The sequence below is a fragment of the Lysinibacillus sp. RS10 genome, assembly GCF_041956855.1.
Taxonomy (GTDB): domain Bacteria; phylum Bacillota; class Bacilli; order Bacillales_A; family Planococcaceae; genus Lysinibacillus; species Lysinibacillus xylanilyticus_A.
Genome location: NZ_CP167122.1, coordinates 4,147,282 through 4,377,967, shown reverse-complemented (window position 1 = coordinate 4,377,967; position 230,686 = coordinate 4,147,282). Strand labels below are relative to the sequence as shown.

Annotated in this window: 201 protein-coding genes, 2 pseudogenes and 1 riboswitch (2 of these 204 running past the window's edge); of the genes and pseudogenes, 170 read left to right on the top strand and 33 right to left on the bottom strand. The window is 37.2% G+C overall.

The window, feature by feature from the left end:
• The 4 genes from ACB089_RS22000 to ACB089_RS21985 all read left to right on the top strand — a co-directional run.
• Positions 1-161, top strand: the final stretch of a protein-coding gene (locus ACB089_RS22000) for an acyl-CoA dehydrogenase family protein (RefSeq protein WP_368636139.1). The gene continues 1,507 nt to the left of window position 1, outside the view; 161 of the gene's 1,668 nt are visible here — the last part of the coding sequence; its start codon lies beyond the left edge, outside the window; it ends in the stop codon at positions 159-161.
• Between the two features lie 160 nt (positions 162-321).
• Positions 322-505, top strand: a riboswitch (cobalamin riboswitch).
• Positions 506-714: 209 nt separating this feature from the next.
• A complete protein-coding gene (locus ACB089_RS21995) occupies positions 715-1,716 on the top strand; it encodes a FecCD family ABC transporter permease (RefSeq protein WP_374963927.1) in 1,002 nt (333 codons plus the stop codon).
• Complete coding sequence (locus tag ACB089_RS21990; protein ID WP_374963926.1) at positions 1,713-3,173, top strand: adenosylcobinamide amidohydrolase; 1,461 nt, start codon at positions 1,713-1,715, stop codon at positions 3,171-3,173. Before ACB089_RS21995 ends, ACB089_RS21990 begins: the two co-directional genes overlap by 4 nt.
• A gap of 71 nt (positions 3,174-3,244) precedes the next feature.
• Positions 3,245-3,808: a cob(I)yrinic acid a,c-diamide adenosyltransferase gene (locus ACB089_RS21985; protein WP_068986691.1), complete on the top strand. Its 564-nt coding sequence runs from the start codon at positions 3,245-3,247 to the stop codon at positions 3,806-3,808.
• 92 nt (positions 3,809-3,900) lie between these two features.
• Here the strand turns inward: ACB089_RS21985 and ACB089_RS21980 are convergent, their stop codons facing one another.
• Positions 3,901-4,077 carry a hypothetical protein gene (locus ACB089_RS21980; RefSeq protein WP_374963925.1) on the bottom strand — a complete coding sequence of 59 codons (177 nt, stop codon included), beginning with the start codon at positions 4,075-4,077 and terminating at the stop codon, positions 3,901-3,903.
• Between the two features lie 572 nt (positions 4,078-4,649).
• Between ACB089_RS21980 and ACB089_RS21975 the strand changes: the two genes are divergently transcribed.
• The 10 genes from ACB089_RS21975 to ACB089_RS21930 all read left to right on the top strand — a co-directional run bounded on the left by ACB089_RS21975 (position 4,650) and on the right by ACB089_RS21930 (position 19,285).
• Complete coding sequence (locus ACB089_RS21975) at positions 4,650-6,872, top strand: heterodisulfide reductase-related iron-sulfur binding cluster (protein ID WP_374963924.1); 2,223 nt, start codon at positions 4,650-4,652, stop codon at positions 6,870-6,872.
• 396 nt (positions 6,873-7,268) lie between these two features.
• Positions 7,269-8,474, top strand: coding sequence for an acetyl-CoA C-acetyltransferase (locus tag ACB089_RS21970; protein ID WP_374963923.1), 1,206 nt, complete (start codon positions 7,269-7,271; stop codon positions 8,472-8,474).
• Positions 8,474-9,325 carry a 3-hydroxybutyryl-CoA dehydrogenase gene (locus ACB089_RS21965; RefSeq protein WP_068986688.1) on the top strand — a complete coding sequence of 284 codons (852 nt, stop codon included), beginning with the start codon at positions 8,474-8,476 and terminating at the stop codon, positions 9,323-9,325. The genes ACB089_RS21970 and ACB089_RS21965 overlap by 1 nt, the downstream gene beginning before the upstream one ends.
• A 69-nt stretch (positions 9,326-9,394) precedes the next feature.
• Positions 9,395-10,531 (top strand): acyl-CoA dehydrogenase, encoded by a 1,137-nt coding sequence (locus tag ACB089_RS21960; RefSeq protein ID WP_374963922.1) that lies wholly within the window; start codon positions 9,395-9,397, stop codon positions 10,529-10,531.
• A 240-nt stretch (positions 10,532-10,771) separates the two neighbouring features.
• The gene (locus ACB089_RS21955; protein WP_368636145.1) at positions 10,772-11,908 is read left to right on the top strand and encodes an acyl-CoA dehydrogenase; all 1,137 of its coding nucleotides are present in this window, start codon (positions 10,772-10,774) and stop codon (positions 11,906-11,908) included.
• 3 nt (positions 11,909-11,911) lie between these two features.
• Complete coding sequence (locus ACB089_RS21950; protein WP_068986685.1) at positions 11,912-12,544, top strand: TetR/AcrR family transcriptional regulator; 633 nt, start codon at positions 11,912-11,914, stop codon at positions 12,542-12,544.
• A gap of 134 nt (positions 12,545-12,678) precedes the next feature.
• Positions 12,679-15,927: a fused isobutyryl-CoA mutase/GTPase IcmF gene (gene icmF, locus ACB089_RS21945; RefSeq protein ID WP_374963921.1), complete on the top strand. Its 3,249-nt coding sequence runs from the start codon at positions 12,679-12,681 to the stop codon at positions 15,925-15,927.
• A 150-nt stretch (positions 15,928-16,077) separates the two neighbouring features.
• Positions 16,078-16,236 (top strand): hypothetical protein, encoded by a 159-nt coding sequence (locus tag ACB089_RS21940; RefSeq protein WP_374963920.1) that lies wholly within the window; start codon positions 16,078-16,080, stop codon positions 16,234-16,236.
• A gap of 152 nt (positions 16,237-16,388) precedes the next feature.
• Entirely contained in the window at positions 16,389-16,937 is a 549-nt protein-coding gene (gene rpoE, locus ACB089_RS21935) for a DNA-directed RNA polymerase subunit delta (protein ID WP_374963919.1), read from the top strand.
• Between the two features lie 755 nt (positions 16,938-17,692).
• Complete coding sequence (locus ACB089_RS21930) at positions 17,693-19,285, top strand: CTP synthase (protein ID WP_374963918.1); 1,593 nt, start codon at positions 17,693-17,695, stop codon at positions 19,283-19,285.
• Between the two features lie 46 nt (positions 19,286-19,331).
• Here the strand turns inward: ACB089_RS21930 and ACB089_RS21925 are convergent, their stop codons facing one another.
• The gene (locus tag ACB089_RS21925) at positions 19,332-19,862 is read right to left on the bottom strand and encodes a DUF2529 family protein (protein ID WP_374963917.1); all 531 of its coding nucleotides are present in this window, start codon (positions 19,860-19,862) and stop codon (positions 19,332-19,334) included.
• A 155-nt stretch (positions 19,863-20,017) separates the two neighbouring features.
• Between ACB089_RS21925 and ACB089_RS21920 the strand changes: the two genes are divergently transcribed.
• Entirely contained in the window at positions 20,018-20,374 is a 357-nt protein-coding gene (locus ACB089_RS21920) for a response regulator (protein WP_368636151.1), read from the top strand.
• A 70-nt stretch (positions 20,375-20,444) separates the two neighbouring features.
• Here ACB089_RS21920 and ACB089_RS21915 read toward each other — a convergent pair whose 3' ends face one another.
• Entirely contained in the window at positions 20,445-20,636 is a 192-nt protein-coding gene (locus tag ACB089_RS21915; RefSeq protein WP_374963916.1) for a hypothetical protein, read from the bottom strand.
• Between the two features lie 188 nt (positions 20,637-20,824).
• On the opposite strand from ACB089_RS21915, the gene ACB089_RS21910 reads away from it, so the two are divergent.
• The 5 genes from ACB089_RS21910 (at position 20,825) to rho (ending at position 26,494) form a co-directional block, all read left to right on the top strand.
• A complete protein-coding gene (locus ACB089_RS21910; RefSeq protein ID WP_374963915.1) occupies positions 20,825-21,679 on the top strand; it encodes a class II fructose-bisphosphate aldolase in 855 nt (284 codons plus the stop codon).
• A gap of 247 nt (positions 21,680-21,926) precedes the next feature.
• A complete protein-coding gene (fsa, locus tag ACB089_RS21905; protein ID WP_374963914.1) occupies positions 21,927-22,577 on the top strand; it encodes a fructose-6-phosphate aldolase in 651 nt (216 codons plus the stop codon).
• Between the two features lie 62 nt (positions 22,578-22,639).
• Positions 22,640-23,926 (top strand): UDP-N-acetylglucosamine 1-carboxyvinyltransferase, encoded by a 1,287-nt coding sequence (locus ACB089_RS21900; protein WP_374963913.1) that lies wholly within the window; start codon positions 22,640-22,642, stop codon positions 23,924-23,926.
• Between the two features lie 95 nt (positions 23,927-24,021).
• A complete protein-coding gene (gene glpX / locus ACB089_RS21895; protein WP_374963912.1) occupies positions 24,022-24,981 on the top strand; it encodes a class II fructose-bisphosphatase in 960 nt (319 codons plus the stop codon).
• A gap of 229 nt (positions 24,982-25,210) precedes the next feature.
• On the top strand, positions 25,211-26,494 hold the full coding sequence (gene rho / locus ACB089_RS21890) for a transcription termination factor Rho (protein ID WP_368636156.1): 1,284 nt from the start codon (positions 25,211-25,213) through the stop codon (positions 26,492-26,494).
• Positions 26,495-26,560: 66 nt separating this feature from the next.
• On the opposite strand, the gene ACB089_RS21885 is transcribed toward rho, so the two are convergent.
• Positions 26,561-26,740 carry a hypothetical protein gene (locus ACB089_RS21885; protein ID WP_374963911.1) on the bottom strand — a complete coding sequence of 60 codons (180 nt, stop codon included), beginning with the start codon at positions 26,738-26,740 and terminating at the stop codon, positions 26,561-26,563.
• A gap of 68 nt (positions 26,741-26,808) precedes the next feature.
• Between ACB089_RS21885 and ACB089_RS21880 the strand changes: the two genes are divergently transcribed.
• The 16 genes from ACB089_RS21880 to ACB089_RS21805 all read left to right on the top strand — a co-directional run bounded on the left by ACB089_RS21880 (position 26,809) and on the right by ACB089_RS21805 (position 43,392).
• Positions 26,809-28,710, top strand: coding sequence for an AraC family transcriptional regulator (locus ACB089_RS21880; protein ID WP_374963910.1), 1,902 nt, complete (start codon positions 26,809-26,811; stop codon positions 28,708-28,710).
• Between the two features lie 87 nt (positions 28,711-28,797).
• Positions 28,798-30,522 carry an ABC transporter ATP-binding protein gene (locus ACB089_RS21875; RefSeq protein WP_374963909.1) on the top strand — a complete coding sequence of 575 codons (1,725 nt, stop codon included), beginning with the start codon at positions 28,798-28,800 and terminating at the stop codon, positions 30,520-30,522.
• Positions 30,523-30,558: 36 nt separating this feature from the next.
• Positions 30,559-31,353, top strand: coding sequence for an ABC transporter ATP-binding protein (locus ACB089_RS21870; protein ID WP_374963908.1), 795 nt, complete (start codon positions 30,559-30,561; stop codon positions 31,351-31,353).
• 44 nt (positions 31,354-31,397) lie between these two features.
• Positions 31,398-32,450, top strand: a complete 1,053-nt coding sequence (locus ACB089_RS21865) for a FecCD family ABC transporter permease (protein ID WP_374963907.1) — start codon at positions 31,398-31,400, stop codon at positions 32,448-32,450.
• Positions 32,447-33,481, top strand: coding sequence for a FecCD family ABC transporter permease (locus ACB089_RS21860; protein WP_374963906.1), 1,035 nt, complete (start codon positions 32,447-32,449; stop codon positions 33,479-33,481). The genes ACB089_RS21865 and ACB089_RS21860 overlap by 4 nt, the downstream gene beginning before the upstream one ends.
• A gap of 60 nt (positions 33,482-33,541) precedes the next feature.
• Positions 33,542-34,495, top strand: coding sequence for an ABC transporter substrate-binding protein (locus ACB089_RS21855; protein WP_374963905.1), 954 nt, complete (start codon positions 33,542-33,544; stop codon positions 34,493-34,495).
• Positions 34,496-34,536: 41 nt separating this feature from the next.
• Positions 34,537-35,586, top strand: coding sequence for an NAD(P)/FAD-dependent oxidoreductase (locus ACB089_RS21850; RefSeq protein ID WP_374963904.1), 1,050 nt, complete (start codon positions 34,537-34,539; stop codon positions 35,584-35,586).
• Between the two features lie 171 nt (positions 35,587-35,757).
• Positions 35,758-35,961, top strand: a complete 204-nt coding sequence (gene rpmE, locus ACB089_RS21845; RefSeq protein ID WP_374963903.1) for a 50S ribosomal protein L31 — start codon at positions 35,758-35,760, stop codon at positions 35,959-35,961.
• 125 nt (positions 35,962-36,086) lie between these two features.
• Complete coding sequence (locus ACB089_RS21840) at positions 36,087-36,659, top strand: thymidine kinase (protein ID WP_374963902.1); 573 nt, start codon at positions 36,087-36,089, stop codon at positions 36,657-36,659.
• A 432-nt stretch (positions 36,660-37,091) separates the two neighbouring features.
• The gene (gene prfA / locus ACB089_RS21835; RefSeq protein WP_068986671.1) at positions 37,092-38,168 is read left to right on the top strand and encodes a peptide chain release factor 1; all 1,077 of its coding nucleotides are present in this window, start codon (positions 37,092-37,094) and stop codon (positions 38,166-38,168) included.
• A complete protein-coding gene (gene prmC, locus ACB089_RS21830; protein ID WP_374963901.1) occupies positions 38,155-39,015 on the top strand; it encodes a peptide chain release factor N(5)-glutamine methyltransferase in 861 nt (286 codons plus the stop codon). Before prfA ends, prmC begins: the two co-directional genes overlap by 14 nt.
• Before the next feature lie 44 nt (positions 39,016-39,059).
• Positions 39,060-39,650 (top strand): stage II sporulation protein R, encoded by a 591-nt coding sequence (locus ACB089_RS21825; RefSeq protein WP_374963900.1) that lies wholly within the window; start codon positions 39,060-39,062, stop codon positions 39,648-39,650.
• A gap of 100 nt (positions 39,651-39,750) precedes the next feature.
• Complete coding sequence (locus tag ACB089_RS21820; protein ID WP_374963899.1) at positions 39,751-40,785, top strand: L-threonylcarbamoyladenylate synthase; 1,035 nt, start codon at positions 39,751-39,753, stop codon at positions 40,783-40,785.
• Positions 40,786-41,137: 352 nt separating this feature from the next.
• Positions 41,138-41,635, top strand: coding sequence for a manganese efflux pump MntP family protein (locus ACB089_RS21815; protein ID WP_374963898.1), 498 nt, complete (start codon positions 41,138-41,140; stop codon positions 41,633-41,635).
• Positions 41,636-41,659: 24 nt separating this feature from the next.
• Positions 41,660-42,100, top strand: coding sequence for a low molecular weight protein arginine phosphatase (locus ACB089_RS21810; RefSeq protein ID WP_374963897.1), 441 nt, complete (start codon positions 41,660-41,662; stop codon positions 42,098-42,100).
• Positions 42,101-42,108: 8 nt separating this feature from the next.
• Positions 42,109-43,392: a methyl-accepting chemotaxis protein gene (locus tag ACB089_RS21805; protein ID WP_374963896.1), complete on the top strand. Its 1,284-nt coding sequence runs from the start codon at positions 42,109-42,111 to the stop codon at positions 43,390-43,392.
• Positions 43,393-43,710: 318 nt separating this feature from the next.
• Here the strand turns inward: ACB089_RS21805 and ACB089_RS21800 are convergent, their stop codons facing one another.
• Genes ACB089_RS21800 through ACB089_RS21790 form a run of 3 tightly spaced genes read right to left on the bottom strand, consistent with a single transcriptional unit; the run spans position 43,711 to position 44,736 of the window.
• Positions 43,711-44,328, bottom strand: coding sequence for a hypothetical protein (locus ACB089_RS21800; RefSeq protein WP_374963895.1), 618 nt, complete (start codon positions 44,326-44,328; stop codon positions 43,711-43,713).
• Positions 44,267-44,557, bottom strand: coding sequence for a hypothetical protein (locus tag ACB089_RS21795; RefSeq protein ID WP_374963894.1), 291 nt, complete (start codon positions 44,555-44,557; stop codon positions 44,267-44,269). The genes ACB089_RS21800 and ACB089_RS21795 overlap by 62 nt, the downstream gene beginning before the upstream one ends.
• On the bottom strand, positions 44,452-44,736 hold the full coding sequence (locus tag ACB089_RS21790; RefSeq protein WP_374963893.1) for a hypothetical protein: 285 nt from the start codon (positions 44,734-44,736) through the stop codon (positions 44,452-44,454). The genes ACB089_RS21795 and ACB089_RS21790 overlap by 106 nt, the downstream gene beginning before the upstream one ends.
• Positions 44,737-45,116: 380 nt before the next feature.
• Here ACB089_RS21790 and rpiB point away from each other — a divergent pair, with 380 nt between their 5' ends.
• The 31 genes and pseudogenes from rpiB to ACB089_RS21635 form a co-directional block, all read left to right on the top strand.
• Positions 45,117-45,554, top strand: coding sequence for a ribose 5-phosphate isomerase B (gene rpiB / locus ACB089_RS21785; RefSeq protein WP_374963892.1), 438 nt, complete (start codon positions 45,117-45,119; stop codon positions 45,552-45,554).
• 83 nt (positions 45,555-45,637) lie between these two features.
• Positions 45,638-46,180 carry a TIGR01440 family protein gene (locus tag ACB089_RS21780; RefSeq protein WP_368636171.1) on the top strand — a complete coding sequence of 181 codons (543 nt, stop codon included), beginning with the start codon at positions 45,638-45,640 and terminating at the stop codon, positions 46,178-46,180.
• A 60-nt stretch (positions 46,181-46,240) separates the two neighbouring features.
• Complete coding sequence (gene glyA, locus ACB089_RS21775; protein ID WP_374963891.1) at positions 46,241-47,482, top strand: serine hydroxymethyltransferase; 1,242 nt, start codon at positions 46,241-46,243, stop codon at positions 47,480-47,482.
• Between the two features lie 289 nt (positions 47,483-47,771).
• Positions 47,772-49,931, top strand: a complete 2,160-nt coding sequence (locus ACB089_RS21770) for an EAL domain-containing protein (RefSeq protein ID WP_374963890.1) — start codon at positions 47,772-47,774, stop codon at positions 49,929-49,931.
• 126 nt (positions 49,932-50,057) lie between these two features.
• The gene (gene upp, locus ACB089_RS21765; protein WP_068986233.1) at positions 50,058-50,687 is read left to right on the top strand and encodes a uracil phosphoribosyltransferase; all 630 of its coding nucleotides are present in this window, start codon (positions 50,058-50,060) and stop codon (positions 50,685-50,687) included.
• Between the two features lie 343 nt (positions 50,688-51,030).
• Complete coding sequence (wecB, locus tag ACB089_RS21760) at positions 51,031-52,152, top strand: non-hydrolyzing UDP-N-acetylglucosamine 2-epimerase (protein ID WP_374963889.1); 1,122 nt, start codon at positions 51,031-51,033, stop codon at positions 52,150-52,152.
• Positions 52,153-52,668: 516 nt separating this feature from the next.
• On the top strand, positions 52,669-53,040 hold the full coding sequence (locus ACB089_RS21755) for an ATP synthase subunit I (RefSeq protein WP_368636175.1): 372 nt from the start codon (positions 52,669-52,671) through the stop codon (positions 53,038-53,040).
• A gap of 36 nt (positions 53,041-53,076) precedes the next feature.
• Positions 53,077-53,799 carry a F0F1 ATP synthase subunit A gene (gene atpB, locus ACB089_RS21750; protein WP_374963888.1) on the top strand — a complete coding sequence of 241 codons (723 nt, stop codon included), beginning with the start codon at positions 53,077-53,079 and terminating at the stop codon, positions 53,797-53,799.
• A 65-nt stretch (positions 53,800-53,864) separates the two neighbouring features.
• A complete protein-coding gene (gene atpE, locus ACB089_RS21745; RefSeq protein WP_004269474.1) occupies positions 53,865-54,089 on the top strand; it encodes a F0F1 ATP synthase subunit C in 225 nt (74 codons plus the stop codon).
• Positions 54,090-54,263: 174 nt separating this feature from the next.
• Positions 54,264-54,782, top strand: coding sequence for a F0F1 ATP synthase subunit B (gene atpF, locus ACB089_RS21740; protein WP_368636177.1), 519 nt, complete (start codon positions 54,264-54,266; stop codon positions 54,780-54,782).
• Entirely contained in the window at positions 54,779-55,315 is a 537-nt protein-coding gene (locus ACB089_RS21735) for a F0F1 ATP synthase subunit delta (RefSeq protein ID WP_374963887.1), read from the top strand. Before atpF ends, ACB089_RS21735 begins: the two co-directional genes overlap by 4 nt.
• A gap of 28 nt (positions 55,316-55,343) precedes the next feature.
• Positions 55,344-56,852 carry a F0F1 ATP synthase subunit alpha gene (gene atpA, locus ACB089_RS21730; RefSeq protein ID WP_368636179.1) on the top strand — a complete coding sequence of 503 codons (1,509 nt, stop codon included), beginning with the start codon at positions 55,344-55,346 and terminating at the stop codon, positions 56,850-56,852.
• 47 nt (positions 56,853-56,899) lie between these two features.
• Positions 56,900-57,757: an ATP synthase F1 subunit gamma gene (gene atpG / locus ACB089_RS21725; protein ID WP_374963886.1), complete on the top strand. Its 858-nt coding sequence runs from the start codon at positions 56,900-56,902 to the stop codon at positions 57,755-57,757.
• A 49-nt stretch (positions 57,758-57,806) separates the two neighbouring features.
• On the top strand, positions 57,807-59,222 hold the full coding sequence (atpD, locus tag ACB089_RS21720; protein ID WP_374963885.1) for a F0F1 ATP synthase subunit beta: 1,416 nt from the start codon (positions 57,807-57,809) through the stop codon (positions 59,220-59,222).
• 24 nt (positions 59,223-59,246) lie between these two features.
• Positions 59,247-59,654: a F0F1 ATP synthase subunit epsilon gene (locus tag ACB089_RS21715; protein ID WP_368636181.1), complete on the top strand. Its 408-nt coding sequence runs from the start codon at positions 59,247-59,249 to the stop codon at positions 59,652-59,654.
• 104 nt (positions 59,655-59,758) lie between these two features.
• Positions 59,759-59,998, top strand: a complete 240-nt coding sequence (locus ACB089_RS21710) for a DUF1146 family protein (RefSeq protein WP_368636182.1) — start codon at positions 59,759-59,761, stop codon at positions 59,996-59,998.
• 378 nt (positions 59,999-60,376) lie between these two features.
• Positions 60,377-61,690: a UDP-N-acetylglucosamine 1-carboxyvinyltransferase gene (gene murA / locus ACB089_RS21705; protein ID WP_374963884.1), complete on the top strand. Its 1,314-nt coding sequence runs from the start codon at positions 60,377-60,379 to the stop codon at positions 61,688-61,690.
• Between the two features lie 235 nt (positions 61,691-61,925).
• Positions 61,926-62,168 (top strand): hypothetical protein, encoded by a 243-nt coding sequence (locus ACB089_RS21700; RefSeq protein WP_374963883.1) that lies wholly within the window; start codon positions 61,926-61,928, stop codon positions 62,166-62,168.
• Positions 62,169-62,299: 131 nt separating this feature from the next.
• Positions 62,300-63,187 (top strand): stage II sporulation protein D, encoded by an 888-nt coding sequence (gene spoIID / locus ACB089_RS21695; protein WP_374963882.1) that lies wholly within the window; start codon positions 62,300-62,302, stop codon positions 63,185-63,187.
• Between the two features lie 37 nt (positions 63,188-63,224).
• The gene (locus tag ACB089_RS21690; protein WP_374963881.1) at positions 63,225-63,899 is read left to right on the top strand and encodes a peptidoglycan DD-metalloendopeptidase family protein; all 675 of its coding nucleotides are present in this window, start codon (positions 63,225-63,227) and stop codon (positions 63,897-63,899) included.
• 184 nt (positions 63,900-64,083) lie between these two features.
• Positions 64,084-64,341: a sporulation transcriptional regulator SpoIIID gene (locus tag ACB089_RS21685; protein ID WP_374963880.1), complete on the top strand. Its 258-nt coding sequence runs from the start codon at positions 64,084-64,086 to the stop codon at positions 64,339-64,341.
• 570 nt (positions 64,342-64,911) lie between these two features.
• A complete protein-coding gene (ltrA, locus tag ACB089_RS21680) occupies positions 64,912-66,174 on the top strand; it encodes a group II intron reverse transcriptase/maturase (protein WP_374963429.1) in 1,263 nt (420 codons plus the stop codon).
• 189 nt (positions 66,175-66,363) lie between these two features.
• Positions 66,364-66,552 carry a hypothetical protein gene (locus ACB089_RS21675; protein ID WP_374963879.1) on the top strand — a complete coding sequence of 63 codons (189 nt, stop codon included), beginning with the start codon at positions 66,364-66,366 and terminating at the stop codon, positions 66,550-66,552.
• 696 nt (positions 66,553-67,248) lie between these two features.
• Positions 67,249-68,244 carry a rod shape-determining protein gene (locus ACB089_RS21670; protein ID WP_374963878.1) on the top strand — a complete coding sequence of 332 codons (996 nt, stop codon included), beginning with the start codon at positions 67,249-67,251 and terminating at the stop codon, positions 68,242-68,244.
• Between the two features lie 20 nt (positions 68,245-68,264).
• Positions 68,265-69,098: a flagellar hook-basal body protein gene (locus ACB089_RS21665; protein ID WP_374963877.1), complete on the top strand. Its 834-nt coding sequence runs from the start codon at positions 68,265-68,267 to the stop codon at positions 69,096-69,098.
• Between the two features lie 24 nt (positions 69,099-69,122).
• Complete coding sequence (locus ACB089_RS21660) at positions 69,123-69,962, top strand: flagellar hook-basal body protein (protein ID WP_068986215.1); 840 nt, start codon at positions 69,123-69,125, stop codon at positions 69,960-69,962.
• A gap of 47 nt (positions 69,963-70,009) precedes the next feature.
• Positions 70,010-70,294, top strand: a complete 285-nt coding sequence (locus ACB089_RS21655) for a DNA-directed RNA polymerase subunit beta (RefSeq protein ID WP_374963876.1) — start codon at positions 70,010-70,012, stop codon at positions 70,292-70,294.
• Positions 70,295-70,418: 124 nt separating this feature from the next.
• Positions 70,419-70,862, top strand: coding sequence for a 3-hydroxyacyl-ACP dehydratase FabZ (fabZ, locus tag ACB089_RS21650; RefSeq protein WP_368636188.1), 444 nt, complete (start codon positions 70,419-70,421; stop codon positions 70,860-70,862).
• A 164-nt stretch (positions 70,863-71,026) separates the two neighbouring features.
• The gene (locus tag ACB089_RS21645; RefSeq protein WP_374963875.1) at positions 71,027-71,410 is read left to right on the top strand and encodes a hypothetical protein; all 384 of its coding nucleotides are present in this window, start codon (positions 71,027-71,029) and stop codon (positions 71,408-71,410) included.
• Positions 71,411-71,517: 107 nt separating this feature from the next.
• Entirely contained in the window at positions 71,518-71,898 is a 381-nt protein-coding gene (locus ACB089_RS21640) for a hypothetical protein (RefSeq protein ID WP_374963874.1), read from the top strand.
• An 840-nt stretch (positions 71,899-72,738) separates the two neighbouring features.
• Positions 72,739-73,436 (top strand): annotated as a pseudogene (locus ACB089_RS21635) (IS4 family transposase); the annotation flags it as partial.
• A gap of 153 nt (positions 73,437-73,589) precedes the next feature.
• On the opposite strand, the gene ACB089_RS21630 reads toward ACB089_RS21635, so the two are convergent.
• Positions 73,590-74,804, bottom strand: coding sequence for an acyltransferase family protein (locus ACB089_RS21630; RefSeq protein WP_374963873.1), 1,215 nt, complete (start codon positions 74,802-74,804; stop codon positions 73,590-73,592).
• 1,011 nt (positions 74,805-75,815) lie between these two features.
• Positions 75,816-76,241, bottom strand: a complete 426-nt coding sequence (locus ACB089_RS21625; RefSeq protein ID WP_374963872.1) for a YwpF family protein — start codon at positions 76,239-76,241, stop codon at positions 75,816-75,818.
• 304 nt (positions 76,242-76,545) lie between these two features.
• On the opposite strand from ACB089_RS21625, the gene ACB089_RS21620 reads away from it, so the two are divergent.
• On the top strand, positions 76,546-76,965 hold the full coding sequence (locus ACB089_RS21620) for a single-stranded DNA-binding protein (protein ID WP_374963871.1): 420 nt from the start codon (positions 76,546-76,548) through the stop codon (positions 76,963-76,965).
• Between the two features lie 242 nt (positions 76,966-77,207).
• Here the strand turns inward: ACB089_RS21620 and ACB089_RS21615 are convergent, their stop codons facing one another.
• Together ACB089_RS21615 and ACB089_RS21610 are read right to left on the bottom strand one after the other, a co-directional pair.
• Entirely contained in the window at positions 77,208-79,970 is a 2,763-nt protein-coding gene (locus ACB089_RS21615) for a DEAD/DEAH box helicase (RefSeq protein ID WP_374963870.1), read from the bottom strand.
• Positions 79,967-81,541, bottom strand: coding sequence for a hypothetical protein (locus tag ACB089_RS21610; RefSeq protein ID WP_374963869.1), 1,575 nt, complete (start codon positions 81,539-81,541; stop codon positions 79,967-79,969). The genes ACB089_RS21615 and ACB089_RS21610 overlap by 4 nt, the downstream gene beginning before the upstream one ends.
• Positions 81,542-81,726: 185 nt before the next feature.
• On the opposite strand from ACB089_RS21610, the gene ACB089_RS21605 reads away from it, so the two are divergent.
• The 22 genes from ACB089_RS21605 (at position 81,727) to ACB089_RS21500 (ending at position 108,643) form a co-directional block, all read left to right on the top strand.
• Complete coding sequence (locus tag ACB089_RS21605; protein ID WP_374963868.1) at positions 81,727-82,200, top strand: transcriptional regulator; 474 nt, start codon at positions 81,727-81,729, stop codon at positions 82,198-82,200.
• A gap of 215 nt (positions 82,201-82,415) precedes the next feature.
• On the top strand, positions 82,416-83,264 hold the full coding sequence (locus tag ACB089_RS21600; RefSeq protein ID WP_374967613.1) for a flagellin: 849 nt from the start codon (positions 82,416-82,418) through the stop codon (positions 83,262-83,264).
• Positions 83,265-83,500: 236 nt separating this feature from the next.
• On the top strand, positions 83,501-84,457 hold the full coding sequence (locus ACB089_RS21595; RefSeq protein ID WP_374963867.1) for a nuclease-related domain-containing protein: 957 nt from the start codon (positions 83,501-83,503) through the stop codon (positions 84,455-84,457).
• 115 nt (positions 84,458-84,572) lie between these two features.
• The gene (locus ACB089_RS21590; protein WP_374963866.1) at positions 84,573-84,866 is read left to right on the top strand and encodes a transposase; all 294 of its coding nucleotides are present in this window, start codon (positions 84,573-84,575) and stop codon (positions 84,864-84,866) included.
• Positions 84,794-85,786: an IS3 family transposase gene (locus ACB089_RS21585; RefSeq protein ID WP_374967612.1), complete on the top strand. Its 993-nt coding sequence runs from the start codon at positions 84,794-84,796 to the stop codon at positions 85,784-85,786. Before ACB089_RS21590 ends, ACB089_RS21585 begins: the two co-directional genes overlap by 73 nt.
• A gap of 297 nt (positions 85,787-86,083) precedes the next feature.
• Positions 86,084-87,355: a nucleotide sugar dehydrogenase gene (locus ACB089_RS21580; RefSeq protein ID WP_368636203.1), complete on the top strand. Its 1,272-nt coding sequence runs from the start codon at positions 86,084-86,086 to the stop codon at positions 87,353-87,355.
• A complete protein-coding gene (locus ACB089_RS21575; RefSeq protein WP_374963865.1) occupies positions 87,352-88,068 on the top strand; it encodes a WecB/TagA/CpsF family glycosyltransferase in 717 nt (238 codons plus the stop codon). Before ACB089_RS21580 ends, ACB089_RS21575 begins: the two co-directional genes overlap by 4 nt.
• Positions 88,069-88,538: 470 nt before the next feature.
• Positions 88,539-91,862, top strand: coding sequence for an S-layer homology domain-containing protein (locus ACB089_RS21570; RefSeq protein WP_374963864.1), 3,324 nt, complete (start codon positions 88,539-88,541; stop codon positions 91,860-91,862).
• Positions 91,863-92,552: 690 nt separating this feature from the next.
• Complete coding sequence (locus ACB089_RS21565) at positions 92,553-93,050, top strand: tetratricopeptide repeat protein (RefSeq protein ID WP_374963863.1); 498 nt, start codon at positions 92,553-92,555, stop codon at positions 93,048-93,050.
• A 17-nt stretch (positions 93,051-93,067) separates the two neighbouring features.
• On the top strand, positions 93,068-94,630 hold the full coding sequence (locus ACB089_RS21560; protein ID WP_374963862.1) for an O-antigen ligase family protein: 1,563 nt from the start codon (positions 93,068-93,070) through the stop codon (positions 94,628-94,630).
• Positions 94,614-95,540, top strand: coding sequence for a Wzz/FepE/Etk N-terminal domain-containing protein (locus ACB089_RS21555; RefSeq protein ID WP_374963861.1), 927 nt, complete (start codon positions 94,614-94,616; stop codon positions 95,538-95,540). The genes ACB089_RS21560 and ACB089_RS21555 overlap by 17 nt, the downstream gene beginning before the upstream one ends.
• A 22-nt stretch (positions 95,541-95,562) precedes the next feature.
• On the top strand, positions 95,563-97,380 hold the full coding sequence (locus ACB089_RS21550; RefSeq protein WP_374963860.1) for a polysaccharide biosynthesis protein: 1,818 nt from the start codon (positions 95,563-95,565) through the stop codon (positions 97,378-97,380).
• Positions 97,377-98,684 carry a lipopolysaccharide biosynthesis protein gene (locus tag ACB089_RS21545; RefSeq protein WP_374963859.1) on the top strand — a complete coding sequence of 436 codons (1,308 nt, stop codon included), beginning with the start codon at positions 97,377-97,379 and terminating at the stop codon, positions 98,682-98,684. Before ACB089_RS21550 ends, ACB089_RS21545 begins: the two co-directional genes overlap by 4 nt.
• 13 nt (positions 98,685-98,697) lie before the next feature.
• Positions 98,698-99,927: an O-antigen ligase family protein gene (locus ACB089_RS21540; RefSeq protein ID WP_374963858.1), complete on the top strand. Its 1,230-nt coding sequence runs from the start codon at positions 98,698-98,700 to the stop codon at positions 99,925-99,927.
• Positions 99,924-100,817 carry a glycosyltransferase family 2 protein gene (locus ACB089_RS21535; RefSeq protein WP_374963857.1) on the top strand — a complete coding sequence of 298 codons (894 nt, stop codon included), beginning with the start codon at positions 99,924-99,926 and terminating at the stop codon, positions 100,815-100,817. The genes ACB089_RS21540 and ACB089_RS21535 overlap by 4 nt, the downstream gene beginning before the upstream one ends.
• A gap of 15 nt (positions 100,818-100,832) precedes the next feature.
• On the top strand, positions 100,833-101,897 hold the full coding sequence (locus ACB089_RS21530; RefSeq protein WP_374963856.1) for a glycosyltransferase: 1,065 nt from the start codon (positions 100,833-100,835) through the stop codon (positions 101,895-101,897).
• 4 nt (positions 101,898-101,901) lie between these two features.
• The gene (locus ACB089_RS21525) at positions 101,902-103,023 is read left to right on the top strand and encodes a glycosyltransferase family 4 protein (RefSeq protein WP_374963855.1); all 1,122 of its coding nucleotides are present in this window, start codon (positions 101,902-101,904) and stop codon (positions 103,021-103,023) included.
• 8 nt (positions 103,024-103,031) lie between these two features.
• Positions 103,032-104,042 carry a UDP-glucose 4-epimerase GalE gene (gene galE, locus ACB089_RS21520; RefSeq protein ID WP_374963854.1) on the top strand — a complete coding sequence of 337 codons (1,011 nt, stop codon included), beginning with the start codon at positions 103,032-103,034 and terminating at the stop codon, positions 104,040-104,042.
• Entirely contained in the window at positions 104,039-104,635 is a 597-nt protein-coding gene (locus ACB089_RS21515) for a sugar transferase (protein WP_374963853.1), read from the top strand. Before galE ends, ACB089_RS21515 begins: the two co-directional genes overlap by 4 nt.
• A complete protein-coding gene (locus tag ACB089_RS21510) occupies positions 104,635-105,261 on the top strand; it encodes an acetyltransferase (RefSeq protein WP_374963852.1) in 627 nt (208 codons plus the stop codon). The genes ACB089_RS21515 and ACB089_RS21510 overlap by 1 nt, the downstream gene beginning before the upstream one ends.
• A 25-nt stretch (positions 105,262-105,286) precedes the next feature.
• Positions 105,287-106,423 (top strand): aminotransferase class I/II-fold pyridoxal phosphate-dependent enzyme, encoded by a 1,137-nt coding sequence (locus ACB089_RS21505; protein WP_374963851.1) that lies wholly within the window; start codon positions 105,287-105,289, stop codon positions 106,421-106,423.
• 399 nt (positions 106,424-106,822) lie between these two features.
• Positions 106,823-108,643 (top strand): LTA synthase family protein, encoded by a 1,821-nt coding sequence (locus tag ACB089_RS21500; RefSeq protein ID WP_374963850.1) that lies wholly within the window; start codon positions 106,823-106,825, stop codon positions 108,641-108,643.
• 159 nt (positions 108,644-108,802) lie between these two features.
• Here the strand turns inward: ACB089_RS21500 and ACB089_RS21495 are convergent.
• Positions 108,803-109,012: pseudogene (locus ACB089_RS21495) on the bottom strand (IS3 family transposase); the annotation flags it as partial.
• Between the two features lie 795 nt (positions 109,013-109,807).
• On the opposite strand from ACB089_RS21495, the gene ACB089_RS21490 reads away from it, so the two are divergent.
• Together ACB089_RS21490 and ACB089_RS21485 are read left to right on the top strand one after the other, a co-directional pair.
• Positions 109,808-114,289: an endonuclease gene (locus ACB089_RS21490; protein ID WP_374963849.1), complete on the top strand. Its 4,482-nt coding sequence runs from the start codon at positions 109,808-109,810 to the stop codon at positions 114,287-114,289.
• A gap of 244 nt (positions 114,290-114,533) precedes the next feature.
• Positions 114,534-115,538, top strand: coding sequence for an acyltransferase family protein (locus ACB089_RS21485; RefSeq protein ID WP_374963848.1), 1,005 nt, complete (start codon positions 114,534-114,536; stop codon positions 115,536-115,538).
• A 231-nt stretch (positions 115,539-115,769) separates the two neighbouring features.
• Here the strand turns inward: ACB089_RS21485 and ACB089_RS21480 are convergent, their stop codons facing one another.
• Both ACB089_RS21480 and ACB089_RS21475 read right to left on the bottom strand, forming a co-directional pair.
• On the bottom strand, positions 115,770-116,951 hold the full coding sequence (locus ACB089_RS21480; RefSeq protein WP_374963847.1) for a DHHW family protein: 1,182 nt from the start codon (positions 116,949-116,951) through the stop codon (positions 115,770-115,772).
• A 10-nt stretch (positions 116,952-116,961) separates the two neighbouring features.
• On the bottom strand, positions 116,962-118,386 hold the full coding sequence (locus ACB089_RS21475; RefSeq protein WP_374963846.1) for an MBOAT family O-acyltransferase: 1,425 nt from the start codon (positions 118,384-118,386) through the stop codon (positions 116,962-116,964).
• Positions 118,387-119,066: 680 nt separating this feature from the next.
• Here ACB089_RS21475 and ACB089_RS21470 point away from each other — a divergent pair.
• Both ACB089_RS21470 and ACB089_RS21465 read left to right on the top strand, forming a co-directional pair.
• Positions 119,067-122,189 (top strand): S-layer homology domain-containing protein, encoded by a 3,123-nt coding sequence (locus ACB089_RS21470; protein ID WP_374963845.1) that lies wholly within the window; start codon positions 119,067-119,069, stop codon positions 122,187-122,189.
• Positions 122,190-122,634: 445 nt separating this feature from the next.
• A complete protein-coding gene (locus ACB089_RS21465; protein ID WP_374963844.1) occupies positions 122,635-124,128 on the top strand; it encodes an S-layer homology domain-containing protein in 1,494 nt (497 codons plus the stop codon).
• Between the two features lie 297 nt (positions 124,129-124,425).
• Here the strand turns inward: ACB089_RS21465 and ACB089_RS21460 are convergent, their stop codons facing one another.
• Positions 124,426-125,682, bottom strand: a complete 1,257-nt coding sequence (locus tag ACB089_RS21460) for an HlyD family secretion protein (protein ID WP_374963843.1) — start codon at positions 125,680-125,682, stop codon at positions 124,426-124,428.
• A complete protein-coding gene (locus tag ACB089_RS21455; protein WP_068986177.1) occupies positions 125,682-126,359 on the bottom strand; it encodes a hypothetical protein in 678 nt (225 codons plus the stop codon). Before ACB089_RS21455 ends, ACB089_RS21460 begins: the two co-directional genes overlap by 1 nt.
• Positions 126,360-126,849: 490 nt before the next feature.
• On the opposite strand from ACB089_RS21455, the gene ACB089_RS21450 reads away from it, so the two are divergent.
• The 6 genes from ACB089_RS21450 (at position 126,850) to ACB089_RS21425 (ending at position 138,052) form a co-directional block, all read left to right on the top strand.
• Entirely contained in the window at positions 126,850-130,341 is a 3,492-nt protein-coding gene (locus tag ACB089_RS21450) for a hypothetical protein (protein WP_374963842.1), read from the top strand.
• Positions 130,342-130,402: 61 nt separating this feature from the next.
• Positions 130,403-131,053 (top strand): S-layer homology domain-containing protein, encoded by a 651-nt coding sequence (locus ACB089_RS21445; protein ID WP_374963841.1) that lies wholly within the window; start codon positions 130,403-130,405, stop codon positions 131,051-131,053.
• A gap of 238 nt (positions 131,054-131,291) precedes the next feature.
• Positions 131,292-132,305, top strand: coding sequence for an S-layer homology domain-containing protein (locus ACB089_RS21440; RefSeq protein ID WP_374967611.1), 1,014 nt, complete (start codon positions 131,292-131,294; stop codon positions 132,303-132,305).
• Positions 132,306-132,824: 519 nt separating this feature from the next.
• Complete coding sequence (locus tag ACB089_RS21435; RefSeq protein ID WP_374963840.1) at positions 132,825-133,757, top strand: NlpC/P60 family protein; 933 nt, start codon at positions 132,825-132,827, stop codon at positions 133,755-133,757.
• A gap of 239 nt (positions 133,758-133,996) precedes the next feature.
• Complete coding sequence (locus ACB089_RS21430) at positions 133,997-135,898, top strand: N-acetylmuramoyl-L-alanine amidase (RefSeq protein WP_374963839.1); 1,902 nt, start codon at positions 133,997-133,999, stop codon at positions 135,896-135,898.
• Positions 135,899-136,126: 228 nt separating this feature from the next.
• Positions 136,127-138,052: an N-acetylmuramoyl-L-alanine amidase gene (locus ACB089_RS21425; protein ID WP_374963838.1), complete on the top strand. Its 1,926-nt coding sequence runs from the start codon at positions 136,127-136,129 to the stop codon at positions 138,050-138,052.
• A gap of 376 nt (positions 138,053-138,428) precedes the next feature.
• On the opposite strand, the gene ACB089_RS21420 is transcribed toward ACB089_RS21425, so the two are convergent.
• On the bottom strand, positions 138,429-140,354 hold the full coding sequence (locus tag ACB089_RS21420) for an S-layer homology domain-containing protein (protein ID WP_374963837.1): 1,926 nt from the start codon (positions 140,352-140,354) through the stop codon (positions 138,429-138,431).
• Between the two features lie 175 nt (positions 140,355-140,529).
• Here ACB089_RS21420 and ACB089_RS21415 point away from each other — a divergent pair, with 175 nt between their 5' ends.
• Both ACB089_RS21415 and ACB089_RS21410 read left to right on the top strand, forming a co-directional pair.
• Positions 140,530-140,757 (top strand): hypothetical protein, encoded by a 228-nt coding sequence (locus ACB089_RS21415; protein ID WP_374963836.1) that lies wholly within the window; start codon positions 140,530-140,532, stop codon positions 140,755-140,757.
• Positions 140,758-140,943: 186 nt separating this feature from the next.
• The gene (locus ACB089_RS21410) at positions 140,944-142,230 is read left to right on the top strand and encodes an oligosaccharide repeat unit polymerase (protein ID WP_374963835.1); all 1,287 of its coding nucleotides are present in this window, start codon (positions 140,944-140,946) and stop codon (positions 142,228-142,230) included.
• A gap of 185 nt (positions 142,231-142,415) precedes the next feature.
• On the opposite strand, the gene ACB089_RS21405 is transcribed toward ACB089_RS21410, so the two are convergent.
• Positions 142,416-144,494, bottom strand: a complete 2,079-nt coding sequence (locus ACB089_RS21405) for an S-layer homology domain-containing protein (protein WP_374963834.1) — start codon at positions 144,492-144,494, stop codon at positions 142,416-142,418.
• Positions 144,495-144,734: 240 nt separating this feature from the next.
• On the opposite strand from ACB089_RS21405, the gene ACB089_RS21400 reads away from it, so the two are divergent.
• From ACB089_RS21400 to ACB089_RS21380, 5 genes are all read left to right on the top strand, one after another.
• The gene (locus tag ACB089_RS21400) at positions 144,735-146,999 is read left to right on the top strand and encodes an S-layer homology domain-containing protein (protein ID WP_374963833.1); all 2,265 of its coding nucleotides are present in this window, start codon (positions 144,735-144,737) and stop codon (positions 146,997-146,999) included.
• A gap of 240 nt (positions 147,000-147,239) precedes the next feature.
• The gene (locus ACB089_RS21395; protein ID WP_368636244.1) at positions 147,240-148,385 is read left to right on the top strand and encodes a polysaccharide pyruvyl transferase family protein; all 1,146 of its coding nucleotides are present in this window, start codon (positions 147,240-147,242) and stop codon (positions 148,383-148,385) included.
• On the top strand, positions 148,382-149,482 hold the full coding sequence (locus tag ACB089_RS21390) for a glycosyltransferase (RefSeq protein ID WP_374963832.1): 1,101 nt from the start codon (positions 148,382-148,384) through the stop codon (positions 149,480-149,482). The genes ACB089_RS21395 and ACB089_RS21390 overlap by 4 nt, the downstream gene beginning before the upstream one ends.
• On the top strand, positions 149,479-151,005 hold the full coding sequence (murJ, locus tag ACB089_RS21385) for a murein biosynthesis integral membrane protein MurJ (RefSeq protein ID WP_374963831.1): 1,527 nt from the start codon (positions 149,479-149,481) through the stop codon (positions 151,003-151,005). Before ACB089_RS21390 ends, murJ begins: the two co-directional genes overlap by 4 nt.
• A gap of 877 nt (positions 151,006-151,882) precedes the next feature.
• Complete coding sequence (locus ACB089_RS21380) at positions 151,883-152,485, top strand: TetR/AcrR family transcriptional regulator (RefSeq protein ID WP_374963830.1); 603 nt, start codon at positions 151,883-151,885, stop codon at positions 152,483-152,485.
• Positions 152,486-152,646: 161 nt separating this feature from the next.
• Here the strand turns inward: ACB089_RS21380 and ACB089_RS21375 are convergent, their stop codons facing one another.
• A complete protein-coding gene (locus ACB089_RS21375) occupies positions 152,647-154,032 on the bottom strand; it encodes a S41 family peptidase (RefSeq protein WP_374963829.1) in 1,386 nt (461 codons plus the stop codon).
• 344 nt (positions 154,033-154,376) lie between these two features.
• Positions 154,377-155,696: a branched-chain amino acid transport system II carrier protein gene (gene brnQ, locus ACB089_RS21370; protein ID WP_374963828.1), complete on the bottom strand. Its 1,320-nt coding sequence runs from the start codon at positions 155,694-155,696 to the stop codon at positions 154,377-154,379.
• Between the two features lie 249 nt (positions 155,697-155,945).
• On the opposite strand from brnQ, the gene ACB089_RS21365 reads away from it, so the two are divergent.
• A complete protein-coding gene (locus ACB089_RS21365; protein WP_374963827.1) occupies positions 155,946-156,848 on the top strand; it encodes a LysM peptidoglycan-binding domain-containing protein in 903 nt (300 codons plus the stop codon).
• A 286-nt stretch (positions 156,849-157,134) separates the two neighbouring features.
• Here ACB089_RS21365 and ACB089_RS21360 read toward each other — a convergent pair whose 3' ends face one another.
• Together ACB089_RS21360 and secA2 are read right to left on the bottom strand one after the other, a co-directional pair.
• On the bottom strand, positions 157,135-158,034 hold the full coding sequence (locus ACB089_RS21360) for an accessory Sec system S-layer assembly protein (RefSeq protein ID WP_374963826.1): 900 nt from the start codon (positions 158,032-158,034) through the stop codon (positions 157,135-157,137).
• The gene (gene secA2 / locus ACB089_RS21355; RefSeq protein ID WP_374963825.1) at positions 158,034-160,397 is read right to left on the bottom strand and encodes an accessory Sec system translocase SecA2; all 2,364 of its coding nucleotides are present in this window, start codon (positions 160,395-160,397) and stop codon (positions 158,034-158,036) included. The genes ACB089_RS21360 and secA2 overlap by 1 nt, the downstream gene beginning before the upstream one ends.
• A 223-nt stretch (positions 160,398-160,620) precedes the next feature.
• On the opposite strand from secA2, the gene ACB089_RS21350 reads away from it, so the two are divergent.
• Positions 160,621-161,694 (top strand): glycosyltransferase family 4 protein, encoded by a 1,074-nt coding sequence (locus tag ACB089_RS21350; RefSeq protein ID WP_374963824.1) that lies wholly within the window; start codon positions 160,621-160,623, stop codon positions 161,692-161,694.
• Between the two features lie 1,043 nt (positions 161,695-162,737).
• Here the strand turns inward: ACB089_RS21350 and ltrA (ACB089_RS21345) are convergent.
• The 3 genes from ltrA (ACB089_RS21345) to ACB089_RS21335 form a co-directional block, all read right to left on the bottom strand.
• A complete protein-coding gene (gene ltrA / locus ACB089_RS21345; RefSeq protein WP_374963429.1) occupies positions 162,738-164,000 on the bottom strand; it encodes a group II intron reverse transcriptase/maturase in 1,263 nt (420 codons plus the stop codon).
• A gap of 594 nt (positions 164,001-164,594) precedes the next feature.
• Positions 164,595-165,644, bottom strand: a complete 1,050-nt coding sequence (locus ACB089_RS21340; RefSeq protein ID WP_374963823.1) for an LCP family protein — start codon at positions 165,642-165,644, stop codon at positions 164,595-164,597.
• A gap of 142 nt (positions 165,645-165,786) precedes the next feature.
• Complete coding sequence (locus tag ACB089_RS21335; RefSeq protein WP_374963822.1) at positions 165,787-166,422, bottom strand: YigZ family protein; 636 nt, start codon at positions 166,420-166,422, stop codon at positions 165,787-165,789.
• Between the two features lie 165 nt (positions 166,423-166,587).
• Here ACB089_RS21335 and ACB089_RS21330 point away from each other — a divergent pair, with 165 nt between their 5' ends.
• The 34 genes from ACB089_RS21330 to prfB all read left to right on the top strand — a co-directional run bounded on the left by ACB089_RS21330 (position 166,588) and on the right by prfB (position 200,203).
• Positions 166,588-167,727 carry a sensor histidine kinase gene (locus tag ACB089_RS21330; RefSeq protein WP_374963821.1) on the top strand — a complete coding sequence of 380 codons (1,140 nt, stop codon included), beginning with the start codon at positions 166,588-166,590 and terminating at the stop codon, positions 167,725-167,727.
• Positions 167,728-167,766: 39 nt separating this feature from the next.
• A complete protein-coding gene (locus ACB089_RS21325; protein WP_068986512.1) occupies positions 167,767-168,441 on the top strand; it encodes a response regulator transcription factor in 675 nt (224 codons plus the stop codon).
• Between the two features lie 257 nt (positions 168,442-168,698).
• Complete coding sequence (locus ACB089_RS21320) at positions 168,699-169,244, top strand: nuclear transport factor 2 family protein (protein WP_374963820.1); 546 nt, start codon at positions 168,699-168,701, stop codon at positions 169,242-169,244.
• A 346-nt stretch (positions 169,245-169,590) separates the two neighbouring features.
• Entirely contained in the window at positions 169,591-170,433 is an 843-nt protein-coding gene (locus tag ACB089_RS21315; protein WP_374963819.1) for a DegV family protein, read from the top strand.
• A gap of 347 nt (positions 170,434-170,780) precedes the next feature.
• Positions 170,781-172,148 (top strand): DEAD/DEAH box helicase, encoded by a 1,368-nt coding sequence (locus ACB089_RS21310; protein ID WP_374963818.1) that lies wholly within the window; start codon positions 170,781-170,783, stop codon positions 172,146-172,148.
• Positions 172,145-172,735: a ComF family protein gene (locus ACB089_RS21305; RefSeq protein WP_374963817.1), complete on the top strand. Its 591-nt coding sequence runs from the start codon at positions 172,145-172,147 to the stop codon at positions 172,733-172,735. The genes ACB089_RS21310 and ACB089_RS21305 overlap by 4 nt, the downstream gene beginning before the upstream one ends.
• A gap of 81 nt (positions 172,736-172,816) precedes the next feature.
• Positions 172,817-173,230, top strand: coding sequence for a TIGR03826 family flagellar region protein (locus tag ACB089_RS21300; RefSeq protein ID WP_374963816.1), 414 nt, complete (start codon positions 172,817-172,819; stop codon positions 173,228-173,230).
• Between the two features lie 120 nt (positions 173,231-173,350).
• On the top strand, positions 173,351-173,611 hold the full coding sequence (flgM, locus tag ACB089_RS21295; RefSeq protein ID WP_368636263.1) for a flagellar biosynthesis anti-sigma factor FlgM: 261 nt from the start codon (positions 173,351-173,353) through the stop codon (positions 173,609-173,611).
• Positions 173,612-173,638: 27 nt separating this feature from the next.
• The gene (locus ACB089_RS21290; protein WP_374963815.1) at positions 173,639-174,139 is read left to right on the top strand and encodes a flagellar protein FlgN; all 501 of its coding nucleotides are present in this window, start codon (positions 173,639-173,641) and stop codon (positions 174,137-174,139) included.
• A 65-nt stretch (positions 174,140-174,204) separates the two neighbouring features.
• Complete coding sequence (flgK, locus tag ACB089_RS21285) at positions 174,205-175,752, top strand: flagellar hook-associated protein FlgK (protein WP_374963814.1); 1,548 nt, start codon at positions 174,205-174,207, stop codon at positions 175,750-175,752.
• Between the two features lie 28 nt (positions 175,753-175,780).
• Complete coding sequence (gene flgL / locus ACB089_RS21280; protein ID WP_374963813.1) at positions 175,781-176,695, top strand: flagellar hook-associated protein FlgL; 915 nt, start codon at positions 175,781-175,783, stop codon at positions 176,693-176,695.
• A gap of 145 nt (positions 176,696-176,840) precedes the next feature.
• Entirely contained in the window at positions 176,841-177,404 is a 564-nt protein-coding gene (locus ACB089_RS21275) for a DUF6470 family protein (RefSeq protein WP_374963812.1), read from the top strand.
• A gap of 17 nt (positions 177,405-177,421) precedes the next feature.
• The gene (gene fliW, locus ACB089_RS21270) at positions 177,422-177,865 is read left to right on the top strand and encodes a flagellar assembly protein FliW (RefSeq protein WP_374963811.1); all 444 of its coding nucleotides are present in this window, start codon (positions 177,422-177,424) and stop codon (positions 177,863-177,865) included.
• Positions 177,865-178,083 (top strand): carbon storage regulator CsrA, encoded by a 219-nt coding sequence (gene csrA / locus ACB089_RS21265; protein WP_223552949.1) that lies wholly within the window; start codon positions 177,865-177,867, stop codon positions 178,081-178,083. The genes fliW and csrA overlap by 1 nt, the downstream gene beginning before the upstream one ends.
• Before the next feature lie 207 nt (positions 178,084-178,290).
• Complete coding sequence (hag, locus tag ACB089_RS21260; RefSeq protein ID WP_374963810.1) at positions 178,291-179,136, top strand: flagellin Hag; 846 nt, start codon at positions 178,291-178,293, stop codon at positions 179,134-179,136.
• A gap of 103 nt (positions 179,137-179,239) precedes the next feature.
• Positions 179,240-180,937, top strand: coding sequence for a motility associated factor glycosyltransferase family protein (locus ACB089_RS21255; RefSeq protein ID WP_374963809.1), 1,698 nt, complete (start codon positions 179,240-179,242; stop codon positions 180,935-180,937).
• Positions 180,930-181,280, top strand: coding sequence for a hypothetical protein (locus ACB089_RS21250; protein ID WP_374963808.1), 351 nt, complete (start codon positions 180,930-180,932; stop codon positions 181,278-181,280). Before ACB089_RS21255 ends, ACB089_RS21250 begins: the two co-directional genes overlap by 8 nt.
• 27 nt (positions 181,281-181,307) lie before the next feature.
• Positions 181,308-182,309 carry an NAD-dependent 4,6-dehydratase LegB gene (locus ACB089_RS21245; RefSeq protein ID WP_374963807.1) on the top strand — a complete coding sequence of 334 codons (1,002 nt, stop codon included), beginning with the start codon at positions 181,308-181,310 and terminating at the stop codon, positions 182,307-182,309.
• Positions 182,306-183,460 carry a LegC family aminotransferase gene (locus ACB089_RS21240; protein WP_374963806.1) on the top strand — a complete coding sequence of 385 codons (1,155 nt, stop codon included), beginning with the start codon at positions 182,306-182,308 and terminating at the stop codon, positions 183,458-183,460. The genes ACB089_RS21245 and ACB089_RS21240 overlap by 4 nt, the downstream gene beginning before the upstream one ends.
• Before the next feature lie 2 nt (positions 183,461-183,462).
• Positions 183,463-184,590 (top strand): UDP-N-acetylglucosamine 2-epimerase, encoded by a 1,128-nt coding sequence (neuC, locus tag ACB089_RS21235; protein WP_374963805.1) that lies wholly within the window; start codon positions 183,463-183,465, stop codon positions 184,588-184,590.
• Complete coding sequence (gene neuB / locus ACB089_RS21230; protein WP_374963804.1) at positions 184,587-185,666, top strand: N-acetylneuraminate synthase; 1,080 nt, start codon at positions 184,587-184,589, stop codon at positions 185,664-185,666. The genes neuC and neuB overlap by 4 nt, the downstream gene beginning before the upstream one ends.
• Complete coding sequence (locus tag ACB089_RS21225) at positions 185,659-186,282, top strand: acetyltransferase (RefSeq protein ID WP_374963803.1); 624 nt, start codon at positions 185,659-185,661, stop codon at positions 186,280-186,282. Before neuB ends, ACB089_RS21225 begins: the two co-directional genes overlap by 8 nt.
• Positions 186,283-186,286: 4 nt before the next feature.
• Positions 186,287-187,339 carry a nucleotidyltransferase family protein gene (locus ACB089_RS21220; RefSeq protein ID WP_374963802.1) on the top strand — a complete coding sequence of 351 codons (1,053 nt, stop codon included), beginning with the start codon at positions 186,287-186,289 and terminating at the stop codon, positions 187,337-187,339.
• Entirely contained in the window at positions 187,329-188,018 is a 690-nt protein-coding gene (locus tag ACB089_RS21215; RefSeq protein ID WP_374963801.1) for a cytidylyltransferase domain-containing protein, read from the top strand. Before ACB089_RS21220 ends, ACB089_RS21215 begins: the two co-directional genes overlap by 11 nt.
• 623 nt (positions 188,019-188,641) lie before the next feature.
• Positions 188,642-189,796 carry a glycosyltransferase gene (locus ACB089_RS21210; protein WP_374963800.1) on the top strand — a complete coding sequence of 385 codons (1,155 nt, stop codon included), beginning with the start codon at positions 188,642-188,644 and terminating at the stop codon, positions 189,794-189,796.
• 368 nt (positions 189,797-190,164) lie between these two features.
• Entirely contained in the window at positions 190,165-190,545 is a 381-nt protein-coding gene (locus ACB089_RS21205) for a flagellar protein FlaG (RefSeq protein WP_374967610.1), read from the top strand.
• Positions 190,546-190,566: 21 nt separating this feature from the next.
• Positions 190,567-192,927: a flagellar filament capping protein FliD gene (gene fliD, locus ACB089_RS21200; RefSeq protein WP_374963799.1), complete on the top strand. Its 2,361-nt coding sequence runs from the start codon at positions 190,567-190,569 to the stop codon at positions 192,925-192,927.
• A 53-nt stretch (positions 192,928-192,980) separates the two neighbouring features.
• On the top strand, positions 192,981-193,385 hold the full coding sequence (fliS, locus tag ACB089_RS21195; protein WP_068986486.1) for a flagellar export chaperone FliS: 405 nt from the start codon (positions 192,981-192,983) through the stop codon (positions 193,383-193,385).
• Complete coding sequence (locus ACB089_RS21190) at positions 193,382-193,741, top strand: flagellar protein FliT (RefSeq protein ID WP_374963798.1); 360 nt, start codon at positions 193,382-193,384, stop codon at positions 193,739-193,741. The genes fliS and ACB089_RS21190 overlap by 4 nt, the downstream gene beginning before the upstream one ends.
• A 389-nt stretch (positions 193,742-194,130) precedes the next feature.
• A complete protein-coding gene (locus ACB089_RS21185; protein ID WP_374963797.1) occupies positions 194,131-194,514 on the top strand; it encodes a PilZ domain-containing protein in 384 nt (127 codons plus the stop codon).
• 107 nt (positions 194,515-194,621) lie between these two features.
• Entirely contained in the window at positions 194,622-195,173 is a 552-nt protein-coding gene (hpf, locus tag ACB089_RS21180) for a ribosome hibernation-promoting factor, HPF/YfiA family (protein ID WP_374963796.1), read from the top strand.
• A 139-nt stretch (positions 195,174-195,312) separates the two neighbouring features.
• Entirely contained in the window at positions 195,313-197,823 is a 2,511-nt protein-coding gene (secA, locus tag ACB089_RS21175; protein ID WP_374963795.1) for a preprotein translocase subunit SecA, read from the top strand.
• Positions 197,824-198,295: 472 nt separating this feature from the next.
• Complete coding sequence (locus ACB089_RS21170; RefSeq protein WP_374963794.1) at positions 198,296-198,835, top strand: competence protein ComK; 540 nt, start codon at positions 198,296-198,298, stop codon at positions 198,833-198,835.
• A 263-nt stretch (positions 198,836-199,098) separates the two neighbouring features.
• Positions 199,099-200,203 (top strand): peptide chain release factor 2 gene (gene prfB, locus ACB089_RS21165; protein WP_374963793.1). Its coding sequence is split into 2 segments (ribosomal slippage): positions 199,099-199,173 and positions 199,175-200,203, totalling 1,104 coding nucleotides; the frame shifts between segments, so codons are not numbered across the junction.
• 84 nt (positions 200,204-200,287) lie between these two features.
• Here the strand turns inward: prfB and ACB089_RS21160 are convergent.
• Entirely contained in the window at positions 200,288-200,797 is a 510-nt protein-coding gene (locus ACB089_RS21160; RefSeq protein ID WP_374963792.1) for a competence protein ComK, read from the bottom strand.
• A 225-nt stretch (positions 200,798-201,022) separates the two neighbouring features.
• Here ACB089_RS21160 and ACB089_RS21155 point away from each other — a divergent pair, with 225 nt between their 5' ends.
• The 12 genes from ACB089_RS21155 to ACB089_RS21100 all read left to right on the top strand — a co-directional run bounded on the left by ACB089_RS21155 (position 201,023) and on the right by ACB089_RS21100 (position 216,679).
• A complete protein-coding gene (locus ACB089_RS21155; protein ID WP_374963791.1) occupies positions 201,023-201,265 on the top strand; it encodes an IDEAL domain-containing protein in 243 nt (80 codons plus the stop codon).
• Positions 201,266-201,947: 682 nt separating this feature from the next.
• Complete coding sequence (gene uvrB, locus ACB089_RS21150; RefSeq protein WP_374963790.1) at positions 201,948-203,927, top strand: excinuclease ABC subunit UvrB; 1,980 nt, start codon at positions 201,948-201,950, stop codon at positions 203,925-203,927.
• A 7-nt stretch (positions 203,928-203,934) separates the two neighbouring features.
• Positions 203,935-206,799 carry an excinuclease ABC subunit UvrA gene (uvrA, locus tag ACB089_RS21145; protein WP_374963789.1) on the top strand — a complete coding sequence of 955 codons (2,865 nt, stop codon included), beginning with the start codon at positions 203,935-203,937 and terminating at the stop codon, positions 206,797-206,799.
• Positions 206,800-207,228: 429 nt separating this feature from the next.
• A complete protein-coding gene (locus tag ACB089_RS21140; RefSeq protein ID WP_374963788.1) occupies positions 207,229-208,422 on the top strand; it encodes a DUF4097 family beta strand repeat-containing protein in 1,194 nt (397 codons plus the stop codon).
• A 270-nt stretch (positions 208,423-208,692) separates the two neighbouring features.
• Positions 208,693-209,379, top strand: coding sequence for a cell division ATP-binding protein FtsE (gene ftsE, locus ACB089_RS21135; RefSeq protein ID WP_374963787.1), 687 nt, complete (start codon positions 208,693-208,695; stop codon positions 209,377-209,379).
• Positions 209,369-210,253, top strand: coding sequence for a permease-like cell division protein FtsX (gene ftsX, locus ACB089_RS21130; protein ID WP_374963786.1), 885 nt, complete (start codon positions 209,369-209,371; stop codon positions 210,251-210,253). Before ftsE ends, ftsX begins: the two co-directional genes overlap by 11 nt.
• Positions 210,254-210,371: 118 nt before the next feature.
• Positions 210,372-211,682 carry a murein hydrolase activator EnvC family protein gene (locus ACB089_RS21125; protein WP_374963785.1) on the top strand — a complete coding sequence of 437 codons (1,311 nt, stop codon included), beginning with the start codon at positions 210,372-210,374 and terminating at the stop codon, positions 211,680-211,682.
• A gap of 455 nt (positions 211,683-212,137) precedes the next feature.
• Complete coding sequence (locus tag ACB089_RS21120; protein ID WP_374963784.1) at positions 212,138-212,779, top strand: hypothetical protein; 642 nt, start codon at positions 212,138-212,140, stop codon at positions 212,777-212,779.
• A gap of 17 nt (positions 212,780-212,796) precedes the next feature.
• Positions 212,797-213,384, top strand: a complete 588-nt coding sequence (locus ACB089_RS21115) for a redoxin domain-containing protein (protein ID WP_374963783.1) — start codon at positions 212,797-212,799, stop codon at positions 213,382-213,384.
• A 270-nt stretch (positions 213,385-213,654) separates the two neighbouring features.
• Positions 213,655-215,100: a S41 family peptidase gene (locus ACB089_RS21110; protein ID WP_374963782.1), complete on the top strand. Its 1,446-nt coding sequence runs from the start codon at positions 213,655-213,657 to the stop codon at positions 215,098-215,100.
• Positions 215,101-215,261: 161 nt separating this feature from the next.
• Complete coding sequence (locus ACB089_RS21105) at positions 215,262-216,443, top strand: PDZ domain-containing protein (protein WP_374963781.1); 1,182 nt, start codon at positions 215,262-215,264, stop codon at positions 216,441-216,443.
• Complete coding sequence (locus ACB089_RS21100; RefSeq protein ID WP_374963780.1) at positions 216,443-216,679, top strand: DUF2198 family protein; 237 nt, start codon at positions 216,443-216,445, stop codon at positions 216,677-216,679. Before ACB089_RS21105 ends, ACB089_RS21100 begins: the two co-directional genes overlap by 1 nt.
• Positions 216,680-216,792: 113 nt before the next feature.
• Here the strand turns inward: ACB089_RS21100 and ACB089_RS21095 are convergent, their stop codons facing one another.
• Both ACB089_RS21095 and ACB089_RS21090 read right to left on the bottom strand, forming a co-directional pair.
• Positions 216,793-217,998: a tyrosine-type recombinase/integrase gene (locus ACB089_RS21095; protein ID WP_374963779.1), complete on the bottom strand. Its 1,206-nt coding sequence runs from the start codon at positions 217,996-217,998 to the stop codon at positions 216,793-216,795.
• 64 nt (positions 217,999-218,062) lie between these two features.
• Positions 218,063-218,749 carry a helix-turn-helix domain-containing protein gene (locus tag ACB089_RS21090; RefSeq protein ID WP_374963778.1) on the bottom strand — a complete coding sequence of 229 codons (687 nt, stop codon included), beginning with the start codon at positions 218,747-218,749 and terminating at the stop codon, positions 218,063-218,065.
• Between the two features lie 221 nt (positions 218,750-218,970).
• Here ACB089_RS21090 and ACB089_RS21085 point away from each other — a divergent pair, with 221 nt between their 5' ends.
• The 11 genes from ACB089_RS21085 (at position 218,971) to ACB089_RS21035 (ending at position 224,414) form a co-directional block, all read left to right on the top strand.
• Positions 218,971-219,177, top strand: coding sequence for a helix-turn-helix transcriptional regulator (locus tag ACB089_RS21085; protein WP_053482623.1), 207 nt, complete (start codon positions 218,971-218,973; stop codon positions 219,175-219,177).
• A gap of 1 nt (position 219,178) precedes the next feature.
• Positions 219,179-219,448 (top strand): hypothetical protein, encoded by a 270-nt coding sequence (locus ACB089_RS21080; protein WP_374963777.1) that lies wholly within the window; start codon positions 219,179-219,181, stop codon positions 219,446-219,448.
• A gap of 58 nt (positions 219,449-219,506) precedes the next feature.
• A complete protein-coding gene (locus tag ACB089_RS21075) occupies positions 219,507-219,905 on the top strand; it encodes a hypothetical protein (RefSeq protein ID WP_374963776.1) in 399 nt (132 codons plus the stop codon).
• 53 nt (positions 219,906-219,958) lie between these two features.
• Positions 219,959-220,837 carry a hypothetical protein gene (locus ACB089_RS21070; RefSeq protein ID WP_374963775.1) on the top strand — a complete coding sequence of 293 codons (879 nt, stop codon included), beginning with the start codon at positions 219,959-219,961 and terminating at the stop codon, positions 220,835-220,837.
• Positions 220,838-220,876: 39 nt separating this feature from the next.
• Entirely contained in the window at positions 220,877-221,266 is a 390-nt protein-coding gene (locus ACB089_RS21065; RefSeq protein ID WP_374963774.1) for a hypothetical protein, read from the top strand.
• A 16-nt stretch (positions 221,267-221,282) separates the two neighbouring features.
• The gene (locus ACB089_RS21060; RefSeq protein WP_374963773.1) at positions 221,283-221,834 is read left to right on the top strand and encodes a hypothetical protein; all 552 of its coding nucleotides are present in this window, start codon (positions 221,283-221,285) and stop codon (positions 221,832-221,834) included.
• A gap of 12 nt (positions 221,835-221,846) precedes the next feature.
• Entirely contained in the window at positions 221,847-221,990 is a 144-nt protein-coding gene (locus tag ACB089_RS21055) for a hypothetical protein (RefSeq protein WP_374963772.1), read from the top strand.
• A gap of 191 nt (positions 221,991-222,181) precedes the next feature.
• Positions 222,182-222,727, top strand: a complete 546-nt coding sequence (locus tag ACB089_RS21050) for an HK97 family phage prohead protease (RefSeq protein WP_374963771.1) — start codon at positions 222,182-222,184, stop codon at positions 222,725-222,727.
• A 2-nt stretch (positions 222,728-222,729) separates the two neighbouring features.
• Positions 222,730-223,338, top strand: a complete 609-nt coding sequence (locus ACB089_RS21045) for a hypothetical protein (protein WP_374963770.1) — start codon at positions 222,730-222,732, stop codon at positions 223,336-223,338.
• Between the two features lie 108 nt (positions 223,339-223,446).
• The gene (locus ACB089_RS21040; RefSeq protein ID WP_374963769.1) at positions 223,447-223,761 is read left to right on the top strand and encodes a hypothetical protein; all 315 of its coding nucleotides are present in this window, start codon (positions 223,447-223,449) and stop codon (positions 223,759-223,761) included.
• 11 nt (positions 223,762-223,772) lie between these two features.
• Positions 223,773-224,414, top strand: coding sequence for a hypothetical protein (locus tag ACB089_RS21035; RefSeq protein WP_374963768.1), 642 nt, complete (start codon positions 223,773-223,775; stop codon positions 224,412-224,414).
• Between the two features lie 223 nt (positions 224,415-224,637).
• On the opposite strand, the gene ACB089_RS21030 is transcribed toward ACB089_RS21035, so the two are convergent.
• The 3 genes from ACB089_RS21030 to ACB089_RS21020 all read right to left on the bottom strand — a co-directional run bounded on the left by ACB089_RS21030 (position 224,638) and on the right by ACB089_RS21020 (position 225,832).
• Positions 224,638-225,087, bottom strand: a complete 450-nt coding sequence (locus ACB089_RS21030) for a hypothetical protein (protein WP_374963767.1) — start codon at positions 225,085-225,087, stop codon at positions 224,638-224,640.
• A gap of 26 nt (positions 225,088-225,113) precedes the next feature.
• On the bottom strand, positions 225,114-225,563 hold the full coding sequence (locus tag ACB089_RS21025; RefSeq protein WP_374963766.1) for a helix-turn-helix transcriptional regulator: 450 nt from the start codon (positions 225,561-225,563) through the stop codon (positions 225,114-225,116).
• A gap of 137 nt (positions 225,564-225,700) precedes the next feature.
• A complete protein-coding gene (locus ACB089_RS21020) occupies positions 225,701-225,832 on the bottom strand; it encodes a hypothetical protein (RefSeq protein WP_374963765.1) in 132 nt (43 codons plus the stop codon).
• A 54-nt stretch (positions 225,833-225,886) separates the two neighbouring features.
• Between ACB089_RS21020 and ACB089_RS21015 the strand changes: the two genes are divergently transcribed.
• Entirely contained in the window at positions 225,887-226,081 is a 195-nt protein-coding gene (locus ACB089_RS21015) for a hypothetical protein (protein ID WP_374963764.1), read from the top strand.
• 233 nt (positions 226,082-226,314) lie between these two features.
• Here ACB089_RS21015 and ACB089_RS21010 read toward each other — a convergent pair whose 3' ends face one another.
• A complete protein-coding gene (locus tag ACB089_RS21010) occupies positions 226,315-227,559 on the bottom strand; it encodes an agmatine/peptidylarginine deiminase (protein ID WP_374963763.1) in 1,245 nt (414 codons plus the stop codon).
• 135 nt (positions 227,560-227,694) lie between these two features.
• Between ACB089_RS21010 and ACB089_RS21005 the strand changes: the two genes are divergently transcribed.
• The gene (locus ACB089_RS21005) at positions 227,695-228,525 is read left to right on the top strand and encodes a MerR family transcriptional regulator (protein WP_374963762.1); all 831 of its coding nucleotides are present in this window, start codon (positions 227,695-227,697) and stop codon (positions 228,523-228,525) included.
• 309 nt (positions 228,526-228,834) lie between these two features.
• Here ACB089_RS21005 and ACB089_RS21000 read toward each other — a convergent pair whose 3' ends face one another.
• Positions 228,835-229,044 carry a helix-turn-helix domain-containing protein gene (locus ACB089_RS21000; protein ID WP_374963761.1) on the bottom strand — a complete coding sequence of 70 codons (210 nt, stop codon included), beginning with the start codon at positions 229,042-229,044 and terminating at the stop codon, positions 228,835-228,837.
• A 433-nt stretch (positions 229,045-229,477) separates the two neighbouring features.
• On the opposite strand from ACB089_RS21000, the gene ACB089_RS20995 reads away from it, so the two are divergent.
• Positions 229,478-230,269: a helix-turn-helix domain-containing protein gene (locus ACB089_RS20995; RefSeq protein WP_374963760.1), complete on the top strand. Its 792-nt coding sequence runs from the start codon at positions 229,478-229,480 to the stop codon at positions 230,267-230,269.
• Positions 230,270-230,398: 129 nt separating this feature from the next.
• On the top strand, positions 230,399-230,686 hold the 5' portion of the coding sequence (locus tag ACB089_RS20990) for a hypothetical protein (RefSeq protein WP_374963759.1). 261 nt of this gene lie beyond the right edge of the window; the window shows 288 of its 549 coding nt (coding positions 1-288); it begins with the start codon at positions 230,399-230,401; the stop codon falls past the right edge of the window.

Genomic DNA, 230,686 nt, shown 5'->3' with positions numbered 1-230,686 from the left:
AAATGGCACATGTATATGAAAGTGTTGTAGCAGTCGAATGGGCACAAAAATTCGGCGGTAAATATGAAAAGCTAGCAGATATTTATTTAGAGAGTACATGGTCATTGCGAGAAATTGGTGAGCCAATGAAAACGGTACAGTATTTTTTAGATATAGTCTGATAGATTAGAGGCTGGGACAAAAGTATATTTTTATAGCAAGATTAAAAAAAATCACATAAGAAAAGCGCGAGAAATCAACGTTTCTAAAATTGATTTCTTGCGCTTTTTAAGGTATTGTCCAGTTTTATCCCAGCCTCTTTTTTTTTCATGTATAATTATATCAACTGAAAATTATAAAGGTTCTTTACTTATGTAAAGTGAAAAGGGAAATCGGTGTTATTCCGATGCGGTCCCGCCACTGTATGTGTGAGTTTTTTCAATCTGCGCCACTGAAAATTTCGGGAAGGCTTGAAAAAGCGAATGAAGCACGAGCCAGGAGACCTGCCTTTATAGAAAACACGTTGCGGCCTACGAGGATAGGGTGGTGGATTTTGTATACGTATTTTTGTGCAAATTTGATCCCCTCATCTTTTTTGATGAGGGGTATTTGTTTTGTAAGATGGATGTCGATAAATTCTCAATATTAGGCGATTTCAAGCCAAAATGTATCGATAAATCAGAAGAACAAGTCGTTGAATATAGGCACAGATAGACTAAGGGGGAGAGCCTTTAAATGAGTAGAACGATTATAGCCTATGTAACAGCAATTACGCTTCTAATTATTAGCATCTGGTGTGGCGTAGCGATAGGCTCAGTTCATATTCCACTAGAAGTATTGTGGAATAAGGCGGCTGATGAGACAGCTGCCAATATTTTATGGAAAATTCGTTTACCTAGAGTCCTGTTGGCGGGACTTGTCGGAGCATCTCTTGCCATTGCAGGGGCTGCTTTTCAAGGCTTACTAAAAAATCCTTTGGCAGATCCTTATACGTTAGGTGTTTCCTCTGGTGCATCAGTTGGCGCAGTGATGACGATTTTCTTTAGTATATCAATCCCGGTAGTAGGCCATTATGCATTACCAATCTTCAGTATGATAGGTGCAATATTAACGATGGTAGCTGTCATGGGCTTTGCTAGAATAGTAGACCGCTCACTAAAAATGGAGACTCTTATTTTAACAGGGATCATCTTTAGTTCATTTTTAGGTTCCTTAATTTCCTTAATGATTGCATTATCTGGTGAGGAGCTACGACAAGTTATGGGATGGTTGCTCGGCTCAGTATCGATGCGAGGTTGGCCTTTTGTTCAAATGATTATTCCGTTTGTGATCATTGGCTCAATTATGCTTTGGACACAAAGACGCGAGTTAAATGTTTTGTTATATGGAGAGGAACGCGCGAAACATTTAGGTGTTAATGTTAAGCGTAGTAAATATATAATTTTGGTAGGCGGGTCAATGTTGACAGGAGCAGCTGTAGCAGTTTCTGGTACGATTGGTTTTGTTGGCTTAGTTGTACCCCATATGACGCGGATGCTTTGGGGTTCAGATCATCGTCATTTATTGCCATTATCATTTTTAAATGGGGCAACTTTGCTCATTATTTGTGATTTAATAGCACGAACAATTATTATGCCAAGAGAGCTACCAATTGGCGTAATTACTGCATTTATTGGGGCGCCCGTTTTTTCTTATATTTTTTATAAGCAACGTAGAAGCAAGGGGGGACGGGCATGATTGTTGTTGAACATCTTTCTGGTGGCTATGAAGATGTGCCGATCGTTCAGGATATAAGTTTTTCCGTTGAAAAAGGAAAAGTACTAGGGATTTTAGGACCGAATGGTAGTGGGAAATCCACACTATTAAAAGTAATGAGTGGCATACTGCCAGCAACTGCAGGCACTATAGTAGTAGACGGTAAAAATATTAGCGCTTATAATGCACGTGCATTGGCAAAAAAAATGGCAGTGCTACCACAATTACATGCGAATGCCTTTTCAAACAGTGTACGTGAGGCGGTATCACTTGGACGTTATCCCCATCAAACAGGCTTCTTTTCAAGTTGGACTGAACGAGATGAACAAGCAATCCAACATGCAATGCTGCAAACAGGTGTGAAACGCTATGAACAGACATCGATGGAATTTTTGTCAGGCGGGGAACAACAAAGAGTTTTTGTAGCCCAGGCTCTTGCGCAAACGGCGGAAATATTACTGCTAGATGAGCCAACGAACCATCTAGATATTGCCCATCAACGTCAAATTTTAGATATGGTACGAAAGGAAGCAATTGAATGCGGTTTAACCGTTATTATGGTACTACATGATATGAATTTAGCTTCCCTTTATTGTGATGAATTATTACTAATGGAAGGTGGAAGGATGCGAGCATTTGGAGCGCCACATGAAGTATTAATTGCTTCGCAAATTGAAGACATCTATCATGCGCGAGTAGCAACTTATGCACATCCTGAAATTCCAAAGCCTCAAATTACAATGATGCCAGCCTCAGTCGAACATCAGCAACGTGCTGTCATCAAAAACGAAAATTTCACTGTTACGGAGCATTACATTCAGCTTCAATCAGAGTTGCCGTTAAAAACGGTTTCCTCAGCTGTACATAATCCCGGTATTGGTTGGTATGATTGCTTATTAAATCGCTCTGTACCAATAGATTATGTCATTAGTGATGTAAAGAAAGAGGTCGCTGAATTTTTACAAAAGGAGCATTTTTCACCTACCAGTACAGTCGTTATGTTAACAGCTGTTCCGACAAATCTTGTAGCTATAAATGAATTTAAAGCTCCTTTTGGTAGCCTATTTGTTGCTGTTACAGCTGGAGTCGGCAATGCCGTTGATGTGTCACGTGCTCATGAAAGACAGGATGAACCATATATTGGTACTATAAATACATGGGTCATCATAAATGGTTGTTTATCAGAAGAAGCATTTTTCCAAGCAATGATGACAGCTAATGAGGCGAAAACAAAGGCATTGCAGTCAGAAGGTATTCGTGATGAGCTTAGTGGTACGATTGCAACAGGTACTGCTACCGATAGTTTATTAATTGCGGCGACACAAAAAGGGGAAGAGATGCAGTATGGTGGTCCAATTACAGCTGTAGGCAAGTTAATTGGTAAAGGTGTTTTTGAAACAACGGTGCAGGCAATAAAAAATTATAAAGTGAAGCTTTAATTCAGTGGGCGTCACAAATAAATTGCTGCCCGTTAATGCGGAATAAAAATTGATTATAGGAGATGAGAGAAATGAAGCTTTACACGAAAACAGGCGATACGGGGAAAACTAGTCTTATAGGTGGACGTGTCGACAAAGATAGCTTGCGCGTAGAGACATACGGGGCAATTGATGAGTTGAATTCTTTTATTGGCAAGGCAGTAAGTGAATTAGATCGTGAGCTATTCAAGGATATTCTAATTGATTTAGAAACGATTCAGCACGAACTTTTTGATGCAGGCGGCGACCTCGCTAATGTCATGAAGGAACGTCATTATAAGCTTGCAGAGCAGCCAATTGAAGTGTTAGAATCTCGGATTGATGCATTGTCAGATGAAGCGCCACCATTACAGCGCTTTATTTTACCAGGTGGTGCACCAGCAGCTGCAACCTTACACATTGCTCGCACAGTAGCGCGTAGAGCAGAGCGACAAATGGTAACGCTTATGAAGGAAATTGAAGACGTGCCGACAATTGTGCAAAAGTATTTAAACCGTCTATCCGACTATTTATTTGCAGCCGCACGAGTTGTTAATTTTAGACTTAAAGTTGCGGATGTTGAATATATTCGAAGCGGTAATGTTTTTAAAAAATAGTTTGATCACCAAAAGTTGTGGATGACATTTTGTTAAAACGTATGTCATTTGAAGAAGTTGATTGGAGTGGAGGTTGGGCGGCTCTTTGGGAATCAGCGCAGTAGATGAGACCTCGAGTAGGGGAACGAAAGGGCTTTTGCGAAAAAACATCGTGCTGCTGACGCTTCGCTTTCGCGCAAAAAAACATCGTGCTGCTGACGCTTCGCTTTCGCGCAAAAAACATCGTGCTGCTGACGCTTCGCTTTCGCGCAAAAAACATCTGTTGCCATAAGCGCCCCGCAGGAACGGAAATCAACTCCACGTTATTGTGATGAATTCACTTTTATATGAGCACTTTGAAGATTTATCGGAACAAAATCTCATTTTATCGGAACAATTTTAGCTTTTATCGGAATAATTTCTCGTTTTATCGGAACAATTTCAGTTTTTATCAACTAAGGGCGACTCCTCGGACGCCCCCGGTCACGTTTTGCTGAAAGCGCATATTAGTTTTGAAAAGAAATAGCTACTTTGAAATTTAGCGCACTGAAAAAGTCGATTTGTCATCAAAAACATGATGCAAATCGGCTTTTTTGATTTTCTATATCCAACAAAAAATAGATTTATAATATAAAAAAATGAAATTCGTTAGCTGTTTCATGTCCATTTAAAAATTCAGGGTGGCTTTTTTTCTTGTAAAATGTAAGAATATAAAATTATCAGAAATATTTCCGTTTTATGTTGACTGAATGCTCACTCATTTATTAGAATAGGAATATAATGATGACGTACATTTACGTATGAGCTAGCGAATTTACCACAAAGAGAGAAAATTACGACAAACTAAAGGGGGGGACCAACCATGAGTCCATTAGTAATTGCAAATATTGTTCTAACAGTCGTGGTTGTGCTTTATGCAGGAGGATTGTTCTTCTATCTGTTAAAAACACGTTATAAGTTTGTGCAATTGGGGAAAAAGGTTGAGTTTGATGAAAGTGTCAAAGAACGTATTCGTTATATTATGGTCAATGTATTTGGCCAAAATAAGCTATTAAAAGATCCAAAGAGTGGTTTAATTCACGTCATGTTCTTCTATGGATTTTTAATGGTTCAGCTAGGCGCTATTGATTTAATTTGGAAGGGGTTAGTACCTGGATCACATCTACCACTTGGCATTTTCTATAGTGTCTTTACATTCTTCCAAGAGCTTGTGGTATTAATGATTTTAGTGGCGGTTGTGTGGGCATTTTACCGTCGCTATGTAGAAAAGCTAGTACGTCTAAAACGAGGCTGGAAAAATGGTCTTGTCTTAATTTTCATTGGTGGGTTAATGTTATCAACATTGCTTGCAAATGGTATGGGGTTAATTTGGCATGGTGAGGAACTAAGTTATACAGAGCCAGTTGCTTCTGGCGTTGCAGCTATATTTAGCTTCCTACCAGCATCAGTAGCAGCTGTTGTTTTCTACGTGATGTGGTGGGCGCATTTATTAATTTTATTGACATTCTTAGTGTATGTACCACAATCGAAGCACTTCCACTTGATTGTAAGTCCAATCAATGTGTACATGAATCGTTTAGATCGTACAGGTACTCTAACACCAATCGACTTTGAAGCATTAGAAAATGCTGAAGATGAAGAGGATATTCCGGCAATTGGTGTTGGACGTATTCAAGACTTTACACAAAAACAAATGCTAGATTTATATTCTTGTGTAGAGTGTGGACGCTGTACAAATATGTGTCCAGCATCAGGAACAGGGAAAATGCTATCGCCGATGGATTTAATCGTGAAGCTGCGTGATCATTTAACGTTTACAGGTGCTGTTGTGACAAAGCAAAAACCTTGGGTACCTTATCAATTCTTTGCTAATACAAAGGGGAATCAGTTAGCAATGGCAGCTGGTGCTGAAGGCGCAATCATTGAAGATATCTACAGCCCTTCTTTAATCGGCGATGTCATTACAGAAGAGGAGATTTGGGCATGTACGACTTGTCGTAACTGTGAAGATCAATGTCCTGTTATGAATGAGCATGTCGATAAAATTATTGACTTACGCCGTTACTTAACAATGACTGAAGGAAAAGTAAACCCTGATGCACAGCGCGCGATGACAAACATCGAACGTCAAGGCAATCCTTGGGGCTTGAACCGTAAAGAAAAAGAAAATTGGCGTGACCTAGATCCAACAATTCATATTCCGACAGTGAAAGAGCTGAAAAAATCAGGCGAGGAAATGGAATATTTATTCTGGGTAGGCTCAATGGGTGCATTTGATAACCGCTCACAAAAAATTGCATTAGCATTCTGTCGCCTATTAAACGAGGCTGGCGTAAAGTTTGCGATTTTAGGAAATAAAGAGAAAAACTCAGGGGATACTCCTCGTCGTTTAGGAAATGAGTTTTTATTCCAAGAGCTTGCTACAGCGAATATTGATGAATTCGAGAAAAACGACGTAAAGAAAATTGTTACAATCGATCCGCATGCTTACAATATCTTTAAAAATGAATATCAAGACTTTGGCTGGAAGGGCGAGGTTTATCACCATACTGAGCTATTGAACGAATTGATTGATGAAAATCGTCTAGCGTTAAATTACGAAGTTCATGAAACAATTGTTTTCCACGATTCTTGTTATTTAGGCCGTTATAACGATGTTTATGATGCGCCACGAGAAATACTACGTGGAATTCCAGGTGTTAAGCTTGTGGAAATGGAACGTAATCGCGAGACAGCCATGTGCTGTGGCGCAGGTGGCGGATTAATGTGGATGGAAGAGCATGTCGGCAACCGTATTAACGTAGCAAGAACAGAGCAAGCTTTAGCAACGGACGCATCAGTAATTTCTTCTGGATGTCCTTACTGTTTAACAATGCTTGAAGATGGCACAAAGGCAAAAGAGGTTGAGGATTCAATCGGTACATTCGATGTTGCAGAGTTATTAGAGCGTTCTGTGTTTGGTGAAAAGGTGAAAGCTGTTGAGATTTCAGTTGAAGAGGCAGCAGATGTAATGGCTGAAGAAGTAGTAGCTTCTGTAGAAAGTGTCGAACAAGACAAGAATACAGAAACTAACGCAGAAAAATGATAGTTATTGCAGAAATATTTTAGTTATCTGAAAAATATAAATTGCACAATAAATAATTGTTTTGTAGAATAAGATTAAATGGAAATGGGAGTTGATCAAACTTCTTTCAGCGGGTATCCAAACACCCGCTGAAAGAAGTTAAAGCCTCCGGCGGATGTCATGGAATCGAAAAGGAGTACTTAGAGGATGTTAGCCTAAAATCATCGCATCCATGCGATAACGGCTAACTGACCTGCATCGTGCAGGCCTAAGCACAAAGTCGATTCCAGACGCAATTATGCCGAGGCATAATTGATACTAACTCCCATTTTTCATCGCAAGAGGTCGAGCGAGCGTTCAGTCAACAGGAATGCTCTGATACTTCTTCTAGAACGTAAAACAAAAGGGGTGTTTTACTTGAATAGAGCTGTAATTTTAGCAGGAGCAAGAACTGCATTTGGTAAGTTTGGAGGTTCACTATCAGCACTAAGCGCAAGTGATTTAGGTGCAATCGCCATAAAAGGGGCGCTTGAGAAAGCGAAAATTTCGCCTGATGAAGTGGATGAAGTGATTTTAGGTTCTGTTTTACAAGGGGGACAGGGCCAAATTCCTTCAAGGCAAGCTGCAATAAAAGCAAATTTACCAATAGCGGTGAAAACAGAAACGATTAACAAGGTTTGTGCATCAGGAATGCGTGCTGTAACACTAGCCAATCAGCTAATTCGATTAGGGGACGAAGAAGTGATTATCGCTGGTGGTATGGAGTCCATGTCTAATGCACCGTATTATCTACAAAATGGTCGAACAGGCTTACGCATGGGCGATTCAACAATGGTGGATGGCATGCTATATGATGGCTTAACATGTGCCTTTGATAAGGCAAGACCACATATGGGAATCTACGGTAATACGACAGCGAACGAATTTTCTTTAAGCCGTGAGGAGCAGGATGCATGGTCTGTTCGTAGCCATGAACGTGCACTTGCAGCAATTGACAAAGGTTATTTTGCTGAGGAAATTGTGCCAGTGGAAATTCCGCAACGTAAGGGAGAACCGCTTCAAGTCGATACAGATGAGGCACCAAGAGCGGGTACGTCAATAGAGGTACTGGCAAAGCTCAAGCCAGCCTTTGACAAGGACGGAACGATAACAGCAGGTAACGCACCTGGCGTTAACGACGGTGCATGTGCCTTAGTAGTAATGAGTGAGGAACGTGCAACGCGTGAAGGTAGAGAGCCACTTGCGGTTATTATCGGCCATGAAGAGCTTGCTATTGAGCCAGAAAACTTCCCGCAAACACCAGGGCTTGTTATTAACAAATTACTGAAAAAGACGGGCAAATCATTAACGGACATTGATGTCATCGAAATCAATGAAGCCTTTGCGGCAGTAGCTCTAGTGAGCAAGCAACTGGCAGATTTAGATGCTGAAAAGGTCAATGTGAACGGCGGTGCAGTTGCATTAGGTCATCCAATTGGGGCATCTGGAGCACGCATTATTTTAACACTTGCACATGAATTAAAGCGTCGTGGCGGTGGTATCGGAATTGCTGCTATCTGCTCAGGTGGAGGGCAAGGCGATGCGATTATGATCGAAGTACCGAAAACAGGGGGACACGAATGATGGGAATTCAAAAGGTAATGGTTATTGGTGCTGGACAAATGGGCTCTGGTATTGCACAAGTTTGTGCACAAGCTGGCTATGATGTCAAACTGAACGATATGAAACAAGAATTTTTCGAGCGCGGTTTAGGCGTGATGACGAAAAACCTGACACGTGATGTCGAAAAGGGTCGTAAAACTGAGGATGAGAAGGCGGCTATTCTAGGTCGCATTAGTATGTCACTAGATTTACAGGATGCTAGTGATGTAGATATTATCATCGAGGCCGCAGTGGAAAATATGGAAGTGAAGCAATCCATCTTTAAGCAAATTGATCAGATTGCACCAGCACATGCCATTTTAGCTACGAATACATCATCTTTACCAATTACGGAAATTGCAGCTGTCACAAATCGTCCAGAGCAAGTAATCGGTATGCACTTTATGAATCCGGTACCTGTGATGAAGTTAGTAGAGATTATTAGAGGATTGGCCACAAGCGATGAAGTCTACAAAGCTGTGGAAGACATGACAGTAAAATTATCGAAAACACCGGTGGAAGTAAATGACTTCCCAGGTTTTATTTCAAATCGTATTTTACTACCTATGATCAATGAAGCAATCTATGCACTGTATGAGGGTGTAGCATCGAAGGAAGCCATTGATGATGTGATGAAGCTCGGTATGAATCATCCAATGGGACCTTTAACTTTAGCAGACTTTATTGGTCTTGATACATGTCTATCCATAATGGAGATTTTACATGAGGGCCTAGGTGATAGTAAGTACAGACCTTGTCCATTGCTTCGTAAATATGTAGCAGCAGGCTGGTTAGGTAAAAAATCTGGAAGAGGCTTTTACGTTTACGAATAATCCTATGGGGATGGGGCTATTCAAGCGAAATGGAATGTTACGAGACAACATTTAGGGGTGACATAATAGATGCATTTACGATTTACAGATGAACAAATAATGATGCGAGATATGGTCCGAAGTTTTGCTCAGGAAAAGATTGAACCGTGGGTAGAGCGTATGGAAGCAGGGGAGTTTCCGCGTGAGCTCCTTGCACAAATGGGAGAATTAGGTTTAATGGGGATAACAACCCCAGAAGAATTAGGCGGCTCTGCGATGGATTTTACATCGTACATAATTGCTATTAATGAACTATCGAAGGTTAGTGCAGTAATGGGTGTGATTTTATCTGTGCATACTTCAGTTGGAACAAACCCAATTATATATTTTGGCAACGATGAACAGAAGAAACGTTATGTTCCGAAGCTTGCTGCCGGGGAATATTTAGGGGCATTTTGTTTAACAGAGCCTAGTGCTGGCTCGGACGCTGGATCACTGCAATCAAAAGCGGTACGAGACGGGGATGATTATGTTATCAATGGCTCCAAGGTGTTTATTACAAATGGTGGAGAAGCAGATGTTTATATTGTCTTTGCATCAACGAATCCTGCTGCTAAAACACGTGGTATTTCAGCATTTATTGTTGAAAAGGGCACACCGGGTTTAATCATAGGGAAAGATGAACATAAAATGGGCTTACACGGTTCACGTACAGTCCAATTAACATTTGATAACTGTCGTATTCCAGCTGCGAACCTTCTTGGGGAGGAAGGGGAAGGCTTTAAAATTGCAATGGCCAACTTAGATGTTGGACGTATTGGTATTGCTGCACAATCTCTAGGCATTGCTGAAGCAGCGCTAGAAGCAGCTACTGCTTATGCCAAAGAGCGTGTTCAATTTGGCAAACCTATTGCCGCACAACAGGGAGTTGGCTTCAAGCTTGCTGATATGGCGACTGCGGTAGAATCAGCAAAATTACTAGTTTATCGTGCAGCAGATTTACGTTCAAAAGGGTTGCCGTGTGGAGCGGAGGCATCCATGGCGAAACTCTTTGCCTCACGCACAGCAGTGCAAACGGCAATAGAAGCGGTACAGGTTTTTGGTGGCTACGGCTATACAGAAGACTATCCCGTAGAGCGTTATTTCCGAGATGCAAAGGTGACAGAAATATACGAGGGTACAAGTGAGATTCAAAAACTAGTCATTAGTAAACATTTACTTAAATAAGATCTGAAGTTATGTTGCAATGTTGATTTTTCAAGGATGATGTCGATCGTTATAAGAAAACGCTCGGATAACTCGTAGAAATGATCAGGTCAAGCAATGAATCGCTCGGGTAACCCGGAGAACTGATCAGGTAACCAAGAGATCTGCTCAGTTTCCCGAGGCAGAGCGCAGAAACATGATCAAATATAAAAATTAACAATTTAGCAAGAACAGAGTCTAACTAAAAAGGGGAAATGGACAATGAACTTTCAATTAACAGAAGAGCATGAGCAATTACGTGAAATGATTCGTGATTTTGCTATTAATGAAGTAGCACCGACAGCAGCGGAACGTGACGAGAATGAAGAGTTTGATCGTGCAATTTTCGATAAAATGGCGGAGCTAGGCTTAACAGGTATTCCTTGGCCAGAAGAATACGGTGGTGCAGGCTTTGATTATCTTGCGTATGTTATTGCTGTGGAAGAATTATCACGTGTATGTGCTTCAACGGGGGTAACATTATCAGCACATACTTCGCTTGCGGGTTGGCCAATCTTTAAATTTGGTAATGAAGAACAAAAACAAAAATATCTTCGTCCAATGGCAGAAGGCAAACATATTGGTGCATATGGCTTAACAGAGGCAGGATCAGGCTCTGATGCTGGTGGCATGAAAACATATGCAAAACGTGATGGCGATGATTATATTTTAAACGGTGCGAAAATCTTCATTACCAATGGTGGAGTAGCAGATACATATGTTGTATTTGCAGTAACAGATCCAGAAGCTAAACATGGCACATCTGCTTTTATCGTTGAAGCCGGCTTTGAAGGTTTCTCGGTAGGGAAGAAGGAGAAAAAACTAGGGATTCGTTCATCTCCTACAACTGAAATTATTTTTGATAACTGTCGCGTTCCAAAAGAAAACCTGCTTGGAGCTGAGGGAGAAGGCTTCAAAATTGCGATGACAACACTTGATGGAGGACGTAATGGTATTGCGGCTCAAGCTGTAGGGATTGCACAAGGAGCATTAGATGCAGCGGTTGAGTATGGGAAAGAACGTGTGCAATTTGGTAAGCCGATTACTGCCAACCAAGGTGTATCTTTTAAACTAGCGGATATGGCAACTCACATTGAAGCATCTCGACTGCTAACATACCAAGCGGCTTGGTTAGAATCAAATAACCTATCTTATGGTAAGGCATCTGCAATGGCGAAATTAATGGCTGGCGATACTGCGATGAATGTAACGACTGAGGCGGTTCAAATCTTTGGTGGATATGGTTATACAAAAGATTATCCAGTTGAGCGTTTCATGCGTGATGCAAAAATTACACAAATTTACGAAGGTACACAAGAGATTCAACGTCTTGTTATCTCTCGTATGTTGACAAAATAACGTATGACAGAAAGAGATAAAAGACCCCAAGTACAGTCAACGGTAAAAGATGAAAATCTTATCGCCATTCGTCGAGAACAAATGATAGAGGGAGCCATTAAATTATTTAAAGAAAAAGGTTTCCATCGTGCCACGACGAGAGAAATCGCAAAAGCTGCAGGTTTTAGTATCGGTACATTATATGAGTATATTCGTACGAAAGAAGATGTCCTTTACCTTGTATGTGATAGTATTTATCACCATGCGATGGAGAGACTTTCAAGTTATGAGATTAAGGCAGGAACTATAGAAGAGTTAAAAGAAATGATTCGAGAGTATTTCTTGCAAATTGATAGTATGGTTGATGAGCTAACAATCATGTATCAGGAAACTAAAACATTGTCAAAAGAAGCGCAGCGTTATGTATTTAGTAAGGAATTTGAAATGGTTGCTACTTTTGAGCGATTACTAAAACGCTGTGTGCAGTCAGGTGAAATAACGATGACGGATCAACAAATCCATTTGGCAGCAAATAATTTAGTCGTTTCTGGACAAAGCTGGGCATTCCGTAAATGGGCGCTCCATCGTCAACACTCTATTGATGAATTTATTGAAATGCAAACAACATTGTTTATTTCAGGCATAAAGGGGTTCTAATAAGTTCCGTTAAGGGGTTGTCGGTAATTGCATAGAGCGACATTGCAATTACCGACTTTTTTATGAATTGTAATAGGAAGTTGTTCCAGAACACAAAGGTGTAATTGATTAAGGGGAGAAAGTGGGGATTTCATATGACAAAGGTAGAAGTATATCGTCCAAAAAATCACGTACGTTTTGTTACAGCATCGAGTCTTTTTGATGGGCATGATGCTTCAGTCAACATTATGCGACGAATTTTGCAATCGAGCGGAGTAGAGGTAATCCATTTAGGACATAATCGCTCGGTGGAAGAAGTGGTAAATGCTGCGATTCAAGAGGATGCTCAAGGTATTGCTGTGTCTTCTTATCAAGGTGGACATATGGAATACTTTAAATATATGTATGATTTACTGCGTGAAAAAGGAGCGCCACATATTAAAATTTATGGTGGCGGTGGTGGTGTTATTTTACCACGTGAAATTAAAGAGCTACATGCATATGGGATTGCAGGGATATTCTCGCCAGAGGATGGCCGTGTCTTAGGCTTACAAGGGATGATTAATGAAAAAATTAAAGGGACTGATTTCCCAACTGCAACGGGTAACTATCTAGAAAAGCTCGATGCTTTATCGACAGAATCACCAGAGATTTTAGCGAACTTAATAACTGCTGCAGAGTCAAATGATGATGGTGAAACGAAAAAGATGCTAGAAGAAGCTCGTAAACACTCAAAAGGGACACCGGTATTAGGTATTACAGGAACTGGTGGTGCGGGTAAATCTTCCTTAACAGATGAATTAATTCGTCGTTTCTTGAAAGAATTTCCGGATAAACGAGTGGCGATTCTTTCAGTCGATCCGACAAAGCAAAAAACAGGTGGGGCTTTACTTGGTGACCGAATTCGCATGAATGCGATTTTCAATAATCGAGTATATATGCGTAGTTTAGCAACCCGCGGATCTCGAACAGAGCTTACTGCTTCTATTGGAGACGTGCTAGATGTAGTGAAAGTAGTGGGCTATGATTTAATCATCGTAGAAACGAGCGGTATTGGTCAAGGTGATGCAGAAATTACAAAGTATACGGATTTATCCATGTACGTTATGACAAGTGAGTTTGGTGCGCCAACACAGCTTGAGAAAATTGACATGATTGATTTTGCGGATGTGATCGCCATCAATAAATTTGAACGTAAAGGCTCTGAGGATGCGCTACGCCAAGTGCAGAAGCAATACCAACGTTCGCGAGAGCTTTGGGATGAATCACTTGATAATATGCCTGTTTACGGTACGATCGCAAGTCAATTTAATGATAAAGGAACGAATGCTTTATTTGCAGCATTAGTAAATATCATTAATACGAATACAGGAAGTAATTGGGAAACTGGCTATGAGCAATTTGCGAAGACCCAAAAGCAGGATGTGATTATTCCAAACGATCGCCGTTATTATTTACGAGAAATTACAGATACTGTGCGTGGCTATCACAAAAAATCAGAGCAGCAAGTAGAATTTGCTCGCCGTCTATTCCAATTAGAGGGAGCTATTGCGGCGGTTAAGGAAAAAGCGCCAAATGATGCACTGATCGCCTCTCTTACTTCTTTAGCAGAAGGTGTCAGAGATGAATTAACGGCTGAGTCCAAGCGTATTTTAGATAATTGGCAAGCTTTAAAAGAAGCCTATGCTGGGGACGAATTTGTCACGAAGGTTCGTGATAAGGAAATTCGTACGATTTTAAAAACAACAAGCCTTTCTGGTACAAAAATCCCTAAAGTTGCCTTGCCGAAATTCGTAGATTACGGTGAAATTTTACGTTGGGTTTATAGAGAAAATGTACCTGGTGAATTCCCTTATACTGCGGGGGTATTCCAATTTAAACGTGAAGGGGAAGATCCGAAGCGACAATTTGCTGGTGAGGGTACACCTGAGCGTACAAATAAACGATTCCATTATTTATCGAAGGATGATGATGCAAAACGTTTATCCACAGCATTTGATTCGGTGACGCTATACGGAGAGGATCCAGATTACCGACCAGATATTTATGGGAAGGTTGGAGAATCGGGTGTATCTATCTGTACGCTAGAGGATATGAAAAAGCTTTATGCAGGCTTTGATTTATGTGCACCATCAACTTCAGTATCGATGACAATTAACGGTCCAGCACCGGTGATTTTGGCGATGTTCATGAATACGGCTATTGATCAGCAAGTGCAACTACGCGAAAAAGAACTTGGCCGCCCTTTGACAGTTGAAGAATTTACGGAGACACGAGAGAAAACATTACAGGTTGTACGTGGAACGGTGCAAGCAGATATTTTAAAAGAAGATCAAGGGCAAAATACTTGTATTTTCTCAACAGAGTTTGCGTTACGTATGATGGGAGATATTCAGCAATACTTTATCGACCATAAAGTTCGTAATTATTACTCAGTATCTATTTCTGGTTACCATATTGCCGAAGCTGGAGCCAACCCAATTTCACAGTTGGCCTTTACATTAGCAAATGGCTTTACGTATGTGGAATACTATTTAAGTCGAGGAATGAATATTGACGACTTTGCGCCAAATCTATCATTCTTCTTCTCTAACGGACTTGATCCTGAGTACACAGTTATTGGACGCGTAGCCCGCCGTATTTGGGCGGTTATAATGCGTGATAAGTACGGCGCCAATGAACGAGCACAAAAATTAAAATATCATATCCAAACATCTGGGCGTAGCTTGCATGCACAGGAAATTGATTTTAATGATATCCGCACAACGTTACAGGCATTAATGGCATTACAGGATAATTGTAATTCATTGCATACAAATGCATATGATGAGGCAATTACAACGCCTACAGAAGAATCTGTACGTCGTGCGATGGCAATTCAAATGATTATTACGAAGGAACATGGCTTAGCGAAAAACGAAAATCCATTACAAGGTGCGTTTATCGTAGAAGAGTTAACGGATCTTGTAGAAGAGGCGGTACTAGAAGAGTTTGATCGTATCAATGATCGTGGTGGCGTGCTAGGTGCAATGGAAACACAATATCAGCGCGGTAAGATTCAAGAAGAATCCATGTACTATGAAATGCTAAAACATTCAGGCGAGTTACCAATCATTGGTGTAAACACTTACTTAAATCCGAATCCACCTTCAGAAGATGAAATTGATAATATGGAGATTGCTCGAGCATCAACGGAAGAAAAAGAGACACAAATTCATAATTTACAGGCCTTCTGGAAGCAACATGAAAGTGAAGCGGAAGCGGCTATTGCTCGTTTACAACAAGTAGCTGTAAATAATGGCAATATTTTCGCGGAGCTTATGGAAACCGTAAAAGTAGCTAGCTTAGGGCAAATCACGAACGCTTTATATGAAGTAGGAGGACAATATCGTCGCAATATGTAAATTTTAAACGTGCATATCTTCTTACTGTATAACATTTATGCTATTTTATACAAAATGCTCTGTATTTTTAAGTGTCTAGTCTTAGGATTAGGCACTTTTTTTTATTTCCGTTATAATAGAAATGTAAAAAAAGGGGAGGCGCGGTAGAGAATGAAATCAGTTATTCACTACATCATTACTTTAGCTTTAATGTTAGGAGTTATTTTCCTTTATGATAAGCAAATTGGCGCTGTTCCGATATTATTATTATCTGTCTATTTGTTTTACTTTGGGATAAAAAAAATGTGTGATATAAAAAACAGTAATTGAAGCTAGCAATGAGGATAAAACTTTGTATATAATGGGTATTATGCTTATGATATGGAAAGTTACTTTTGTGCGGCCTTTTTTGCTGCGCTCCGAAAATAAAGCAATATGTAATTTTAAAACGTCCATTGTGATGAGGGAAAGGAAGTGCACGAATGAATTTTCGTGAAATGACAAAGGAACAATTAGCGGAAGAATCGTTAATTAACTTAGCTTATGCAATTTTAAATGAAAAACGTGCCTCAGTGTCTTTTAATGACTTATTAACAATACTTCAAGAGCTTACAGGCTATAGTGATGAAGAAATGAAAGCACGCCTACTACAATTTTATACAGATTTAAATGTAGAAGGTCGCTTCTTATTTAATCAGGAAGCTGGCTGGGGCTTACGTGAATGGTATAAAGTTGAACAAATTGAAGAAGAAACAGCTCCTTCTGTTAAAACACATAAGAAAAAATCTAAAGCTGCCCTTGAGGATGAAGATGATTTAGATGAAGATTTAGAAGAAGAAGAGATTGACTTTGATGAAGATTATGAAGAATTCGTTGAAGGCGAAGATCTTGATGAAGATGAAGATGATGATAAAGAAGATATTGACTTTGAGGATGAAGAAGATTTAGAGGACATCGATGAGGAAATAGACGAAGACTTCATCGATGAAGATGAAGATGAAGAAGAACTTGAAGAAGAGGATAAAAACTAACTTATTTCAGCCAATACCCGCTGAAATAAAGGAACTTAGTCTAAGAATGCCACGTCCTGTGGCAACGACTGAGTGACCAACATCGTGTTGGCCCGAAGTCTCCGGTAGTTCTTAGGGGATGTTAGCCTAAAACCATCGCATCCATGCGATAACGGCTAACTGACCTGCATCGGTAAAAACGCCACATCCTGTGACATTACCGAAATGACCGACATCGTGTCGGCCCTCGTGCAGGCCTAAGCACAAAGCCGATTCCGGACAAGGCATAATTGATGATCATTACTCTTTGAATTTTCTTTCTTGTAACCTTGTAGTAAAAAATCTTGACTTCTATCGCGGTTACGTTTAATCTTTTACTTGGGCTCCTTAATTAAAGGAGAAAGACCGTGTATGTAATACGCTCCCCCTGCAAACCTATGCAGGAGGAGCGTTTTTTTATTGTTTTTAACTTTATTCAGTTGACTCTCCCAAGCTTATTGCAACAGAAATGAATATAAATGTTCCAAATCATTCATGATGTATAGTAATTGGTGTCTGAATAAATGTTGAAGCTTCTAAAAGGAAAGTAGAAAAGAGATAGAAACGATTACAGCTTCGAATCGACTACATTTTGTAGGCATTCTCGGCTTTTCTTATTTTAGGGATAAGAAATTTTTAGCCTATCGAGACATTTGCATCGTTGTGCGGTTAGCGTAGGACGTGAATGCACTTTTCTTACTAACAATTTCTAGAACAACATAAGGAGGAATTTTTTCATGACGAAGTATATTTTTGTAACAGGTGGGGTTGTGTCATCACTTGGAAAAGGGATTGTAGCAGCATCTCTAGGTCGTTTATTAAAAAATCGTGGATTAGAAGTAACGATTCAAAAATTTGACCCATATATCAATATTGACCCAGGTACAATGAGCCCTTATCAACATGGTGAGGTTTTCGTAACAGATGACGGCGCAGAAGCTGACTTAGACTTAGGTCACTACGAACGTTTCATTGATATTAACCTAGGAAAACATTCTACTGTAACTTCAGGCCGTGTTTATCAGTCTGTATTACAAAAAGAACGCCGTGGTGATTACAACGGTGGAACAGTACAAGTAATTCCTCACATTACTAATGAAATCAAAGATCGTATTCAACGAGCTGGTCGCGAAACAAATGCAGACGTTGTCATTACAGAAGTAGGCGGAACAGTAGGAGATATTGAGTCACTACCATTCCTTGAAGCAATTCGCCAAATGAAAACAAATTTAGGCCATAACAATGTGATGTATGTTCATTGTACGCTTATTCCTTATATTAAAGCTGCAGGTGAGCTAAAAACAAAGCCAACTCAGCATTCTGTAAAAGAATTACGTTCTTTAGGTATTCAACCAAATATTATCGTTGTGCGTACAGAGCAAGAAGTGCCTCAGGATATGAAAGAAAAATTAGCTTTATTCTGTGATGTTCAACCACACGAAATTATTGAATCTCGCGATGCAGAACATTTATATGAAGTACCATTAAATCTTCATGCACAAGATATCGATGATATTGTTCTTGACCATTTTGGTATTGAAGCACCAGAGGCGGATATGGATGAGTGGCGTGAGCTTGTAGCAAAAGTGAAGAGCTTACCAAATAAACGAAAAGTAGCATTAGTAGGTAAATATGTAGAACTACAAGATGCTTACATTTCTGTTGTAGAGGCATTAAAACATGCAGGCTATGCATTTAATTCTGATATTGAAATTGACTGGATTAATGCAGAACATGTAGATGCTGACAATGTTGCTGCTCTATTAAAAGGGGCAGACGCAATTTTAGTTCCTGGTGGCTTTGGTGATCGTGGAGTTGAAGGTAAAATTTTAGCGACACAATATGCTCGTGAAAATGATGTACCATTCTTAGGTATTTGCCTAGGTATGCAACTTGCGACAATAGAATTTGCTCGCAATGTACTTGGCTTAAAAGGTGCTCATTCTACAGAACTTGATGCAAAAACAGAATATCCTATTATTGACTTTTTACCAGACCAAAATGATAGTGTAGATATTGGTGGTACATTACGTTTAGGTTTATATCCATGTAAGTTAAAAGATGGCTCAAAGGCAGGCAAAGCATATGGTAAAGAGCTTGTTTATGAACGCCACCGCCATCGTTATGAATTTAACAATGAATATCGTGAAGCAATGGAAGCTGCAGGTCTTGTCTTCTCAGGTACAAGCCCTGATGGTAAATTAGTGGAAATTATCGAGTTACCAGAAAAGAATTTCTTCGTAGCATGCCAATTCCACCCTGAACTTGTATCACGTCCAAATCGTCCACAGCCATTGTTCCGTGATTTTATCGGAGCAACATTTAAATAATAAAAAAGAGTTGTCTCGCGCTGAGACAACTCTTTTTTTAGATGCTTTATAGCTCTTCGTCATCCAGACCAAGCATTTCATCATAAGAGATTTTTACGGCTTCATAAACAAAAAGGGCAGCAATAGCATGTGGCACAACTATGCGCTCTCCTAAATCGTTCGGTAATAAACCACCTCGTATGCGTGCAGAAATATACGTATACGCTAAATCTGCTAGTGGGTTTTCAGAATCTGCAGCTTCGCTAGCAACTGCTGCAAATGGAATAAAATTGTTACTGAGCTGTTGCGCTAAAGCTAATGCCTCTTCATCATGTGCACTTCTTGTAAAAATACATACACGATCAGCTTCCGTTATTACTGTATCCTTTGTCCACGGCACTAGCTTGGTAAAACGTTCAACTGCTTGACATGCATTTAACTCGACAACTTGCATCTCACCGAAGCATGCGAAATAGACATTTCCTTCGCCTATACCTGCTTGAGCAAGTAATCTTGCCGTTTCTTCAATAGCTTCCTCTTCATTTTGTGTTATTCTTTGAAATAACCCACTTAGTTGTGTTGTTAGTATTTTTGACATGGTCCCACCTCAATCAATATTATATGTTTGGGAAGAACATAAAGCAAAAGTAGTTAATTTATAATACTAGAAGGTATTAAGAAATTGAAGGAGAATAATACATAATATAGGAAGTTTTTTTGCAAGAATAATAACTAAAAAGGGCGGAATGAAATGTGAAACGAGTACTAATTGTCGATGATCAACCTGGAATTCGTTTGCTTTTAAATGAAGTGGTGAAAAAGGAAGGTTATAGTACATATTTAGCTGCAAATGGTATTGAGGCACTGCGATATGCAGAAGAGGGAATGGATTGTGTTCTATTAGATATGAAAATTCCAGGGATGGATGGCATTGAAATTTTAAAGCGCTTAAAAGAGAAGTGGCCACAACTCCCGGTATTTATGATGACTGCATATGGTGAACTAGATGTTGTGCAGGAAGCATTAGATTTAGGAGCAATTCGATATTTTACTAAGCCTTTTGATATTTTTGAAGTGCGTGATGAGGTTAATAAAACATTACAAGTTTAGTGAACAGGCAGTGGTCCACACCGCCTGTTTTTCATGGTTGTTATACGTATAGTAGAATTTTTTTATCGTTTCATTTGCACTTTGTTTCCAAAATATATGGCTCAATACTATAACGTCGCTTCGCTTTCGTGCAGAAAACAAAACGCTGTCGCTTCGCTTTTGCGTAACCTTCGTTGCGTTGCACTGCACTACGGTTGACACTGCCGCTTCGCTTTCGTGCAGAAAACAAAACGCTGTCGCTTCGCTTTCGTGCAGAAAACAAAACGCTATCACTTCGCTTTCGCGTAACCTTCGTTACGTTGCACTACACTACGGTTGACACTGCCGCTACGTTGCACTTCGCTTTCGTGTAGAAAATAACAGCCCCTGCTTTTCAGGGGCTGTTATTTTTGCTATGATTAAATAGCATATTTATGTAGAAAGAATAGTCCTATGAGGAGGATTTTTAGTATGGCATTAGTATCTATGAAAGAGATGTTAATTAAAGCAAAGGCAGAAGGTTATGCGGTGGGTCAGTTCAACATCAACAACCTTGAGTGGACTCAGGCAATTTTACAAGCAGCTGAAGAAGAAAAATCTCCAGTGATTCTAGGCGTTTCTGAAGGTGCCGGTAAATATATGGGCGGATTTATTTCTGTTGTACACATGGTCAAAGGTTTAATTGAATCTTATGGCATTACAGTACCAGTGGCTATTCATCTTGATCATGGTTCAAGCTTTGAAAAATGTAAAGAAGCGATTGATGCAGGTTTCACATCAGTTATGATTGATGCATCTCATCATCCATTCGAAGAAAACATTGCAATTACATCAAAAGTGGTTGAATACGCTCATTCTAAGGGTGTTTCTGTGGAAGCTGAGCTTGGCACAGTTGGTGGTGACGAGGATGGCGTAATCGGTGGTATTATGTACGCTGATCCAGAAGAATGCCGTAAAATGGTTGAGTTAACAGCTATCGATTGCTTAGCACCAGCACTTGGCTCTGTACACGGTCCTTACAAAGGAGAACCAAACTTAGGCTTTAAAGAAATGGAAGAAATCTCAAACTTAGCAGACCTTCCATTAGTATTACATGGCGGTACTGGTATCCCAACAAAAGATATCCAACGCTCAATTTCATTAGGTACAGCAAAAATTAACGTTAATACTGAAAATCAAATTGCTGCGACAAAAGTAATCCGCGAAATTCTTGATAATGATAAAGTTGTTTATGATCCTCGTAAATTCCTTGCACCAGCTCGTGAAGCGATTAAAGCAACAGTAATGGGGAAAATTCGCGAATTTGGCAGTGCACAAAAAGCATAATTTTTGCATTTAATAAGTTAAAAAAGCATAGATGAATACACATAATAAGAGAAGCGTTGATGCCGTTATCGACCTTCTCTTGTTTTTGAAATAAAAAAATTAGGCAAATATTCAATTATAAGGCTCAGCATCAAATGTTGGGGTTAGAGGATGACATTTTTTTACAACGCATTCCATGTAAATAAGTCGGAACGGAAATCAACCCACGTTATAGTGATGAGCAAAATAGTGATCAGGAGGGAATATAATGAAATTTTTCATTGATACAGCAAACTTTGAAGAGATTAAAGAAGCACACGCGTGGGGTATTTTATCAGGAGTTACAACAAACCCATCATTAGTTGCAAAAGAAGAGAATGTTTCTTTCCATGATCGACTTCGTGAAATTTCAGAGCTTGTAGACGGCTCAGTAAGTGGGGAAGTAATTGCACTTGATGCAGAAGGTATGATTAAAGAAGGCTTAGAATTGGCTGCTATTGCTCCGAATATTACAGTTAAATTACCAATGACTCCAGCTGGCTTAGAGGCGTGTCGTTTCTTTGCAGACAAAGGTATTAAAACGAACGTAACATTAATTTTTAGTGCAAACCAAGCATTAATGGCTGCTCGTGCAGGTGCAACATATGTATCACCATTTATCGGTCGTTTAGATGATATGGGTCAAAATGGTGTAGAGCTAATCGAAACAATTGCAGATATTTTCACAATTCATAATATCGATACGCAAATTATCGCTGCTTCTATTCGTCATCCACAGCATGTAACAGCGGCAGCACTTGCTGGTGCACATATTGCAACTACTCCTTTTAAAGTATTAAAGCAACTTTTCCACCATCCATTAACGGAAAAAGGGATTGAAGGATTTTTAGCGGATTGGAATAAGAGAAAAGGCGAATAATAAGATTATAAAGTGAGCCGTTAGCAATAAAATTACTTTCCAATCATGAGGGAGAACGCAAAATGGATGTTTATAAAATTACAGGCGAAAATCGTCTACAAGGTACAATTAAAGTTAGTGGTGCAAAAAATAGTGCAGTCGCCTTAATTCCTGCATCAATTTTGGCGAACTCTCCAGTGACAATTGGAGGGCTACCAGAAATTTCTGATGCATGGACATTAAAGGCTTTATTAGAGGAAATCGGTGGAGAAGTTTCATTTGAGGATGGCACAATGACAATTGATCCAACGGACATGATCGCGTTGCCATTACCAAACGGCAATGTGAAAAAGCTTCGTGCCTCCTATTACTTAATGGGCGCTATGCTTGGTCGCTTTAAAAAAGCTGTGATTGGTTTACCTGGAGGCTGCTTTTTAGGGCCGCGTCCCATTGATCAACATATAAAAGGCTTTGAGGCATTAGGTGCAAAAATCACGAATGAACATGGAGCAATTTATTTACGTGCGGATGAATTAATTGGCGCAAAAATATATTTAGACGTTGCCAGTGTTGGAGCAACCATTAATATTATGCTAGCCGCTGTTCTTGCAAAAGGACGTACAGTTATTGAAAATGCAGCGAAAGAACCAGAAATTATTGATGTGGCCACTCTTCTCACTAACATGGGTGCTAATATAAAAGGCGCAGGTACGAGTGTTATTCGTATCGAAGGTGTTGAGGAGCTTCATGGTACGGAGCATACAATTATCCCAGATCGCATTGAAGCTGCTACGTTTATGATTATGGCTGCCGCTATAGGTGAAGGTGTTACAATTGATAATGTTATTCCATTGCACTTAGAGGCAGTTATTGCGAAGCTTCGTGAAATGGGTGTGAAGATTGACATCGGTGAAGAAAGTATTTTTGTGCCAAAAACGGATCTCGACACATTGCATGCAGTTGATGTTAAAACATTAGTGTATCCAGGGTTCCCAACGGATATTCAGCAGCCACTAGCTGTCTTAATGTCTCAAGCATTTGGTTCCTCAAAGGTAACAGATACAATCTATACAGCTCGATTTAAGCATATTGATGAACTTCGTCGTATGAATGCCAATGCACGTGTTGAAGGAAATACAGCTATTATTACAGGGCCTAGTAAATTACAGGGCTCAACTGTAACAGCTACAGATCTTCGTGCTGGTGCCGCATTAGTATTAGCAGGCCTTTTAGCTGAAGGCGAAACAGAAATTCATGATATCTATCATATTGAGCGCGGCTATAGCTCACTTATTGAGAAATTACGTGATTTAGGCGCTAATATTCGACGTGAAACAATAATGGCACGCGTAGCAGAGACGCAGGAATAATGAGAGCTAAAAGTTTTGAACTAACTATGTTACAATAGAGGTAATTTGAATGTTTCGGCGAAGAAGTATGCCGATAACGGGAGGCAAATAGAACAATGGAACGTAGTTTATCGATGGAAGTAGTCCGAGTAACAGAAGCAGCAGCAATCGCATCCGGGAAATGGATGGGGCGCGGTTTAAAAATTGAGGCAGATGATGCAGCAACGACAGCGATGCGCGCAATGTTCGATACAATTCCAATGCATGCTACAGTAGTGATTGGTGAAGGTGAAATGGATGAAGCACCAATGCTTTATATTGGTGAAGAGCTGGGCTTGCGTAATGGAGGTCCTCAAGTAGATATCGCAGTTGACCCATTAGAAGGTACAAATATTGTGGCGAAGGGTACAAATGGTGCAATGACAGTTCTTGCCATTGCAGATAAGGGTAATCTGTTAAATGCACCTGATATGTACATGGAGAAAATTGCAGTAGGACCGGAAGCGGCTGGTAAGGTCGATATTAATGCTTCTGTTACTTATAATTTACTACAGGTAGCAAAAGCTAAAAATAAAGATATTTCAGACGTGGTAGCTACTCTTTTAGATCGACCACGCCACCAAGCAATTGTTGATGAAATCAGAGAAGCTGGGGCGCGCATTAAATTTATTCAAGACGGCGATGTTGGAGCAGCTATTAATACAGCTTTTGATGAAACCGGCATTGATATTATGTTTGGTACAGGTGGTGCACCAGAGGGTGTAATTTCAGCTGTTGCCTTAAAATGTTTAGGTGGAGACTTCCAAGCGAAACTATTGCCAGAAGATGAAGAACAGTTAGAACGCTGCAAAAAAATGGGTGTAGACGTAGAAAAAGTTCTTCATTTAGATGACCTAGTTAAAGGTGACGATGCTATTTTTGCAGCGACAGCTGTAACAGATTGCGAGTTATTAAAAGGCGTTCAGTATAAAGGGGCTTATGCTTTAACACATTCTGTTGTTATGCGAGCTAAATCTGGAACTGTCCGTTTTGTAGAAGGTCGTCACGCTCTTGATAAAAAACCTAGCTATAAATAAAATTTTCTTCTAAAATATACCTAGTGCATCTTTTGCGCTAGGTACCTTCTTCTAAATTTAAACCATCCCATAGTTTATAAGGTTTGGCATTTTGATTGGTGTACTTGTGATAAAAGAGAAAGTGTACAGGTGCAAAAATCAACTTTAGAACTGAGCCTTTCGTAAAAAAAAACTTCTATGATAATCCCAAAAATTGCATTATATTTTGAAAAAGACTGGAGTTGTGCATATGTCTGCATTGACAATCGCTCAATTAGAAAACATGACGTTAAAAGAGCTTTACGCCCTTGCACGCCAATATAAAATTTCATATTATAGCAAGTTAACGAAAAAAGAATTAATATTTGCTATTTTGAAAACGCGTTCAGAGCAAGAGGGCTATTTCTTTATGGAAGGTGTACTAGAAATTGTTTCGCAAGAGGGCTTCGGCTTCCTTCGACCAATTAACTACTCTCCAAGTAAAGAGGATATTTATATTTCTGCTTCTCAGATTCGTCGCTTTGATCTACGAAATGGGGACAAGGTATCTGGTAAGGTGCGTCCACCTAAAGAAAATGAACGCTATTATGGACTACTACAAGTGGATGCTGTTAACGGTGAAGACCCAGAAGTGGCAAAGGAACGTGTGCATTTTCCTGCATTAACGCCTTTATATCCTGACAGACAAATTAAGCTTGAAACAACTCAACGTAATTTATCGACTCGTATTATGGATTTAGTGGCACCTGTAGGCTTTGGGCAACGTGGATTGATTGTTGCACCACCAAAGGCAGGGAAGACTTCATTATTAAAAGAAATCGCGAATTCTATTACTACAAATTATCCTGATGCAGAGTTAATTGTCTTACTTATTGACGAACGCCCTGAGGAAGTAACTGATATTGAACGTTCTGTGAATGCAGATGTAGTGAGCTCGACTTTCGACGAGGTTCCAGAAAATCATGTGAAAGTTGCAGAAATTGTGTTAGAACGTGCACGCCGTTTAGTTGAGCATAAGCGTGATGTTATTATTTTAATGGACTCTATTACACGTTTAGCACGCGCTTACAACTTAGTTATTCCTCCGAGCGGTCGTACGCTTTCAGGTGGTATTGATCCTGCTGCATTCCATAGACCAAAACGATTCTTCGGATCTGCACGTAATATTGAAGAAGGCGGTAGCTTAACAATTTTAGCGACAGCTTTAGTGGATACAGGATCTCGTATGGATGAGGTCATTTATGAAGAATTTAAAGGAACAGGTAATTTAGAACTTCATCTTGATCGCCAATTAGCGGAGCGTCGTATTTTCCCTGCGCTTGATATCCGTCGTTCAGGTACACGTAAGGAAGAGCTTCTGCTTGCGCCTGAGCAACTTGAAAAGCTATGGGCAATTCGTAAAACATTCTCGGACGCACCTGATTTTGCGGAGCGCTTCATGAAAAAATTACGTACAACAAAATCAAATGAAGAGTTCTTTGAAAAGCTTAATGAAGATATGAAAAAAGCTACTAAAGGTAAAGGGCTTCTATAAAACATGAATCACCATTGACTAGATCATAGTCGGTGGTGATTTTTTTGCATTAAAAAGGGCATAGCGTTACATAAAAACTGAGATTGTTCCGATAAAACGAAATAATGTTCCGATAAATGCTGAGATTGTTCCGATAAAATGAGGTAATGTTCCGACAAATGCTGAAATTGTTCCGATAAAACGAAAGAAGGCAGAGAATAAGCTTCGACAATGCTCTATAGGCTCGCTTTGACTATTTAATAACATTGAAATTGATAATCATTATCATTATAGATATAATAATACCATATTATTCTATTTTTAAGGAGACAGAAATGAATTATGATGCCTATATGCTTCTGTGGCAAAATGCATATATCCAGTTGAAGCAGATTGATTATGTCAGTAATACCAATGTACGAACGACAAAGGTTGTAAAAAATAGTGCATTCCTTGTCATGACAGCAGGAGATGCAGAAATTGTCATAAATGAGCAACCTTATCATGTGCAACGCTTTAGTATTTTTCATATTGGAAAGTCTCAATCTCTCCATATTACCGCAGAAAAAAGCATTAGCTACTTCCTCATTTTCTATAAAGGGGATGTCATGTACAAAGATGCTTTTATGCAACATTTACAGATGCAATATCAGCCGTTCCAAACAACTTTCTCCTGTGTACCGGCAAATCCAATTGCTATTCATACAGTTCTGCAAAATATGTACCACAAATGGCAGTCAGGCTCTATTCAAGGGCATTTATCAGTGAAAGCATCTTTTTATGAGCTCGTCTATCGTGTTTTTCAAGAACTAGCTGAAGGACAAGGGAAGCCACATGACATGGATAAGGCAGAAGTAGCGAGACTATACATAGAACAACACATTCATGAGCCTTTATCTATACAGCTACTTGCCGATTTACTTAACATTAGTACACGTCATTTATTACGTATTTTTAAGGCTCGTTTTGAAGTAGGTCCACAAATTTATTTACAGCAACTGAGAATAGAAAAGGCAAAGCAATATTTAGTAGCAAATCAATATGGCATAAAAGAAATAGCTATTTCACTTGGTTTTGAAGATGAATATTATTTTAGTCGGGCTTTTAAAAAGGCAACAAATATGGCCCCAAGTAATTTTAGGCTGAAATATGCATCTTACTTGTCCGAAATTGCTATTACAAATGAGAATCATTTTCAATACAATGAGAATCAGCTCGCGCAAGCAAAACGATTTGAGAATGGAGAAAATGTGATCATGATGAAAAAAATGATTCAGCATATAAAGATGCCTTTTTTGCTAAGTTTGTTAGTTTTACTGACAGCATGTAGTGAAGGCACTAACGAAATAACGACTAACAAAGATACGGTAGCTAATTCATCAGAGACAAGAACTGTTACAGATGATAGTGGGCGAGAGGTAGAGATTCCAATAAAAGCGGAGAGAATCGTGACAGATTGGTATCTTGGTCAGATTTTAGCATTGGATGTTGTTCCAGTAGGAGGCGTGACAGCTAATTTAGACTATGCAGCCTTTTTAAAGCAGTACTACAAAGATGGAGAAATTACGAACATCGGAACTGATGGTAACGTGTCGTTAGAGAAGATTTTAGAGTTAAAACCAGACTTAATCATTACATGGAATAAAGAAGATGTAGAAAAATATGAAAAAATAGCACCGACGATCGTATTTTCTGAAAGTGCCCATAAATCAGCGACTGATGAGATTAAGGCAATGGGTGAATATTTAGGTAGACAGGAAGAAGCAAGTGCATTTGTTAAAGACTTTGAGAATCGCGTAGCTCAAGCACAAGAAAAAATAAATAATGCTATCCCAGAAAAAAGCACTTTTACGATTTTTGATGTATTTGAAAAGAATGCAACGGTTGTTGGGAATTCAAGTGTGTCAGGAGGTAGAGCGCTCTATCAAATTCTTGGTATGAAGCCTCAAGAAAAGGTGCAAGAGCTCTTTGATACAAAAGAAGACTCTGGTGGGCGTTATGATGTTTCCTATGAAGTAGTAGGAGACTATGTTGGGGACTACGTTTTTCTTATTAATTTCTTTAATAAAGAAGGGAAATTCCCTTCAACTTGGACAAATCTAGATGTTGTAAAAAATAATAAAACAATCAATTTAGAACCAGAATATTATTTTGCCTCTGATCCGCTTTCTGGATTACATCAAGCAGAAGATATGGCTGACAAAATAGTAGAGTTCACGAAGGCTCAGAAAAATTAACGACAAAAATGTGAGTTACCTGTGTATGATCAGGTAGCTTATTTACTAAAACACAATGAATGATATTGATAATAGGAGGCTTCCTCAATGTTATTACAGCGTTTTTTTTCATATTACAAACCCTATAAAGGATTATTTATGTTGGATTTTTCCTGTGCCATACTAGCAGCCCTTATCGAACTAGCATTTCCCATCGTTTTAAATAAGGTGATTGATGATATTCTTCCAAACGGTGAACTGAAGTGGATTATTATGGCGAGTTTATTGCTACTAATGCTATACATCGTCAATTCCATTTTTGATTTTATCGTTTCGTATTGGGGACATATGCTTGGCATTAATATTGAGACGGATATGAGAAGGGAAGCATTTAGTCACGTTCAAAAGCTCTCGTTTCGTTATTTCGATAACAACAAAACAGGGCATCTAGTTTCCCGATTAACAAACGATTTGATGGATATTGGCGAGCTTGCACATCATGGTCCTGAAGATATGTTTATTGCCGCCATGACAATTGTAGGTACATTCGGTGTTATGTTCTACATTGATCCAACCTTTACAATACTAATTTTCCTACTAGTACCAATCATCTTAATGTTAACGATTATTTTTGGAAAGTTAATGTCCAAAGCATTCCGTCAAATGTTTGGGGATATTGCGGATTTTAATGCACGAGTTGAAAACAATGTGAGTGGTATTCGTGTTGTCCAAGCTTTTACGAATGAAGAACATGAGATTAAACGTTTTAAAGTAAACAATGAAAGATTTCGAATGACAAAGCTCTTTTCTTATAAAGTAATGGCTTGGAATGAAGCAATTTCGGGTATTCTCACAAAAGTTTTAACATTATTTACACTATTTGTTGGGGCATATTTCGTTTTAAAGGGTCATTTAACAAATGGTGAATTCATCGCATTTATTTTATTATCAGGTATTCTCTTAAACCCTATCAATAAAATTAATATGTTTATTGAAAGTTATCCGAAAGGAATGGCAGGGTTTAGAAGATACATTGAATTTCTTGAAACAGCACCTGAAATTGCAGATCGTCCAGAGGTAAAAGCTATCGATGAAATTGACGGGGAAATTACATTTAATGATGTATCGTTTGGTTACGCTGAAAATAATCGTGCCTTACATCATATTAATTTAAAAGTATGCCCTGGTGAAACAGTTGCACTAGTGGGTCCATCAGGTGCAGGGAAATCTACCATCTGTAGTTTATTACCACGTTTTTATGAAGTAAATGAAGGTTCAATTAAAATTGATGGCATGGATATACGAGATTTTAAGCTGCAATCTTTACGTTCACATATAGGGATTGTGCAACAGGATGTCTTTTTATTTGATGGCACAATTCGAGAAAACATTGCTTATGGTGATTTAAACGCAAGTGAGGAAGATATTTGGTATGCTGCACAGCGAGCGCAGCTTACAGATGTCATTAAAGCTCTTCCAGAGGGAATGGATACATTAATCGGCGAACGTGGTGTGAAATTATCAGGCGGGCAGAAGCAAAGATTATCGATCGCACGTATCTTCTTGAAAAATCCTAAAATATTGATTTTGGATGAGGCAACATCCGCATTGGATACAGAAACCGAGCAGGCAATTCAGCAAGCTTTAAACGAGCTTGCGGTAGGACGCACAACAGTAGTGATTGCACACCGTTTAGCAACGATAAAGGATGCCGATCGAATTGTCGTTGTGTCGAAAAAAGGCATTATTGAAGAAGGTACGCATCAACAATTAATGGATAGAAAAAATGCTTATTACGGTTTGTACACAGCGCAATTCGGCTTACAAATCTAAGGAGTAAATTGACATAAAAAAGAAAGGAAGTTTTATATGTCTGTACTTGAGATAGATCGTGTGGCAATTGGTTACTCCTCGACGCTCATTGTAAATGATTTAAGTGTAGAAATTCCAAAAGGACAAATCTCAACGATTATTGGTCCAAACGGCTGTGGCAAATCTACCTTATTAAAGGCCGTTGCACGTGTACTACGAATACAAAATGGAACAGTTTATTTAGATGGAAAAGCAATTCATCAGTTGAAGACAAAAGAAATCGCGAAAAGAATGGCTATTTTACCTCAAACAGCAACTGCACCAGGAGGATTAACAGTTTTTGAACTAGTATCCTATGGGCGTTTTCCGCATCAAGTAGGGTTCGGTACATTGCGAAAGGAAGACTATGAATATATTCATTGGGCAATTGATGTTACAGGACTTAGAGAGTTTAGTGACCGTCCAATTGAGGCACTATCAGGTGGTCAACGTCAAAGAGTATGGATTGCCATGGCTTTAGCTCAGGGGACAGATATTCTAGTCCTTGATGAACCTACTACTTATTTAGATTTAGCGCACCAGTTAGATATTTTATTACTGTTACAAAAGCTAAATAAAGAGCAAGGACGAACAATTGTGATGGTATTACACGATTTGAACCACGCATCTCGTTTCTCTCACTTTATGATGGCTATGAGAGATGGACAATTAATCGTGAATGGTCAGCCAAATGAAGTGATGACAAATGAAAATTTACAAAAGGTTTTCAATATTGATGCAGAGATGGCCATCTGCCCATATAGTAAAAATCCAATTTGCTTATCTTACCAACTGTACGACATGAAAGAATAACGTTTTGTAGAAAAATGAAATTGTAAGTAATAAGGAGGAACTATATGACTACGTCGACAGGAGTAGGAGGGCTCAGAGATTTAGATGAACTACAGAAACGATCTCATCCAGTCCGTGGTGTAGTAGCTTTAATCGTTGGGGTAATAGGGTTGATACTTTCGATCGGTTTTTCCATTTCACTTGGTGCGGCAGATATTTCATTAAGGACTGTATGGACAGCTATTATTCATTTTTCACCAGATTTAACAACGCATCAAATCATACATGATATTCGATTACCACGAGTGCTAGGTGCAGCATTAGTAGGTGCATGCTTTGCAGTCGCAGGTGCGATTATGCAAGGCATGACACGCAATCCATTAGCCGATTCAGGATTATTAGGATTAAATTCTGGAGCCGCATTTATGCTAGCAATATGCTTTGCATTTTTTCCAGATTTATCGTATATGTATATGATTTTATGGTCATTTGTTGGAGCAGGTCTAGGTGTAGCGATTGTTTATGGAGTAGGGTCGCTGTCAAAAGGTGGTCTAACACCAATGCGACTAGTATTGGCGGGGGCTGCTGTAAGTGCGCTATTAGGAGCGTTAGGGGAAGGGGTTGCCCTTTACTATCGTATTGGACAGGACTTAGCATTTTGGTATGCAGGTGGCGTTTCAGGTACAAAATGGTATCATCTTCAAATATTATCACCATGGATCCTTGCGGCAATGATTGGTGCTCTTATTTTATCACGTTCAATTACATTACTAAGCTTAGGAGAAGAAATTGCCATAGGACTAGGTCAACGTACGAATGTAGTGAAAATAGGGGGGATTATAATTGTTTTAGTTTTAGCAGGGGCGGCTGTATCAGTTGTAGGAGCAGTCGGGTTTGTCGGGTTAATCGTTCCACATTTAACGAGATACATAGTTGGACATGATTATCGTTGGATCATTTCCTGTTCATTCATATATGGAGCATTACTTGTGGTGTTGGCTGACCTTGTTGCACGGATGATTAACCCACCTTATGAAACACCCATTGGTGCGTTAATTGCCTTTATCGGAGTTCCGTTCTTCCTATATTTAGCCCGTAAAGGAGGAAAAGAACTGTGAGCAATAGCTTCTTAACACCAACTCAACAAAAATCCAAAAAGAAAAATTACCTAATTCTAGGTACGCTAGCTTTACTTATAGTCATCACCTTTGTCATTAGTATGAATACAGGAGTTATAAAGCTGACACCAATAGAGGTTTTACGAACGATTTTTGGTCAGGGGGATGCTCAACAGCAACTTATTTTATTTGAATTTCGACTACCTCGTATTGTTCTCGCTGTGTTAGTGGGAATGGGATTAGCGATTTCAGGGGCTATTTTACAAGGTATTTCTAAAAATGCTCTAGCTGACCCAGGCATTTTAGGAATTAATGCTGGAGCTGGACTTGCAGTTATGCTGTATATTTCATTTTTTCCATCTACTAAAGCAGCACCTGTCTACTTACTGCCAGTGTTAGCATTTGTAGGATCAGGAATAACCGCTATATTAATTTATACGCTTGCTTATCGTCGTCATGAAGGAATTACACCAATGCGCTTAATATTAACAGGGATTGCTGTGGCAGCGGGCATTAGCTCAGCGATGATTGTCCTGACACTGCGTTTATCACCTGAAAATTACCAATTCGTTGCAACGTGGTTAGCGGGGAGTATTTGGGGATCAAATTGGAAATTTGTAGTATCCTTATTGCCCTGGTTATTAATTTTACTGCCATTTGTGTATTCAAAGTCACGCGTATTAAATGTTTTAAATTTAGGAGAAATAACAGCAGTCGGATTAGGAGCTTCCATTGAAAGAGAACGACGTTGGCTTCTAGCAGCATCTGTAGGACTAGCTGGAGCAAGTGTGTCAGTTAGTGGTGGTATAGGATTTGTTGGACTAATTGCACCACATTTGGCACGGCAGCTCGTTGGAGCAAAGCATCAGTTTTTACTGCCAACAACAGCACTTTTAGGAGGCTTATTAGTGTTAATGGCTGATACAATTGGTCGTTCTATTTTCGAGCCATCAGAAATTCCAGCAGGGATTGTTGTAGCTATTTTAGGAGCACCATATTTCTTATATTTACTAGCACGATTAAAGGAATAAAAGGGAGTATTTTTTAATTTTTAATTGAGAATGAATATTATTATCAAGGGTGAGTGAATAATGAAAAAACGAACTATATTTTTAATGATATTAGTAATTATGCTTGTCGGATGTAGTAGCAATGATGAGAACGCTAAGGATCATAAAGTAAACAGTACTACTAAAGAGGAAACAGAAGCTACGACAAAAAAGATATCCACTATTAATGGAGAAATTGAAATTCCTACAAAAGTTGAGCGACTTGTAGTGGATGCTTATTTGCCAACTTCATTACTATTAGGGGTAAAGCCAGTAGGTGCGACACAACAAGATTTAGAAAATGTCCACATTCAAGATCAAATTGATGATATAGAAAATACGGGGGAAAGTGCAATTGAATCTATTTTAGCGTTGAAGCCAGATTTAATTATTACAGCTCAAGCGGATGCAGAATCGTATGAAAAGTTATCAAAAATAGCGCCAACGGTTGTTTTGCCGTATGAAACCTACCGTAGTGTGGAAGAAGAAGTAAGAGGGATTGCTGAAATATTAGGAAAACAAGCAGAAGGAGAAGCTTGGCTGAAAATGTTTGCAGAGAAAGTATCAGAAAATCGTGAAAAGCTAGCAGAAGTTTTAGATCCAAATGAAACATTTTCTATCTTTGGGGCATACAGCAAAGATTTTTATTTATACGGTGATGGTATTTATCGCGGTGGGCAGGCTATTTATAAGCAATTGCAACTAAAAGCACCCCAAAATATTCAAAAGGAGTTAATTGAAACAGGGGAAACGTTCAAGCAAGTTTCTTATGAAGTACTGCCTGAATATGCGGGAGACTATATTTTCTTAGATGAATCCAATGGTGCTGAGTTAAACAGAGAAGATTCTCTGTGGAAGTCGATGGATGCAGTAAAAAATAACAATGTATTTTATTTAGATGCTAAAAGATTTTGGCCGTTTGACCCGATTGCTGTACTTGCACAAGTAGAAGAAGTGACAAATATGTTGTTAGAAAAGAAAAAGAATGAAAAATAAATGATCGTATATGAACAAAGATGAAATGAGGAATTTCGAATATGACATTAGAAATGTATGATGTAACGATTATTGGTGGAGGACCTGCAGGACTTTATACGGCCTTTTATAGTGGGATGCGCGATTTAAAGACAAAAATTATAGAATATAGCGCTCAGCTTGGTGGTCGCATGTTAATTTATCCAGAAAAAATGATTTGGGATGTTGGCGGTGTAACACCTATTTTAGGTGGTCAACTAATTGAACAGCTTATTCAACAAGCCAAAACATTTGATCCAACTATTGTCTTAAGTCAAAAGGTTGAGAAATTAGAAAAGCAGAGCGATGGTACATTTATTTTAACGTCCTCAACAGGAGAGAAGCATTATTCAAAAACGGTCATCTTAGCAGTCGGATACGGTGTGCTTTCTATGCAAAAGCTAGAAATAGAAGGTGCGGATCGCTATGAAGTTACAAACTTACATTACACAGTGCAAGAGTTAGAGATTTTCCGTAATAAACACGTTCTAATTTCTGGGGGTGGTAATTCTGCAGTTGATTGGGCAAATGAGCTAGAGCCAATTGCAGCTAGTGTGACAATTGTTCATCGTCGTCATGACTTTGGTGGTCACGAAAAAAATGTATTAAAAATGTGTGAATCCTCTGTATGTGTAAAAACTCCTTATGAAGTGGAGCAACTACATGGTGACGGTAAATTGATACAATCTGTTTCAATAATAAATAAAGAAACAGCAGAAAGTGAGCGTGTGCATGTAGATGCGGTTATCGTAAATCATGGATTAAAATGTGATTACGGGGCACTTGAAAAATGGGGATTACAACTACAAGATGGTGTGGCGATCGTCAATGAAAAACGAGAAACAAATATAGAAGGTGTATATGGAGCGGGAGATTTCATTGATCATCCGAGTAAGGTACGATTAATAGCTGGTGCATTTACGGATGGTATTTTAGCATTGAATAGTGCAAAACTTTACATAGAGCCAGATGCACCGAAAGTAGCGTACGTGTCCTCCCACAACATTCGATTCAAAGAAAGAAATAAAAAAATTGGATTAGTGGATCATGACTATCGTGAGGTGCGTGGTTAACTAGTACTAAAAGGGAATTATAAATATTTTCTCTTGAAATAAACAAAATAACTATGCTATACTTCAAAAGTATGCAACGTGTACATATGTAGCTGACATATTCGAGCTATGTAAGGTACAGTTCGATATTACTCTGTTCCAGATGGTTCAGGGCGAGAGGAGAAAACGAATATGAAACAAGGAATTCACCCAGACTACAAAGTAGCAACAGTAACTTGCTCTTGTGGTAACACTTTCCAAACTGGTTCAGTAAAAGAAAACATCGTTGTCGAGTTCTGCAACGATTGTCACCCATTCTATACTGGCCGTCAAAAATTCGCGTCTAATGATGGTCGCGTGGATCGTTTCAACAAAAAATACGGTCTTAAAAACTAATGTTAGTTTAATACCTGCCAAGCATGTGCTTGGCAGGTATTTTTTTCAGTATATCAAAATAATGAGATCACGTTGATGCAAGTCTTTTCAAAATCCAGATTGACAAAAAGAAAGGGAGAAGACACATGGCACAGCTATATTTTAAGCATGGCGCAATGAATAGTGGTAAATCTATAGAAATTTTAAAAGTTGCGCATAACTATGAAGAACAACAAAAACCTGTAATGATGTTTACATCAGGATTAGATACGCGAGATGAGGTAGGCTTTATTTCAAGTCGAGTAGGCTTACGCCAACAAGCCATTCCTGTTAATGATGATACAAATATTTTTGAGCTAGTAAAAAACAATGCTGTAAAACCATATTGTGTACTTGTTGATGAAGTACAATTTTTAAACAAAGCTCATGTTTTGCAATTAGCAAATATTGTAGATCAGTTAGATATCCCAGTCATGGGCTTCGGACTAAAAAATGATTTCCAAAATGAGCTATTTGAAGGTAGTCAGTACATGCTTACATATGCAGATAAAATTGAGGAAATGAAAACAATTTGCTGGTTCTGTCATAAAAAAGCGACAATGAATTTGCGTGTTGATGAAAGTGGAAAACCTGTTTATACAGGTGATCAAATTCAAATTGGAGGGAATGATTCCTACTATCCAGTTTGTCGAAAGTGTCACGCACATCCACCACTATAACGCTACGAAAAAACAATGATTATTCTTGTTTTGCCTAGAAACTGGCTTAGTTGATAGAGCTAAGAAAAAGTAGCATACAAGTGAAATTTTCCTTATACTAAGTAGTGGAAATAAAGAATGTTCATAAACAACCATTACGCCCTGGCGTGATTTTTGATTTAGAGTTTCTCTTTTTAACTAAAGAGAGGAAACTTTATAACAGGCGTGTTGATTAGGAAAAAATAGGTTTATTATTGAGCGATAGAAGGATTTTTCGTTACTTTTTGCTAATATATTCCCATTTTTAACTGATTGTAGCGTAGGGATACTCGACTCCCACGGGAAAGCGAGTAGCCCGTAGCGGAAATCAGCGTATTCGATATTAATTCGAATGGATAAGAATGGTTAATCAACACACCTAACTTTATAAAAAACTAAATAGAGGTGAAATCCATGTTTGATCGATTACAAGCAGTGGAGGATCGTTACGAAAGACTAACAGAGCTTTTAAGTGATCCTGATATTGTGAATGACAATAAAAAATTACGTGAATATTCCAAGGAACAATCAGATATCCAGGAAACTGTAGATGCTTATCGTGAATATAAAAGTGTAAAAGAACAATTAGTTGATACACGTGAGATGCTAGATAGTGAAAAAGATCCTGATATGCACGAAATGGTAAAAGAAGAATTCAATATGCTGAAAGATCAGCAAGAAGAGTTAGAAGAACGTTTACGTATTCTATTAATTCCAAAAGATCCTAATGATAATAAAAACGTTATTATGGAGATTCGTGGTGCAGCTGGTGGAGACGAGGCGAATATTTTTGCTGGAGATTTGTTCCGTATGTACTCTCGTTATGCGGAGACACAAGGCTGGAAAATTGACATAATGGAAGCGACGCCAAACCCAATGGGCGGCTATAAAGAAGTTATTTTTATGATTAATGGTCAAGGTGCATATTCTAAATTCAAGTTTGAAAATGGTGCACACCGTGTACAACGTGTACCTGCAACGGAGTCTCAAGGGCGTATTCATACGTCGACATCGACAGTAGCCTGCTTACCTGAAGTGGAAGAAGTAGATGTTGAAATCCATGAGAAAGATATCCGTGTTGATACATTTGCATCTTCTGGTGCAGGTGGTCAATCGGTAAATACAACGATGTCAGCTGTGCGTATGACCCACTTGCCAACAGGTGTTGTTGTATCGATGCAGGATGAACGTTCGCAAATTAAAAACCGTGAAAAGGCGATGAAAATTCTACGTGCTCGTGTTGCTGATAAATATATGCAAGAAGCACAAAAAGAAATCGATGCCACACGTAAATCAGCTGTAGGTTCAGGCGATCGCTCTGAGCGTATTCGCACATACAATTATCCACAAAACCGTGTAACAGACCATCGTATTGGTTTAACGATTCAAAAGCTAGACCAAATCGTCGAAGGTAGACTTGACGAAATCATTGATGCACTCATTTTAGAAGAGCAAGCATCAAAGTTAGAGCGATTAAATGATGACCTATAATAATGTGATGGAGGCCCTTCAATGGGCTTCTTCTTTTTTAGTGGATCATGGTTGTGAGGAAACAGCGGCACGTATTGTCATGCAGCATGTACTTGGCACTAGCTATTCAGAAGTGATGCTGCACTTACAGGACGTATTAACGAATGAACAAAAAGATCAATTTAAAGACCTAATCGAAGAGCATGCGAGTGGACGACCTGTACAGTATTGCGTTGGCAGTGAAGAATTTTATGGTCGTTCATTTATTGTCGATGAGTCAGTGCTTATTCCTAGACCTGAGACAGAGGAATTAGTGCTTGGAACAATCAATCGCATGAAAAAAATGTTTCATCATAGCGCATTGAAGCTTGCAGATATCGGAACTGGTAGTGGTGCAATTGCCATTTCTATGAAGTTAGAATGTCCAGAGCTAACAGTCGTAGCCACTGATTTATCTGAAGCTGCTTTAACTACAGCACAAAACAATGCCCAAAGATTAGCGGCGGATATTGATTTCCGATTAGGCGATTTAACGGCTCCTCTTGTAGGTGAAAAATTCGATATTGTGTTATCTAATCCGCCTTATATTGCTTTTGATGAAGCGAAAGAGATGTCTAGTACTGTGCTAGAGCATGAACCACATAGTGCCCTTTTTGCAGAAGAGGACGGACTTATTTTATATAGAAAATTGGCTGAGCAGTTACCCGCCCTTATGAATAAACCGGCCCTCATTGGTCTTGAAATCGGTTATACACAAGGGGAGCAGGTGGCTCAATTCTTTAAAAATAGTTTTCCACAGGCTACAGTTTCGATAGAAAAAGATATTAATGGTAAGCCACGAATGATTTTTTGTGAAATTCATGTATAAAGTATCTACTTCTTGCCAACAATGTTGAGCAAGGAGGGATTTTTATGTTAAACGAATACAAGATTATTAGATTACCTAAACAAAATATTTTTCTAGCTTTTGCAAGACTAGTATTAGTTGCGATTGCTTTACAATTATGTATTTTATATATTCCATCATTAGTAGGTTTTGCGAAAGAAGCTACGGATGATGAGCAAGAAAATGATTTTCGTATACGCGTTATTGCCAACAGTAATACGACACAGGATCAGCTTGAAAAGGAGCAGCTTGTCAAAGATTTAAAGCCGTATTTTAAGCAAGTTGTAGCTAGTGCTGAAGCAGGAATTGTGGATAACGAGCAAATTATTTCATTAAGACAAGAAATCGAAGCAGAAATAAAAGAAAATTATCCACAACTTGATACACAGATTGTAATTGGGGATAACTTATTTCCACCAAAGAGACAGAATGCTGTGCTTTATCCACAAAATGTGTATCATTCTATTGTTGTGAAAATCGGCGATGCACGCGGTGATAACTGGTGGTGTAGCATATTCCCATCAGTTTGTGAGCCTGATAAAGAAGAACAAACAGAAGAAGAGGAAGAACAAGTTACATTCTTTATATGGGAATGGATTAAAGGTTTTTTTGAATGAATTGTGCACGAATTCAGATAACTTATACACAATTTTTGATAAGTTATAAACATTATGTGGATAATTCAGTAAAATCAAAAATTGAAGGAAGGTTTTAATCATGGAAACCGTTTGCAAGATTGTGGATAGTAATGTGAATAGTCAGACAAATTATGCACAGGCTGTGGATATCTTAAATGCGGGTGAGGTTGTGGCATTTCCAACAGAAACGGTTTATGGCTTAGGAGCTGTTGCTACAAATGACATAGCGGTAAAAAAGATATTTGAAGCAAAAGGTCGTCCTTCAGACAATCCACTAATTGTCCACATTGGCACGAAAGAGGAAGTTGAACTCTATATAGAACATATTTCTGAAGTAGCCAAAAAATGCATGGATTTATTTTGGCCAGGTCCACTGACACTTGTTATGCCTGTAAAGCCAAATGTACTGGCAAACAGTGTGACAGCTGAGCTAAAGACTGTCGGCATTCGCATGCCAGATCATCCAGTTGCACTCGCATTACTTCAACAATTAAAGAAGCCACTTGCTGCGCCGAGTGCGAATCGTAGTGGAAAGCCAAGTCCTACAGAAGCAATCCATGTTCAAGATGATTTGGAAGGGTACATACCTTATATTTTAGATGGAGGTTCTACTGGAATTGGATTAGAATCCACAGTGTTAGATGTGACACACGAACCTCCAGTTATTTTGCGTCCAGGTGGAATCACTAAGGAAATGCTAGAGGCTAAGATTGGTCCTGTTCTTCAGCCGACAAAAATAGAACAAAAACTAGAGGCTACTCCAAAAGCCCCTGGTATGAAATATACACACTATGCTCCAAACGCCCCTGTACGATTAATTGAATGCGAGTTGCAGAAAGTGAACGAGGCTGTACATCAATTACAAACACAAGGGCATAAAGTAGCACTACTTGCACCAGCTAGTTTTGTTAACATCGAGGCTGATTTTTATTTTTCGATAGGAGAAGCTGGTAGTAAAGAAGAAATGGGTGCGACATTGTACCATGCATTAAGAGCCTGCGATAAAACAGCAGCTACAATTATCTTAGCGACCACTACATCGACTGACGGGGTAGGGGCTGCAATTATGAATCGACTTGAAAAAGCTGCTGGCGGTAAATGGTATACTCCGTAAAAAAAGCAATCTTTCTATAATAAAGGTCCATCACCAAAAGTTGTGGATAACATTTGCGCCCTGTCGGAACGGAAATCAACCACACGTTAGGTGATGAGTCATAATAAATGAAAAAAAGTATGCTAGAAAGTTACTTCTGGCATGCTTTTTTTGTTATGAAGATAAAAATCTGCTTAGACGCTTGTTTTCACGCCATAGTGGTGGAAAGTGTAGCGAATTTTTACTATAACGGAAGATGGTTGCTAGTGTTGATGGGACTTTTAACACCTTGTTTCTAAGAAAAAAGGATTATGATAATACTGCATTTTCGAGCATAAAATGATAAAATATTAGGGAGTGAAGGAGTGCTTTCTTGCAGGGAATTCTTGCAGGTATTATAACGTCTGTAGATGTGATTGGTTTATATGTATTAATACCAAATGTTAGATATCGATTATTTTTATCAGTGTGGACAGCTGCTCTGCATATGCTTTTTCCATTAGTAGGCTTCGAAATAGGAAGTTATTTAGTTCGTTTCCTATTAGAATGGGGGCAATGGATTTCAAGTATTTTATTATTTTGTATTGGCTTACATATACTATTATTCTCACAGAAAGAAGAAAAAGTAACGATTTCACCAATACTTTTAGCTGTGACTGCAAGCCTAGACACCTTTTCAGTAAGTATATCTTTTGGTATGCTACATTTGGAGAAAACATTATTTATTATTAGTGCAGGTGTGAGTGCTCTTATTTGCTCTTATGGGTCATTAGTAATTGCACGTAGAAGTCAGGTCTTATTTGGGGATAAATTACAAAGAATTACAGGAATTATTTTAATCATTATGAGTTTTTTAGCTTTCTTGCAATAGAGAAAACAATGGAGGGTGATAAGTGTGAAAATACTATTTGTTTGTACCGGGAATACTTGTCGCAGTCCGATGGCAGAAGTTATTTTAAAACATAAACAAATTGGCCATATTGAAGTCCGTTCAGCAGGTATTTATGCCATGCCTAATGCTCAGATGTCGGCACATGCGCAACAAGTATTAAATGAAGCAAATATGACACATCAGCATTTAGCAACACAATTATCTATAACTGAAATGGAATGGGCTGATTTAATTTTAACAATGACAACTGCCCATAAAGATACAATCATCGCTAATTATCCTCATGCAGAACAAAAAGTTTTTACTTTAAAAGAGTATACAAGCGAAGGTAGCGCAGGAAATGTTGTAGATCCTTACGGTGGTAGTAAAGAAATTTATGAAATAACATTTGCAGAATTAAAAGAATTGGTAGAACGATTAGTAAAAAAACTTGAAGAGAATTGAGGAGCTCTATGAAAAAACAGTTTGGCTTACGACTTAAACTAGTATTATTTGTCAGTATTCTAGCACTAATCACATACAGTATCAGTTTTATATTTATCGAATATTTACAACCTACCTTCTTCCCAGAAAGCAATCGTAAACTGTTTGAAATTATTACGTACCTGTTAGGGATTACGTGGTCAGGTATTCTGGCTGCGGTTTTCTGTGTAATTTTAATTAAACCTTTACAGCAGCTTGAAAATTCTGCTTCCCGTGTAGCGGAAGGGAAAATTGGACAAGATGTAGAAATGCCGAAAACAAGTGATGAGATTCGCTCTGTTGCAGAGGCATTCCAGCAAATGGTGTTAAATTTACGACAAATGGTGGAAAGTATAGACCAGAACTTCCAACAAACAAATCAATCGATTATTCACCTATCTGATGAAGCGGCTGTTGCAACGAAAAAGGCAGAGCGTATTTCCTTTACGGTTAAGCAGATTTCAACAGGTGCAGAGGCTTCTGCTACAGCAGTACAAGACACAGCTGAAGCGATTGAAGATGTACGAGCTCTCGCTACAGAAGTGAATAGTAGAGCTGAGGCATCAGCAACGCAATCCAAAGAGATCCTACATAATTTAACGACAACTACTAAAGCAATCGAAACGTTAGTGAATAGTATTCAACAAATTGCGGCCGGCAACAATGAAGCATTAGAGAGCATTCGTTTATTAGAAGATAATGCTGGACAGGTAGAGCGCATCATTGGCTTAGTTGGCGATATTGCAGCACAAACAAATTTACTAGCTTTAAATGCTTCGATTGAGGCAGCGCGTGCTGGAGAACATGGAAAAGGCTTTGCTGTAGTAGCTGAAGAGGTTCGTAGCTTGGCTGATGAGAGTGCTAAAGCGGTGCAAGGTATTACGTCTCTTATTCAATCTATGCAAGGAAACGTTGGGGTTGTTGTAAAACAAATGAATCAGCAAGTGGCATTTGCGACAAAGGAAGCTGCACGTGTATCAGAAACGACGACAGCGGTAGAAGGCATGTCCTCAAGTGTACATGAAATGGCAAGTGCAATTGTGGAAATCTCTTCACTGATTGAACAACAAATGCATAATATTGAAACAACTGCGCGTCAATCTCAAGAAGTTGCAGCTATTGCTCAAGAAACGTCAGCGGGTGCACAAGAGGTCAGCAGTGCAACGGAAGAACAGGCATATGCCATTGAGCAAGTAGAGCAATTAGCAGAAAGCTTGAAAAAACAATCAGCAGAGCTATATAAAATGATTCAACAATTTGATAGACAAGCATAGCTGTCATTTTAGACTGTAGACAAACTCGGATGTTAACTGAGTTGGCTACAGTTTTTTTATATTTCATATTAAATCTAAAGCGACGGATAGTGGATGCAGAGCGGCGTATGGCAGAGCTAGGGCGACGGATAGAATCGAGGAAGTGACGGAAAGAAGAGCCAAAGTGACGGATAAAATCAGAGCGACGGAAAGAAGAGTCAAAACGACGGATAGAACCAAGGAAGTGACGGAAAGAAGAAGCCAAGCGACGGAAAGAAGAGTCCAAACGACGGATAGAACAGTCAAAGCGACGGAAAGAAGAGTCCAAACGACGGATAGTCAACGAAGCGACGGAAAGAAGAAGCCAAACGACGGATAGAACCAACGAAGCGACGGAAAGAAGAAGCCAAGCGACGGATAGCCAACGAAGCGACGGAAAGAAGAAGCCAAGCGACGGATAGCCAACGAAGCGACGGAAAGAAGAAGCCAAACGACGGATAGAACCGACGAAGCGACGGAAAGAAGAAGCCGAACGACGGATAGCCAACGAAGCGACGGAAAGAAGAAGCCAAACGACGGATAGAACCGACGAAGCGACGGAAAGAAGAAGCCGAACGACGGATAGCCAACGAAGCGACGGAAAGAAGAGTCAAAACGACGGATAGAACCAACAAAGCGACGGATAGAAGAAGCCAAGCGACGGATAGCCAACGAAGCGACGGAAAGAAGAAGCCAAACGACGGATAGAACCGACGAAGCGACGGAAAGAAGAAGCCGAACGACGGATAGCCAACGAAGCGACGGAAAGAAGAAGCCAAACGACGGATAGAACCGACGAAGCGACGGAAAGAAGAAGCCGAACGACGGATAGCCAACGAAGCGACGGAAAGAAGAGTCAAAACGACGGATAGAACCAACAAAGCGACGGAAAGAAGAAGCCAAGCGACGGATAGCCAACGAAGCGACGGAAAGAAGAGTCCAAACGACGGATAGAACCGACGAAGCGACGGAAAGAAGAAGCCAAGCGACGGATAGTCAACGAAGCGACGGAAAGAAGAGTCCAAACGACGGATAGAACAGTCAAAGCGACGGAAAGAAGAGTCCAAACGACGGATAGCCAACGAAGCGACGGAAAGAAGAAGCCAAGCGACGGATAGCCAACGAAGCGACGGAAAGAAGAGTCCAAACGACGGATAGAACCGACGAAGCGACGGAAAGAAGAAGCCGAACGACGGATAGCCAACGAAACGACGGAAAGAAGAGTCCAAACGACGGATAGAACCAAGGAAGTGACGGAAAGAAGAAGCCAAACGACGGATAGCCAACGAAGCGACGGAAAGAAGAGTCCAAACGACGGATAGTCAACGAAGCGACGAATAGCACCATCAAACCGAGGAAGCTTTATATTGTGCCGTACCCAACATTGGATGTAAAGTCACCCTGTATCACCAACCACTGGTAATACCTAGAAAAAATATTGTTATAGTATGTCCACTGTAATTGAAAAGGTAAAAAAACTTCAGAAGATGGAATATTACAACAAAATACTGTTATCCGAATTTATCAACATGATATTCACATTATCCACAATAAAACGAACATAAAAGTGAATGATTTTATAGTATATTACAAGAAACGTTCGTCTTTTAGGAGAAATCAGCATAAAAATGCAAGAAAAATCATGTTATTCTTGAGGGAGAAGTGGTACACTAGTGTTGACTATAATTTCGAAATGAGGGAACCCAGTGAGAATAGCAATTTCTTCTGATCACGGAGGCAATAATTTACGTCGTGAGATTATGCAACTGTTAGATGAGCTAAATATTAGCTACGAAGATTTTGGTCCACAATCTGCGGATTCAGTAGACTATCCTGATTATGCAAAACCAGTTTCTGAAGGTGTTGCTAGCGGGGAATTTGATAAAGGTATTTTAATTTGTGGCACAGGCATTGGTATGTCCATCGCTGCAAATAAAGTTAAAGGCATTCGTTGTGCTTTAGTGCATGATGTATTTAGTGCAAAGGCAACACGTTGCCACAATGATTCAAATGTTTTAGCGATGGGTGAGCGTGTAGTTGGGCCAGGCCTTGCACTAGAAATCGTTAAAGCATGGCTTGAAACAGATTTTGAAGGTGGTCGTCATACACGCCGCATAGAAAAAATCGCTGAGCTTGAGCAATAAGTAAAGCTATTACACATTTAAAAAGTTCCATGAGCTTTTTAAATGTAGGGTATAAATATTAATAAATTAAGGGGCTGAGCATCGTGGTTGTACAACAAATACGAACACATTTGACTCAGTTACTCAGTGAATTTGAAGAGCAGGTAACCTTACGACCAAATACAATTTTTGTCGTAGGCTGCTCAACATCTGAAGTGATTGGTCAGAAAATTGGCACAGCAGGAGCAATTGAAACAGCAGAGGCGATTTTCGAGCCGCTACAGGCATTTGCAAAGAAACATCAGCTGCATCTAGCGTTTCAAGGCTGTGAGCATATTAATCGTGCTATTACAATGGAAGCAACAACTGCAGAACAATTTGGCTATGAACCAGTAACAGTTGTACCAGTTCGTACTGCAGGTGGCTCGATGTCTGCTTATGCGTTTACACAATTTACAAATCCAATTGTTGTAGAAGCAGTGCAGGCGAATGCAGGCATTGACATTGGTCAAACACTCATTGGTATGCATTTAAAGGCAGTAGCTGTTCCAGTTCGTACTTCTGTGCGAATGGTAGGAGAAGCAGTTGTAACGATTGCAACAACACGTCCAAAGCTGATTGGCGGAGAACGTGCAGTATATAAATAAAATTACCTCTGAAATCAGTGGTATACAAATAATGATTATACTTAGGAGGCTTTTTCAAACATGGCATACGAAAAATTAGCAGTACAAGACAAAGCAGTATTAGATGGAATTCTTGCGGAAAAAAAACGTCAACAAGCAAATATCGAGTTAATCGCATCAGAAAACTTTGTATCTGAAGCAGTAATGGAAGCACAAGGTTCTGTTTTGACAAATAAATATGCTGAAGGTTATCCAGGTAAACGCTACTATGGCGGTTGTGAACACGTAGATGTTGTGGAAGATATTGCACGTGACCGTGTGAAAGAAATCTTTGGTGCAGAATACGCGAACGTTCAACCACACTCTGGTGCACAAGCGAACATGGCTGTATATCACACAATTTTAGAACCAGGTGATACAGTTCTTGGTATGAATCTTTCTCATGGCGGTCACTTAACACATGGATCTCCAGTAAACTTCTCGGGTGTTCTTTATAATTTCGTTGAATATGGCGTAACGAAAGATACACAAGTAATCGATTATGAAGATGTACGCCAAAAAGCATTAGAGAATAAACCAAAACTAATTGTTGCAGGTGCATCTGCATACCCACGTGAAATCGATTTTGCTAAATTCCGTGAAATCGCTGATGAAGTAGGCGCATATTTCATGGTGGATATGGCGCACATTGCAGGTCTTGTAGCTGCTGGAGAACATCAATCACCGGTACCATACGCTGATTTTGTCACTTCTACAACACACAAAACATTACGTGGTCCACGTGGTGGTTTAATCCTTGCTTCGAAAGAATGGGAGCAAAAGCTTAATAAATCTGTATTCCCAGGTATCCAAGGCGGACCATTAATGCACGTGATCGCTGCCAAAGCTGTAGCATTCGGTGAAACATTACAACCAGAATTCAAAGAATATGTAAAACAAATTAAAGCGAATGCAAAAGCTTTAGCAGAAGTGTTAATTGCAGAAGGTGTTGAAATTGTATCTGGTGGTACGGATAACCACTTGTTACTTCTTAATGTGAAATCTCTTGGTTTAACAGGTAAAGTGGCAGAACACGCACTTGATGAAGTAGGTATTACAACAAATAAAAATACAATTCCTTACGATACAGAATCTCCATTCGTAACTTCTGGTATCCGCATTGGTACACCAGCTGTCACATCTCGTGGCTTCAAAGAAGAGGACATGAAAGAAGTTGGTGCAATTATTGCAACAGTTCTTAAAAATCCGGAAGATGAAGCAGTCAAAGCTGAAGCGAAAGCTCGTGTCAAAGCATTAACTGACAATCATCCATTATACGCATAATTTAATATAAAAGGCTGTGGTTAAAGTGTAATATATCACCTTAACCACAGCCTTTTTCTTTATGAAAGGAAGTTAAAACTGTGAAAAGCATCTTTTCTGCTAACATAAAAATAAATTACTCTTATTTTTGAATTAATTTACATAAACTTAGTAGAAAAGGATATATTATAGTGGATTAAGGACAGGTAATGTCCTGATAAAGAAGAAATTTTCGGGAAAGTGACAATTTATCGAATTTTTTATGTACAATGTAAGAGAGATTTGAAGTGATAAAGGGAGGAGGGGTTGGATGGTTACTAAAACGAAGGTTATAGAAAATGAAGTGCTATTAAATACAATTCGTAGATTAGGTAATAATTCTAAGGAAAGGTATGTAATTTTTGATGCAACAAATAATCATTGCGTATTGGAATGTAATGATTCTTTTTGTGTGCTTACCAATACTACACGTCCGCAAATAATAAATACCGATTATTTTTCATTGCTGTCAAACGAAGAACAGATGACAACTATTGAAATGATTAAACAAAAAATACATAGCGGAGTTATGGTACAGGCTAAATTGCACCATAAATGCTTCGATAAACCTCCTTTTTTAGCAGAGATACAAGCACTGCCGTTTCAAAATAATAACAATGAAACATTATTTGTATTAGTACTTGTGAAGGATGTTACATATTATCACACCAAGGAATTTTTAATGCGCCTTGAGAAAGCAATGTATGAAGCGATTGAAAAGGACAATTCCTTTGATAAAAAAATGAGCATTATTTGCAGAGGCTTAGATGAATTTTTTAAGCCGAATATATCAAGTATGATTCTTGTCAAAACGGAAACAAATCAATTGCAAATTTTTAAAGGGGATCATAAAATAAAAGGTATTTCGGAGCGTTGTGAAAACAATGGATTTTATAAGGAAATCATGAAAGGGAAGACATCCATTCTAGTTAAAAGCCTGGATGAAATTGATATTCCGAAAGAACATAAAATGTTTGCCTGTTCTAATAAAAAGCAATTTGGATGGTTTATGCCCATACACAATCAACAACAGCAAGCAATTGGATTGTTTGCGATATTTTTAAAGCAACATCATAGTGATCAAGCGTTTTTTGAAAAAATGTTTCGAAAAATTGGGACACTTGTTGCATTGGCATACTCGTATGCAAAAACGCAGAAAAAGATATGGGATTTAGCCTATATCGATATTACAACGGGGTTACCCAATCGACATAGTTTTTTAAATAAGATAGAAAAAGAGAAAGAATACGGTCAAAATGGCAATATCAAAATCGTAAAGCCAAGTGAATTTCATCAAATCGTCGAGTTATATGGCCGTGAAGCGGGAGACGAGCTTTTAAGACAAATTGCGAAACGTCTAGATGAACAGAAGCATGAACATTACGAATATATTGCTAGATTTACTAGCACTAGTTTAATCATTTCAAATGCGACATCCAATGAGGATTTCTTAACTTATGAAAGGCGTATAAAAGAGATCATTCGTCAGCCTTTTATAATAGGAGGAAAGCAAATTTATATTACATTGAAAACTGGAATCGCTTCTTATAATGAAGAGATACAAATTACTGATGCGATACGCTTTGCAGATAATGCTGTATCCTTTGCAGCGAATAAACCGGGCACTCATATGGAAATATTCACGCAAGAAAGAAATGATGTGCTTGAGGAGCAAATGATGGTGTTGAATCATTTGTCAGAAGCATTGAAAAATAAAGAAATCACTGTGAACTTACAACCTAAAGTGGATTTGCGAACAGGTGACATTCAAAGTCTCGAAGCGCTTGCCCGCTGGATATCACCGAAACTGGGCTTTGTATCTCCGACGATTTTTATTCCAGTGGCGGAAAGTGCAGGGAAGGTTCGAGAAATCGATATTCAAATATTAGAGCTTGTTCTTGCATGGTTAGCTGAACGCAAAAGTTTAGGAAAGAAACTAGTAAAGGTCGCAGTGAATATTTCACCGGATCATTTTTATTATGAACATTTTGTACAGGATACAGTACAGCTAGTTCAGAAATATAATATCGATCCGCAATATATCATATTAGAAGTAACTGAAAATATTGGTCTCGTTGATTTTCAAACAGCTTTTGCGATTATTCAGGAATTAAAGAGCTACGGCTTTAAAACTTCAGTGGACGACTTTGGGACGGGCTTTTCATCCTTAAGTTATTTACAAAGACTGCCGTTTACGGAATTGAAAATAGATCGAAGCTTTATTAATGCTATTAGTGATGCTGCGACGCTCGCTATTGTCCAATCTATTATTCAATTAGCGTTAAATCTAGGAATGACTTCAGTGGCAGAAGGCATTGAAAATAAAGAACAGGCTGAGATTTTACGTACACTCGGCTGTACAGTCGGACAGGGATATTTCTATTACAAACCGATGACAATAGAACAGTTAGATGCAGTACTTGATAAATAATCGCTCTTATATGTAGTAAACATTCTTGAAAAGGAGTTGTCCCAAATTTATTTTTGAGACGACTCCTATTTTCTGTTATACTAGGTGAGATAAAAATGAAATCCGAACGGTTAGGAGCGATTCCCTTTGAGCAAAGTATACGTATTTGATCATCCACTAATCCAACACAAGTTAACTTATATTCGAGATAAGAATACAGGGACAAAAGAATTCCGTGAACTAGTAGACGAAGTTGCAACTTTAATGGCATTCGAAATTACACGCGATATGCCAGTAGAGGAAATTGAAGTTGAAACACCTGTTACAGTTGCTAAAACAAAAGTACTGTCTGGTAAAAAACTTGCGATTGTACCGATTTTACGTGCAGGTATCGGCATGGTAGATGGCGTATTAAAGCTAATTCCAGCTGCAAAAGTTGGACATATCGGTCTTTATCGTGATCCAGAAACATTAAAACCTGTAGAGTACTATGCAAAACTTCCTGCAGATGTAGAAGAACGTGATTTCATCATTGTAGACCCAATGCTTGCAACGGGTGGATCAGCAGTGGAAGCGATCAACTCACTGAAAAAACGTGGTGCGAAAAGCATTAAATTCATGTGCTTAATCGCTGCGCCAGAGGGTGTAAAAGTCATTCAAGATGAACATCCAGATGTAGATATTTATATTGCTGCACTTGATGAAAAATTAGATGACCACGGCTATATTGTACCTGGTTTAGGTGATGCAGGAGATCGTCTATTCGGTACGAAATAATACTGAGTAAATTGCAACGGTAATAACAAGGTTCACTACTGAAATTTAGGGATGACATTTTGTTAAAATGTATGTCATGTTGATAAGTTGATTGGAGTGGAGACTGGACGCCCCCAGGAAAGCGCCCAGTCGGAACGGAAATCAACCCCACGTTATGGTGATGAACTAATTGAGTATGTAATTTTTAGGCAACTTAAAACTTTTGAAAGCGTCCTTTAATATTGAAGGACGTTTCCTAGTATGTTTAGGCGATACTTCTTGAAGTCTGATGCTTGCATCTGGAGCAGTTCAATAGAAGTAAAGCACTTTTCATATAATATAATAAAGGACGGTGCAAATCGTTTTGATGAAAAAATGGAAAGTAATGACGATTTTCGGTACGAGACCAGAAGCTATTAAAATGGCTCCGCTTGTATTGGAATTACAAAAGCATCCTGAGCAAATAGAATCGATTGTTACGGTAACAGCCCAACATCGCCAAATGCTCGATCAAGTATTAGAAACATTTAAAATCACACCAGACTACGATTTAAATATTATGAAAGATCGTCAAACATTAATTGACGTGACAACGAATGCGTTACAAGGCTTAGACAAAGTCATGAAAGAAGCAAAGCCAGATATTGTTTTAGTACATGGCGATACAGCAACAACTTTCATTGCAAGCTTAGCTGCATTTTATAACCAAATTGCTATCGGACATGTAGAAGCGGGTCTTCGTACATGGAATAAGTATTCACCATACCCAGAGGAAATGAACCGCCAGTTAACAGGTGTCATGGCTGACCTTCATTTCGCTCCGACAGAAGTGTCAAAGAAAAATCTTTTAGATGAAAATAAAAACCCTGAAACTATTTTTGTGACGGGTAATACAGCTATCGACGCATTAGCTACTACAGTAAGTGAACATTATTCACATCCTGTCCTAGAAAAAATAGGCTCAGACCGTATGATTTTATTGACAGCGCATCGCCGTGAAAACCTAGGTGAACCAATGCGTCATATGTTCCGTGCAATTACTAGAATATTAGCAGAGCATGAGGATGTACAAGTTGTTTATCCAGTGCATATGAACCCAGCTGTACGAGAAATTGCTAATGAAATTTTAGGAGATCACAAGCGTGTACATTTAATCGAACCTCTTGAAGTCTTTGATTTCCATAACTTTGCGGCAAATTCCTATATGATTTTAACTGACTCTGGTGGCGTTCAAGAAGAAGCTCCTTCGTTAGGTAAACCAGTTCTAGTACTGAGAGACACAACGGAGCGTCCAGAAGGTATCGCAGCAGGGACATTAAAGTTAGCCGGAACGGAAGAAGAAACAATCTATTCTTTAGCAAAACAATTAATAGAAGATACAAATGCCTACGAAGCAATGGCGAAAGCATCAAATCCTTATGGAGATGGACATGCTTCAGAGCGTATTGTAAAGACTCTTCTAGAATTTTTACTAAAAGTCAAGTAATCTACTATGTTTGAAACTAAAAAATAAGTCTAATGTACCTGTTTTGACGGGTAAGCTAATTTACGAGCATAAACGTGTCGTAAATTAGCTTTTTTTTGCATAATTGTGAAGTCTAATTTAGAAACTATGAAATTTCATACACAAATTTGTCAACAATTTGACAAGAATATAGTGGCTGTGAAGTTTTTCTCCTTTACTAATTGACTTCAAATATCTCCTATTGTATGCTTACAAAGGGTAATAATGATAAGGGTTTCTAGTCGTTAATAGACGTTGAAACACTTGTTATATCAAGTTTCTACTAAATTGACAGTTAAAACAATACTGTCGATTTGCAACGTTTTGTGCGTTTCGGGGTGTAAGACATTTTTTTGAATTTACACCTGTAATTTCAAAATGACTCTCCCGTTACTATTCCGCTGTGAGTAGTGTTTTTCACTGCTCTTTTCTGATTTCACATAGTGGTCAGCAAACGTTTTCTTTACTCGAAAAAATGATTCAGGAGATTATAAACCAATGCTAGATTTGCATCACATTTTTGCTGTGCAGAAGAGAGCGTTATTTTTTTTGCTCGGACTCTGTGCATTAGGTTGGGGGTTTACGCCCTATCAGACGGTTTTTGCGGGCATCGCAATCGGTGCATTATTTGGTACGTATAATTTTTGGATTTTAGTTCGCCGTATGGAGAAGTTTGATCGATCCATTAGTGAAGGGAAGAAAATAGGCTCGCTTGGTTCAGCACTTCGTTTTGGATCAGGTGTAGCGGCAGTCGCTCTAGCAATTTCGTTGCCAAACTATTTTCACTTAATTAGCACGGTCATAGGGCTAATGATTCCGTACGTTTTTCTCTTTGTCGAGAGAATTGTGTCACAAGTAAGGAACCACTAATGTGCTTTAAATTAGAAAGAGAGGTGAAAAATAACAATGACTCATGAAGCTCCATTAAAAACAGTTGATTTTGGTCTGTTTTCACTAACATTCAACCTCTCAACTGTTATGATGTTACTAGTTGCTGCTGTAATCGTTTTCTTAATCGCGGTTATCTCAACTAGAAACTTAAAGTTAAAACCTACTGGTATGCAAAACTTTATGGAATGGATTATGGATTTCGTAAAGAACATCATCAAAAGCAACATGGACTGGAAAACAGGTGGGCGATTCCACATTTTAGGTATCACACTTATTATGTTTATCGCTGTATCTAACTTATTAGGTCTTCCATTCTCGATTGCCTATGACCACACACTTTGGTGGAAATCACCTACAGCTGACCCAACTGTTACGATGACGCTTGCAGCAATGATTTTAGTTCTAACTCAATACTATGGTATTAAAATGAAGGGTACAGGTCATTATGTTGGTACATTCTTTAAACCAATGTCATTCATGTTCCCATTAAAAATCGTAGAAGAGTTTGCAAACACTTTAACATTAGGTCTTCGTCTTTACGGTAACATTTATGCGGGTGAGATTTTACTAGGCTTACTTGCAGGTTTAGCGTCAACAGGTGTTATGGGATTCGTCGGGGCAATTATTCCTACGATGGCATGGCAAGGTTTCTCTATGTTTATCGGCTTTATCCAAGCCTTTATCTTCACAATGTTAACAATGGTTTACATGGCTCATAAAGTGAGCGATGACCATTAATATAAAGCATACACTTTATGCTTGAACCAAAAAAAAACAAACAATTCCAAGGAGGAAATTTTCAAATGACAGGTTCATTAGGTTTATTAGCAGCAGCAATCGCAATCGGTTTAGGTGCACTTGGTGCAGGTATCGGTAACGGTCTTATCGTATCAAAAACAGTAGAAGGTATCGCTCGCCAACCAGAAGCTCGTGGCGTTCTTCAAACTACAATGTTCATCGGGGTTGCATTAGTTGAAGCCCTACCGATCATCGCAGTAGTAGTAGCATTCATCGTAATGAACAAATAATTCAGTTGTACACTGAATTTGACTAGTGGCGAAGCAGGATTCTCAGATGAAACTTCGCCCTTCATTTTGGAACTGATAAAAGCTATGTGTAAATATAGCTTTTTAAAATAGGTAGTTTTCAAGTATTTAAATTATTATGTTGAAGTCATAGCTCTTGAAGGGAGTGAAACAATCGTGTTTTTAGATTATCTTGTACTAGGTGCCGGCACTGGTTTTAATGGCGGGGACATCGTCTCAACATTAGTTATTTTCTTATTGTTAATGATGTTACTTAAAAAGTTCGCTTGGGGTCCACTTATGGGCATCATGCAACAACGTGAAGAATTAGTAGCAAGTGAAATCGAAGCAGCTGAAAAAGCGCGCAAAGATTCGCACCAATTTTTAGAAGAACAAAAGAGCCTTCTTAAAGAAGCTCGTACGGAAGCACAATCGATTGTTGAAGGCGCTAAGAAGCAAGGCGAAGTGCAAAAAGAAGAAATTCTTACTGCAGCACGCAATGAAGCAAACCGCTTAAAAGAATCGGCTTTACGTGAAATTGAGTCTGAAAAAGAAAAAGCTATTGCAGCTGTACGTGATGAAGTCGTTTCATTATCTGTACTTGCAGCATCTAAAGTCCTTAGCAAAGAGATTTCTGAGGCAGACAACCGTGCTCTAATTGAAGAGACGATTGCGAAGGCAGGGGAAGCTCGATGAGTAATTCAACTGTAGCAAAACGTTACGCTCAAGCGCTTTTTGAATTAGCGCAACAAAAAAACATTCTTGCTGAAGTTGGAGCAGACTTAAACGAACTAACAAAGGTTGTTACAGAATCTCCTGATTTTTTAACACTTTTAAATGCGCCTAAGTTCTCTATCGAACGCAAGAAACAAATAATAGCTGAAATCTTTGCTGGTGCAACTCCAGAAGTTTTACACACAGTTCAACTACTTGTTGAGAAAAAACGTGTAAACGAAGTGAAGCTAATCGCAACAGCATATGCTGAACTTGCTGCACAATCACAAGGTACTGCAGATGCAACAGTATTCTCAACTCGTGCACTTTCTACTGAAGAAAGCGCTAATATTTCGGCAGCTTTTTCGAAACTTGTTGGGAAACAATCATTAAACATTACAAACGAAATCGATCCATCTTTACTTGGTGGGATTCGTGTTCAAATCGGTAACCATATTTATGATAGCTCAGTAGCGAACAAGCTTGAGCGTCTAAAACGTGAATTAATCGGTTAATAATTTAGAAATGTGAGAGGTGACATACATGGGCATCAAGGCTGAAGAAATCAGCAGTCTGATTAAACAACAGATTGAGAATTATGAATCTGAACTTAAAGTAAGCGAAGTTGGTACAGTTATCCGTATTGGTGACGGTATCGCTCTTGCTCATGGCCTCGACAACGTCATGGCTGGAGAGCTTTTAGAGTTCTCTAACGGTGTTATGGGTATGGCTCAAAACCTAGAAGAAGGTAACGTTGGTATCGTAATCTTAGGTCCATACGCAGACATCAAAGAAGGCGATGAAGTTCGTCGTACAGGTCGTATCATGGAAGTACCAGTTGGTGAAGAACTAATTGGTCGTGTTGTAAACCCACTTGGTCAACCAGTGGATGGACAAGGTCCTATCAACACAACAAAATCTCGTCCAATCGAAAGTCCAGCTTTCGGTGTAATGGCTCGTAAATCAGTACACGAACCACTACAAACTGGTATCAAAGCGATTGACGCTTTAGTACCAATCGGTCGTGGTCAACGTGAGTTAATCATCGGTGACCGTCAAACTGGTAAAACATCAGTAGCAATCGATGCAATTCTTAACCAAAATGACCAAAACATGATTTGTATCTATGTTGCAATCGGTCAAAAAGAATCTACTGTACGTGGTGTAGTAGAAACTCTTCGTAAAAATGGCGCTTTAGATTACACAATCGTTGTGACAGCTTCTGCTTCTCAACCAGCTCCATTATTATTCTTAGCACCATTAGCTGGTGTATCTATGGCAGAAGAATTCATGTTACAAGGTAAACACGTTTTAATCGTGTATGATGATCTTTCTAAACAAGCATCAGCTTACCGTGAACTTTCACTTCTTCTTCGCCGTCCTCCAGGTCGTGAAGCTTACCCTGGTGACGTATTCTACTTACACAGCCGCTTACTTGAACGTGCTGCGAAGTTAAATGAAACATATCAAAATGGTTCAATTACAGCTCTTCCATTCGTTGAGACACAAGCTGGGGATATCTCTGCATACATCCCAACTAACGTAATCTCAATTACTGATGGACAAATTTTCTTACAATCTGACTTATTCAACTCAGGTGTACGTCCAGCGATTAACGCCGGTCTTTCTGTATCACGTGTAGGTGGATCTGCTCAAATTAAAGCGATGAAAAAAGTTGCGGGTACACTACGTCTTGACTTAGCTGCATTCCGTGAACTTGAATCATTTGCTCAATTCGGTTCTGATTTAGATAAAATCACACTTGGTAAACTTGAACGTGGTAAACGTACGGTTGAAGTTCTTAAACAAGACCTAAACAAACCACTTAAAGTTGAAAAGCAAGTTGCGATCCTTTATGCATTAACTAAAGGTCACTTAGATGATATTCCAGTACAAGATATCGTTCGCTTTGAAGGTGAATTCTTAAGCTGGTTAGATACAAACCACACAAACGTTTTAGATCATGTTCGTACTACAAAAGAGCTTGCTCCTGATGCTGATTACGTAGCAGCTTTAACAGAGTTCAAAAAAACTTTCGCTAAATCAGAATAAGTTCGAGCTAGTCACTTGATTAAAAAACAAAAGGTGGTGAAATACCAGTGGTAAACTTACGCGAAATAAAAGGTCGTATTACTTCAACAAAGAGTACGAAACAAATTACAAAAGCGATGCAGATGGTTTCTTCTTCAAAGTTACGTCGTGCAGAGCAAAACGCTAAAGCGTACGTTCCTTACATGGAAAAAATCCAGGATGTAGTAGGCGCGATCGCTTCAGGAACAAAAGACAGTGGACATCCAATGTTAACTGCTCGTCCTGTTAAGAAAACAGCTTACTTAGTCATTGGTTCTGACCGTGGTCTTGCAGGTGCTTACAACTCAAGTATCCTACGCCAAGTACAACGTACAATTGACGAGCGTCATAAATCAAAAGACGAATACGTTATTTTAGCGGTAGGTCGTGTTGTTCGTGACTACTTTGTGAAACGTGATCATACTGTCATCAGCGATGTTGTCGGTCTTCCGGACCAACCATCATTTGCTGATATTAAAGAAGTCGCTCGTAAAGCTGTTGGTATGTTCACTGATGGTACGTATGATGAACTTTATATGTACTACAATCACTTTGTCAGCGCAATTGCTAGCGAAGTGACAGAGAAAAAACTTCTTCCATTAACGGATCTTGCACCTGCTAGCAGTAATGCTTCTTACGAATTTGAGCCATCTGGTGAAGCAATTCTTGAAGTGTTACTTCCACAATACGCGGAAAGCTTAGTTTACGGCGCATTATTAGATGGAAAAGCAAGTGAACATGCTTCTCGTATGACGGCTATGAAAAATGCAACTGATAATGCATCTGATCTTATTTCAGACCTTTCATTGCAATATAACCGTGCGCGTCAAGCGGCGATTACACAAGAAATTACAGAAATCGTTGGTGGAGCTGCAGCCTTAGAATAGGCCCAGCTTCCCAATGTCGTATAAGAATACGATAGGAGGATACACAGTAATGAATAAAGGACATGTTATTCAAGTAATGGGTCCAGTTGTTGACGTAAAATTTAGCAATGGCCAATTACCAGCAATCTATAACTCACTGACAGTTAAGATTGAACGTCCTAATGAAGAACCAACAATTCTTGCATTAGAAGTTGCTCTTCATTTAGGTGATGATTCTGTTCGTACAATTGCAATGTCATCTACTGATGGCTTACAACGTGGAGCAGAAGTAACAGACTCAGGAAAAGCTATCTCAGTACCAGTTGGTGAAGTTACTTTAGGTCGTGTATTCAACGTACTTGGAGAAGTAATCGACTTAGGTGAAGAGATTCCAGCTGACGTTCGTCGTGATTCAATTCACCGCGAAGCACCATCTTTCGATGAACTTTCAACTACAGTTGAAATTCTTGAAACAGGTATCAAAGTAGTAGACTTATTAGCACCATATATCAAAGGTGGTAAAATCGGTCTCTTCGGTGGTGCCGGTGTAGGTAAAACAGTATTAATCCAAGAATTAATCAATAACATCGCACAAGAGCACTCAGGTATCTCTGTATTTGCTGGTGTAGGTGAGCGTACTCGTGAAGGGAACGACTTATTCTTCGAGATGAGCGATTCAGGCGTTATCAAGCAAACAGCGATGGTATTCGGTCAAATGAACGAACCACCTGGTGCACGTATGCGTGTAGCTTTAACTGGTCTTACAATGGCAGAATACTTCCGTGATGAGCAAGGTGCTGACGTACTTTTATTCATCGACAATATCTTCCGTTTCACACAAGCAGGTTCTGAGGTTTCTGCCCTATTAGGTCGTATGCCTTCTGCGGTAGGTTACCAACCAACACTTGCAACTGAAATGGGTAAATTACAAGAACGTATCACATCTACAAACAAAGGTTCTGTAACTTCTATTCAAGCGATTTATGTACCAGCCGATGACTATACTGACCCGGCGCCGGCTACAACTTTCGCCCACTTAGATGCTACTACTAACCTTGAGCGTAAATTATCAGAAATGGGTATCTACCCTGCGGTTGACCCATTAGCTTCGACTTCTCGTGCTTTATCACCAGAAATCGTAGGCGCTGAGCACTACGCAATCGCTACTGGTGTACAACGTACAATCCAACGTTACCGTGAATTACAAGATATCATTGCTATCTTAGGTATGGATGAGTTATCTGATGAAGATAAACAAACAGTAGAACGTGCTCGTCGTATTCAATTCTTCTTATCTCAAAACTTCCACGTTGCGGAACAATTCACTGGTCAAAAAGGTTCTTATGTACCTGTTAAAGAAACTGTTCGCTCATTCAAGGAAATCCTTGATGGCAAATGGGATCACCTACCAGAAGATGCTTTCCGTTTAGTTGGTTCAATTGATGAAGTAGTTGAAAAAGCGAAAAGCATGGGCGTAGAGGTTTAATACTAGGGACGAGGAGGAAAAAATATGAAGACAGTTCTAGTCAATATTGTCACTCCCGACGGCCCAGTATACGATTCTGAAGTATCAATGGTAATTGCTAAAACAACTTCAGGAGAAATCGGTGTTCTTGCAGGCCATATTCCTATGGTCGCTCCACTTGCAATTGGTGCAGTGAAGCTTAAAAAAGAAGACGGTTCGACTGAAATGGTTGCTTTAAGCGGTGGTTTCATTGAAGTGCGTCCTGAAAAAATCTCAATTTTAGCTCCGTCTGCTGAAATTGCTGAAAGCATCGATGTTAAACGTGCTAAAGAAGCCGTTAAACGTGCTGAAGGACGTATCCAAAGTAAACAAGACAACATTGATTTCAAACGTGCTGACCTAGCATTAAAACGTGCGTTGAATCGTATCAACGTTCATGAGGGTAATATCTAATTCAAATTTTAACGGGCAGATTCAATATCTGTCCGTTTTTTAACTTTATTCCAAATGCAGCCTTTTGAGAGTGCTGCTAGAGAAATGAATATGGAGGAACCAACATGGAAATGTATGAGGCCATAGGACAAGAAGCTTTAATAGGAATTTTATCGCATATATTTTTTATCGCTATTACTTTTTACGCGCTACAAGCTTTTATGCTAGAAAAGCTCTTCAAGAAGAATAAAGTATTTCAAGTTCAGTTAATTTATATTTTGTTAAGTATTGCGATAGGATCGGCCGTTTCAAATTTCTTTCTCCAAATATCAAACTGGTCAGGAAAACTTCCATATTTATTTTAATAGCCCCTTATACCTATTTTTTGATGGAAACTACATATTTCACAGGACTTTATAATATCATTATGTGGTCCTTTGAAATATGTAAATATTAGTGTTAAGAAAACCTATAGATTTTTGTTTTTGTTCATAAATCTTTGGGTAAGTATTAGTAATTAATGCTTTTCTTCCATGTTATTGGTCATTCACAAAAAAAAAAATTATGCGTACAATAAATAAATAGCAAAATATCAATAAATGTCTTAAAATAGTGATTTGGATGCTTGAACGAGCGTAAGAAAAGTTGTACTATAGAGTTGTTTGTTTACTGATTATGACATTATACTTCTTGTTAAAATAAAAATATGATAGGTTAATAGATTGAATTCGGAGGGACATAAGGTGGAAAAAATAATAGTGACTGGCGGCAAAAAGCTACAGGGAAAAGTACGTGTAGAGGGCGCAAAAAATGCAGTGTTACCAATCCTAGCGGCGGCTTTACTTGCTTCTGAAGGAGAAAATGTAATTAAAGAAGTCCCTAACTTAGCAGATGTCTTTACTATAAATGAAGTACTTAAAAGTCTAAACGCGGCGGTTACATATATACCGGAAGACAATACAGTATATATAGATACAACAAAAGAACTTTCTAGTGAAGCTCAGTTTGAATTTGTCAGTAAAATGCGTGCATCGATTTTAGTGATGGGTTCTTTACTTGCTCGAAATGGCTATGCTCGTGTTGCTTTACCAGGGGGCTGTGCAATCGGTTCTCGCCCAATTGAGTTACATTTAAAGGGCTTTGAGGCTATGGGAGCAAAAATCTCCTTTGGTCATGGGTATGTAGAAGCGAAGGCAGAAGGACGTTTAAAAGGCGCCAATGTGTATTTGGACTTCCCTAGCGTTGGGGCAACAGAAAATATTATGACAGCTGCAGCTTTAGCACAAGGAACAACTGTAATTGAAAACGCAGCGAAAGAGCCTGAAATTGTAGATCTTGCAAACTTTATTAATAATATGGGTGGCCGTGTCATCGGTGCAGGTACGAATACGATTCGTATCGAAGGTGTCGATACATTGTATGGGACAGAACATCATATTATTCCTGACCGTATTGAAGCTGGCACATTTATGGTTGCAGCAGCAATTACAAAAGGCGATGTAACGATTGAAAACGCTGTTCCTGAGCATATGACAGCATTAATTGCAAAGATGCGTGAAATGGGTGTAGAAATTATTGAACTAGATGAAGGCATCCGTGTACGTGTTTCTAATACATTAAAAGCTGTCGATATTAAAACAATGCCACATCCAGGATTCCCAACAGACATGCAATCCCAAATGATGGCCTTGATGTTAACTGCAGAAGGTACGAGTATAATTACGGAAACGGTTTTTGAAAATCGTTTTATGCATGTTGAGGAGTTCCGTCGCATGAATGCCAGTGCTAAAATAGAAGGACGTTCTGTGTTTATCGAAGGGCCTGTAGATCTTCAGGGTGCTGAAGTGATGGCGACAGATTTACGAGCGGCGGCTGCACTAATTTTAGCAGGTCTTGTATCAGAAGGTGTGACTAGAGTTACAAAACTTCATCACTTAGATCGTGGTTACGTTGATTTCCACGGCAAACTGGCTGCTCTTGGCGCAAATATTGAACGTGTACCAGTTGAAGATGTAATCATCAATGAGGAATCAGTTGTTGAATTACCAACAAACTAAATAGATGTCAAAACCCTTTGCTTAAGTTCAAGCAGAGGGTTTTTTCCTTTGTAGTTTAAACCATGCTGGCAAATTGACGCAGTTATAGGAAGAAGCATGATCATTAGATGGAAAGAGGACTAAAAGCATCTCAAAGGTGATAATGGAAGGTATTTCTACACAATTTAGTTCCTATTTAGCGTTTTAAAACGTACGCCATGTTATAAGTTGATTGGAGTGGAGGCTGGGTGACTCCTTGGGGATTAGCGATAGAGGAACGAAGGCTAAAACCATCACGTCCTGTGATAACGCCTTCGTGACCAACATCCTGTCGCTGACGCTACGTTTGCACTACGCTTTCGCACAGAAAACATTTGTTGCCCCGAGACCCTGCTGCGAAGCGAAGCGGCTCATCGGACGCCCCCAGGAAAGCGCCCAGCCGGAACGGAAATCAACCTCACGTTATGGTGAAATGCCATTTTTAGATAGCCCGCTCTAATCATGTTTTCCTATGCGTATTGAAGCGTACTTCGCCAACGTCCTCATATTTTGAAGATTTCTAGCATAGTATTCCTTATGAAAAAATGGATAATGAGTATAAGCATAATTAGTTTGATTGGAGCATTATATATGCTTCCTGTGGCATTAGGTGAGAGACATACGGTTGAGGATTTACCTTCAATGACAACAACAGAAAAGGCTTGTGAAATATTTATAGAAGTGGAGGGGCAACAGGAGAAAATCCCTTTAGAAACGTATGTGACTGGTGTAGTTGCTGCAGAAATGCCCGTTTCGTTTAAAAAAGAAGCTTTAAAAGCGCAGGCAATTGCAGCAAGAACATACGCATTGAAATCGACAAATTACGGTAAAATAGCCATCGCTCCTACAGTAGCTAGACAAGTTTTTTACAATAAGGAGCAAAGAAAAGCGAATTGGACTAGCAATTTCCCGGGGAATGAAAAGAAAATTGTCGAGGCCATTAACGAAACGAAAGGACAAGTTCTTCTATATAATAATGAATTAATTACGGCAATGTTTCACTCTACTAGCAACGGTAAAACAGAGAGTGCCCACGGTTATAGCGGTAATGATCTACCATATTTACAAAGTGTTGCAAGTATATCTGATCAATCATCACCAAAGTTTTCAGCTATAAAGGAATGGACATTAAAGGAATGGAATGCACTGTGGCCTGTTAAATGGCACGCAAGTGATTTCAACCGTGTACAGTTATTTATAAATGATTCCGGACGTGTTGAGCGCATGCAGCTAGGCAAGAATGTGTGGTCAGGTCGAGAAGTTCGAACACTTTTACAAATACCATCAACGGATTTTAAAATCTCATATAATGCCGCTACAGGAAATGTACAGGTTAGCACGGAAGGATACGGGCATGGAGTAGGAATGAGTCAATACGGAGCAGAGGCTATGGCCAGTAATGGGAAAACTGCTGCCGAAATTTTACACTATTATTATCAAGATATTGAAATAAAATCGATAGATGCATGTTTAAAATAACTTTTAGTTGTTCACACTGCAACTAGAGGTGATGAAAATGAGAGAGGATAAAAATAGTAAAACTTCTCAAGATCAAAATGAAAAAGTTCAAGTACAGAAAAAACCATGGTTTTGGCCAGCAGTTTACGGAGGTGGCGCTCTAATGCTAGCAGGAATGCTATTTGGTTACAATAGTCTCGTATCGAAAGTAGAAGAGGCTCCGTCATCAGAAGTAGCAGAAGTAGATTCAGGTCCTGTAGTTGAAACAAATGCACGTACAGAAACTATGAAGTACCCATTCAAGGAAGCAGATTTAAGTAAAGTCCAAGTTTCACAAGAGTTTTATGAAGTAGAGGCTAATGCAGAGTCACGTGAAAAAGCACTAATGGTATTTAATCAAACATTTACGACATCTTCCGGTATTTCGCTTTCTATGAATGGTGAAGAATTTGAAGTGCTTGCTGCTATGAGTGGTAAAGTACTAGAAGTAAAACTAGATGCATTTACGGGCAATAAAATTGTTATTGAGCATGCAGATGGTAAGCAAACACAGTATAGCTCTGTAAAGGACATTGCTGTGAAAGAAGGCGATGAGGTAACACAAGGTCAAGCGCTTGGAAAAGCGACTGACAATGAGTGGAACCAAGCAGCTGGCATTCACTTGCATTTTGAAGTACTAGATAACGGAAAATATATTAATCCGAAACAATTACTAGCCTTTGAAAATAAGTAGATCCTTAATACTGTATTTTAAAGTGAAAAATAAATACTAAAAAATGCATAAAAAATCAGTATTTTATCGTGAAAATGTAAAATGTGTTCTGAATAGCTTTGTCCTCACATAAGGTGAAGAAATGCGCAGACGTGCATCTGATGCCAACGCCATTTTGTGAAATTGTGTGGAAAGGACGAAGAACGTGCACGAGCACATTCGGAAGCGCTGCATACGCCTCGGTGAATTATTGATTGAGACGCGTGAAACTGTGCGTGTCCTCGCGAAAATGACAGGTTATTCAAAAAGTACGGTGCACAAAGATTTAACAGAGCGATTGCCAACAATTCATGAAGGATTAGCTGAGCAAGTGAAAGAAATTCTCGCCTATCATAAGGCCGTACGTCATATTCGTGGAGGAGAGGCAACGAAAAACAAGTGGAAAGAAAGAACGAGTCAATAATGATTCGTTCTTTTTTTGTGTGCGCCCGGCATGCGTATGAACTATAGGGTGCAAGTCCCGAACCTCGAAGACAGAAGTAGAGGTTAGCCAAGAGCAAGGGTGTCCGTGGCGACGCGGAATCTGAAGGAAGCTGGAGGCAAAACACCGGTCCGAGGAACACAAATCTCATATAAGGCTAGGTATGATTGGATGAGTGTGCACAACAACACAAAGTCCTTTCTGTCGAAGGTCATATCGAGTAAATGAGGCGGATAGATGGTGTGAAAGTGCATACGCTTACCCGGGGAGGTCTGATGGAAACGCAAAGTACACTTTGTAACCTACTTAGCGATAGGTAGCTGAACCATCAGAAGTCAGCAGAGGTCATAGTACCATTCACTTCTAGAATGAATGGAAAGGACCGAACAATTCGGAGAGAATAGCCCTTGGCATGCAGTTTTCTATGATAAACACAGAAAATCCAGAAGGACCGACTTAATGGAGGTAATGGTGAATCCCATGAGGGACATTGAGCGGGTGCAGTAGAAACTGTTATAAGAAGACAAGCTATTCACGGAGGAGTCGAACGAGATGTTAATGAATCAAATTTTATCACGAGAGAATCTGCTTCTCGCACTCAAACGGGTGGAACGAAACAAAGGGAGTCATGGAGTAGACAAAATGCCCGTAAAATTCCTACGACAGCATGTAGTCGAAAACTGGCTAACGATTAAGAAGCAAATTCTTGAGGGAACCTACCAACCACAACCAGTTCGCAGAATCGAAATCCCGAAACCTGACGGCGGTGTGCGACTATTAGGAATCCCAACCGTGACAGACCGACTCATTCAACAGGCAATTGCCCAAGTGCTATCCAACCTATACGACCCGAACTTCTCGAATCATAGTTACGGATTTCGACCAAAACGAAGTGCTCACGATGCAATCCGAGAAGCCAAAGGCTATATAAAAGAAGGATATCGCTGGGTAGTAGATATGGACTTAGAGAAATTCTTCGACAAAGTAAACCATGACCGTCTAATGAGTACATTAGCGAAGAAAATTTCTGATAAACCTCTACTCAAGCTGATTCGTAGATACTTGCAATCGGGTGTCATGATAAATGGTGTCGTTTATGATACAGATGAAGGAACACCCCAAGGGGGTCCACTGAGTCCACTTCTCTCAAACATTGTGCTGGATGAATTAGACAAAGAATTAGAGAAACGTGGTCATAAATTTGTCCGTTACGCCGATGACTGCAATATTTATGTGAAAACAAAACGAGCAGGAGAACGAGTGATGGCAAGTATCAAAACCTTTATTGAGAAGACGCTGCGATTGAAAATAAATGAGAAGAAATCCGCAGTGGCTCGTCCTTGGCAACGTAAATTCCTAGGATTTAGCTTTACCTCCCGCAAAGAACCACAAGTTCGAATTGCGAAAGAGAGCATAAAGCGAATGAAGAACAAAATTCGGGAATTAACAGCTAGAAAGAAGCCATTTCCAATGGAGTACCGAATTCAACAATTGAATCAATACTTAATTGGGTGGTGTGGCTACTTTTCATTAGCGGATACGAAATCAATATTTGAATCACTGGATGGATGGATTAGAAGAAGACTTCGCATGTGTTTATGGAAGAATTGGAAGAAGCCTCGTACGAAAGTGCGCAACCTTATTCGCTTAGGAGTTCCAGACTGGAAGGCTTACGAATGGGGCAATACTCGCAAGAGTTACTGGCGTATTTCGAAAAGTCCAATATTACACAGAACCCTTGGTAACTCTTATTGGAGTAACCAAGGGCTCAAAAGTCTGCAAGCTCGTTATGAAATCTTGCGTTATTCATCTTAATTGAACCGCCGTATACGGATCCGTACGTACGGTGGTTGGAGAGGTCGGGAGTTAGTCACTCCCTCCTACTCGATTTGCCCAGGGAGGTTGAGACAAAACCTCATTTTTCTGCAGTGAAAGTGGAGCGGAGCGCAACGGCAGCGACAAAAATCTTTAATGAGCTGCAGTTTTGAGATTTGTCGAGAACTTTTGATTGTTTATCGACCAACTTTATCGATTTATCAACCAACTATTTTAATTTATCGACCAACTTTATCGATTTATCAACCAACTATTTTAATTTATCGACCAACTTTATCGATTTATCAACCAACTATTTTAATTTATCAACCAACTTTTGAAAAATATCGACATCTACCTTCATGCAACACTCTCTGACCGCACTGATCATTTACGTCGCTTATGACAGAAGTATATTTTTTTACGCAAAATTTAAAAACTCAACACCAAAAAACGCGAGAAATCAACGTTCTAAATTGATTTATCTTGCTTTTTAAGGTTTTGACCAGTTTTGTCCCAGCCACTTTCATTTTCTACATATTTTTAAAACGGATACAATGTATATAAGTTGATTGGAGTGGAGGCTGGGCGACTCCTTGGGGATTAGCGGTAGAGGAACGAAGGCTAAGAGCATCACATCCTGTGATAACGCCTTCGTGACCTACATCGTGCTGCTGCCGCTACGTTAGCACTACGCTTTCGCGCAAAAAACATCTGTAGGCCCGAGACCCTGCAGCGAAGCGGATGTTTTCTGTGCGAAAGCGTAGCGACAGCAACAACAACAACAAAAGCGGCTCATAGGACGCCCCCAGGAAGCTTTGCTCTGCGCGAAAGCGCCCAGCCGGAACGGAAATCAACCTCACGTTATTGTGATGAGCCAAAACAAATTAGATACCATATAAAAGATTGCTAAAACGATTTCTTCTTTTCTATGACTGTTCATATAATTGAAACAAAACCGTTTCATTCACTAAAATTAGGTGAAATTACCAATGAAATATGATAAAATATTCTAGATAAACAGATAAAATGAACGTTATGTAGTTGGAACTGGCGGGAAGGAGAAATTATAAAATGTTTTCGAAAGATATTGGCATTGACTTAGGAACTGCGAACGTATTAATACACGTTAAAGGCAAAGGAATCGTCTTAAATGAACCATCAGTAGTGGCGATTGATAAAAAAACTAATAAAGTATTAGCGGTAGGGGAAGAGGCTCGCCAAATGGTAGGGCGTACGCCAGGAAATATAACTGCAATTCGTCCATTACGAGATGGTGTTATTGCGGATTTTGATGTTACAGAAGCTATGCTAAGACATTTCATCAATAAATTAGATGTAAAAGGATTTTTAGCGAAACCACGTATTTTAATTTGCTGTCCTACAAACATTACTAGTGTTGAGCAAAAAGCTATTCGCGAAGCTGCAGAAAAATCAGGTGGAAAAAAAGTATACTTAGAAGAAGAACCAAAAGTTGCAGCAATTGGTGCAGGCATGGATATATTCCAACCTAGTGGTAATATGGTAGTCGATATTGGCGGTGGAACAACAGATGTAGCAGTTCTATCAATGGGTGATATTGTAACGAGCGAATCCATTAAGGTTGCAGGAGACGTTTTTGATAATGATATTTTACAATATATTAAAAAACAATATAAATTGCTAATTGGTGAACGTACTGCAGAAGCAATAAAAATCACAATTGGTACAGTCTTTAAGGGCGCGAGAAACGATTCAATGGATATTCGTGGTCGTGACATGGTGACAGGTCTACCACGTACAATAGAAATTCACTCTGAGGAGATTGAACGTGCATTACATGAATCGGTTGCTATGATTGTCCAATCTGCAAAAAATGTTTTAGAAAAAACGCCACCAGAGTTATCAGCTGATATAATTGATCGTGGGGTAATTATTACTGGCGGTGGTGCATTACTACATGGAATGGACCAGCTATTAATAGAAGAGTTAAAGGTACCTGTGTTCATTGCAGAGCACCCTATGGATTGTGTAGCAATTGGTACAGGCATTATGCTTGAAAATATTGATCGAGTGCCCGCATCCTTATAAAAATTTAAGAGGTGATTCCTTTGTTTAAAGGATTTTATACAGTTGCAACTGGAATGATTGCACAACAAAGAAGAACAGAGCTACTAACTAATAACTTATCAAATGCGAATACACCAGGGTTTAAGGCAGACCAATCAACAATTCGTTCATTTCCTGATATGCTCATGTCAAGCGTAGGAAAAACGAATGCACCTGCCAATCAACAAGCAGGCTCTCAATATATGAGTCAAGTTGGAGCATTAAATACAGGGATTTATATGCAAGAAACATTGCCCAACTACATACAAGGCCAAATCTACAATACTGATTTCACGACAGATATGGCTTTGATTGATGGAAACTTACCACAAAATGATGATGGCGTCACGGGATCTATTTTCTTCCGTTTAGCACATCCAGATGGTGGCGAGGCATATACACGCAACGGGAATTTTACTTTAGATGGTCAAGGCTATTTAGTAAATCCACAAGGACTGTATGTGTTATCAGACAGAGGTCAACGCATCCAGCTACCGAATGATGATTTCCGCCTAGATGAGAACGGAGCAATTTATGTTAATGATCAGCAAGTAGCACGTGTTGGCGTATCATTTGCGACGAATCCGAACACGCTACGTAAACAGGATAATGGCTTAATTCGAACAGCAAACGGTGAAGACTTACCGACAGCTTACGGAGCGAATGGCGTATCCTTTACATTGCGTCAAAATTATCTAGAAGGCTCAAACGTAGATTCTAGTCGCACAATGACAGATTTAATGACAGCATATCGTGCTTTCGAAGCTAACCAAAAAGTGTTACAGGCTTATGATCGTAGCATGGAAAAGGCTGTCAACGAAATCGGTAAAGTATAATAGGCGAACAGGAGGCGTTTGATCATGCTACGTACAATGATTACTGCAACAAATACAATGGGGCAATTACAACATAAACTAGATACAATTAGTAATAACATCGCCAATAGCAATACACTTGGCTACAAAACACAAGAAGCTACATTCAATGAACTGCTTTATCAGCAATTTAATAATGATAAACAAGATCGTGCTGACCGACAATCACCTCTTGGCATCCGTTATGGTGCAGGTGCAATGCTTGGACAAATCCAATCAAATCACAAGCAAGGCTCCCTACAAACAACAGATCGCGATCTTGATTTTGCTTTCACAAAACCGAAGCAATATTTCAATATTTTGATGCCAGATGGTGAAAATGGCACAAAAACAGTGTATACTCGTCAAGGTGACTTTTATTTGTCACCATTAGATAATGGAACAGTAATGGTTGTAAATGCAGATGGATATCCATTGGCAGATTCAACAGGACAAGCTATTACATTACCAAGTAATGTGAAAAGTATCGCTGTACGCAATGGCGGCGTTTTGGAGGCAACAGAGCCGAATGGGGATATTATTCGTACTGATTTAGCAGTGACAGAGTTTCAAAAGCCACAGCTAATGGAGCATATTTCTGGCTCTTATGTTGCATTACCGAATAACCTCGCTCAGCTTGGATATACACAAGCTGAAGTTGTCACTGAATTACAAGGAGCAAATCGTCAGCAAATTGGCATGCAAAACGGTGCGTTAGAAATGTCAAATGTAAATCTTTCAAAAGAAATGACGGATTTAATCCAAACGCAGCGTTCTTATCAATTCAATGCAAGAGCGGTAACTTTAGCAGACCAAATGCTTGGGCTCATTAATGGTATTCGATAGTAAATCCGTTAATACTGTTTAGTAAGGAATGAAGAGGAGTACAATTTATGACAAACGATTCACGTCGACGTTCTGTGCCGACACAGGAAACCGATACGCCACCAGAAGAGAAGGAACAAAGCTCAAATGGAGAGCAACGAGGGGTTCGATGGGTGCAAATACGGCTGATTCCGATTTGGCTACGCGTTGTACTTGTTCTCGTCTTAATCGTTGTTGCCGCAATTGTAGGTGCAATAGTTGGCTACAGTGTTATTGGTTCAGGTAATGCCATGGATGTTTTCAAAACTGAAACATGGCAGCATATATTTGATATTATGAATGGTAAAGAATAATATTATTCTTTACCATACTTTATGTTTACATATTTATTGATCTGCATTCAGTAGGCAGCTACTGAATAGAGGAACTCATCCTGTGAAAACGCCAAGGCGAAATTGATATTTAGGGGGAAAAGAAATGTTAACAGCAGAGCAAATTCAAGCAATTTTACCACATCGTTATCCATTTTTATTTGTTGATCGTATTGTTGAATTAGAAGAAGGGAAGCGTGCAGTCGGTTTAAAAAATGTCTCTATGAACGAGGACTTTTTTAATGGGCATTTCCCAGGCTACCCTGTAATGCCAGGCGTTTTAATTGTAGAGGCGCTAGCACAAGTTGGTGGAGTAGCATTATTAAATGCAGATCAATTCAAAGGTCGTCTAGCTTTCTTGACAGGTATTGATAATTGTCGTTTCAAGCGTCAAGTAGTACCAGGAGACCAACTTCGATTAGAAGTAGAGTTCGTCAAACTACGTGGAGCAATGGGCAAAGGTCACGGTGTGGCAACAGTCGATGGAGAGCTAGTATGTGAAGCTGATATTCTATTTGCTATTGGACCTGAGCAGCCAAAACAGGCGTAATTTGCAATTATAGGTTAAAAGATATAAAATAATTATGTCGAATAATGACCTTACTGTTAATTAATAGATTAATTAAGTTCTTAAAATGCGATAGCATATATGCGATTGTAAATTTGAAATACATGTAATTTTAGGTTTTTTTAAAACGTAGGAGGATTATATAGATGTATAAGGAATTGTCTTCAGGTGTTAAAATTAGCATTACGCGTTCGATTTCAACATCTTTTGAATCATACTTAACAAGTATTGATTGGAAAGAAGAGCGTTTTTCTATGGAAGACTTCATTACTAGCTGGCAAACTTATTTTCAAGAAAATGCCGCATGGATCGAAAAAATCCCAGCAGATGTTTTGATGAGTACTGAATTCCATGAAGAAATGGCGAAGAAAATCGATGAAGTAATTGCAAAAATTTTAAATGAAGAACCAACGGCTAAGCAAATCGAAACGATCGAGGCCTTGCAAAAAGAGCTAGGTACAAATTATAGCTACAACTGTAAAGCTGAAGCAGCGTACATTGAACAATTGTTAAAAGAAAAACAAAAATAGTTTTTACGAAAATCGGATAGTTCCCTCCTTTCCCGGGCAATCTATGTAGGATCACAAATGCACCTATTGTATTTGCTGACATAGCACCCAAGAAAGGAGGTTTTTTTATGTGGAAGATGTCATTTTTAGCCATCATTCTTGCTACTGTATTCCTTGGAGGTTGTAACTGGGGAAATAAAGCTGTTGAAGAACGACCAGCGGAGAATGTAAAGAACGACGTTCAACGAGGTGTTGATAAAGTCGAAGACGTTGTAGATCCAGATAGAAAACATGACGTTTACAATCGTGACGTGAATGGTACTGTTATGCCTGAAGCTACAACACCAGGAACAACAGCACCAAGAACAAACACTGACTTAAATGGTACAAATGGTTACAACAACGTACCTAATGCTAACGGCGTAGATAGAAATGGCAATGTCATTAAAGAAAAAGTCGTTGAAGAAAAAGTAGACGTTCGAGAGAATAACAACATGAATACGCGATAAATTAAAAAAGAGTGCTTCCAATAATGGAACACTCTTTTTTGCATTAGCTGAAAAAATAGTGAACACCGCGGATATGAAGGGTGAATACTTGAACGTGAAAGTGAAAGCGGAGATCCGCACGCAAAGGATAAATATCTGCGAAAAGGAAGCGGCCCTGCGCGCAAAGATCAACTAACTCAATATCGCTATGGTTATAACGTTTAAAATCATTATCAAAGAATGTAAATACAACAAAATTAAAGACATATATCGAAGGTTATGGCGCGAATGGATTATACGTTAGTTATACGTCAGCTTATGAGAATAAATTTGGTAAACGTGAAGCTGATCCAATTCATGATGATAGATTTGCAAATGGAGAAGCATGTACGTGAACCGCCGAAAATATTATTTTGGACTCTTTTAGTAAAAGACTATGCGCTGGATTATTTTGAACGTTTAAAGAGGTAAATGAAATTTGTAACAATCCATTTACCTCTTGCTCCATTTAAAAATTATTAAATTGTAAAAGTGGTTCTGTTAGGTTTCCGTTTGTAACGAATTAGCATTCCTTATCACCAACTGACTTGTATTTCATTAGCTCACATCCTTTCCGGTAAAAAGAAAAAGCATCCTCAAAAAGAGGATACTTTTATAAATATTTGATAGCTGTATTTACGTATAGTTACTGAACAATATGGAACTAATCTATAGTAAGTTTTTAATTATTCTTATCCAACCAAAGATTGAGGTCCAAAGAATAATACTTAGTATTAAGCCATTAAAGGCTCCGATAAAAAATCTATTTTGCACATCTACCACTCCTTATGGTTTAAAGGATTGGTAAATAGAAAAGTTATTAAACGCCTTCTGCAGTGCCAGCCGAGTTTTTTTAACGGATTTTTTCTAGACTTAGTCGCACAAATTCATACGAAAACAAATTTTGAGCAGGCGCCGAAAAACAACGACACCACTGAAAATAATTGATTCTAGCATATTACCTCTGAATCTAAACAATCATCGGTGGCCTGAATTCAGCAAAATAAAATCTGGTGTGAAGCTGTATTTACACCTTGTTTACTTAGAAAACGGCTATTCTTATCCAGACACAACTGTACTGACAAATGGGAAAGAACATAATCGTGGCCAGCTAGAAGTGCTGGTTGATGACAAAGAATGCATGTACGTCTTTGACCGTGGTTACTTGGATTATGAACGATTCGACGCATGACAGATGACTTTCGCTTGCGAAAAACGCGGTAACACGAGTAGTAGAAACCTTTAATCTCTCTGAAAATTCAACTGTATTTTCGGATAAAATGATTCTAATTGGGACCACGCAAAATCGTGCTGAAAACCTGTTTCGTCTCATCAAAAGCGAATAAGTTGTGCATAACCAAGTGTACATCGCAATGATTGTCTACTGCTTAAACGTACTGGCTTGGCTGAATACAAATAGCACACGAACGTATTTACAAATTAGTCGTTATTTAAAAGCAGCATCGTGGAAATCGGCACATAGTGGGCTTCGAAAAATCGAAGGAAATACCGTACCATAAAGGTTTTCGAGTTTCTGTCACCCTTGTAAAAAAATGAAAAAAAGGATGTTCACTATCTCTGCTTAAGTGTCTTCATTTTTCTTCAAAAGTAGCAGAATTAAAAAACAGAAAATTCTAATATTATTTATACGACGTTAGTGAACAAATATAAATTTATAAATTTATTTCCTCATTCTTATTAATTACATTTTTTTTGATTCTCTTTTTCAAATAATTCTCTAAATATTTCCCTAATTTAATCGCATTTTTTTCTACTATTTCATACATTACACTTGATATTGCAAAAGTAAAAATTATAGCTATTAGACATACGCTCCATAAAGGCATTATATCTGAAAATATATACATAGCAGAGGATAACACAACTATGTGAGTAAGATATAAACTATAAGATATTTTCCCGAGGTAATTAATAATCTTGTTATTTAATAATCTAGAAAATGTTCCTGAAGAAAGTGCTGAGATAATTAAAATACAAGCTCCAGCAGAAATAAACCAAGAATCAATAACAGTTCTATAAAATGGATGAAAATCAGGGATAAGTAAGTTTAATACAAAAGATGGGTGAGCATAAACATATAATATTATCCCTATAAAGAAAAATAGAATTTTTAAATTTCTAGATAAATTTTTGTAACAATTAATCAAATATTTTCTATGTTTTGCAAGAAGTGCACCCACAATAAATAGTGCTAAATAGTGTATAGAAACAAACAACTCAGTTCCTAAATATTCTGCACCTGTTAAGAAAACGAAAAATACACTTATTATTGAACAAGAGAATGCTAAGATAATCCCTTTGACAGAATCTATTCTTATTAAAATTAACAACACAAAGGGAAAAACAAAGGAAATACGCATTTCATGCACTAAAGACCAAACAACTACGTTTAAATTACTAGAAAAATTTGTGACTAAAAGTAAATGATTAACCATTTCTTTGAAAGTAATTTTAGTATCCCAAAGTCCATTAAACCAATCACTTAAACTAGCGATGCGACCGTCATAAAAAAGTTCTTTACATACAAATGCTAAGCAAATTGCGAAAATGTAAGGCACATAGATACGACAAACGCGTTTAATTATATAAGTATTATAAGTAAATGGCTTTTTTTTATAAAATGGTAGTGATAATACAAATCCACTTAATATAAAAAACAACATTACTGCTTCACTACCTGCAACAAATACTCGGAATGGTCCAAATTCAAATAAAACAAGTGCGTAAAAACTTAGATTAAAAATTAGTAAAATATGACCTAAAAATACTGCTAAAGCTGCTAAACCTCTAAGAGAATCTAATTCTTCATAACGTCCTTGAGTAGGTTTCTCCTCTACTCCCTCATTTTTCTTGCTGTAAATCACCATTGCTCCACCTTCTCCTACCTAATATACTTAAAATAATATTTACATAATTAGGAGTCAAATGCTATATTTATTTTATTATTCTTTAATAAATATACATAGGTGAACAACTTTTGTACTGTATATTTACCTATACGCGCAAATTAATAATTAATGGATTGCTGACTTTTTGTCCACAGAACAAATAGGGATATATTCCTTCAATGCTCTATTCTATTAACTGCGGCGTTGGAACAATCACTACAAATTGTATTTGTGTTATTCGCACTTTTGCTACTTGCCCTTGAAAATAATTTTTATTGACTCGCTTCATAGCCCACATGTTTTAAAAAAATCTGTTTACTTATAACACCTCCAATATAGATAATATCGTGTTTTCTAATTCAGTAATACGTTCTTCAGCTGGTTGTTTTGGTTGATTGTTTAATTCATCGATTTCTGATTGTTCCATATCCTCAACCCACTCTGCACCGATCCACCTAGGTCTATATAATATCCATTAGGTGGATCTACCTTGATGTAGTGTGTACTATTTGATTCTTCAACATATATATCTTTAATGTAGCGTTTATACCTACCGTGACTACTACTACTAAGTCATTGGTACTAAACCTAATACTCCCTAGCCATCCGTTTAACAACGTGCCTTTGTGTCTTACTTACCTTTTTATCCAACGCTATTTTTAACCCTGCTGGATGCACCGCTCTTGTGTCATCAGTGCCTACTGTTGTTTCTGATGCAGTAGCTAGTTCCACATGACCTTTGGTTGTTTCTGTTGCAATTTGGCCAAATGTGCAATAACTTCAGTTTGCAATTCAACTACTTGTTGATGAGTTTCTGTTAAATCAGCTGGCGGTCTCGGAGACCCTTGTTCTCCTTAAATACATTTTAAGGATTCAATCCATTCTTCCATTGTTCCTACGAATCCATTCGCTATAGTTAGTTCATATGCTGATTTACCCAACCTGTCCAATAAAAAAAACGATGCAGAAATTTGCATCGTTAAATCAAGCTCAATCATTTTTTAGTTTTGGTCGTTCTTTCATATCGTGTGAGAAGCGTTCCAAAAGCTTATCTAAAGAAACTCCTTCAGCTAATAGCTCGGCTAGTAATTGCTCTGCATATTTTGAGCGTTTTATTTTTAACGTCCCTTTTAAAAGTACAGAGATGTGTTCGCCAATTTCTTGAACGTTATGTACGATCACTTGGAAAGGAGCAGGCTCATTATCTGGAGATGAAATAACTGCACGTACATTAAAGACAGTAACATTCGCTAAAAGTTCATCAAAAGTTGAACGATATTGTCGGTCCATAAACAGTTCAAGAATCCAAGATTGATGGCTGTTTTCCTGGTTAATAATTATACCATCGACTAAAGGAAACGGTTGTATGCCATCTTTTGTGACAAGGTCAAAGGAAAGCATTTTAAATGTTTTCATTATGTAATATCCTCCTAAGTCGGTCATCCTTTTTAGTATAACATATTCAAATCACCCTTGTTGACGATTGGCAGTCTGTTCGCACATTGTACAAAAACAGCGAAATTGCATATTTCAACAATTAGCATTTGCTATTACAGCCAAAAGCATTCGAATCGAAAAATGATTAAATTATTGAAAAATAAAAACCTCAATATAACCAATTTATGATTAAAAACTGAAGGAAATGATAAATATCGACTTTTGCCAATGCTAGAACCTTTCTTGTAAGATGAGGGCAATCAAAAGTAAAGGAGGTGAATCGATGAACCAAGTCGGACTGGTCGGAAGGTTAACAAAAGATCCTGTGTTGCGACACTTATCAGGAAATCGCGTGCAAACAAATTTTACGCTAGCCATTAATCGCAATTACAAAAACAGTCGCGGGGAAGTAGATGCTGACTTTATTCTATGTTCAGTTTGGGGAAGGCTGGCAGAGCATATCGTCAAATATTGCGGAAAAGGCTCATTGATTGGGACAAATGGCCGTATTCAATCAAGATCATTTGTAAATGAAGCAAGCACAAAGGTTTTTATAACAGAAGTAGTCGTAGAAGATGTCCGATTTTATCATCTTAAGCCAAGGGATAGTGATGAGGCTATTGTGCCACCAAAGCCACCTGACGGGCAGGAAGGCTTAAAGGATTTTGTGCTACCTGAAGAAGTACAATTACCAGTAGTATAGCAAGTGACAAGTTGTCTGATCAGCCATTCTCCTGTATTACTTACACTAAGAAAGGAAGGATGTATACCATTCATTAACGTAGATCATTGCTGAAGACCGCACAGCAATGACCATTTTGACACAACTAAATATTAATCTGAAGTAAGTAGGGAAGAAGTAACAACATTAATCCACCGAAATTCGCGAAATTAAAAAGAGCGCCAAGAGCATTTTTGCTCTTGGCGCATATACAAATCAAATTTTTAAAAATCAAGCATCATTAAATCACGAAGTTCATGATCTTCTAATTCAGTTAACCACTGGCTTGATTGAATGAGTTCTTCGGATAATGCAGATTTCTGGGCCAGCATTTTATCGATTTTTTCTTCGATTGTACCGATTGTAACAAACTTATGCACTTGCACAAATTGTGTTTGCCCAATCCGATATGCACGGTCTGTCGCTTGGTTTTCAACGGCAGGGTTCCACCAGCGATCTGCGTGTAATACATGATTTGCAGCCGTTAAATTTAGCCCTGTTCCACCTGCTTTTAAGGAGAGGATAAATATCGGGAAATCGCCTGCCTGAAAAGCCTCTACTAAGCGGTCACGCTGCTGCTTAGGCATTGCACCTGTTAAGAACGGTGCATCAACATTATATAGTTCACTAAAACAATGCTGTAGTAATTGCCCCATTCCAATATATTGTGTAAAAATGAGGCACTGCTCGCCATTGTCCACGATTTCAGCAGCCATTTGCACGATACGTTCTAATTTTGTAGAACGAGTTAGCATTGTATCGGCATCCTCGAAAGGTTCCTTTAAATACAAGGCAGGATGATTACATAATTGCTTTAATTTACTAAGCATCTTTAAGACGCGTCCCTTTTTTTGAAAGCCTGTTAATTGCTCCAGCTGATCGAGCGTCTCTAATATATAACCTTCGTATAGAGAGGCTTGCTCAGTTGTTAATGGGCAAAACTCATGAGACTCTTGTTTATCAGGTAAGTTAAGCTGTAAGTTTGGATCACGCTTTGTGCGACGAAGCAAAAATGGTTGGATTTTTGCACGTAGCTTCTGCTTATGTGACTCCGACTCATCGCGTTCTACCGGTAAAATAAATTCTTCGTTAAAGCGACCGAAGCTACCTAAATAGCCCTTATGGATGAAGTCAAAAATAGCCCATAGCTCCGATAATCGGTTTTCAACCGGTGTACCTGTCAAAGCAATATGATGCGTACCATGTAATTTACGAATAGCCCTTGACTGTAGTGTTTGCATATTTTTAATATTTTGAGCTTCATCTAGGACAACTGCTGCCCAATCCACTTCCTGCAAAAACTCAGCATCCTGTGAGACCGTGCCGTAGGTAGATAAAATTACATGTGGTTTTTCGCTTGCTACTAGCTGTTTAAAATCATCCTCTTTTGCACGATTTGCCTGATAATGCGTATGCACAATTAAGGAAGGAGCAAAGCGAGCTATTTCCTTTTGCCAGTTACCTAGTACTGACGTAGGACAAATGATGATGGATGGCTTAGTATCCGCAGTCGTTTCATTAAGATGAAGTAAATATGAAATGAGCTGAACTGTTTTACCAAGTCCCATATCATCAGCTAGACAGGCGCCAAAGCCTTGTTCACGCATGAAGACAAGCCATTCAAAGCCCTCGTGCTGATAGGGACGTAAATCAGCTTGCAAAGATGTAGGAACCGCAACTGTTGGAAGCCCTTTTTTCTCCTGTAGCTGCTCCATATAGGATTTAAGCGATTTTTGCAGTTCAAATGCAAAAATCGGGTCATCTCGCATTGCATCATCGGCATCTTCTTCTTCAAGAGGTAAGGATAAATCCTCTGGTAGCTCACGGAATAGCAATTCGCGAACGGTCCAGCTTTCATCTTCTGCTTGCTGCATCAACGCACGCATTTCGTGCATCCAGTTCGCATCCACACGAAACCACTCTGTCCCAATACGAATGAATTCACGTTTCTCATCCACAAGCTTTTTAAATTGCTCAGGTGAAATGGACTGTCCATTCATAGAAAACTGCCATTTGAACGTTAAAATATCATCTAGTCCAGCAACCTTCTTAGTCGCAACATTGCCAGTACTTACACGAACACGAAGTTTTGATTGTTTTAAATCCTTTAGCCAAGCCGGTAGTACAACGTCAAAGCCGAGTGCCTGTAATCTAGCTAAATCCTCACGTAAAAATGTTCGTACTTCTAAATCCTCAAGCATGATACGGATGAAAATATCGCTACGTATATCTTCAATAGAAAGAAGATCTACAATTTGTGCTTGTTGTTGTTCAATAGCATCAGCAAACATTTGCCATTTCGCTGGTAGAGCATCAACAATTGGTAATGACTGCTTTCGCATAGCAGGCGTCCAGTAGTTTTTGGTTGTAGCCGTACTCAGTACCGTTTCTAGAAGCCACACATCTGAATCTTCCTCAGGTTCACTTAAGCGTAGGGAGACAGTCACTGTACCTGCCTGTCGTTCCTGCTCTAATGGCCAGCCACCACGTAAGAAAAATGGTAATAGCTTTGGTAAATCAGACAGTACAAGACCTGCTTGGGCAAGCTTTTGCTGCACGGCCATTTCTAATAATGCCGTATCTATACCGTCTATAGGGAATGCTAGTGACGAAAAATCATCAGCAATGGCAGCGTACGACCAGAGCGAGGGCTCCTGCCAATACGTTTGTAAAGCTGAAGCTTTTTCTAGCCACACCTGACTCTCTGCGTCCACACCGATCCATTCAATAAAAGGATGTAGATACCGCGGTGAAAAAATATCTAGAAGCTCAGAGGTTGAGACTTCAACGGTAAGATCCGTACGATTGCTTAATAGACCATAGACATTCGCTTCATAGTTTAAAAATAATGAAGAAATAAGTGAGTCTGCATCCACTGTTGCACCGCCAGCAGTAAAGCCTTGTATCGTAAAATATCCTTCCTGGACTGATTCAATACGAAGCTGTAATTTTTTTGAAAACGGGGAAGGAGCATTAATAGTCATCATACTAAGTTTCCTTTCTCAATTTCTTCCTGTAATGCACGCAGGCGTTTAAACTCTGCACGAATTGTTTGCATATATGTTTCAAAATAAGCGGTTTTGCCAGCACGTTTTGCTGCACTGCGCATACTTTTCCAAATTCGTACAGCCTGCTTATAGTTCATACGTGATTTTTGCGTAATTTCAGACATGGCATATAGATGATATAAGGGCAATACTGTTGCAGGAGCAACTTGTAGCACATCCTTTAATCCACACATTTCTAAATAAGAAAGGGAGGAGAGATTTAACTGGTGAAGGGCTACCCATTCACGATAACGTCCCTTTTTAATAAGAAAGAACGAAAATGGTTGAAGCCCGTAAACACCAAATGCACTATATAATGTAGTTTCCTCTTCCTCCGTAAGTGGTATATCTTCGTACAAAAGTTGAAATTGGTGTACGTATTGAGCTCGCTTTACAACTGGCACCGTTTGCTGTAAAAAGACTTCGGCAAATGGTAGCATCGCACGTAAAATGATTGACTGTGCATGTGACTCGCCAGCACGCTTTGCAAAAATAGCAAGCTCAAATAGGTCCTGCATTCGCTGTACATCAATCTGTGCAATGCTTTCCTGCAATAATTCCTCTTTTTGCAGCAGTACATAAAATAGCAGTTTTAATGACTGTAAGGAAATCTCTGATGAAGGATTTTCCAGATTATTTATAAGTGCTAATTCCTGTTCTCGCCGCGGCTTCTCATAAAAAAGTACAGCCCAAAGCAGCATATAAATTTGTAGTCGATTAGCAAACAATCCTTGTCGTTCCAATAAAAACTCTCTGATTAGTTCCTGAAGCGCATCATAAAATGGGTCAGTGGCAAAAAGTCGTGATCGACCAGTTAACTCTGTCAGTATACTCTCGAATGATTGAACACTTTGATCAATAAAATATTTCATATAAGGAGAATCCACTGAATGCCCTTTTGTTTCATTTACATGACGCCATATTGTATTAAAGATGGATAGCTCCATGAAGAGCTTATAAAGTGGCTGCCACTCACGCTCAAAGGGCATGTGTCGTTGAAGTCTCTCCAAAGCATCAGTTCGTATAGCAGAAAGGCCATAGCCTTCTAAAATACGCCCGGGCGGCAATAAACGTTTCATTATTTCATTGACCATCAATTGCCAACTTTCTGGACTCCGCTCATCTGCTAATGATTTTAATTGCACTGATTTTTGTGCACGCCAAGCACTTGACCAATCTTGCACAGAATCAAAATACTGATAGAGGGCAAGTAATGCGCCAACCTGATGTCTACACCATTTCAACTGAGGACAGTTACAGCTCAGCTCCTCTTTAGCAAAATCAATTTCTACAGAAGCGGGTCTGACATCCTGTACGCTTGCATATAATATAGAACTTGCTCCATTAAAACGTTCAAAGACAACTGATTTATTCCGCACCGAAAAAACAGCACGACGCACTAGCTCCTCGTCTTCAGTAGAGGAAGGATGTAATGCCTGTTCAGCTTCCTTTAATTTCGTAAAGACAAATTCTTGATGTTCCTTAGCTAATTGGGCAATAGACAATGCCATAACCTCACTCCTTTCAGTGGACATTTAAGTATGAAGGAAAAAAGACTGTCCTTCCATTATACGACTAAAATACGGACATGATAAGCTGAATGATTTGAAAGTGAAAAATCAAGGAGAAGATAGTTAACAAGATTATTGATTTATGTTAAAATCTGAATAATCAGACAAATCGGGAGGGATGAGGAATGATGCAAGTTCAGTATATGAAGCCGTTTTACACAAAAATCACTGGAGATAAATTACGTCTAGTGTTTGCTTATCAATATTTCTCTATTTTAAAAGAGAATGAGATTTTCCATTTCATTCCGATTGAAGGTAAAGAGATGATTATCAACTTGAATACACAGCAAATTGAAAATTTATCTGAGGTATTTGTTTTCCAAAAGGGGAATCGTTTTATCCGACTACCACTATATCAATTATTATTAATTACAAATGTTCATGAGCATCTAGCGCCGATTCTTGAAAATGCTACACCAAAGCCACAGCTACCACTCGTTTCTTCAGTGACTGTTGGCGAGGTAGATCAGCTCGTTACAGAATTGGAGCAGAAAAACTATGATTATTTAATCGACCAGGCATTATTAGATAACGATAAAGTACTCTTTTTTGATCTGCTACAACAAAAGAACCATCAACTCGGAGGCTTCGAAATTTGAATACACGGTATTGCAATTAAGCACCTACTTTTCACATGTGAGAAGCGGGTGCTTTTATAAATTGCTGACAATTCATCTAGGTCTAAAGTCGAAATATTGAAAATGAATTAGATATGATTAATATATAGAACCTACTAAATTAGAATGTATTACCAAAATTAACTAAAATGAGTTGAGCATATACCGATATAAATAAAAATAAAGGTGGTGAAATGATGCTTGGAAAATGGTCAGCAACGGGTTTATCTATCTTAAATAATATGAATAGACATTACGGTGCAATGAGCAAGTCAATGCTTCGGATTTCTTCAGGTTACCGAATCAATAGTGCAGCAGATGATCCAGCAGGGCTCGCGATTTCCGAAAAAATGCGTGCACAAATTCACGGGCTGAATATGGCAGCGAAAAATATCCAGGACGGTATTTCACTTGTTCAAACAGCTGAAGGTGCACTAAATGAAACACATGCAATGATTCAACGCATGCGCGAGTTAGCAGTAGAAGCTGCCAACGATACATTGACAGACAGTGATCGGAAAAAACTCGATTTAGAATTTCAAGAATTAAAAAAAGAAATTCAGCGCATCTCGAAGGATACTGAATTCAATACAAAGTCATTATTGAATGGGGATCACACTACAAACGGAATTAAAATTCAGGCGGGCGCCAACTCAGGTCAAAGCATCGAGCTATTCATTAACGATATGAGAGCCGGAGCACTTGGCTTGAATGATACGACATCCATTGCAACTCGGGAGGATGCCGATAAAGCCATTTCCACTATGGACGAGGCTTTAAAGCGTGTATCAAACGAGCGTTCAAGACTAGGTGCCTATCAAAATCGTCTAGAGCATGCGTATAATGCAAACGTAAACACGGCGGAAAACTTACAAGCTGCCGAGTCTCGTATTCGTGATGCAGATATTGCAAAAGAAATGATGAACATGGTAAAGGCACAAATCCTAATGCAGGCAAGTCAATACGTACTAGCAATGCACCTACAGCAAGCACAATCAATTCTAAAACTACTCGAAAGCGGAACAAAAAGGAATCCCCGATACTAAAGGTGATTCCTTTTTAATTTGGATAATCGATGATAGCAAAGTGGATATCGCTGATAAAAGTGAAACAATCGCTGATAAATAAGTGAACACTGAGGATAAAAGTAAACCAACCACTGATAAAAAAGTAAAAACCGCTGATTAACATACCAAAACCGATGACAGCCATGCTATAATCGCTGAAAGGGTCATGAATTATCTGATAAATCTAATATTTAAATAGAAAAGGAGAGAATTAATTGATCATAAAACCCTTCGCACCATCCCCGTTGACAATAGGACTTCAAGCACTTGTGACTCGGTTACAGCCCACGCATCCACAATATCAAAATCTTCAGCAGGAACAAAAAATTAAAGAAGCTGGCGATTTTGGAGAGCAATATGTAATGAAGGCACTGCGGCAAACTGCACTACTAAACGATTACCACAATTTCCACAATGTCATTCTTCCCTCTGTTCTTCCCATGCAAATTGATATTCTCATCATTGTCCCCAACGCGATTATTCTATTAGAAGTAAAAAATATTCGAGGAACTGTACATTTAAAAAATGACCCACGTCAGCTCATTCGTACCTCGGAATCTGGAGAGGTTCACGTCTTTACACATCCCGAAATCCAACTTGAACAGTATATTCAAGGAATGAAACATTTCTTAGATACACAAAATATTTCTATTCCTATATTCGGAGCTGTTGTGTTCCCCTTCAATAATGTCAATATTCATCGAGAGGACAGCGGATTGCCGATTCTAATGGCAAAAGAGCTACCGCTATTTCTGCATAAACATATAGAGAAAAGCAAAGAGACATCAACAATGAACGAAATCAAACACATTATTTTGTCACATTTAAGGGACAGAACGCCATTTCCACTTTGCCAATACTATCAAATTGAGGGCTCTGCTTTGCGACGGGGTGTTCATTGTGAAAACTGTGGTCAGTTTGGGATGAAGAAATTGAAAACCGTTTGGCATTGCCAGAGCTGTCAACATCGATGTCCTGATGCTCATATTCAGGCTCTAAAGGATTATTATATGCTTGTTGGCGAAACGATCACGAATCATGGATGTTGCGATTTTTTGACTATTGAGAGTGGGCATGTAGCCAAACGGATTTTACAAAAATTACAATTACCACGTAGCGGATCTAACAAGAACAGTAGGTACGATTTGTCTGGTTTATACGTGAATCGCTGATAAAACCTTGAACATCGCTGATATTACTAACATAATTGAGGTTAGTCTAAATAATGGACACGTAAAAGTGAGCGTATGTATGATATTCATAATTACATTAGAGGGCGTGTTCAAAATGAATAAAAGATCCACACCAGAGTATAGAGAGTATGTTGTCAAACTAGTAGTAGAAGAAGGTCGTAAAGCAACTCAATTGGCATTTGAATTAGGAATTGGAGAATCAACTATCCGTCGCTGGGTAAAAGAGTATCGGGATCAGAAAGCAGCAGAAACACAAGGAATCCAATATGTCACACCGACAGAGTTAAAGCGACTGGAAAATGACTATGAAAAGAAATTGCGTGCACTCGAGGAGGAAAATGCCATCTTAAAAAAGGCGATGCACATCTTTGCGAAAAACCAGCAGTAATCTATGCGTTTATCCAAGCACATGTAAATGAATTTACAATTGTAAAGATGTGTGAAGTTCTTGGTGTCTCCAAAAGTGGTTATTATAACTGGCTTCAGAAACAAGTAGCTCCTTTGACAGAAAGAGAAGAAAAAGAAATACAAATTGCCCAAAAAGTATATCAGTCTTTCCATAACAGTCATGGTACTTATGGTAGTCCGCGTATTCTTAAGGATTTACAAGATTGGGGATACATCTTATCTCAAAAGAAAGTAGCGAATATTATGCGTGAACTGGGCTTATACGCTGTATTACCAAAACAATATCAACAGACAACAGATTCTAATCATACCCACTTTATTTATCCAAACATAGTGAGACGTCAATTCAATGTGAAAGCGCCCAACCAAGTATGGGTGGCGGATATTACCTACATTCGCACAATGGAAGGCTGGCTTTATTTAGCGAGTATTATGGATCTTTACTCCCGAAAAATTATAGGCTGGGCAATTGCGGATCATATGAAGGAGGAGCTGACGTTAGAGGCACTAGAAAATGCCTTAATGACAAGAAAACCACCAGCAGGTTGTGTCCATCATTCAGATCGAGGCGTGCAATATTGTTCAAAAGCATATATCAATCGATTAAAAGAAAACAAAATGAAAATAAGCATGAGTAAAAAAGGAGATCCATATGATAACGCCTGTATAGAATCCTTTCATTCAAGTATGAAAAAAGAGTGTATTTATCGTCAACGCTTCCAAACAAAACGAGACGCCAGAAAAGCCATTCAGGCCTATATTGTCCATTTTTATAACGAAAAGAGACGCCATTCTACACTAGATTATATTTCACCTAATCAGTATGAGCGCATAAATACCAAAAAAGATAAATCTGTCCGTTCAATATCCGCTATTGTCTGGTTTATCGTGAATCGCTGATATTACTAACATAATCGCTGATAAAACCCAGAACATCGCTGATAAAACCAACACAATCGCTGATAAAACCAACACAATCGCTGATAAAACTCAAAAAACCGCTGATAAACGCGCCGCATCCGCCGCCAACCAACAAAATTTTTTCAAATCGGACACAGAAAACAACTTCAAAATAACAAATTGGTTCACACTTTCCCTTGAAAGTTGTATACTATAATGCAGAACAAAAATGCATTTAGCATTTACAGAATATATAATTTAACTACTCGTTTTTGAAAACGGAAGGAAGAATAGAGAATGACGAAATCAATTTGTGTCGTTGGACTTGGCTATATCGGTTTACCAACGGCTGTAATGTTTGCCAACCACGGCGTGAAAGTACATGGGGTGGACGTAAACCCAGCAGCAGTAAAAAGTATTCAAGAGAAAAAACTTCATATTGAAGAAAACGGATTACAGGAGCGCTTAAACAAAGCAGTAGATGAAGGATTCCTAACGGCGTCAACGACACCAGTGGAAGCGGACGTGTTCATCGTGGCTGTACCATCACCAATCAATCCTGATAATACAGCGAATTTAGAATATGTTCGTCAAGCTACAGCTTCGATCGTGCCATTCTTGAAAAAAGGGAACCTTGTAATTCTTGAATCGACAGTACCACCGAAAACAGTGGAGCACATTATGCTACCTGAACTGATCAAGGCAAATCTTGAATTTGGTGTAGATTTATTCGTATCACACTCACCAGAGCGTGTTATTCCTGGTCGTATTTTTGAAGAGTTAGTGAACAACGACCGTATCGTTGGTGGTATTGATGAAACATCTTCACAAATGACAAAAGAGCTTTATCAAACATTTGTGAATGGTACAATTCACCTTACGGATGCAACAACAGCTGAGTTAGTAAAAGTAATGGAAAACACTTACCGTGATGTCAATATTGCGTTTGCGAATGAGCTTGCGAAATTAGCAGAGAAGCTGGATGTGAATATTTGGGAAGCAATTAAATTTGCGAACTATCACCCACGTGTAAATGTTCACTTCCCAGGCCCAGGTGTAGGCGGCCACTGTATCGCAGTTGACCCTTGGTTCCTAGTAGAGCTAGGTGGCGAGACGGCACAAATTATTCACCTATCTCGTAATACGAATGATAGTATGCCAAGCTTTACAGCACAAAAAACACAAGCCATCTTAAATCAAAACAAAATTGCTGGTGGCAAAGTAGCTGTTCTTGGACTAGCCTTCAAAGGAAACGTTGATGATATGCGTGAAAGTCCATCAACAATCGTTATTGACGAGTTACAAAATCTTGGATTAGACGTGATTTCATACGATCCACACATTAAAGAAAACAAACATGCTACACAAACACAAAGCTTAGAAGAAGCAACAAAAGATGCTGATATCATTTTAGTGTTAACAGATCACAATGAATTCAAAGCATTGAACGCTGCAGACATTACAGCAAAATCAAAAATCGTCTTCGATACGAAAAATTGCTTAAAACGCGATAATTGGGAAGAAGCAGGCTTCCAGTTCCACCTACTAGGAGATGCGAAAAACCGATGAAAGAAACAGTACTTGGCATCAATGTCAATACGGAAGGCTACGATGAATTAATGGAGATGGCATTTGAGCGCATTGAAAAAAAACAAAAGGCGCTCGTTGTTGCCATCAATCCAGAAAAGATTATCAAGGCGAAAGAAGACCCTGCTCTAAAGAAGCTTCTGAACGAAGCGGAAATTCAAATTCCAGACGGCATTGGCGTGATTCTTGCTTCAAAAATTCAAAAAGGGCAAATTCGTGAACGTGTTACAGGTGTCGATATGATGATGAAGCTTTGCGAGGAAGCGGCAAAACGTAGCAAGCCTATTTTCCTTTACGGAGGGAAACCGGGTGTAGCCGATGCAGCAAAAGCAAAGCTAGAATCATTATTTCCTTCTATTAAAATAGTCGGCACACAGGACGGCTATGAAAAGGATGAACAGAAGGTACTTGACCGCATTAACGAAGCACAGCCCGATTTACTTTTTGTAGCGATGGGCAGTCCCAAACAAGAAAACTGGATCAATGCCAATCGGGACCAATTACATCCAACCATTTATCAAGGTGTAGGTGGATCATTCGATGTGCTTGCAGGTACAGTGAAACGTGCACCGGAAATTTTCCAAAAGTTTGGCCTTGAATGGTTTTATCGATTAATGAAAGAACCGAAGCGTATCAAGCGTCAAATCGCCCTTCCATTATTTTTACTGGAAGTAGCAAGACAAAAACGCCAATAATTTTTAAAAATTGGTATTGTCGTTTTAAATTGAAAGTGTTAGACTGTATGTGTATAGGAATTTCCTCTATGAAATAAATAGAATTCCCTGCAAGGAAACAACGGTTGGTAGCCCAAGCGAAAAAAGCTCAAGCATTTATATGCTTGAGCTTTTTTCGTTGTTTAAATTTTTTCGTTGTTTAAACTTTATGTGAATTTATATGATTTTAAGAAATTTGAACATTTATTGATAGAATATCAGAATTTTGTTAGAAATTTGTGTAATATCACTTGAAAAATAAGCTTAAATAGATAACAATGGTAAAAGAGAGTTGCACGACCTTATTTTTCCGGAAATGAATTAGAAAGTTTCCCAAAATATGATTGACAACTTTTAGGGATACAACTATACTTTTATGTGTAGTTGTTTATTTACTGCATTTCTATGTAGTAGAAACATAATTTTTTTAACTTAGAGGAGGAAATTTTTCTATGGCTAACCAACCAAAGAAATACAAAAAATTCGTAGCAACAGCTGCTACAGCTACATTAGTAGCATCTGCTATCGTACCAGTGGCTTCTGCTGCAGGATTCACAGACGTAGCAAACAATTCTCATGAAGAAGCGATCAACGCTCTTGCTGATGCAGGTATCATCAATGGATACGCTGACGGCACATTCAAACCAAACCAAACTATTAACCGTGGTCAAGTAGTTAAATTATTAGGCCGTTGGTTAGAAACTGAAGGCTTTGAAGTTCCAGCTGACTGGGATACAAAACAACGCTTCAACGATCTTCCATTAACAGCTGAAAAAGAATTAGTAAAATATGCTGCACTTGCTAAAGATGCAGGCGTATTCGCTGGTTCAAACGGCAACCTTAACTTCACACAAACTATGCAACGTCAACAAATGGCAGTTGTTTTAGTACGTGCTATCAACGAGATCTATGAATTAGATTTAGTAAAAGAGTACAAAGCAAAAGGTTTCAAGAGCCAAATCTCTGACCTAGACGCAGCTTTCTCTGCTGAACAACGTGAAGCAATCACTGCTTTAGAATATGCTGAGTTAACAAATGCAGCTAACCTACCAGGTAAAGCATTCAACCCAGCTAACTCTATCACTCGCGGTCAATTCGCTTCATTCTTATACCGTACAATCAACCTTGAAGTAACTTCACCTGCAAGTGCTTCTGTAAAAGCTATCAACAACACAACTGTTGAAGTAACTTTTGACGAAGAAGTTGAAAACGTACAAGCTCTTAACTTCGAAATCAAAGATCTAGAAGTTAAAAACGCAGCTGTAAAACAAACTAACAAAAAAGTTGTTGTTTTAACTACTGCACCACAAACAGCTGACAAAGAGTACACTGTATCTCTTAACGCTGAAGAAGTAGGTAAATTCAAAGGTGTATCAGCTGTAAACCCAACTAAAGTTGAAATGGTAACTTCAGCGACTCAAGGTAAACTTGGTCAACAAGTAACTGTTAAAGCACAAGTTTCTGTAGCTGAAGGTCAATCTAAAGCTGGTATTCCTGTTACTTTCTATGTACCAGGTAAAAACGATGCAGTTTACCCAACAATTACTGGTGAAGCAGTAACTGATGAAAACGGTGTAGCTACTTACTCTTACACACGTTACGCAGATGGTACTGATGCAGTAACTGCTTACGCAACTGGTGATCGTTCTAAATTTGCAACTGGTCATGTATTCTGGGGTGTTGACACTATCTTATCAATTGAAGAAGTAGCTACAGGATCTTCAGTTAATAATGGTGCTAACAAAACTTATAAAGTAACATACAAAAACCCGAAAACTGGTAAACCAGAAGCAAATAAAACATTCAATGTTGGTTTTGTTGAGAATATGAATGTTACATCTGATAAAGTAGCAAATGCTACAGTTAACGGTGTAAAAGCTCAACAATTGAGCAATGGTACAGTTGTAGATGCTGCTCAAATTACAACTGATTCAAAAGGTGAAGCAACATTCACAGTATCAGGTACAAATGCAGCTGTAACTCCAGTAGTATACGATTTAGAACCTACTACTAGCACTAACATTGCTAATACTGATCGCAAAAAATATGATGCATCAGTTTTACAAGCAAATGCTGCTAAAGTAACATTTGGAGCAACTCAATCTGAGTACAAAATTGAAGTTACTCGTGAAGGTAAAGAAGTAGCTGCTACTGGTGCTACTAATGGTCGCGAATATAAAGTGATTGTTAAAGATAAAGATGGTAAAGTAGCTAAAAATGAAATCGTTAATGTAGCATTTAACGAAAACGTAGATCGTATTATTTCTACAAATACGAACGCTAGATTTGTAGATACTGATGGAGATACTGAAGTATACTATAAAGCTAATTCAGATAAACAAATTACTGTGAAAACAAATGATAAAGGTGAAGCTACATTTGTTATTGGTTCAGATACACCAAATGACTATGCAACACCAGTAGCTTGGATTGATATCAACAGTGCAAATGCTAAAGAAGCTACTCTTGATGAGGGTGAGCCAAAAACTGTTGCACCAATTTCTTACTTCCAAGCAGAATTCCTTGATGGTTCAGCTATTAAATCATACAAAGAAGCAAACCTTAATAAAGCAGTAACAAAATTTGATGCTGCTGAAAAAGCTGTATTCAGCGCAGAATTAGTAAACCAAAGTGGCAAAAAAATGTCAGGTACTTCAGTTAAAAAAGTATCTTACACAATTTTCAACACGGGTGCTGAAGACATCAAAGTTGACGGTGAAATCATTTCACCAAACCGTAGTACTACAGTAACGTACCCTAAATCTTCTACTAATTCTTCGACTAATTTAATCGTTGAGTCAGCTGAGGGCAAATCAACTTCTGTTAAAGTAATCGCTACAGGTGTTGCAGTTAATACTGATGGTAAAGACTATGCATTTACTGCTAAAGAAGCAACTGCAACATTTACTGCAAAAGCTGAAGTACCAAACAACTACATTGGTAGTGTTGAATCTGTAAATACTGCTGATAAAAAATTAACATTCGTTGGTAAAACACCTGTTTCTCTTAAAGATGCTAAATTTGTAACTGAGAACAACTCTGAAATTGCTGATTTAGATTCATTTGTTGAAGAGTTACAGAAATATAAAAATGGTGTTGATGTACAATACATCAAAGATTCAGAAGGTAAAGTAACATTTAAAATTGTACGTGCAACTATTTCTGGTGGTAAAGAAGTAGTAGTTGATAAATTCGTAACTACATTAAATGGTGCTATTGTGACTGTAGCTGGTGAAACTACATCTGCTGCGACAGCAACTGTTACTGCTAATGAACTTACTGAAAAGACAGCTAATTCATTAATGGTAGATGGTATTACTTTCACATATCATAAAAATGCTTTAGCAACTGATGAACTAGTTTATGCTGATTTAGAAGATTTAGTTTACAAAATTAACAAAAATTCAAAAGTTAAGGTTAAAGCTGCAGTTAAAAATGGCGCTCTTGAATTAACTGAAGATAGAGACGGAACATTCTCTTATGCTGTTAATGGTGTAAAAGCTGATAGTACTGTTGGTAAATTAGGTAAAAATCAAGAAGTTACATTTACATTCTCATCTGCGTTAAATGTAGCTACTGGTAATACAGTTAACATCACTGCTGATTCTACTGTTTATACTGGTACTGTAGCTTCTGTAAACGATGGTAAAAAATCAGTAGTTGTTAAATTTACTGGTACTGGAATCCCAGCTTCTACTATTACTAAATTTGAAGTTGTTGGTAAAGATAACAACGTAATTACTTACAATCCTACTACAGGTGTAGTACTTAAGTAAGATATTGTTTTAATGTAAAAGACTTTGTGGATAATTCCACAAAGTCTTTTCTTTGTATGTGCGCATGCCAGGTGTATGAACTATAGGGTGGGAATTTAGAATCTCCCAAAAACAAGAGTCAGAAATCATATTCGTTTAAAAGTTCTATTCAGAAAAGCATATGAATAGGGAAATAAATGAAAAGGATACTGGCGCATCTCCAAAAGTCTCAAACTACACAAAACCCTTGGTAATTCCTTTTGGGAGAGCAAAGGGCTGAAAACTCTACAATTTCGTTACGAAACTTTGTGTTATTCATCTTAATTGAACCACCGTATACTGGACCATACGCACGATAGTGTGAGACGTTGAGAGTTAATCACTTCCTCCTATTTTATTCCGTATTGATGATCAATCAATAAAAAGAATCTAAACTTAATATAATTGATTGGTACATATACCGCATCTATAGAGATACTATTGTGCTTTTTGTGGTAACTATTTTATGGAGTGTTCCTCATCCCGTGTAGTCTGTCAAAGGTCCTTTTCATTTTGACTGGCTACACGGAATGTAGAGCGAGTAAACTAACAGCGAGATAAATTTGGATAGTTTTTCAAACAAAATTACGGGGTTGTTACATAGTTATGTTAATTTGATGTATAATAATTATATCTGAAAAAAAGACGTTTTTATAAGAAAGGTAGAATGGTATGACATTTAATGAACCTGTTAGAAAATATATATTGTCTGGTATTGTTGCATTTATTGTAGTCGGTTTGATTGTTGCGAATGTGATGGCAAGCAAGCAGGATGAAAAATTTGCAGCCAATGAGGCTTTATATAATCAAGCTGTTCAATTGCAATCAGAAGGTAATTTTGAAGATGCTTGGGAAGCAATTTCAAAGGTATTAAAGGAAGAACCAAATTCTGAAATAGCAAATTATTTAGCTGCAATTATCGCTGCTAATAATAACGATCTGAAACAAGCAACGATACATATGCAAAAAACACTGGATATAAATCCTCATAAAGTAGAAGATCCCATGTTCATGATTCAACTTGGCGAATTATTTGTAGCTGTTGAAAGATATGAAGATGCTAAAACAGTTCTTTTACGTTGTCAAGGTGGGGGTTGGGCACCAGAGGAAATACCAAATTATCAAGAGCATGTTGCTACTTTACTGGCACAAATCGAAAATTCGCAATAAAGGATGGTACATAAAGGATGAGTAAGTTCTACGAAAAAGTAGCTTATCGAGATGTTGAGGAAGATATTAAATCTCAAAAGTCTGTAGATAAATGGATATTTAGATTGCTTCTTGTTGTCATTGGCATTGTGCCATTAATCGTTATGGCAAGTGTTAAAGAGGTTCAAACCCCTCTAATTACAAATGTAGCTGCTTTAACTGGTGGTGTAAAAGGTGACCTATTCACTCAATATAAAGCATTATTTGTAGTGGGAATTACGATAATAGCAGCTATCATGTTTATGGCTAAAATTTTGTTTATGAATGGTAAAATTCATAAAACAAAACTGAATTATGCAATAGGAGCATTCGCAGTTGCTATTATTTTATCAACAATTTTCTCGCCAAATATTTCAATTGCATTGAGCGGAATGTATAACCAATCAGATGGAGCAATTAGCTGGTTATGTTACTTGTCTCTATTATTTATTGCAATGAATATTGAGTATCCCAAAAAAGCTTTAAACTATATTTTGTATTCACTCTACCCATTTGTGGTTATAAACTTATTTATCATTTCAATGAATTTTTATGGACATGATTTATTACAAAATAGTGCTGTTAGTAAATTTGTAACGTTGTTTTTACCTGAAGGGGCAGATATTACTCAAGGTTCTACTTTAGTGGGAACTTTAAATCAATGGAACTATATGAGTGGAATGTTCGCAATTATGACGCTGATGTTCTTAGCTGCATCTATTTTTGAAAAAAGTCTAATAAGAAGCATTATTCATATGCTAATAGCTTTATCATCGCTATCTATCGTTTTTATGTCTTTATCTTCAAGTGGGTTTATAACAGTGATCCTGTTATTTCCACTAATAATATTATACCTGTTTAAAACTGAATTTAAAAAACAAGGTATTTTAATTTTATCAATATTCTTAGTGTTAACTGTTCCTATTTTTCATACTCTAGCATCACATGTACCAAAAGTTTGGTACGAATCTATTGGCTTAATATTTAAATATAATCCTTATGATGTGTATGTAGAACCAGAAACTGTTTCCTATAAATTTAATAGTGAAGGAATTTTTTATAATAGTGCGTATGCTGCTGAGAAATTTGAATTACCTGAGCTTCCTGAAAGGGGAATATCTGCAGGATCAGGACGTGCTTATATTTGGGAAAAAGCAGTAGAAGTCGTAAAAAATCGTCCGTTGTTCGGCTATGGATTAGATACATTTATGTACAATTTCCCACACTATAGTATTGATGCACGGGCTGGGCTAGGGGACGAAAATATGATTACTGATAAACCCCATAGTATGTATATTGGCTGGTTGTATGGTACGGGAATCATAGGTTTGCTAAGTGCATTAGGATTAGTTGTGCTTACATTATTTAACCCTTTAAAAATAGCGATAAAAAGTAATGGTTCAATCATTAGGATATTGGGGGTTGCGTGGGGAGCTTATTTAATACAAGCAATGTTCAATGATAGCATTCCAGGTATTTCAGCACCAATGTGGACTGTTGCTGGAATATTGTTAGCAATAGCATTTAAGTATAAGGAGCAAATAGATGGAAGAGACAATTGAGTTACGTGAGTTGATACAAATTGTTTGGAAGGGCAAAAATATAATCGCTATTTGTACTATTGTTTGTATGTTGTTAGCGGGAACAGCTAGCTGGTTTATATTAAATGAAAAGTATGAATCAAATGCAGTTGTACAAGTATCTAGTGGTGTACAGGATAATGATTTTATGGCAAAGTATATTTTAGCCGAATTCACACCGAATATTTATGCACAACGTATTCAGAATAAAACTATTATGAAGCAAGCATTACAGGATGCTGGCATTAAAGAGAAATATAATGAACAAAATTTAGAAGTAAAAGTAGAGGCGGATCCTACCAAAAATTTAGTTGAGTTAAAGTACTTATCTAATTCAGCAAAGGATGCGCAGAAACAGTTGCAGATTTTAATGGATGTAACAAAGCAAAAAATGAATGAATCTGTGCAGGGGACGTTGCAAGATTTAGAAAAAACTTACAAATCGGAATCAGCAGTATTATCTAAAGAAATAGAGACTATTATTGAGCAGTATAATAAGGTGATAAAAGATAATCATCTACCTGAGATTTTAATTTTACAAACGGTGTTAAACTCTGAAATTATACTAAATATTTCAGAAGAACAAACGTCAGCACTTTCGACTGTAACTGGAAATCTGCAAAATGAATTACTCCAAATGCAAGCTCAAATACAGACTAAATCAGAAGAGTATCAAAAAACTTTAGCTAACTATCAATCTGTTAAAACGGGATTAGACAGTTTTAAACCAGATCCATTTATTCGTGTTATTGTAGAACCAACCTTGGAAGAAGTACCTTCTTCACCAAATAAATTACTAAATTTAGCAATTAGTTTTGTAATCGGTATGATGCTAGGTTTATGTATTGTATTCTTCCGACATTATTGGAAAAATAGCGCTGTTGTTAAATAGAAATAAGAGAGGTTTGCTTTATATGAGTTATAAAATGCGTTACATGCTATTCTTTATAATTGACTCCTGTATAGTCCTTTCCGCAATATTTATCAGTTATTGGTTATTACACCCAACTATAGATGGCTATTCCGATAAGGTGATAATAGTTAGTGCTGTAACGCTCTTAGTTAGTCATCATATTGCAGCATATTTCTTTCATCTTTATGACCGGATGTGGAGTGTTGCATCTGTCCGAGAGCTATTAACAATTGGCTATGCCGTTACGATTTCCATCGCAACGGCTAGTTGTATTCAACTAATTATCAAAAATGATATATATTTTCGTGTTATGGCTATAACATGGATGCTTCATATAATTATGATTGGAGGATCACGATTTTTACTACGTGTTTTGAATGATAAAGAATCATTTCGTAATACAGCTAATTTAAAGAGAGTGTTAATTGTGGGAGCTGGTCAAGGCGGCACAATGCTTGCGAGAAATTTAATTCATTCACCAAATCCAGATCGAATTCCTGTTGTATTTGTAGATGATGATTTAAGTAAACAACAACTCAAAGTGATGAATGTGACGGTATGTGGTACAACAAAGGATATTCCTAAGCTTGTAGGTAAACATGGAATTGATGAAATAATTATCGCTATTCCTTCTCTAGGGCGTATAGGTATTAAAAGTATTTTTGAAGATTGTGCAGAAACGAATCTTCCTGTAAAAGTTATGCCAAGTATCGAAGATGTCATGACTGGTAAAGTGGCTGTCAACGAAATGAAAGAGGTTCAGATTGAAGATTTACTTGGACGTGATGAAGTAAAACTTGATATGGTGGCCATATCAAAGAAACTAACTGATAAAGTGATTCTTGTCACAGGAGCAGGGGGATCGATAGGTTCAGAGATTTGTCGTCAAGTGATGAATTTCCATCCAAAGCAACTTATTCTTTTAGGGCATGGTGAGAACTCGATTTACACTATTCATATGGAATTACAGCAAAGAAGCTCAGGCTTTATAGAATTGACACCAATTATTGCAGATATTCAAGACAGGGATAGAATCTTTGAAATAGTTAAGCATTATAAGCCAGATGTAATTTATCATGCTGCAGCCCACAAACATGTTCCTCTAATGGAATATAATCCACATGAGGCTGTGAAGAACAATATATTTGGTACGAAAAATGTTGCTGAGGCTGCAGATGAATTTAATGTTGGGAATTTTGTCATGATTTCAACAGATAAGGCGGTAAATCCACCAAATATAATGGGAGCTACTAAACGTATTGCTGAAATGGTAGTTCAGAATCTAGCAAAAGATAGTGATACAAATTTTGCGGCTGTTCGCTTTGGAAATGTATTAGGTTCAAGAGGCTCAGTAATTCCTTTGTTCAAAAAACAAATTGCTTCTGGTGGACCAGTGACAGTTACACACCCAGATATGACACGCTATTTTATGACAATTCCAGAAGCTTCGAGGCTAGTACTACAGGCTGGCACACTTGGGGGCAATGGAGAAATTTTTGTATTGGATATGGGTGAGCCTGTGAAAATTGTAGATTTGGCTCGGAATCTTATCCAATTATCTGGTTTCACAGAGGACGAGATAAAAATTGAATATACTGGCTTGCGACCAGGTGAAAAGATGTATGAAGAATTATTGAATAAAGAAGAGATTCAAGAGGAGCATGTATTTCCTGGGATACATATTGGTCTTGCATTAACATTATCCAACTATCATTTGAATATATTATTGGAGGAAATTGCTGAATCATTTGACGAGGCTACTAAAATGCAACTAATTAATATAGCTAATAATAAATTTACAAAGGAATATCATATATGAAGAAGAATCTAGTCTATGTATACGGTGTGAATTTAGTAAATGGTTTAGCTGGAATAGCATTTATCCCTTTGGCAATTAAATCTTTGGGGGCTGAAGGCTATGGTATATATTCGATTTTTGTTATTCTTTCTTCTTATATTTATTTTATTGAAATGGGAGTAGCAAAGTATTTTACGAGGACTATAGCTCAAACTGTTAATAGTGAAGAGCAGAGTATGATCATGCAGGTTGCAGTGGGTATTTATATTAGAATAGCTATTCTGTTATTATTAATAACTCCAGTTTTATTTTTCGTAATTCCAAATTTTGTATTTCCTACAAATAATGATTTTTTGGTAAGCATTATTGTTATTCTAGTTTCATTAGATTATTTACTATCTATACCAACTACGATTCTTCTAACTTTTAATATCGGTAAAGAAAAATTTGGAAACGTATCGAAATATAACTTATTTTCGGGTTTATCCAAACACTTATTTTTAATTGCTACTGTTGTGTTGACACATTCAATTCTCTTATTAATAAGTGTCATTTTACTAAGAAGGATATTCGATATAATTTATGCTAAAAAAATTTTAGTACAATTACCAGCAGGAAGTTGGAAACCAAAGTATTCAAAAGGTGAGTTTAAGAAGATAATAAGTGAATCCATCTTGTTATCTGCTGCTCAATTAACACAAGTAACTATACTTGCATTAGGCACGTTTTTAGTAAATAAAAATTTTACTATGAGAGAAGTAGGAATTTACAAATCAGTATTTGATTTAGCGACGAAAGTGTGGTTTTTTTCAAACAGTCTAGGAATGGTTATATTCCCAAGATTTTCTGCTATGCTTAAAAATGAAAAAGAGAAATCATATTTATTGAGTAGAATTCCATATTACAACAAGGTAAGTTGGTTAATTTATAATTCTCTATTTGTAACGGTGTTTTTAGTTTTACAATATGTTCCAAATTTTTTAATGATTCAAGATATGGATTTGTTCTTTTTCTTATTATATGGAGTATGTTTAAATGCACATACAAACTTAAGCTATGAGTTTTTACAAGCTGCATCTAAATTAAAGGAAGTAATATTTACAAGCTGTGCAACTATAGTCTGCATGGTAATCTTTTTCTATTTGTGTTTGGAGTCGTATCAATTTTATACGATAGGGATTGCCTGGGTAATTAGCCAATTTATTAATAGTTTTGTAATGGATTCATTTGTATTGAAAGAACTAAATATATTAAAAACTATAACTACGCTAAGTATTAATTTGATTGTTTCAGTATTCTTATATTGTATATTATTTGTATTTTAAGGGGGGAACTTAAATGAAGGCAGCATCTATTATACTATTTATCTTTTTAGCCCTTAGTGCTGATTTAAAAGTTACTTTATTCCCCTATGTACATTGGATTTTGTGGAGTATTTTGATATTGCCTTTTATGTTAAGGGATTTTTTAAAAGAGAAACTCATTATTAGTCCTATGTTTGGAATAGCTTTTATACTAGTAATGTTAGGTATGATTAGTAGTTATTACTATGGATCAGGCATAGAAAATCTTATTCAGACTATTAAACTATTTTTAATATTAATAACGTTATATTATTTTATTTATTATTCTAAGATTGGTTGGAATGAAATTAATATTGCGCTTAATACAGCAGTTATTGTGAATGTAATGTTATTAATATTCGGTTTATTAGGGGTTTCGAGTATGGCTAGCTTAATGACTAGTGATGGGAGATGGGGAACAGCTCTAGCTTTCCCTGGATCTCTAGTAAAGATAGGAGCTTTTGGTTTTTATTTTAATATTATGGCTTTTTTATTGTTACCAAAAAAACAAAAAGTCATTCATTTTTTTATGCTATTACTTAGTTTGTTTGTTATCTATATGGATGGATCACGTACGGGCATGCTCTTAATCTTTTTAACACTATTTTTTGTCTTTTTATTTTATATAATAGTCAATCATAAAAACAAGATAAAGTCAGTTGTCTTACCGTTCTTTGCTTTTATTATATTTTTTGCGGGGCTAATAATAGCAATACCGTTTCTTTTACAATCAAGAATTGGTAAAAGTTTAGTTAATTTACTGAATTCCGGTTCTTTTTCAACAGGATTAGAACTGGTAGATCCAGCTAGATTTATGATGTATAAATCAGCAATTGAAAAGATCTATAATAACCCTTTTATTGGGACAGGAGCATTTACCACAGTCGGGATATATGAAGACGGAACTAGTATGGTCGTTCACAATACATATTTGCAATTGTGGGGAGACTTTGGATTATTCGGTTTATTAGGAATGTGTTTAATTTTCTTTGGTTGGATAGCATTCTTACCAAAAATCATGCTGAAATTACAAGTTAATATAAATAAGAAGGAAAATATAGTGGTAAGTAGTTCAATTTTGATGTTGATTTATTATATAGGTAATGGGTTATTCCATCCCTATAGTACGGAATTATCAGAATGGATAACATTTATACTGCCATTAACATATTGCTACTCTTACTACAGAGGTTATTTTCAAAGAAGAGGTGAAAAGTTAATATGAAAATACCTTTAAGTATTGTGATTACAACCTATAATCGAGAAATTGAATTACGTAGATGTATTAATTCTATTATTGAACAAGAATATGACAATTATGAGATTGTTATTGTGGACGATCATTCTGACTTTAATTATAAAGATAAAATCATAAAAGAATTTAATAACGTTAAGTATATATATCAAGAAAAGAATACTGGACCTGGAGTAGCTAGAAATCACGGCATTCAAAAGGCTAAATATAATTATATAGTGATTATGGATGATGATGACGTGTTTGTTGAAGGAGCATTTGATAAAATAAATGATTTTTTAGTGAAAAATGAAGAGTTAAATGAACCAGTCTATCATTTTCTTTGTTCTACTACGAAGATAAATGAAAATGTGGATTATCGAAAATATAATTTTGAAGAATATTTACAAGGAGTAGTTATGGGCGATACTACTCATGTTATTAATAAAGAAATATTTTGTGGAAGTAATTATTCTTTTCCCGATTCTAAGATTGGGGCTGAGTTGTTATTATGGTACAAAATTATTATCGAACATGGCTATTCAGTGGTAAATAAAATTGTCGTTAAAGTGATAGAAGATTCTAGCGATAGACTGACAAATGCAAATAGAGAGATTACTAAGGTAGATTTATTTGCTCAATATCAAAGAGATATAATACGTGAATTCGAAAAAGACATACTTCAAGTCGGTAATATAAATCATTTACTTACAAGGTTTAGAGGGGCTATTACGTATTCTTTGATTGAGGGTAATCGACAATTAGCTATGGAGTATTTGTTAAAATCACTAAAATACTCAAAGAAACAGCTTATGTTCATTCCTCTTTTTTTATTACCTAAAAAAGTTATCGCTGAAATGTTACGTAAATATAGACAGTAGAGTAGGGATATTGTTATGAAAGTGTTACATGTTATAACAACTTTAAATAGTGGTGGCGCAGAGAAAATGCTAGTGGATATCGTAAAAGAAATGCAAATTCAGGGTATCACTTGTGAAGTTGCTGTATTAACAAAGGCACATAATTTTTTTGGCCAACAAATAGAAAAATTGAAAATTCCTGTGTATTATGGTCCTACACCAAAAGTATACGCTTTTAAAAATATATTTTTCTTAAAGAAAATAATTGAAACACATAATTATGACTGTATTCATACTCACTTGTTTGCATCACAATTATTCACACCGGTTGCTTTAAAAATGGCGGGAAAACAGATTTCTTTAATTACAACTGAGCATAGTACACACAATAAAAGAAGAGATAGTAAAAAGCTGTATTTGTTAGATTATTGGTTATATCGTCAATATGATAAAATAATTGCTATTACCACCGATACAAAAGAAAATCTAAAGTCTTATCTTCCGAGTACTGGATATAAAACAGAGGTAATTGAGAATGGTATAGATGTCTTACAGTATCTTGAATCGCCTTCCCTTGATAGATTTGAAATATCACCAGAGATAAGTGAGAATGAGAAGCTAATATTGATGGTAGCCGCCATGCGAGAACAAAAAGACCATGAAACTCTTATTCGTACAAGTAAACTTTTACCTTTAAATTACCGGATAGTATTTGTTGGTGATGGTGAACGTTTAGAAGAAGTCAAACAATATGCAAACGAATATGGACGTGATACCATACTTTTTTTAGGCAAACGCATGGATGTCCCTTCTATTATGAAAGCTTCAGATGTTTTTGTACTTTCCTCCAAGTGGGAAGGATTCGGTTTAGTAGTAGTTGAAGCCGCTGCTACTGGGTTACCCGTTGTAGCATCGGATGTAGATGGTTTGAATGGTGTAGTAAAAACGCTAGGTGGACAAGTTTTTGAGCCTTTTAACGAACATGACTTAGCAGATAAAATAATAGCATCTATTGAATCTGAAAAAGTTAAACTAGATGTTTCCAAATATACGATTCAAGAAACAGTAAAAAAATATTTGGCATTATACAAGGAAATTTAAAGGAATGAAAAAAATGAAAGTTCTTTTTGTAGCATCAGTTTATCGACATCTTACAGCATTCCATATCCCATACATTAAGTATTTTCAGTCACAAGGTTATGAAGTTTGGGCTGCTGGAACTGGGTTGGCAGATAAAGAAATATTAGAAAAATATCAAGTGAAATGTGTTGATATCCCATTTTCAAGAAGCCCTCTAAGTTTAAAAAATATCGACGCACTTAATGTCTTAAAAAGGTTATTTCATAAAGAAAAATTTGAGCTAGTTCATGTGCATACCCCTGTAGCTTCTATTTTAACAAGAGCAGCTTTTCGAAAATCAAATTATGGGAAAATTATTTACACTGCTCATGGATTTCACTTTTTTAAGGGAGCTCCGAAGCTAAATTGGCTAATATACTTTACAGCAGAAAAAATTGCAGCCAAATGGACAGATCATTTAATCACTATAAACGAAGAAGATTATCAAAATGCTCAAAATCTATTACCAAGTGAAAAAATATCATATGTACATGGTGTTGGTGTTGAATTTGAGCATGAATTTTTGACAGAAAATGAAAAAAAACATTTTAAGAAGCAATTAGGACTATCTGATAAAACTATTGTTATTTCATATATTGCAGAGTTAAATAATAATAAGAATCACCAATTTTTACTTCGAAATTGGGAACGTCTGAAGCAAGAAAATCCTCTAATAGAGTTATTAGTGATTGGAAACGGTGAAAAAGAGAATGATTTGAAAAAGTATGTTGAAAAAGAAAATCTTTTAGGGATTCATTTTTTAGGATTCCGTCGAGATGTTCTGAAGCTTTTACAAGTATCAGATGTTGTTGCATTACTTTCACATCGTGAAGGTTTACCTAAAAGTATAATGGAAGCAATGGTAGTAGGTATTCCTTGTGTAGTTACGAACACAAGAGGGTTAAGGGATTTAATACAATCAAATAAGAATGGTTTTGTAGTGAATCATGAGGATGATACGGCCTTAATTACTGCATTTACAAAACTTGTACAATCGACAGAATTAAGAGGGGCAATGGGTAAATGTGCTAAAGAATCTATAGAACCGTATTTAATGGATAAAGTTTTAATAGAGTATATCAGAATCTATAAAAATTTACTGAAGTAGGTGAAAGTATGACGGTTTTAATAACAGGTGGACTTGGTTTTATAGGCAGTCATACAGTGGTTGAATTGATTGAACAAGGTGAAGATTGTTTAATTATAGATAATTTATCAAAATCCTCAATTGATGTATTGGATAAAATTGAATCAATAGTGCAAAAAAAAATTCCATTTATAAAGTTAGATTTATTAGAGATGTTATCAATACGAGATGTGTTTATAAAAAATAATATATCATCTGTAATTCATTTTGCTGGATATAAATCTGTTGGCGAATCAGTAAAAGATCCTCTGTCTTATTATCAAAATAACCTAATTAGTACATTAAATTTACTAGAAGTTATGAACGAGTTTGATGTGAAAAAATTAATATTTAGCTCATCTGCAACTGTTTATGGAGATTTACACACGCCTCCGTTAAATGAAGATCTAGCTCTTAATGCGCCAAACCCCTATGGTCGTACAAAGTTGATGCTTGAGCAAATGCTAAAAGATCTATCCGAAACTGACAGTGGATGGAAAATTGCTCTTATGCGATATTTTAATCCTATTGGAGCTCATAATAGTGGAAAACTAGGAGAAATGCCATATGGAATACCAAATAATTTAATGCCACATATTTTAAAGGCAGCTAATGGTGAAACTACAAAATTGCAGGTCTATGGTGGCGACTATGATACTGCTGATGGGAGCTGCATTAGGGATTTTATACATGTAATGGATTTGGCTAAGGGACATGTGCAAGCTTTGAAGTTTGTTGAGGCACACAATGGTTGTGAAGCATTTAATCTTGGAACAGGTATCGGCTACTCAGTCTTAGATCTAATACATACATTTGAAGAAGTAAACAATGTAATCATACCGTATGAGATTGTTGAGAGACGTGAAGGTGATATCGTTACAAGTGTAGCAGATGTTACAAAAGCAAATACTTTATTAAATTGGAGTACGCAATTCGGTCTAAAAGATATGTGTTATGACGCTTGGATATGGTATAAAGCGACTAAGAGGTTGAGTGTATGATAAAACGGTTATTTGATTTTATTATAAGTTTTGGTGTCTTGCTATGCCTAAGCCCAATATTCTTTCTAACCTGGATATTAGTTCGAATTAAATTAGGTTCACCTGTACTGTTTAAACAACCTAGACCAGGTTTAAATGGAAAAGTTTTTTATGTTTATAAATTTCGTACAATGACTGATGAAAGAGATGAAATTGGTGAATTATTACCTGATTCGGTTCGTTTAACATCATTTGGGAAAGTTTTACGTAAACTAAGCTTAGATGAATTACCTCAGCTTTGGAATGTACTAAAAGGTGACATGAGTTTAATTGGGCCACGTCCACTTTTAGTAGAATACTTACCACTTTATAATGAAAGACAAGCTCGTAGGCATGAAGTACGTCCAGGTATAACTGGATGGGCGCAGGTGAATGGTCGTAATGCAATTTCATGGGAGCAAAAGTTTGAATACGATGTATGGTATGTGGAAAATCAATCATTATGGTTAGATTGTAAAATACTATTACTGACAGTGAAAAAAGTATTTGTCTCAGAAGGTATTAGCCAAGAAGGGCAAGCTACAATGGAAAAATTTAAGGGTAGTGATGTTTAATGAATATCGTAGTTATTGGAGACAGTGGTCATGCTAAAGTAATTAAAGATATTGTCTTTGCCAGTGGTAATGATGTAATAGGTATCTTGGATGATAAATATATTGACATTGTTATAGAGAACAAAATTGTCAAAGGGCCTATTACATATTTAAATCAGCTTTTAAAAGATGATCAGGTAAAAGTCATCATTGCTATTGGTAATAATAACATTCGTCAAAAAATTGTTTCCAGAATTAACATTCCGGATAATAGGTATTTTACATGCATTCATCCAACTGCTATTGTAAGTCCAAGTGCCATAATAGGGAATGGAACTGTAATCATGCCAGGCGTCATAATAAATGCAGATGCTTGTGTAGGTATGCATAGTATTATTAATACGAATGCCATTGTAGAGCACGATTGTTTAATAGAAAATTATGTACATATCTCACCAGCTAGTGTAGTAACCGGCGGTGTTAAAATAGCAGATGGCGTACATTTAGGGGCAAGCAGTTCAGTAATACCATTAGTGAAAATAGGAAGCTGGACAACTGTAGGAGCAGGGGCTGTTGTAGTGAGAGATTTACCAGCCAATTGTACAGCAGTAGGGGCTCCTGCGAAACCAATTAAATTTCATGAGTGAAAATCTTTGAGAGAAGGCATATAACATGACACAACGAATTTTATTATCATCCCCTCATATGAGTGGACATGAGCAAAAATATATTCAAGAGGCTTTTGATACGAACTGGATTGCCCCACTTGGTGCAAATGTGGATGGATTTGAACAAGAACTTGCTAAATATGTAGAGGTAAATGGAGCGGCAGCGCTTAGTTCAGGAACAGCGGCAATTGACTTGGCATTAAATTTAGTTGGTGTTGAACGTGAGGATACTGTTTTTTGCTCGACATTAACATTTATTGCAAGTGCGAATCCAATTTTGTATCGAGGAGCAAAGCCAGTCTTTATCGACTCTGAATGGGATACTTGGAATATGTCTCCACAAGCTTTAACAAGTGCGTTTGAAGATGCACAGGCTGAAGGAAAATTGCCTAAAGCCGTCATTATTGTTAATTTATATGGTCAAAGTGCAAAGATGGATGAACTTTTAGCGATTTGTGATTCTTATGAAGTTCCGGTAGTGGAAGATGCTGCTGAATCACTTGGTTCATCCTATAAAGGAAAGAAAAGTGGGACATTTGGTCAATTTGGTATTTTCTCATTTAACGGTAATAAAATTATTACTACTTCTGGTGGCGGCATGCTAGTTTCAGATGATGTTGAAGCCTTGAATCGTGCGAGATTTCTTGCTACTCAAGCTCGTGATGCAGCGAAGCATTACCAACATAGTGTTGTTGGTTACAATTATCGTATGAGTAATGTTGTTGCTGGTATTGGTCGCGGACAGTTGGAGGTACTGGATGAGCGTGTGGGACAAAAACGTGCGATTTTTGAACTTTACGCAAAGGCTTTCTCAGAAATTGACGGTTTAACAATGATGCCCGAGCTTGAAGGTACATTTTCAAATCGCTGGTTGTCTACGATGACATTAAACCCAGAAAAAATTGCCATTTCACCATATGATTTAATTGATAAGCTGAATGAGGCAAATATTGAAGCTCGTCCTGTATGGAAACCACTTCATTTACAACCATTGTTTGAGGGATGTCAATTCTATTCTCATGCTGAAAATGAAATTGTGAGTGAGCAATTATTTGAAAAAGGAATTTGTTTGCCATCGGATTCTAAGATGACTGTAGAAGAGCAGCAACGTGTGATTAATGTAATTTTGACTAATGTTTAATTTCTTAATTGGTTTTCCAACAAATTTTTGTATGCTACGAAAAGTAGTATACTTTTTTTATAATGTGAAAATATCTGACATTCACTGTGAAAAGCAGGGAATTTGGGTAAGGATTTAATATTTTATTTAAGAGATGAAGAAGTGGGCTTTTTAGAAAAGTCTGTAGTTTTAGGCTTAGGACACATTCTCTAGAACTACTTTATTAATTCTCTACTAAGGCTACTTAAAGTCCAAATTTTTCCCTCTTAATAAAACTCTAATCAATATTGTTTTAATTTAGGATTAAATCTAGGCAATCAATTAAGGAATTAAAGGATTTATTGAAAAGAATAATGTAAATATACAGATAAACATTTGAGTGTGGACATGACATTTCAAAGGGATTAAGGAATAATATTAATGAAGAATTATATAAAAACTATATTTTTACTAACACCATTTATAGTAATATTCATTTTAGAAACGATAAATAGAAATCGTTTAGGTTTAGTCTATCCTTGGATAATAGACTTTTTACCTTGGATTGAACAATCTTTTGATAAATATCTTTTTGGTGTAATGATATGCCTATTATTTCAGACAATGTTTTTAGCTATTGTTAATAACTATTATCTAGCAATTATTTTAAACACTGTATGTTGGATATTATTATCTACTGTTAATAATTATAAAATTAAATTTTTAGAAGAACCACTTTTACCATGGGATTTTAGATTTATAAATCAAATATATCAATTGCTACCTTCTATTTATAATGAATTAAACTTCTACTTAATAATTTTAGTGGGTGCAATTATTCTAATAATATTATTTTTTATTATTAAATATACAGATTTTAAAGAATTTAATTGGAAAAATAGAGTGTTTGCTCTTGTATTTTCCATATTAATCATGATTACACTTTGCAATTATCCATACAATTATTTCAACAATATTTTTTCGAAAAGTGGCGTATTTTCAGTTCCTGAAAACCAAATAAATAATCAAAATATTAATGGCATTGTTTTAAGTTTTATATTGAATATGCCCACAACACTTATTGACTCTCCTAAAAAGTATTCAAAAGAGCTTATGATAAATAATATTAATGAGAAATATGCAATTAATGATAGGAATATTGAAAGAAATAATACCAAACCAAATATTGTTATTATTATGAGCGAATCATTTTGGGATATAGGAAATCTAAGTAGTAATATAGAAAAGCAAAATTATATAGCTACAGTTAAAGAAAATCAAAAAGGAAATATAGTATCATCTCAATTTGGTGGAGGAACTGCTAATGTTGAGTTCGAAGCACTTACGAGTTTTTCTATGAATCTATTACCTAGCGGATCAGTTCCATATGCACAATATATAAATGAGAAAACTCCCTCGCTTGCTAGCTTTCTAAATCAATCTGGCTATACAACAATTGGTATTCATTCATTTGGAGGTGATTTTTGGAATAGAAATCACGTATATCCTCTATTAGGTTTTGAAAAATTTAAAGCGTTCGAAAGTTTTGAGAATCCGAAAATTAAAGGTGACTTTGTTGCAGATTTTGAAATAACGAATTCAATCATTGATGAATTAAATAGTAATACAAAACCAACTTTTATCTATGCGGTAACAATGCAAAATCATGGCGGATATAATAATGATAGATATGGTGAAGAGACTGTAAAAGTACCTACTAATTATAGTAAAGAAGGACAAAGAATTTTAAATACTTATACAACAGGGATAGTAGATGCAAATTTAGAGTTAAATAGACTAATAAACTATCTTTCTAATTTTAAAGAACCTACGTTAGTTGTATTTTTTGGTGACCATCTGCCTGCATTAAAGGAATTTTATGAGGAATCTGGATATATAAAAAAACAAAATAAGTATAATTTACAGGAACAATTAAAAATGAAGCAAACTCCTTTAGTTGCTTGGAATAATTATGGATTATATATTGATGAAGTAGGGAGTATCAGTCCCTCTTTTTTAGCGCCACATATACTGGATTGGGCAAACCTTAATCAATCTAAATATTATAAATTTATTGATGAATTTTCAGAATTATTGCCAGGGTATACCCGTGAAGTAAAAGTAAATGATAAAAATAAACTGTTTAACGATACTCCAAGTGAATTTAAAGATTTTGAAGAGTATTATAAAACAGTTCAGTATGATGTTTTATTTGGTAAAAAATATCTTTTAGAAACGGATTATTTTAAAGTACCACAATAAATCTTATTATAGTTAATTTATTTGTTAAGTTATCTTTGAAAAATTTAATATGGCGAATTGTATAATTAATATTAAGCTCATCTCTGTTTTTTACTTTTTTTGGATAACTAACTTTTGTGCCATTTAAGAAACGCCTGACATTGATTTATGAACTGAACCTTATTTAACGGACAGTTTAACAAAAAGTGCCCTTGCAGGTAAAACTGCGATTAGATGGTTCCGATCTTTTGTCGGAGTCATCTTTTTTAGATTCCATTGCTTACGTTATATCTTATAATATCCCATATATGTATCTATCATCTGCTTTAGCGCAAATAAGTTATTTGCCGACTTATAATTGACTTCATTTTTAAAATTCCCAAAGAAGGTGTAACCGCTAAAATAAATTTAATAGTTTTTACCAAACAGTTTTTTATATTTTTGTCCAAAAAATCAATTTCTAGTAAACTAAAATCATTATGTTTACTGAAGGTTGGAACTAACTGAAACATATGCCACATATGGAGTCGCCTCTAATTGTTTTCTTTTGATGTTCATTAAAAATAATATTACTCATGATGTTACCCCATTCTAAATTCGTAAAGTTTAGTATAACCAAATTTTTAGTTTTAAAAAACAATAAATCCCAACAAAAGAACTTTTTTTGAAGTGTCCGCTATTCGGGGTTCATTTCATTTTTTTATTTTCTGTTATTAGAAATTTTTATAATAGCAGACAACACAGAATGAATGTTTGAATTTTCAAAAAATATTCTCTGTTATTTCTATTTAATTTCCCATAATAGTATCCAGATTACTGAAATTACGATTAATTTACACAATATAGATACTATTAAAATAAGTCATTAACAATAATATGCTAACATATACATATAGTGGGGAAATAGGTTTAAATTATTTCAACTATTGATGGCAAGCCGTATGCGATGAAAGTCGCCTGTATGGTGTAGGCCCAAAGAAAGGTGACAGCAGTTAAGGAGGTTAGTGCCAATAGTAGAAGAGAATGTAGATCTTTCAAAAACAAATGGTGAAAAAGTTAATATTGATGGAATCACAGTTAAAGGAAACACAATTCTATAATCTTTTTGCAAAGTCTTCTTTTAATAGAGGGAAGGCTTGTATTTTAAAAACTAACTTTCCTAAGTTTGAAAGGGGATTTGACTGGATGTCGAAGAAGAAGTGGAAGAAGCCGATAAATGCCTTTTTAGCAACAACTCTAGTTGCAAGTGTTGCCGTACCAGTAGCACCGCTTACAGTAAAAGCCGAAACATTAGCAAATGATTTAATCATTTCAGAGTATATTGAAGGGAGTTCCTTTAATAAAGCGATTGAAATATATAATGGTACAGGTGCCGCGGTTGATTTAAGTAATTATACGTTAGAGCTTCATACGAATGGAGAAGCTACCGCGAAAAATAAAGTAAGTCTGACAGGTACTCTAGAAAACGGAGCTACGTATGTTTTATATCATAAAGATGCAGGTCCAAACATTAAAGCAAAAGGGAATCTAGAAAATTCAACTGTTATTAATTTCAATGGGAATGATCCGATTGTATTAAGGAAATCAGGTGAAATAATCGATTCCATTGGACAAGTTGGTCCTTCAGCAGATTTTGCTAAAGATGTAACTTTAGTAAGAAAGAATTCAGTCTTGTCGGGTAATCCAAATATTGATGACCCCTTTAACGCAGCTTTAGAATGGAATTCTTCTTCAGTTGATGATTTTTCTAATTTAGGGCAACACGTAATGGACAATTCAGGTGAACCTGTTGATCCTGTTGACCCAGAAGCACCGGCAATCCTCCCAATTGGAGATGCTAGAACTAAAGGTGTGGGTGAAACGGTAACCATCAAAGGGAAAGTGGCAGCGGGCTTGAAAAATACGTTCTCCGTCCAAGATGATACAGGTGGTATTGCAGTACGACCTACTAGTCTAGATTTGTCTGTCGGGGATGAGGTTACTTTAACAGGTAAATTAGCTGACTATCGCGGATTACTACAATTAGATGGTGCTACAATCGTTGAAAAAGGCGGAAATTCTGGTGCCCCATCGCCAAAGGTAGTAACTGGTACTCAAGTAACGGAAGCAAACGAATCACAGCTAGTAACAGTGAAAAATGTTACGCTTACAGATGTTCAACAAGGGAATGGATCGGCGAACTTTACTGCGAATGATGGGACGAATTTCATTGTACGTGATGAAACAAATTCACTTGGATTAACTGCCGGTACTTCCTATGAATCTATCACTGGTATTGTCCAACAGTTCGATCAAGACTATCAAGTTATTCCTCGCTCAAAAGCAGACATTGTTGTGGATAGTTCAGCATTAAAGCCTGCTATCGCATCGCCTGGAAGTGGAACGTTTACAGGGAAAACAACAGTTACGTTGACAACACCGACTGCAGATGCAGAAATTTATTACACATTAGATGGCACTGAGCCAACTGATAAAAGTCATAAATATGAGATGCCACTAGAAATCAGTAAAAATACTACATTAAAAGCAATTGTTAAAGATAAAAATGGTACGTTCAGTGAAGTAACTACATTTGATTATATTATTGCAGATAATTTACAAATTCATGATATTCAAGGTGCTAATCATACTTCTTCATTCAATGGTAAAACTGTTGAAGGCATTGAAGGTGTCGTAACCTATTCATTCATGTTAAATAACAATTGGTATTATAACATTCAAACACCTGATGATTTAGCTGATAATAATCCGAATACTTCTGAAGGGATTTTACTATACAGTGGTAAAAACTCTTGGCCAGTTCAGGTAGGGGACTTAGTGTCTGTTAAAGGGCAAGTAAATGAATTTGCCTATGATGGTTATAGTGATCGACAACAAACAGATTTAAAAACTACGCAAATCAATGTACGTAACGATCAAGGCGGAAAAGTAGAAGTAGTGAAAAATAGTGTTGCGCTACCGAAGCCAATTGAACTTGATAAATTAAAAATGTCCTTAAGCAGCATTGACAGTGATCAACTTCAAACATTTAATCCAACGATCGATGCTATAGACTTCTGGGAAAGCATTGAAGGGATGCGCGTAGAAGTAGAGGACGTGAAAGCGGTAGCACCACAAGAGCATGGAGATCTGGTGACAGTACTTGACAGTGAACCGACAAATACAATTCACGGTGGCGTATTGTACGAGCAAGGAAATGCTAATCCAAACAGAATTCAATTCCGATTAGAACCGAATGCCGCTACACGCGATTTTGAAGTTGCTACAGGTGATCAATTTAAAGGACCGATTACGGGAGTCGTAGGCTATTCCTATCAAAACTTTAAAATCTATGTTCCTTTAGATGAAATGAAAGCTGCCCATCAACAAGGTACAGCATCACCAGAGAAAACAAAAATTGTAAAAGCTGATGATAAGCTAACAGTTGCTTCTTATAATTTAGAAAACTTCTCGAATAACAAAAGTTCTACGACTGATGATAAAGCGAAAAAGCTAGCACGAGCAATTGGCATTGATATGGGGAGCCCAGATATTGTGGGTGTAACTGAGGTGCAAGATAATAACGGTGCTTCTCCTGGTGATTCAAACGCCAATCAAAGCTATCAAAGACTAATTGAAGAGATCAAAGCTGCAAGTGGTGTTGAATATCAGTATGTTAATATTGATCCTATCAACAATCAAGACGGTGGAGCACCAGATGCAAATATTCGCGTCGGCTTCCTTTATAATCCAGAGCGAGTGAAGTTGAAGGAAGGTATCCCAGCAGGAGATGCTACAACAGCTGTAGATTATAAAGATGGGAAATTAACACTGAACCCTGGTCGTATTGATCCAACTAACGAAGCATTTAACAGTAGTCGTAAACCTTTAGCGGCACAATTTGAATTCCAAGGTGAAGACGTAGTAGTGATCGCCAACCATTGGAATTCTAAAAATGGAGATACGCCATTATTTGGTGCTAAGCAACCACCTGTATATGGCAGTGAAGTGCAACGTCAAAAAATCGCACATATTGTTTATGATTTTATTGAAGATATTAAATCAAACAATCCAGATGCAAATGTTGTTTCATTAGGCGATTTTAATGATTATCAATTTGCGGATGCTTTAAAAATACATGAAGGTCAATTAATGACGAATATGATTAATAAAGTGGAAGATTCTGATCGTTACACATACGTATTTCAAGGGAATTCACAAGTATTAGATCATATTTTAGTTTCGAATAATCTAGCAGACAAAACAGTTGTCGATGTCCTTCATATTAATGCTGATTTTACGGACATGGCTGGTCGTGCAAGTGACCATGATCCTGTCATGGTTCAAATTGATATGAAGAAAGATTCAAGTGTTGAACCGATTCAGCCTGAAATAGTATATGACCTTAAGAACTACAAAAAAAACAAATTGACAATAAATAAACCTAGTGTGGCAGTTCATTTAGATGCTCAATCTGTTATTCCAAAAGGTGTGGTCCTTAAAGGTGCCTATGCGGAGCTACATGGAGAAGGCTTTAAGACGACTGATGTTATCCTTAGTCCAGTAAAAGCAGGGGCGATTATTGACTTAAAAGGCACTGCTGTGAAATCAATCACGATTGAAGGTTCAAATGTTAGTGAAATAAGAGGTGCTGAAAATATAGATATCAAATCGATAATCTATAAGAAGGGTGCAGCTCCTGAGCAAATTAAATTTACAAATTCGAAGGGGGAACCCATTGGAGATCCTTCTTTACCTTCTGAAAATAATGCACCTATCATTAAAAATCCTATAGCAAACAAATCTGTAGCTGTTGGAGAGGCAATTAACATTGATTTAACAGATCATTTCTCAGACCCTGATGGTGATGAGCTTTCATTTACAGCTACAAAAGGAACTGTAAAGGGCAAGACATTAACTCTTAATTTAGAAGAGGGTAGCCATATTGTTGGCGTTACAGCATCTGATGGTAAAAAAAGTGTTACAGCAAGTTTCAGTGTTACAGTTGTTGCGAATGATTATTATACAGCTGCCTATAACAAAGAGGGGCAGGAACTAAAAAATGCTCTTCACGATATCATTTCGGAACAAAAGGTACTTTCTTATGATGAGGTTTGGGATGCATTAAAGTATACGGATGAAGACCCTAATAATTCAAACAATGTCATGTTATTTTACTCTGGGAAATCTAGTCCGAAAACAAACAGTGGTGGCAATGTAGGAAACTGGAACCGAGAGCATACATGGGCAAAATCACATGGTAATTTTGGAACAAGCAATGGACCAGGAACGGATATCCATCACTTACGTGCAACCGATGTACAAGTTAATAGCTCAAGAGGAAATTTAGATTTCGACAATGGCGGCAGTCCAGTAGCAGGCTGCAATGGTTGCCTGAAAGATTCAGATTCATTCGAACCACCTAATCGCGTAAAAGGTGATGTAGCACGTATACTATTATATATGGCAACTCGTTACGAGACGGGAGATAAGGTAGACCTTGAACTAAATGACAAAGTCAACAATGGAACAGCTCCTTACCACGGTAAACTTTCTGTTCTTTTACAATGGCACGAGCAAGATCCTGTAGATGCCTATGAAAAACAAAGAAATGAGAGAATTTACGAAATCCAAGGAAATCGCAACCCATTTATAGACCATCCAGAATGGGTAGAAAAGATATGGTAAATTAAACTCAAAACGTCAAACGCCCACTTCAGTTGCTAACCTGAAGTGGGCGTTTGACGTTTACTGTGCTCATTTCAATGCAGCCTTATGCTGGTTTTCTTGTCTTATAAAACTTCCATATTCTTCTATTAAATTTCCTCATTATAGCGTAAAAAATTAGATTGCTAGTATTGCCATTGCATTCTTCGACAAACTATGACATCCTTAAATTAGAGATAAAAGTAAAGTATTAGGGGAATGTTTTGTGATTAAAGAGTGGGATTTACTACGTGTGGTCGCGTGTTTATCTATTTTATTATTACACACTTCTTCGTGGATTATTATTGAAGTTGGTGCGATACCGGAGCAGCCATTTTATCTGTTTTTACGTATTGCGCTGTGTTATGCGACACCGACGTTTATTTTATTGTCTATATTAATTTTGGCGAATCGTTATCAGGATAAAATACCGAGTAACTTTTGGTCAAATAGAATTCAATATATTTTTCTACCTTATTTAATATGGGCCATGATCGATGCAGTAGTTGTAGAGTCAATTTATCGCAAGGGCTTATTATGGGAAAAATTTGTCCGCAATGTCTTCTACAGTGAGTTTGTAGGCTGGTTCGTTTTGGTCATTATGCAGCTGTATGTAGTCTTTGCGTTAATGAAACGTTTTAAGTGGTCTATGGCTTGGTTTTTACCGTTATGTATGCTGATTACGCTTGTTCATCATTCGGTGATTTTATTACCATATCCGATTTTTGAAGAGAATGAGTTAATGTTTCGTTTATTATTTACGGGGTGGCTTGGGTATTTTGCTATTGCTTATGCGATGGGGGTGTATTATACGCAGATTGCTGCGCTTGCGAAAAAATATCGTTACGCGACAATTGTGTTTTTCGTGTTATCTGGTACCTTTTTATACATCCGTATGCTGCTTGGTTATACAGATACGCATTCGAGACGCCTTGATTTAGTGCCGCTTGTTTTAAGTATTGCCTTGCTAGTAATTGCCTGGGGACAGTCGATACCTTATACGAAAACGGTTCGAGTGCTGAGCCAATATTCGTTTATGATCTATCTCATACATTGGGAAGTTCTGCGTTTATCGACAGGCTGGTTTGTAGAGCACTTCGATCGCACGCTAGTCCGAGTGCCACTGTTGATGCTGTGGACGTTAGTCGTTTGTATTGCGGTGACCAAGTTGATTTCATTACTTCCATATAGTCAGTGGGTAGTAGGGAAAATTAAAAAGCGTGCCACATAGAAAAAGCAGTGATTTCTTTAATGAAAGAAATCACTGCTTTTTTTGTTCGCCGGTAAAGTAGTTAGTTGCGCCGCTAAAAGTCGAAGTATCGCTAGTAAAGTAGCAAGTTGCGCCGCTAAAAGACGGAGTTCCGCCGGTAAAGAAGTAAGTTGCGCCGCTAAAAGCCGAAATTCCGCTGCTAACTTTAACGATATCGCCGCTAGAAGACAATATTCACACTAAAAGCTATCGCTACTCGGGCATCAATTTTAAATTGCGGTCATTGTATGCAAGCACGACGTAGTCTGGGTGCATGCTTTGTAAATAAGAAATAACATCTTTATCCAAATAACGTAAGTCTAAAACCGTTAGCTTTTTAAAATGACTGGCTACATGAAATTGAATGGCATTAAAATATGAATCTTTGAGGACGACGACATGTTTGTCGCTGTCATAGTCATTGTTAACAATCGTGAGCTCTGCAAAGTCTCGGCTGTAGGCATCAGCATAGTTTACGACTGTGTCAGGGCTCATTTGTTTAGCACGACCGTATACTGACTCGTACGGAGCCGTGACGCCATCCTCGATTGTACCGTCATAGATTGTAAATTGCGTTGCGAACGAAGCGGGCTCGTTATAGCAAATTTCATCGTGGTTATCGACGGTCATGTACAAGATTTTATTCCATGAGCCAGCAAACTTATTCGGTAAGCAATAGGTATTGGCTTCTTCGTATGGAATCGGCTCAATTGTTTCACTGAGTCGCTCGCTCATCGTTTTCATGAGTGCCTCGTAGCCTGCGTATGCACCACGCATTGTCCAGTGATGATCGGTTTTGTAGAAGTTCCGTTCAGCAGAAAAGTCGTTCTTCATTTCATCATAGAGACGGATATTGTCTACGCCAGCAGCAGTTACAAGATCATGTAGGCGCGCATTATTGGCTATTCCTGCATCATCAGGCATATAGCTTGGACTTGGCTCACGTGAGTAAGTCGCCTTTGCTGGTAGTGAGTAAAACGTAAACGGGATATTTTTTTCAGCAAGCCCTTCGCTTAGATTTTGCAAATCGGAGGCGAAGGAAGCAAGCTCTTCATCAGATTTTGCTTCAGCGGGCTTTGAAATAATCCAGCCGCTGTCATCATCAACTGCGTACTTATCGTTTAAGTAGGTTTTCCCCATTGCACGTTGGAAGTAAACATAGTTACGCATCCATGTATCTCGTGCAGGAAATTGATCGGAAATATATGTTTCTACTTGTTTTGACCATGCCCCAGAAAAGATCTCCTGTGGGCTTGGTGAAATGTTTGCAGATTCTAACGGACGGTTCTCCATTTCAGATTGTGGACGATCTACCGTTAACACATGCACGACGAAGCCACCGAAAATGATGCAAAAAAAGGTTATTGGTAATAGGTACATTTGTATTTTTCGCATATTGTCCCACCTAGAATCTAAAGTAAATGAATGGATTATGTGTTGCGTTTACTAAAAACATCGTAATAAAGAGCAACAATGCCCCATAGTAAATTGTTTGTACAAGACGTAGACTCCAATCAAAAGATAGAGAAGCGGTTGCTTTTTGCTCGCTCCACGTTTGATAAAGTCTATAAATTGGCATAGCGAATATGATCGCTACTACAAAATAAACGGCATAGTCTTTTGCCAGTAAAATCGTTTCATAATTATAAAGTGCCGCATCGGAGAGCCCAAACATCGTTTTGATAAACTCAAAAGCATATGTAAAGTCATTCGCTCTAAAGAATACCCATCCGATCATAACGATAATAAGAATATAAACATGGCGTAAGAAACGAGGAATACGCTCCAACCATTTTAAAAGTACCCATTTTTCGAGGCAAATTAATATTCCGTAATAAAAACCCCAAGCCATAAATGTCCAGCTTGCTCCATGCCAAAAGCCCGTTAGCGTCCACACAATTAATAAATTTCGATAGAGCTTCCATTCATGGCTTACGCGACTACCTCCAAGTGGGAAGTAGACATAATCTCTGAACCAGCTGCTAAGCGAAATATGCCAGCGACGCCAGAAGTCTGTGACGGACTGTGCAATGTACGGATAGTTAAAGTTTTCTTCAAAATGGAAGCCGAAAATTCGTGCTAAACCAATGGCCATATCACTATAACCTGAGAAGTCAAAATAGATTTGTAACGAGTAAGCTAAGATTCCTATCCAAGCAGTACCTGTCGTTAAATCTCCGCCTGATAAGCTGAAGACATGATCGGCGACTTCGCCCATCGGATTCGCAATCAGTACTTTTTTAGCTAACCCTTGTACAAAGCGACGTGTACCAATCATCCAATCCTCAGCTTTAGAGAGACGCTTTTTAATTTGTTCAGCTACCGTTTGATAACGAACGATCGGTCCTGCCACAAGCTGTGGAAACAATGTAATGAAAAGTGATAAATCCAAAAAATTACGCTGTGCCTTTACGTCTTTGCGATAAACATCGATCACATAGCTAAGTGCTTGGAACGTATAGAACGAAATACCGATTGGAAGGGGTACAGCCTCCCATTCAATTGGCTGCTCCAAGTAACTGTTAATAATGTCCACAAAAAAGCCGGCATATTTGTAATAGCCTAAGATGGCTAGGTTACTTACAATAACAAGCCAAAGTAGCGCTTTTCGTTTGGACTGCGAAACTGTCTTTTCAATAACAATCCCCAAAATATAGTTGAGCAAAATTGAAATCATCATTAAAAGTACATATTTCGGTTCGCCCCATGCATAAAAGAACAGACTGGCCAACAGTAAAATTGTGTTGCGTAGCATCTTCGGAGAGATGAAGTACACAATGAGCACTAATGGCAAAAATACATATAAAAATATAAGGCTACTAAAAACCATTCCTTCAAATCCCCATCTCTAATAATTATGTAATTGCTAATAGAATCGCCATGATCGCTGATAAAACTAAGAACACCGCTGATAAGATGCCCCGAATCGCTGATAAAACTGAGAAGATCGCTGATAAGATGCCCCAAATCGCTCCGAGAACATCGCTGATAAGATGTCTCGAATCGTTGATAAAACCGAGAACATCGCTGATAAAATGTCAACACGCCGATCGCCCAGTGAACTTCGCTGATAAGATGACCAAAATCGCTGATAACATCGTGAAAACCGCCAAAATAACTGATAATCTGCAAAACTGCTAGATAATTCTAATATAAACAAGGAAATGCAAGAATAAATTACCTACCTCATTGTAACGTAAATTCACGAATTGTTCACTACTGGTTTTTAATCAAATATTGGTAAAAAGTCGATTTTTGTCGAAAAAATGGTTGGTAAAAAAGACATGGGCAAATTGGTATATTTTCCGTGTGGCAGTAAGGTTTGTCTGTTAATTTTCAGGATGGAGATGTTTTATATTTTAATCTAAAATATGGTTAAAAACCCTTTAGAAATAAGCATTTACCATATCTTTCATTCCAAATCTTGCCCTTTGAAATTTATTATCGCGTAATCTTATAATAGATTCGTAGTCACCAAAAGTGGCTAATTTATCTAGGAGGTTCTTTCATATGAAACAAAAATATAGTAAATGGGTTGTCGGCGCAGCATCAGCGGCCCTAGTAGCATCAGCAATCGTACCAGCAGCAAGCGCAGCAAGCAGCTTTTCTGATATTGAAAAAAGTGACCACAAGGATGCAATTTTAGCATTAGCAGACGCTAAAATCGTAGCTGGTTACCCAGATGGAACATTCAAACCGAATGCCGTTGTAACTCGCGGAAATGTAACAAAATTCTTAGGTAAATGGTTAGTATCAGAAAACTACGAAATTCCTGCAAACTATGAAACAGAAGCACGTTTCACTGATTTACCAACAACAACTCCTGACAAAGAATTATTACAATATGCAGCACTTGTTAAAGATGCTGGCGTATTCAAAGGCTCTAACAACAAATTAATGCATACTAATAACATGAGCCGTGAACAAATGGCAGTTGTTTTAGTTCGTGCGATCAACACTGTTTATAACGTAGATTTAGTAGCAGATTACAAAGAATCTGACTTCAAAACGACAATCACGGATTTAGACAAAGCTACAGCTACTGAAAATCGTGAAGCAATCATCGCGTTAGAATATGCTGGACTTACAAACGTGAAAGCGTTCAATCCTAAAAACACATTAACACGCGGTCAATTTGCATCATTCTTACACCGTACAATTACTAAAATTGGTCAAGGTGAAACTTTAACTGTTAAAGAAGCTAAAGTTGTAGATGCAACAACATTAGAAGTAACACTTTCTGATGACAAAAAACATACTGTGAAATTAGAAACTGCTCTTCCAGAAAACAAAGAAACAAAAGTAGAGTTTGTGATCGATGGTAAAACTTATTCAGCTGTAGTTACATATGTAACTGACGTAAAAGTAAAATCTGTTGATGCAGTGAATGCAAAAACTTTAGCAGTAACATTCAACAAACCAGTTGAAACTGAAAAAGCTAAATTTGAGCTTAAAAAAGACGGCTTCAAATCTAACTTCTCTTCTATTACATGGAACGAAGATAAAACAGTTGCAACAATCGAATTAACTAGCAAAATTACAAAAGGTGAATTCACAGTTAGCGTAACTGGTCTTTCAGATAAAGCAGTAACTGGCTCTGTAAAAACTGAAGACGAAAAAGTTGCTGGTATTGAAGTTCTAGGTGATGTAGCTCCATCAACTGGCGATAAAACAGCTACAATCGGCTTCCAAGTTAAAAACCAATACGGTGAAGATATTACAAAATTAAACGCTTCAGCTTTAACACTTACTGCAGCAGGCGCTGATTCAGCAGTTGCAAATGCAGACGGCTCTATTACTATTAATAAAGCTGCTGGTCTTAAAGAAGGCGACAAAGTTGTACTTACAGTAATCCACGGTGGAACTGCAACTACAACTACAAAAACTGTAACAGTTTCTGCTAAAACTGTAGCAACTGATGTAACAATTGGTGCTCTTTACAATAAAGATGGCAAAACGTTAACTGAAGATGCTAATTTAGCAAAAGATAAATTCTATCTTCCTGTAACTGTAAAAGACCAATATGGTAAAGAAGTTACTGACTTAAACCGTCTAAAAGATGAGGTTATCGTTACAAATACAAACCAAGCTGTTGCAACATTTGGTGCATTTGAAAAACAAACAATCGATGGCAAAGATGTAATCGTACTTCCGGTTACTAGCATCGTAGCAAATGGTGATACAAACGTAATCGTTATCGCAAAAGCAACTGGTAAAAACGGCCAAGCAACAGTGAAAGTTGCTGAAGGTTTACGTGCTGATACAGTTACATTAGGCGCACCAACAAAAGTTGTTACTGCTGGATCTGATATCCTATTCCCATTATCTGTATTAGATAAACAAGGTAATGCTATTAAAGATACTGCTGTACTAGGCGGATCTAAAGGTATCTCTATTACTGGTGGTACTTTAGTAGAAAAAGACGGCGAGCTTTATGCAAAAGTAGCAGGCGATAAAGTAGTAGAAAACGCACCAGTAACTGTTGTTGTAACATCTTCAACTGGTAAAGTTGCAACTCAAACAGTTATCCCTAAATCTACAACTGCACCAAAAGTAATCACTGGCTTAAATAGCAAAGTAAGCACATCTATCCGTGAACTAGCTGATGCTAAAGTAGAAATCACTGCAAAAGACATCGTAGTTGAAGACCAATTCGGTCAAGTTATTTCATCTGACGAGCTTCTTGCAAAACTTGGAACAGCAGGATACACAATCCAAGCAGTTACTGACAAGGATGCACCATTCACAGTAACAGGTGAAATCGGTACTGGTGACAACAAAATCACAGTAGCATACAAAGCAGGCGCTACAAAAACAACTTCTAATGTAACATTCAAACTTGTAAAAGTAGGTGGCGAAGCAATCGAAGCTAGCTCTTACTCTAAACAATTCTCAGTTGTAAAAGATAGCTCATTCACTTCTTATAAAGTAGAAGATATCAAACCTATCTATGTAACTGAAAAATTAATTCCAGCTAAATATGGCAAAGACATCGTAGTGAAAGCAGTAACAGCTAATGGTGGAGAAGTTACACTTAAAGCAGGTTCTGACTACACTGTAAAATCTACAGTTCTTACAAACGTTGCAGATGGTAACGTTACGACTGGCGATGCAGCTAACGTAGAATTCGATAAAGATGCGAAAACTGCAACTGCAAAAGTAACAATCACAATCAATGCTACTGGTGAAGAAATCGTGAAAGAAGTAACATTCTCTAACGTTGCACCTAAAGTAGAAAAAGTGGCTGTAGTAGAAGAAGGTAAAGCAGATAAATTCATCGCTGGTGAAACAGTTAACGCTGTAACAACTTCTTCTTACAATGTAGCTGCTAACTTCAACCTAGATGCATTCTTCAAATTAGCTGACGTAGTTGTTACTGACCAATACGGCGTAATGGCAACTGTTGCTGAAGCTGGTGCAGAAAAAGGTCAAGCTAAATTTAACAACGTTCCAACTGCTGCTACAACTTTAACTTTATCTAAAGTTTCAGGCGAAGTAGTATTCAGCGATAACGGTACAGCTACTGCATCTGCTACAGGCAAAGCAAACGACGTATTCAATGCTCGTGTAAACATTGGTGGTCAAAGTGCAACTCCTGTAAAAGTTACAGCTAAGCAAGACTTCAAAAACTAAGAAACACTTTATACAGTGGAGGTTCGATTAAATCGAACGCTCCACTGTTTTTTTTGTTATCTATTTTGGGTGATGGAGCGGTGGAAGCCACTATGATAGTGGCGGAAATGACTATGATAACGGCGAAAAACGAAACTTTAGCGGCGGAGTTGACTATGTTGGCGGCGAAAAACTGACTTTTAGCGGCGGAGTTGGCTATGATAGCGGCGAAAAACGGATCTTTAGCAGCGGAAGCGACAATGTTCGCGGAGAAATTTTAATCTTTAGCGACGGAAAGAACAGCCAAAGCGACGGATAGACCATCAAACAGAGGGGGAGTGGCAATCAATCGCTTACAATTAAAGTAAAAGCAGAAGAATGTATAATGGAAATTTATTAAATTTTTGGATTCCATTACACGTATTATCATAGTATGATAGATAAAATGTGTTGAGGGGTTGAACTAGTGAAGAAGCATACATTATTTCAGGGCGCAATAGTTGCTGCTCTAACGACAAGTGCTATTGTAGTAGTGCCAACTGCGCAGGCAGCAGAAAAATTTACGGATGTTGATTACACGAAGGAATATGGTGCCGCGGTCAAGGATTTAGCAGCACGCGGTATTATTAAAGGATATGCAGATGGTACATTTAAGCCATTCGCAGATGTGACGCGTGGACAGGCTTCGAAGATTTTAGCAGGTCTTTTAGGACTAGATACTAAAAATGTAGAGGACCCACAATTTACAGATGTAAAGCCGAGCGATGAATATTACGGGGCAATTGCAGCTCTAGAAAATAAAGGGATTATTTCAGGCCTTGCTGATGGGAGCTTTGGTGTCAATCAAGCGATTACTCGAGAACAATTAGCGCGAATGCTAACAGTGGCGTATCAGTTAGAAAGTGATAATGTTGATCAGACATTACCATTTAAAGATATTGTAAAATATTCAGAAGCTCATTATGCGGTCGCTCCATTGTTTGAAAATAATATAACGAAGGGGCTTACACCAACTACTTTTGGTTTAAAAGAGACGGTCAAACGTTCACAGCTTGCGTTATTTATACATCGTATTGAAGCGATGCAGGCTAAACGAGTTATCCAAACATTTACCGCAAGCGAGCTTGATTCAAACTATATTGAGGCTTATTCTTCAGACAATCTAGCGGCGGATGGTGAGCATGAATTTTTCCGCATTCTTCAAGCAGATAATGATGTGAAGGTAGAGGCGTTACGAGAAGGATCGGGCTATTTCATACTTATTGGCTACAATATAGATAATGAAGAAAATTATAATATAATTGAAATGCAAAAATATAAAATTGATGTAACAAAAGTAGATGGAAAGCTACAAATTAACTGCCAGCCAACCGATGAGGTTACGCCAGGCTCAGCGCTGTTTTTGGAGGAGGATTTAGGTTTTAATCCGAAAAATATTGAGCTAACTACGGCTGCTGGTCATGCAGTGAGTGAGAAAGTCTACAGCTATCAACCGATTGATCTCGAAGACTGGGGAGAAGAAACTGTTCCTAAGGGCAGTAACTATGTGCTTTCGCTATCACAAGCAGGGGACTATATTGCAACATTATCGGATGATAAAGGACAGTCGGTACGAATAGGCATCCGAGCAGAATCTGATGGCTATGATTTGTATACAACTTCTGCAGTTGAAAAAAGCAGTGTGTTCATTCCAAAAAGCGAAATCGGCTTTACTGTGAAAGATTTCAAAATTGAACAATACACAGGCGCGAGGTATGATCATAAAATAGTGGATGTAGAGCTTTCAGAAAAGGGTGTCACTGTAAAAAGAGTTGGAAAAGGTGATGCTACTTTTTCTATCCGCCTGAATGGAGCAAATGGTGAGAAGCTATACGTACATGGCATGGTCTATGAGGTAAGTGGCGTAACTGCGATGTACTATGAAATAGCGACACAAGAACAAATGGAAATTAAACATTGAGATAAATAAAGATGGTGATCGTTTGTAGAACTTGATGTATCGCTGATAAACCAGAGAACATCGCTGATAAAAGAGCCGGGATCGCTGATAAACCAGAGAAATCGCTGATAAAAGTGCTAGAATCGCTGATAAACCAGAGGACATCGCTGATAAAAGTACCAGAACCGCTGATAAACCAGAGAACACCGCTGATAAAAGGCCAAAACCGCTGATAAACCAGAGAACATCACCAATTAAACTAAAAACATCGCCTACAGCAGAAAACCTCCCCAACATGTTCGGGGAGGTTTCTGTATGTTAAAAGACAATATATTTCACGTAGTCTTTCCAGTCGAGTTCTTTAAAATGCTGCCACTCAATTTTTTTAAGAGGCATAGAACGGAAGGAGCGAGCTAAAATATTGCGTTCTTCGTTTGTAATAATAGGTGTTCCAACATCTAGAGAGCCCGTAAAAATAGTAGAATCTACTGTTTTAAAGGCTACCTCAATTTTCTCAAGGCGTATTTTACCATTTTCATCAAGAGTATAAACGCTATGTTTATTTTTCTTTCCGGATTTTACCCAATCAGAATTTACCTTAAACGCATCGGATGCTTCATTTACGGTAATTGAAGCCTTACCAACAGTTGAAAATGGAATGTCTTCTAGAATGTCATCTGGATGCAATATTACCTCGTAGCTTGAAGGTTGAGGTAGTGTTGCAGATTTGGCTAATTCATTTGCCCAAAGGGATTCATTATTTGTCGTGATCTTTTGTTTTTGAAACACAACACCTGCTAGATCATCTTTGTAATGCTGCAAGTTAAAATCAACGGTTTGTCCATCTTTCACCTTTTGCCATTCATCCTCAGATAAGTAGGCAAGCATAGCCTTTTCAGATGAATAGATTTCAAATGTCACAGCACCAGCTTCTTCTGTGATTTTTGAAATTACACCGTCTACTGGGCAAATAACGCCTTCTCGTGCCTGAATTTGGGCTATTTGCGCATCCATTAAGGCTACTTGACGAGTGGTTTCTGCAATGTGACGGTTTAAAATTGCCACTGCTGTTGATGGAGAAGTTTGCTGCCCTAATTCAAATTGAACAGAGACATTTAACTTATCACTAATCTGATCGGTATTAATAGAGCTTGTTGGGTCATTGTTGTCACCGTATTCGGATTCTATCTGATCTAAAGCAGATTCTAAATCACCTAATTCGGTTTCGTAGGCAGTGCGTTCAGCCTCAAGCTTTGTTAATTCACCGTCAACTTCCTCTGTTTTATAGGTAGCTAGTAAATCATTGGCACTTACTTCCTGTCCGCGTTTTACATCTATGGCAGAAAGGCTTTTTGCATCTGCTGAAATCGTATAAGTTTGTGAAGGTGCAACAATCGCATCCTTTTCAACCGTCTCTACACGTTTACCAGTAGAAGCTTTCTGAAATTCATCGATGAAGTAAGATCTTGCTACTTCACTATCGTCCTTAAATACAAAATAAGCATTTACACCGATTAATAATGCGATCACAATAATACTCAAACTTGTCCAAGGTCTAGATTTAATAAAGCGCATCATCCTAACCCCCTTGCCAGCCATTCTTGAAGTGGTAACACACTAACCATTCCAATAAAGATAGCCATTAATACATAAAGCCCAATAATTTTCGCTAATAAAGCTTTACGCTCTGATAATTCCTCCCATTTCGAAAGGAACGTGTATTGCACAATAATTGTTAGTACAGTTGCTACGGTGATTTGATTGATGGCAAATAGCACAAAATCCGTATCAATTACTTGCTGAGCAATTGGTGCGAGTGAAAAGAAGGAGAAGTTTGTTGTGTAACCAACTGCATAAAACACAGCAAATAAAATTGTTTTTTCAATAAGTAAAAATACCATTACATAAAGTTGTACCTTCTGAATCCATTTGTAAGGGATGTCTGTTAATAGATGTAACAAGTATGTAACGCCGTAATAATGGAAGCAATAATAGATGATTCCCCAGGCAATAGCTCCAACCATTGATAGTAAACGGGCTGTATAGTATTCATTCGGATGATTCGATGCAAATAATGTTGTTAAGCTTTCAGTACCCATACCCCAATACTCACGAATGACAAATAGCATCATAAAGAGCAGGAAAACGGTGAAGGATCGTTTTTTATAGCCTCTTATTTCCCCTTGCTCGACAGCCTGGGTAAAGTTAGTGGGATGCATTAAGCTATGCCAAAACTTATATTGATAAAACATATATAGCTCCCTTTCTAGTAAATAAATATTAAAGTTGTAGTATACACCTAATTACTGGTAAATAACATAGTAGAAATGCTGAGTTTTTCATGGATTTCCCTCGATAAAGAGAAACGTCTTTATAAGACAATTATACAAAGTTTTTGTTACTCGATGTGCGCATTTTTTGACACAATATTTACCACTACGTCTGACTCCTAAGCCTATCTATTAGGAAGATCATATAATGCCTATTAGCACTTTTACTCGTAATTAGTCATCTTTTGCCAAAATTTGCACCAGATCAATGCACTTGTTTCAATTATATAGTATCCTAACAATAACTTCCTATAAAAAGACTATTCAATCTAAAAATAACAATTATCTTTATGTTAGTAAAGGTGAGCAACTTTAAGAGAATAGCTTGAAATAGAGTGATAAGCACCGATACTAAAGGTAGCAAATAAGAATTAAATGATACATATTTATTTTCCTATTAAATGTAGAAAGGGTGGGCATTTTGAAGAAACAGATTAAAGTTGGTGTAATCACAAGTCTATTACTAACTCCGGCAGCGATTGCCAATGCTCAAGAAATACAACCTCAAACAAGTTCTCACGTGGAGCAAGTTGCTAATGTTAATGTAGCAACAACAGACACTAGATCACAAACAATTGCACAATTTGGCAAACTATCTGTTACATCAACTAATGATGAAATGGTAGTAGCAAAGGGAGATGTAGCGGTTTTAAGTACTACAGACTTCAAACCAGATGAAATCAATTTCATTAAAGCGAAATACGAATATGTTGTGGCACAACGAGATTTATTGTCCAAATTAAAAAATATCGGAACAGAAATAAGTAAGTTGTCTTATACAAATAAAACATTTTTTGATGATGTGACAAAATTACATCAAAATTACACTACTTTTTTAGGTTCAGAAACAGAAGCAGGCTCTTATTTAAATGTTCAAAAGACTTTCGAGAATGCTGTAAATACAGCTCTTGCATCAACAGAGGCAAAGGGCATTGTTTCCTTAATTCGAGGTACATCAACTCAATATGGTTATGGCGAATCAGAGCGTATTAATTACTTTAAACAGAACGGTGCAGATATTGAGAAGCTTTTGAAAATGAACAAGGATGCAAAAGATGTAGAGAATACAATTACTAAGTTAGATTCTTTTATTGCTGTTCTCGATAACCAGTCATCCACTTCTACTGAAATTGCTGCTGCTGCTACTGAAGTAACGACAGGATTGAACACGCTGACAGCTGATCAAAAGAAAATTGTTATAGCACATAATCCTAAAAATACAGCAGTCACACCATATAAAAAATATACAGATGTGTTAGCAAACTTATCATCGGCTGATCAAGTGATTGCTAGTATTACACAGCTAACGCAAAAGAAACCAGAAGACTTCTCATCTGCTGCAAGCTTTATTAGTGCTGTAACAGCAATTGAAACTGCCTACAGTAGACTAGATGAAGGCTCAAAGCGTTTAGTCACAAATTATAAAGAGCTTGAGCCATATCAGGGGGCGGCTAATGTTTCCAAGCAAATTACAGCATTACGTCCGTCAAGTAATGCCGACTATCGTACTGCAGTAAAGGCAGCAAGCGATCAGTTAACAACTTTAGCTAAAAAAGATTTTGTGAAAAATATCGCTGACTTAGAATTGGCCGGGGCAAATATAGCAACAGCGCAAGAAATTGAAAAACTCATTGCGGAAATTGCTACAACTACAGATAAAATTACACAAATCGAGAAAGCGCGTGCAGCTTATAATACACCAGTCGCACCTGCGGGACAAAAAATAGACGCGGCCACTGTCAAGAAAATCGTGAACAATTTGCCGGAGCTAACAAGCTGGGAAAGTTCACATAAAGCCGTTTTAAATGTTATATCCCTTGTAGAAAAGCTAGACCCAGCTGCGAAGGATTATGCGAAAAAAGCGAAGGCTGCTAACACAGCTTACCTAAAGCTTGACCCTACAAAACGTGAATATGTGAAAAGCTATAAAACGTTGAAGAATCAAGTAGAGGCGATGGATATTGTAACACGAATCATGGCCTTAAACCCTTCGCAAAAAACATATAAGGAAACAGTCGAACTGTTATCAGCAGACTTTGAAAAGCTATCGTCCGAAGCGAAAGTACTTGTAACAAATAATGCAGCTCTTCAAACCGCAAAAGGCTATATTGCAACAGCAAAAAATTTCGATGATCGTGTTATTGCTTTAGCTAATGAACCAGATACTACATTTGTAGCAAAAGTGGCAGCGTTATCTTCTGAGTATAAAACGATGGACAAAAATGCGAAAAAATTAGTAACACAATATAAGACATTAACAACTTATGAGAAAAATAATGCTAATGTTGTGAAGGTTATTAAATTAATTGCAGACTTAAATCCAGCAAATAAGGATTATACAAAAAAAGTTTTAGCTGCGCGTAAGGCATACAATGCATTAGATCCTGCCTCACAAAAGCGTGTTACAAACTATAACCAACTAGCTGCCGTCGAGGATGTTGCTACATTAATAGGCTTAATCGAATCATTGAAACCAACAAGTAAGACGTTTTTAAATGATTTAGATACGGCGCGAAAAAATTACGATGCATTACCAGCAGAAAAGAAAAATGCTGTCATAAACTATGAAAAGCTTGTTACCGCTGAAACTGAGCTGAAATCTGCACACACTGTTATTGCATTAATAGATGCGGCAGTGCCTGATGATCCGGATTATTTAACAAAGCTCATGAATGCCCGCGTTGCCTACGACAAACTAACATCAGGACAGAAAAAGCTTGTTACTAATGTGAAGTTGTTAACGGATCGTGAAAAGCAAGTAAAACCTATTTTAACTGCCATGGTGCAAATCGATACATTAGATCCAAGCTCAAGTAAATTTGTTAGTCAAGTAAACTCAGCACGAAAAGCGTACGATAAGCTGACAAAGGATCAAAAGCAATATGTGAAAAATATTGATACTTTACAAAAGTATGAACCAACTGCAAAAGTGATTGAATTAATTGGCAAGTTAAAGCCGTCTAGTAAAACATTCCATGCGGATACTGTACAAGCTCGTGCATTATACGATGCTCTAAGTAAGGACATGCAGCAATATGTAACAAACTACAATTTATTACAAGCCGCTGAGTCAAGTATCCTAGGGGCAGGTAATGTACAGCGCATGATTGATGAGCTTCCGTCTGTCCAGCCAAATCAATATGTTAAACGTATTGAAGAGATACGCGCAGCATATAATGCGTTACCAAAAGATCAACAAATGTCTGTTGAAAACTATAAAACATTGCAGGAGCAAGAAAAGCTTATTAAACCTGTTATGAGTGTTGTCAACGAAATTGATAAACTGATGACATCCAAAAATATGGACAGCCAATACCAAAAGATTTTAAAAGCATATGATAATCTTACTGCCACTCAGCGTAAATATGTTTATAACGACCAGTTGCTTCTATCGTTAGATAATGTTATTAAAGTTTATAAGAGTATTGAAGATTTAAAACCAAGCGATAAACTGTATTTTGGTATGATCGAATCTGTGCGAAAAGATTACGATAGCTTAAATACAGCAGATAAGCAAAGAGTGTCTAATTATCATATTTTGCTTGAAGCAGAGAAAAGTATGAGTGACGTGAAGAAGGTTGTAGAAATTATTTCAGGTCTTAATCCGGCTTCCAGCACATATATTCAAGATGTAGCGAATGCTTCTGCGGCATATAAAGCATTAGACTCTAAAGTAAAAGGACAGGTCCTTAACTACGATACTTTAAAGAAAGCAGAAAAAGATGTAGCGGCAGTGTTAAAAGTTGTAGAAGCGATTGGCGAGTTGGATCCAGATGCTAAAACATTCGAAAAGAAAGTACTGGCTGCACAAAAATCATACGATGCACTCACGCTTGAACAACAGGATTTAGTGTATAATTACCGTATTTTACAGGATCATTTAAGAACATTAGGTTTAGAATAAGGAGAGAGGGGCAGTCCCTCTTTTCCTCATTTTTATGACCTTGAGGAAAGGGAGCGTTAATGTGAAGGTACATAAAGCGTGGGCTATTGCCACTGCAGCAGTAGTAGTACCCTGTGTCGCAGTCATTCCTACAGAAGCAGCTACTATGCCTTTTACAGATATAAAAAATAGTGGAAGCGAAGCAGAATTATACAAAGCAGTCAGTGAATTATATAGTCAGGGAATTGTCTTTGGTACAACACCGACTACGTTCAGTCCGTATCAAAATTTAACGCGAGGGGAAGCAGCATACTTTTTAGCTGAATCTCTAAAGTTGGAGACAAAAAATGTAGTAAATCCTGGCTTCAAAGATGTACCTGCCACTCATAAATATTACGGTCATATTGCTGCACTTGCTGAAAAGGGAATTATCCAAAAAAATACAAATTATAATCCGGATCATTTTATTAAGCGAAGTCAAATGGCAAAGATGCTGACACTTGGCTTTGATTTACAACAGGCAACAACATTATCTGCTCCTTTTTCAGATTTTACAAAAGATAATGAAACCAATAAGTATATTCAAACGTTATTAAATTACGGGATTACACAAGGTACTAGTGCGACAACATTCTCTCCGTATACAGACGTTACTCGCGGTCAGATGGCGTTATTCCTATATCGCACCTTACAAAAAAACGAAAATGATTTTTATATTATTAGCGTTGAATAAAAGCAAAGACTCACTCTTAGGTTATCCGCAATCTTAGAGTGTTTTTTTAAAAACCATCTAGGGAAAAATAGGAATTAATGGTATATTTGAGGCTTATCACCCGAAGTCATGGGGCATTGTCGTCAGGAAAACCGAGTACGATACATAACTGAATGAAGGGAAGGGAGCTATGTTTAAAAAAGTTTCTGGTGTTGTTGGTATGTCACTTATATTGCTGACTACATCATACGATGTATCTCTGGCGAACACATCTGAAGAAGTATTGGCGGCTAATATTGCAAAGGATGTTTCACCATCACATTGGGCTAGTAGCTCAATAGAACATATGTTAGAGAAGCACTATATGACAAATGATCAGGGCGGCTTCTTTCGACCAGAGCAACCGATTACTAGGGCAGAGGCTGCAGCTGCAATTGCTCGTTCCATGCAGATAAAACTGGATACTACATATACGCCAAAATTTACAGATATATCGATTAACCATCCAAACTACAAAGAAATTTGCGCTTTAGTTGAATTAGGTATTTTACAAGATGGTGATTGTTTCAAACCTGAAGCACCTTTAACACGTATGCAAATTGCCAAAATGTTAACGCTTGCTTATCAAATTGAAGTGGATTCCCAAAATAAAAGTAAGTTTAGCGATGTGAAAGAGGGACATTGGGCGAAAGACTATATTGAATCACTTGCAGATGTCGGTATTATTAAAGGGGTCAATGCGCAACAGTTTGCACCGAATCAATTGATCACACGTGCGCAATTTGCTTCTTTGGTTGAGCGAAGTCTTGACTTTTCAATGAAGGTAACCAATTTCGAATTAGCATATGACTTTTTATCAAAGTCTTATATACCGACAAAAAATTATTCATCAACCATGTCTAATGATGTCATTCGTTTAGTTAACGTTGAACGACAAAAGAAAAATTTGCAACCACTTACCCATGATGCAGCTTTAACACAAGTCGCTGTTATTAAGGCGCAGGATATGGTGAATCGACATTATTTTGAGCACGAATCCCCTTATTACGGAATGCCATGGGATCTAGCGACATTATTCGACTATCCATATACGAGTTTAGGAGAGAATATAGGAAGAAACATCCCATCACCAGAAGCGGCCGTGAAAGCGTGGATGGCCTCTCCGACACACCGTGAAAATATTTTGCGTGAAAATTACACAAATACCGGAGTAGCCATTGCGATTGATAGCAAAGGAAATTACTATTGGGTGCAATTGTTTTCTAGTCAATAACTTGAGCAGACCGAGGGGAAAATAAATACCCGTGGGTAGTGGTGGATATTCGCGCGGCCGGAGCAAATACCCGCGGATGCGAAGTGAATATCCGCGAAGCTGGGGTAAATATCCGCGAAGCCGAGGTGAATCCCCGCGGAGGCGAAGCAAATCTCCACGCCGCCGGATAATATCCGCGAAGGCGAAGCAAATCTCCACGCGGCCAAGGCAAATATCCGCGAAGTCGAAGTAAATCAATTATTCGTGTGAAAATACCTCAAATCCGTAACTATTACATTAGAACTTCCTAATCTCGTGTTCTATTGTAACAAAGCATAGCTAATATTACAGGAATGTTACAAAACGCCGGGATATCCATTAATTAATACCCATATTTTAACGCTGATAAACCACGGAAACGTTGGTGTATCAGCGTTTTTTTGCGTTTTGTAAACCGTTACACAATTGAAAAATTAAAATAGCACCTTTTATGATAGTCTATTTATAGGCAAAAAAGTTCAGAGAGGGGTATACCGAAATATGAAAAAGAAATGGTTATTACCGATTTTTGCATCCTTTATGTTATTTACAACAACTCACATAGATACAGCTGAAGCAGCTACAGCATCTGATGTTACTGAAACAGCATCCAAATATTTAGGTATTCCATATGTGTATGGAGGTACAACTACTAAAGGGCTTGATTGCTCAGGCTTTACATCTAAAGTATTTGCAGATTTAGGTATTAAATTAAACCGTACATCAAGTTCACAATACGAACAAGGTACAGCGGTAGCAAAAGACGATTTACAAGTGGGCGACTTACTATTCTTCAATACTAGTGGTAAAGGTATCTCACATGTATCGATATATACTGGTGACGGAAAAATGATTCACTCACAAACAGGTAAAGGTGTTAGTTACTCAGATGTAAACGATCCATATTATTGGGGTTCTCGTTACATTGGTGCTAAACGCGTAGCAACATTTGATAGTGAACAAGCTGAAGCTGTTAAAGAAGAAGTAAAGAAAGCTGCTATCGATTTTACAGTTTACGCTTCTCGTGCTGAAGTGGCAGAGCAAATTGCTAAAGCACTTAACTTGGATACATCCGATAAAAATACGAAATTTACAGACGTAAAACCAACATATGAACATGCTGGTGCGATTGCTGCTGTATCGAAGTTAGGTATCTTTGATGGTGATGGTAATGGTAAATTTAACCCATCTTCACCGATAACACGTGCTCAAATCTCTAAAGTATTAGTACATGCCTTTGGATTAGAACAACAAGGCGATGTTGTAACATTTACTGATGCTCCTTCAAATCATTGGGCAAATGAATTTGTTTCAATTCTAGCTTCAAATGGTATTACAGAAGGTAAAGGAAATGGTAGCTTCGGTTACGATGAAATGTTAAAAATTTCGCAACTTCAAACATTTATTGAACGCGCACAACAATTACAAAAATAATTAAATTCCGTATTACTTAGACAAGGGCTACGTTTAAAGTAATACCATGCAGGGAAGTTCTTTTAAATAATGTATAAATTGAGGAGAGTTTGCATCTGCAGGCTCTCTTCTTTTTATGAAATATCAATAATCGAGGGGTGATGCCTAAATTATAGTAGAATAGTTACGTTCGTATGATAGTTTTGTCTGTGAATTTTTGCTAAAATGAACACGAGAACAGGAAGGGAGGAAATAAGACAGTGTACCTCAAAAAAATCAGTCTTATATTATGCGTCTTATTCATTTCAGCTTCTATGTTTACAATACATAGTGCCCAAGCTAGTGGTGGGTTTGTAGATGTTCCTAAAGATCATGAAGCTTATGAAGAGATCAATTATTTAGTAAATTTAGGTGTTATTAAAGGATATACGGAAAATGGAAAAACGTATTATAAACCTTATAATAACGTAACGCGTGGGCAAGTTGCCAAAATGGTTGTTGTTGCTTCAGGTAACAAGCCATTAGTTGTCAATAAATCAAACTTTTCAGATGTAGAAGTCGGCACAGAACTTTCAGGTTATGTAGAACGTGCTGTACAGCTTGGTTACTTTGCCACAAATACAAAGGGGCAATTCTTACCAAACAAGCCTTTAACTCGTGATGAAATGAGCCATGTTTTAACAAAAGCGTTTAACCTTGATACAAGTGAGTATGAAAATATCGATTCTCCTTTTGTGGATGTAGGTATTACAAATAAGTACGTGAAATACGTGAATACGATTTACTATAACGGTATTACAAAGGGAAGCGGTCAAAATTATAACCCAAATAGCCAAGTGACACGTGCACAATTTGCGTTATTTGTAGCGCGTGCGAAAAGTGAAGAGTATCGTTTAGAGCTACCTGTTAAAGGTGTATCTGTACCTGATACATCACAGGTTATTGGATTAATTTCCTCAACAACTGACGGATTAAATATTCGTAAATCTAAAGATTCTTCATCTTCTGCTAATATAGTAGGCACTGTCAATACAGGCGGTAAATTATCAGTCTATGCGGTTGAAGGAGACTGGTTAAAAGTTACCTATAAAGGTGCATATGCTTATATTTATAAAACGTATGCTCAGTATTTAGATGCAGATGGTAACGCATTAGGGAATGTCCAAAAACAGGTTACAGCAACACAAAATTTAAATGTTTACGTAAAGCCAACGTCTTCTTCAAAAGTTATTACAACAGTTAATAGCAAAACAAAGTTACCAGTTTATAAGACGGTAAGTGGCTATCATTTAACTGTAGTGAATGGTTTACCAGGTTATATTGTAGCGAATAGTACAGAGGATGTTGAAGCAGAAAAACCTTCTACGCCAGATCCAAATCCAACTCCTCCAACAGTTTCAGGTAATCTATTAGGACGAGCGACAGTTGATAATTTAAATATTCGCACAGAAGCTAACTCTACTTCTACGATAGTGGGTAAGTTGAAAAAGGGCGAATATGTGCAAGTGAACAGTATTAACGGTTATTGGGCACAAGTTACTTATAATGGTCAAAAAGGGTATGTCCATAAATCTTTCTTAAAGTTATTAAATCAAAGTGGTAATGCGTTAAAAGATCGTATTATCATTATTGATCCAGGTCATGGTGGTAAGGACCCTGGAACGGTTGTAGGTTCTAATTCCGAAAAAGCCATTACATTAAAGGTCAGCACACTTGTGAAGCAAAAACTAGAAGCTGCAGGTGCGAAGGTATTGATGACTCGTACGGGGGATACCTATCCTTCACTACAAGACCGAGTTGACTTTACAAATGCTAATTACGGTGAAATCTTTGTGAGTATCCATGTGAACTCAGCAGCGAATACTTCTGCACAGGGTACTGAAACATATTATGCTATTTCAACAGGTGATATGCATCAGGAAGACGTTGATCTTGCTACATTTGTAAACAATCAAATTGTTAATAACTTAAAAATGAAAAATCGTGGTGTCAAAGAACAGCAATACTATGTAATTCGCAACATGGCTATTCCATCTATCTTAGTCGAGCTAGGCTTCCTCACAAATAATGAAGACCGCGCTAAAATGACGGATGATCAATATGCTGAGTTATTTGCTGAGTCTATCTTCAAAGGGATTTCACAATATTACGCAAAACAATAATAATAGAAGCTACATTGTTCATAGTGAACGATGTAGCTCTTTTTTGTTTCGAGTCACTTATAAAAGAAAGAGAGTTTATATTTGGCTCTTCACCAAAAGTTGCGGATGACATAATCCTTATATTTTGATATAAACCCGAAAAATACTAATAGTTACATTTGTATGCTGGTTTCAAGTGTTAAATTTTGTTAAAATGGATATGAGAATAGGGAGGGAGGAAAAAAGACATTGTATCTTAAGAAAATCTGTCTTATGTTATGCATCTTATTCATATCAGCTTCTATTTTTACCATACATAATGCAAGTGCAAGTGGTAATTTTGAAGATATTTCTTCAAAGCATGAAGCTTATGAAGAGATCAATTATTTAGTGAATTTAGGTGTGATTAAAGGGTATACAGAAAAAGGAAAAACGTATTTCAAACCTAATAATAACGTAACGCGTGGACAAGTTGCCAAAATGGTTGTTGTTGCTTCAGGTAATAAACCACTAGTTGTTAATAAATCAAGCTTCACAGATGTTCAAGTTGGCAGTGAGCTTTCAGGTTATGTAGAACGTGCTGTACAGCTTGGTTACTTTAAAACAAATACAAAGGGACAATTCTTACCGAACAAACCTTTAACTCGTGATGAAATGAGTTATGTATTAACGAAAGCATTTAAGCTTGATACAAGTGAATATGAAAAGATCGATTCTCCTTTTGTGGACGTAGATAGTACACATGACTACGTTCAATACGTGAATGCGATTTACTATAATGGTATTACAAAAGGGAGCGGTCAAAATTATTACCCAGATCGCCAAGTGACACGTGCACAGTTTGCGTTATTTGTAGCGCGTGCGAAAAGTGAAAAGTATCGTTTAGAGCTACCTGTTAAAGGTGTAGCTGTACCTGATCCATCACAGGTCATTGGATTAGTTTCCTCAACGACTGACGGATTGAATATTCGTAAATCCAAAGATTCTTCATCTAATGCTAACATTGTGGGTACAGTGAATAAAGGTGGTAAACTATCAGTCTATGCAGTTGAAGGAGATTGGTTAAAAGTTTCATCAGAAGATACCTATGCTTATATTTATAAAAAGTATGCACAGTTTTTAGATGCGGACGGTAATGCATTAGGGGATGTTCAAAAGCAAGTTACTACAACACAAAGTATAAATATTTACGTCAAACCAACATCTTCTTCAAAGGTTATTTCGACTGTCGATAGTAAAGTGAAATTACCGGTTTATAAGACGGTAAGTGGCTACTATTTAACAGAAGTGAACGGATTACCAGGTTATATCATGGCAAATAGTACAGAGGATGTTAAAGTAGAACAGCCTTCTACTCCAGATCCAAAACCAACTCCAACTCCAACTCCAGACCCAATAACGCCATCAGTTACAGGGGATTTACTTGGTCGAGTGACAGTTGACAATTTAAACATTCGCACAGAAGCTAACTCTACTTCTACGGTAGTAAGTAAGCTGAAAAAGGGCGAATATGTGCAAGTGAACAGTATTAACGGCTATTGGGCACAAGTTACCTCTAATGGTCAAACAGGGTATGTCCATAAATCTTACTTAAAGTTATTAAATCAAAATGGTAATGCGTTAAAAGATCGTATTATCATTATTGATCCAGGTCATGGTGGTAAGGACCCTGGAACGGTTGTAGGTTCTAATTCTGAAAAAGCCATCACATTAAAGGTTGGCACACTTGTGAAGCAAAAGCTAGAGGCTGCGGGTGCGAAGGTATTGATGACTCGTACGGGGGATACATATCCTTCACTACAAGACCGTGTTGACTTTACAAATGCTAATTACGGTGAAGTCTTCGTAAGTATCCATGTGAACTCAGCAGCGAATACTTCTGCACAGGGCACTGAAACATATTATGCTATTTCAACAGGGGACATGCATCAGGAAGACGTTGATCTTGCTACATTTGTAAACAATCAAATTGTTAATAACTTAAAAATGAAAAATCGTGGTGTCAAAGAACAGCAATACTATGTAATTCGCAACATGGCTATTCCATCTATCTTAGTCGAGCTAGGCTTCCTTACAAATAATGAAGACAACGCTAAAATGACGGATGATCAATATGCTGAGTTATTTGCTGAATCTGTTTACAAAGGAATTTTGGAGTATTACTCGAAGCAATAATAAAAAGGGCTACATGGTTCAGATAATGAAACCATGTAGCTCTTTTGTGCTTGATTTGTACGGTTAAAAGGAATGTTATCAGCGATAAGGCATATTTATCAGCGGTTCCAGCACTTTTATCATCGATGTTGAGTTTTTATCATCGATTCCAGCACTTTTATCAGCGATGTTGAGTTTTTATCATCGATTCCGGCACTTTTATCAGCGATGTTGAATTTTTATCATCGATTCCAGCACTTTTATCATCGATTCCAGCACTTTTATCATCGATGCTGTTCGCCGCTTTATCATCGATTCCAATACTTTTATCAGCGAATAGAAGCATTCTATCAGCTGTCCGAAAACAACCTATCATGAATCCAAAGTAGCATCTTACTTATTTTGAATTTGCATGGAGTGTTCTGTTTACGAATTGCGCGAAGTTTTGACGTGTCACTGTACCATTTGGTTTAAATGTATGATCGGCATAGCCTGTTGTAATGCCAAGTGCATATAAAGCTTGGACATCTTTATAATAAGCATGAGATGTAGGTACATCTGTGAAAGTATGATTCGTATGGCCTTGTAGCTTGAAGCCGTTGACAAGTGCTCTTGCCATAGCAGCGCGCGTCATTGGCTGGTGGGCATTGATTTTGCCATCCTCTAATGCAATAATGCCGTGGCGTAAGCCTGTTGCTAAAACTGTATAGCCATACTCACTTGCTTTGATGTCACTCGCATTTAATGTAGCTGAGCTTGATGCTGGAATACCTAATGCACGCAGTATCATTTCTGTTGCTTGAAGGCGAGTCAATGTACCCTGTGGATTAAATTTCCCGTTAGAACCTTTTACAATGCCAAGTGCATATAAGTTTTTAATATCATGATAGGCACCATTCGATGATGCTACATCTGGGAAGAATGGTGCGGCAGCAATTGTTGCTTTGTTGGAACCTTTTGCGCGTGTGAGCGTTTTAATTTCTGCAATCGTTGCAAATTTTTCATTAGCATTTTTGCGATCATCACGTCCTTCTATAAAGGATGTACGTATCGTATATGTTCCGGCAGCTAAATTACCAGGCATAGAAATTTGATATTTTTCGGTATGGGTACTAATATCTTTTTTATCAGCATTGTCTGTTGTGGAATCAGCGGCAAGGCCTGGAATATAACGCTCATGCTCTTTACCAACCACTTTATCGTTTGCGTCTAGAATTTCTACTTTCAATGTACCACGTGCTGGTACGTTACCATTGTTCTTAATCGTTACAGTAGAGTAGAAAACAAATTTACCAGACGGTGCTACATAAGCTTGCACCCCGTCAGAGTAAAGTGAAAGATTATAACGGCGGGGCACATAGCCATTATGATTGTCGGCTACCCAATTGAGAGCATTCTTCAAAAATACCTGTGCATCTTTGTCACCAGTAGTAGTTGAATAGGCAGCACCATTTTCGTGATCTTGCCAATCAGCTTTAGCATCAATATTAATATAATCATAGATTTTGAATCCAATTTGAACAACTCTGCCCTTACCGTATTCGATAGCATGAGCAGCACCAAATTCATTCTTTTTCATTGTTTTAGCCTTGTCTGTGAAATTGTAATCTGAGAAATATAAAATAGGTGTTGCAGATCCCCCTTGCCAAGGCTTAATGATTTCTACCCAATCACGATCTGTTTTTGTTAGAGTAAGCTTGCTTTTGCCAAGCTCTTTTGTTGTATTTTGAATAATTGGATGAACAGTATTAATATTGCTTATTGTGGAATTTCCTAATACGATATCGTCAATAAAACGTGAATTGAATACCTCGGTTAAATTATCCCACTCCATTACCCAAGAATCGACATCATAGATTAATGGAGAAAGATCCATTTGGCCGGATTTAGGAAATTTTGTTGATTCATTACGCGCTGTCTGGAAGGCAAAAATTGCACCACCGCCATTTCGAACGTACATTTTGACATTTTCGCGTTGCTGATGATTCATCATGACTGTATAGGCAAAGACGATTGCATCATATTCACTTAAATTTTCTAAATTGTTTAAGTCTTTCTCATAAATCTTCTCTACTTGGAAGCCTTGTTGCTGATAGAGAAGAAATGCTTTAAGTTCCTTATTATACGTGGAGCTATAGTCAACCTTTTCAGAAACAGACTGGCCATTAAATGTTCCAACTGGGTGTGTTGTATTGGCGTATTTTTCACTACTTTCAGAGAAAACGACACCGATTTTCTGTGCTGCTTTAGCTTGTGTAGGTGCTAAAAAAGCTATAAGCATAAAAGCGCATGCTACAAGTAATGAAATGAATAATTTCTTCATTGAATCCACATCCTTAGTTCTATATTTTTCATCAAAATTGCACTACATTACTCATATTACACATAAATAATGGATGAATCATTAAAATTTGGCACATCACTAAATTGGATGACATTTGTTAAGACGTATGCTCTGTGTATAAGTTGATGGTAGTAGGGATTGTGATAACGCCTTCATGACCAACAATCTTTCGGTCCAAGCGGCTCATTGGACGTCCCCAGGAAGCTCTGCGCGAAAGCAAAGCGTCAGCAACAAATGTTTTCTGTGCGAAAGCGAAGCGACAGCAACAATGTTTTATCTGTGCGAAAGCAAAGCGTCAGCAACAATGTTTTATCTGTGCGAAAGCAAAGCGTCAGCAACAAAGCGCCCAGTCGGAACGGAAATCAACCACACGTTATGGTAATGGGCCATTAATTAGGCAGAATGAGAAATTATTGCATAATTTTATATAAAATCACTTCATTCCTTTCTATAAGTCTATCTGTATTTATGATATAATAACTTTTGTTTTGTATAAGAATGAAAAAAAGACACAACTATGATTTGCGATAGAGGAGGGCAATCACATCTACCTAGATGTATGACATTTATGAATAAATTGAAACAAACTTTAGCAAAGGTCAATAAGATTGATACGTTTTCACCGTACTTCTTTTTACCTTTTATATTAGTGCTATATTTCTTTACGAGTCTATTCGATTTCCATCGATTTGAGTTATTTAATGTACAAGTATCAATTTGGCCAGCGGTATTTTTAGCACTTGCATGCTATTACATCGGTGTGTACGTTATTGATAAATTACAATGGACAATCCCATCATTTGGTTTATCTTTCTTAGGGAAATATGTTGTTCATTTTATTGTATTATTAACTTTACTTGGTTTAGCTTCATATTTATTAATGATTTTTGGTGGAGGATTCGGAATTTCTGATGAATCTAGTCGACGTAACCTTGATCCAAAATTAAACTTCTTTGCCCAATTATTATGGTTTGGAGTTTTATTGTTATTATCGTATAAAATGATTTTAGAAAAGCACATGACATGGAAGAAAGTATTAGTATACGGTTCTATTTATGCTGCTGTGATGTTCTTGTTCCTATTAATGGGTTACCGTACACCATTAATTATTATGTTATTTACTGGTATTATTATTTTCCATTATGTTGTGAAGCGTGTGAAATTAACATGGTTCCTTTCAGCTCTGTTTGTCATCGGAGTAGCTTTCTCAATGTTTGGTTTCCTACGTGTTGTATCAGAGGATACGACGAAGGAATTTAATAGCCGTGAACAACCAGATGTAGAATTAACTGAAACAGAAAAAGAAAAACTGTTAACAGTAGAGCAGCAAGTTAACTTAACGCCAAAATGGATTCGTTCATTAAATGGTGAGAGTGTAACAGGCCATATTGTTTTAAGTAAAATTATTGAATATACGCAAGAGGAAGGTTACCTAAATGGTGAACTTCATGCTGGTATCTTTAATACGATTCGATCAGGTGAACAAGTGTCACCTCGTATGAAAGTAACAGAAGTTGTAAACTCACTAAGTGTAGAAGAAGGTAAATATATTACACGTCCTAATAGAACAACAACGCCTACGTTTATCGGTCAGTTATTCTTAGATGGCGGTTATGTACTTGTAGGGATTGGATTCTTCTTATATGGTGTATTAATCTCATTAATTTATAATAAAGTGAAGCAGGGCGGTATTCGTAGCTTCCACTCAGTAGCTTATGCATTTGTCATTACACTATTTACAGTGTCTATGCATACAGGCTTACTTGATTTAATATTTATTTTAATGCTTGGCTTTGTTATCCTAGCCTCGGCGGTTATAAAAACGGACGATAACGATAAAAAACTTTCATATTAACAATAGTAGAGATGTCTCAATAGTCAGTTGAGGCATCTCTTTTTTGTATATGGGGCGTTCTATCCGCCGCATCAGATCTTCTATCCGTCAGTTCGATGGTCCAATCCGTCACATCGGCTCTTCTATCCGCCGCTTTGCTTTCTTCACATAGAAAAAGCCGTCCTAATGATAGGACGACTTCTTTTTTATTTTACGGTATTGATCACTTGTACATAGTCTTTGCTAACAAAAGCTGTTCCTGTATGAAGTTTATCAGAAAGAACCTCATACCAGCCGTTTGTAGCAGAGTTAGTGATGATAACAGGCATTCCACTACGTGCATACGTGAATAGCGGACTATTACCTGTAGATGCTTCTGTACGAACATTTAAACCAGGCGTTGTTGTGATACCAATCGTATATGGGTTATTAGCATCCTTAAAGCCTAATGCCTTTTCAGCACGGTAGTAATGTCCTGCAATTTTTGCACCCCAGTATGGGTCAGAAGCGTATTTTACGTTAAAGCCAAGAGCTTTTGAACCAATTACAGCACCGTTGGCAAAGTTTCTGCCTGGTGAACCACCTGGCGTGATATAGTTTGGCTGTAAAAACTTATCAACAAGCTCATTGATATTGGCAACAATACTATCAAACTTTTTGTTTAGTGGGTTAGTATCATATACATACAAACCAAATAAGTTATTTAAGTCTTGTGCATGAGGACTCATACCATAAGCACTTTCATGCTGTGCAAGTGATAATATTAGCATCGCATTAATTTGTGATTTTGCTTCTATTTCTTTTAATGTTTTGCCTAAACCGATTAACTTACTTTTCTTTGTTGCATCTTTATATAGAGTAATCCCCGTACTTTCCATCTCCGCTAACTTCTGCATAATATAAGCATCAAGTTCTTCGGCAGTGTATTGTGTTGTTGCACGAGCAGGTAAAAACTGATAATAGTTATAGGCGTCGCCTTTAGAAGACCCGTTTCCATTTGTGAAAGAGATGCCATCCCAGCTGTAGTATTTTTCACCTGGCTTCATGAAAGAAGGTGCTTTTCCGTAAACATAGCTAGAAGAATATTTATTTGTTTTGTGATCGTAGAGCGTGTGTTTAATTTCACCATTCTCATTTGTATAGTAAGAGCGACCTTTGCTCATTGAAAATGGGATTAATGTAACATCAGCGTGTTTTAAGTAGCCGACTTGACCAGCTAAACGTACTTTTACTTGTGTTTCATCACTGCCAAGGTATTCCATCTCTGTATTAGGTGCAACACCAATCGAGTCATTAATTGTTTCAGATTTTAGTGCTACATAATTATTTGTCACGACATAGCCTGAAGACATTTTCATAATTTTGTCATTCTGAACAATAACTTGTGTATCTTTTGTCATGGCCTTTTCAGCATCTGCAAAGGTAGAGAATCCTTGATTGCCAACAAGTGTGCCGTTTGAAATTTCCTTAATAACGTATTTGGAGGCGTCTGTATTCGGGTCTCCAGGATTTGGATTACCGCCATTTGAGTTGCCGTCGTTTGGATCACCAGTGTTTGTATTACCACCGTTTGAGTTGCCGTCGTTTGGATCACCAGGGTTTGGCTTACCGCTGTTTGAGTTGCCGTCGTTTGGATCACCAGGGTTTGGCTTACCGCCGTTTGAGTTGCCATCGTTTGGATCACCAGCAAGTGTCATTAAACGGTGAATAAACGTAGCAGCTTGTCCAATAGTTGCATTTTTGTTAGGCATAAAGTAACCATTATCGCCTTTAATGATTCCTAATTGGGCACCTACAGCTACTGCTTGGCGGTAGTCTTTAATAATAGATGCATTATCCTTAAAGGTAATAGAAGAAGTACCTTTAGGAATTTCTAAGTAATCAATAGCTCTTTCTAGCATAATCGCCATATGCTGTCTTGAAATAGCGGCATTCGGTTTAAATGAACCATCTCCATAGCCTGTAATAATCCCAGCTGAAGCAGCAAGTTTAATATCTTTTGCATGCAAATATGTATCTGGGACATCCTTAAAGACTATATCGCTAGTCTCTTGAAGATTCATGGCCTTTGCCAAATAAGAAGCGAATTCTCCGCGTGTCACATTATCATTTGGACGATAACTTCCTTTTGCATCTTTTACTAATGCATTTTTGGAAATTAAATAGCGAAGTCCCTTTTCATGGGAATGCCCTGTGAGTTCATCAGCAGCAGATGCCTGTTGGGGTTGCCAAAAAAGCAAGCCGACTACAGTCATGAGCATTGCAATGATTGATAGTTTTTTCATATTTTTACCCTCCTAAACTTCTACACCATTTTAACAAAGTTATAGGGTCACGATAAAGGTAAACGTTAGAAAAATCACAAAATGAGACTATATGAATAGCATTCTTGACAATTCCTAGAAAACTGGAAAATAGCTTAAATGTTCCATAGCTATTTTGGCATATTTTTGATAGTGTTATAGAAGTAAAGCATACGAAGGGAGAGTTGAGGGCTCTATATTACTTAAGAGCGCAAAAAAAAAATGAAAAAAATAGCGAAAAATTTACTGGTTTTAGTTGTATTATTGTCAATGGTTGTTAGTCCATTGAATGCCTATGCATTCCAAACAGTTACGAAGGATATTCCATTATCGAAAGGTATACAGTATAAACAATATACATACAAAAATACCTATACAAATTCTATAAATCATATTACGGTAAATGTCGATGAGCCAATGACAGAGGTACAATTGGGTATGCCTGCAACAGTCAATGGAAAAGAATCGACAGTAGCGAATGCTAATCGTAATTCACGCGAGGGGAATCGTGTAGTCGGTGCTATTAATGCAAGTTTCTTCAATATGTCAGAAGGTTACCCATTATTTTTACTAGCTAAAGATAATGTTATTTTAAACGGTGGAGCAGTTTCAAACGGCACCGATCAATATATGAATGTCCCTACAGCTTTCGGAATGACAGCAGATGGCCGCGGTGAGATTGACTATTTTGATTTTGATGTAACGCTTTCTCATAAAGGTACAAATTATGCCATGTCAGGAATGAATCGTGAACGTAATATTAACGAATCGATGATTTACACACCACAATTTTATAGTAAAACAACAAATACAAATGAATATGGTTTTGAAATCGTAGTTGATACAGCTGCGCCAATTACTGAAAATAAATTTGGACAAACGTTAACAGGAAAAGTTACAAAAATTACACCTTATGGATCAAAAGATAAAATATCTATTCCTCCAACTGGCTTTGTTGTTTCATTACAAGGGGGAGATTGGCACAATAAGCTAAGTCAAATAGCACTTGGAGATGAGCTGAGTGTTAACTTCTCTATTGATAAGCAGTGGCAGGATGCAAAATTTATCATGGCAAGTGGTCCGTATTTAGTAAAAGATAATAAGCCTTACATTATGATGAGCACATCTAGTTCTCGTGCAAAAGAGGTTGCGCCACGTACAGTTGTTGCGACAAGTGAAAATGGAAAGAAAGTACACTTTATTACGGTAGATGGACGTCAAAGCCATAGTAAAGGTATGAATATGGTTCAACTTGCTAACTATTTAGTATCGCTTGGTGTCGATCAAGCAATTAACCTAGATGGTGGCGGCTCAACAACAATGGGTATCCGAAATTACGGTAGCAATAATGTCGTATTAGCGAACCTACCATCCAATTCAGGAAACACGCAACGTCTTGTGTCTGCAACATTACAAGCTGTCAGTACGGCACCAACTGGTAAAGGAAAATATATTAAAAAGACAAATAGTACAAACTATGCAACTCTTTTAGAAGGTGCTTCGTCTAGTATAGCAGTACAATATGTATTAGATGAGAACTATAATGCACTTCCACTCGATGGTCATTTATCGCTAACATCTGAGAATAATATTTTAAACATTAATGGTTTAAACTATACGGCAACGAAAGCCGGTAATGATCGAATTTACATCAATCACGATGGCACTGCTGTTGAATCATTCCAAGTGAAAGTAGTAGATGCTCCGGCAACATTGAACGTTGCGCCAAAATCAAAAACAGTAAGTGCTGGCGAAACTGTCAAATTTACTATGGATGCAAAGGATGACGGTGGCAAACCTCTAGTTTACAATCCATCACAGGTGAAATGGTCGGTAGAAGGAAATATCGGTACTATTACTAATGATGGTAAGTTTACAGCTAAAAATCCAGGTGCTACTGGTAAGGTAATAGCGACTTTAGGAACAAAAAGTGCAGAGGCTGCGGTGACTGTAGCAAAACCTTCTTTGTTTAAAGATATTCCAGATGATTATGTATACTATAAAGAAATTGAGTACTTAACAAAAAATAATATTATTACAGGTCAAGCAGATGGCACATTTAGACCGAATGATAAACTGTCACGTGCACATGCGGCAGTAATTATTAGTCGCGCACTTGGTTTAGATACATCAAATGTAAAAAATCCAGGCTTTAAGGATATTCCTGCAAATCATGTTTATTATAAACAAATCGCAGCTGTAGTTGAGGCTGGTATTATGAGTGGTAAAGGCGACAATACCTTTGATGCAAATGGTACTTTAACGCGTGCACAAATGGCGAAGGTTGTAGCATTAGCTTATGACCTAGAAGGAACAAGTAACATTAACTTTAAAGATGTATCGAAGGATCATTGGGCATATCCATATGTTCAGCAACTAGCAGCAAATAATATTACAACTGGCTATGGTGATAACACTTTTAAGCCAAATGAAGCGATTAGTCGCGCTCACTTTGGATTATTCCTATATCGAGCAATCCACCAATAACAGTAGTCCTTAAAGAAAGGTTTTGCCTAAATAGCAAACTAGTAGTATTTTATCTAGTTTGCTATTTTTGTTTTTAAAGCAAAGGGAGCCGTAGTAGATAGAAATATAGTTGATTTTTACCATACGACAAGAACTAGTATTGACCTTTAAAGCTCGCCTTTTTTTTACTATTTTTAAAAAGAACGAAAATGTACAATTGTGGTATAATCTCAGTATTAAAAAGTAAAAGGATGTTTTTTAATGAAAATAGGCATTGTGGGGAATTACGGCAATGATAATAATGGTGATGAATCAATATTATACGGCATTCTTCAACAAGTAAAACAAACATTTTCGGTAACTAGTGATGACATTACCGTTTTTAGTAATAACACACAACAAACATCCGAACGTTATGGGGTACACAGCTATCCATTGTATTACAGAAAGAGTAATTTATTTAAAACGTTTATCCATACATTTAAAAATAATAAACAATATGTAGCAACATTTGACCTCCTCATCATTGGTGGCGGTGGTATTTTAATGGATTTCTATAAACGTGAGGCTCACCTGTATGGAGCGTATGCAATGATGGCAAAACAAAGTAATATTCCCTACATTATATACGGATGTGGCGCTGGACCACTTGATACTTTTTCTGGAAAAATCAGTATTCGTGCGATGTGTCGTTATGCAGCAAGTATCTCTGTACGTGATCCCCAGTCCAAGAAGCTTTTGCAAAGTATTGGGGTGAAAAAGCCAATAGAAATCATTGGTGATCCTGCATTTACATTAAAAAGGGATCGTCAAAATTACGCAGAAAAACCAATTAAGATAGGTGTATCAGCGGTTCCATACTATAATGCAAACTATTGGCCAGAGGGAAATGTTGAAAAATATGATGCGTACGTTACTGGTATGGCGAAAAATTTAGATAAAGTAATTTCAGAGCATAATGTCAAAATTACCTTTTTTGCCACGAAATTCCCGCAAGACGTCACTGTGACGAAGGATATTCAGAAAAAAATGCAACAACGTGCACATACAGAAATTATTGAGGAAAATTTGGTGCCAGAGCGATTACTTGAGGTAACTGAGGAGCAGGACATTATCATCGGTACACGTCTACACTCACTTATTTTGGCAACCGATTCGGAAACGCCTATTATTGCGATATCCTATCATACAAAAGTACAGGATTTTATGTCCTTTGTGGGCGCATCAGATCGTTGCTTACAAATGCAGGATATAGAGGATGATGAGAAGGCTCTATCCACAGTAGTTGGCAAACTAAGTAGCAATTGGGAGCAGTCAATTGCAGAGACGAAACAAATTGCTACCCATATTCATCAAGAGGCCATGCATGGTCAGGAATTAATGAAAAAGGCAGTGACACGTCTATGAAAAAAGTACTCGTCATTAGTAATATGTATCCAACATCTGATCATTTATCATTCGGTATTTTTGTGAAAAATCAAGTCACTGCACTTGAAAAAGCAGGACTAGACGTAGATATATCAGTAAATACAAATCCGGCGACAGGTAAGAAAAACACCATTATGAAATATACAAAATGGGGCTTATCGACATTAATGAAAGGCTTAAAAAACAGAAAGTCTATTGATGTCACACATGCACATTATGTGTTCCCATCTGGTATGCTGTCGTTGCTATTAAAGAAAATGTTTGGTATACCGTTTATCGTTACAGCACATGGCGGCGATATTGAGCGTATGGCGAAAAAGAGTACAAGAATTCGCAATTGGACAGCCAGTATTTTACGTGAAAGTGAACATGTTATCGCAGTAGGTCCTGTCTTAGCTCAACAAATTGAACAAGATTTTGGGATTGAAAAAGGTAAAATCTCTATCGTTAGCATGGGTGTGAATCGTGAGGTTTTCACCAAAGGAAGTCAAGCAGCAGTGTGCAAAGAACTGCAATTAGCTTCTGAGCCATTCAGATTTTTATTTGTAGGAAATGTGATTAAGCAAAAAGGCGTGGAGGAGCTGTTACAAGCTTTCCAAATGCTAAAAACAAAAGTATCTCGTCCTTTAGAGTTAAATATTGTAGGTTCTAGAAGAGATCAAGCATTTTTCCAATCCTTGCAACCATTAATCAGTGAAGACGTCAAATTTATAGATCCACTAAAACAACAAGAACTAGTGAAGTGGTTTCAGGCAAGTGATGTCTTTGTATTACCATCCCATTTAGAAGGTTTTGGGTTAGTGGCATTAGAGGCTTTAGCGACAGATACACCTGTTATTGCTTCTAATGTAGGTGGACTTGTATCTTTGCTTGGAGAAGGCGCAGGGCATTTAGTGGAGCCCGAAAACGCTATGGTTTTATCTGAGGAGATGCTGCGTGCAGTGAACACGCCAAAAGATCAATATATGAATCGTGAAGCGGTCGACAAGGTTTTAACCATTCACGATGAAAAAAATATAACAGCTCGCTGTATAGCGATTTATAAGTCGGCCATCGAAGGTAGGGATGGCTTATGAATAAGTTTATAAAATTAATTGGGGCAGTTGCGATTATTAATATTGTTGCCCGTGTTTTCGGATTTTTACGTGAAATGATTATCGGATTCCAATTTGGTACTGGTCATACTTCTGACAGTATTTTTACTGCGTATATGATTCCAAACTTTTTGTATTTAGTGGTTGGAGGAGCATTTACAACTGTTTTTATTTCAATTTATAACCGAGAATCAACCGACAAAGGACTATTCGTAAAACAGTCGTTTACAATAGTTGCTATAACAGCGACAGTAATGACATTGATTGGGATGGTCTTTGCTACTCCAATTTTAGATAGCTTTAAAACGGATAAGATTGTTAGCGAGGAAGAAGTGGCTTTAACAAGAAATCTTTATTTGTGGATGATGCCATCCTCTATATTTCTTGTTTTATCTTCTTGGTATAGTGGTTTACTAAATGTAAATCAAAAATTTCATTTATCGAGCTTTGCCATTTTAATTTACAATGCTGTTTTCTTAGTGATCGCAGTTGTATTATCGTATACTATCGGTCCAATTGGATATGGTATTAGTGCATTTGTAAGTGCGATACTGATGGTGTATTTCTTAGTGATCGGTTACCGTAAATTAGATTCGTTTAAGGTAGGGTTTTCCTTTAAACAAAATGTATCAACAAAAGAGTTGTGGATAATGGTTGTACCTATTATGCTTGGCGGTGCAACGATTCAACTATATGCACTACTACAGCGCTATGTAGCAGGGCTATTATCATTAGAAGGAGCAGTATCATCTGTTAACTATGCTTCTAAGTTGATGCAATTCCCACAAGCTATTTTAATTACGGCCGTAACGACAGTTATTTATCCAATTTTAAGTCAAAAGGAATCTGATAATGACCATTCTTCTATAAAAAGCTTGTATTCAAAGGGATTACATTACTTGTTACTGTTACTTGCTCCAGTGACAATTTTCTCTTATTTTTATTCGACTAGTCTAATTCAAGTTGTTTTCGAATACAGCAATTTTACTGCGGAGGATACAGCTGCAACAGCGCCAGTACTGGCCGTCTTTGTACTTTCTATGTATTTCCTTGCAGCAAACGGATACATTACACGCTTTTACTATGCAAAAGGTGACTCAATGGCACCTGTAGTATTTAGTTTACTAAATGTATTTGGAGTAAACATGGCAGTTATTTTCTTAATGGTAGATGCAACTGGGGTAGTTTCAATTGCATGGGGGACTTTAATAAGTTCTATTGTGAACTTTATCATGCTTGTAGTATATGCAAGCATTAAATATGATCTGAAAATGGGTATTTTCAGCAAAGAGCTACAATTTTTCAGAGCATTGCCACCATTGATCGTTATCACGGTTGTTATGTACTTTTCAAGCGAGTATTTAGTATTTGATAACAAGTGGTTAACTTTCATTGTAGGTCTTGTTATTTTTGCTGCTGTGCTTGTAGGCTCCTATTTATTATTTGGCGTGAAGGAAGTAAAAGAATTTAGTGATAAACTAAAAAGAAAACTTTTAAAACAATAGTAATCAAAATGGGTATCTTAGAAGAAATTCTTAGATACCCATTTTTGTATTTTTTTTAAAATAGGAAGAGGTTGTTTTTCGATAAAAGCCTAAAAAGTTTCGGTAAAACGAGTTATTGTTTCGATAAAAGCACAAATAGTTTCGATAAAGAGAGAGATTGTTTCGATAAATCTTCAAAGTATACCTATAAATACGAACACAAGCAGTAGCTTCTTTGCTATTTATCCCGCATTAAAGGGCAGTAAGACTCCATCCTAAAATAGGAAATGAAAGTTGGATTAGTTAGACACAATAAGTACTTATTGCAAAAAAAATGTCATATTCACAATATTTTATAGTAAAAAAATAGGGGCTGTATTATAATAATTTTATTCAGATAGTGTGGAATTTTTTAACTTATTTTAGCAAAATATTTTTGTAGAGAAAATAAAACGTCTACTACAGAAGTCTCCCATCTCTATAGGTGATAAGATGAATCCGGACGCAATTATGAAGAGGTATAATTGCTGAATATATGACTCATCACCAAAAGTTGTGGATGCCATTCGTTAAGACGTATGCCATTTATCTTCATTCAGTAGAAGACTCCTACCTCTAATGGTGGTGAGATGAATGAGGATGTCGTTCCCTTTCAATGGGTGTCCATACATCTACTGAAATAGAGGAACTCAGTCAGTCTAAGAACACCACGACTTGTGGCAATTTATCTGCGCGAAAGCGAAGCGACAGCTACAAATGTTTTCTGTGCGACAGCTACAATTACGCCAAGGCGAAATCAACCACACGTTATGGTGATGAGCCGGACATATTAATAATTTAGCATTACTTGGTAATAATGATACTTGAAGGAACTACAAACTAAGATAAGGTGGAAAGTATGGCAAGAGGTAGGAAGATTAATTCAAATGGTGAACGAAGTAAACAATTATTGCTTGAAAAGGCTGTAGAGCTATTTTCTGAAAAAGGTTATCATGATACAAAAATTAGTGACATTGTAAAAGCTGCCAATGTAACACAGCCAACTTTTTATTTATATTTTGAAAGTAAGGACTCTCTTTATAACGATCTGAATAAACGATTTCAGCGTGGATTTGATGAAATCATGAGTAAACATTCAGAGGAAGTTGTAAAGGGAATAGAAGGCTTAGTTAGAACGCTGAAGCAAAAAATAAAAATGTTGTTCGTCTACATACTTGAAAATCCGAAGTTAACGAAAATTGGATTATTTGAATCCGAACAGTCAGTTGTCGTTAAATCTCAGCTTACACAGCAGTTAATTTCCCTTATACACCTCCATGATTGTGAGCATCTATTACAATTATATTGTGTAGACATTAATGTGGCTGTAGATAGTTTTGTAGGATCCTTGGAGCGTTTAATATTAACAACTTTACTTGAACAAAAAAAACTGCCATGCGAGCTAGCAAATGAACTAATTAACTTATACTTTTTAAGAGAAGATAAATATAAACATTTATAAAAAAATGAGGCTGGGACAGAACTCGATTATTTTGAAAAATAGCGAAAACAGATAATAACTTTTTCGCTTCAATGAGTAGAGTGTTCCTTCCTAAATCAAAAAAATGTTAGACCGAAATGGTATCGGTTTAACATTTTTTCTTTTTGTCCCAGCCCCATTTTTTATTTCTTTACTGTAATACGAAGATAAATGCCTTGTTGCAGCTTTTTATCTGTTTCTTTTTGAATTGATGGATGAACAAGAAGCATATACTCTTGTCCGCTGTTTAACGGTTTTGATGGGGTAACAAGCAATGATTGACCATCAACTTTTGTTGTAATTGGTACTTCTTTACCGCCTAAACCGACGAGCTGAACACTACCTTCAGCGATCTGCGAAGAGAGTGCTTGAGATAATTTCACTGTAAATGTTTTAGTAGACGGTACATTTTTTAAGCTTACTAGTTCTTTGTAATGTGTATATTGTTCTTTTATTGCATCGTAATGGGCCTGGAAAATAGGTGCAGTCTTTGTTTGGATGTTTGGTTTTACCCCAACTTCATTAATTGTTTTCCCTGATGGACCTGTAAATTTACCGACTGTAAGCTTTAAATAGCTACCGTCATGCAATTCAAAAAAGCCCTGCATAGCGCCTTTCCCATATGTAGTTTCCCCATATAAAATAGCAGATTGCTGATCTTGTAATGATGCTGCTAACATTTCAGAGGCGCTAGCACTATAGCGATTTACTAGAATACGTGTATTAGCCGGAAATTTTTCGTTTTGATGGGCTGCACGTACTTTATAAGAGGCATGTGCTTCTTCGAGTAAATAAGCAATTTTTGCTTGTGGGAATAGCCCTGTCATTTCCTCAGCTGTTGCCACATAGCCACCACCATTGTTTTGTAAATCTAATATAAAGGAAGTTGCACCACGCTGTTTTAATTGAACAAGCGCGTCCTTTACAAGCTTAGCACCGTCTTCTGAGAAGGATGACATGGCAATATAGCCAACATTCCCAAATAGTAATTCAGATTCCACATTTGGTAATGTGAATTTTTTTCGTGTAATGGTTGTAGTAGAAGTTTTACCATTTACATGTTGGAGTGTCACTTCTACTTTAGTACCCTCATCACCGATTAAGAGGGATGAGGCTTCTTGTGTGGCGCTTCCTACAACAGATTGCCCGTTAATTGCAGTAATAATGTCTCCAGCCACGATACCGGCATTAGCTGCACCGCTATTCTCAAATACTCGTAAAATATGAATGCCATCTTCATGCTCTTCGATGACTACACCAATCCCAATTGTTGATAGATTGATGCTATTGATAAATTCCTCAAACTCCTGTTTCGTAAAATATGTGGAATAAGGGTCTAGCATATCAATAATTTCTGGGATTGTTTTGGCGTTTTGTAAATTCCCATTGATCGTCCCAACATATTTTGCCTCAATAATTTCCTTGATCTCCTTTACAAGCTGTTGTTCATTGCTTGCAGCAGAAGCGTTTGCAAATGGAAAGATGAAGAAACTTAGAATAAATACGAAAGACCACACTAATTTTTTCATAGGACACCTCTTTTCTAATTACTTGTATTATACATGAATTTCCATATAACCGCGAATAGAGATAGAGGGAATTTACTGAAAAAAAGAATCTGCAAGCATTTTGCGAAAACAGTCGCAAAAGCAAGCAGATTCTAGTTATTTAATAAATGTAGAAGGCTCATAGGGGTGATTCCAGTTCCAACTGGAAGCTTTGGTGCTGACGCTTTGCTTTCGCACAGAGCAGAGCTTCCTGAGGGCGTACGATGAACCGCTTCACTCGCGCTCCAGGGCCTCATCCTTGACTTGATTGCCCAGCCTCCGCTAATGTCATCCTGAACTTTTGGATATGAGATTAAAAAACTCTCTTATCTTTTCATAAGTTTATGAATGATAAAGCCGATAAGTGCGCCGATAATCGCAGGTACAAGCCATCCTAGACTTTGTTCGTATAAAGGTAAAGCATTTAAAATGTTCTCATAGGGTGCAATTCTAATATTCATTTCCTTTAAACCATCATATAGACTAACACAGAATGTTGGAATTAAAGCTAAAATGTAAACGATTTGTCCACCTTTAAAGAAATGATCGACAAGCGACAGTACCATTAGCACCATTGCTAGCGGATAGATCATTAATAATACAGGTAGTGATGCACTAATGATTGTAGAAAGACCTACGTTCGTAATAGCCGCACTAAAAATTGTGAAAGTTACTAAAAATGTTTTGTATGATATTTTTGGAAATAACTTATTAAAATACGTAGCATTAGCAGTTAATAATCCTACAGCAGTTGATATACACGCTAGTAAAATAGTAGTAGATAAAATAACACTTCCAAAATTACCAAATAGAACTTTAGCGGATTTTGCAATAATAACACCGCCATTATCAGAAGCGCCAATTGCATCTATACTAGTGTTACCAATTTGGCCAAGCGAGATGTAAACAAATGATAGACCAATAGCCGCAACAATTCCGGCGAAAATCGTCGTTTTGATTTGTTTTTTAGTATCTGACATCCCCATGTCACGCAATGCTTGTAAAATAACGATACCAAAAACAAGCGCACTTAGAACATCCATTGTTAAATAGCCTTGAACAAAGCCTTCAGTCAGAGGAGATACAGTATATTCTCCTACAGCTGTCCCTGGTTCACCCATTGGAGAAATAAAGCTTTTAACCGCTAGAATTAAAATAACGATCAATAAAGCAGGTGTTAAAATTTTTCCTACACGATCGACAAGCTTTGTAGGGTTAATAGCTAAGTATAATATTAAGGCAAAAAACAATACAGATGTTATAAAAAGTGGTGCCCAATGATCTGCTACTGACTCAGGTAGAAATGGGGCAATCCCTATTTCATAGGACACCGAACCTGTACGAGGTACTGCAAAAAATGGCCCAATCGCTAAATAAACGATTGACGTAAAGATCACACCAAAAGTAGGGCTGACACGATTAGCAAGCAGTTGTAAATCCCCACCTGCTTTCGCAACCGCAACGATTGCTAAGAGTGGTAAACCAACACCCGTTATTAAGAAACCAATCATTGCTAACGTAATATGCTCACCAGCTTGTTGGCCTAATAATGGAGGGAAGATAATATTTCCAGCACCTAAAAATAAGGCAAATAATAATAAACCTACTGCTAAATTTTCTTTGATGAAAAGCAAAATGTTTTTCATAAAAATAAAAACTCCTTTAAGATTGAAAAGATGAAACTTTCTAAAAATTTTAAATACAGAAGTGTATGTTACCATATGAATACTAATCTTGCAATGAATATCTTCTTGTAATTCGTCGGATTTTGTAGTATTCAATAAGATTGATAAAATGTTTGAAAAATAGTCAGTTTTTCCGATTTCTGTTTACTTTAATATCTAGTATGATAGACTCACAAGGGAATATTCTAGCATGAACGGAGGCAATTTGATATGAAAAAATCAAAAAAATTGAGAATCCTTGCTTTAAGTACTATAGCTACTTCATTTTTAGCCCTACCTACCGCAGAAGCAGCTACATATACCGTGCAAAAAGGAGATACTTTATCTAAAATCGCTCAAAATCATCAAGTAACAGTTCAAGACATAAAAAGCTGGAACAAATTAAAGAATGATATGATTTATGTAGCGCAAAAGCTTGAGGTTTCAAAAACATCTACGAATGAAGCAGGGAAACCTTCAAATCCATCACCAACAACACCAACAACACCAACAACACCACCGAAGCAAACAACTGCTTCCCATACAGTAGTTAAAGGAGATACATTATCAAAAATTGCTAAGCAATATAATGTGACACTAAAGGACATTAAAGAATGGAATGGACTTACGACAGACGCTATCTACATTGGCCAGGTGTTAAAATTATCTCCAACAGCTACAATACCAGAGGGTGATAAGTCTTCAGGTGCGGGAACACCATCAAAAGAAACGTCTAAAGATCCCTCAGCTAATGGACAAGCTATTTATAAGAAAACAATAGACGTAGCTAATACTTTGGTAGGAACTCCGTATGTCTACGGTGGTAATACACCTGAAGGCCTTGACTGCAGTGGCTTTATTTACTACGCCTTTAATCAAGGTGGTTTAAAGATTGGAAGAGACAGTAGCGAAGGATATTTTTATGGTAATACAACACAAGTTACTAATCCAATAGCGGGAGATTTAGTATTTTTCGAGAATACGTATAAAGATGGAATATCTCATATGGGTATTTATCTTGGTAATAATAAATTTATCCATTCAGGGTCAGATGGTGTTGAAGTTTCAGATGTTACAAACTCCTACTGGTCTACAAAATTAGTAGGTTATAAACGATTCGACGCGATCAAATAAAGTGAAAGCGATTTTTGCATATACGCAGAAATCGTTTTTTTTATGGAGTGAGAGAGAATCACTGATAAGAATGTGGGATCGCTGATAAAAAGGAGAAAATTGCTGATAAGGATGTGGGAATCGCTGATAAAATGTTAGAAATCGCCGCTAGAAACCTCAAATGAAAAAAATCCCTTCTTTCTATGAAAAAGAAGGGATTTTGATAGCTAAACGGGTAGTAATTTATCTGTATGCCAAGCGAAGCGTCAGGTACAAGATTAACTCCCCGTAAAATGAAAGTTTCGCTTTATTGTGTTACGCGTGCTGTCCAACGAGAAAGATCTGCATCTTTTGCATCAACAAGCTCTGTAGGGAAGATAAATGTCCAAGGCTTCGTTGAGTTCGGTTGTACAGTTAAGATAGGATCCATTTTAAATGAACCTTTAGCAATTTGTTTACCTGTTGCATCAATAATTTCTAGTGGTAATTGTTCAAGATTAATAGCTTTATTATGTCCGTTACGAATGAAGATAGACACATTTAAACTACCATTATCCGCAAGTTTTGCTTGCAGGCCAGTGAAGTTTACTTCTGTTTCACCTAACTCAGGTAAAGTTTTGACGATTTTTGCAAGCTCCTCTTTTTGTGCTTCAGGTAGTTGTTTTTCCCATGATGGATCTAATTCTAATTGGTGACCGCGTAGGGAAACAAGGTTGAATGCAATTTTCCAGCCGTCTTCTGGTACTTCATCGACTTTGATCGTTGATTTTTCAAATTCAAATACCCATGGACGAGCACTTTCTGCTGGAATCGTGCCAAGTGCTGCAAAATCGAATTTTTTAGATGCTACAAGCTCATCGTTTTTATCCATAATGTAAAGCTCAATTTCACCTAGCTCGATTGCTTGAGACAATGATGAGCGGAAAAACGCACGCACTTGCCATTTTTTAGAGCGTGGGTCTTCTTCAATACTAATAGAAGAAAGTGATAATTGATTTGGCTTCAAAGGTTCTAGCTCATTAGCAAGGAAACTAAAAATGTATTTTTGCTCCTGAGGAACATCCCACTCTGGATGGAATGAAAGCTTCGTCACAACATCACGATTATCGCTATTATCCGTAGTAGTATTTCCTAATAAGTCTTTAGAGTCAATTGTGTTTTCTTGAACAACCTTGTCCGATTTTTTAAAGAATGAAAATAAGCCCATTATTGTACCTCCATTTGTGCTTCAATCATTTTCATGAAGCCTGTGATTTCTATAATAATAGAACGACGTAATTCTTGGAAATTCTTTCCGAATAATTCAAGTCCTTCACGTTGGTAAATTCGCATCGGATCTTCTTGCTGGTAATGACGTAAGCCAATTCCTTCTTTCAAGTGTGTCATGGCTTCTAAATGTTTCACCCAGCCACTATCTAAGTAGCTTAGCATTACTTGTGGAATAACTGCCACTACTTGTTCATTCTCAGCGAACTTCTCCATCTTTGCAGTTAATTCTTCAACAGGTGCTTGCAGTGAATCTAAAATAGGGACAACTTTCCCTACTTCTCTATCAATTGTGATAGGTGAAAGGAAGAGACTATTTAAGGTTCTTTCCATCCCTTCATAATCCCATTCAACTGAAGGTAATTCATCAGGTGCTGCATCACGTACTGCAAAGTCTACAGTTTCATAGAACATTTGCTTTAATTGTTCTAATAAATTTTCGCCAGCTAAAATTTTGTCACGTAGACCGTAAATAACTGTACGTTGGTCATTAATCACATCGTCTAATTTTAAGTTGTATTCACGCATGCTGTATTGAGAACCTTCAACGATACGCTGTGTGCGGCTAATAAGCTCGTGAACGTTTTTATTTTGAATAATGTCTTGTTCGTCAACGACCATTTTTGCTGAGAATTTTTCAACATCTTCTTTTGCGTAACGTCGGAACATATCATCTTCAATAGAGAGAATGAAGCGGCTTTCACCAATATCACCTTGACGACCTGAACGACCGCGAAGTTGATTATCTACACGACGACTTTCATGTTTCTCGGTACCGATGACATATAAGCCGCCAAGCTCGTGTACTTCTTCACCTAGCACAATATCTGTACCACGACCAGCCATATTCGTAGCTACCGTAATACGACCTTTTTGACCTGCTTGTGAAATCAGCTCAACCTCTTGTTCAACTGTTTTAGCATTCAGTAATTGGAATTTTAACCCTACATTTTTCAAATGCTCAGCAACTGTTTCAGATTGCAGTATCGATGTAGTACCGATTAAGACAGGTTGTCCTTTTTCGTGACGGCTTTTAGCTTCAGCAGCCACATGTTTATATTTAGCTTCTTGTGTTTTAAAAATAATATCAGGCTGATCGACACGCTGACGTGGGCGGTTTGTTGGAATTTGAATAACTTCCATGGCGTACACTTCTTTTATTTCTTTTTCCTGTGTTTTCGCTGTACCCGTCATCCCAGAAAGCTTCGGATACATACGGAAATAGTTTTGAATCGTAATTTGTGCCTGTGCTTTATTTTCTTCTGTGATCGTTACGCCTTCTTTTGCTTCAATTGCTTGATGCAAACCATCAGATAGTGAACGACCTTCTAAAATACGACCTGTGAACATATCAACAAGCTCGATTTTGTCATCCTTAATGATGTAATCAACATCACGCTTGAACATCACATGTGCACGAACAGCTTGGATAACATAATGATAAAGCGTTTGGTGTTCAAGATCATATAGATTATCAACATTAAAGGCAGCCTCAACTTTTTCAATGCCTTTATCTGTTAAAGAAGTAGCTTTTGTTTCATCATCAAAATCGTAATCTTCTTCTTCTTTAAAACGTTTAGCTAGCATAGAAGCAATACGATGTAATTCATCATTCGCCGCCATTTTCCCAGCGATAATAAGTGGTGTTTTTGCCTCATCAATAAGTACACTATCAACTTCATCGATAATGGCGAAGTGATAAGGACGTTGCACTTTATCAGCCAAGCTATGTGCCATGTTGTCACGTAAGTAGTCAAATCCGAATTCAGTACCGACACCATATGTTATATCAGCATTATAGGCCTCTTTTTTTGCGTCTGGCTCCATCATTGGTATATTTAAACCAACTGTTAAGCCAAGGAAACGATGAATTTGACCAACAAGTTCGTAATCACGCTTAGCTAAATAGTCATTAACTGTAATGACGTGCACACCTTTACCTTCTAATGCGCGTACATAAGAAGGTAGGGAAGCGACAAGCGTTTTACCTTCACCTGTAGGCATTTCTGCAATATTGCCTTCAGTTAAAACAAGACCACCGATAAGCTGTACATCAAAATGACGCATACCTAATACACGTTTTGAGGCTTCGCGTACAACAGCAAATGCGTCTGGGATGATTGATGTAATTGGTTCGCCTTGTTCTAAACGATCCTTGAAAATAAAAGTCATTTCTTTTAATTCTTCATCTGACTTGTTGACATATTTTTCTTCCAGATTATTAATCTGATCTACTATTTTATAGTAGCGTTTTAATTGACGAGCACTTGTTTGCTCATCGTTGCGTTTAAAAATTGAGAACATGAAATATACGCTCCTTTAAAGTTGTCTAAATGCTAGACACTACATTATTTTATCAAATTTTACGAATGGTGACTACATTTGACATGCAGCATTCTACCATTCTCAAAAAGAAGAAAAATATTTGTGAAATGGTGGAAATTAAATAGAAAAAGTATATTTCGGCGCTCGTTCGTGCTATAATCAATTTGGATTTAAATGTAGATTATTTTTGAGGAGGAGAGACATGCTTTACGTGTCTTTAATAGCAGCATTCATTGCTTCCATATTGTTAACTCCACTAGTTAAACGATTAGCGTTCAGAATAGGTGCTGTCGATGCACCAAACTATCGAAAAGTACATGCACGAATTATGCCAAGACTTGGCGGATTAGCGATTTTCCTTGCGTTTTTAATAGGCATAGCTATGCTATATCCATTTTTAATAGGCGTATTACCGTGGCATACTAGTGAATATAGTTTATTGGCGATTATTCTAGGAGCCTGTATTATTGTAGCAACAGGCGTCATTGATGATATGCGTGAAATTTCTGCAAAGGCGAAAATGCTAGGTCAGCTTGCTGCTGCACTTATCGTTATTTTTGTAGGTGGCATTCAAATTGACGAGGTTAACTTACCTTTCATAGGTGAATTAGATTTTGGATTACTAAGTATCCCTTTAACAATTCTTTGGATTATTGGAATTACAAATGCCATTAATTTAATTGATGGTTTAGATGGTCTAGCTGCCGGGGTTTCAACGATTGCTCTTATTACATTAGCGGTCATGGCATTTAATATGGGCAATATGTTTGTTTTAGCAATTGCAGCCATTTTAGCAGCAGCATCAAGTGGTTTCTTATTTTATAATTTCCACCCAGCAAAAATCTTTATGGGGGATACAGGGGCATTATTCCTCGGATTTATGATATCCGTGCTGGCGTTACTTGGTTTTAAAAATGTAACATTTGTTTCATTAATTATCCCAATTATTATTCTAGGTGTACCAATTTCTGATACATTCTTTGCGATTGTTCGTCGTGTGCGCATGAAGAAAAAATGGTCTGATCCAGATAAATCACACTTACATCACCGTTTACTGGATATGGGCTTCACACATCGTCAAACAGTACTCCTTATCTATGGGATTGCTATGATGTTTGGATTGGCAGCCGTTATTTTCTCTATGGCAAAAGTATGGGGAGCGATTTTACTCATAGCCGTCATATTAACTGCCATTGAAATTTTTGTTGAAATCATCGGACTCGCAGGTAAAAACTATAAGCCGCTATTAAATTTTGTGCGGATATTTAATAAATAAAATGTTAAAGCAATCATACATTTTTAATGTGTGATTGTTTTTTTTTATGGAGTTTATGGGGAACTGGAGTGAAGAAAATCTTGATCCACGTGAGTTTAGCTTGGGTAGAGTGGAGAACAGTATAGGTCGATAGGGAAATTTCTAGGGTCTACGAGGAAACTGCTCAAGTAGAATGGAAATTTGTCGGATCCACAAGGAAATTGCTCAGATAGAGTAGTAAGTTGCTAGGGTCCACGAAAAAATGCTCAGGTAAGGTAGAAAGCTGCTCAGATAGCGTGGAGAAGAGCTTGGGTAAGGAGGAAAGCTGCTCGGGTAAATGAGGGTGTTTTCCATTCCATGCTACTCGCTTTCCTGTGAACGAGTGTCGAGCCGTTTCCTCCGCTTTTGTTGTCACTGCCGCTACGTTTGCACTACGCTTTCGCACAGAAAACCACATGTCACTGCCGCTACGTTTGCACTACGCTTTCGCACAGAAAACCACATGTCACTGCCGCTACGTTTGCACTACGCTTTCGCACAGAAAACCACATGTCACTGCCGCTACGTTTGCACTACGCTTTCGCACAGAAAACCACATGTCACTGCCGCTACGTTTGCACTACGCTTTCGCACAGAAAACCACATGTCACTGCCGCTACGTTTGCACTACGCTTTCGCACAGAAAACCACATGTCACTGCCGCTACGTTTGCACTACGCTTTCGCACAGAAAACCACATGTCACTGCCGCTACGTTTGCACTACGCTTTCGTACAGAAAACCACATGTTGCTGTCGCTACGCTTTCGCACAAAAACCACATGTTGCTGCCGCTACGCTTTCGCACAAAAAACATCTGTTGACCCAAGCGGCTCATCGGACTCCCACAGGAAACGCTCAGTCGGAACGGAAGACAGCCCCTCATTTTGCTGAAGAGCCATATTTTACTTAATTAGATACATTAATTTCATTGACATAATAGTTTTTCAACAATCGAGTAGGAGGGAGTGACTAACTCCCGACCTCTCCAACCACCGTACGTACGGATCCGTATACGGCGGTTCAATTAAGATGAATAACGCAAGATTTCATAACGAGCTTGCAGACTTTTGAGCCCTTGGTTACTCCAATAAGAGTTACCAAGGGTTCTGTGTAATATTGGACTTTTCGAAATACGCCAGTAACTCTTGCGAGTATTGCCCCATTCGTAAGCCTTCCAGTCTGGAACTCCTAAGCGAATAAGGTTGCGCACTTTCGTACGAGGCTTCTTCCAATTCTTCCATAAACACATGCGAAGTCTTCTTCTAATCCATCCATCCAGTGATTCAAATATTGATTTCGTATCCGCTAATGAAAAGTAGCCACACCACCCAATTAAGTATTGATTCAATTGTTGAATTCGGTACTCCATTGGAAATGGCTTCTTTCTAGCTGTTAATTCCCGAATTTTGTTCTTCATTCGCTTTATGCTCTCTTTCGCAATTCGAACTTGTGGTTCTTTGCGGGAGGTAAAGCTAAATCCTAGGAATTTACGTTGCCAAGGACGAGCCACTGCGGATTTCTTCTCATTTATTTTCAATCGCAGCGTCTTCTCAATAAAGGTTTTGATACTTGCCATCACTCGTTCTCCTGCTCGTTTTGTTTTCACATAAATATTGCAGTCATCGGCGTAACGGACAAATTTATGACCACGTTTCTCTAATTCTTTGTCTAATTCATCCAGCACAATGTTTGAGAGAAGTGGACTCAGTGGACCCCCTTGGGGTGTTCCTTCATCTGTATCATAAACGACACCATTTATCATGACACCCGATTGCAAGTATCTACGAATCAGCTTGAGTAGAGGTTTATCAGAAATTTTCTTCGCTAATGTACTCATTAGACGGTCATGGTTTACTTTGTCGAAGAATTTCTCTAAGTCCATATCTACTACCCAGCGATATCCTTCTTTTATATAGCCTTTGGCTTCTCGGATTGCATCGTGAGCACTTCGTTTTGGTCGAAATCCGTAACTATGATTCGAGAAGTTCGGGTCGTATAGGTTGGATAGCACTTGGGCAATTGCCTGTTGAATGAGTCGGTCTGTCACGGTTGGGATTCCTAATAGTCGCACACCGCCGTCAGGTTTCGGGATTTCGATTCTGCGAACTGGTTGTGGTTGGTAGGTTCCCTCAAGAATTTGCTTCTTAATCGTTAGCCAGTTTTCGACTACATGCTGTCGTAGGAATTTTACGGGCATTTTGTCTACTCCATGACTCCCTTTGTTTCGTTCCACCCGTTTGAGTGCGAGAAGCAGATTCTCTCGTGATAAAATTTGATTCATTAACATCTCGTTCGACTCCTCCGTGAATAGCTTGTCTTCTTATAACAGTTTCTACTGCACCCGCTCAATGTCCCTCATGGGATTCACCATTACCTCCATTAAGTCGGTCCTTCTGGATTTTCTGTGTTTATCATAGAAAACTGCATGCCAAGGGCTATTCTCTCCGAATTGTTCGGTCCTTTCCATTCATTCTAGAAGTGAATGGTACTATGACCTCTGCTGACTTCTGATGGTTCAGCTACCTATCGCTAAGTAGGTTACAAAGTGTACTTTGCGTTTCCATCAGACCTCCCCGGGTAAGCGTATGCACTTTCACACCATCTATCCGCCTCATTTACTCGATATGACCTTCGACAGAAAGGACTTTGTGTTGTTGTGCACACTCATCCAATCATACCTAGCCTTATATGAGATTTGTGTTCCTCGGACCGGTGTTTTGCCTCCAGCTTCCTTCAGATTCCGCGTCGCCACGGACACCCTTGCTCTTGGCTAACCTCTACTTCTGTCTTCGAGGTTCGGGACTTGCACCCTATAGTTCATACGCATGCCGGGCGCACACATAAAAGCCCTCTCCACATAAAGTGGAAAGGGCTTTTATAGTTACTGTGCATCTTTGTCAACAGCGTTATCTTTATCGTTATCTGTATTGTTATTAGTTAGACTAGTAGATGTTTTATCTCTTTCAAGATGGTTATTAAGTGTTTCCGATATTTCATCGACCGATTCTTGGTTTAATTTATAGTAGTAAACACCAGTAGACATATCATCTGAACCTTCTAGTGTTAAAGAATCGATACGTGGCATTCCTTGTGTTAAATAAGATAGGAATGATTTCATTTCACTGAATGTCATGTTTGTCTTCATGTTATCGCCAAGCGCTTTAATGACATCATCGTATTTTGCAATAGATTCTACAGAAGAAGCTTTACTGATGATGGCCGTTAAGATCTCTTGTTGACGTTTACCGCGTTCAATATCACTGTCTTGCTTACGCGTTCTTGCAAGTGCTAGTGCTTCACTACCATTTAAATGCTGTAAACCAGGCTCTAAGTTAATTGCATTGCGATCGAATTCGTCTTTTTCGTGTAAAGCATACGGTACTTCAGCTTCGATTCCACCTAATGCATCAACAACGTCAATAAATGCGTTAAAGTTCATACGAACATAATAATCAATCGGAACTTCTAAAAATCCTTCTACCGTCTCAATTGTTGAAAGCGTACCACCATTTGCGTGTGCATGTGTAATTTTATCTTCATAGCCTAAATTAGGAATATAAACATATGAATCACGAGGGATACTTAGCATTTTAATCGTTTTTGTTTTATTGTTTAATGTTGCTAGAATTAGTGCATCGGAACGAGAGTTTTCGGAACCTTGCCCGCGATTTTCACTATCATCAACACCTACAAATAGGATGGAAACATTATCTTTTACTGGTTTTACTTTTTCTTCACGGAGTGAAGAAACTTCTCGACCCTCTAGTTCTTCATGTGCCGAGTTTACTGCATGTTCTGCTTGCTTCGTAATATAGACTGCGTAAGCCGTCACACATATTACTAAACTTGCAACAAGAAGAAGCGATACTTTTATAATTAGGGAAGATTTAGAAGACCTCTTCTTGCTTTTATAGTTAGTTCTATTTTTCATATTTGATATATTCTCCTCTGAATTTTGGGAATAATGATGGGATTAAACTAAACTTTATTCAAATACATTTAGATATAAACGATAAAATAGCTCAACATTAAAATTATACTATGGATATTTAGTTTTCGACAATTAAAACTATTTATTTCACAACAAATTCGATAAATTGCGCGTCTTCAAAAGAAATGGTTGACTGCCCATTTGTCATTTCCGTCACCCAATTTCGGAACTGTTCTTCTTCCTCTTTTAGCACGGATACAATGATTTCAACGCCTTCCAAGTAGCGAATTTCTTCTAATGTATACGAAGAACCTCGAATTTCATTTTCTACTTTACCAAGCCATGTGTAATCAATGGCAATGTTCATAAAATGATGAAGCTTACGTTCAACTACTTGTGCAGCAAGTAAGCCTTCTGTTGTCGCCTTCCCATATGCACGAATAAGACCGCCACCACCAAGTTTAATGCCACCAAAGTAGCGTGTGACGACAACGACCGTATCCTTTAAACCTTGTTTTTTTAAGACTTCTAACATAGGGACGCCGGCTGTGCCACTTGGTTCCCCGTCATCATTTGCTTTTTGAATATGATCATGCTCTCCAATAATATAGGCTGAGCAATTGTGTGTCGCGTTATGATGTATTTTCTTTATGCGGTCAATAAAAGAAATTGCATCCTCTTCTGTTTCGACACGTTCTATATAAGTAAGAAAGCGAGATTTTGAAATAACAATTTCGCTTTCACCGAATCCTTTTACTGTTAAATAGTTTTCTCTCATCAGTATCAATCTCCTTTTAGGTAGAGTTCTATTCTATAATTTTCATAAAGAAAAAGCATTAAATTTTAACTGGGTGATGCTATAATAGGTATAGACTATAGAATATATGAAATTGGTCTATTAAAATAGTAAGTAATCATAAGACATTAGACTGGGGAGTACATTATGTTTTCAACTGATACCTTCGATTTAAAGTCGCTTGATGACATATTTAATCGAATGATAGATACAATCATGAGCTCAAAAGATGATATCTTTACTATAAGTGAACAAAGCCGAAGAAATTTCGAAGATATGCGAAAAGAGCTAGAAATTGTTCGAGAACAAGTTTCAATTGTGATTGATGAAGGTGATTCTTTAGAAAAAAGTACCCAGCTTGCTAAGCAAAGACTTGTGCTAGTGAGTAAAGCTTTTAATAAATATACCGAAGAACAAGTTCGAGAAGCATATGAAACTGCACAGGATTTTCAAGTGAAGCTTTCCGTTATTAGAACTCAAGAAAAGCAGCTGCGCGATAAAAGAGATGATCTAGAGAGAAGATTAAGAGGATTACTCGATACGATTGAACGAGCAGATCATATTGTCAATCAAGTAAATGTCGTTTTGAATTACTTAACTTCAGATTTGAAAAATGTTGGTTTAGCACTTGAACAAGCAAAAATGAAACAAGACTTTGGTATACGTATTATCGCAGCGCAAGAAGAAGAGCGAAAACGTTTATCTAGGGAAATTCATGATGGGCCTGCTCAGATGCTGGCAAATGTACTAATGCGCACTGATTTAATAGATAGAACGTATCGTGAGAAGGGCATTGACAATGCTTTGGCTGAAATTGCTGATTTAAAGAAAACGGTGCGTAATGCATTAACAGAGGTGCGACGTATTATTTATGATCTAAGACCAATGGCACTTGATGATTTGGGAATTGTTCCGACATTAAAGAAGTACGTATCGACAGTGACTGAATATAATCCTGGTGTTGAAGTTCATTTCCAATCGAGAAGCACCGAAAAGCGTATACCATCAAACTATGAAGTGTCTATTTTCCGATTAGTGCAAGAATGTGTAACTAATGCCATGAAGCACGGAAAATGTAAGGAGATTTGGGTAAAATTTGAGTGGTTGAACAATGCCGTAAATATCGTTGTAAAGGATGATGGCATAGGTTTCAATCCACAGGTAGTTAGAGATCATTCCTTTGGGATTTTAGGAATGAAAGAACGTATCGATATTTTAAATGGTACAATCTCCATTACAAGTGAGATAAATCGAGGGACGACGGTATTATTTAAAATTCCGTTATAGATGAAGCAATTGTTGGAGAAATTTAGGGGGTAAAGATAAATGACGAAGATTATTATTGTAGACGATCACCAGCTATTCCGCGAAGGAGTAAAACGTATTTTAGATTTTGAGGATACGTTTGATGTAGTAGCAGAAGGTGATGATGGTGCGGATGTGGTGTCATTATATGCTGAAAATCAACCAGATGTTGTACTAATGGATATTAATATGCCGGGTAAAAATGGAGTAGAAGCTACGGCTGATTTAATTAGTGAATACCCAGATGCAAAGGTTATTATGTTATCAATTCATGATGATGAAACATATGTAACACACGCGCTAAAATCGGGATCACTTGGTTATATGCTAAAAGAGATGGATGCTGACGAAATTGTTGAAGCCATTAAAGTAGTCGCAAATGGTGGATCTTATCTACATCCAAAGGTAACTAAAAATTTAGTAGCGGAATTCCGTCGACTTTCTGAGCATGAAAATAAAGGTAATTTCCATCAAACAGAAATTCGTCGCCCATTCCATTTACTAACAAAACGTGAATGTGAAGTATTACAATTATTAACAGATGGTCAATCTAACCGTACAATTGGTGAGACGCTGTTTATTTCTGAAAAAACAGTTAAAAACCACGTTTCAAGCATTTTACAAAAAATGAATGTAAACGACCGCACGCAAGCTGTCGTTACAGCTATCAAAAACGGCTGGGTTGAAGTACGCTAATTGCATAACATTAAATTAAAAGCTGTTTTTAAAGGCTACTATATTATGTAGTAGTTTTTAAAGCAGTTTTTTTATGGTCGAACACCTGTAGCGGATCTTGTTAAAAGTGTAGCTATTTAACTTTAGAGATCACTCAATGTGCAACATTTTAAAATCGTGGGCGTCATATGAAAGATGTAGCACCCAAATGTTGAAAATTCACAACAAAATTCCTACAGTAGGATTTATATGCTACAATATGCGCGGGAGGTTTTTTGATGTTAAAGAAAAGTTTTCTAGCAGTTTTTACCTTATTAATGTTAACTGCCTGTGGTAATAAAGATGAAGAGATAAGTACGGAAGATCGTGCAAAAACGATTGAAGATGGAACTGTTGGTTTTGAAATGGTGGGCGATAATGTAGAAGAAGCTACGAATGTACCAGCAGAAGAAGAAAAAGCAATTTTAGCAGCTTTTGATGAATATATTGCAGCATTAAATGAAGAAGAAATCAATCGTTATATGCAAACAATAGCGAAGGATCCAAGAGGCTTTAAGTATGATGAAGAGAAGGTTTATGCAACTGAAGCCTTCGATCAATTTGATAGTAAACGTGAAGTAGCAAATGTGACCATTGCGAAATATAAGGACGAAGAAGCGGAGGTCTTTGCCAATATGACACTACATTCCCTGCAGCTTGAAACAAACATCGAACATGAAAGTGCAGGGCGTCAGGTAACTGTTTTTGTAAAAGAAGACGGGGCCTGGAAGGTAACGAGCGTCTATTATATTGGAGATGACTCTAAATCAAGCACTGGCAAATAAGAATAAGACAACCTCTGGAGGATTCAACGCAGTTTCGCAAAGAGGTTATCTTCATTCAGCAGATGAATGTGGATGTGGTCCCTTTTCGGAGTTTCCAAACACCTACTGAATGAAGATAATGCCTCCGGATGCAATTACGCCAAGGCGAAATTGATCATACATAGATAATGAATGTGAAATGGATGCTAGGATAAACTTATTGGACAATAAGTTCCTGGCAGACGTCTAGAATGCCGAAGAGTAAATCGTACTTACTCCTATTCAGACGAGATTACGCAATGTCGTAATTCATTTCACATTCATTTCTTTTTATTGTAAACTAAGTAGAATAGGAGAGTGGACATGAATGAGGACAGCAATCGTAACAGATAGTACTGCGTATATTCCGGCTGAGGAACGAGCACGCTTAAACATTCATATGATTCCGTTAAGTGTAAATATCTCGGGGCAATTATTTGCAGAAGAAGTAGATATCACGGCATCTGAATTTTATGATAAAGTACGTGGGGCAAAAGAATTCCCAAAAACAACGCAGCCCCCAATCGGAGAATTTGTCTCTCTCTTTGAAGAGTTGGCAAACGAGTATGATGAGGTAGTATCTATTCATTTATCAAGTGGAATCAGTGGAACATATCATGGTGCAGTTCAAGCAGGCGAAATGGTGGAAGGCATTGATATGTACGCTTTTGATACTGAAATATCCTGTGCGGTACAGGGTTTTTATGTTTTACGAGCAGCTGAAATGGCTGCACAAGGTTGTTCAGCAAAAGAAATACTTGCTACATTAGCGGACATGAAGCAGTATGCCCGAGCTTACTTCATTGTAGATGACTTAGCGCACTTACAACGTGGGGGACGTCTGTCTTCGGCAGCTGCATTAATTGGTGGCTTATTACAAGTAAAGCCTGTGCTTCATTTTGTGGACAAGGTCATTGTACCTTTTGAAAAAATTCGTACGCGTAAAAAAGCATTAAGGCGTGCGGAGGAGCTAATGGCTGAGGATGCTAAAAAGTATGAAGCAATGGACGCTGTTGTTATCCACGCCAATTGCCAAGCTGAAGCGGAAGAATGGCTAGCACAACTAGCGGCAACCTACCCAAACGTTAACTTTAAATTGAGCTATTTCGGTCCCGTGATCGGCACACATTTAGGTGAAGGTTCGATGGGGTTAGGCTGGATAAAAAAATAACCTTAAATGAGAAAGTCTCTACAAAAAAATGTAGAGGCTTTTTTGTTATTTTAGGAGGTATCCGGTTTCGCCAGAAGAAACGAAAGAATCGCTGATAAACGTGTGGATATCGCAGATAAAAGATCTAGAATCGCTGATAAAGTCCGAGAATCGCTGATAAATCTGTGAAAATCGCTGATAAAGTCCGAGAATCGCTGATAAACGTGTGGAAATCGCTGATAAAGTCCGAGAATCGCTGGTAAACCCGAGAACATCGCCGGTAAAAGTGCCAAAATCGCCGGTAAACTCGAGAATATCGCCGCTAAAGAACTGCTGAAAAAAATCACCTATCTGAAAGGAGCACAGCAATGAAATATAAAGGTTGGTTGTTGCCACTTGCATTACGAGATTTTCATGAAGGACGTATTTGGTTAAAGGAGTATTCCCTGTTTTCAAAGGAAGATATCGAGAAAGCGATCCATCATAACTACTTCCTTATAATAGAAGGAATCCAAAAAGTGCCACATCTAAAATGCAACCGTTGCCATAATATTGATGTGCAGCAATTTACAACGTTTGAATGTTCGAAGTGCCAGCAACAATGTATCTATTGTAGACATTGTTTGAATATGGGCAGAGTGAGTAGCTGTACGCAATTGATGATCTGGACTGGCCCATCTGCAATTAGAACAAAAAAACATCCACTCAAATGGGCAGGACAATTTACCGTGCTGCAACAGCAGGCAGCAAATGAATTGCTAGAAAGTGTGAAGGTAAAACGTTCCCACTTGTTACATGCTGTATGTGGGGCGGGTAAAACAGAGTTGCTTTTCCCAACTGTTCATTATGCTTTAGAGCAGGGTTTACGAGTGTGTATTGCTACGCCTCGTACAGATGTAATATTAGAGTTATTTCCACGCTTTCAAAAGGTCTTCCCACAAACGACCATCCATGCTTTATATGGTGGATCACCGAAGCAGGAGGGCTATGCGCAGCTAGTGTTAGCTACAACTCATCAGCTCTATCGCTTTGAACGAGCGTTTGATGTCATGATTGTTGATGAGGCGGATGCATTTCCGTATACATTTGACGAAACGTTACAAAGAGCTGTACAAAAAGCAAAAACGGAAAACGCACCAATATTGTTTGTCACGGCAACACCTTCACAAAAATTACTTACTGAGTATCAAAATAAAAGTTATTCATTCATCCCGAAACGTTACCATAATCGTTCATTACCAGTCCCTCGATTTGATGCCCTATGGAGCTATGAAAAGAGCTTGAAACGAGGGAAAATCCCGCGAAAGCTAAAACAATGGACGGAGGATCGTCTTGCACATAAAGAACCATTTCTATTATTTTTCCCGAAAGTAGAGTTAATGAAAATAGCTACGCCTCTTTTTCAGTTATTAGATGCAAGCATTTTGGCAGTCCATGCCGAAGATCCTGATCGTAAAGAAAAAGTGCTTAAACTACGCCATGAAGAAGTTCCGGGTTTACTCACAACGACCATTTTAGAACGAGGTATTACGATAAAGAATGTACAGGTTGCCGTTATTGGGGCGGAATCGACTATTTTTACTTCCAGTGCACTTATACAAATTGCTGGGCGAGTTGGTCGAAATGCTGATTTTGCAGATGGAGACGTTGTATTTTTTCATCATGGCATTACAACTGAAATGGATGATGCGCGTACGAAAATTCTTTATTACAATAAGAAAGGATTTTTGCAATGAATAAAATTGAAACACTGTGCTTATTATGTTCACAGCCTTTGCAACCAGTAATTTCTTGGAGAATGCTTTTGACAAACCACTTTCAACCAACCATTTGTGATAAGTGCTCAGCTCGATTTGAACATTCGCTAACAGCAACAGCACTCTTCCAATACAACGAAGCGATGAAGGATTATTTGCATCAATATAAATTTCTTCAGGATGTAGCACTCGCAAAAGTATTTCGGCAAGAGCTATATGCACGGTTCAAAAATGAAAAAGCTACTATTATACCGATTCCTATGCATCCCATTAAACAAAAGGAACGTACTTTCTCACATATGGAGGAGCTATTAAAGGCTGCCAATATTCCTTTTATACAACTTTTAGAAAAGACGACAACAGAAACGCAAAGCTCCAAAAATAGAGTGGAGCGAGTACAAACAGCTCCTCTTTTTCGTCTGATGGTTGGTGCACATGTAGAGCATAAACAATATCTTCTTTTTGACGATATAAAAACTACAGGAACTACGCTGCGGCATGCCAGCGAGATTTTATTACATGCAGGTGCCCGAAATGTTCAAAGCTTCACATTAATTAATGGATGAAAATGCTAATGCGTCATGTATAATAGATACGAATATACATGATTCGTATTTTACTGTTATTATGCGAGAGGAGGAAGAGTAATGGCAGAGGTTCGCAATTGTCCGAAATGTAATGAGTTTTTTAATTATACTGGGGTTAGAGAAGTATGTCATAAATGCGCTCAATCTGAAGAAGACTTATATCAAATCGTTTATCGCTTTTTACGTAAACGTGAAAACCGTGCTGCGACAGTAGAACGTATTGTTGAAGCAACAGGAGCTGAAGAGGCGCTATTGTATAAATGGGTTCGCAAGGGTCGTTTACAGACGGCGATGTTTCCTAATCTTGGCTACCCGTGTGACAACTGTGGTCATCTAACGACAACAGGCAAACTGTGTACAAAATGCCAAGATGAATTGAAGGCGGATTTACGTACATTTGAAGCGGCGAAGGAGTTCCGTGAAAATGTAGTACAACATGATCGTGCAACATATCACTCAGAACGAAAACGCTAAACGCTTAAAGTGTGTTAATTTTAAACAAAATTAGCACATTTTTTTATGTTTGAAAACTTAACATTGTGTGAGACAATCCGAAATAATAGTAAGATAGCGTATTAGATAGGAGGGGAAAAAATGAAAATTACATCTTATGGGGTTAATGCAGTAAACGCCTATAAAAATCAGGTGCGCAATGTAAAATCAGGCACAAACAAGGCATCTTTCGCCGATAAAATCGAAATTTCAAAGGCTGCACAGGAGATGCAAGGAGTTTCAACATATAGCGCCGAGCGTGCAGAACGCGTACAACAATTAAAAGAAGGAATTGCTTCTGGTGAATATAAAGTCAACGCTCGGAAAGTTGCAGAAGATATGCTGAAATATTATCGTTTCTAAGGGATATCAGAAAGGGTGCTTAGCAATATGTCTGTAGAAGCGATCTGTTCTACACTAACAACGCTAGAAAGAATGCATAAAAGCTTACTTGAACTAGCCATGAAAAAAACGGAAATCATTACAGTTGGCAATATTGAAGCACTGAACCAATTGCTCAAGGATGAGCAGGCACATGTAGCGGCCATCGACAAGCTAGAGCAACAGCGTCAGAAACAGGTAACGGAATACCTTGGAGCAAAAGGATTTGCTTCAACTGACAAAACGACTGTCGCTAATGTCATCGAGGCTGCTGAACAACAAACTGATAAAGACACACTATCAGCAGTTCGCAATCGATTATTGCTAATCATCAATGACCTAAAAAAACAAAATGATTTAAACCAAAAACTAGTGTACCAATCATTACAAATTGTCAATTTAACATTAGATAATCTACGACCTCAACCTGAACAAATCAATTACTCAGGCAGTGAGGTACGCGGCACAAATTCAATGGCTAAAAAATCATATTTCGATTCGCAAGCATAGTTTCTTGCACGGACGCAAGAAACTATGCTTGAACTTATAAACGGTACTAAAAGGGAGGAAAAACAATGCGCTCAACATTTATGGGCTTAGAAACTAGTAAACGTGGTTTGTTTACACAACAAACAGCTTTATATACTACTGGACATAATATTTCCAATGCAAATACATTAGGTTACTCTCGCCAACGAGTAAATCTGCAAGCGACTCCTGGCTTTCCAACTGCAGGCTTAAATCAGCCTATCTATCCAGGCCATCTTGGTACTGGGGTTGAAGCGGGGTCAATTCAACGTATTCGCGATGAATTTATCGATCGTCAATATCGTCAAGAAACGAATAAGTTGGGTTATTGGGATTCAACAGCAAAATCGATTGCGCAAATGGAAGATATTATGTCAGAGCCTTCAGAGTTTGGTATTAATCAATCATTCACAGATTTTTGGAAGTCGATGGAGGACGTTATTGATAATCCGAAAGACGCCGCTGCACGTCAAGTATTAATTGCTAAAGGAAAGTCAATTGCGGAGTCCTTTAATTATATGGATAGACAGCAAAAACTTATCCAAGGTAATATCGGGAATGAAATTAAAGTATCGACAGATAAAGTGAATTCGATTCTCAAACAAATTGCAGCTATTAATAAACAAATTCAAGAAGTTGAGCCGAGTGGTTATGTGCCGAATGATTTATATGATGCGCGTGATTTGTTAGTAGATGAGTTAAATGAAAATATCCCTGTATCGATTTCAATGCAAAAATCAGGTGGGTTAGCAAAAGATGTAGCGGAAGGTTCTATGACGATTACATATGTACCAGCTGATGGCAGCGCACCTATTAAATTAGTGGATGGTAGAGAATATGCTGCACTTGCAACGATGGACACAAACAATCAGCGCGTCGACGGTGAGGTAGATGAGCAAGCGACAGGGGGCTATTTTGAATTTAAGGAAATTAAAATATCTGCTGTTGGCGAGCCACCAGCAGATCCAGCATCTGGACCTCATAAAATTGATTACAGTCAAATGGACCCTGGTAAAGGAACATTGCGTGCATTAATTGATGCATATGGACATAGCGGTGGACAAGGTACTTATCCTGAAATGGTTGCCAACTTAGATAAACTAGCAAATGAGTTTATTACAGAATTTAACAAAATTCATCGTGCAGGTGTTGGTTTAGATAATAGTACAGGTATTGACTTTTTCTCTGGAACAACTGCACGTGATTTTAAGGTAGAGATTACCGATCCGAAGCAGGTAGCTGTATCTGATACGGCGGGGGAGGAAGGTAATAACCAAAACATGCGTAAGTTAGCAGAGCTTCAAAAACAGGCACAAGCAAACTTAAAGCAAGGTACATTCCAAAGCTATTATAAATCATTAGTAGGGGATTTAGCAGTAAAGGGACAGGAAGCAGAGCGTAGTGCTTTCAACTCTAAAACATTGCACTTACAAATTTCTAATAACCGTGATTCAATGAGCTCGGTTTCGTTAGATGAAGAGATGACTAATATGATTACATTCCAGCAAGCATACAATGCCAATGCACGTATGATTACAGTGGTAGATGAAACTTTAGATAAAATCATCAATGGTATGGGAAGAGTAGGGCTATAATAGTCACTTGACTGAGAGGAGATAAATTATGCGCGTCACACAATCAATGCTATCAAGTAATATGCTACGCAATTTAAATACAAGTTACAACAAAATGTCTAAATATCAAAATATGTTGGACTCTGGTAAAAAAATTACGAGACCATCTGAAGATCCAGTTGTAGCGGTCAAGGGAATGGGCTATCGTATAGATCTTGATAAAAACGAACAATACCAACGTAATATTCGTGAAGCACATACATGGCTAGATACAACAGACGAAGCACTTGATCAGGCAGGCTCTGCATTAAAACGTGTAAAAGAACTTATTGTACAAGCGGCAAACGATACAAATACTACTGACGATCGTCAAAAAATAAATTCAGAAATGCAACAACTTAAGGAACAATTGCGTGATATTGCCAATACAAGAGTTGGTGAAAACTATATCTTTTCAGGTACGCATACAAACCAACCGCTTTATACGGATAAAACAGGACCACAAAACCCAGCAATTACTACTGGAGGACAGAAGGCGATTGAAATCAACGTATTTGATGGCATCCCAATGAATATTAATACTCCAGGTGGTGATTTATTTAAGGATATCGATGATTTTATGGGGCAAGTTACAACACTTTTACAAAGCGGTGCTACAGGTACGGAGATTGGAAATACACTTGGTTTAACAAGTGGTGGTGGCACAATACCTGGTTTAGATGCTGTTTATGAAAGTACATTGACCGTAAGAGCAGATGTCGGAGCTCGTCAAAATCGTGTAGAGATGATGGAGAATCGACTAGACCTTCAAGAAGTCAATGTAACAAAGCAACTGTCTGTCAATGAAGATACAGACTATGCTAAGACAATTACAGACATGATTACACAAGAATCAATTCACCAAGCCTCACTATCTGTAGGAGCAAAAATTATTCAGCAAACCCTAGTAGATTTTATCCGATAAAATCTACTAGGGTTCTGCCCCGAAAGCGAAGCGGCAGGGGCAAACGCGAAGCGAAAAGTTCTGCCCCGAAAGCGAAGCGGCAGGGGCAATACCAAAGGCGTTTGGACAATATGTTCAGACGCTTTTCTTGAAAGGAGAGATGTAGATGAGACTCCCACAAATTCAAATTCGTACAACAGATGCTCAAATAGATCTTAATATATCAAAGCCACAACAATATATTAAACAACCTAATGCAACACAGCATATTGAGCAGCCAGCCGCAATTTTGGAAATTAATACAACAAGAGGCGTTTTAAAAATCGATTCTTCACAGGCAAGACGTGATTTAGGTTTAATCGGTCCTATTGAATCAAGTGCAAACTACGCAGAAAAAGGTAAACAAGAGGCTCTGAAAGGAATGGCACGAAGAGCTAGAGAGGGACATCAAATGATGGAGAACGCTGGTAAAGATCAGGGACGTGCGACAATCCAAAACATCGCGAAACAAAACCATGGTCCACACCGTGTACAATTCAATGTGAAATTTGTCCCATCTATAGGATCGGTTAAAATCGACTATACGCCTGGGACAACGGACGTCAATATCGAACGGAGAGATCCAATAATTGACGCAAAAGTGAACAAACCAATTCATGAATACAAACCAGGAAAAGTAACTGGTACAATGGTACAAAGACCAGATGTCGACATCGATGTCAACACTTAAAGGAGCGCAAGGAATAGATGAAAATTACAACAAAATTTTTAGGTGAAGTCGAAATTGTTGAAAAAGACATACTTACGTTTGAACAAGGACTACTTGGATTAGAAAGTCATAAAAGATTCGTACTACTCCCTATCTCTGAAGAACATCCATTGGCATTGTTACAATCAGTTGAACAAGTTGAAATAGGCTTTGTAGTTGCTTATCCATTCTCCTTTAAAAAAGACTATAGTTTTGATTTAAGTGAAGAGGATCTAGAACAACTACAAATTGAAAATGAAGAAGATGTAATAACGTACGCCATTGTCACAATGAAGGAAACACTTCAGGACTCTACTATTAATTTACTTGCACCTTTAGTTATTAACATGGATGAAAAATGTGGTAAACAAATTGTTCTTCAGGATAATAAATCCTATCCATTACGCTACCCAATGCAATCGTTGGAAGGAAGTGTGAAATAATGCTAGTTTTATCACGTAAGAAAGATGAATCTATTATGATTGGCGACCAAATCGAAATTAAAATATTAGCAGTAGAAGGTGAACAAATTAAGTTAGGTATAGTCGCACCTAAAACAGTCAAAGTACATCGTTCGGAAGTTTTTGAAGCTATTCAAGCACAGAATAGAGAAGCGTTATCAGCATCATCAAGCTTTTTAGAACAACTGAAGAAAAAATAAAGACCAAATAATTTGGTCGTTTATTTTATAAGAAATATAAAATCGGAATCTATTACATAAAAAATAAAAAAAGTTTAAAAAAACTATTAAACATTTCCAACTAATTACGATATATAGATTGTAAGGTGCAGGAAGTACATACTACCTAATCCGAAATTCCACACGGATGTGGAATGACAAAAACAAACATTCAAGGAGGAATTCCAAATGAGAATTCAACACAACATTTCAGCTTTAAACACACACCGTAACCTAGCTTTCAACAACACTCAATCTTCTAAAAACCTTGAGAAATTATCTTCTGGTTACAAAATCAACCGTGCTGGCGATGACGCTGCTGGTTTAGCAATCTCTGAGAAAATGCGCGCTCAAATCAAAGGTCTTGATATGGCGACTAAAAACTCTCAAGATTCTATCTCTTTAATCCAAACTGCTGAGGGTGCTCTTAACGAAACTCACGCAATCCTACAACGTATGCGTGAATTAGCAGTTCAATCTCGTAACGATACGAACGAAAATACTGATCGTAAATTCTTACAAGACGAAGTTGCACAATTAAAATCGGAAATCGACCGTATTGCTAATACTACTGAGTTCAATGAAAAGAAATTATTAAATGGTGACCTTCAAGGTGCAGCATCAGCAACAAAAAATGGTTCTTTAACATTCCAAATTGGTGCTAACAAAGGTCAAACAATGCAATTAGGTATTGGTACTATGACAGTTTCAGCATTAGATTCAAATTTATCTAAAGCATCGATTGGTGCGGGTACTGCTGCAAGTAGCGCTATCTCAGTAATCGACAATGCAATCAAAAAAGTATCTACACAACGTTCTGCATTAGGTGCTGTTCAAAACCGTTTAGAACATACTATCAACAACTTAGGTGCTGCATCTGAAAACTTAACAGCTGCTGAATCACGTATCCGTGATACTGACATGGCTGCTGAGATGATGGCGTTCACTAAGAACAACATCCTTACTCAAGCTGCACAATCTATGCTAGCTCAAGCTAACCAACAACCTCAAGGCGTTCTTCAATTATTACAATAATTGATTGAAAATCTTTAATGTGAAACCTACTCTCTAACTTAGAGAGTAGGTTTTTCTTTATATTTCAATTTGAAGACCGATAAAAGACTTAGAGGTGAATAAATTGGAATCAAAATATTATATAGAATATTTAAATACCAAAAACGGTGAGAAAACAGTTAAAATTAATGATTATTTTTTACATAGCAAATATAACCCGTCTAAAGAAGCGAGTGATTTCGCAGATAAAAATTTTAAACCTGAAAGGTTACAGCTAATATATGGGTATGGTGCTGGTCATTTTGTAAAAGCTATACAGAAAAAGGCAAAAAACGGTGAGAAAATCATTGTTATTGAACCAATACTTAGTATAGTTGATGAGCTAAAAGATTTAATAGTTATTTCAGCATCTTCAGAAGCAGCAATAAGAGAGAAGTTAGATGAAAATATTACGCTAACTGATAATATCAATGTAATAATATCTCCTAATTACGATAAAATAGATAATTATATTTATTCCCAAGTTCTGAATGCTATAAATAAGAAGATGCATTCAGATTTCGTAGCAGAATCAACACATAGGTTTTTCAATAAACAATGGCCTGAAAACTATTTGTTGAATCTTCAGTATATATTAAAAGATCAGTCTATTTTAAAATTAAAAGAAAAGTATAGTGCACCTGTTGTTATTGCTTCTGGGGGACCCTCCTTAACGAAACAGTTAGATAACTTGAAATTATATCGAAATAATATAATTCTTATTGCTGCTGGTTCAACGGTTAATACATTACTACATAATAACATACAGCCTGACTACGTTATAACTGTAGATGGTAGCGAGGCAAATTTTAATCATTTTAAAGATATAAAAAATATCAATAGTAAGATAATATATACTTTGTACAATCATCATTTAATCCGTCCGGTGTTTAGTAATGAGGGCTATTACTTTACAGCAAACTCTACGATGGATAGACATTTACAAAAGTTTATTGAAGAACCAGTGCCCTTTTTATCAGGAGGAACATCCGTAGCAAATTATGCATACTCTTTAGCTACATATATAACTACAGGACCTATATCTATTATTGGTCAAGATTTAGCTTTTACTAATAATAAGACGCATGCTGATTATAATAAAAATTCAAGACAGTTAGAAGAAATTAGCGAGAGTGAAAAAATTTTCATTCAAATCGATGGATATTATGGAGAAAAAGTTTTAAGTGATTATGTATTTATGACCATGAAAGAATCATTTGAAAAACTATATAAAACTCTAGGGGAAAATAGAATAGTTTTTAATTGTACAGAAGGCGGGGCATTGATTAAAGGTATGAAAAACATGCCATTTGTAGAATTTTTAAATAAATATGCTGAAAATTCGATAACAACTGATAGAGTAGATAATCCGAATGTGTCTTTTGCTCAAAATCTAAAAAAAATGCTTCCAGAATTAGAAAAGGAAAAAGAGAATTATGTACAACTAAAAAAGCTATTTAAAAAATCGCTAGATTTACTTAAATCAAATAACTCTAAAACTACCTTTTCAAATGATATTTTAAGAAAATTAGATAAAAATGATGAAAAAATACAGAAATTTAGTGAACGAACGGTACTCGAAATATCATTTCAAACAATTAATATAAATGTATTAAAGTACTTCAAACCAACAAAAAATGAATCATCGATAGATGCATATACGCGTATTTATAAGCAAAATAAAATGTTATATTCTGAAATGTTAGAAGCAACAAAAGAAACTGAGATACATTTAGAAAAATTAATCGGATTGTTAAAAAAAGGAGAGAATATAAATGAATGAACTAATTAATGAAACAGTAATTAGCTATAATAGATATTTAAATCAAATTATTGATGGTTGTAATAGTATTGTAAATAAAATTAAAACAGATAATTTTACAGAGGCACTTCAAATGATTTTGCAATTTAGTGAAGGTGTTGAATGGTTAGCAGAGGTAAATGAAAAACTGGCTCATTTTGGATATCAAAATCAAATGAGTATGGAAAAAAATCATGAATTTTTAGAACAGATCAACAGCGGACTTGAAATACAAGACTTTATTTTAATTGCTGATATTTTTGAATATGAGATTAAACCCTTTTTCGAAAACTGTAAGCCGTATGAAGTACCATCAAATAATTAAAATTTTTATGTAAAGGTTGTTTATAATATGACAAAAAAAATTCTAGTAACGGGTGCTGACGGTTTTATTGGCTCTCATTTAACGGAAGAATTAGTACGTCAAGGATATAATGTACGTGCTTTTGTTTACTACAATTCATTTAATTCATGGGGCTGGTTAGATCAGTCATCATCGGAAATTAAATCATCATTGGATGTGTTTGCGGGGGATATCCGTGATCCATATGGTGTTAAAGAAGCTATGAAGGGTTGTACGCATGTCCTTAATTTGGCAGCTTTAATTGCAATTCCGTATTCCTATCATTCTCCCGCAACTTATGTAGATACAAATGTGACAGGGACATTAAATGTTGTACAAGCAGCGAAAGAGTTAGGCGTAGAAAAGGTGGTACACACTTCTACAAGTGAAGTATATGGGACAGCATTATATGTACCGATCGATGAAGAGCATCCATTACAAGGGCAATCACCTTATTCTGCATCAAAAATAGGTGCTGATCAAATGGCTTTGTCATTTTATCGCTCATTTGATACACCTGTATCTATTATTCGTCCGTTTAATACATATGGACCACGACAATCTGCTCGCGCGGTTATACCGACGATTATAAGTCAGCTGGCAAGTGGCAAAACGAACATTAAGCTAGGAGCTATAAGCCCTACACGTGATTTTAACTATGTAAAAGATACAGTTAACGGTTTTATATCTGTAATGGAATCTACTAATTCAATTGGTGAAGTCATTAATATTGGTTCAAATTATGAGGTTTCAATTGGTGAAACTGCACAAATGATTGCAGATATTATGGGTGTAGATTTAACTATCGAAACAGATGAACAACGTTTTCGTCCTGAAAAAAGTGAAGTCGAACGCCTTTGGGCAGAGAATAAAAAGGCGAAGGAACTAATTGGGTGGGAGCCACAATATGGTGGCAAAGAAGGCTTCCGTCGAGGTCTCGAAGAAACAATAGAATGGTTTACAAATCCTAAGAACTTATCTCAATATAAGGCAGATGTTTATAATATATGAATACTCAATGGTTGGAATTTGCAGATAATGTAAAGCAGTTTTATGGAAAAGAGTTTGTGCCTTTACATGAGCCCACATTCAATGATAAAGAAGTTGAATATGTGACGGATTGTGTAAAAACAGGTTGGGTTTCCTCAGTGGGAGCTTATGTTAATCGTTTTGAGGAAGACTTAGCTAAATTTGTCGGTGTTAAGCGTGCAGTTGCTGTTGTAAATGGTACAGCCGCACTGCATATTGCACTAAAGGTTGCCGGCGTAAAGGCGGAAGACGAAGTTTTAATGCCTTCACTTACTTTTATTGCAACAGCCAATGCTGTGTCATATTTAGGTGCCGTTCCACACTTTATAGATGTTTCCTTTAATACATTAGGTGTTGATGCAGATAAATTAAAAATCTACTTAGAGCAAATTGGAAAACTACAAAACAATCAGCTTTATAATAGAGAAACAGGAAGACGTATTTCAGCACTTGTACCGATGCATACATTTGGTCATGCAGTTGATGTAGAAGGTTTACTTCAAGTATGTGAAATGTATAATTTGACTCTTGTTGAAGATGCAGCAGAGTCATTAGGCTCATACTATAACGGAAAACATACAGGAAGCTTTGGAAAAGTAAGTGCAATCAGCTTTAATGGCAATAAAATTATGACAACTGGCGGTGGGGGTGCAATTGTAACAAATGATGATGCATTAGCTGACTATGCAAAACATTTAACAACGACTGCTAAAGTTCCACATCGTTGGGAATATGAGCACGATGAAATCGGATTTAATTACCGTATGCCGAATTTAAATGCTGCACTAGGCTGTGCGCAGTTAGAAAAAATGCCCATGTTTATACAACAAAAGCGCGAGTTAACAAAGCAGTATGAGCAATGGTTCGTTAATTTAGATGGTGTTCATTTATTTAAAGAGCCTGCAAATACTAGAAGTAATTATTGGCTACAAACAATTCTACTTGACGAGCAATTTAATCGTGATGAGGTGTTGGGCTTTTTAAATGAGCAAGGTGTAATGAGTCGCCCAATTTGGACGCCGATGCACAACTTACCAATATATCAAAACTGTCCAAAATCAGATTTAAGTGTGACAGAACAGTTAAATAAATGTGTTGTCAATATTCCTAGCACACCAATAAGTGAGGGATAACGATGAAACGTAAAATTTGTATTGTGACTGGTACTAGAGCAGAGTACGGTTTATTATCAAATCTTGCCAAGCAACTTCAAAAAGATAAAGAATTTGATTTACAAATGGTTGTAACAGGAATGCATTTATCTCCAGAGTTTGGAAGTACATATAAAGAAATTGAAAATGATGGTTTTTTGATTGATGAAAAAATAGAAATTCTTTTATCTGCGGATTCTCCCGCTGGCATCGTGAAATCGATAGGACTTGCCACAATTAGTTTTGCAGATGCACTTAACCGTTTACAACCAGATTTAATTATCATTTTAGGTGATCGTTTTGAAATGTTAGCAGTTGCTCAAACAGCGCTTATTATGCAAATACCTATTGCACATATACATGGGGGTGAATGTACTTTTGGTGCGTATGATGATGCTATTCGTCATTCCATTACAAAAATGGCTACCTGGCATTTTACAAGTACAGAATCCCATCGTAAACGTGTTATTCAATTAGGCGAATCTCCAGAACGTGTCTATAATGTAGGTGCTCTCGGAATAGAAAATATTGCGAATTTGAACCTCCTGACGCGACATGAGCTATTTCAAAAACTACAGCTTGATGAGCAACGACCTATGTTTTTAATAACATATCATCCTGAGACGAATGGTCATATAAATGGGATATACGAATTGTTAAAGGCATTGGAAAATTATCCTGATATTAATTTAGTGTTTACTAAATCGAATGCTGATAATGGAGGAAGGATGATTAATGAATCTATTCAACAATTCATATTAAATCATAGTAATGCTAAAATATTTGATTCACTGGGTCAGTTAAAGTATTTAAGTGCAGTGAAGAATGCTGATGTTGTTATTGGAAATTCTTCGAGTGGGTTAATTGAAGTTCCTTATTTAGAGACACCTACTGTTAATTGTGGAAACCGTCAGGAAGGGCGTGAGCATCCCAATTCAGTATTTAATACAAATATGGATACTGAAAATATACGTAATACTATTGAAAAAGCAAGGGAATTTAGCAATAAGTATGAACATATATTTGGTGATGGAATAGTATCTGAAAAAATTATTACAGTATTACGCAGTTTACCTTCATTTTCTATTCAAAAGGGGTTTTATGATTTATGAAGAATAAAACATATATCATCGCTGAAGCAGGTGTCAATCATAATGGTTCATTGAAAATGGCAAAAGAGCTTGTAATGGTTGCAAAAGAAGCAGGGGCAGACGCGGTAAAATTTCAAACATTTAAAGCAGAAAATTTAGTTACAAAGCAGGCACAGCAAGCAGCATATCAAGTTGAAAATTTAAAAGAAGCAACATCTCAATTTGCAATGTTAAAAAAGCTAGAATTAACTTACGAGGAATTTATTGAATTGCAGTCATTTTGTCAAACAGAGAAAATAGAATTTCTATCGACACCTTTTGACTTTGAAAGTGTCGATTTTTTACTAGATGAAATTGAGATTGCAACGGCTAAAATTCCTTCAGGAGAATTAACGAATGCACCATTTATTCATTATATTGCAACGAAACAAAAACCAATTATCTTATCCACTGGAATGGCAACTGTCGAAGAGATTCATGAGGCATTAGCATTTATATCCTATGGTTTAGTGAAATCTAAGGAACCTGTTACGATTGAGCGAGTATATAATTTTTATGCTACTGAAGAAGCGAAAGCGGCGTTAAAAAAATATGTAACACTTTTACATTGTACGACACAATATCCAGCGCCAATGGATTCCATTAATTTAAAAGCAATGCTTGAAATGAAAAAAGTCTTCCAATTACCTATTGGATTATCAGATCATTCTGAAGGAATCCATATCCCGCTTGCAGTAGTAGGTATGGGTGCAACAGTAATAGAAAAGCATTTTACATTAGATAAAACGTTAGAAGGACCAGATCATGTGGCCTCATTAAATCCAGATGAACTTAAGTCAATGATAATAGGAATTAGAGAAGTAGAACAGGCATTAGGAGATGGCATAAAAAGTCCAACACCTATAGAACTACAAAATCGTATTCCTGCACGGAAAAGCTTAGTTGCTAAAAATTCGATACAAGCAGGTGAAGTATTCTCTGTTAGCAATTTGACTGTAAAAAGACCTGGAGATGGTATTCAACCTTCTAAATATTGGTCTTTCATCGGTGAAATTGCTTCAAAATCATATGAAGAGGATGAGCTAATAGATGAATAAACCCATTATTATTATTGGGAATGGCGGACATGCCTCGGTATTAACAGAAATTTTACTTGCACAGAAGCAAACGATTATCGGATTTACTGCACCGACTATAGAAGAGAATGATTTTGATTTAACTTACTTAGGATCTGATGAAGTAATAGAAGATCATAATCCATCTGACATTGAACTAGTACTTGCTATAGGGGCTGTTAAGCCGTCACCATTACGAGAAAAAATATTTAATGCGTTTACGCAAAGAAAGTATCATTTTAAATCTGTAATCCATCCTTCAGCCATTATTGCCCCTTCCGTTCAATTAGGACGAGGAGTTCAAATAATGGCTGGTACTATTATTCAAACGAATACAACAATTGCCGATAATAGTATTATAAACACTGGTGCGCTAATTGATCATGATTGTCAAATAGGTTCCCATATACATATTGCGCCAGGCACTAAAATATCTGGCAGTGTTAATATACAAAAAGGAACACATGTCGGAACAGGTGCAACAATTATCCAGGGCATTCATATAGGATCAAATTGTTTAATTGGTGCAGGAGCAGTAGTGGTTAGTAATATTGCAAATGGCATAAAAGCAGTTGGCGTACCAGCAAAGGAAGTGTAATTCTATGAAGCAATGGCAAAAAACATTAGTTACCCCAAATCAAACATTATTAGATACAATGAAAATTATAGATGATTCGTCTTTACAATTTGCTGTTGTAGTAGATGAGGAACAACGTTTACTCGGAACAGTAACCGATGGGGATATTCGTCGCGGTATTTTGCGTGGTGAGGGACTCGAAGTACCAATTAACACTATTATGAATCCCGATCCGATAAGTGCGAAAATCGGACAAAAAGCTCATAAATATAAACAATTAATGAAAGCTAAAATGCTAAGGCATCTACCTATTGTTGATGAATCAAGTAGAATTATAGATATTTTATTTGCGGATAGTATGGAAGCTCCGTTAAATAAAAATACTGTTGTTTTAATGCTTGGGGGCTTGGGGACTAGACTACGACCCCTTACAAATGACATACCAAAGCCAATGCTGAAAATAGGAAACAAGCCAATTTTAGAAACAATAATTGAAGGTTTTAAACAATATGGCTATTCACATTTTATTTTCTCTGTAAACTTTAAAAAAGAAGTTATTCAGGACTATTTCAATAATGGGGAATCGTTAGATGTAACGATTGATTATATTGAAGAAGACAAACGAATGGGAACGGCAGGGGCGCTTTCTTTACTGGAAAATCGACCAAAAAAGCCATTTTTTGTGATGAATGGAGACTTGCTAACACAGGTGAATTTTGAACAGCTTATGCAGTTTCATATTGAGCATCAGTCAGTTGCTACGATGTGTGTGAGAGAATATGAATATCAAATTCCGTATGGTGTGATTGAAACTATCGGTACTGATTTAGTAAAAATAAAGGAAAAACCCATTCATCGTAGCTTTGTCAATGCTGGTATTTATGTATTAAATCCTGAGGTGCTAGACTATATTCCAAACGATGAATTTTATGATATGCCGACTCTTTTTGAACAGTTAATTGAGAAAAATAAAAAAACATCTGTTTTTCCAATTCGGGAATATTGGTTAGATATTGGACAGATAGATGATTTTAATAGGGCAAATAATGAATTCAAGGAGTTCTCAAATGCAACCTAAAATTTTAGCAATTATTTCTGCACGCGGGGGATCTAAAGGTGTACCTCGTAAAAATATAAAAGAACTAGCTGGAAAACCATTAATTGCGTGGACGATTGAAGCAGCATATAAATCGAAATATATTACTCGAACAATTTTATCCTCGGAAGATCGGGAAATAATAGAAGTAGCAAAAAAGTATGGGTGTGAAGTCCCTTTTGTAAGACCAAGGGAACTTGCACAAGATGATACGCCGGGAATAGATCCAGTTCTTCATGCGATTGAACAGTGTCCTGGATATGATTATGTAGTATTATTGCAGCCAACTTCACCATTACGAACTGTTGCAGATATAGACAGCTGTATTGAATATATTATAGAACAACGAGCAAAATTATGTGTTTCAGTAACAGAGCCAGAGAAATCACCATATTGGATGTATACCTTAGAGGATAAAACTATAAAACCTTTAATAGAACAAAAGCAGCTAACTACAAGAAGGCAGGATTTACCGAGTGTGTATGCTCTAAATGGAGCTGTTTATGTGGGTGAAACTAGTTGGTTACAAAAGACAAAATCATTTATTACTGATGAAACGATTGGATATGTTATGGAAAAAAGTCATTCCTATGATATAGATACTGAAGATGATTTTTCATTTTGTGAGTGGAAAATACGTGGAAATAAAAATCACTATTAATATTCTTTACCTTTATTGAACATAGAGAAATATTTTATTTTGGTATGAGATTAAAAAAATCATATTTGAATCAATTTCTTAAATCGTATTTTCTAAGAGCTTAGATTGCTCCTATTAAGATCTGACAAACTAGCAGATGTCATGAGGTGTCCAACGATATATTGACTCTTTGTGGTCACCGCGAGATGCCCTTTAAAGCCAAACCAAAACGTATTTTTGCTTTTGATGCACCAATTCGGTTCGACGGGCACTTCTTGCCACAGTGTCTCCAGTGGTGTATCGAGTGGGTCCTTGATTTCTTCCTGTTCCGTGAGCCAAGCGTCTCGTTCTACTTTTGATTTGCGTCGGCGTTTTTTTGGTGGTGCAGGCTCTTTTTTCTCCGTAGGTTTCGCTGCATCGCATGATTCGAAATGTGTGGCATCTATAGCGAGATGCATTTACCTCATTCAGTATGGTTTAGTTTGGTTGCTACCATTATATCGAATTTTGGGAGGTGCTCTTTTTTTATTGTTTTTAAACCCTTAATACTAAAGGGTTTAAATTTATGAAATTAATTCAAGTAACTAAATTAGGATACTTACATTAATATCTCAAATTTCAGGGAATTGGAGTGGGTAAATTGTATGGAAAAAGTAGTATTAATAAAAGGGCAATCAAATTATAATGTATTACGTTATTGGATGGATGCTTTAGCGAAGGGACTTGAGAAGAAGGGGATAGAAACAATTGTTTTAGATGGGAAATATTCAGTTAATGATCAAGTGATTGCATTATTAGGCTTAGATGTAGATGCTGTAATTTCATTTAACGGTTTGTTTTTAGAAAATAAAGAGATTATAGAGAAAGTTATTAAAGCTCCTTATATTTATTTACTTATCGATCATCCGATTGATCATTTAGGTCGCCTTGAAAATTTACGACCACAAGATATTTTGACGGTGATGGATCGAAATGATGTAAATAATTTAGAGAATTTTGGTCTGAATATATCCAATACATATATGTTACCTCATGCTGCAATTGAATTGTCAGTGGAACGAGTGGAGAAAACTATTGGTATTTTAGTGAGTGGATCTTATTCAGATATGACAACGTATACAAAGTACATTGAGAGCCAGTCACCTGCTATTTTTGCAATTTGTAAAGAAGTTATAGATAATTGTCTTGAAGATTCAAGAAAATACTACATAGATGAATTTTTACAAGCTTTCGCGAAACGAGGGGTATCAATAGATTTACGTCTAAATGAGAATCCGGATATCATAAAGTTAGTACGTGATATTGGTAGATATATATATTCTGTGAACCGTTTAAGTGTTGTAACAGCACTTGCGGATGCGGGCTTGCCAATTAGTATTTACGGTAAGGGATGGGAGGATTCACCTCTTATGAATTATCCCAATGTGATTATTCATAAGTCAGTGAATTATTGGCAAACTCAAGAATTGATGCGACAGGCAAAGGTTGTTATGAGTTTTCAAGCATTACTTCGTGATGGTACTCATGAGAGAGTTTTTGCGGGGATGGCGGCACGCTCTGTGGTAGTGACAAATGAAACACCTTATTTGAGAGAGCAATTTACAGAAAATGAAGAATTATTGTTCTATAACTTTAATGATTTGAGCGCAATGGTGGAGGCTGTTCAGGCAATATTAAAAGATGATGAGAAACGTGAAAAAATGTCTGAGGCAGCGTGGCAGGCTATTAAAGGTGCACATACTTTTGAAGAACGAGCACAGTCGATTATTGATATTTTTAATGATGTAAAAGTGCACTAATTAGGGGTAATATGGTTTATTTATGTGTTAACGGTATAATAAATAGATAAAGCTAAAAGGCAAAAATGATCTTAGTGAAATATGTATATTTATTATGAGTTTTAGTAATGTTATGGTCATCAGCCAATAATTCTACTGGTACTTCTACACCATTGTTTTGGGCTTTAATAACAAAATATTTTAAGATGAATTTTCGTTTTTTAGAATACGGAAATTCGTCTTTTTTTAATTTTATTAGTTAATTTATAACTTCTAGTAGACTTAATCATTCTTAATTATTTTAATTAGCATTACTTTCAAAGTGAAATATTTCAAAATTTATCCGATATTAAACATAAGTAAATGAAAAGCTTAGGAGGTCATGTATGATGCGTATTGTACCGCAAGGACAATCAGTAGAAACATTGGCTGTTTCAAGTAATATTAGAGAGGCAAGTACCGAAGAGGCAACAAAGCCTACTGTATCTACTCAAGTAGCTCCACAGCCAATAGTAGAAAAGCAAATAATAGATGAGCAAGAAATAACAAAAGAAAAACTACATCAAGCTGTAGAAACAGTGAACGAATTTTTACAAATAAATCATAGTTCTTCGAAATTCGTGCTTCATGAAGGGTTAGATCGCTATTTTGTTCAAGTTGTAGATGCTCAAACAGAAGAAGTCGTGAAAGAAATACCACCTAGAAAGTTATTAGATGCTTTTTATGAAATGCAAAAACTTTTAGGTATGATTGTAGATGAAAAAATATAAGATTTTTAGGAGGGTTTTATTATGGTAAACAGAATTGGTGGATTAGCATCGGGGATGGATATCGATGCATTAGTAGAAAAGTTAATGGCGGCAGAAAGGTCTCCTCTTATCAAATTACAACAAAAGAAACAATCAACTGAATGGACGCGAGATGCCTATCGCAGTGTCAATACAAAATTAAAAACATTTGATAAGTATATACAGGATAACCTTTTAAATAAAAGTTTCATGACTAAAACAGCTACATCTTCAAACTCAAATTATGTTACAGCAAATGCAGGCGCAAATGCTTCCGGAACGTTATCAATCGAGGGTGTTTCTCAATTGGCTTCAGCTGCTCGCGGTCTTGGTAAGCAAATAAATGCGACAGGAGATACAAAATTAAGCGAACTTGGAATTTCTGATGGAGTAATTGAGTTAAGCTCAATCAAAGCGGATGGTAGTATTGCTGCAACAGGGACTAAAATTCAATTTGATCCAAATAAAACGACTGTATCTGAGTTAGTTGAAAAAATAAATAATAGTAATGCGGGCGTAAGCGCTATATTTGAAAATGGAACTCTTTCAATCACAGCAAAAAATACAGGAGACAATAAAAATGGTGCTGAGGTACAAGTTATTTCAGGAGCAGATGTATTTGGGAAACTTGGTTTTGATTCGTTATTAGGTGCGACTTCAGGAGATTTAGCAAGTAGTGGTAAAAACGCAGTATTTCAAGTGAATGGAATTCCAACGGAAAGATCATCTAATACATTTTCTATTTCAGGATATACGGTAACATTAAAAGATACATTCAACGCCGCCACTACAATTGAAAATAATTTAACAGCAGCAAAAGAAGAACTCAAAAATGCCCAGTTAAGTAAAGATAAATTACAGGCATTATTAGATACTGCTATTGCTAATTTTGATACTGCTAATTTGGCATTTACAAATAAGTATGATCCAGTTTTTAAAAATAGTTTGAATGCTACTGAGCAAGAAGCATACAACAAAATCAATAACAACTCTTTCTTCAGTTCACTCACTGATGCAGAGATGTTTGAATTGCAAAGTTTAGTAGTTGATGAAAATGCGGATGAACAAACTATCAAAGATGCTATTAATGCTAGTTCATCTTTTTCGCCAGACTTGAAATCAAAGCTAATGAGTCTAAGTAAAGATGATTTATTGTTAGTGGAAACTCTAGATGAGCCCCAGTTAACTAATTTTAAAGATGCGGCTCAGAAAGAAACTTCACTGAATACTTATAAATCTTTAGATAAACAATTCCTAAGTGGCTTATCCGCTACAGATATTACTAGTATCACAGGGTTAGATTTTACAAGTAATGAAACATTAAATGAATCAATTAATAACTTACAGGACGAAGCATTAAAAACAAAATTATTAAAGTTAAGTGATACACAGAAGCAATCGTTAAAAAATTTAAGTGAAGAAGACTTGAAAAATTATCAAGAAGTTGCGACAGTTCAAATTCCTTATGATGAAAAATTAGCTTTAAAAGTGCAAGCAGAAAATAATTTCAAAGCTGGTGAAAATCGTTTAATACAGGCACAAGCAACTTTAGATGCAGCTCAAGCTGCTGCAGATGCTGAAGCCAATAAGCCATCAACGGCACCAAATATTCCTCCAGTAACAATGACATCTTCAACAGATGTAGATGAGATGATGGACAAAATTAAAGAGTTCGTCACTACATATAACGGTCTTGTTAAGGAAATGAACGATCAAACAAAAGAAACAAAATATCGAGATTATTTACCTTTAACAGACGAACAAAAAAAAGAGATGTCTGAAAACGAAATTAAGCTATGGGAAGAAAAAGCAAAGAGTGGTTTATTGCGAAGCGACTCGATTTTAAGAAGCGGATTGTCTAGTATGCGTGGGCTGATTTACGAATCTAATCCTGCTGTAGAAAATTCAGAATATAATACGTTATTTAAAATTGGGATTACTACTTCAAGATCATATAATGACGGCGGTACATTAGAAATTAATGAAGATAAATTACGTAAGGCATTAGAAGATGATCCTGATGCAGTGACAGCGCTATTTACAAATAGAGGTAATGAAAAAGATACAGTTGTTGTCGACGGTGTTGAAAAAACTGTGGATACTCGTGGTTTCCTTCAAAAGCTTCAAGGGTCTATGAAATCTTTCACGCTAGATATTGAGAAAAAAGCTGGTCGTGCTACACAGTCAGCACAAGAGTACACAATTGGAAAAAGCTTGGTTGATATGGATAAACGTATTGATACATGGAAAGACAAGCTTGAAAAAATTGAGGCCCGCTATTGGAAGCAATTCAGTGCAATGGAGAACGCTATTAACAAAGCAAACTCACAGGCAGGTATGTTTGCGCAATCTGGTGGACAGTGATAAAAGTTTTAGTATAATTTAGTTAAAAGGTAATATAAAGGAGTTGTCTTTGATTGACAGCACAAACATCAGCTCATAATGCATATAAACAAAATAGTGTTACAACTGCCTCTCCAGGAGATTTAACGCTAATGCTGTATAATGGATGCTTGAAATTTCTGCATAAGGCAAAGTTGGCGATTCAAGATAAAAAGATCCAAGAAAAAAATACTAATCTTCAAAAAGCACAGGCAATCATAAGTGAGCTAATGGCGACACTAAATATGGATATCGAAGTTTCCAAAAATATGATGGCACTCTATGAATATATGAATACTCGATTAGTAGAAGCAAATATTCGAAATGACATTTCTATAATTGAAGAGGTTGAAGGACTTGTGACGGAATTCCGTGATACATGGAAGGAAGTTATTCGTATTAATCGCCAGCAACAATACGGGAATGGAGACAGAATATGATGGGGCCAGTTGAACGTTTGCTCTCTATTTCAGCTAGACTTTACGAGCATATGTCGACCATTCCTCACGGAGAAGATCGAGAAGAATTTATCGAAAAAATAAATGACTTGCTTGACGAGCGTGGTGCAATAATCGAGGAATTGAAGCAATCGGGAAAATCTTTAGATGGCCATCAATTAATTAAACATTTACAGGAACTTGATCGAGGCATACAGGAACGATTACAGAAGGTTATGGCTGCAATTAAAACAGATTTGAAAACCGTTCAACAATCTAAAAAAACTGAGAAGCAATATTTAAATCCGTATAGCTCTGTCCGTGTAATGGATGGTATGTATTACGACGGGAAAAAATAAGTTAAAAGTACTTTTAAGGATTTTATTCATCAAAACCAGGACTCATTTATAAATGAGTTCCTGGTTTTGTGTGTTTGTTTCTAATATAAATGGATACTAAGTTCTATATAACACATGAGAATTTAAAATAGAGTGCTAATAAATTGAATTACAAATATAGCTATACTTTGCGGATTATCGACAATTATTATTAGAAAAATTTCTAACCTCTCTTTTTTTTGTAAGAAAGACGAGACACGAGATTTATCTCATACAAAAGGGAATCATTTAAATAGTCATAAAATAGCCCTTTTTACGGTAAAATATGTTACTAATTCCCTCTGGATGTAAATCATGCATCATGTCATAATCAACTAAATAAATGTTTAGAATAATATTGGAGTGGGTAGATGATATTTAAGAGACAAGAGGGTTTTCGATTTAAATTCGATGAACCTATTAAAATGACTTTTGCGATTTATGAAAATGGAAAAGTGAATCAAACACAAACGGCAATGGCTGACCTGCTCGATATTAGTCCAAGAGGTATGAAAATGTTTACTGAGGTGGATTTAGGTGTCAATCCTCCTCCTTTGGATTTACGCTTTGTTCTTGATACAATAGAGGTGCGAGCTTATGGAGAAATTATTTGGAGTCGTCCTTTTGGCAATGGCAAGCAGTACGGCGTGAATTTCAATAACCAAGGTTCGGTTGAAGATTTAATTGTTGATGAATTGAAGTCTCGCCGAAGAAAAGAAGCGGATGAGGCAAAACTAAATAACGTTAACTCATAAAGAGAAACTGGCTAAAAAAAAATTTGTGAAAAAAAGAATTATTTTAGAGGAATTTCTCACACTTGTGTAGAAATATAAAGTATAGCAGTTATAAAGGAGGAGTTTACATGTTAAACTTTAACATTCGTGGTGAAAATATTGAGGTAACGCCAGCTATTCGAGAGTATGTTGAGAACAAAATCGAGAAAGTTGAGCGCTATTTTAACGAAGATGTTAACGCCAATGCTAACGTAAATTTAAAGGTTTATAATGACAAGCAAACTAAAGTGGAAGTAACAATTCCAATGAAGAATTTAACTCTTCGTGCAGAAGAGCGTCATAATGATATGTATGCTGCGATTGACTTAATCGTTGATAAATTAGAACGTCAAATTCGTAAGCATAAAACAAAGGTAAACCGTAAATTCCGTGAGCGCGAAGGTGCAGGCCTTTATTTTGCTGCTACTCAAGCAGTAGCTGATGTATCGACAGAGGAAGATGAATATTCTATTGTTCGTACAAAGCAATTCGATCTAAAACCGATGGATCAAGAAGAAGCTGTATTACAAATGAATATGCTTGGGCATGATTTCTATATCTTTACAGACGCAGAATCGAACGGCACAAATATTGTCTACAAACGCAGAGACGGTAAATATGGCTTAATCGAAACAACTTAAACTTCATATGTACAAAGGCTCTCGCCATAGCGGGAGCCTTTTTTATGACTTTATCGTTATAGCTAGTGACACTGTTTGCATGAAACTGTTACACAATGGTAAAATGAACTTTGAGACTATATAGGAAGTGAAAAAATTCATGGTAAACCTATTAAATAAATTATTTGATTTCAATAAACGTGAGTTAAAAAAATTAGAAAAAATCGCTGACCAGGTTGAGGGATTCGCTTCTCAAATGGAACAGCTTTCAGATGATCAATTACAAGCGAAAACAGAAGAATTTAAAAAACGTTATGCCGACGGAGAGAAATTAGAGTCAATTCGTGCGGAAGCTTTTGCCGTTTGTCGAGAAGGTTCAAAGCGTGTGTTAGAGATGTACCCATTCCGTGTACAAATTATGGGTGCTGCTGCACTAGATGAAGGTAATATTTCGGAGATGAAAACCGGGGAAGGTAAAACGTTAACGGCTACAATGGCTGTTTACTTGAATGCCATTACTGGTAAAGGTGTACATGTTGTAACAGTCAACGAGTATTTAGCGAGTCGTGATGCTGAAGAAATGGGGCATCTGTATAATTTCTTAGGCTTATCAGTTGGTTTAAACTTGAACAGCCTGTCAAAAGAAGAAAAACGTGCCGCCTATGAAGCTGATATTACGTATAGTACAAACAATGAGCTAGGCTTTGACTATTTACGTGATAATATGGTGCTTTATAAAGAAGAACGTGTACAACGTCCGCTGCATTATGCCGTAATCGATGAGGTTGACTCGATTTTAATTGATGAAGCGCGTACGCCATTAATTATTTCGGGTCAGGCTGGGAAATCAGCGCAGCTTTATAAACAGTCTAATGCGTTTTGTCGTATGTTAAGTGCGGAAACGGATTACACATATGAAGAGTCAACAAAAGGTGTTACGTTAACAGATGCCGGTGTTGAAAAAGCGGAGAAGGCATTTGGTATTGATAACCTATTTGATTTAACGCATGTACGTTTAAACCATGCTATTAACCAATCGTTAAAGGCACACGTAAGTATGCATAATGATGTTGATTATGTTGTGCAAGATGGAGAAATTGTTATTGTTGACGGCTTTACGGGTCGTTTAATGAAAGGTCGTCGCTACTCGGATGGACTACATCAGGCGATTGAGGCTAAAGAGGGCGTAGAGATTCAAAATGAATCGATGACAATGGCGACAGTTACATTCCAAAACTATTTCCGTATGTATCAAAAGCTTTCAGGTATGACAGGTACAGCGAAAACAGAGGAAGAGGAATTCCGTAATATTTATAATATGAGTGTTGTGGCGATTCCGACGAATAAGCCGATTGCTCGTGATGACCGTCCAGACTTAATTTTTGCTTCAATGGAAGGAAAATATAAAGCGGTGGCGGCAGATATTGCAGAGCGCCATAAAGCAGGACAACCTGTTCTTGTTGGTACTGTTGCAATTGAAACGTCTGAAATCATTTCGAATTTATTGGATAAACATAAAATTCCACATAATGTCCTGAACGCGAAAAACCATGAGCGTGAAGCCGAAATTATTGCTAATGCTGGTACGAAGGGCGCCGTAACAATCGCTACGAACATGGCTGGTCGTGGTACGGACATTAAGCCTGGCGAAGGTGTAATGGAGATTGGTGGTTTAGCGGTAATTGGTACGGAGCGTCATGAATCTCGTCGTATCGATAATCAGCTGCGTGGTCGTTCTGGTCGTCAAGGGAATCCAGGGGTTACGCAATTCTATCTGTCACTTGAAGATGAATTAATGCGTCGTTTTGGCTCTGATAATATGAAGTCTATGATGATGCGTTTAGGTATGGATGATTCGCAGCCGCTACAATCAAAAGTTGTTTCAAGAGCCGTAGAATCAGCTCAAAAACGTGTTGAAGGAAATAACTTCGATGCTCGTAAACGTTTATTACAATATGATGATGTGTTACGTCAGCAACGTGAAATTATTTATAAAGAGCGTTATGACGTATTAGAAACAGATAATATGCGTGTCCTTGTTGAGTCTATGATTCAAGAAACAATCGACAATGTTGTTGCATTGTATACGCAAGGCGAGCAAAAGGATTGGAACTTAAAAGCCATTGATGACTTTGTCGGTGCAAATCTTCTAGGTGAAGATGATCAGACGGTGGAAGATTTCCAAGGCAAATCTGCTGAAGAAATTAACCGAATGATTTCTGACGCTGTTCATGCGCGTTATAATGAAAAAGAGGCAGAGCTTACACCAGAGCGTATGCGTGAATTTGAAAAGGTTATTTTATTGCGTTCAATTGATACGAAGTGGACTGATCATATTGATGCCATGGATCAGCTACGTCAAGGTATCCATCTTCGTGCATATGGTCAAAATGACCCGCTTCGTGAGTATCAACAAGAGGGCTTTGCTATGTTTGAGGATATGGTCGATTCCATTCGCGAAGATGTAGCGAAATATGCGATGAAGGCAGAAATTCGAAGTAACTTAGAGCGTGAGGAAGTTGCAAAAGGTCAAGCTGTTAATCCGAAAGAGGATGGATCTCCAGCACCGAAAAAGCAACCTGTTCGTAAGGCTGAAAATGTTGGACGTAATGATTTATGTCCATGTGGAAGTGGGAAGAAATTCAAAAACTGCCATGGTGCAGGTCAATAAGTTTACGATTACGAAGAAGATCATTTTAACTATACGTTAAAATGGTCTTTTTTTTGAGTACCCGAAACTTGGTGGTGAAAGGTCACTACAAGTTTGGTGGTCAGCTGGCCGAAAGGGATGGATTTTTGCGTAAGCTTTACATTGCGCCTTGCAAGTCCTCTTTATGTTTTGGCAAAGAGCCTTTTCTATTTTTTGTTTTATTAATAGATAATTCTGAAAAAAGATACATAATACTACAACAATAGGTAAATAGTTCAATGAAAAGGGTAACGTTTATAACTTTTTTCTAATTTATTATAAAAGTATAAATAGTATGAAAGTTTTATTGTGTGAAATCGGTGTAGACTTACTTTCTTTGAATAAAGGGGGTGATTTATGTTTGGAAATAAAAATTCTAGAGCATTGGAGTATACCAATATCTCTATTAATATACTCCTCTTCACTGGAAAATATAAATTTTAGGAGGATTAAAATGCATAGTGATGACATTATGAGTGGTGAAACGATGTTGTATATGCCGGAGTATGATGCCTTTGGAAACTTGTGTACACGTGTGATAGAAAGGGATTATCAATATATTTCAAAATTAGCACCGACAAAATTAATGGATTATAATCTACGCTATTTTGGTTCAAGCTTAAGAGGAGCTTTCGATGGCTCGAAAATGATACTTGGAAAACTGAATAAAAATCCAATAGTTGTTCATGAACGAAGCAATATTGTATGGTTTCCAAGTAAATCTCCTCTACATCCTGAATGTATATGGTTTGCGGTCCAGCATATTGAGGACTTTCAAGTTGTGGATAAAAAGAGTACAAAAGTATATTTTATGAACGGCAAGGACATTATTGTGGATTTAAGTTTCAGAGCATTTGAAAACAGAATTCAAAGAGCATTTTTACTTAAGTATAAATTAGAGAAACGAACAAATCACTTACTAGGACAACATGATCGAGTTAAAGTATATCAACGCATGGCAACCCGAAGTGCTGTATTTGAGGATAAAGCTTAAGGCGAATGATTGTCGTCCATTTAGCTATGTAAATTATGCTGTCATGTTAAAAAAGTATGTTTTCCGACGTAAAAACGTTATAATAAAAAAATACGGGGCTTACAAAAATTAGAGATATGAGCATTTTGAATGCATCTCGAGAACGATGAGAACTTAGCCATTGCGATTAAAGCATATACCGATCCTTACGTTAACTCATCATGATTTTAGTAAAAAAAAGATTTACAAGATTGCCCCATTAAAAATGTTCGGAGGATTTAACAATGATTGAATTAGCAGATGTACGTAACGCGTTAGACACTTCAGCCAAAAAATTGGCGGATTTCAGGAGGTCTCTTTGACTTAGAAAACAAAGAGGCACGCATTCAGGAATTAGATGAAATGATGCTTGAGCCAGGTTTCTGGGATGATCAACAAGGCGCACAAGTAATCATTAATGAGAGTAATGGCTTAAAGGCAATTGCTAATGAGTATAAAGATTTAGTAGAAACACATGAGAACTTAGATATGACGCTAGAGCTATTGAGAGAAGAGCCTGATGAAGAATTGCAGGAAGAGCTGGGCACAGAATTAGTAGAATTCCAGCAGAAAATGGGCGATTTTGAGCTGCAATTACTATTAAGTGGTCCATACGATCAAAACAATGCGATTTTAGAGTTGCACCCAGGAGCTGGTGGTACGGAATCTCAGGATTGGGGCTCAATGCTTCTGCGTATGTACACACGCTGGGCAGAAAAACGTGGCTTTAAAGTTGAAACAGTTGATTATCTTCCTGGCGATGAAGCAGGTATTAAATCTGTAACATTGTCTATTAAGGGGCATAATGCTTACGGCTATTTACAAGCAGAGAAAGGTGTTCATCGTTTAGTACGTATTTCACCGTTTGACTCTTCGGGCCGTCGTCATACATCATTCGTTTCTTGTGATGTTATGCCTGAATTCGATGACAATATTGAAATTGATGTTCGCACGGAGGATTTAAAAATTGATACGTATCGTGCAACAGGAGCAGGTGGTCAGCATATTAATACGACAGATTCAGCTGTTCGTATTACGCACATTCCAACTGGTACTGTCGTACAATGTCAGGCAGAACGTTCACAAATTAAAAACCGTGAAAAAGCCATGACGATGTTAAAAGGGAAGCTCTATCAATTAGAGATTGAAAAGCAGCAGGCACAGCTAGATGAAATCCGTGGTGAACAGAAGGAAATCGGCTGGGGCTCACAAATTCGTTCATATGTATTCCACCCATATTCAATGGTGAAGGATCATCGTACAAATGAGGAAACAGGTAATGTAGGAGCGGTGATGGATGGTGATTTAGATCCATTCATTAATGCATACTTACGTTCAAAAATCGGGTAATGAAGGCCCCTCAGAGGCACAGTAAAATTGTGCTCCTGAGGGGGTTTTTTGGTTCTGCTAGATTAGCTACGGTTGGTCGTCCTATCAAAAAGGTGGATGATACGGAGTGTCTTGACTAATTTGCTTACGCTCATTCATGTAATGCTTATAAAGCATCGATGCATTGACAAATTGCTTGCTAATAGAAGCATATTGAACGGGCAGTTCAATTTGTCGATCGTTTTTCAGTGTGACGATACAGCCCATTTTACTCGGGACAATATTCGAAATGGCATGGAGTCCAATCCAAATATTGTGGATGGAGTTTGGTGAATAAGTCGGCAAAAAAATACATGGGTAACCATAATCAAAAGTAACAACGATGGGAAGTTTATGTTGATTGCCGAAGAAGCGTTTGGCGGAATGTTTTGCTGCCTCATAGGTTGTTCCTAGTGAAATACAAGATTTTCGTAATACATGCAATGGCTTCCTTGTAACGATCAGTTCATTATGCTTGTCGATTACCCGAGTGAAAATTTTAGAGTTGTACTGAATTGGTTCTAGTAAGTAGGTGTTGAAAGACATTAAATATCCATTGACATAATTTGCTGACATATATGTAGCGCCTCCTTTTCTATTTATTATTGAAGTGTAAAACACAAAATTAAATTCAGAAAATATAGATAAAAGGTAAAAACAATTGGTATAACAAGCAATTGCTTAGAGAATTTGCATGAAATGGCATGAGATTAATAGTAAATCGAAGTGAATTTCAGTTCTTAAGCATTGCTTTTTAATTTCAATTTTCATATAATTTAGAAAAGGATCGAGGTGAGGTCGTTGGATAAATATTATCCGTATACAGATTTTCTAAAAGCCGTTGGTCAGACAAAGAAAGTAAGTGAGGCAGAGAGATTATTAAACGAGATTTATTTAGATTTATTTATAAATCATATCCAGCGTATGTATCGTGAAGAGCAGCTCATGGTTCTGATAGATAGAGCACTCGATGAAAAAGATGAAAAGGCATTTCATCTATACGCAACTGAACTAAAAGCGTTACACCAAGTAACAAGTGAATAATATGACGAGCCCGCTCTCCATTTAATGGAGGGCGGGATTTTTTTTGCTACTTTCTTTGAAAGATTGGTGATTTGGGGTGCCTTGAACTCGTCGAAATCTCATATGGCTTGAGTGGATCTAGCATTAAGCCGAGTGGAATCTTCAAGGGAACGAGCGATTCTTCGGCGAACCCGATCAAAACTGTGGCCAAGCGGAGCCGATGTTGCGGTAACCCGATCAGAACTACGGCGAAGCGGAGCATATCTTCCGACAACCTGCTCATATCTCCAGTCAACCCTATCAGTTTTTCAGCCTACCCGAGCTTTCGCCTCCTTATCTGCTCGAATCTCCCAGGACTTGAGGAGTCTAACATCAAACGATGGAAATCTCCTCTAGGCTAATACATTTCCATCCGCCCATCTCGATTAGTTAACATTTGGAAAGGGTAATCTATTAACAGGAACGCCAAGTTTACAGATAGCACTTTAGTAGCTATAAGGAATTTCACTTTTTATTTCTCGGAATGGTCGAATGTCTGAAGAGGCTGTCATTATGCACTTCGGTACATATGTTCTATAAGTATCCATCTCATTGTAGCAAACGAAAAAATATTTACAAACATTCGTTCGTTAAATGTTCGAAATTTTAATAGTGCTATGCTAAAATATATGTATCAAATTGGTAGGAAAGGACGGGGACATGTGTGCAAACATTTGATTTACAAGCGCCATATACACCTGGTGGAGATCAGCCACAGGCAATTGCGGAATTAGTGGAGGGTGTACGTGCCGGTAAACGTCATCAAACGTTGCTCGGTGCAACAGGAACAGGAAAAACGTTTACGATTTCTAATGTCATTAAACAGGTAAAAAAACCGACACTTATTATGGCACACAATAAAACTTTAGCGGGTCAATTATATAGTGAGTTTAAAGAGTTCTTCCCTAATAATGCCGTTGAATACTTTGTTAGCTACTATGATTACTTTCAGCCAGAGGCATATGTACCGCAGACGGATACTTATATCGAGAAAGATTCAAGCATTAATGATGAAATTGATAAGTTGCGTCACTCTGCAACATCTTCATTATTCGAGCGTGATGATGTCATTATTATTGCATCCGTGTCCTGTATATATGGTCTAGGTTCTCCAGAAGAATATCGTGAAATGGTCGTATCAGTACGTACTGGAATGGAAATTGAACGTAATCAGTTGCTTCGAAAACTGGTCGATGTACAGTATGAACGTAATGATGTGAGTTTTACACGTGGGACGTTTCGGGTACGTGGCGATGTAGTGGAAATATTCCCTGCATCTCGTGATGAGCATTGTATCCGCGTGGAGTTTTTCGGGGACGAGATCGATCGAATTCGCGAGGTGGATGCGTTAACTGGTGAAATACTAGCGGATCGTGATCATGTAGCTATTTTCCCAGCATCTCACTTCGTTACACGAGAAGAAAAAATGCTAAAGGCCATTGAAAATATTGAAAAAGAGTTGGAGGAGCGTTTAACTCTATTACGTGCAGAGGATAAATTATTAGAGGCACAGCGTTTAGAGCAACGTACTCGCTACGATTTAGAAATGATGCGTGAAATGGGCTTTTGCTCAGGTATCGAAAACTACTCGCGTCATTTAACATTGCGTGAAGCGGGGGCAACTCCATATACGCTACTTGACTATTTCCCTGAGGATTTTTTACTTGTTGTCGATGAAAGTCACGTTACTTTACCACAAGTTCGAGGGATGTATAACGGTGACCAAGCACGTAAAGGTGTGCTAGTTGAGCATGGGTTCCGTTTGCCATCAGCACTAGATAACCGCCCTTTACGTTTTGAAGAATTTGAGAAACATATACATCAAGCTATTTATGTATCAGCAACACCAGGCCCGTATGAGCTTGAGCATACTCCGGAAATGGCGCAGCAAATTATTCGTCCAACAGGGCTGCTTGATCCACAAATTGACGTACGTCCTATTGAAGGGCAAATTGATGATTTAATCGATGAAATTCAAGGTCGTATTGCCCGTAATGAACGAGTCCTAGTTACAACATTGACGAAAAAAATGTCAGAGGATTTATCGGCTTATTTGAAAGAAATGGGCTTAAAGGTGGAGTACTTGCATTCAGAGATTAAGACGCTAGAGCGAATTGAAATTATTCGCGAGCTGCGTAAAGGTACTTACGATGTTCTAATCGGCATTAACTTATTGCGAGAAGGGCTAGATATTCCTGAGGTTTCTCTTGTGGCGATTTTAGATGCTGACAAGGAAGGATTTTTACGTTCAGAGCGTTCATTAATACAAACGATTGGACGTGCTGCTCGTAATGCTAATGGTCATGTCATTATGTACGCAAATAATATGACGGATTCGATGAAAAAGGCGATTGAAGAAACAAAGCGTCGTCGAACACTGCAAATGGCGTATAACGAAGAGCATGGCATTAAACCGAAAACGATTGTTAAGAAAATTCCTGATGTTATTCGTGCGACACAGGTTGCAGAGGAAGAAGAATCCTATGTAGCGAAGGCAACAAAAGGTAAGAAGCTGACGAAGGCGGAAAGAGATCAGTTACTTGCTACTCTAGAAGTTGAAATGAAGGAAGCAGCAAAAGCACTCGATTTCGAACGTGCTGCTGAGCTGCGCGATACAATATTTGAATTGAAGTTAGAAGGGTGAATGGCTTGTGAAAAATACTGAAATAGTCGTGCAAGGCGCACGAGCTCATAATTTAAAAAATATCAATGTCACAATTCCACGCGATCAATTAGTCGTGCTAACGGGTTTATCGGGCTCCGGGAAATCATCATTAGCGTTTGATACGATTTATGCCGAGGGGCAACGTCGTTATGTAGAATCCCTTTCAGCCTATGCCCGTCAATTCCTTGGTCAAATGGATAAACCAGATGTCGATGCGATAGAGGGATTATCTCCTGCAATTTCAATCGATCAAAAAACGACGAGCCGTAACCCGCGTTCTACAGTTGGGACAGTAACGGAAATCTATGATTATTTACGTTTGCTCTATGCGCGTATTGGTAAGCCTATTTGTCCGAATCATGGTGTTGAAATAACTTCCCAAACGATTGAGCAGATGGTCGATCGTTTATTAACTTATCCAGAAAGAACGAAAATGCAATTGCTTGCTCCAATGGTGTCAGGGCGTAAAGGAACGCACGTAAAGTTACTGGAAGATTTAAAAAAGCAGGGCTTCGTTCGAGTACGTATTGACGATGAGCTACGTGATTTAGATGATGCGATTGAACTTGATAAAAACAAAAAGCATTCAATAGAAGTAGTCATCGATCGTGTTGTAATGAAGGAAGGTGTCGCGGCACGTCTTAGTGATTCCTTAGAGACAGCATTACGTTTGGCAGATGGGCGTGTACTTGTCGATGTGATGGAGCATGAGGAATTATTATTTAGTGAGCATCATGCTTGTCCATTATGTGGTTTTTCAATCGGTGAGTTAGAGCCTCGCATGTTTTCATTTAATAGTCCATTTGGAGCTTGTCCTAGCTGTGATGGTTTAGGATCAACACAAGAGGTAGATCTTGATTTGGTAGTACCAGATTGGGACCGTTCTTTATTAGAGCATGCACTAGCACCGTGGGAACCAACAAGCTCACAATATTATCCACAGTTATTAAAGGCGGTATGTGATCATTATGATATCCCAATGGATGTACCTGTAAAGGATCTTCCGAAAGAAAAGATGGATAAAATTTTATATGGTTCTGGTAAAGATAAAATCCATTTCCATTATGAAAATGAGTTTGGCAATGTACGAGATCAAATGATTGAATTTGAAGGTGTTGTGCGTAATGTGGAGCGTCGTTTTAAGGAGACCACTTCTGATTACGTGCGTGAACAAATGGAAAAATATATGGCGCAGCAAGCATGTCCATCTTGTAAAGGTTATCGTTTAAAGCCGGAAACTTTAGCTGTGAAAATTGCAGAAAAGCATATTGGCGAAGTTACGCAGTATTCGATTCAGGAAGCAGATACATTTTTCAAGGATCTGAATTTATCAGAAAAGGATATGAAAATTGCTCGACTTGTCTTACGCGAAATTGAAGAACGATTAGGCTTCCTCGTAAACGTAGGATTAGATTATTTAACATTAAGTCGAGCAGCAGGGACACTTTCAGGGGGAGAAGCTCAAAGAATTCGTCTTGCGACACAAATTGGCTCACGCTTAACAGGTGTCCTCTACATTTTAGATGAACCATCTATCGGTTTACATCAACGTGATAATGATCGCCTCATTAGTACATTGCAAAATATGCGTGATATTGGTAATACACTTATTGTTGTCGAGCACGATGAAGATACAATGCTAGCGGCGGATTATCTCATTGATGTTGGTCCTGGTGCAGGTGTACATGGTGGTCAAATTGTAGCGGCAGGGACACCACAGGAAGTAATGGAAAATGAAAAGTCTTTAACGGGGCAATATTTAAGTGGTAAGAAGTTTATTCCATTACCAATTGAGCGTCGTAAGCCAAATGGTCGTAAATTATCGATTAAAGGTGCCAAGGAAAATAATCTTCAAAATGTGAAGATTGATATACCTCTTGGCTTATTCGTTGCCGTCACAGGGGTTTCAGGGTCAGGTAAATCAACACTTATTAATGAAATTTTATATAAATCGTTGGCTCAAAAGCTTAATCGTTCAAAGGTGAAGCCGGGTGAACATAAAGAAGTAACGGGAATTGATGAGCTTGAAAAGGTTATTGATATTGATCAATCACCAATCGGTCGTACACCTCGCTCTAATCCTGCTACTTATACAGGTGTATTTGATGATGTTCGAGATGTTTTCGCAGCCACAAATGAGGCAAAGGTACGAGGCTATAAAAAAGGTCGCTTTAGCTTCAACGTGAAGGGAGGTCGCTGTGAAGCTTGTCGTGGTGACGGTATTATAAAAATTGAAATGCATTTCCTACCAGACGTTTATGTGCCGTGTGAAGTCTGCCATGGGAAACGCTATAACCGTGAAACACTTGAAGTGAAATATAAAGATAAGAGTATTGCAGATATTTTAGATATGACGATTGAAAACGCAGTAGTATTCTTTGAAAATATTCCGAAAATCCAACGTAAGCTACAAACCATTGTGGATGTTGGATTAGGCTATATGAAATTAGGACAACCTGCCACAACCTTATCTGGTGGTGAGGCACAGCGTGTGAAATTAGCCTCTGAATTGCACCGTCGCTCAACAGGCAAATCATTCTATATTTTAGATGAGCCGACAACGGGCTTACATGCAGATGATATTGCACGTCTACTCGTTGTTTTACAGCGTCTTGTAGAAAATGGCGATTCGGTGCTAGTGATCGAGCATAATTTAGATGTCATCAAGACAGCAGACTACATTATCGATTTAGGGCCTGAAGGTGGCGACAAAGGTGGTACAATTGTTGCGACAGGTACACCAGAAGAAGTCGCTGAAGTAAGTGGCTCTTATACAGGGAAGTATTTAAAGCCAATATTGACACGAGATCGTATGCGTATGGAAGCTGTTTTAGAAAAGGCTTCTCAATAAAACGTCGAATTACGCATTGTTCTCTAAAAAAGTTCGCACTTTCCGAAGGGGGAGTTGCGAACTTTTTTATTACATAGAAATACAATTATGAGTCAATACTGGATCATCACCATAACGTGTGGTTGATTTCCGTTATCTTAACAAATGTCATCCACAATTTTTGGTGATGAGCCTCAATACTAAAATCTGTTTCATGATAAAAAAAGGAGTCACTCAGCCTCCACGCCAATCAACTGATATACATGGCATACGTTTTGAAAAATGTGATCCCTAATTTTTAGTGATGGACCTTTTTAAGATTTATGAACGGCACACTCACCTCTAAGCCTAAAAAAAGATGTATCTCCAAAATTTTCATTTTAATGGTGAAACTTTTCACAAAATGATTCGTATAAATAGTATAACGAACTGAGGGAGGCTATTTTAGTTATGCAAAATGAACGTCAACGAATTTTAGAACTTGTGGAAAAAGGAACAATTACAGCGCAAGAGGCGATTACATTATTAGAAGCATTAGAGCAACCTAGCAAGTCCACTCAACATGTTATGAATAATGTGTCAAATGAGGGCCAGCATTCCTCAACAGAGAATGAGTCATTATTTAAAGATGAAAGTCACAAAGATGAACACAAGAAAAAAGACGAGGATTTCACTAAATATTTCGAAGAAGAAATGCGAGATTTTCGTAAAGATTTAACACAAATTGGTTCACTCTTTATGGATATGATGAATACAGCAGTGAAAAAGGTAAAAGAATTTGATGTATCTTCTCCGTTTGGTGATAAAGTAGAGTTTACACATACAGAAGAAGTTGCGGCAGAACAGGTAGAAAATATAGTTGCTGAATTACCGAATGGCAATTTTGCAGTGGAATCTACTGAAGGTGATAGCTTCCAAGTCATTTGCAAGGTGAAGGCACCACTAGTTAATGACAGTGAAGAAGAAACACGCGCTCATTTCTTAGAGCAATTCGTTGTGAAGGAGAATGAAGGTTCACTACGAATTTTAAGTCAACTAAAACTTGTTCAAGTAAATGTTAAAGTACTAGTACCAAAGGATAAATTGGACAAATTATCGGTACGTTTAATGAACGGTAGTGTTACTTTACAAGATACGGATTTTGAGCAATTAAAAGTAAAGACGTTAAACGGTGCAATTAAAGGCTCTAAGTTTAATTTTGGGAAGGCAGAAGTAGATTCTTCTAATGGTTCAATTGAATTAACAAATGTCCGTGGTAAAGATTTAGAAGCTGAAACATTGAATGGTCGTGTATATTTAGATGGCGCATTGGATGAAGTTGAAGCAAAATCGGTCAATGGACATGTTGTTGTCACGACTTGCTCTACAAATTCATCAAAAATCAAAGCGCAAACAGTTGCAGGAGCTGTTGAATTGTATGTGCCACGTACAATATCGATCAGCGGTAAAATTGTTACGAATTTTGGTAAAGTAGATGTTGGTATTCAAGATGCCTCAAAGATTGAATCACAGGATCAATTCTTATCAAAGGTAGTACGTTTTGATAAAGAAGTAGAGAATGCCAATCGACTATTTATTGAAGGTGAATCCAAAACAGGGGCAGTTTTAGTACGTTATACAACAACTGACGAGCAGCATATTTAAGTATTCATGCATTCGGGCTATGTAAAAAAGCATAGCTTGAATGTTTTTTTTATTTTCGAACAGGAATCGACTTCTCTTCATTGGAATCGATTTCTGTCTTTTTATGTCGATTTTTATATCATTTTCGTTTTTTTCTAATGGCAATGAAAGAACGAAATAGAAGGAACTGCCACGGAATGAAATGAAACTGTAATAAAAAAATAGAAATAGAGTGCTATAATAGTAAATGAAATACCTCTTATATAAGTAAGAGATTTAGGTGGTTTAAATATGATAGAAATGAAAAATGTGACAAAGAAGTATCCTAATGGCGTTGTTGCGACAAATGGGATTTCCATTAACATAAAGCAAGGTGAATTTGTCTACGTTGTAGGTCCAAGTGGTGCAGGTAAATCGACATTCATTAAATTAATGTACCGCGAGGAAAAAGCTACTTCGGGCGAGATTATTGTTAATGGCATAGATTTAGCTACATTGAAAAATAAAAAGGTACCTTTTTTACGTCGCCAGCTTGGCGTTGTGTTCCAGGATTTTAAACTACTCCCTCGTTTGAATGTCTATGAAAACGTAGCGTTTGCACTTGAGGTAATTGAGGAGGACCCTGTGGAAATCCGTCGCCGAGTAATGGAGGTTTTGGAGTTAGTGGGACTGAAGAATAAGGCAAGAATGTTCCCTAATGAACTTTCAGGTGGCGAACAGCAGCGTGTTTCGATTGCACGTTCTGTTGTTAATGTGCCAAAGGTCGTTATTGCAGATGAACCTACTGGGAATCTTGATCCTGAGACATCGTGGGACATTATGAATTTATTTGAGGAAATTAATGCACGAGGTACAACGATTGTAATGGCAACGCATAACCGAGAAATCGTGAATACGATTCGTCGTCGGGTAATTGCCATTGAAGGCGGCATGATTGTGCGTGATGAGCACGGAGGTGATTACGGCTATGAAATTTAGTACGTTGAAACGTCATTTCCGAGAAAGTATAAAGTCACTTGGTCGTAACAGCTGGATGACCATTGCCTCAGTGAGTGCGGTTACAGTTACATTAATATTAGTAGGCGTATTTGCGCTTATTATGATGAATTTAAATAAAGTAGCAAATGATTTAGAGAATGATGTTGAAATTAAAGTGTTAATTGATGAAACAGCTGATCAAGCTGCTGAAAAAGCACTCATGGAAAAAATAAAGAAATTGCCAGGTGTCGAAGAGATGAGTTATTCGACAAAGGAAAATGAGTTAACTAAATTAGTAAAAGATTTTGGGGACGATTTTAAACTATTTGAGCAAAGTAACCCATTACGTAATGTTATTTATGTGAAGGCTTCAGATCCTCAGCAAACAGCTGCTGTAGCCAAGAAAATTGATAAATTGGAGTTTACATATGATGTTATGTATGGTGAAGGCAAAGTAGAAAAGCTTTTCAACTTCTTAAATACTAGCCGTAACGTAGGTGTAGTGCTCATTTTAGGATTATTATTTACAGCCATTTTCTTAATTTCTAATACGATTCGGATTACGATTATTGCACGTCGTGATGAAATAGAAATTATGAAACTTGTAGGGGCAACGAATTCATTCGTACGCATACCGTTTTTATTAGAAGGAATGTGGCTCGGACTTTTAGGTTCTATTATTCCGATTGCGGTGATTGCAACTCTTTACCACAATGTATATAAAATTATTGCGCCTCGATTAAAAGGTGAGCTTATTCAAGTACTTGATTTCTCACCACTTGTGTACCAAGTGAGTGCGCTTCTATTACTAATTGGTGTACTAATCGGTATTTGGGGAAGTTTCATGTCAGTACGTAAGTTTTTAAAAATCTAGCTTTGAGATATGGAACGAGTAAAGAAGCTATCGGTAGTATCTTGAAAAGTGCCGTCCGGAACTGAAATCAACCCAATAGGTGATCAAGCAAAATAATAGTCGAAAGGGAGTTCAATCGGTGAAAAGTATGGCGAAAAACTCTATAAAAACACTTGCAGCAGCATCTGCACTATTTCTTTTTATCCAAACTCCATCAGCATATGCAACTAATTTATCGGATTTAAAAGATGAAAAAAATCAAATCGAATCAAAGAAAGATGGCTTAAATTCATCCATCAATAATAAATCAAATGCTATTACTGCAAATGAAAAAAAGCAACAACAAATATTAGATCAAATACAATCATTAAACGCTGAAATTGAAAAAACTAATAATAATATTAAAAATGTAATGGCAGAAATTCATTCTGCAAATGAAGAAATAAAAACGTTAGAAAATTCTATAGCAGAGCTTCTGCGCAAAATTGAAGAGCGTGATGTATTGTTAGAGGAACGTGCTCGTGCCATTCAGGCGAGTGGTACCGTTAGCTATTTAGACGTATTACTTAGTTCTAGTAGCTTCGTAGATTTTATCGATCGATTCTCGGCTGTAAATTCATTAATGGAAGCGGACCGTCAAATTATCCATGAGCAAAAAGAGGACAAGCAAAAATTAGAGGAACAAAAGCAAGTCTTAGAAAGCAAACGCCAAAAGCTTGAAGATAAAAAAGCTGAGCTTGATCGTTTAAAAGCATCATTGGATGGACAGAAAGCTGAGAAAAACAAATTAGTTGATCAATTAGAAAAAGAACAAGAAAAACTAAAGTCAGAGAAAGTTTTACTTGAAAAAGAATACTCTGAGGCACTTGAAATTAGTGACGAATTACAACAAAAGATTATTGATGAGCAAAAACGATTAGCAGAAATTGCCCGTCAACAAGAAGAAAAACGTAAGGCAGCAGCAGCTGCTGCCGCAGCAAATGCAGCTAAAAATAATAATGGTGGTGGATCTTCAAATGTCGTCCATGCTCCGCAATCAAATGGTACGTGGATCAAGCCAACAAATGGTCGTCTAACATCGCCATATGGCTGGCGTAATATTGGCGCAGGTCCAGAATTCCATTATGGAGTCGATCTTGCAAATAGTACAGGTACGCCAATTTGGGCAGCTGCAGACGGTGTTGTATCTTATGCTGCACCACTTAGTTCATATGGTAATGCTGTCATTATCACACATTCAATTGATGGTCAAATTTATGCAACAGTGTATGCACACTTAAATTCTATCAATGTTAGTGTTGGTGCAGAGGTATCCCAAGGTGAGCAAATTGCAACAATGGGTAGTACTGGACGTTCAACAGGACCACACTTACACTTTGAAGTGCACAACGGACCTTGGCAAGGACAATCAGTCGGTAGTGTCAATCCTTTAAAATATATTCCGTTGTAAAAATAGTAAAAGCTATACATTAGATGAATTGAATCTAATGTATAGCTTTTTTCTTATTAGTAGTGATGAATAGAACATAAAGTGAGGGAAAGAAGCAGCAAGTGAAGGATGGAATTATCAAAGTGATGGATAGAAGCGGCAAATTGATGGATAGAGACAGCGAAGCGAAGGAAAGAATCAAAAAAGCAACGGATAAAATAACCTTGAGGAAGGGATCAGTCGGCGGAACGTTTTGGGGAGACATTTATAGTAGTATCTTGAACTCAGCGTTGTTTTGGTAGATAATTGTAAAAGATAATTAGAAGTCAATATCTGGTTGTGCCACACTTTATGTTAGTATAAGTAGTTCGTATACTTCCAATGGCACGTTTTAGGAAGATTTTTTGAACACAGTGTGAAATGACAGTTCACATAACGATTGTATGCTATGCTGAAACTAACTTTACTTGTGGAGGATGTATTTGGTGAATAATACAGAATGGTTCTCTATTCGGACACTAACATTACCAGCAACGGCTGTCGCTCTCCTTGCAACATTTTTCGTTGTATGGCTAGTTTTACGGGTACAATTTCCGAAAAAATGGTCGGGGGTCTATGGAGACGCAGTCTTTACCTTTATTCTTGTTTGGAAATTTAGCATAATTGTCACTGATTTTAAAGCTGTTATTGCTCAACCGTTTACTCTCCTTTATTTCAATGGCGGAACAATTGGTGTCATTTTAGGGGTAATGGTCGCATCGCTTCAGCTTTGGTGGAAGCGAAAAAAATTGCAGTTTGATGCGACTGGAGTCGTTGCCTGTAGCTGGGCAATCATTTTAACGCAATCAATCTATCAATGGTTTGTGGTGTTACTAAATGATAATCAAATCAAGAGCGAAGTCATAACTTTAAGTGTACTAATTGTACTGACGATCCTCATATTATGGAAATTGACAGCTATTAATCGTGCATTATTTTTATATACGATTGGGCTTATAATTGTAGCCTTCTTTCAGCCGCATGGTTTATGGCAACCGGCTGTTTGGGTGAGCGTCATATTACTTATACTGGGTATAACAATATACGACTGCTCAAAAAAAATCTCACAAAGCACTTGATTACTGGGAGGTAAGAAATGAAAAAAAATATTGGGCTGCTTATCGTCGTGTTATTAGTAGTTGCGATGATTGGTACATATGTTAAACAGCAGATTGATAAGGATCGTGAAATTGAAACAGCCTCTCTTGGGAAAGAAATGGATGAACAAAAGATTGGCTTAAAAAATGGAGATATACCACCAGATTTTACGTTAACAAGCTTGGATGGTGACGAGGTAACATTGAGCGACCTTCGTGGAAAGAAAGTCGTGTTAAATTTCTGGGCGACATGGTGTCCACCGTGTAAGGCTGAAATGCCACATATGCAAAAGTATTATGAACAGTACGCAAAAGAAGATAATGTAGAAATTATAGCTGTTAATTTAACAAAGGATGAACATGATTTTACAGTTGACGAAAAAATAGATACCGTTATGACATTCAGAGATAGCTTCGAACTAACTTTTCCTATCCTACTTGACCAAGAAAGAGAAGTTTCTCCACAATATAACGTCATGACAATTCCTACCACTTATTTTATTGATTCAAAGGGATACATTCAACGTGCCATTTCAGGGCCGATGGATACGGATATGCTAAAAAGTTATGTTGATGAATTAGATTAAAAAGATAAAATGTAAAGATCTGCTCGTTTTTGTTAAAGAAACGAAGCAGATTTTTTTATTTTTTGTGTAAGCATTTTATCCGCGCGAGGAGGGAAATAAATATCCGCGATTGGCGCCGGAATATCCGCGCGAGTAGGGAAAATATCCGCGAAGCACTCATAGAATACTCGCCAAACCAAAAGCATAGTATTCAACAAATTATTTTGAAGCTGAATCTTGTATGTTTGAAAAATAAAAGTCATACAGTAGTAGAGACGGAGGAGGGAAGGTTTGCGCAAAATAATGGCGGGTGTCGGCGTACTTGCTAGTAGTTTATTGCTAGGTAGTGGAATTTATTTTGATTGGTTTAAATTAGGGGATAAAGAGGAGCCGGTCGTCACAGAGGCCGAATCGATTAATGAAGCGTTGAATTTAATTGAGAAAAAATCTGTATACAGTACGAAAAAAGATGTGTTAGTAGAAGGGGCACTTCGCGGTATGGCAGATGCTATTAAGGACCCTTACAGTACTTATTATTCGAAGGAAGAGGCAGAACAACACCGACAAATGTTAGCCGAAGAAAGAGTGGGCATTGGGATTGAGTTAACGGAAAATAACGGAAAATTTATTATTGTGTCTCCTGTCCGTTCGTCCCCGGCAGAGAAAGCAGGAATGCGCTCTCTCGATGAAATTGTACAAGTTGATGGTGTTCGAGTAGATGGTAAATCGATGAGTGAATTGATGCATTTAATTCAAGGAGAAAAGGGAACAAAAGTGACGATTGTTGTTTATCGTCCAAGTGAAGATAAGCATATTAAAATGACGATGGAACGAGCAGCAATTTCCAATAAAACAGTATCAAGCGAAGTAGTGAAAGTAGAAGATACCTCGATAGGCTATGTATCAATTTCGCTTTTTGGTGAGAAAACAGCTAATGAGTGGGTTGCCGAAACGAGTAAATTACTCCGAAAAGATATCAAAGGGTTAGTGATCGATGTGCGAGATAATCCAGGCGGTTATTTACATAGCGTCGCAGCACTATTGAGCACGGTATTGGAGAATGGTAAAGTGTTTGCGTATATGCAAAATGCTGAAGGTGCTATGGAACCATTAAAAACGGAATCAAAAAGCTTTGATGAAAAATATTTGCAGACAATGAATAAAATACCGATTGTTGTGTTGCAAAATCAAGGCAGTGCATCGGCTAGTGAAGTACTTAGTGGAGCTTTAAAAGGCTGGGGACGTGCCTCCCTTGTTGGTGTCAAGAGCTTTGGGAAGGGAACAGTGCAGGAATCATGGTCACTGTCAAATGGCGGAGAGCTTAAACTGTCCACAAATAAATGGCTGACACCGAAACGCGAATGGATTCACGGGCAAGGTATTGAGGCTAATTTAGTCATTGAACAAAATGAATTAGTTGCTTTCCAAATGCATCCATTATCTGGGAAGTTTAAAGTGGGCGATATGAGTGAGGAAATCTCTTATACGCAAAATGCTTTAAAAAAGTTAGGGTATAAAATTGCTCGTTTAGATGGTTATTTTGATGACACGACGGAGGAGGCTGTTAAGCTTTATCGTAAAGATAAGGAATTGAAACAAGTAGAAGAAAATATTTATATGGATAGTACTTTCTTTAACAGCTTAAATGATACGTTGAAAAAATATAAAGAGGATCGTCAAAATGATTTACAGTTCCAAATGGCCACAAGCTTTTTATTGCACAATATTGAACAATAAATAATATAGGCTTACAACGGCATAATTGATAAGATGTAACATCCGCTCAATGAAGATAAATAATAAGAATAGAAAGCTTTCTATTAGTTTGTACTACGCAAGAGTGTAGTCGTTTGATACAATAAATTCATAGTATTCAAGACAGAATGGCGGGTGTTCGTATGGTTAGTGATATATTAATAGAAATTGTAACAGCGATTGGCCGCTTTTTACTCAACCCATTAATGTATATTGCGATTTTATTTGCGATTTTATTAGGTTATAGTCGTGTAAAACAGGAGCGTAAATTTTTTAATAGACGGATTATTTGGGGTTGGACAGAGCTAATTGGGCAATGGAAATATGGGTGGCTATATGCCCTCTTTATTTCACTAGTAAGCGTTGGTTTAGGTTTAACATTACCTAAAGCTTTCTTAATGATTTTAATAGTTATTTCTGTGTTGGCACTATTATTGTTCTGCATTAATGCACTCTCACCTATTTATACGATGGGGCTCGCAACACTAGTAATATGGTTGATGGATCAATACAATTGGACTTTTTCTTGGTGGAAAATCTCTTTAGAAGGTACCAATGTATTAGATGGCGCTATTGTAACTATTACGATTTTAGCAGGTCTAAGTGTGATTGCTGAGGGCATGTTAATTCGTCAAACAGCAATGAAGGTAACGACACCACGAGTTGAAAAAACGAAGCGGGGTATGCAGGCAATTGTTTATCGTTCAAGAAATGTATGGGTACTGCCAATTTTCTTTGTAATACCTGGAGATATTATTCCGGTAGACTTGCCGTATTGGCCACAATTTACATTAGGAGAGAGTAGCTTTGCACTCGTATTATTTCCAATCGTTATAGGATTTTCAAAGCTTACTAGAAAAGAACTGCCGGTTTTTAAATTTCCTAAAATGGGGCGATCCGTGTTACTACTAGGACAGCTTATTTTAATAGGTGGACTGATAGCAGTTTTTGAGCCGTTCATCGGTTTTATTACGTTGGCAGTAGGTGCAGTACTTCGTATTGTTATTTCAATCTACTATGCAATGCAAGATAAAACGGACATTTATGCAGTTGCACCGAGCTCGAAAGGTGCTATTATTGCAGCTGTGCTTCCTGATTCTCCAGCTGAAAAGATGGGCTTACTTGCAGGGGAATGTATTCGTAAAGTAAATGGTCGTTCCATTTTTACTGAAAATGAATTATATGAAGCTTTGCAATTAAATGCAGCACATTGTCGTCTAGAAGTATTAGACTGTAATAATGAAATACGTTTAACACAGCATGTTATATATAGCAATGATCATTATCGTATAGGATTATTACTAGCCGAGCCGAGGGATTTCTAATGGATGTTTTCGGGAAAATGATGTTAGCGTTATTTTTACCAGCATTACTCGTGTTATTGTTTACGAGAATTACGTTTAATCGTTATGTTGCACTAATATTAGCGATTGCTCTAATTGCGGCATCTGTAAATGCAGGTTACACTTCCACGCCTACTTTATTTGTGATTGATGCATTTTCGTTAACAGTAGGCTTTTGGTTAGCAAGTAAAATGAAAAAAAATAAAGATACCCTTTAAATTAAAAGGTCAGTCCAAAGTGAAGTTTTCTCACTTTTAGGACTGACCTTTTTACATGAAAAATAATTGTTGACCTACAAATATTGATATGAAGCGGTTTGAGTGAGGTTTAGTTAGGAGCTAGCCCCACTTTTAGCCCCACTTTCTTTTAAACTTTTACTAAATACGTTTACCGCTTGTGCCTCCATTTCTTGAAGAATGTGACCATAAACGGTATGAATCATTTCAGGTGTATTCCCTAAGCGTTCGGCTATCGCTTTAACGGGAATGCCATTGTTCATTAAAATTGTAGCATGGGTATGCCGCAAGCCATGTATTGTTGTTTCAGGTAGTTTAGCTTCTCTCACAAGACGATTAAAAATAGAATTTAAACCTGTGGAAAAAAAGGGTTCAATAGTATACGGCGATATAAAGATGAATGAATCGTCTTTCGTTATATCCTCCTGTAATTTACGACCATGTGAAAGCAACAATGCTTTATTAGCTATTCGATAACTCTTTAGCTGCTGTATGACTATGTCATCTACCTTAATAGTACGTTCACTATTCTTTGTTTTCGTAGAACCTGTGCCGCTATTCCCTCTAGTCCGTTCAATTGTAATCGTTTGATTCGTAAAGTCGATATTTCGCCATTGAAGCCCCAACGCTTCACCTTTACGCATACCAGTATAAGCAATCGTTAAAAATAAGCTGTAGTAAGAAATATTCTCATGCTGCTTAATATGATTCAATAGTATAGTGAGCTGGGCAGGCGTAAGATAATTCCTTTTCGTTTCTTTCTCCCTAAGAGAGGGAAGAGCAATCCCTTTTAGTTTGTTTCGTAATAAGATTTCTTCAATAACAGCAGCATTCATAGCGGTTCTAAAAACTGAATGTAGTGTATGAATCGTAGAGGGCTGTAATTTGCCTTCTAGTGCATCAATAAATGCTGCTTTATAAATAGTCTTATCAAGCTTCTTTAACTTGTAAGAGCCTAACAGCGGTTTGAAATACAGTTTTATAAAGCCTTCTCGTAGACTAATAGTAGCTGGTTTCCATTTCCCTCTATTCATGTTAAACCACATGTCTAGCCATTGGGCGACAGTTAGGTTATCATTTTCTATATGTTTAGTTTCACCGCGCAGCGTTGCAGCCTTCACTTCCAGAAGGGCTTTCAATGCTGCTTTTTCTGTTTTAAAACCACTTTTCTTCTTCTCTTTCCGCTTCCCGGTAGCATCATAATACTTATGTCGAAACATCCATAGCTTTTCTTCATTTGCATTGAAATAGTGATATATTTCAGGTTCTTTTGCTGATTTATATAACTTCACCTTGTCCATTCCTTTCATGCTTGGCGGCGTGTGTACAGGAATAGGTGAGTTTAAAAGTTATAAAAACTATCTATTAAAATTTTTTAAATACATCTGATTGAAGATTTACTTTTATGCTTTGCAGGATTCCTTTTTCAAGATTCTTTTGGAAAATGTCGTCGTTATCAAGAGTGTCTTCGTTAATTTTTTTTATTAAATAGGATTGTAGTTCGTGATTTAATTTATTTTCAAGATTTTTGTAGATGTCTTGATGAAAAGATGCACTTATTTTGTTGTAGATTTCGTTAATAAATATATATTTTTCATTTTCATTATCAAATTCAATTGTTAAAGGAATATTAGCAGCAAATATATCTGGATTGCCCAAAAGAAGTTCTACACTATTAATAGTTTTGCCAAGTAGGTCAAAACTTTGAGTGTGTTGATTCCTTTTTACATCCATTATTACATCTATATCAGCAGTTGTAATAGTTAAATGGTTTTCTGTAATAAAACTATCTGTCGGGCGTTCTTGTAAAGAATACATACAGGAATTGATTTCAACAAAAAATTCAATGTCTAAAGGCTCATACTCATAAAATTCACATGGTGTAACACCAAGATACTTGCACAAAGTATTAATTGTCTCCATTCGCATCATTTCACTATCATTTTGAGATATTGAAGTAATGGTGTTCCTCGATATCCCTGTATCTTTTGCTACACGTGTTATTTTTAGTCCTCTTTCTGCCATTAATGCAGCTAAACGATTTCTAATCATTTTAATATCACCTTCCATAATGAAAATATATCAATAATAAAGCATAATGACAAGTTAACTTGACTAATCGCGAATTAAACTTGTGTATTTAAAATTACTATGGTAGAATTCGTTGAAAGTAAAAATGACAAGGAAAGTTATCGTTTTGTTTAATATATTGATTATTTGATGATGAAATGTATAGTTTAGTTGTCATGATATCTATTGAAGGAGGGGTATAGGTGAAAAATAATTTACGTTTGTTAATGGCTCAGAAACACATAAATATTACGCAACTTTCAGAAGCAATAGGTATATCCAGAAATGCAATTGCTAGTATCTATCATGAAAAAACTACTCGCATGGATATTAAAACAATTACTTTGCTTTGTAATTACTTTGAATGTACGCCTAATGATTTGATTGTCATTATGAGAGGAGCGAATTGAGATGTTACCTGGAAGCATTGAAGTAAATCTTGATAGACAAGCCATTCGGCAGTACATCGAAAAACGACTTGAAGAGGAAATTAGAGAGACTTTGTGGTTGATAGATTTAGATAAAATGTCTGATCTAACTTGTATGTCAAAGCGGTGGTTAGAAGATGTAATTACTTGTGATGTACGGATGCGATCAATCGAAATAAAAAAGAATCGTAAAAGGTGGTGGCCATATCGACAAGCCTTTGAAATTATTAATGAAATTACAAATGAATGGTGAAAATGCACAGCTTGGCGGCGTGTGTTATAGGAAAAAATCATAAAAAGTGGTGAGAAAGATGAATGAAGCATATTTAATTGGACGTATAACTGTGCATTTTGGCATTGATATTGTTTCCTTAGTGCACAAAGTACATGGCCGTTTTTCGTACATGGATTTAGTAGAAGGAGACCATATCGAAGTAAAAGAGGATGACCAATACAAGGCTATTACTATTAAAGATATATTAGATAAAATTGTTGAACACGATTCAAGTCAGGTATGGAATCGTGGTTCATCAATTTATGAAGGTGCTCAAGTTAGGGTGAAGCTAGACCCTCGAGGAAACAAACTAGCAGTTTTAACGGAAAAAAGCCTAAAAATAAATAAAGTAATGTTTGCCCTTAAACAAGGGTTCATAACTCATGAGCAAGCTACACAAGCATTTTTGCAGCTTGAATTAGAAAATGATGAATAAAAGAGCACCTGCACAGTTTAAGCAACATAGGCATTGACAAGGTGGTGATGACGATGTCTGATAATTTCTTTTTTCCAGTTTTCACGGGTCTACTCGAGCCAGAACATGTCGAAAAAATTGGTTCTGCTTTATGGGAGTTTTTGTGGTTAATATCTAAAGTTACAAAAGAAATTGTTGAGAATGATGAAACTATCGGCATTGTTCTTGGCGGTAGGCCTGTTAAAAATGTTGAAATGTCCGAATCGTTAGGTTACAGTCTGGCGAAAGTTGAACGGAATATTTCAACTTTAAAAAAACATGGATATATAACCACAAAGCGAACACCCTATGGAAATATTTTTAAAGTGAAAAACTCAAAGAAATTTTATAAAAATAGAACCCTCAAAAATGACGGTTCTGACTGTAGAGAACCCTCAGATTTGGAGAGAGAACCCTCAAATTTGATGGAGAGAACCCTCAGATTTGAGGGATGTAATAAAGATATAAAAGATATAAAAGATATAAAAGATATAAATACTACTCGTCAAAAGAAATATGACGAGGACAACACCTATTTCAAAATGGCAATATACTTCCATGAAAAAGTTTCTGTAGTTGCAAATGAAGCTGGAATATCTCATTTAATCAAAAAGTCCAATATGCAAACTTGGGCTGATGATATGCGAAAGCTTATTGAAATAGATCAAGTTAATAAGCACCAGGCTAAACAAGTCATGGATTGGGTAACAGAAGATTCATTTTGGAAAACTAATGTACTATCGGCCAAAAAGCTTCGTGAGAGATTTATGGAATTAGCTATTAAAATGAATGCTGAAAAGAAACCTGTTCAACCAAAACAGAAACCACAATACGATCCTAGAGATAAAGAAATAGAGTTCCAACGCTGGATACAAGACGGGAATAATCCAGATGATTTTGATTGGAGTGATTGAAATATAGGTCGTCAAAAGTATGGATTGAGGATGATATAAATGGAACTATTAAAACACTTAACAAAAATGGAGAAAGTAGAAATTCGTAAAGCTGTTGTAAATGAATTGGAACGTTATCGACTTTCTAAATTTACTTTAGAGAATCTAGATAATGATGATGTTGCCTTTCACCAAATGATTGAACGAGCTATTGAGAGATTACCAACACCAGAACGCTTTCTAATTGAAGCAAGGTATTTGTCAGCTAATAGTGAATACTTGACAGATTATCATGTCTACAATTTAAAGTTTGATCCACCAATCTCACCAGCTACTTACACAAAGATTAGAGATACAGCTATGATAAAGATTTCATTGTTTTTAAATCTTGATACAGGTGTGAAAATTGAATATTTAATTCAAACAAACTATCCGGCTAGGTTTAGTTGAAAGGAGGGTGTGCTGCATGAATCAAACTATTATTTCAGAAGCTTTCGGTGAACATTTAGCACTTATTACAGTGGACACTCCTTATGCAATTGAAAGTGATTCAGATACTTTTGTTTCAGAACTAGAACATAAAGTAAGGGAGTATATGTATTCATTGTGGATGGATGCCCAGGCCAACCAACTAGCAAACTATTTGGAGAAAAGACAAGCAGCACACTTTGCTCAGTTGTACGAATTTAGTTATGGCGTGTCTATGTATGATAACGATCAATCTCTTTCTAGTAGGTCGGATACACTTGCATTGATGATTATTGATGAGAAGGTAGCATATAAGAAACGGCTTGAACGGTTACGGCTTCAATACAAGCGATTCAATAAGATATGTGACCTAATTAGTGTGGAAGATAAAGAACTGTTTATACGCTATTTTGAGCAGTCTCAGAAGGTGGATTATGAAACCTTAAGGAAAGCTGTCATAAACAATCTAACATTAATTGGTGAACGTTATTGGCGTGATGAAAAAATGAAAGAGGAACACACGCGTGATTCTTTCAATACTAAAAGATAATGAGGTGAACTTATGAAAGAACTACGATGCACAAAGTGCGGAAAGTTATTACTAAAAGCTTCGAGTGAATATGAAGCTGGTGCTGCACTTATCCAGTGTGATTTAGAAGTACAATGCACACGCTGTAAAGCAATCAATCGATATAAAGCTAAATAACATTAGAAGCTCACGAAGCTCATTACATTCCAGCAATGGTGTGTGATGGGTTTTTTATTTTCAATAAAAGGAGATGAACTTATCATCCCCCCGGGGTGTTTGGTTAATATTTTTGAGATTGCCGTACACCGACTGCCCCTATTTGCTCGAAAAAAATTCCCTAAATGAAAATTTTCAAGGAGGTGAGGAAAATGAATACACAAGTGAAATTAAAAAGCATCACATTAAAAGGTTATGTCAATGTGGTTGGTACGGAAAGTAAAGTTTTAAACCATTCGAAGCATGGGGATTTTATTGAAATTATTACTCCAGGTACATTTGAAGAAGCTTTGCGACGAGCAAGGGATGTGGATCTCTTGTTAAATCACAATTGGGAAAGGAAACTCGGTTCTTTAAATGATGGAAATATAGAACTCTATGAAGACAATATAGGATTAAGAATCAAAGCACATATTTTTGATAATGAAGTTATTAATAGAGCTAAAAATAAGCAATTATCAGGATGGTCATTTAAATTTATCCCTTTAGAAGAAATATGGGTTCAAGGCAAAGATTATAAAAAAAGACGATACATCCGAAAAATAGATTTACGCGAAGTTTCTGTACTCGACATACAACAAATACCTGCATATTTAGGTAACTCTGTTGAGTGTGCAGAATATCAAAATGAAGTTATTAATATCAGTGATTTATGCCAAAAACATGATGATTATTTAAAATTGAAAGGCGGAATTTGAACATGACAGTAAATATTAAATCGGCAGTTTTAGAGAAATTAGAACAATATAAACGGAATCAAGAAGAGCGAGAAAATGAATGTTATGCAAATATTGGTTATTTAGAAAATGAAATAGAGCGATTAGAAAATGAATTAATAACTACTGAAAATCGTTACTTAATTGAAGGGACAGGAGAGTCAAAGAAAACCTATGAACAAGTAAGTAATCAATTAGAAGAACTAAAAAAAGATTTACAACTGGAAAATAGATTCCTAGCAAATAAACCGCGTCGGGATAAAGCAAAATTAGAATTAACAGAAGAAGAAAAGACATCATTATTAGCTGATTTGGCAGCATTTACAGAGCCAATCAATCCATTAGTAGAAGATTTTAATGCTAAAGGTAAAGCATTTATAAAGGCGTACAACGACCTGATGGAAACATATGAGCCAATTGAAGAAGTTTTCGATTTAGCAGTAGCTTTAATTGGTAGCGTATGTGGCACAAAAGAACAACGCAAAATTATTATGAAAACATCATTTATGAACCCAAATGGATTAGGTCAAAATATCGTACGATACAAAAATGAAATATCTCGAATGAATGCCCCAAGAAATTACTTTTGGTAATTATAAAAGACTGCTGTTAAATCGAAAGATGGAATAGATAAAACACTTACTTCGGTAGGTGTTTTTGTGAAAGTAAGTTAAAAAAAGTGATTGAGAAGTGGTGAAAACATGTCATTTTGGTTGAAAGATTATTCAATTCTCCTAAATAAGTTGGAATATTTACAGTTTAAGCTTACAGATAAAGAGCTTTCCTCAACTGAGAGAACTACTGCAGAAGGAGAATTACGATATTGTTTAGACAGGAAAGAACAATTTGAAAAGTTAGTTTCTAAATTTGATTCTGTAGAGGAAAAGATTCTTTACCAGAAATATGTGAACGGTAAAACACTGGTACAAGTTGCAGTAGAATTAGGATACTCTGAACAATATATCCGCAATAAGCATTCTGAAATAAAGCGATTGATTAAATTCAGTGAAGGTTGAGGGGATAGTCTGTGAACCTAGCAATAATCAGCGAAGAATTTGGAGAGCAAATAGCAGCCATTACAGCTGGTACAAAGTATGAAATAAGTAGTGAATCAGATAACGATGTTCCAGTGATGGAAGCACGGATCCGTAATACCATGTATTGCTTGTGGAAGGATGCGACATCTAAGGAGTTGGCCAAGTATTTAAAACGATCAGCGGAACAATACTTTCAGGAATTGTATGAGTTTTCATACGGTGTCACATCTTATGATGCTGGCGTTAGTATAACAAAAGGAACCGAACGTCTCGCTTTAATGATTATTGCGGAGAAGGAGAACAGGAAGCGACAAATAGACCGTTTAGAGAGTGCATACGAGCGTTTTAATTCAATTTTGGATAGTTTACCTCCACAGGATGTGGAAGTGCTACAGCAGTACTTTAAAGAGCGGAAAAAGGTTGATTATGAGTTACTACGTGAAGTAGTGAAAAAGTATCTTAAATTTATTGAGTCATACTATGATGCGGACACAGAAGCAGCGGAGCAACGTTCAAAAGAAATAACAAAGGATATTGAAGGGGCAGCTCCAAAAGTTAAGCCGATACCAATACAACAATTAGAGAAGAATAAGAAAAGAGCTATGAAATCATTAAATAAATTGTTTTTATAGACACTTACTTTTGGGTAGGTGTTTTTTTTGTGGAATCCAGGTTCACTAGCTATGAAAACTATATTGCACAGGCGGTTAAAGACGATATTGAAGGATTTACAGAACGGCACAATGACTATTGATCGTTTGATTGGATTGCAAATAACTATTCAACAGCGTAGAAGTAAATAAGTAAAAGTAAGACCAAGATAGCATAATTGCCGTCTTGGTCTTTTTTTTAAGGCTATTTATTTAATAGTTCTTTATAGTAATTGTTATCTCTTGCATCTTCGAAACTTTCCTTATCTATTTTATAATCATTTTCGTTCGTAAGTCCAGCTTTATATGATGCCTCTAAAAACTCCAACTCTCCATTCCAAAATTTTTCATATGCCTGAGAGAGTTTGTTAAGTTGCTCTACTGTTAATTCTTCCGGATTTTTAGGTTCTTTATTAGGTTCATTAACAAGAATCCCATATTCTAGTTCTAATTTCTCCGATTGTTCACCGAATTTATCTACTTGTTCTCTTAGTTCCATCACTGACTTTACTTCTGATTTTGTTATATCCGGATTAATTGTTTGGAAATACGCTAGCTCCTCTTTGTAGTTTTCAGTTTTTGTACTTGCAAAAGCAGTTGTAAGTCCTCCTATTGAAATAAGGATAGCTAATGATGTGATAATTGTTTTTTTCATATTGTTTTGGTTCCCTTCATTGTTAATTATTTTGTGGTTTCTTTAAATCTTAATTCGATTTCATCTAATTCGAATGAACAACATATTCTATGGTTCTCTTTATCCAGTATTCTATAATGCTGAGAAAGAATATTTTGTTGTATTTTATAACCATTTAACTCTTTTAATTGTCTCCACCATACTTTCCCTCCTAGTGTTTTAGAAAGGTTTGTATCGTAGTGTGTAAATGCAACTGTCTTAATAACCTCGTCAACATCCCCGCCAAAGGTCATCTGAATAATTTCACTATGTTCAAAAAGTGTGGCAATACAAACTGAACCTGCCCAAGTGAGGGAGCTTCTGCCTTTTTCGATTTCTATTAGTGTCTTCTTTGATATACCCACAATCTCAGACATTTTTTCTTGTGAAAAATTGTTTTCGGTGCGGATGAGTTTTAATTTTTTATTTATCAAATTTATAAATTCATTTTTATCCATATTATATCCTTCCTTCTCTTATAGTGTAATATTACACAATAAAAGAGCAGGAGTCAATAAAGGTGTATAAATTATTTTTAATAAAAAGGCACATCAAATCTACAAAAAAGTACATACAAAAAAACAGACAACCAATATTAGTTATCTGTTCCACGTTCTATATTGGACTGTTTAGTTTGCTCAATAACTTCCTCAAAAGCTGCTTTAAATTCCTCAATTGTATAACCAGCTTCCAGTAATTCTTGGGTTGTTTGTTCTAGTTTGTTCATTTTGAAATCCTCATTTATATTTTGTACCATCTCCAAAATTAATAATATTGAAATTTGCTAGAAATATCAAAAGAGGCATATAGTAAGGCTGTAGAGCGATTAAATAATAAATCGAATAAATCATCATATATAGAAGAAACAGTGAATAGAGAACGTCCTGTACAGGTTTATAACTGGCTTGAAGAACGTGATAGTCGTACACAATTAGTTCAATGTGAACCAGCGTTTGATAACTGGCTTTTATGGTAAATGGAAAAGTTTATTCAAATGAATCTGATTTGAGGTATTCTTAAACTAACGATGCAGGTTAATTTAAGAAACTTTCAGATGTAGCCTTAGAATAAAGATTTATAAAAAAATGCCCTGAAATCCTTATTTAATAAAGAAATGCAAAAACTCCATTTTGGAAAAAGATTGATCAAAATGGAGTTACTCTTTTTAGCTAAGTATGAGATTTACATTCTCTTGCTTAAAAGACCGATTTAATTAGGAATATTCTTTGTAATACAGTGAATACCGCCACCTAAAATATTTAGTGCTGTTGTATTTATCGTAATTACTTTTCTATCTGGGAAAATAGCTTCTAAAACTTTCTTGGCTTGTTCATCTTTTTCCTTAATTATTTCTGGTAACCCCTCTTTCCAATAACTTTGACCTAATACAATACCATTTACAATAAGGAAATTACAATAACTAAGAGCCGGTTGCATTTTAATTTTTCCACTTGGGAATGGAGAACCGTCTCTTAATGTATCAGTTGCACCATCTAGTTCTTTACACCACTGCCATAGGTCATATATTTCATCTCCTGATTTTGCAGTTATATACATCGGTTCTGGACAAGGCATACGTACTATTTTAAATTTTTCACCGTTAATATCTGTAGCATTTTTTAACACTTCATAGGCCTTATCTAAACATTCTTTTGAAATTTTAGCGGAATTTAGTTTTTTAGCTTCTTCTTCACTTACCTCTGCTAGTAAAATAGTGTTTTCATTTACAAAACGACACATTTCATCAATATGACCATTTGCAGATGCACTACGATATACGGGTTCACCATCTACAACATCTAATGCTCCATCTAACATTTCTTCATCATCAAATGTAGCATGTGGAATCCAAATTACCTTTTCAAGATTGAATAATCTCTTAAATTCATCCTCAACTTGTTCTTTAGAATATTGAGGGTTACGTTTTGTCACTTCAGTATCCTCAATTGTCAAAAGCACTCCATTTCCATTGAATTCTCTATCTCCTCCCTCAGAAATAAGGTCGGAATTTACTATGTCAAAACATCCAAGTTCAATTGCCTGATGTGGTGCTATCTTAGCTGTCTCAAAAGAAGTTGGTTCTTTGTCATCTGTCAACCCATACTGATTAAATTTAAAATTTACAAGACGCATGTTACCGTTGTCGTCTATAAGAATATCAGCACCATAATCACGAGCCCAATAACTTTCATCGGCAAATTGAGTAAACTGAACGCAATCTATATTTATTCCAGCGTTTGATAGTGTTTCTTTACAAGTTGTAATTGTTCCCTCTACACCACAGTTTACATATACTTCAACTTCACCAACAAGATTCTTTATAACCTCAACAAAAACATCGTGAACATTATATTCTTTGGCTGAATACGCATCTGCAGGCCAACAAAGCATAACTGCTTTCTGCTTCTCAAATTCTCCAGCATATCTAAAAGTCTTTTCATTTTTATTATTCATTTCTCTATCTCCATTTCATAAAATTATAATTTATTCATATTAATGTTTTATACTTCCTCTTGAAGTTTAAATTCATCATATTTCTTATAATAAGGTGTAGTGTTACACTATAGTCAATATACGAGGGGGGTTATTATGAGTGAAAATAAAAAAATTCATTTTACAACGGGGGAATTTGCAAAACTTGTCGGTGTTTCAAAATATACACTTTTTCACTATGATAAGTTTGGAATTTTTTCTCCTGAATTAAAAGATGAGAATGAGTATAGATACTATTCTACTTTTCAAGTTGAACCATTCTTTGTTATATCTTCACTAAAAGAATTAGGAATGCCATTAAAAGAAATTAATAGTTATTTAGACGGAAGAAATCCAGAAAAACTAATATCTCTTTTAAATACACAGAATGAAAAAATTGATAAGGAAATCAATAGACTTGTTTCTATAAAAGAAGTGATTTCACAAAAAATAAAAACTACTCAATCTCTATTTAATATAAATACGGAAAAAATTTTTATATCAACTGAAAATAAGGAATTGCTGTTTCTTACAAATGCAATTCCCAATTCAGATCAACGAAGTATAGCTGTATCTTTTGCAAATCATATAAAACGTTGTGATGAGCACAATATTGCTTCTCGTTTTTCTGTAGGGCAAATGATTAATCTTAAAAATATATGTAAAGGCAATTATGATTCATATAGCTTTTTTTATACAAAAATTTCATCACCATTGCCAGACGCTAATGTTTATTTAAAAAAAGAAGGTGACTACTTAACGGCTTACCATACAACTGGTTATGACTCAATAGAAGAAACCTATTTAAAAATGCTTGGATTTGCCAATGAAAATAAGTTGTTTTTAGATAACTATTTTTTTGAAGATGTCATTTTAGATGAATTATCGGTGACTGGATATGAAAACTTTGTTATAAAAATTTCTATTTTAATTAGCGAGTCTCACTAACATTTAACAGGTGCTTTAGTTAAATAAATTTAAAAAGACCACTTCACGATAGGTGGTCTTTATTGTTATTATGATATTAATGTCCCACCGTAATGTCCTATCGCTTAAATGCTGAAATCCATTGAGAGAGTAAGTGTGAACACATATAAATTGAATCTTAATCATTTATTCTTTTAATCTTTTAAAACATGCTAATAATAATTAAATATATAATCAAGCAGCTGCAGAAATGTGGTTGCTTTTTATATTGGCCAAAGAAAAACACTTTCAGCTTGTATGATGAGCCAGAAGTGTTTTTTTTGCTGTCGTTTAAATTTTATCGCCGTTTTCCATTACAAAGTTTAATTCAAAGTTTATTTTTAAAGCTTCAGCAATTTTCTCTAGATCTGCAACGGAAAGGCTATTATTTTTCATCTTTTTCGAAAGGTTTGGTTGTGATGTTCCGATCATTTCAGCCAATTGAGTAGCCGTAATATCAAACTCAACCATTAACTTTTTTACTTTCTTAGTAGTGTCCATACTGTTCCTCCCATAAATAACTTATGAATATATAATAACACGATTACAAATTAAATATAACTTTAAGTTATAAAAATGTTGACTTATAACTTAAAGTTATTTAATATAATTTTAAGTTATTAAATAATGTGCAAACAACCATCAAAGGTTAGTCGGTGAATGGACCAGAAATAGCCGACATGCTACAGAAAAGGGGGGATGACATTGTGTATTAAAGCTCAATCGAAAACCATCCAACAACGCCAGAATTACATTAATTCGAAGATGAAACAACACGATGCGATTAGGGATGTCCGCAAGTATCAGAATCGGTTGAAGTGGATTATGAGGTATCATTTTCTGCTTACAGAATTAGAAGTAAAACAGATGCGTGAAAATTTACGTAGGGTATTTAAGTAGAGGTATTCCGGTGATAGAAAGTGAGGTGAGAACAATGGCAGCGTTTGAATATTTAGCACAATACGAAACATTCAATTCTGTACAAGAAATGGATCAGCATATTGAGCAGCATATCCAGCAACATTACTATGACCTGACTGAATCAGAGCGTGCCATTGTTTATAAACTTGCTTCGCATGCACTTAATTATCCTGGGGCTTGCCACTTAAAAGCATGTACCATCGCTGCAGCATTAGAAATCAGTACAAAGACTGTTTATCGTTCGATTTCAAAATTAGAGTCACTAGGGATTATCAAGAAACAGATCACTACGAAGGAAAAAGGCGGTAGAGGTGCAAACATCTATATTATTTTGCCGTATCAACTAGAAACGTGTGGCAGCCCTGACAAGCATTTTGAAAAATGTGAGGTTGTTTCATTACAAGAAGCTTATAGCCGTGTTCATGCTGAAAAAGAAATATGCAAAGAATTTATGAATGAATATCAAGTGATGTTGTATAACTTCATGCATTCGCTGCCACTTTCGGACATTTTCAAAGATGAACTGCATAAAGTGGTATTGGCATCTAATGTAAATAACATTCAGGAATTCATATTGGCCAAGAACATCATTTTTAAAATAGCTAACGATATTAAAGATGGTGTGCTGACGGTCACTAATACATTAAGAGCCATATTCGTAGGGGCTCATAAGAAGGCATTACAACGTAAAGCTAAGCATCCCACAATAAATACATCATCTATAGGTCAAAAACCTGTAAATGTGCATACAGTGCCTTTCTACAACTGGCTAACTGATAAAGATGGACCAACAGAAGTATTTTAATATGAAGGAAGTGAGGACACATGAAAGTAACGGTTAAAGAATGGCGTGTAATGTCTGATCGTAACAAACAATTACTTTTGAATGCAGTCGCAACTAAATAAAACATAGACGGAAAAGGGGAATGAAAACATGCAGCAACATACACAGCACACATTAGAAACGGTTGTTCGAGAAAATAGCCACAGTGTTTATGGATTATCAGCGCAAATGATTCAATTAGAGGTTATACAAGGGGCAGTAGCTCGTTTAATGAACAGAATTGACGAGATTACTCATAAAGGTTGGGATAAAGACCGAGGAATAGCTTGTCTTGTAATTGAGGAAGTACGAGATACAGTACGTTTGATTGATATGGGATTCCATCCATTGTTTAAAGAAATGTCACAAGAGGTTGATACCCTTAACATTCACGCCCAG

What these genes read in the sequence shown, in the direction of transcription:
- atpD (WP_374963885.1), top strand. Translation starts at nt 57,807, where the DNA reads ATGAATAAAGGACATGTTATTCAAGTAATGGGTCCAGTTGTTGACGTA.
- prmC (WP_374963901.1), top strand. Translation starts at nt 38,155, where the DNA reads ATGATGACCTATAATAATGTGATGGAGGCCCTTCAATGGGCTTCTTCT.
- ACB089_RS21320 (WP_374963820.1), top strand. Translation starts at nt 168,699, where the DNA reads ATGTTAAAGAAAAGTTTTCTAGCAGTTTTTACCTTATTAATGTTAACT.
- ACB089_RS21875 (WP_374963909.1), top strand. Translation starts at nt 28,798, where the DNA reads ATGTTATTACAGCGTTTTTTTTCATATTACAAACCCTATAAAGGATTA.
- ACB089_RS21600 (WP_374967613.1), top strand. Translation starts at nt 82,416, where the DNA reads ATGCTTGGAAAATGGTCAGCAACGGGTTTATCTATCTTAAATAATATG.
- ACB089_RS20995 (WP_374963760.1), top strand. Translation starts at nt 229,478, where the DNA reads ATGGCAGCGTTTGAATATTTAGCACAATACGAAACATTCAATTCTGTA.
- ACB089_RS21065 (WP_374963774.1), top strand. Translation starts at nt 220,877, where the DNA reads ATGGAACTATTAAAACACTTAACAAAAATGGAGAAAGTAGAAATTCGT.
- ACB089_RS21315 (WP_374963819.1), top strand. Translation starts at nt 169,591, where the DNA reads ATGAGGACAGCAATCGTAACAGATAGTACTGCGTATATTCCGGCTGAG.
- ACB089_RS21975 (WP_374963924.1), top strand. Translation starts at nt 4,650, where the DNA reads ATGAGTCCATTAGTAATTGCAAATATTGTTCTAACAGTCGTGGTTGTG.
- ACB089_RS21090 (WP_374963778.1), bottom strand. Translation starts at nt 218,749, where the DNA reads ATGATTAGAAATCGTTTAGCTGCATTAATGGCAGAAAGAGGACTAAAA.
- ACB089_RS21755 (WP_368636175.1), top strand. Translation starts at nt 52,669, where the DNA reads ATGCTAGATTTGCATCACATTTTTGCTGTGCAGAAGAGAGCGTTATTT.
- ACB089_RS21690 (WP_374963881.1), top strand. Translation starts at nt 63,225, where the DNA reads ATGAGAGAGGATAAAAATAGTAAAACTTCTCAAGATCAAAATGAAAAA.
- ACB089_RS21335 (WP_374963822.1), bottom strand. Translation starts at nt 166,422, where the DNA reads ATGAGAGAAAACTATTTAACAGTAAAAGGATTCGGTGAAAGCGAAATT.
- ACB089_RS21865 (WP_374963907.1), top strand. Translation starts at nt 31,398, where the DNA reads ATGACTACGTCGACAGGAGTAGGAGGGCTCAGAGATTTAGATGAACTA.
- neuB (WP_374963804.1), top strand. Translation starts at nt 184,587, where the DNA reads ATGAAGAATAAAACATATATCATCGCTGAAGCAGGTGTCAATCATAAT.
- glyA (WP_374963891.1), top strand. Translation starts at nt 46,241, where the DNA reads ATGGCATACGAAAAATTAGCAGTACAAGACAAAGCAGTATTAGATGGA.
- ACB089_RS21965 (WP_068986688.1), top strand. Translation starts at nt 8,474, where the DNA reads ATGGGAATTCAAAAGGTAATGGTTATTGGTGCTGGACAAATGGGCTCT.
- brnQ (WP_374963828.1), bottom strand. Translation starts at nt 155,696, where the DNA reads ATGAAAAACATTTTGCTTTTCATCAAAGAAAATTTAGCAGTAGGTTTA.
- ACB089_RS21105 (WP_374963781.1), top strand. Translation starts at nt 215,262, where the DNA reads ATGGTTAGTGATATATTAATAGAAATTGTAACAGCGATTGGCCGCTTT.
- ACB089_RS21410 (WP_374963835.1), top strand. Translation starts at nt 140,944, where the DNA reads ATGAATAAATTGAAACAAACTTTAGCAAAGGTCAATAAGATTGATACG.
- ACB089_RS21605 (WP_374963868.1), top strand. Translation starts at nt 81,727, where the DNA reads ATGATGCAAGTTCAGTATATGAAGCCGTTTTACACAAAAATCACTGGA.
- ACB089_RS21010 (WP_374963763.1), bottom strand. Translation starts at nt 227,559, where the DNA reads ATGAATAATAAAAATGAAAAGACTTTTAGATATGCTGGAGAATTTGAG.
- ACB089_RS21435 (WP_374963840.1), top strand. Translation starts at nt 132,825, where the DNA reads ATGAAAAAGAAATGGTTATTACCGATTTTTGCATCCTTTATGTTATTT.
- ACB089_RS21855 (WP_374963905.1), top strand. Translation starts at nt 33,542, where the DNA reads ATGAAAAAACGAACTATATTTTTAATGATATTAGTAATTATGCTTGTC.
- ACB089_RS21515 (WP_374963853.1), top strand. Translation starts at nt 104,039, where the DNA reads ATGATAAAACGGTTATTTGATTTTATTATAAGTTTTGGTGTCTTGCTA.
- ACB089_RS21990 (WP_374963926.1), top strand. Translation starts at nt 1,713, where the DNA reads ATGATTGTTGTTGAACATCTTTCTGGTGGCTATGAAGATGTGCCGATC.
- ACB089_RS21225 (WP_374963803.1), top strand. Translation starts at nt 185,659, where the DNA reads ATGAATAAACCCATTATTATTATTGGGAATGGCGGACATGCCTCGGTA.
- ACB089_RS21305 (WP_374963817.1), top strand. Translation starts at nt 172,145, where the DNA reads ATGAATAAAATTGAAACACTGTGCTTATTATGTTCACAGCCTTTGCAA.
- fabZ (WP_368636188.1), top strand. Translation starts at nt 70,419, where the DNA reads ATGTTAACAGCAGAGCAAATTCAAGCAATTTTACCACATCGTTATCCA.
- ACB089_RS21770 (WP_374963890.1), top strand. Translation starts at nt 47,772, where the DNA reads ATGGTTACTAAAACGAAGGTTATAGAAAATGAAGTGCTATTAAATACA.
- ACB089_RS21310 (WP_374963818.1), top strand. Translation starts at nt 170,781, where the DNA reads ATGAAATATAAAGGTTGGTTGTTGCCACTTGCATTACGAGATTTTCAT.
- glpX (WP_374963912.1), top strand. Translation starts at nt 24,022, where the DNA reads ATGGAACGTAGTTTATCGATGGAAGTAGTCCGAGTAACAGAAGCAGCA.
- ACB089_RS21640 (WP_374963874.1), top strand. Translation starts at nt 71,518, where the DNA reads ATGTGGAAGATGTCATTTTTAGCCATCATTCTTGCTACTGTATTCCTT.
- ftsX (WP_374963786.1), top strand. Translation starts at nt 209,369, where the DNA reads ATGAAATTTAGTACGTTGAAACGTCATTTCCGAGAAAGTATAAAGTCA.
- ACB089_RS21095 (WP_374963779.1), bottom strand. Translation starts at nt 217,998, where the DNA reads ATGGACAAGGTGAAGTTATATAAATCAGCAAAAGAACCTGAAATATAT.
- ACB089_RS21560 (WP_374963862.1), top strand. Translation starts at nt 93,068, where the DNA reads ATGAGTAAGTTCTACGAAAAAGTAGCTTATCGAGATGTTGAGGAAGAT.
- ACB089_RS21190 (WP_374963798.1), top strand. Translation starts at nt 193,382, where the DNA reads ATGATGGGGCCAGTTGAACGTTTGCTCTCTATTTCAGCTAGACTTTAC.
- ACB089_RS21555 (WP_374963861.1), top strand. Translation starts at nt 94,614, where the DNA reads ATGGAAGAGACAATTGAGTTACGTGAGTTGATACAAATTGTTTGGAAG.
- ACB089_RS21825 (WP_374963900.1), top strand. Translation starts at nt 39,060, where the DNA reads ATGTTAAACGAATACAAGATTATTAGATTACCTAAACAAAATATTTTT.
- hpf (WP_374963796.1), top strand. Translation starts at nt 194,622, where the DNA reads ATGTTAAACTTTAACATTCGTGGTGAAAATATTGAGGTAACGCCAGCT.
- ltrA (WP_374963429.1), bottom strand. Translation starts at nt 164,000, where the DNA reads ATGTTAATGAATCAAATTTTATCACGAGAGAATCTGCTTCTCGCACTC.
- ACB089_RS21240 (WP_374963806.1), top strand. Translation starts at nt 182,306, where the DNA reads ATGAATACTCAATGGTTGGAATTTGCAGATAATGTAAAGCAGTTTTAT.
- ACB089_RS21525 (WP_374963855.1), top strand. Translation starts at nt 101,902, where the DNA reads ATGAAAAAAATGAAAGTTCTTTTTGTAGCATCAGTTTATCGACATCTT.
- ACB089_RS21350 (WP_374963824.1), top strand. Translation starts at nt 160,621, where the DNA reads ATGCTTTACGTGTCTTTAATAGCAGCATTCATTGCTTCCATATTGTTA.
- ACB089_RS21000 (WP_374963761.1), bottom strand. Translation starts at nt 229,044, where the DNA reads ATGGACACTACTAAGAAAGTAAAAAAGTTAATGGTTGAGTTTGATATT.
- ACB089_RS21900 (WP_374963913.1), top strand. Translation starts at nt 22,640, where the DNA reads ATGGATGTTTATAAAATTACAGGCGAAAATCGTCTACAAGGTACAATT.
- ACB089_RS21075 (WP_374963776.1), top strand. Translation starts at nt 219,507, where the DNA reads ATGAATGAAGCATATTTAATTGGACGTATAACTGTGCATTTTGGCATT.
- ACB089_RS21580 (WP_368636203.1), top strand. Translation starts at nt 86,084, where the DNA reads ATGACGAAATCAATTTGTGTCGTTGGACTTGGCTATATCGGTTTACCA.
- ACB089_RS21735 (WP_374963887.1), top strand. Translation starts at nt 54,779, where the DNA reads ATGAGTAATTCAACTGTAGCAAAACGTTACGCTCAAGCGCTTTTTGAA.
- ACB089_RS21375 (WP_374963829.1), bottom strand. Translation starts at nt 154,032, where the DNA reads ATGAAAAAATTAGTGTGGTCTTTCGTATTTATTCTAAGTTTCTTCATC.
- ACB089_RS21460 (WP_374963843.1), bottom strand. Translation starts at nt 125,682, where the DNA reads ATGCGCTTTATTAAATCTAGACCTTGGACAAGTTTGAGTATTATTGTG.
- galE (WP_374963854.1), top strand. Translation starts at nt 103,032, where the DNA reads ATGACGGTTTTAATAACAGGTGGACTTGGTTTTATAGGCAGTCATACA.
- ACB089_RS21250 (WP_374963808.1), top strand. Translation starts at nt 180,930, where the DNA reads ATGAATGAACTAATTAATGAAACAGTAATTAGCTATAATAGATATTTA.
- ACB089_RS21620 (WP_374963871.1), top strand. Translation starts at nt 76,546, where the DNA reads ATGAACCAAGTCGGACTGGTCGGAAGGTTAACAAAAGATCCTGTGTTG.
- ACB089_RS21100 (WP_374963780.1), top strand. Translation starts at nt 216,443, where the DNA reads ATGGATGTTTTCGGGAAAATGATGTTAGCGTTATTTTTACCAGCATTA.
- csrA (WP_223552949.1), top strand. Translation starts at nt 177,865, where the DNA reads ATGCTAGTTTTATCACGTAAGAAAGATGAATCTATTATGATTGGCGAC.
- ACB089_RS21475 (WP_374963846.1), bottom strand. Translation starts at nt 118,386, where the DNA reads ATGGTTTTTAGTAGCCTTATATTTTTATATGTATTTTTGCCATTAGTG.
- ACB089_RS21245 (WP_374963807.1), top strand. Translation starts at nt 181,308, where the DNA reads ATGACAAAAAAAATTCTAGTAACGGGTGCTGACGGTTTTATTGGCTCT.
- ACB089_RS21985 (WP_068986691.1), top strand. Translation starts at nt 3,245, where the DNA reads ATGAAGCTTTACACGAAAACAGGCGATACGGGGAAAACTAGTCTTATA.
- ACB089_RS21570 (WP_374963864.1), top strand. Translation starts at nt 88,539, where the DNA reads ATGGCTAACCAACCAAAGAAATACAAAAAATTCGTAGCAACAGCTGCT.
- flgL (WP_374963813.1), top strand. Translation starts at nt 175,781, where the DNA reads ATGCGCGTCACACAATCAATGCTATCAAGTAATATGCTACGCAATTTA.
- ACB089_RS21275 (WP_374963812.1), top strand. Translation starts at nt 176,841, where the DNA reads ATGAGACTCCCACAAATTCAAATTCGTACAACAGATGCTCAAATAGAT.
- atpE (WP_004269474.1), top strand. Translation starts at nt 53,865, where the DNA reads ATGACAGGTTCATTAGGTTTATTAGCAGCAGCAATCGCAATCGGTTTA.
- ACB089_RS21625 (WP_374963872.1), bottom strand. Translation starts at nt 76,241, where the DNA reads ATGAAAACATTTAAAATGCTTTCCTTTGACCTTGTCACAAAAGATGGC.
- ACB089_RS21205 (WP_374967610.1), top strand. Translation starts at nt 190,165, where the DNA reads ATGCGTATTGTACCGCAAGGACAATCAGTAGAAACATTGGCTGTTTCA.
- ACB089_RS21040 (WP_374963769.1), top strand. Translation starts at nt 223,447, where the DNA reads ATGTCATTTTGGTTGAAAGATTATTCAATTCTCCTAAATAAGTTGGAA.
- ACB089_RS21115 (WP_374963783.1), top strand. Translation starts at nt 212,797, where the DNA reads ATGAAAAAAAATATTGGGCTGCTTATCGTCGTGTTATTAGTAGTTGCG.
- ACB089_RS21050 (WP_374963771.1), top strand. Translation starts at nt 222,182, where the DNA reads ATGAATACACAAGTGAAATTAAAAAGCATCACATTAAAAGGTTATGTC.
- ACB089_RS21590 (WP_374963866.1), top strand. Translation starts at nt 84,573, where the DNA reads ATGAATAAAAGATCCACACCAGAGTATAGAGAGTATGTTGTCAAACTA.
- rpoE (WP_374963919.1), top strand. Translation starts at nt 16,389, where the DNA reads ATGAATTTTCGTGAAATGACAAAGGAACAATTAGCGGAAGAATCGTTA.
- ACB089_RS21540 (WP_374963858.1), top strand. Translation starts at nt 98,698, where the DNA reads ATGAAGGCAGCATCTATTATACTATTTATCTTTTTAGCCCTTAGTGCT.
- ACB089_RS21215 (WP_374963801.1), top strand. Translation starts at nt 187,329, where the DNA reads ATGCAACCTAAAATTTTAGCAATTATTTCTGCACGCGGGGGATCTAAA.
- prfA (WP_068986671.1), top strand. Translation starts at nt 37,092, where the DNA reads ATGTTTGATCGATTACAAGCAGTGGAGGATCGTTACGAAAGACTAACA.
- ACB089_RS21380 (WP_374963830.1), top strand. Translation starts at nt 151,883, where the DNA reads ATGGCAAGAGGTAGGAAGATTAATTCAAATGGTGAACGAAGTAAACAA.
- ACB089_RS21955 (WP_368636145.1), top strand. Translation starts at nt 10,772, where the DNA reads ATGAACTTTCAATTAACAGAAGAGCATGAGCAATTACGTGAAATGATT.
- atpB (WP_374963888.1), top strand. Translation starts at nt 53,077, where the DNA reads ATGACTCATGAAGCTCCATTAAAAACAGTTGATTTTGGTCTGTTTTCA.
- ACB089_RS21300 (WP_374963816.1), top strand. Translation starts at nt 172,817, where the DNA reads ATGGCAGAGGTTCGCAATTGTCCGAAATGTAATGAGTTTTTTAATTAT.
- ACB089_RS21045 (WP_374963770.1), top strand. Translation starts at nt 222,730, where the DNA reads ATGACAGTAAATATTAAATCGGCAGTTTTAGAGAAATTAGAACAATAT.
- ACB089_RS21805 (WP_374963896.1), top strand. Translation starts at nt 42,109, where the DNA reads ATGAAAAAACAGTTTGGCTTACGACTTAAACTAGTATTATTTGTCAGT.
- ACB089_RS21210 (WP_374963800.1), top strand. Translation starts at nt 188,642, where the DNA reads ATGGAAAAAGTAGTATTAATAAAAGGGCAATCAAATTATAATGTATTA.
- ACB089_RS21325 (WP_068986512.1), top strand. Translation starts at nt 167,767, where the DNA reads ATGACGAAGATTATTATTGTAGACGATCACCAGCTATTCCGCGAAGGA.
- ACB089_RS21140 (WP_374963788.1), top strand. Translation starts at nt 207,229, where the DNA reads ATGCAAAATGAACGTCAACGAATTTTAGAACTTGTGGAAAAAGGAACA.
- neuC (WP_374963805.1), top strand. Translation starts at nt 183,463, where the DNA reads ATGAAACGTAAAATTTGTATTGTGACTGGTACTAGAGCAGAGTACGGT.
- ACB089_RS21610 (WP_374963869.1), bottom strand. Translation starts at nt 81,541, where the DNA reads ATGGCATTGTCTATTGCCCAATTAGCTAAGGAACATCAAGAATTTGTC.
- ACB089_RS21995 (WP_374963927.1), top strand. Translation starts at nt 715, where the DNA reads ATGAGTAGAACGATTATAGCCTATGTAACAGCAATTACGCTTCTAATT.
- ACB089_RS21885 (WP_374963911.1), bottom strand. Translation starts at nt 26,740, where the DNA reads ATGTTATTAAATAGTCAAAGCGAGCCTATAGAGCATTGTCGAAGCTTA.
- ACB089_RS21670 (WP_374963878.1), top strand. Translation starts at nt 67,249, where the DNA reads ATGTTTTCGAAAGATATTGGCATTGACTTAGGAACTGCGAACGTATTA.
- secA (WP_374963795.1), top strand. Translation starts at nt 195,313, where the DNA reads ATGGTAAACCTATTAAATAAATTATTTGATTTCAATAAACGTGAGTTA.
- hag (WP_374963810.1), top strand. Translation starts at nt 178,291, where the DNA reads ATGAGAATTCAACACAACATTTCAGCTTTAAACACACACCGTAACCTA.
- ACB089_RS21960 (WP_374963922.1), top strand. Translation starts at nt 9,395, where the DNA reads ATGCATTTACGATTTACAGATGAACAAATAATGATGCGAGATATGGTC.
- ACB089_RS21170 (WP_374963794.1), top strand. Translation starts at nt 198,296, where the DNA reads ATGCATAGTGATGACATTATGAGTGGTGAAACGATGTTGTATATGCCG.
- rho (WP_368636156.1), top strand. Translation starts at nt 25,211, where the DNA reads ATGTCTGCATTGACAATCGCTCAATTAGAAAACATGACGTTAAAAGAG.
- ACB089_RS21505 (WP_374963851.1), top strand. Translation starts at nt 105,287, where the DNA reads ATGACACAACGAATTTTATTATCATCCCCTCATATGAGTGGACATGAG.
- ACB089_RS21005 (WP_374963762.1), top strand. Translation starts at nt 227,695, where the DNA reads ATGAGTGAAAATAAAAAAATTCATTTTACAACGGGGGAATTTGCAAAA.
- fsa (WP_374963914.1), top strand. Translation starts at nt 21,927, where the DNA reads ATGAAATTTTTCATTGATACAGCAAACTTTGAAGAGATTAAAGAAGCA.
- ACB089_RS21480 (WP_374963847.1), bottom strand. Translation starts at nt 116,951, where the DNA reads ATGCGAAAAATACAAATGTACCTATTACCAATAACCTTTTTTTGCATC.
- rpmE (WP_374963903.1), top strand. Translation starts at nt 35,758, where the DNA reads ATGAAACAAGGAATTCACCCAGACTACAAAGTAGCAACAGTAACTTGC.
- ACB089_RS21365 (WP_374963827.1), top strand. Translation starts at nt 155,946, where the DNA reads ATGAAAAAATCAAAAAAATTGAGAATCCTTGCTTTAAGTACTATAGCT.
- ACB089_RS21715 (WP_368636181.1), top strand. Translation starts at nt 59,247, where the DNA reads ATGAAGACAGTTCTAGTCAATATTGTCACTCCCGACGGCCCAGTATAC.
- ACB089_RS21925 (WP_374963917.1), bottom strand. Translation starts at nt 19,862, where the DNA reads ATGTCAAAAATACTAACAACACAACTAAGTGGGTTATTTCAAAGAATA.
- ACB089_RS21550 (WP_374963860.1), top strand. Translation starts at nt 95,563, where the DNA reads ATGAGTTATAAAATGCGTTACATGCTATTCTTTATAATTGACTCCTGT.
- ACB089_RS21940 (WP_374963920.1), top strand. Translation starts at nt 16,078, where the DNA reads ATGAAATCAGTTATTCACTACATCATTACTTTAGCTTTAATGTTAGGA.
- murJ (WP_374963831.1), top strand. Translation starts at nt 149,479, where the DNA reads ATGAATAAGTTTATAAAATTAATTGGGGCAGTTGCGATTATTAATATT.
- ACB089_RS21645 (WP_374963875.1), top strand. Translation starts at nt 71,027, where the DNA reads ATGTATAAGGAATTGTCTTCAGGTGTTAAAATTAGCATTACGCGTTCG.
- ACB089_RS21500 (WP_374963850.1), top strand. Translation starts at nt 106,823, where the DNA reads ATGAAGAATTATATAAAAACTATATTTTTACTAACACCATTTATAGTA.
- ACB089_RS21710 (WP_368636182.1), top strand. Translation starts at nt 59,759, where the DNA reads ATGGAAATGTATGAGGCCATAGGACAAGAAGCTTTAATAGGAATTTTA.
- ACB089_RS21565 (WP_374963863.1), top strand. Translation starts at nt 92,553, where the DNA reads ATGACATTTAATGAACCTGTTAGAAAATATATATTGTCTGGTATTGTT.
- ACB089_RS21820 (WP_374963899.1), top strand. Translation starts at nt 39,751, where the DNA reads ATGGAAACCGTTTGCAAGATTGTGGATAGTAATGTGAATAGTCAGACA.
- ACB089_RS21910 (WP_374963915.1), top strand. Translation starts at nt 20,825, where the DNA reads ATGGCATTAGTATCTATGAAAGAGATGTTAATTAAAGCAAAGGCAGAA.
- ACB089_RS21530 (WP_374963856.1), top strand. Translation starts at nt 100,833, where the DNA reads ATGAAAGTGTTACATGTTATAACAACTTTAAATAGTGGTGGCGCAGAG.
- spoIID (WP_374963882.1), top strand. Translation starts at nt 62,300, where the DNA reads ATGCTTCCTGTGGCATTAGGTGAGAGACATACGGTTGAGGATTTACCT.
- ACB089_RS21415 (WP_374963836.1), top strand. Translation starts at nt 140,530, where the DNA reads ATGACCAACAATCTTTCGGTCCAAGCGGCTCATTGGACGTCCCCAGGA.
- ACB089_RS21395 (WP_368636244.1), top strand. Translation starts at nt 147,240, where the DNA reads ATGAAAATAGGCATTGTGGGGAATTACGGCAATGATAATAATGGTGAT.
- ACB089_RS21220 (WP_374963802.1), top strand. Translation starts at nt 186,287, where the DNA reads ATGAAGCAATGGCAAAAAACATTAGTTACCCCAAATCAAACATTATTA.
- ACB089_RS21655 (WP_374963876.1), top strand. Translation starts at nt 70,010, where the DNA reads ATGACAAACGATTCACGTCGACGTTCTGTGCCGACACAGGAAACCGAT.
- ACB089_RS21930 (WP_374963918.1), top strand. Translation starts at nt 17,693, where the DNA reads ATGACGAAGTATATTTTTGTAACAGGTGGGGTTGTGTCATCACTTGGA.
- ACB089_RS21470 (WP_374963845.1), top strand. Translation starts at nt 119,067, where the DNA reads ATGAAACAAAAATATAGTAAATGGGTTGTCGGCGCAGCATCAGCGGCC.
- secA2 (WP_374963825.1), bottom strand. Translation starts at nt 160,397, where the DNA reads ATGTTCTCAATTTTTAAACGCAACGATGAGCAAACAAGTGCTCGTCAA.
- ACB089_RS21070 (WP_374963775.1), top strand. Translation starts at nt 219,959, where the DNA reads ATGTCTGATAATTTCTTTTTTCCAGTTTTCACGGGTCTACTCGAGCCA.
- ACB089_RS21160 (WP_374963792.1), bottom strand. Translation starts at nt 200,797, where the DNA reads ATGTCAGCAAATTATGTCAATGGATATTTAATGTCTTTCAACACCTAC.
- ACB089_RS21545 (WP_374963859.1), top strand. Translation starts at nt 97,377, where the DNA reads ATGAAGAAGAATCTAGTCTATGTATACGGTGTGAATTTAGTAAATGGT.
- ACB089_RS21615 (WP_374963870.1), bottom strand. Translation starts at nt 79,970, where the DNA reads ATGATGACTATTAATGCTCCTTCCCCGTTTTCAAAAAAATTACAGCTT.
- ltrA (WP_374963429.1), top strand. Translation starts at nt 64,912, where the DNA reads ATGTTAATGAATCAAATTTTATCACGAGAGAATCTGCTTCTCGCACTC.
- ACB089_RS21290 (WP_374963815.1), top strand. Translation starts at nt 173,639, where the DNA reads ATGTCTGTAGAAGCGATCTGTTCTACACTAACAACGCTAGAAAGAATG.
- ACB089_RS21055 (WP_374963772.1), top strand. Translation starts at nt 221,847, where the DNA reads ATGAAAGAACTACGATGCACAAAGTGCGGAAAGTTATTACTAAAAGCT.
- ACB089_RS21660 (WP_068986215.1), top strand. Translation starts at nt 69,123, where the DNA reads ATGCTACGTACAATGATTACTGCAACAAATACAATGGGGCAATTACAA.
- ACB089_RS21025 (WP_374963766.1), bottom strand. Translation starts at nt 225,563, where the DNA reads ATGGATAAAAATGAATTTATAAATTTGATAAATAAAAAATTAAAACTC.
- ACB089_RS21400 (WP_374963833.1), top strand. Translation starts at nt 144,735, where the DNA reads ATGAAAAAAATAGCGAAAAATTTACTGGTTTTAGTTGTATTATTGTCA.
- ACB089_RS21535 (WP_374963857.1), top strand. Translation starts at nt 99,924, where the DNA reads ATGAAAATACCTTTAAGTATTGTGATTACAACCTATAATCGAGAAATT.
- flgK (WP_374963814.1), top strand. Translation starts at nt 174,205, where the DNA reads ATGCGCTCAACATTTATGGGCTTAGAAACTAGTAAACGTGGTTTGTTT.
- flgM (WP_368636263.1), top strand. Translation starts at nt 173,351, where the DNA reads ATGAAAATTACATCTTATGGGGTTAATGCAGTAAACGCCTATAAAAAT.
- icmF (WP_374963921.1), top strand. Translation starts at nt 12,679, where the DNA reads ATGACAAAGGTAGAAGTATATCGTCCAAAAAATCACGTACGTTTTGTT.
- ACB089_RS21840 (WP_374963902.1), top strand. Translation starts at nt 36,087, where the DNA reads ATGGCACAGCTATATTTTAAGCATGGCGCAATGAATAGTGGTAAATCT.
- ACB089_RS21420 (WP_374963837.1), bottom strand. Translation starts at nt 140,354, where the DNA reads ATGAAGAAATTATTCATTTCATTACTTGTAGCATGCGCTTTTATGCTT.
- atpA (WP_368636179.1), top strand. Translation starts at nt 55,344, where the DNA reads ATGGGCATCAAGGCTGAAGAAATCAGCAGTCTGATTAAACAACAGATT.
- ACB089_RS21630 (WP_374963873.1), bottom strand. Translation starts at nt 74,804, where the DNA reads ATGGTGATTTACAGCAAGAAAAATGAGGGAGTAGAGGAGAAACCTACT.
- ACB089_RS21980 (WP_374963925.1), bottom strand. Translation starts at nt 4,077, where the DNA reads ATGGCAACAGATGTTTTTTGCGCGAAAGCGAAGCGTCAGCAGCACGAT.
- ACB089_RS21120 (WP_374963784.1), top strand. Translation starts at nt 212,138, where the DNA reads ATGTATTTGGTGAATAATACAGAATGGTTCTCTATTCGGACACTAACA.
- fliD (WP_374963799.1), top strand. Translation starts at nt 190,567, where the DNA reads ATGGTAAACAGAATTGGTGGATTAGCATCGGGGATGGATATCGATGCA.
- ACB089_RS21030 (WP_374963767.1), bottom strand. Translation starts at nt 225,087, where the DNA reads ATGAAAAAAACAATTATCACATCATTAGCTATCCTTATTTCAATAGGA.
- ftsE (WP_374963787.1), top strand. Translation starts at nt 208,693, where the DNA reads ATGATAGAAATGAAAAATGTGACAAAGAAGTATCCTAATGGCGTTGTT.
- ACB089_RS21870 (WP_374963908.1), top strand. Translation starts at nt 30,559, where the DNA reads ATGTCTGTACTTGAGATAGATCGTGTGGCAATTGGTTACTCCTCGACG.
- ACB089_RS21330 (WP_374963821.1), top strand. Translation starts at nt 166,588, where the DNA reads ATGTTTTCAACTGATACCTTCGATTTAAAGTCGCTTGATGACATATTT.
- ACB089_RS21950 (WP_068986685.1), top strand. Translation starts at nt 11,912, where the DNA reads ATGACAGAAAGAGATAAAAGACCCCAAGTACAGTCAACGGTAAAAGAT.
- ACB089_RS21490 (WP_374963849.1), top strand. Translation starts at nt 109,808, where the DNA reads ATGTCGAAGAAGAAGTGGAAGAAGCCGATAAATGCCTTTTTAGCAACA.
- ACB089_RS21405 (WP_374963834.1), bottom strand. Translation starts at nt 144,494, where the DNA reads ATGAAAAAACTATCAATCATTGCAATGCTCATGACTGTAGTCGGCTTG.
- ACB089_RS21455 (WP_068986177.1), bottom strand. Translation starts at nt 126,359, where the DNA reads ATGTTTTATCAATATAAGTTTTGGCATAGCTTAATGCATCCCACTAAC.
- ACB089_RS21340 (WP_374963823.1), bottom strand. Translation starts at nt 165,644, where the DNA reads ATGAAAAATAGAACTAACTATAAAAGCAAGAAGAGGTCTTCTAAATCT.
- ACB089_RS21185 (WP_374963797.1), top strand. Translation starts at nt 194,131, where the DNA reads ATGATATTTAAGAGACAAGAGGGTTTTCGATTTAAATTCGATGAACCT.
- ACB089_RS21510 (WP_374963852.1), top strand. Translation starts at nt 104,635, where the DNA reads ATGAATATCGTAGTTATTGGAGACAGTGGTCATGCTAAAGTAATTAAA.
- ACB089_RS21080 (WP_374963777.1), top strand. Translation starts at nt 219,179, where the DNA reads ATGTTACCTGGAAGCATTGAAGTAAATCTTGATAGACAAGCCATTCGG.
- ACB089_RS21575 (WP_374963865.1), top strand. Translation starts at nt 87,352, where the DNA reads ATGAAAGAAACAGTACTTGGCATCAATGTCAATACGGAAGGCTACGAT.
- ACB089_RS21020 (WP_374963765.1), bottom strand. Translation starts at nt 225,832, where the DNA reads ATGAACAAACTAGAACAAACAACCCAAGAATTACTGGAAGCTGGTTAT.
- ACB089_RS21360 (WP_374963826.1), bottom strand. Translation starts at nt 158,034, where the DNA reads ATGGGCTTATTTTCATTCTTTAAAAAATCGGACAAGGTTGTTCAAGAA.
- ACB089_RS21390 (WP_374963832.1), top strand. Translation starts at nt 148,382, where the DNA reads ATGAAAAAAGTACTCGTCATTAGTAATATGTATCCAACATCTGATCAT.
- ACB089_RS21060 (WP_374963773.1), top strand. Translation starts at nt 221,283, where the DNA reads ATGAATCAAACTATTATTTCAGAAGCTTTCGGTGAACATTTAGCACTT.
- ACB089_RS21850 (WP_374963904.1), top strand. Translation starts at nt 34,537, where the DNA reads ATGACATTAGAAATGTATGATGTAACGATTATTGGTGGAGGACCTGCA.
- ACB089_RS21880 (WP_374963910.1), top strand. Translation starts at nt 26,809, where the DNA reads ATGAATTATGATGCCTATATGCTTCTGTGGCAAAATGCATATATCCAG.
- fliW (WP_374963811.1), top strand. Translation starts at nt 177,422, where the DNA reads ATGAAAATTACAACAAAATTTTTAGGTGAAGTCGAAATTGTTGAAAAA.